Source organism: Calditrichota bacterium, assembly GCA_020637445.1.
Classification (GTDB): Bacteria; Electryoneota; RPQS01; order RPQS01; family RPQS01; genus JABWCQ01.
Map to the genome: position 1 here is coordinate 288,357 of JACJVZ010000002.1, position 230,686 is coordinate 519,042.

The window sequence follows — 230,686 nt, forward strand, 5'->3', positions numbered from 1 at the left end:
CTCTCGGATTTCTCGTCAAAGCCCCTGCCAGAGGCAGGGAAGTAGTAGATTTTTTGGCTTTTCGCCGAGTGGGGATTAAGCGCGTCAGCGCGGTTCCCCGCCGGAATCTGAAAAATTCCCGCCGAGCCGGGTTAAGGCCGCTGCAACCCGGCCGGAATCTGAATCTTTTTAACACTTCTACCGTCGGCCTCCGGCCGTTGCTCTCGGATTTCTCGTCAAGAACCCCTGCCAGTGGCAGGGAAGTAATAGAAGATGTTAAATTCGTACGGCTCGTCTTCAAAAACGTTTTTTCTTTTCACACAATAGAACCCAACCATGCTTAAACACACTTCCATCGGCAACGGCCCGCCCATTGTGCTGCTGCCCTCGATGCTCGGCTCCATTGAGGCCGAATGGGGCCCGTACATGCAGACGATCGCCGACATGGGCTACACGGTCATCGCCGTCGATTGGCCCGGCCATGCGCAATCTGAAATGACCAAATCGTTCACGTTCCGCGTGCTTGTCGAAGAACTCGATGCGCTGTTTAAGCATCTCAAAACCGAGCCTGCCGTAATCTTCGGCTACTCGATGGGCGGCTATGCGGCGCTGCACTACGCGCTGAAAAATCCGTCGCGCGTTTTGGCGATCTGGATGCACGGCACAAAGTTCTATTGGTCGGGTGAAGAAGCCGAGAACATGGCTGCCGAACTCGATATCGAATGGCAGCAAGAAAACAAACCCGAGCGTCTCGAAAAACTCCGCGCGATTCACGGCGAGAATCTCGACTCCTTGATGCCGTGGCTCTCCAAAATGGTCACCAACCTTCCCGACACCGGCCTGACTCCCTTCGAACTCGAAGATTTCAAAATCCCCGTTTTGGTCAGCGTCGGCGACCGCGATGAGCTGGTCCCCGTCACCGAAGCGTACGATCTCTATGACAACCTGCCCAACGCGCAGCTTGCAGTCTTAGCCGACACGAATCACCCGTTGCAATCGGCCCGCGACCATGTCTTCATCCCCGTGCTCAAGGATTTCCTGAATCGCTTAGACTAATTTCGCGATACGCAATTTCTGAAAACGAAACGCCCCGCTCATCGAGCGGGGCGCTTTGTTTGCTTCACTTCGCGTCCGATGCCGGGGGTTCCGCATCCCCACCACAGCGGCTCCGCCAGTGATCGCGTAATTTCTCGCGGTCTTCTGAACTCATGTGGTGCAGCCTCGACGGCCCGCAGCTTCTGCTCGAACAGCCGTGGTATCCCCCGAACAGAATCTTCGATAACGCCAAAATTCCCAGCGCTTGCCAATATCCGATTTCGCCGACATGAAATAGGTTCGGCAAAATCATATTCCACAACAGCATCACGGCCAGCGCGGCCAAAAGTGCGAAGCCAAGCATGCCCAACGGAAAAAGAAATGGTCGTCTCATTTATTTATGCTCCAGATTAGTCTTTTCTATTCGCCCAGAAAATCCCGGCGCACGTGTTCCATCCGCGCTCGAAGTTTCTGCACCGCGTAGCGTTTGCGCGAAATCAGCGTCTTCAAATTCACGCCTGTCTTCTTTGACATTTCGTCAAACGTCAGGCCTTCGATTTCATTCTGGACAAAAGCGCTGCGTTGTTCCGAAGGCAACTCGCTGACCGCGATCTCAAACTCTTCCCACAGCAGCCTGCGCAGAGTTTCATCTTGGGGCGTTTTCGTTTCGACAAACAACAACTCTTCAAGTGTGTATTCGTCTTCATGAATAATATCCAACTCACTCATCGTCAGCGCGCGTTTCTTCCGCGACCGGTCGATAATCTTCGAGCGCGCCACTTGATACAGCCACGCGCCGAGTTCTTCGATCTGATCCAAATCACCCACGCGCGCAAGCTGCAGCCACACGTCCTGCATCAGGTCTTCGGCTTCGTCGCCGCGCACGCGCTGTCGGATAAACCCCATCAAGCGGCGGCCGTACGTTTGAACGGCGGTCACTATGCGGGCTTCGCGCTGGCTGGCCATGGTGTTGGGTAGTGCCTCGGTCATACAATCAGTTAAACGCGCAACCCGCCAAATTACTTCATTCCTTTGGGATTTGCCACTCGCACCTCTCTAACCCTATTAAAAACATAGCGCCCCGCTCGTCTGAGCGGGGTGCTTCATGCTTATGTTTTCCCGAATCTCTTTTTCCATGACCTCGCTTGCAGGTAGAATTTTAGTTCCACCAATACCCATCCCCACGCCTGAAAATGTGCGGCGATTGGGAATCTGTGCGCTTCAAACCACGCATGCTGCCACGGTATCCAGCCCATCGGCATGGCAATGATCGCGGAGAATGCCCACATCGGCAACAAAAATCTTCTTCGTGGATTCACCACAAGATCATTCGGTCGGTGTTTCACCTTCCAGTGATAAAGCGTCTTGACGATGACAAAAGAAATGACCGTGAAGTTGATAACGGCCCACGCCCGCAGAATCTCCGTGGTCAACTCCACCCATCGCGGCCACGTGTCAGCATTCGCAGTCAAACTTGGATACACCCCCACCACCACGGCAATCATCACCAGTGCGGACACCAAGATCGCTTCAACACGGGACCTAAAGATGTTCGCCAGTATCAATATCCAAATTCCGTCCAACCACATAATCGTGGCCCACTTCATGCGCATGTCCCCGTGCGCAAGCCAACCTACGTCAAGCAGAACGTCCGTCAGGATTTGCCACAAGATATATGAATAGAACAGAGGCCCGAGATTCCAGCACAGGTAGAGCGCCGCGATAAGGCCAAAGTAATATGTAATCTGGTAGAGTTCCATCAGATCGGCGGGGCTTGCCTAAAATGCAAACTCCGTTCACTCGAATCACTCGAGTGAACCGCGGTCTCCAAGAAAAATGTTTCCGAGAATATCCTGCGTGCCGTGCCCAACGTCCGATCCAACCGTTCTATCAATGCTCTAAAGCAAGACCTCCGCTTTCAAATCCAGGTTCGCCTTCCCCTTTTCTTGCTCTGAGAAGCCGGTCTCCGAGATCGTTCTCAAGTTGGACGATAATCGGCAGAACTTCCGTTCGCAAAGTGTTTAGCAGAGTTACCAAGTCCCGTTCACTTGAGTGACGTGATTGGTCGCTCAGTTTGCTTGATATTACTCCAATCGCGCCCATCAACCGGACCATCTGATTTTGCAAATCCGCTTTGCTGCTTCCCGGTTTGACGTCTCCGGTCAGCCGCTGCGTGTACTCGCACAAGATCCCGGCCAACTCGTCTCCGTATCCCGCATCGCGAATTGCATTGAATAACGGTATCAAATCGTCCGCGGCAAATTTCGCGGTATGCGTTGAAGGCCGCAATTGTGACAACAATGTGCTTTCGTTCATTCCCATTCGGCGCGCCACCGCCGAGACCAGCCGTTTTCGGCTAAGCCAATCAAACAGGACCTGACTGATTGAATAATCCATTTCCTCTTCCTCACCGACACCTTTCGTGAGTGGGACCCGTCCACCTAACCTAATTTACGCTATTTTCACTTAAGTGCATCTATTTTCCTGCACATTGCAATAATATCCCGCGACCATACCGTCGCATAACTTCCCATTCTTAGGACCTTATGCTTGCTTTCGAATTGCCAGTCGATCAGGAGAGGACACGAAGTCCATTAAACCTCTCGCGGCTTGAGTTTGTCCAAACTACAGAAACCCAATTGAAAGGAAGGGGACCATGAGAACCCAACTACTTATCATTACAGCCCTCAGCGGCCTCCTAATCGCTGGACCGCTCTACGCAGAATCACGGTATGACACAGACGGCTGGAAAACCTCCAAGCGCTGCACTCGCGGAGAATGCGTTCGCCAAGATCGTCAAGAGCTTCGCAAATCCATGAAACACAGAAAAATGGCAAACAAATTCGAACGTCAGGCCATGCGCCATCGTGATATGGCTCGTATGCATCGCCAGAATTTCCGCAATGAGAACTTTGGCCCGCAAATGGGTCCCGGTCCTCAAGGTGGCCCCGGCCCTATGATGGGCCCCGGCCACCCCATGGGACCTAACCCGCAGGGTCCTCGCCATATGCAATTCCGCAATCCCAATAATGGACCGGGTCCAAACCCTGATGGCACCTTCGGCCCAAGACAGGATATGCGTTTTCGTCAGAGACAGTTCGATCCGAACCAAGCCCCTGATCAACAGTTCGGCCCGCGACAGCACAAGCGCTTGCGCGACGGCACTTGCCCTCGCGCGCAATAACACACAGCTCGGAACTTATGTCTGAAGGAGAACAACGATGAAGAAAGCTGTACTACTCACAAGCTTGCTGTGTATGCTCGTGATTGCAACGGCAGCGCAAGCAAGATACCGCGACGATGATCTCGCCCGCATCCGCATCGAAGGCTATGTCGAGTCCATTCGCGGACAAATCGCCTATGTGCGTGATGATTGCGGCACCATGTTCCGCGTACATCTCGGTCCGGCATGGTATTGGGATGACCGCGACTACCGTCTCTATAGCGGCTCGTATGTGAGCATCGTCGCATGGATGGATTACGAAGAAGATTATTGTTATGCCGGTGAAATCCGCGGCCGCGATTTTTGCTACGATCTATGCGACAGCAACGGTTTCCCGCGCTGGTCGGACAGAGACTATTGCGAAACGGCGTGGCGGCCCACACGCTCCCTGTTTAGTATTCACTTTGTTTTCGGTGGAACGTTCTGGCACTGCTACCGTCCGACTTATGTTCACTACCGCCCGTGGTATGTTGGCTGTTACAACGACCACTACACTCACCGGACGTGGCATCCGGACCATGGAAGAGACCGGGACAGGGACCACGGCCGCGACCGTGATCATGATCGCGGCGGAGACTATGACCAACGCGGAGGGCGCCGCGACTCAGGTGGCGGCAATAACTATGGAAGCGACGACTCCCGCAACGATTCACGTGGCGGAATTGTCAAAGGAGATTACGACTCCCGGATTGTCAAGCCTCGGACTGAAGTGACCAAGCCTGAAACTCGCAAGAGCGAAAAAGGCGTGAACAAAGTTCGCGTTGAAAAGACTCGAACCTCCGAGAAAACACGAGTCAGCTCCACGACTCGCAGCAAGTCATCGTCCAAGTCTTCCGCGAAGTCGTCCTCAAAGTCATCGCGCGGAAATTCGAGCAAGGTTGACAAGTCCTTCGCTCGTAAGTAAAACGCGCACTGACCACATGTTCAAAGGCGGCCGAAAGGTCGCCTTTGTTGCTTGTCTGAGTTGCAAGTTAACTTTGGCTCCGTATCTTGAAAAGGTGGGTCCCGGAATTCCCACAACCGAGCAAGGAGCAATTCATGTTTGCCCGAATCGTCTTCACCTTCTTCTTCCTAACAGGCGTGACCCATGCGCTTGTCCGCAATGTTCCTGCAGAATTTGAAACGGTGCAGGAAGCGATTCTCGCGTGCGGCGATGGCGACACCGTGTTGGTTGCGGACGGTCACTATGTCGAGAACATTGACTTCCGCGGCCGCAATATCGTCGTGGCCAGCCACTATTTGCTGGACGAGGACGTCGCTCACATTCACAACACAATTCTCGACGGCTCCGAACCGGAATACCCCGACTCGGGTTCAGTGGTGCGAATTATCAACGGTGAAGACTCGACTACGGCCTTGATTGGTTTTACAATCACCGGCGGCACCGGCACGAAGTTTCGTGATCAAGATGACAACTTGTTCTATGTCGAGGGCGGCGGAATCATCATCGAGAATTCCTATCCGCTGATTGCGTTTAATGTGATCGTGAATAATCAAGCTACGCGCACAACTCCCGGAGCCACAAGCTCCGGCGGCGGCGGTATTCGCTACGGTTATTGCGCTCCGCGCATTCATAACAACATCATCCTGAGCAATTCCGGAAGATACGGCGGAGGAGTCGTCGGATTTTTTGCAGACGGCGACATTCGCAACAACGTCGTCGCTGAAAACAGCGGCGGCAACGCCTACGGCGGCGGCGGATTGTGGTTCGGAGGAGCCGGCCACACCAACACGGTTATCAACAATACTATTGTCGGCAACGAAAGCATTCAGAGCGGCGGCGGTATTCGACTGTATGCAGGCACTCTTAGCGGCCACGGAAACATCCTCTGGGGCAATCATGCCAACAGCGGTTCGCAGCAAGTCGGCGGCAACTCAAGCAACATTCATTTGGACTATTGTTGTGTTGAAGGCGGCTTGAATGGTACGGACAACATCAGCAACTACCCACTTTTCACGGCGCAGAATCTCTACCTTGAATCAATGTCCACATGTATTGATGCGGGTAGTCCCGATCCACAGTGGAATGACTCCGATACCACTCGCAACGACATCGGTTGCTACGGTGGACCTGGTGCGGGTGTGTTTCCTGAATTTGGCGCTCCGCGCATCGCAGTTTCCATGTCTCAAATTGAATTTTCTTTTGAGGATCGTACCCGCTATCGTCCTTTAACGAATCTCGGTACGGTTGTTCTAAACATTGATAGTGTGCTCTTCTTGATGGGAACTTCAATAGAACTGGCAGCTACGCCCGACTTGCTGATGCCTTTCGTGTCAGACACAATCACTTTGATTGGACCTTCAATCGGTTCGCCACACTTGGTTGAATTGGATACTTTGCTGGTGTATCACGATGATGTGAGCCAAAACAGTCCAATCTTGATTCCGCTCTTGATCCCCGCAGACTTGGCTACTGATGAACAAGATGTCCTGCCGCGAGACTTCACTATTTATCCCGCGTACCCAAACCCATTCAACCCAACCTCGACGATCAGCTTCGCGCTGCCTTCTGAGCAATTGGTCTCTCTAAAGATTACAGACATTCAAGGCCGCGAAGTCGTAAACTTACTAAACACCAAACTCTCCGCGGGCGAACATTCCGTAGAATGGAATGCAAGCACCTTCGCCAGCGGAACCTACTTCGCCACTCTACGAGCCGGAAAATGGCAAGCTCAAACCAAACTCACGCTGCTAAAGTAGCACTGATTCTCTTTGCTTTATCGATGACGATTTTCTCGTCTTCGGTATTAGCTCGTGTCGTGAGCGAGCAAGAACCCAACAACAGTTTTGCGGAAGCTAATGAAATTGAGTGCGGCGACACAGTCCTGTGCGCAAGCAGCTTACCCAACCAAGGCGATTTCTTCACTCTCGTTGTTCCCGGCGGCGATTCGACCTACTTTCGAACTTTCGCTTGTGAAAACGACGCGAATACTTTTGTTTTGTTGTACGACTCCACGTACAATCTGCTTGCCCTAAACGACGACGGCGGCCCCGGCACCTATTCCTCGCTTGGGGTTTTCTTTCCGCAAGAACGGCGTTGCTACCTGCAAGTCGTGGACTCTCACAATAATCCACCCGGAGATTACTCGCTCTCCGTCACATGTCAGTTTGTCGGGGCTGGACTGCACGATCTCTGCTCTTCGGCCCGACAAGTGACGTTCTTTCCCTACTACGACGAGTCTTCGACATACGGCTGCGGCAGCGAGGCCGGAACCGCCGCACCCGACGTGTATTATCAACTGACTTTGGCGACACCGGGAGACTTGTTTATTCAAGTCTGTTCGGAGTTTTTCGACGCGCGGGTACAAGTGCTCGAAAGTTGTGTGTCAGGTTTCTTGGACGATTCCCAAACCGGAAGTTGCCTGCAGGGAGCCGATTTGCCCGTATTTGGACTTCAGGCTCAAACGTACTATATTATGGTAGAAGGAACGGCACTGAATCAGTATGGAGACTTCAGTATTGAGATTCTGCCCTTACTTGAACCTTGCCCTGAACCGTCAACTTTAAAAATCTTCGATGTCGGGGGTCTGCCGTTTCTGGATTGGGAAGGAGTCCCCGAGGCCGACTACTACTTGATTGAGCAAGCCACAAATGGTCAAGGCCCGTACGAAGCCGTCGCCACGACCACCGAGACGTTTTGGCAAGATCCTATCGGCTTCTCCCTGTCACGCAGATTCTATCGAATCCGCAGTATTTGCGAATAACAATAGTTATATGTCCCTTCTGTCCGAATTTGAATCCTATCGCGCGCGCATGAACGAACGCATTTTGGCCGAGAACCATCAGCCCATCAAGCGCTTCTACAGCGTCGATACTTTGACGTATCATGACGGCGCGCTCGATCGCAAGACTAAAGAAATGCTCGGACTCACGGCTTCAATGGTTCTGCGTTGCGACGACTGTATCAAGTATCATGTGCTCGAGTGCCACAAACTCGGCGTGACCGTCAAAGAGTTTTTCGACATTTTTTCCGTCAGCCTCGTGGTTGGCGGTTCGATAGTAGTTCCGCATATGCGGCGAGCCGTGGAGTTTCTCGATGAATTGGAGCAAACACGCAAAAATCAAACGGCTTGATTCACTAAATATTTCTGTCCGTTTCTTTCATATTTCATACTTCATATTTCATATTTGCCCTTATGGAAGACTCTAAACTTCGTAACGCCATCGAGGCGTTCTATTTGCGCTACGGTTTCGGTACCCGCTGTCTGCATGCGGGTGAAAAGGTCGGCCAGCCGAAACTCAAAAGTCACACAAATGCGATCTTTGCAACTTCAACATTCACGTTCGACAATGCTGAAGAAGGTGCCGATCTATTTGCCAGACGTTCGTCAGGCTACATCTATACGCGGCTCGGTAATCCCACCGTAGTCGTCGCCGAAGCCAAACTCAATGCGCTCGAAGGCCGCGACGTAAAACTGGCCGATCCCGAGTGCTGTATCGCTTCGCTGCTCTATTCGTCTGGCATGGCGGCGATCGCTTCGCTTTCCTTCGCGCTGTTGCATCCCGGCGACACATTGCTGCGAGGAGAAACGTTGTACGGGTCGACCGACGATTTCTTTGAAACGATGCTGCCCAGATACGGCGTGAAGTCCGTGATTGTCGATACCGGCAAACCCGAAGAAGTTAAACAGGCGATTGCGGACAATCCTAACGCCAAGATGATCTTCTTTGAAACTCCGACCAATCCCTTGTTGGAGATCACGGACATTGCCGAAACGATCAGCATCGTCCGCGCGGTCAATCCGAATATCGTCGTGGCCGTGGACAACACTTTTGCGACACCCTATCTGCAGCAGCCGCTGTCGATGGGCGCTGACGTCGTGATGCACAGCACGACCAAGTATCTCTCAGGACACGGTGCGCTGATCGGAGGTTCACTCACGACCCGCCATGAGTGGATCAAGGAAGAGCTTTATCATACAATGAAAGATACCGGCGCGTGTCCGTCGCCGTTTGACACGTGGCTTCTGAACATGGGTATGAAAACTCTTCCGTTGCGCATGGAAAAACATTGCAGCAACGCGCAAGCCATTGCCGAATGGCTCGTCAAACATCCGCGCATCAAGCATGTCTACTATCCCGGCTTGCCCGGATTTCCGCAGCATCACTTGGCCAACAAGCAAATGCGGTTGCCCGGCGGTATGATTTCGTTTGAGATCGACGGCGACTATGCCGCTTCCACCCGTGTGCTGAACAATGTCCATTTGCACACATTAGCCGTGAGTCTTGGTTGTGTGGATTCGTTGATTCAGCATCCGGCGTCGATGACACACGCGTCCATGACACCAGAAGCCCGCAAACATGCCGGAATCACCGACAATCTGATCAGACTTTCCGTCGGCATCGAAGAAGTCGACGACCTGATCTCCGATCTCGATCACGCACTGTCGAAGATATAGGTTGCCTGCCGGCGTGCCGGCAAGACCAAACAAAAACAAAAAGCGCCGCTTCAACCGAAGCGGCGCTTTCCTTTTACAACAACATCTTATTTCAAGTACATCAATTTCGCCGTGGACTTCGCACCATCCCCACCTGCAAGTCTTGCAAAATAGACACCGCTCGCCTGCGTTTCCGGTTGCCACACTCGAACATGCACCCCCGCATTTATTCTCCCCGAAAAGAGCGTGATTACTTTCTGCCCTGTCAAGTCAAAAATATCCAGCACAATCTCCTGCTGCCTCCGCACCACAAACTCAATCGTCACGTTTCCATTGAACGGATTTGGATAGCTGTTTTCGATGAAACTCTCTGGTACCTCAACGGTAACTCGCGGTTCTGTTGCTGATTCGAAAAAGCTCGTATCTTCTTCCCACGGCTCATACTGAATTCTCCACTCAACAGTATCTCCTTGCCCCCCCGGATTGCCCACGGAATCGTATGGTCCCGTTGCATGATTCCAGTAATTTCGCTGCGCGTAAGACGTTGCGTTGATGGGGCCCTGATAGACCGCGTAGCCAATATTGCCCGCAAAAATGTTCTCTTCAAGCTCCCTGTCGCCGTCGCCAAGAGTCAGCACTTGACCTGAGGGCGGCCACGTAACAGAGTGATTGGAGTTGTCGAGGATGAAGTTTCGTTTTACGGTTCGCTGTCTATGGCTGTTTCCGAAAATGCTGCAAAAAGAAGTGTGACCACCGTGGATGTCTTGCACCAAGTTGAATTCCACGCGCGTTTCATTCTGCGATGCGGTGTCCAAAGCAAAGAGTCCATGCATCTGTGCTCGGGCGTACGGCGCAAATGATTCAAACACATTGCCAATTGCTTGGAATGTCGTTAGCGAGTCGAAACTGCTTTGGTCGTATAAGGCTTGAGTCAAAATGTTGTCGTGGAAGTGACAACTGTCGATTCGCAGGTACCTGATGGGAAGTCCGCCGTCGGACACCATGACTTCAATGTGGTTGTCGTAAGCCTCACATCCGATAAACTCAACGGAGTCGGGCGGTTTTGATCCATAAACAAATGTTCCGCCCCATTCGTATGGGTAGTACCCAATGTTGCGAAAAACTGTGTTGCGGACCGTTAAGTTACTTGCCTGCACCCAAAACAACACTGGAGTTTCGAAAATGTCTTCGAAGGTTGTGTCATTCTCGACCACACAGGTGTCCATTAGCACCCTGCCTTCTCGAACTCGCAATACCGAGGCCAACCGAAGCTGTCCGCAATTTGAAAACGTGCAGTTCGAAATTACCGCACTTCCAAGTCGGACTGCTATTGCGCCGCCATACCCGGCATAACAAGAATCGAAACGGCAATGCTCGATTTCAGCGTCTTGAAGGAAGATTCTTATTGCACCGCCTTCATCGAGAAAATATGTACCCGAGTTCACAAAGCGGATGCCAATAATGTGAAGGGTTGGATCGTTTCCAGATACAGCATCGCTGCTTATGCACCGCAGTGAATCGTCGCCGTTGTTGACCCCTTGCCATACGCAACCCTGAATATCATTGGTGTCGCCTGACAAAATAAACGAGCTGCATAATGTTAGGCCGCGCGATGGTACTTCAACGGATTCAACGTATCTACCCGAGTCGATCATAACCGTATCACGTACCTGCGCGAGATCAATGGCACCCTGAATCGTGGGCGCATCTTGCGGGACACGAATCAGCGCGGCATTGGCTGCTATGCTCGCAAATATCAAGGCAATGGCCACTCTTGACACGCCAGTCACCCTACTGAATCTGGCATTGCGGCGGACAGCTTGCGGCTGTCGCGCTCGTGTAGAAATGAACTTTTGATGTCCCACCGCTGATTGAATACCCCGGACAATTCGTGCGATAGACTCGCAGTCTTATGGTTTGGTTCCCCGATATGGGATGACTGACAATTGTCGAGGAAGACCCGCACCCGCAGAAAGTGTTGTTTACCGTCCAGATCCTCGTTCCTGTACTTCCATCTCCATTGACCTGATAACAGTCCACGCGAACGCCGTCTGTGTCCGGTGACTTGTAGTGAAAGTATGTCTTTGATATCTGCTGCCCGGATGGAATGAAGTGGTCCGTACTGTCCCAGTGGCTTGCGGTGGCGTTTGTCACACTTACACACATACTTTCTTCAGTCTGCGCAAAAACTGACGCATACAACCCTAACATGAGTCCCAACAACAACAGAGTCTTCATGATCGTTCTCCCCTGAACTGGTTACCTCGGGCGGATTTGCGCAGAGGGCACCTATAAGATAATACCGGGGGGGGGAGGTGATTGTCAATAGTGTTGTACAACAAACTATGAATTTCTTTGTGCTCGGCAAGCTCCTACAGTTTCAACAGTTTCAAGAAATATGGATAAGTAACTGTGTTGTGCATTTCTACTTCAAAGAGGCTGTTGCGTTACATCCACCCGATGATCTTGACCGTTTCAAATGTCCATACTCCCATGAACATGCCGATTGCAAGCAATAACAGCAACCGTCTCCACTGTGGCGCGCCGTCCCACGGTTGGTTTTCTACATAAGCCGCCGCTCCAATAATCACGGCGGGCATCAGCGGATAGTGGTAGCGCGGCAAACCATAGGTAACAAAAGCCGCCGCCGCTCCCAGTGCCAACTGCAAAATGAAAAATCCTCTCGCCGGAAATTTTCGAACAAGATAGAATCCGCACAAACCCAAAATCACCAACACCGCAAACGGAATCGCGGTCAACACCAAAGCTCCGAGCGGCTGCATATGCAATGTGGTGGCCAGCGACTCCGAGCCGCGCACGGGTGCGAAGTGTGCCAGCATCGCCATATCCGTCGACCATAAATACGCAAACTTCGTCGGCCACATCGCAAACGTCTTTCGAAGATGACCCTGCGCATATTCTTTCCCAGCCTGAGAGGCGGCAATGTCGCGCGCGGCCTCCGTGTGTGCCTCCGCCGGAATCATTTGCTCCACCCGCTCGTCGAACAGATAGCCTCCATTCGCGTACGGGTTGTTACCGATCAACACGTTGATGCCGCCGTTCGTGTTGAGCCAGAACCTGTCCATCGTCACTTGATTGCGGATCATCCACGGCAGCATGATGACCAGCGCGCCAATCAACACAAACGATACGGCCCGCGCGCGATCTACGAGAGGCGTTTCGTAGCGGATCAAAAATACGTAAATAAAGACCGTCGCGATTAGTATCGTCCCCGTCGCGCGTGTCAAGCATAGTAACCCTAACACGATACCCAGCAATAGTGAATCGCGTATCGTATATCCGTGTTCTTCAAGTCGGTCGTGCAGCCAAATTGCCAACACCCAGAAGAACAAGAACATCGTTTCCGTCAAGAACAACGAACAGAAAATCGCAGCCGCAGGATAGAGCATCCACACAGCCAAAACGCCGTACGCAATTCCTTCGGTAAACCTCTTCGCCGCCACAAAATACAGGAACAGTCCCGTCAGCAAACTAAGAATCAGTTGCAAATAGAACATCGGCTTGAAATCACCGAAGATGTTCATCACTCCCGCTGCCACATAGGGCATGAGCATATCGCGGTAACCGGTTGGTTCTCCGTGAAATGAGAAACCGTTGCCCAACCATATGTTTTGCGCCGTCTCGAGATACTCCGGTTCGTCCGGTGCGAGCAGCATCGCACCCGCCGGTCGCAACTCAATCACAAACAACCGAAAACCCGCGCCGATCACCAACAGTGAAATCAAAATAGAGAGGCGTTTCATCCCACACTCCGGGAAAAACTAAACGAGAAAACGGAGAGGCAACCCTCTCCGTTTTTATGTGCACTTCTTTGCAGCCTACTATGCCGGAATTTGCGGTCTCTCATCCATCGATGCGCGCAAATTCACCAAACAATCAGGACTCGCGTATTCTCCTCCCGGACAGTTCGTGACATGTTTCACGAATGCAGCGAGGCGTTCCAGCGTGTCCTCTTCCAAATGATGTTCCATTACGGAGGCTTCGCGTTCTGCCGCTTCCGCATGAACTCCAAGCACTTCTATCAAAAACTTGCGAGTCAAATCAAAGCGATCGCAGATCTGCCGGCCAATACGCTCCCCATTTGCCGTCAACTGTATCTTGCCGTAGTTCTCTTGATTTGCTAAACCCAAATCACGCAAACAGTTCACCGCATGACGTGCCGTGGGAAGCCTAACCCCTTCCGCACGCGCAAGATCCGTCAAGCGCACTCCATCAGTACCACGCGAGAGTTGATATAGTGTGCGTAAGTAGTTCTCGCGAGTCGGCGTCAATCCCTCTATGCTGTTTTTAGAGAACTTGCCGTTTGTGTGCGCATGACCATTGCCGTTTCCATTTCCATTAAGCAACGATTTTCCGTTCCCGATTCCGTTATGTTGCATATTTTATTATCAAGAGTGTTTGGTTAACGTGTGGGCCAAAGTATAAGCATTTTTTCGCCGCTTGGCAAGTGACGATGTGACCGTGTCGAAATCATTTCAATGTACTATTCTCGACTTACGATTTCGCGGAGGAGCAAATCATGCACGGTGTCTTCACTCGTCTTGTCCTAAGTTGAGAGTTGACAATTCGCTCTGTTGTTGCCTGCGTCGTTCTTTCTCTGGCTACTCAAGCAACCTTTGCAACGTGTCCATACTTATCGTAACATGCCCTGCTATGCCTCGCATTGCAGTTTCCGGACTTCCGTTTCCCTGTTCTGACGATGCCTCCTTGAAAAATGCTGGCTCAGTAATACTAAATACGTATCTCTTTAATATTGTTGATATTGATAAATTATGCTTACAAGTTCCTAATAATTCTCTTTTGCCCACTAACGAACCAATAATGTGAACTCCTTATACTTGCCTGCTTCACCACTTGATATGTAACTAAGGAGAAAGATCTGATGAACCGTTTGATCCGCTTTGCTATGCTTGGCCTCGCTTTGATGGCTACTTTGAACTCCGCACTTGCGGTGGCTCCCAACTTCAGTTTGCTCGGACAGTATCAAACTGGTATTTTTGATGCCAGCGCTTGCGAAATCTCGGCTTACGATGCGGCTTCCCAGCGCTTGTTCGTAATCAGCGCTGCCGCTGGTACCGTTTTAGTGTTGGATCTCAGTAATCCCGCAGCCCCCACTTTGCTGTTTTCGCTGTCCGCCGCGGCTTACGGCGGCGCCGAAATCAACAGCGTGGACGTCCACAATGGCATCGTCGCCGCCTGTGCTCAAGCCGCGCCCAAGACTGACCCCGGAGTGATCGTTTTCTGGGACACGAATGGCAACTATCTTTCGCACTACACGTGCGGTGCCCAACCGGATATGATCACCTTCACGCACGACAATCACTATGTCTTAACGGCCAACGAAGCCGAACCCAATGACGACTATACGGTCGATCCCGAAGGCAGCATCACCGTTGTCGATATTTCGGGCGGCGTAGTTGGCGCTTCCGTTGCCACGGCGAGCTTTGCTGCTTATGTCGGTCAGGAAGCGGCTTTGCGTGCGCAAGGAATCCGTATCTACGGACCCGGCGCGAATGCCGCGATGGACTTTGAGCCCGAGTATATCGCTCTCAATTCTTCTTCGACGACGGCTTATGTCACTCTGCAGGAGAACAACGCAATTGCCGTCGTTGACATCGCTACGGCGACCGTGACCAATCTGCTTCCGCTTGGCTACAAAGATCACAGCTTGCCCGGCAACGCTCTCGATCCCAGTGACCGTGACAACGGCTCGGGCGGACCGGCGATTCACATCAACAACTGGCCGGTCTTCGGTATGTACGAGCCGGACGGCATCGCTTCCTACGCAGTCAACGGTGTGACCTATCTCGTGACCGCCAACGAAGGCGACTCCCGTGACTACTCCGGTTTTTCCGAAGAAGGACGCGTGCGCGGAGATCTGCCGCTTGATCCCACGGCTTTCCCCAATGCCAGCACGCTGCGCGACAACGCGAACATCGGCCGCTTGAAAGTGACCACCTCGATGGGCGACATTGACAATGACGGCGACTACGATGAAATCTATTGCTTCGGCGGCCGCTCGTTTTCCATCTGGGATGAAAACGGCAATCAGGTCTTTGACAGCGGCGATGAGTTTGAAGTTCGTTTGGCTTCCATGCTCCCGAACGATTTCAATTCCACTAACGATGCCAATCAGTCGTTCGATTCTCGCTCTGACGACAAGGGCCCCGAACCCGAAGGTGTAACGGTCGCCAATGTCTGCGGTCGCTGGTTTGCCTTTATCGGTCTCGAGCGCGTCGGCGGCGTCATGGTTTATGACATTACCAGCCCCGCGCATCCCTACTATGTTGACTACTTCACCTCACGCGATTTCAGCGCGGTTGTCGACGGCACGCCTGCTTCTTTGGATGCCGTTGTCGAGTTGGGTCCCGAAGGCGTTACGTTTGTAGATGCGATTGACTCGCCGAACGGCATGCCGCTCCTGATCGTTTCCAACGAAGTCAGCGGCAGCGTGACGATCTACTCTGCTTACTGTGACCAGATTCTCCCCGTCGAGTTCGGCAGCTTTGATGCCTTCGCCGGTGACCGTGTCGTGACCTTGAACTGGAACACCCTGACCGAAACCAACAACGACCACTTCGAAATCTTCCGTAGCGGCACGATGATCGCTTCCGTCGAAAGCCAAGGCAACGGCGCCAACGGATTCAATTATGCTTGGGTTGATCAGAACGTCGAGAACAACACGACGTACAACTACTCGCTGGTTTCTGTGTCGCAAAACGGCGAGCGCAATGAACTCGCCACTGCTTCGGCCACGCCCGGTGCCGCCAGCACGATGCCTGTCGAGTTCGCGCTGAACCCCGCCTATCCGAATCCCTTCAACCCGAACACCAGCCTTAGCTACTCGCTGCCCGAAGCCGCGCACGTCACGTTGACCGTGTTCGACAACACCGGCCGAGAAGTTGCAACATTGGTCAACGGTTTGGTCAATGCCGGTTCACACAATGTTTCGTTCAACGCCAATGGCTTGTCGAGCGGCATTTACTTCGCCCGCATGACCGCAGGTTCGTTCAGCGCGTCGCAAAAACTCGTTCTGATGAAGTAACCCGCGTTCCGCTGGACTGATTGAGCTGACGCGACAGTTTCAGAGATTTGTCATCCTGAATGTAGTGAAGGACCCTCTGAAAAACTTAGAGTGCCGCCGAGACGGGTTTTGCTACAAGCAACCCTCCGCAACGAAAATCAACATCAATACTTGATGCAATAGTCTCGGACACGATGAACAGGAAAGCGGCCCAACCATAAGGTTGGGCCGCTTTGATTTTATTCAATGACCGGCTTGCCTCACCGACACCGCGCTCCCGCACTCTCCACAAATTCTTCAATCGTCCCGAAATGGTCGATCGCATGCGAGAGCGCCTCGTAGCCTTTCAAGCGCCCGACTTTCCATTGCTTCAAACCCTCCATGTCGAGCAGCGGCCTGAGTTCCGGATCTTCGTACTTCATATCCTGCAACAGTTCGCAGAACCTCGCGATGTCCTTGGTCGGCGCGCCGTCCAACACCGTGAAATTGCAGTGATCGAACAGCGGCGTTCTTGCTAATACCTTCGTGCTGTCCGGCTTCAGCGTTCCGTCCTGTTCAAACATCGCGTAGTTCGCTTCGAGCACGCAGGCTGCATCCGCGTCGCCGTTTGCCAAAGCAATCGCCGCGTCACGTTCGCCGCCGACGTGATCGCCGTGCAATCCAACCAACACGTCAAACGGCACGACCTTGAAGTCCTCGTCCGGCTCAAGCCCCGCATTTACGAATTCTTTGAGCGGAATCAGCGTCGCCTGCGGAGAATCTTTGGCCCCTACGGCCACTCGCTTTCCGCGCAGGTCACCGATATTCTTGTAACCTTCGTTGCGGCGCACGATCACCACCGACGTCAAATCGCAATCGGTGTCGCGCATCATCACCGCCACGGCATGGCGGCCCGTCGCTTTCGCGATCTGCTCAGATTGAATCCACGCCAGCGGAGAATTCCAAGCAACGTGAATCAATCCGTCGAAATGCGCCTGCACCTGCCGCTCGTAGTTGGAAAACAACACATAGTCGAAATCCAATCCGTTGCGCAGAAAATATTCCTTAAAGCCGTTCCAAATCGTCACGACCTTCGGATCATAGGCCACTGCGCCCATCAATAATGTGCTCACGAATCCTCCTTAAAACAACGGCAGACCCGTCACGGCCTTGCCGATGAAATCGTACAAAACATCCGTCGTCGGCGCCATGATTCCGGCGGCTCTCGTGTCGCGGAAATAGCGCTCGACGCCGACGTCTTTACGAAACGCCGCGCCGCCGCAGACTCGCATCGCTACGTCGAGCACTTCCGTCGCCGTTTCCGCCGCGGCAGCTTTGCATTCCAGCACACGCAGCATCGTGTCTTCACGGCCCTTTTCCATCGCGTCGATCGTATCGTTTAGCAACGACTTCACCATGTCCGTCTTAATCTGCATTCGCGCGATGTAATTCCGAATCGTCGGCAACTCGTTCAAAGCCGTTCCCGAATAATCGTACTTCGTCCCCGCATGCTTGACGGTTCGCGCGACCGCTCCTTCCATCAAGCCAATCGTGCAGCTTGCATTCAACAAATTGAAGTAAGGCAAAACGACGCCCATCATGACATCGAACCCCTTGCCGTCGTCACCCAGCATGTTCTCAACGGAAACTGTCACTCCGTCCGCCATCGCTGGAGACGAGTCGTTGCCGCGCAGACCCAATCCGTTAAACGGTCCCTGAATCTTTAAGCCCGGTGCATCCGCCGGTACAAGCCAAATTGTGCTGAGCCCTTCAGCAGCAAGAGGCCTCGAAGACCACACGTACGCCGTGGCTTTCGAGGCCGATGTTATCCAGCTCTTCTTGGCATCGAGCTTGATGCCTTCGCCGTTTTGTGTCGCCGTGCTGACCGGAATCCAGAAATGACTGCGCGAACCCGCTTCGCTGAAGGCCAGTGTCGAAAAATGTTCTCCCGTCGCTGCCTTTTTGCGTGTTTCTTTGTCGCCGTGCGCTTCGATCACCGCCGCGCCGCAATAGTGCATGCACGTCACCATTCCGGTTGATCCGCACTCCTGCGACAATCTGCGAATGATCTCGCTGGCGCCGCGCGGTCCCAGCGCAAGCCCGCCAACTTCCTTCGCGCTCACCGCGCCCAATAGCCCCGCTTTGGCCAACGCCGCGATCGATTCGTCAGGAAACTTGCCCTGACTGTCTACTTCCGCTGCATGTTTTGCGACGACTTCCGTGCTCACGCTTTCCAGCGCGTCACGCCAACTTTCTGCGCTCACTCTTGCCTCCTTGTTGCACGCAGCGACGCGACGCGGACAAAGAGGCCCTTGTCCTACACCGGATCGCCGTGCAGTTGTGGTCCGACTCCGTCAGACCGGTTGATTGATCACCGATAGTAGGTCATTTTGTTTACCCTATCTCTTGCGATTTGTTTTCTCGCGCTGTCCTTCATATTACTTCACCAGCAAAAACGCCATGCCGTCGTATTCTTTCACGCCGACGGTTTGCAACGCCGTAACTTCCAACCGTTTCTCTGTTCTTAAATATTCGTTCATCCGCCGGATGCCTTGTGTCATCGGCGACGTGCTGTCGTGATTGATCACGTCGCCTTCCCGGATCACGTTGTCCACGACCATCATTGTTCCGGAATGTGACATTTCAAGCGCATGCTGCACGTAGTAGACGTTATTCTCTTTGTCCGCGTCTATAAACACGAAGTCGAAAACGTGTCCTTCTTCCTTGAGCTTCGGCAGCACCTCGAGCGCCGTTCCTAACCGCAGTTCAATCTTGTCCGCGAGCCGGGCGCGTACGAATGACTTCCGAGCAATCTCGGCGTGAACGGGGTTCATTTCGATTGTGATCAGTTTCCCGCCTTCAGGCAGCGCGCGCGCCAACAGGATCGTGCTGTACCCCCCGAGCGTGCCGATCTCCAAAATCGTCTTCGCTTTTGTCGCTTGTGCGAGCATGTGCAAGAATTTCCCTTCAGTCGGAGAAACCTGTATCTCCGGCATCCCCGCCGCATTTTGCTCGTCGATGGCTGCTTTCAAAACCGGATCCGCTTCGATGAAGTGATCCTGCAAATATTCGTCGACTGCATTCCAAAGATGCTGCATAATTTCTCCTATTTCCGCCCCATTCGAAATTCGCGACGCAGCAATTCGCGGCCCGCTCCGTCAAACAATACCTTCTTCGCAAAAACCAGCGAATCTTCGTTGCCAATGTAAAGTATGTTTGTCACCTGCGCCGGTTTGTCGGTGTTGGTATCCGTATCGCGTCCCTGAAACGTCAGCGTCATCCCGTTGTCCGAAATGTTCTTGCCCGACACGAACCACATTTTCTTGTCGTCAAATTGGATCGTGTGGCCGGAACCGGAAACCAACCACTCTCCCCAATCGACCACACGCTCGCCGTCTCGCGACTCATAAATCCACCGAGAAACCAACACTCCCCCGGCCGTGTCCGCCGAAAACTCTGCGGGCGAGCTCACAAGCACCGTATCTTTGTCAATCGAATAGTGCGTCACCACACCTGACCATTCTCCGATCAAGCCCAAGAGGTCGGATTGATAAGCGGTGGGCTTCTCTGCAACCGGAGGAGATGCAAGTGCCGCACCCGCCGTAAATGCAATTAACAAAATGTAACTAAACTTTCGAAAGTACTCGAAGAAAGCCATCTATTGTAATTCTTGCTTTGTTGGGAATTAAACTCTTCCTGACGTGGCGTGAATAGTTCAGTCAAATTTGACTTAAGTTTGTCCATTGACTCGGCCCGTATGACAGTAGAGTTCACTCATGTCTTCAACTTCTTCTTTCGCGCCGCCGGGAAGAGCACGTTGTTCAATATCAGCCTGTACCCCGGCGAATTCTTGTGCAACGCAAGCTGTGTCGGCGGATCACCCACTTGATGCCGGTAATCCTCCGGATCGTGCCCGCCGTAATACGTCCAGAATCCGTCCCCGAACTTTCCGTGAACGTACTTGATTTCGTCCGTCCCTTCCCGCTGCGCCAAAATTGTCACCGTCGGTTTCAGATATTCCTTGTGAAATGCAGTCGTCTGACCCAAAAAGCCCTTCACGACGTTCGTGTGGCACTGCGTCAGCATCGTTGGCACCGGATCAAACTTCGCAGAAAAATCGAATAGCGTGAAATAGTCGCCTTCTCCTCCTTGCGCGAGCAGTCCCGACGACGGAGCACAGTCGATCGTCGAAAACTCGTACACCATCGGATCTGTAATCACACTGTAGTTCTGAAATGCAAGCCCGTTCCCAAAGTCCATCTTGCTTTGATAGTTCGGATCCACCGGATCGCCGTCGAACACCGGTGCGCAAATGTCCGTCAGCGCCGCCGCCAAAGCGATATCATAGCTGTCCGTCGCCGAACACATCGCAAACAAAAATCCCCCGCGGCCGACATAGTTCTTCAGCGTTCGCGCCACCGCAAGTTTCATCTCCGAGACTTTCGGGTAGCCTAAAGACTTCGCAGAGGCTTCCTCTTGCTGCACCTGCCGAATGTACCAGTCCGCGTTGCGGTACATCGAATAGAATTTTCCGTACTGCCCCGTGAAATCCTCGTGGTGCAAGTGCACCCACTCGTATTTCGAGAGTTTGCCTTCGAGAATTTCCTGATCATAAATCACGTCGAACGGAATCTCAGCATAGGTCAAGGCCAAGTTCACCGCGTCGTCCCACGGACCTTCCCGAACCTGGTCCGGCGCATAAATCGCGACCTTCGTCGGCTTTTCCAACAGCACGACTTCCATATTCGCGTTTTCAATTTCAAGGTAGATATCGCCCGCGCCGCCCGCGTCCTCCGCTTTCACGCCGCGCAGTCGGCATTCGTTCGCGATTTCGTCGCTTTGATCCATCATAAAACTACCGCCGCGGTAATTCAGCAGCCATTCCACTTTGATCCCTTTTTCCAATGCGTCATAGGCGATGCCATATGCCTTCAAGTGGTCCGTCTGAGACAGATCCATTGGAATCAAGAGTTTCTGGGCAAATACGGGAAGTGCGAAAAGGCAGAGTGCGAGAAGAGTTGTGAGTCGTTTCATTCTTTCGGGTCTGAGAGTGGTTGTCGTTCCTGCCGTTTTTCTTTCGCATGAATCAACTCGCGCGGAATAGCCAGAAACAACAAATGGAAAACCAAGCCGGTGACTATTGAAATAAACAGCAGCCGGAATCCGATTTCCCACGTCATAATGTAGTAGTAAAAGGTGTAGAGCGTCAGCGGCAAAATGAGCATGATGCTCGAAAATGTGCCGGGCGAGTAGCGGCTGTGGGTTAGCGAAAGAGCAATATGAAACCACGCGTTGACAAACAAGATGCCCATCGCGGGCATCACGAACCACATTTGCTCCAAATTTACGTATCCTACCGCCGCGTAGAGCGGCCACGCGATCACGACATTCAGAACAAACGCAAAGACCGGTGTGATCGGCGACTTTGGATTGTCACTGCCAAATACATCTTTGTTTATCCACGACAGAAATCCGCCGGGAATAACGTATTCTTCCAACTGGTGCAGCATCAGCGCCGGGAGCGCCGCCCAAAACACCCATTGCGGATGCCAATAGATCCATTCAAATAGTTCAGCCAGTGTAAAATCTCAATAGTTGAAGAAAGGTGCTTAGGAAATCTTGTTCGACAGAATGCGCGCCTTGCGCCGCGCCTGCTCCAAGTACAATGAACGGGGATAGTCCACCAAATATTCCTGCAAGAGTTTCAACGCTTGGTCTTCGTCGTGCAAATCTTCAAGCGTGATCACGGCAATCAAATATTTTGCGCGGGGCAAATCCACGGACTCGGGGAAATTTGTCACGAACGTATCCAATGCGGCGAGAGCTTCGTTCGATTTCCCCGATTGACGGAGTTCTTCGGCTTCCTGCATCCGGCACCACTCGGCCAACCGGCCGTATTTGAGCTGCGTCGCGGCCTCGCCGTATTTGGCTGCGGCCGTGTCGTGCTGTCCGCGAAACTCCGCATAGTCCGCATCCGCAAACGAGCGCAGTGCGCCGTAAAACCCGCCGCCCGACAACAAGGCTTCGTACAAAATTGCGTCATTAAACGTCGTCGAGAGCGAGCTGCCTTTGGTGATCTTTTCGAGCGCCTTCTCGGCCAGCTCCGTGGAATCGCGCCAAATATTCGCCCGAGCAATGCGAAGGAGCGACTCGCCCTCGTCCGGCGATCCGCGCATCTGCTGCGCCGCGACGAACGCCGCTTGCCATGCGTCAATCGCTTGGGCAAATTCACCCATGTAGGCGTGCGCGTCGCCAATGCGCATCCCCGCTTGCTGTTTCAAGGGCATGCGCGCGCGTTGGAATATTCCCTTGTATTCGGTCAACGCTTCGTTCGGCTTGTCTTCGTAGTTTAGCAAAATCTCCGCGATATGAAAACGTGCCTCTTCTACGTCCGCGGATTTGCTGCGGCCCGTAATAAACTTCTCGTATGAGGATTTCGCCTCTGTATATTGGCCTTGCGCTTCCAAACATTGCGCCAGCCCAAGCTCCGCGCGCTCCGCGATTTGATCCGCGGGCTTCCACGACAGTACCTTTTCAAATCCGCGGCGCGAAAGCTCAGTTTCGCCTTCGCCCAACAATTGCTGTGATGTCGCCAATACGCTCACGCCGTTCTCGGAGGACAACGAATCCGCAGCAATCGTCGCGTCAAGCGCCTGTTTCAAGTTGCCGGACTTCATCGCATAGCCCGCCAACAGCCGCCACGCCGTCGGGTCCTTGCGTTCGCGTTTGATGGCCTGTTCGAGTGTGCTCGTCACCGTTTCTTCAACCGTGGAATCGTCGGGAAAACGGCTCAAATAGCTTTGCGCAATTTGCCACGCCGTCGGCGACGTTTTTGAGTACAGCAACAACTCGTCCGTCGCACCTGCAAAGTTCATCTGCGCCTGCAAACTTGACGCGAGTTCCAGCGCCATGTAGCTTGAAACTTTCTCCTCTTTGCGGTATTCGCGAATCAGCTTTTCGCTTTCTTCCCAGCGGCGGTTGCGGTGCAGCACGTTGATCAGCGCGCGCAACGCGTCCGGGTTGTGCGGCTGCGTCGCCATCACTTCATGCCATGTCGCCCACGCGCCCTCTTCGTCTTCCGCCGCAAGTTTCACTTCGCCCAAAGCAAGCTGCAAATTGAATGCGCTGGCCGGATCCTGCCACGGTTTAAGACTTCCGCGAATATCAGCCTTGTTGATCTGTTCCTGCAGAAAACTTTCCGCTTCGTCGAATTTTCTGAGCTGCACCAAGCACTTCGGAATTCCCGTAATCACAGCCGCATCGGTCGGCGACACCTTATAGGCGTCTTGCCACGCGGCCAACGCATTGTCGAAATTTCCGCGCTGCTCTTCCCTGCGTGCCCGGTCGATATACGCTTGCGCGGGATTTCTGGTGACGTTCTTGTTCGGCAAAGGGCCGCTATTGCCCGGTTGAATAATGATCTGCTGCGCAAACAATTCGCCAGCCAGCAAAACACCCAACATTATATATAGAAAAAATTTCATTTCAACAAAATCAAAGGAGTTGTCCGTGATTCGTGCCCGGTGTCCAGTCTGACAAAGTATTTTCCACTTGCAAAGCCGTCCGCCTGCCAGTGCCAAACATATCCGCCTGCACCAAGTGACTCGTCAGCCAGCACGGCGACTTCGCGGCCCAGCACGTCGAACACACTGAGCCTAACTCTTCCGAATTGAGGCAGTGCGAAGCGAATTTCAGAAGTTGAGTTGAACGGATTCGGATAGACTGACAACGAGACTTCAGCCGAAACTTGCGGCGACACGCGGGGCACGTCCAGCAACTCACTGATCGGAAAGGCCGCGATTCTCGCGCCGCCGCCAAACGACCCGTCGGTCGTCACCTCCGTAAAAGCATAGATCAGCGACTGTTCGTGCTCGATCATCGTTAACCCGTTGAGCAAATGGTTCGACTCCACGTCCTGCGTGCGGATGCTCGTCAAAAAGGTTCCGTCTTCTTCGAGTCCTAAGAACCAAAACTGCATCACGTCGTCGCCGCGAATAAATAACGACAATACGAACCGGTGATCCTGAGCGCGAAAGACGCCCCAGCTCGTTATGTAACTGTGCAGCGGCAACGGACCCGGATCCCACGGCGGCGTCGACATAATTGTCGTTCCGTCGTACGTAGTCAGCCACGTGCGAAAATCGTTTATCGTTTGACTTGGCGTGACGGATCCCGCCACGCACGTCAACACGCTGCCGTCATAGTGGAACGCTTGCCCCGACGGATTTTCTCCGTCAAACAGCTCGGCCTCGCGCAACACGACACTGTCCGCGAAAAATCCCTGCGCGTCGAATTCGTAAAGCACCGTGCGCATCTGCCACGCCGATTCTCCGAACATGGTTTGATGAGATACAAGCCGAGGTGCGCCGTTGACTTGGTAAGAATACAAACAGTCCCCAAGCCCCAGCGTGTCCGATCCTTGAATTTCACCTTCCGAGTCAAGACGAAATACAATCTGCCCGTTCGTAAAGTCCCGCACAGCCAAAAAGTAGCCGTCGTCCAGTGTTAAGAATCTGGGAAAGAACGCGGGCCGAAGTTCCAATTCCTCTAAATACTGCCCCTCCGGGGAGTAAAAATAGAGTGCGGTTTCCGACAGTCATTCATGGTAAATCATCTTACACGTCGCGCCGTTCCCGAGACTGCGAAACTCAACCCGCGGCGGGCAGCTTACTTCGCTCGTGCTCTGAATCTCGACGGTATCCAATTCGCTGGCGAGATTGCCATCCAAATCAACTTCCCTTCCATAGGCGCCGATCCAATCGACATTCCCGCTCGCCCAAGTGCAATACAGCGTATTCGCTTCCGTAACCTCGATCGTTGGAAAGAAAAACCGTTCATCCGTCTCTTCGTCCATCCGAACCGGATCAAACTCCGGCTGGGCTTTTGCGGTTGCGACAAGAACGACCAGCCATAGAACAAAGGCGGATGAAGTCTTCATAGACGGTTACTCCAGTTTGAATTGCACGCAATAGCACGCGTCCGCCGCCGCGGCTGTGTCCGATGACGCCGCAGTGTACGCCGCGAAGATTTTATCTCCGAACTTCGTTGCCGAAAACTCCTGTATCGTAGAACTCACGTCCGCGCGCTGAGAAATCCGGCTCCAATAGCCGTCGTCATCGACTCCCAGCACAAGAAGCTGCATATGTTCGCCGTCGTCTGACAGCGCCAGAAGATAAGGAAACTGAGCACCCGAGGCAATCGAGCGAAACGCGATATATTCCCCCAATGACTCGCGTTTGGCTGCCGCCGTGTGCTCCGATTCACGCTTCGTGCCGTTCAATACGTGCGTTTCAATCTCGAGCTCTTTGGACTCCGGCTTACGATAGCCAGCCACGATGAACAAATCTCCGCCGCTGACGAAATAGTCCGTGCCGATTTGCTGCGTCGCCGGGTAAGATCTCGCCACCGTTGTGCTGTCTACGTAACTGCACAAGCGGGCCATCGTGTAAACGTGAAAACTGTCGTCATCCGCTTTGACGAACACCACTCCGGCTCCGCCCGCCGCCGCGAAATCCGGACTTGCTATACTCAGCGTGTCCCGGCTTAGCTCGCGACCCAAGCGGTCCATCCATACGGTGATCAGTCCGTGCTGAAGAGGCGATTCATAAAATATCGCAAACAGTGAATCCACTTCCACCGGATAAGACAGCACAGCCGGAGCAGTCACCCACGCGCCTTCGCGGTCGCCTTCCTCGTCGCGCGAAAGAATGTAGCTTTCCTGAATGCAGCTATGCGCGACAAACGTCGCCGTATGGTGGTTCGCGAAATGAAACCGCCGCAAGTCAGGAATACACTGCACCCAACGGCGGCTGATGAACTCATACAGATCAGGTTTGCCGAAGGTCAGCGAATCCGGAATCCACATAGCTCCCGCGCCGCCGATCGAGTCGTGATGAAACTCTGTCCACTGGCAATACAAGTCACCCGATTCCTGCACGGAGATTACCGGCGTAAAGATCTGCTCCGCCAAGCCGCTGTCCACTCGCACCGATTTCGGAGCCCGCGAACAACCAACGGCGAGCAGCAGCAATATGAAAAGTGGAATGTACTTCATTTTGTCTCCCCCCATTCCTGTCTGAAGGAATGGGGGAACTAAGGGGGGATTCTGGAATCCTACTGGAATTTCGACAGCGCTTCGAAATACTTCCGCACCAACTCTTCGTAGTCCGGCGTGTACTTCGCATCGAGCGCGCGCAAAAGATCTTCGCGCAGCTCGTCCGAACCCGGTTTTTTCGGCAGTTCGCGCGGCGAGGCACGCACCATGTCAATTCCCGTGTTCGATTCTCTTTGCGGCGAAAACTCGCGTTCGCGGTTCGCTCTCTGGAAGTCGAGCAGCTTAGATTCGATTTTGTTTTGACGTTCGATGGTTTCCGGCGTAATTTTCTGCGCGCGCAAATCCTTCGCCACGTCTTCCATGTCTTCTTTCAGACCATCAAGCCGGCCCAACGTCTGCTTCGACGCCGCAGCTTCCTGCTGCAGTTCTTCCATCGACTTTGCCAGCGCTTCCTGCTCGCCCGCAAGTCTTTGCATTGAAGCGGCCTGACTCTGCGAAAGCGAACCCGGATTCTGCATCATCGACATCGTCTGCTGGTTGATTTGGCCTTGCTTCTGGCACATGCCGCCCGCTTTGTTGCACGTTGAGTTGCTGTTCGGCTTGTTGCACTGGCTCTGGCATTGCTTGCAGGCGTTGTTCTGTTGGCGCAAGGCTTCGTTCAACGCGGCCATCGCCTGCTTGCGGTAGTGCGTCGCCGTACGCGCGTCGCGCTCTGCCGTCGCGTTGCACGCTGCCTGCATTTGGTTGATCGTCTCTTCCATCGTCGCCATCATCTTCGGCGTCACCGCCATTGACTTCTTGGCCAGCTCCTGCATATCCTCTTGCACGCGCTTCATCGCCTGCTTCAGATTTTCCTGCTCTTCGACCAGCTCCTGCATCTGCGGACTGTTCTGATCGATTTCCTGCGACTGCTGCCAGAGCTGCTCTTGCCGCATGGAAAGGTCAAGCATCTTGTCGCGCGCCTTCTCCATTTCCATCAGCGTTTCCATGTCCTGGTTCGTCTGCATTTGCTGACGCATGTTCTGCATCATCTGCGAGAATTCGGACATTTTCCGCGACTGCTTCTTGCCTTGCTTCTTCGCGGATTGATTCTGGCACATCTGCATCGGCTGGGAGTTTTGCTCCATCTGCTCGGAAAGCTGCTCCTGCTCCATTTGCTTTTCGAGCTCCTGAGCCTGCTGCTGGCCTTGCAGTTGATCCTTTTTCATCTGCTCGGCCAGTTCTTTCATCTCCTGCTCGATCTTCTTCATCTCGTCGGAGAGTTTCTTCTGCTGCTCGGCATTCTCTTTCGAATTCTGCGGAGTGTTCTGCTCCATCTTTTCGTTGAGCTGGTCCTGCTGCTTGGAAAGTTCGTCCAGCCTCCGAGAGAGTTCGTCGAGCTTCTTTTCGGCCTGCATCTGCTTCAGCATATTCAATGTTTGGTCGAGCGTGAGATTGAACTGCTCCTGCGTCTTCTGAAAGTTTTCGAGAGCTTTCCGCATCTCTTCCGGTGACGGCTGCTGCATCGCTTCCGAGAGCTTGCGCATCGCTTCACGCATTTCCGGCGTGATCACTTCGTCGACCAATTCCTGAATCTGCTGCATTTTCTCCATGACTTCAGGAGAGTACAGCGCACGCATCTGGTTGACCATTTGCTGCTGTTGGATCGCCTGTGACACCTGCTCCAGCACCTGCGTCATCTGCTCTTGCTGTTCCATCAGCTCGTTGATTTCCTGCTTGCGCTCGTAGCTCATCTCGGGGTTCGACTTATACTCCTCGACGGCCTTTTCAACGTCCTCGCGCAAATCCTGCGAGTGTTCGAGCAGTTCTTGTAAAGTGATGGTGCGCTTTTCTTCCATCTGTTCCTGCTGCTCGAATATTTCGGCCATCGACGGGAAGCGCAGCACGCGCATTTCGCTCTTGGCCCGCTTCGGTCCGCTGATGCGGTCGTTGTCCCACACTTCCACGAACATCATCACCTGATCTTCAGGCAGAAGCTGCAACGGTGTCAAGTCGAACTCGGTTTCCACCACGCAGCGGCCCGGTTCGGTCACGCGGTAGTCGAGCGCCATTCTCTCAAAACTGTCGTCCGGCACGTCGCCCGGCTGATCCCACGGCGACGGACGGTAGTAGCGGAGCGTCATCTTGGAAAAACCGTAGTCATCCGCGGCGTCGGCTACGATGGGCACTTTCACGTCCGCCGCGATTTCCAAATCGTGACCGGGTTCGACCAAGGAAATTACCGGGGCTTCATCAGGCCTCGCGTTAATGCGGTAAGTAATTGCATCGCGGCTGTTGCGGCCTTCTTTGTCCGTCAGCTTAATCTGATACGTCCCGCTCTTCGCAACGGTGAACTGCCCTTCGGCCTTGCTGCCGTCAAGTGCCAGCTCAAGCGTTTCTCGCGGCGTCGCCATATGTTCGCCGTCCAAATCGAAAAACTCGACTGTGGCTTTCGCAAGCTGCTTTGTCGAGGAAATGATCAGTTTCGTGGTCGTTCCCACGACAGCCGAAATGTCGCCGACGTTTTCTTCCAATGTCCGCGTTTGCATTCCCGTATAGGCCGGCGGCGTCAAGGTCACCGACAAATATCTGACCGCGGGCAATTCCTGCACTGTCGCCGTAAATTTCTCGGTTGATACATTCTGCGCGTAAGCCCAATAGTCAAACGTCGTCGCGAGTCCGGTCCACGTCACGGTGTATTGTCCGTGCTCGTCGCCCTCCACGGTCAGCGGCGAGTCCGCCGTACGGCCCTTTTCCTTGCGCGTGATCGTCACTTCCTTCGGCAGCGTTCCCGTTGCGGTTACCACTACTTTCAGAGAATCGCCGCGCACAAGTTCCACGTCACCCGGAGCCACGTGCAGCACAAAATCCGGGCATGGCGAAAAATCTTTTCCCGGATTCATCACTCGTTCGGCAGCGGAGATCAATGGACGCCCGAACACCAAGAGTAACGCAACTGCCGCCACCGAAGAAAACATCGCGTATCGCACGCTCTTCTTAACCGGAGTTCTGTCCGGCAGCGATGCAGGCGAAATCGGCACAAGCTCTTCGGCCACACCGCGACCTGCCGCTAAAATCAATTCAGAAGAAACCCCGTCACGTTCGGCGTTCTCAGCTTTGTCCAAAAGCTGCAAAGCATTCAACACACGATCCCGAATCGTCGGCATCCGCTGAGCATAATCTCCCGCGAGCTTCTGGTCGGTTGGTGCGAACATGGTATACTTCAAAATCGGCCACACCACACCAAGCGCCGCCGCCACCACAGCCGTGATCACCCACAGCCCCAACAACACCGCACGCACGTCGCCGCCGAATCGTCCCAAAGATTCCAGCACAAGCACGAGCAGCGTCACGCTCACCAAACCTGCCAAAGCAAACAGCGCGTGACTCTTCAAAGTATTCATCAAAACGGCGCGACGAAGCCCCGCCATCCAGTTGCGTATCGTAGAAAGTACTTCTCGTGCACCCATACTCTTTTCTTCCTTCTATATCTGAAACTGTGTTAAGCAACACAGCTAATCATTCGTCTATGACATCTTTACAAAAATGTAGGGGCGGAAGGCATTCCGCCCGCTCAAGGCCGGAATCAGAACCTCCGCAACCGCATATCGTTCATAATCCGCTCCCGTTCCACCTTCAATTTCGCGACGGCAAGCTTCAATCGCTCGCGAACTACGGACGGCGGCATCTCTCCCGTCTGCAAAAATGTATACCCTTGAATCGCGCGGGTGAAATACCAGCCCGCAAAGTGCTCCACCGCGCGGTGCATGCGGCGGGTGGCGCGAGGTGCGCGTCTCTGAAGTAGTGCCAAGTCCGAGTCTTCCTTACTTACTAAACAATGCTTGAATCAACAACACCACCGCGACTGCTCCTGCCAACGGATGAATCAGCGCGATTCCCGCGGGAATCGGCGCTTTCATTCTTCGCAGTGCGAACAGTGCGATGCCGCCCATGGCCGTCACGATGGTCAACAAAAATGCGAGCCACGGCGTGGGGTCCGGTGACGTCGTCGCGTGAATGATAAAAAACGTCACGCCCAAAATCGCCAACCCGCCGTGAATCCACACGAATTTCATTTTCGCCGGAATCTTCTTGACCAAATGCCACAGCGGATTAAACCCAACCGCAGCAGCCAAAGTCAATAACACCGCCGAAAGATAGAGATACATATCAACGATCTCCCAATTTGCTTTTCTCAGATCTCCCCCAAAAACTCGCGTAGCGATTTTGGTGGGATTAAGGGGGGCTTCTGAAACTCCTAAATTTGCCGTGCTGATCTCAAGTCGGCGTACCGCTACTGATCGATTTTGTATTTCGCTGGCCGAACTCGCTTCCCACGATCGGGCGGGAAACCCAGCGTCTCCAAAACTCCCCGCGCAACATTCTCGCTCGATGCCGGATTCTGCCCTGTGATCAGTTTCCCATCGAACACAACCTGCGGCTGATAATTCTCTGCGGTTTTAACTGTCGCGCCTTGCTCTTCAAGTTTGCTCTGCAGCAAGAACGGCATGTACTTATCCAGCTTTGCAGCTTTCTCTTCGCTGTTTGTGAATGCAGCGACTTTCTTGCCGTCGACAAGATACTTCCCATCTGACAGTTTCACATCCACGAAGGCCGCCGGACCGTGACACACCGCCGATACAACTTTTCCGCTTTCGTACATTTGCGTGATGGCTTTTTGCACCAACTCGTTTCCCGGCAAGTCAAACATCGTTCCATGACCTCCCGGAAAGAAAATTGCATCGTAGCCATTCACGTCAATATCTGCCAAAGATTCCGTATTCTTCAAGAGTTCGATTTCGTCTGCGAACTTTTCCTGTGTCTCATCATTCAAACTCCGCGGATCAATCGGCACCACACCTCCGAGCGGACTGGCCACGGTCACATTCACATGGTGTTCAGTAAATATCTTGTACGGCGTCGCAAACTCTTCCAACCACACCCCCGTAGCATGCGAAGAATCAAACTGTGCCGTATTCGTCAAAACAATCAATATCGCAATCAGTGTATCCATATTTCCTTCTTCTTCCGTCATCCTCTGTAAGGACCTAGTAAAACGAACCACCAACCCCAATCTCCAACCACAAACATCAAGTGCTTGTCATCCTGGAAGGATCTTGTAAAACGAGCCACTCCTTCGCAAGTGTCTACTACACTCCCAAGCCACTGCGCCAGCGCAACGTTGCCCACTTTTCAAGTGGGTTACTCCACCCCTCTCGTCAGCGCATACACCAAAACATTCACCCCCATATCCAGCGCCGCCTTGCGTTTCTCCACCGGATCGTGATGAATCTCTTCGGCTTCCCACCCGTCGCAGATATCCGCTTCGTAGTCGTAGTAGCACACCATCACGCCATTCCAAAACAGCCCGAACCCTTGCGCGGGTTTGTTATCGTGCTCGTGAATCTTCGGCGTCCCGTTTGAAAAACGGGTAACGGAATTGTAAATAGGGTGGCCAAAGGGTAAGTCAAACCACTCCGCGTCCGGCAGCACTTTTTTCATTTCGCGCCGAAAGCTCTGGTCCATCCCATAGTCGTCGTTGGCGAACATAAATCCCCCCGCGTTAAAATACGCGCGCAGGTTATTCACCTCATTTTCCGAAAACGCGATATTCCCATGCCCGTTCACGAAAATGATCGGATAAGAAAACAGTTCGTTGGAGGACGGTTCGACGGCCTTAGGTTCGGGATCAAAATCCACGTTCACCCCGGACTCCGCGTACCGCAAAAGATTGCCCAACGCGCGCCCGCCCGAGTACCAATCCCCGCCCCCGTTGTACTTCAAAATCCCAATCTTAATCGCCCCGGTTTCCGCACACACCACCCCCGGAGAGGTCAAAAAGACCCCCGCAAAAACCAAGCAAATCCCCACCCCAGCAAAAACTCCTCGCAAGGTGCTTGACAAGCACTTATTTATCAGCAACTTAATATACCCACTTAGCATTGACGAATTAACTCTTAAACTCTTGGAAATTAGGAACGGTTGCTTAGTGTGCCAATGACTGAAATCCATCAAACATGTCAATTCGATCCATGTACCATTTTCGACCCTTCTTTGTGAGGCCAATCCTTGAATTAGCCCACAACATCGCTCGTTTTTGCCCTGGATTTCCCGACCCAAGAATTTCCACTTGATGTCGCATTTCAAGATAATACCTATTGGGGTCATCATCAGACAGCCAAAACCTGGTTATCATTTCTAGCTCTGGAATAATATCTTGTTTGGGGGAGCTACTAATCGCACCCTTTTGTAACGCAAACTTCCGTACAGCTCCACCGTCTCCATAGTCCCACCTCAATTCGTCGTACCGATTTGTGTCGAATAACTTCATCGCTACCAGAAGTAAGATCGCCTCTGGCGAATAGTTTCGACGATCTTCGTCCGATAATAAAACAAAGGAAGTGAAATTGAAAAGTTGCTCCAAGTCACGCAAACTAAGTTTGCTGCTTCTTGCTATTGTCTGTGCTAGTGCTCGAAATAGTTCCTTTTCATTAGCATCCTTTCTTAGAAGGCTTGCGCGGGAATCAAAATAATCGTCAAGGCTGAATCTCTGAATCATGAAATCAATGAACGATTCACGGGAAGGCTCTGGCAACTTATATCTAATGTCTAGTATTCTCCTTAAATAGACTTCAGCGTCAAGCGCGGGACCGTAGAGCATTTGGAGAGAATGGTGAATCTGTGTTGTGTGAATCACCAATACGAAAGTGATCCCGGGGATGTCGAAAAGGTGCTTTACTCTCTCGAGTGTTGCGACTGCGTAAGGTGGACGACATCTGTCGAGTTCGTCTATCACGATAGTTAGGGCCGACCCCGATTCATGGCCATCACGTTCTTGAATTTCCTTCACAATAATCGACAAGGACTCTTTGAACTCGTTTATTGCGCTTTTTCGCGCCTCGTGTTCTCGAACTACGTCCATTGAAGTTGCCGCTACATCCGGCAATGTGTCCCTTATGCCTGCCTTAACTTCGTCCGCAATCCCATCAATATTTAGTAATCCCGCCGTTAGTAATCTTGTAAGTGCTGGTATTGACCTAACCGCAACCTTAGTTGCCGCATTTCCAATCACCTTCAAGTTCTTCACTAATTCCGTGCGATTACTAAGACCGTCTTTTTCTTTTTCAATCTCACTCGTGATCTCCGAGACTATCGAAGAAAGCGGATCGTCAGCATAATCATTCTCCCACGCAGAATAGTAGATACACACCTTACCTTGATTTCTCATTTTCTGTAACCACATTCTTACGAATGTGGTTTTTCCATAACCCCAAGCGGCATCTACAGAAATTACCAACGGGGTTTGATGTGTACTTAATATCTGAGTGAGAACGTCCGCGTATTTTTCTCGGTCGAGCTTATCGTTATCAAAAGGTGTCGCTTGTGGAATCTCGATTAGACTCTTCATACACTCCTCTTTTTTGCTGGCTGCAAATCTTCCATCGCCCCCCCCTCTTCACTCCACCGCCAACCGAACCCCAAACCCCACCAACACCGCCCCCGCAATCCCCGACACCCACCGCCGCAAAGACTCCCGCGCAAATAACCTCCGCGCCTTCCCCGCCGACAAAGGCGCAAACTCCCCCAAGATAATCCCATAATATAACTCTCCCCACCCATTTTTGCAATTGGCGAACTCCCGAATTGTCAATTAGTTGAGCAGGTTTTGCCGCGCCTCTTGCTCCCGTCACACGATTTCCCTATCTTGGGAAACTTCAATACTTTCCAAGATTCCAGAGCCAAATGAGCAATTACGACGATAAACACGTCCTCGACAGCCGCATCGGCGCCGACGAAAATCTCTACGACCCCGCCCTCAAGCAGCGCACCCAGCGCCTGCTCAAAATGTTCACGGACTATTGCAAAGACTACCCGCTCCGCGAACGGTGGCTCGACGTCGGCAGCGGCGAAAGCTACATGCGCGACGTGCTCCGCGAAGAAACCAAGATGAACATCGAAGTCAGCGAAGTCGATCTCGACGTCGAACGCTACGAATTCCCCGACAACACGTTCCACACGCTCACGCACTTCGAAGTCCTCGAACATCTCTTCAATCCGCTCTACCATGTGCTCGAAATGAAGCGCATCATGGCCCCCGGCGGAAATCTGTTTTTGGTCACCCCCAACGACTACAGCCTGATCTACAAAGTCGAGCACGTCCTGTCGCGCAAATACCGCCCGCACTTCCACCAATTCTCCGAACGCGACTTGCAAGATCTCTTCCACCGCGCCGGTATGAAAATCGTCCACCTGAGAAAATTCTACAAGTCCCCCTCAGGCACAATTGCAAGAGTAAGCAAAAACGGCTTCTTCATGCACGTCCAAGCGTAGACGCTTGACCCAATGACGCTGGCGCCAGCGTGGACGCTGGACCCGATGACGCTGGCGCGAAATCTAAGAATTCTCGTTCCGGTGTAGGGGCGGATGGCAATCCGCCCGCGTTCCACGACAATTCCGCCGAGCCGGGTTAAGGGCCGCCGCAACCCGGCCGGAACAAAAGACTCCAAAGACACAAGGCCGACTTGACAATCGGCCTTTTCTTTTGTACATTCAAATCAGTTTGAAAAACAAACTGATTTGCCGACAACCTTAACCGGGAGCCGTTTATGAAGTTCAAGAGCGATTTTCCAAGCATGGAAGACAAGATTTATCAGAGGTTTAACATGGATGGAGCGATGCTCACGTCCGTCGGATTTCTGTTTATCTGGGTGGGACTCGTGGCAACTTGGCCCGCATGGCGAAACGCACTTCCGGCATTTCTGGCCGTCCCCGACTACTATGCCACGCTCATTCCGTTGGTCATCGGTTCCGTTGCAAGCATTCTTCTGGTCAGGATTTGGCGAAACCGGATCACCTTCCCACGGCTGGGCTATTCAAAGTTCGTTGCAAGGCGGGAAATTCCGAGGCATTGGGTGCTGCGCTTTGGCTTGCTCTGTTTCGCGCTCGATTTCGCCTTCCTTCAAGCGTTGAAATTTGCACACAAGCACGGAATAGCGGAAACATCATTCACAGGAGTACATTCGGACCCAATTTCTTTTGCGGCCATTGTGTTGGGAACCGGACTGGCGCTGGTCGGTGTCATGCTGGGAATGAAACGGCTGTTGGCTATTGTGCTGCCGCTGATTGCTCTCATCTATTTGGCTCCGTTTATTCACTTCGAAACGAGTTGGATTGTCGTCGTGGCCGGATTGACGCTCGTGCTTTTGGGAATGAATCGATTGAAGAACTTCTTGCGGAACAATCCGATTCAGGAGAATCCTGATGTTCAGTGACGACGCCGCGGCAGGCAAGGGAGGGATTCCCGAAATTGATCTGGTCGTGCACTCGCCCGCGCGACTGGCGATTCTGGGGCTCCTGAGCGTCGCCAAAGTTTCGGACTTTCTCTTTCTGGAAAAGCAAACTGGATTGACGCGCGGGAATCTCTCAACTCATCTCACCAAACTTGAGTCGGCGGGATATGTCCATATCGAAAAAAAGTTTGAAGGCCGGATGCCGCGCACACTGATTCACCTCACGAAGGAAGGGCGAACTGCTCTCAAGACTTACCGCCAACAGATGGAAGAGGCTTTGCGCGATTTGCCTGAATAAATTGACGAGTATGAAGGGCAAGCGGAGAGACCTTCACCTCGATTCCGTATAAACACAGGTGGTATTATTGCGCACCTAAGCTACTCTGTAACCGGGGCAGGTGAAGACACCTGCCGCCGCGCAAACAAGAAAAGCGGGCCGGAGAAAATCTCCGGCCCGCTTTATTTTTCGGATTCCGGCGGGGAACCGCGCTGACGCGCTTAATCCCCGCTCGGCGAGTAACGGGGGAATCAGAATTACTGCATCACCACCGGGCAATTCACATTCACGCCCGGATCAAACGTGACCGTCACCGCCGCAGCCGTAGTCCAGTCGCTGACATTATCAAACTCGGCATTGTCATAAGCTGTCACATCCCACAACGGAGAGTAACCGCCTTGACCGGGAATTGTGGCGACCACGTTGTGAGTTTGGTCGGTACCGGGTTCGGTCTTGAAGCCTGACGGAGGACCGCCGCCATCTTCGTCAGGATTGATGTTGAAGCACACCAAAATCGGCGACGTCGGCACCATATCCGCAGCCGGAGCCAGTGCGGCTTCGTCAAAATTGAAATACGTCACAACTGAATCACGATACCAGCCGCGCGTCAAGCCGTTCGCTCCGCCACCGAGATCAGCAGTCGAACCCTCCGGAACAACCGGACAATTCACAAGCACGTCAAGCTGTTCCATCGGCAAACCCATGTCTATGATCTGCTGAACACTCGTGATCGTGTTCGCAACATAGTCCGCCGGAACGGTGACAACGTTCGGCCGCCAGAAATCGTTATAGTCGGCGTCGCCGGGAATGTCGTCGACGATGTTGAGTTGTCCGGCAACAGGCGAACTCTCTCCGTCGCGTTGCAGTACATAAATCGGCGCCGGAGTTTGCGGCATCACATCGAAGTTGTAGTAGGTGACGTTGCCGCCGTCCGGTCCGAGACCGTGCGTGATGAACGGTTCTACGTCCATATCAATCGCTTCATCGGCTGCGGGCAGTGCGGAATTTCCGCTGCGCTTAAACAGGTGCCCCGCCGCATCGCTGAAGCGGTCAATATGCGCGCGCGGCGCCGTGTCAGGATTGCCGATGTCGATTGAATTCTGCGCAACGATCGGACAATTCACATTCACCATGGGATCAAACGTCGGCGCAACCGCCGCGGCACTGGCCCAATCGTGAACCATATCAAATGCAGCATTGTCGTAGGCCGTCACATCCCACAGCGGAGAATATCCTCCCTGTCCCGGAACGGTTGCAACGACGTTGTGTGTTTGACTCGACGTTCCTTCAGCCTTGAATCCCGAAGCAGGGCCGCCGCCGGTTTGATCAGGATTGATGTTGAAGCACACCAAAATTGGAGAGGTCGGAACCATGTCGGAAACTGCGGTTATTCCGGCTTCATCAAAATTGAAGTAAGTTACTACGGAATCGCGATACCAGCCGCGCGTCAAGCCGTTCGCTCCGCCGCCGAGACTTGCCGATGAGCCTTCGGGAACTATCGGACAATTCACCACCGTGTTCATCTCCTGCACGGCTAATCCCATGTCCACAATTTGCTGGAAGCTATGAATCGTGTTGGCTATGTAGTCGCCCGACACCGACACGATGTTCACGCGCCAGAAATCATTGTAATCCGTGTCGCCGGGAATGTCGTCGACGATGTTGAGCTGTCCCGCTACGGGGTTTGTTTCACCTTCACGCTGCAGCACGTAGATCGGCGCGGGAGTTTGTGACATCACATCGAAGTTGTAATAGGAAACCGCATTTCCGTCGGCGGCAAGTCCGTGTGTGACAAATGGTTCTTGATCCATGTTGATCGGAGCATTTGCCGCCGGCAATCCGTTTGAGCCATCCCTAACAAACAAATGCCCCGCGGTCGCACTGAATCGATCAATGCTCACACGAGGCGCAGTATCGGGATTGAGTCCCTCGGGGGACATGTTATCGTTGTTGTCGTCATCGCTGGAACAGCCCACCATACCCATTCCAAAGGCCACCAGTACCAGCGCAACCAGCCAAAAATGGCGAGTCTTCATTTTCTCTAACCTCCTGAGAATTCTTTATTTGTTCGGCGTCGAGCAACACAAGAAACGTCCGGCGCGAACGGACAAAATCCCCAGACTATAAGAACTCTCCCGTAACGCGGCAGGATGGCGCTGTCCGCATCACGTTTCGTTTACGCTCACCTTTAATGGAATGTTCCTGATTTTTAAATCTATTTTGGTGAAAGTTGCACATAAAGAAAGAGGCCACGATAAACATGGCCTCTTCTCACATCACTAACTCTGTTATTTCATGAAAACGATCTTCTGTGCAAACGAGTTGGTTTCGTTCCAAGCGCGTATGAAATATATCCCGCTGACAAGACTCGCCGGCGCGGAATATCTAAGCACAGAGTTTGAAAGTCTTCCGCGATGCAGCACGTCGACCTCGCGGCCCAAGATGTCGTACAGTGTAACCGTCAGCTCCGTGTTTATACGAACATTTATATTAATCGTAACGGAGCTATTGAAAGGATTGGGAAAAACGGACAGGTCGAAGTTTGATATTATTTGCGGTTCGCGAGGCTCGCTCGCCTCCATGATCTGACCCGAATCATAAAGATTTCGCAAGTAGTCCGCTTTGCGAATCACGTCATTGGGATCGATTCCAAACACAACCGCTGTAACCACCGTGTCGACACTGCCGGGAGAAAGTTGGAAGTTGCCTGTGCCGAGGATGAAGTCACCGTCCGTAGGTTCAGGAGTCGGGGTGTCGAAGTTTCCGGGCGTGAGTCTTGACCAAAGCGCTGCGTCGTCATTCATGCGCACGGCCCCGGGAGGAGAAAAGAGTTCAAATGAAGTCACACCCAAGTCGGCGGGAGTCTTTAGAAACGTCGTTCCAATAGCTCCGACATTGATGCTGTCACTGAGGGGCACCCAACCCGGGCTGCCAATGTCGTCACTGTCAATTGTGATCGCAATCTCATGATCCGCGCTATAATAAAAGAGATCGTCAGCCGAGTCCTGACGACCGCCCACAAGAGTGCCTACAATTACGCCAAAACGCATTGAAAGGAAATTGATTACGCCGTCATTGTGAAAGACGTACATCAGGACTATCATGTCCTCAAGATCGGGTCCGAGGAACTCCAAGTACCTCCCCTCGACTCGCAATCCCAGTCCGCTGCGGGAAGTATCATTCGGAAAGGCAAAAAGAGTATCCGTTCCGCGTACCCGCCACTCCATGTCGGCGTTGTCATCCATCTGAAAATAGGCTTCCTGATCAGCCCATTGTTGCGCGTTCGGAAAATGGCCGAGCCAGTGGTTGCTCCAACTACTTGGCCACGTGTTCGGTTGGTCACTTCTTGCGATATGGGGAGTCTCTCCGGTATTCACGCGGTGGAATCCGGGCAACGGCTCAAAACCCCAGAAGGCTCCGCCACCGGGAGGTCCGTCGGGGTTTCCGCGCGGACCGTAGCTTGTGCAAACAGAGCGAAGCGTGTCGCCTGAGGGATGGACAAATTCTACACCGAGCAAGGGAGAAAAGTCTCCCATGTACTCATCTCCGGTTCCTTGCGGCCATTCAAACGAGATTTCGCCGACGTTTCCCAGCAGGCCGTAATTGTAGAACGTTGTTCTAACGCGATTCTCGTTTAAGAGGTTTATCGCGCGATTTTGAATGGAACCGTACTGTGCGAAGGAAACCGATGCAAACAACAAGGCAGCAAATCCGATACTCCAGATGTGACGTGGCATGACCGGGGCTCCTGATGGTGGGTTCTTTTAAGCAGGAAACAAGAGAGGGCTGAACTCATTAGAATTCAGCCCCCCTTTAATCCCCCTGTTTGGGGGAAATTTGGTTTTAGATTAATTTGCGCTGCTCGGCGGCATACTTCAACTCTTCGCGGAACTTGGGATGCGCGATTCTAATCAACGCATGCGCGCGTTCGCGAATGGTCTTGCCGTGAAGATAGGCGACGCCGTATTCCGTGACCACATAGTGTACGTCGGCACGGCTCGTGACCACACCCGCGCCCGGTGACAAGACCGGAGTGACACGCGAAATCGTGCCGCTCTTGGCTGTGGATTCGAGCGCGATAATCGGCTTGCCCCCGTGACTGCGGGAAGCTCCGCGCACGAAGTCAACCTGTCCGCCAAATCCCGAGAAGATCGAGTGACCGATTGAATCCGAACAAACTTGCCCGGTCAAATCGACTTGCAGAGCGCTGTTGATCGAAATCATGTTGTCGTTGCGCGCAATCACGAACGGATCGTTCGTATGATCCACGGGACGGAACTCGACCAGCGGATTGCTCTTGACAAAGTCGTACAGCAATTTCGATCCGAGCACGAAGCTCGCGATCATTTTGTCTTTATGCAAATTCTTCGCGCGGCAATTGATGACGCCAGCATTTACAAGTTCCACCGCACCGTCGGAGAACATCTCAGTGTGCATTCCGAGATCGCGCTTGTTGGTCAAGCTCGCCAACACCGCGTCGGGAATCGCGCCGATACCCAATTGCAGACATGCGCCGTTGGGAACAAGTTCGGCACAGAACAAACCGATCAGCTTTTCGGCGTCGCTGGGTTTCTTACGCGGCAACTCGGGCAGCGGGTGGTCATACTGAACCATCGACCTGAAAACGGACTTGTGCAAGAAATTCTCGCCGTACACCCGCGGCATCTCTTCGTTGACCAATGCAATCACGTTTTTGGAATGACGGACGGCTTCGAGCGTACACGCGCAGTCGATGCCGAGGCTGCAGAAACCGTGATGGTCGGGCGGCGTCACTTGCACCAAAGTGGTGTCAATCTTTAGCGCGCCGCTTCGGATAAGTTCGGGAATTTCGGACAAAAATATGGGGGTATAGTCCCCGCGGCCTTCGTTGATCGCGGCACGGACATTGGCACCGGTAAAGAGGGCGTTGGTCCGGAAACTCTTTTCCATGCCGGGGTCGGCATAAGGTGCCGGGCCAAAAGTCATCAAATGCGCGACTTCAACGCCTTCCAACTCGGCCCCGCGCGCGGCGAGAGCTTCAACTAATAATTGAGGTACTGCTAAACCCGATCCGACAAAAACGCGATCATTTGATGCTACGCAACGCAACGCATCTATCGCTTTCTCCAGCAGTTCGGGGGGCGCTACTGGAGCTTCTGCAATATGCGAACTCATGTCCTGCTTTTTCCTTATGTTATAACACCGCAGGAAATTGACTAACTACATCAAATTTCCACTGCGGGAACTTATTGTCATAGTTGCGATTGTAATTTATAGGCAATTGCAACTCGCACTCCAAAATACGCAATTGCTCGCAATTTTTCAACGCGAATTTTTCGGAGGTTTGTCATGCTTGACTTCCGCCTTATACTCAGCCCGATTGACTTTTCTGAGTCGTCATACCGTGCACTCCGTACTGCGGATGAACTCGCGCGGCGCTACAATGCCGACTTGCACGTGCTGCACGTGGTTCCGCCCGTACCCTTAGTGGAATTGCCACCCGCGTCGGGAGGCGCGTCGTTTGACGTAAAACAGTATGAAACCGAGCTGATGAAAAGCTATCAGCAATCGCTCGATGAAGCGATCAAGAAGTTTGTGAAACCCGACATCCGGGTTACTAAACATCTCGAAATGGGCGATCCCGCACATGAGATCGTGCTGGTCGCAGAAAAGATCAAACCGGACGTGATCGTGATTGCGACTCACGGACGAACTGGACTCAAGAGGTTCTTGTTCGGCTCCGTTGCGGAAGCTGTAGTAAGGCGCTCGCCCTGCGCGGTGCTGACGATACCTGCGCATTAGCCGGTTGATATTACACGTGACAAATTGCTGACTTCGCTTTCTGCGAGTCAGGATGCATACGGCGTTCTCCGCCCAAGCAATACTTGATCAAACCCGGATTCCTTCAGGGCTCATGTGAAATAGAAAAGCCCCTCTTGTGAGGGGCTTTTTTGTTCCTGTGCGGATACAGTCTTAGCTCTTGCGTTCCACGTAAGTTTCCTGCGCCAGTTTTTCAAGCCACTTTCGGAATTCCTCGTCTTGCTTTTTGGCCAGTGCCATTTGCTCGATGCGGCTGAAGTCTTCCTCCAATGTAATTGCGCGGGAATAAACGCGATCTGTAACCTTGACGATGTGAACACCGAATATCGTACGGAAAGGATCCGTGTACTCGCCTTTCTTTTTGCCCTCAAGCGGAGCTTTGAACTCTTCCGGGAGTTCGGCGGGACTAAACCAACCCAAATCGCCGCCATTGGCTGCGGTTTTTGTGTCGGCCGAGAGATTAAGAGCGAGCTCCACAAAATCATCGCCGTTGCGAAGTCTTACAACTAAGGACTCTGCCTCGGCCATGGTAGCGGCTTCGTCGACGGAATCGGGTTCGACTTTGAAGAGTATGTGGTTGGTGTTGATTTTTTCACCGGTGCGCTCATTCAAGCGAATCAAGTGCACTCCAAAAGGCGAGACAACGGGTTCGCTGATTTCTCCGGGTTCGAGTGCGTAGGCGACTGCTTCATATTCGGGCACAAGATCACCGCGGTTGGTCGTGCCAAGTTTTCCGCCGTTTGCCGCCGAACCCGTATCGTCGGAGTAGCGCGACGCGTATTCTTCGAACGTAATCTCGCCGGAGAGAATTACTTGACGGGCCGAATCGGCGCGGGCAATCGCGGATTGGATTGAAGATTCCGAAACCCTGTCCTGCAAGAGGATATGTGCGAGACGAATCGCGTCACGCAGAGGCGGAACGGAGTCCTTGATTGCATTCCAGAATTCCACCACTTCGCTGCGCGAGACCTTCACATTCGCCATGTGTTGATGGCGCATGCGCTCGATGAGCAGGGTTTCCTCGACTAACGGACGGAATTGCCGTTTGATTTTGCTCAGCGGCATGCCGTAGTATGATTCGAGTTTGTCCTGCCCGCCAACTTGATCCATCAAGTTCTTGATGCGCCCGTCCAACTCGCGGTCCACTTCCTTTTGCGTCACGGTGATCGAATCGGCGCGCGCGCGTGTGAGCAGCAGTTTCTGCGCGATTAGGTCGTCCAACACTTGCGACGAAAGCTGTGTCAATTGTTCCTGCGACAGCGAATCAAGGTTCGCTTCCGTGCCCATCGTGTATTGCATGTACTGCAAAACCTCTGACTCGAGAATGATCTCGTCGTCCACGACGGCGACGACCCGGTCAATTACTTCTTCCGCATTCGCAAACATGACGCAGGCGAGTATCGCCGCGACCAGCAGTCTTATCATTTAGATTCACCCATTATCTTCGGCTGATAGCGGCTGCGCAAATCGTTGTCCAGCCGCTCTTGTCTTCTTTGACTCTGCTCTGTCAAGAGCTGTTCCCGAATTTCACCGCGCACCGCGTCGAGACCGAGCTGTGCTCCTTTCGGATATACTTCATGCAAACGCACGAGTCGATATCCTTCACCAAACGGCAAGACTTGTGTCAGACCACCCGGCTCGGTGTTGCGCACGCCGTAGAGCAGGGGAGGGTCCAGCTCCTCGGCGGAGGCCAACCAGCGGCCTTCCCAGATGACAAAACCTGAACGGAGATTTGCTGTGTCCGCTTGCTGCAGCGCACGACGAAAAACCTTCAGCGAATCTTCAGACTCACACCAGAAGCTCTCTATCAAATAGCTGTCCGTCGGACGCTTGAATTCGTCTTGGTGTCCCGCGTAGTAGGCCGCAATCAGCGAGTCTGAAATTTCCGGCGACGGTTGACGCGAAAGCAGAATCGCACGGTAGTATTGGTTCGCGATCTCACGCTCTTTTAGGACATACTCGGGATTCTCGCGCAGCTTTGCCGACTCAATTTCCTGCTCGAGCATGGCCATGTCCAACCACTTGGACAGCATGAGCTGCCGTTCGTCGGTACCGAGACTGTCGAGATTTTCACCAGACCATTCCTTGAATCCCTCGCGAGTCAACTTGCGGTTTCCCGCCTCGGCGACGACTCCGCTGCTATCTGTCTTTGTGCAGCCGGCGATCAAAAGCAGACCAAACAGCGCAAACCAAAGTTTATTGATCACGTGCGGCGCGTTCCTGCCGCTCGGGAGGCAGCGGCCACATGGTCTTAAGTTTCTCTTCATCAATCTTCAATGGATAGCGAGAAAAGAGCATCTTTTCGAGATCGTCCTGCAACTGCTTCGTGCGAATAGTCCGGTTCTCCCGGCGCGCCTCGTTCTTGGCTTCTTCCCATGTCATCGTGCGGGAAGGTATGATATCCAACAACTGCACGACCGAGAAATTCTTGCCGATCTTCACGACTTCGGAAACGTCGCCGACTTTCTCCAAGCGGAAAGCGGTTTTTCCGATTAGGCCGAACCGTTTTTCTTCGAACGGTCCGATGCGGCCCGAGTCACGCTTGGTTGATTCCTTCTCGTTGAATTGCCATGCGAGCTTTTGGAAATTCTCGCCTTTCATCGCACGGTCGCGCACGCGTTCTGCCTTGCTGCTGTCGTCCTTAATGAAGATTTCGCGAATCGTGCGAGTTTCCGGCTGAATGAAATCCTGCAAGTGTGATTCGTAATAGGCTTTGTCCGAGTTTTCGTCCAACTCGAGCTTGTCGGTGATATCGACCTTTTCGACTAACCGCTCGATTGCGGATTTCTTCTGTTGAACGACCGCGGGGTCATCCATGGCGCGTTTGACGAATCCTTCTTTGGCCGCTTTGTCTTCGAGAAACTGCGGCTCGCAAATCGCGTTCACGAGATCTTTTACTGACTGCGGATTTTTCCAGTCCACGCGATAGGCATTGCCGCCGACCTTTTGAATCATGTCATCAACCGTGACCGTTCCCAGCTTGTGCGTTGCGGCGACTTCCTTTTTCTGTTCGGCTGTGAAGACCGGACCGAGCTCCTGATTGAGCGGCGTTTGCGGATCGTTCAATTTGTCCGTGAACATCTTCAGCACGTTGTCTTCGAGTTTCAGGCCGTATTCGTCGTGCAGAGCATCGACGTATTCGCGGGCCTTTTCCGAGAGTTTTTGTGATTCGACGTCGCGAAGGCGGCCGGCGATTTCTTCTTTGGACTCTTCAAAAGGCTTGCGGCCTTCAACTTGGCGAACCGAATCCACCATGATCAAGTGCCAACCGAACGGAGACTCGACCGGGCCGGCGAGTTTATGCGGCTCGGCTTTCCATGCTGCGCGCTGGAACTCATCGACCATGCGGCCCCACGGAAACCAACCAAGATCCCCGGAGTCTGCTGCGGTCGTCGCGTCTTCGCTCAACTGTTTGGCGGCCGCTTTGAAATCGAGACCCTTTTCAATCGCGGTCTTGATCGAGTCGATGCGGGCCTTCAAACGCGCTTTGTCGGCGTCGGTCGTATCGGCTGCGCTCTTCTTAATCAGAATATGCCGTGCCGAAATTTCCTTAGCGGAGTTGTCGTAAAAATCCTTGACCATGTCGTCTGTGATCACGGCGTCGATGATTTTCTCGGTGTAGAGCAGATCGAGTGCGCGGCGCTTGGCGGCGTTCTCGATTCCCTGTGCAATTTCGACGTTTTCGTCGTAATGGCGCGCGAGACCTTCTTGATACTTGGCCTCTTCGAGTGCCATGTCGGTTAGAATCTTCTTGCGTTCTTCGAGGGTTCGTTGCTGGATGTTCTCGTCCGTACGGAACTGCATGAGCATCGCGTCACGGTATTGCTGTTCCGTGATGATCTCGTTGCCTACTTTGGCGATGTAAGGTTCTTGCTTCTTGCAGCCGGCGACGATTACGATTGCGATCAAGCCGAGCAGCATGAGGTAGCGTTGCATTTTCTTCGATCCGTTTATGTTTGTTTCAGATTCAAGACAAAGTGATAACTCGTGATGTTCATCCCATGTTTCAGGTAGAACCTGTGGGCGTCCCAACGACCAGCATGTGTGCCGCTGTCCAGATGCACCGCATCGAGTCGCTGTTTCCGCGCCTGATTCACGATATAATTGAACAAATGGTCAGCAACCCCCTGTCCACGGTGGGTCTGTGCCGTGACCAAGTCATCAATATACAAAACTTTTCCCCAATGTAACATCTCAACCGGGCGATATCCGGCCACCCCGGCCACATTCCCGCCAGAGACCTCTACATATATAAGGAGGTAATCTTGGCTATCGGCCTGTCTTTGGGCTTGCGCGATGAATTGTTCTTCGGTGAGGTGCGGCCGGAGTTCGTGGACAACAGGATAGATGCGGCGCAGGTCGTTGGGAGTGGAAGCACTGTGAATGGTCAACGAGTGAATATTCTCTTGACTTGAAGGGTGTAGGGGCCGGGGCCGAAAGCTCCGGTGGGAGCGAAAGCAAAGGTTGTATCGGACGTCGTGCCGATCAGAAAATAACCGCCAAAGTCCAGCGGGAATTCCCAAATCTCGTAGTGGTCGTCGTAGTAGTCGCCGCTCCAATAGAGATGAAGCATATCGTCACCCATGATGATAGAAACGTCGTGCAGCAGCGAATCGACAATCCCCCACTCCTGAGAAAGCTGCGAAATGTTTCCCGCCATATCGCGCGCGCGCACAGCGAACCGATAGCGGTCGAGCGGAGCCGTCAGTGTGTAGACTCGCTGGCTTACGATGTTCTGATCACTCATCGGTTCGTAGGGAACTGCCGACGTTCTCGTAACGGACGGCGAAGCCGCGGAAATCGCGACCGTGTCGTAGAATATCTCGTACGTGTCAAAATGCTGATCATAAGCGCGCGGTTCCCAATTCACTCGGACGCTCGTCGGGCCCGTCTCAACGACGCTGCTGATCTCGACGGCCTGCGGAGCGGTCGTATCCGGAGTGTCGTGCCACGTCAACATCGAATCGACGGCGTTTATGAATGTGGAGTAGTATTCCACCACCACTCGAAAATTGGACAGCAGCGCGGGCGGAGAACCGGGCAGCCAGCGCGCGAAATCGTGCGGCACCCAGAGTACGTCCGGATATTCGTCCAACTCAATATGAATGAAGTTTTCCGTGTCAAAGAGATTGTCGTGCGGGTCGTGGCAATAAAGCGCTTGCTGATTTTCGAGCGCGCCGATATAGTCATTGATCGACGCAATCGTCACAGTGTCTTCGCCGAAAAACGAGTATTGCGGAGAACACCACAGTGTGATATACTGGTTTATCGACGTAAGTATGCTTTCGTCTCCGTCCACTCCTTGCACGGGATAGCGGCCCAACGCATGAACAAAATCTCGATGCAAACCAACGTCGCGCAACGGCATATTGGGGGACGCGTCGTAGCGGTATGCGCTGACTTGCATATCGCCGAGCGCCGGATGTTCGTCCAAGTCATACGAATGCAACTGAATGACCAAGAACGGCGACACCGGCGGCGTATCCCAATTGTCTTTGGCGACTTCTGTCAAGACTTGAAACGGGTGGCGGCCGTTGCGTGAGGGATCGGAAAAAGATAAAGAGTTCGTGTACGTTCCCTGCGTCGAATCCCACATCACCTCGCGCCCCGCGCCCGCAATCATCAAGATATTGAATCCGTCGCGCACATAAATTTCCGTCGCGATCGGCGGAGCCATGTAGTCATCCTGCGGATGCGGAATCTGAATGATCGTGTACGGATGGCGCGGCGCGGGATTAAACACAAACACTCCCCACCCCCGGTGAAATCCGCCAATTACGTCGTTCGCGGGGTCCGCGTCCCCGTTAACATCTACGAATACTGAATCGATCCGCTCGCGGATAATAAAGTGTTCGCGCCCAGTTGTGTCGTCCACCAAGTGTGCCAACTCATAATTCCATTGCGCGTCATAAAGTGCAAGCATCGAGTCGACACTTCCCCACTCATTGTCAATCGCAAACTGAAACACCTGTCTCCACCGAGCCAGTGTCGTATCTCCGGCTGTGGTGTTCGGAATGTACGTGAAGCCGCCGAAGTCGTTGGTTTGCGGATCGAGATTGTCGGGACCGTAATCGTTGTAGTCCGGACGAACGACATTCTCTGATACATGCGACAGCCAATTGTCGTAAGCACACGTCGAACAAGTGTCCAACATAAACCCATACAGCGAACCGGTTTCTTCTACCATTGCGCATGCGGCGACAGGCAAGCACAACAGGATGAACACGCGGCGAATCATGGTCTAATTATCCTTTTAATTTCAAGAATACACGGGCCAAGGTAAGAGTATACCGACGGTTCGAATGCAAATGTATTTGTATCAGTAATTCCGATAATATAGTATCCGCCGGTGTCGGGAGGATATTCGCGAACTTCGAAGGCAGAATCAGAAGGGCTCGCATTCCAAAACAGTCGAAGTGAATCTCCGTCCACCGTGACCGCGAGATCGCTCACATAACCTTCGGTGATGCTTAGTGCCGGAGAGAGCGGCGTGACGTTGCCCGCCATGTCTTTCGCGCGAATCGCGAAATGATATCGCCAGACGGGAGCGGGTAAGTCTTCCAGCGTTCGGCTCGACAGAAACATGTTGCCCAAGCCTTGAAACCCATTGGTCGAACGCGACACATGTGGGGAAGAGAGCGAAACGTTGAGCGTATCATAATAGATTTCATAGGTGTTGAAATGCCGGTCGAGCGCGTTCGGCTCCCATTGAACTTCTACCGTTCCATTGCCGAAATCATACACCTTGTTCATCATGCACGTCACCGGCGGCGTCGTGTCAGGAACTTCCCGCCAAGCCAGCATTGAATCGATTGCGCTTATGAAAGGAGCATAGAACTCGAGTGCGTTGATGTACGTGCCCCAATGTGTCGGCGGTGCGTCCGGCAGCCAGCGAACCCAATCGAGCGGACGCCAAAGCTCGTCGGGATATTCGTCCAACTCAATATGAATGAAGTTTTCCGTATCGTAGCTGACGCTCTGGCCGTCATGGCAATAATCGGCCTCTACGTTGCCCGGCGCGCCCGGTAGATCATTGACATTGCGAATGGTGATTGTAGTGTCTTCTCCGTAGTAAGTGTACGGTTGTGCCCCCCACAAACCAATGTAGTTGTCGATGACACTCCATACATTCTGGTCGCTGGCAAGCCCCGTCACTGGATAAACGGGGAACGCGTGAAACAAGTCACGGTGGTAGGCGAGATCGCGCACCGGAGGATTCGGATAGGCATCGTCGGCAAAGCATGAAACCTGAATGTCCGGAAGCTGCAGATGAGATGCATGGTCATAGGAATGGAGCTGAATGATGACAAACGGATTAACCGGCGGGGCATTCCATGCGTCCGTTACGACTTTCGAAAGAACAGCAAACGGATGACGAGCGTTGCGAGACGGATCGGACAATGTCCGGGCATTGTTGTACTCGTGCTGCGTGCTGTCCCACATCACTTCGCGGCCCGCTCCGGCAATCTCCAAGATTTCCATGCCGACTTCTTGAAACATCTGAATTCCGACCGGAATGGACATAAAGTCGTCTTCGGGGTGCGGCAACTGCAGAGCCGTTTTTGAATAACGTGGCTGGTCGCTGAATACAAACACGCCCCAGCCTTTTGTGAATCCGCCGATCACGTCATTTTCCGGAAGCGTGTCGCCATTGACGTCCACGAAACTTGAGTCAAGGCGCTCCCGAATGATATAGTACGTGCGTTGTGTCTCCGGCTCGGAAAACTGCACCAGCTCGTAGTTCCAGCGGTTGTCGTTCGCGGTCAAAACAGAGTCGACAATGTTCCATTGTCCGTTTATGGCCGCGCCAAACACAATCGTCCAGTTTGCGAGCGTCGCGTCGCCTTCTGGATTCTCAGGTATGTATTCGAAACCACCGAACCCGTCCGTCTGCGGGTCAAGCGTTTCGGGACCGTAGTCGTTGTAGCCCGGCCGTACGATTCTTTCCGAGACGTGCGCTTGCCAATTGTCATACGCGCAGTTCGAGCAGGTATCCATCAGGAATCCGGTCAATGATCCGAATTCCTCAACGTAAGCGAAAGCGGATATGGGTATCAATAGCGATAAAATTAACAAACGGCGAAACATTGCGTTCTCCAACTATACGGCTTCAGTAAGTTCTCCGGCGACTGCGGCAAGGTAGTCTTCGGAATAGGACAATTTGTCTTCCCATTTTGTGACATCTTTCAGGCTCAGCCTGACGACGACTCCCTTCGTCGCGTCGAATTCGATCGGATAGCTGCCGCTGCGCGATACGAGCGAAAGCATTTTGTCGCGGCCGATGTGGTCAGCGGCAAATCCGAGTTCGAGTCTGTCATTTAATACGTTTACTTCGTCAGCGCCGAGTTTTTCGGCGAGAATTCTCACACGCACCATATCAAAGAGGTTGCGTGCCGCTTCGGGAAATTTGCCAAAACGATCTTCGACTTCCCGCGAGATTTCTTCAACTTTTGCAAGCTCTTTTGCGCGGGACAGCTCGCGGTATATGTTCAAACGCAATCCGCTTTCGGACAGATATGTCTCGGGCAAAAACGCGTCTGTGTCGATTTTGAGTTTGACTTCGCGCTTTTCTTCCATTTCCTGCGGCGAGTCAATTTGCACTTCGCGTACCGCTTCTTCGATCAGTTGCTGGTACATTTCGAAGCCGATGGAATTGATGTAGCCGGACTGTTCCCGTCCCAGGAGATTTCCTGCGCCACGAATTTCCAAATCGCGCATGGCGACTTGGAAGCCCGCGCCGAGCGAAGAGAAATTCGTCAGAGCGGCGAGACGGCTGCGCGCGATGCGCGACATTTCGAAATGCGGTGGAACAACTAAATACGCGTAAGCCTTGCGCGAGCTTCTGCCGATGCGGCCGCGTAATTGATGCAACTGCGCAACTCCCAAACGATCCGCCCGGTTGATGATCATCGTGTTCACATTCGGCATGTCGAGACCCGATTCAATGATCATCGTCGAAATCAGAACGTCGAGATTCTGCTCCGAAAAATCAAGCATCACCTGTTCGAGTTCGTGCTCGTTCATTTGACCGTGCGCGACGCCGATGCGGATCTTTGGCATCAGACGGTGCAGCATCTCGGAGACTTGCTGAATACTCTGAATGCGGTTGTGCACGAAGAACACTTGGCCGCCGCGCTGCAATTCGTGCTGCACGGCTTCCTTGATGACTTTTTCGGAAAATGGAACGACGTCGGTTTCTATTGGCTGACGTCCCGGCGGCGGAGTCGTGATCTGCGACAGATCGCGTGCACCCATCAACGCCATGTGAAGCGTGCGCGGAATCGGAGTGGCACTCATCGCCAGTACATCAACGTTTGCGCGCAGCGAACGAATCTTTTCCTTTTGCACAACGCCGAAGCGGTGCTCTTCGTCGATTATCAGTAGACCGAGCTCGTCGAACTGCACGTCTTTCGAAAGCAATCTGTGTGTGCCGATGATGACGTCGACTTCGCCTGCGACGAGTTTCTTGATCGTTTCCTTTTGTTCACGCGTGGATTGAAAACGCGAAATGACGCGCACTTCGACGGGCCAGTTCTTGAAGCGCTCGCGAAATGTGCGGTAGTGCTGCTGTGCGAGAATGGTCGTCGGCACTAGCACTGCGACTTGTTTTCCGTCGGTCACCGCTTTGAAGGCCGCGCGCATCGCGACTTCGGTTTTGCCGTAACCGACGTCACCGCAAATCAGGCGGTCCATCGGCACAGCGCTTTCCATGTCTTGCTTGACGGCTTCGCTGGCAGTCAACTGATCGGGCGTGTCCTCATAGGGGAAACTTGCTTCCATTTCGCGCTGCCACGGCGTATCCGGCGAATAGATGACGCCGCGCTCTGCTTTGCGGCGCGCATAAAGTTTAATCAAATCTTCCGCAATCGAAACGAGCGACTCTTTGGTCTTGCGTTTGATTTCGCGCCACTCTTTGCCGCCGATTTTTGAAAGCGGAGGTTGGAACCCGTCTTTGGCGGAATACTTTTGAACTTGTGCGAGGTTTTCGAGCTTGACAAAGAGATTGATGCCGTCGCGGTATTCAATTTTCAAGACTTCGCGCTGCACGCCGCCGACGGTAATTTTGGTCAGGCCGCAATATCTGCCGATGCCATGCTCGACGTGCACAACGAAGTCGCCGACTTTCAGCGCGTCGATGTCGTGCAGCGGCACGGCGTTCTTGAATTTCATGAACGCGCGTTTGCGGCGCTTGCGCCCGAAGATGTCGTGATCGACTAAGACGACAAGCTGCGCTGGTTCCAACATGAAACCGTGGCGCAATCCGCCTTCGCGCGAACTGAACGCGTTTTCTGGCACCCCGCGCTCAGTCAGAACTTGTCCTAATCTATCGGCCGCGAGTTGGTTGTCACAGAGCAGAATTGTTTCGAGATTGCGGCCGTGGTATTCCTTTACTCTATCTGCAAGCAGCGGCAAGTTCGAGGCGAAACGTTCTTGCGGAGCGCCGCCGAAGTCAAGCGTGTGCGAGGTGGGATGCGGCGCACTGTGCAAAAAGAGTTGCGAGCACTTTTGCGCGGCGGTGTAGATGAGTTCGGGCTCCATCCACTTACCGGGATCGCGCAGCACGCGCATCTGCTCGGGAATCGAAACGGGAATATCTTCGTCTTCTTCGTAGACGATGTCGTGCAGCTCTTCGCGCAGATGCTCTTCTTCGTCGGCCTCTTCGGTGTCGTCGCCGTTTTGGGATTTCAGATCGCGCAGGCGCAGCCCCGGTTTCGCTGTGCGTTCTTCGAAACGTTCCTTAACCGCTTGATATGCCGGACGACCTTCCGACCAGATGATGATCGTGTCTTCTGGAAGATATTGCAGCAGATGCGAATTGCCGACGCCGGGAGTTTCGGCAGCCATGATCGTGACTTCGTCGACTTTGCCAGTCGAGCGCTGCGTTTGCGGATCGAAGCTGCGCAAGTCATCAATGTCGTCGCCGAAATATTCGACACGCACGGCGTGCGATCCGCCGTAAGGATAGATATCGAGCACGGCGCCGCGGACGGCGTATTGTCCGACGCCTTCGACAAGCGCTTCGCGCGTGTAACCGGATTCGTGTAAAAACTGAATCAGCGAATCGCGCGGAAGAATTTCACCTTTGGCAAGCGTGTAGGTGTTGCGCGAGACGTCGTTCAAGTCCGGCAGCGGATCGAGCAGAGCGGACGCGGGCGCGACAACCAGCGGCTGCTTCGCACGCGAAAGTGTCATCATCACTTCGGCGCGCTCGGAAAGCTCAATCGGGTTCAGTTCGCGATGATAGTCCGGCAATCCCGGAAACAGACTTGTGACATTTTCGCCGAGCAGAATTGTCAAATCATCGGCGAACTCTTCGGCGTCTTCCAAAGTCTCGGCAACCAGCAACAGCGGCCGCTTCGATTTCTCGAAGACATAACTCGCAATCAAAACCGGCAACGCACCCGGCACATTCTTGACCAACACGCCATGCCGCGCATCGTTCAGCGCGGCGAGTGTATCCGAAAATCCGTTATAGGAATATATGCGTTTCTTAAGGGGGTCCATCTGCAACTACAGTGTAACTATCCGTTCTGGTTCTTCCTTCGAGACAATCGCATCGTATAGATATTCAACTTGCCACATGAGTCATGTTGTAAATGGTGTTCTTGCGCGAGATTGTGCATATGTCGCGTACGTTGTTCTTGCAACTCTTCTTGTTTGTTTCGGGATCAATCGTAACAAGAACAAACGGCATCGGTTGTACTCGAATAGATCCTTACAAAGGATGACGGAAGGCAGATTCCCGCGCGGCGACTTGTTTGCTTAGCACTTTCAATTCTCGGGTTAGCTGCGAGATCCTTCAGCCGCGGCGGCTTCAGGATGACAAAGCTCTTGGAGTCTTGGTGAGCGGAGCAGGTGAAGACGCCTGCCGCCGCGATGCACGTACTGCGGGCGGAACGCCTTCCGCCCCTACAATTCTTCTGCTAACGCCAAAACGACCTCGACCTTGATTCGGTCGGGGTCTTCGAAGAAGACGGCGTAGGTTTCGGGGCCGCCGGCGTGGGGATGGCGGTCCTCATATAATATAGTCACACCACGGGCGCGGAGCTTGGCCGTTAGGTCATCAACGTGTGATTTTGTTCTCGCATGGAAGGCTAAGTGGTTGAGCCCGGTCCGGCAGCGATTATAGCCCGTAGATAGATGTTTTTTCGGCGTTTGTACGAAGACGATGTACGTTCCGCCCTCTCGAAAGCTCACTCCCTCGGGCCAGTCTTGATAGATCTCGTAGCCCAATTCCTCGCAGAGCAGCCATTGCCAGAATCGGCGCGACTTTTCCAAATCGGAGACGTAGATTTCGACGTGGGAGAGCATCAGAAAATATGAAATATGAAGTATGAAATATGAAAGCAGGGGCCCATAGCTCACCCCTTATCCATCATCATTCCATCCTTCATCCCTTTTCCTTTGTCCTTTTCTTCAGTGGGTGCGTCACCCATTTGCCGACATCGCCGATCATTTTTTCTCCCCACACAACACTCGGATCCCGTTGGCGCAAACCCACCTGCTTGACATCTTCTACGGTCAGGAAGGCTTCGTGATCAATCTCGTGAATTTGCCGCAGCAGTTTCGGCACGTTACGCCGCTTCTCGGCAACAAACAAAATGTCCATCTCCCCTGCGACGGTGCGGCCGTCCATTTCCACAACGGCATAGTTCAATTTCCAAAGCTCATCGGCGAGGTTTGCTTCGCGCTTCGAGATCACGCGCACCATTTGATGTCCGATTGCCAACCTCGATTCGATCCACATTCCTACAAAATTCCCCGCCGCGAAGCCCACTGCATATACAACACCCAAATACCAATCGTCCAAATTGCGAATCACCTGTGCAATGACATTGATCCAAATGAACACTTCCATGAATCCAAATAATGCGGCCAGCACTTTGAATCCACGGAAAATGGAGATTGTACGCAGCGTCGCAAAACTCTGGTCGGCGATACGCGCAACGAAAATACCTAACGCGAGCAGCCATACTTGTCCTTGACCGACCCGCGTGATCCAATCAACTAAGTCTGTGACGAAATTCACCGGTTCTTTCCGTTTTGCTGCATTAACCAATCCATACGGGCTTGTCCTTCCTTCATGTAGCGGCCGCGCAAAACTTTCAGTTTGGTTTCGGCTTGTTCATGGCTGCCGCTGGGCTCAAAACGAGTCCACTCGCGCGGCTTTGTCCAGTAATAGAGAGGGTAGTCTGTCCGGATTTTTTCATTGATCAAGATGACCAAGGGTTTTGTATAATCATCAAAAGCAGGTTTGACGGACTTCCACATCGTGCCGCTCCACAGCCAGAAACTGTCCACTTTGTTTAGATCCAAGACAATACCATCGACATTGCGAAGGCTGTCCACGGCATCTTTCAACTCAAGGGGGAAATGGCCCGTGTCGACTTCGGCGACAGAGATTGTTCCAAAGTCTCCCCCCCACTTCTTATATGTAATGGTTTGCGCGGAAGCGAATGCTGTCCACATCCATACACAACTTATGAACAGAAAGAGCTTTATTTTCATCGTCTTGAGACTCCTTTCACAAACTTGGAGCGAGATTTATCGCTCGATACATACTTGCCGAACTCGTTTCAGACCGGATTTGCACGCAGAATTCCGTCTCCGCGCACTTCTTTGACTTTTTTCACAAATCCACACGACTTATTCACCCAATCACATAGAGAGTGGATAACATCGTTGCTTTTCATGTGATTAAAGAAAAATTAAGCAAGCATAACTTTGGTTCCGTCTTGCGGAATTGCTTGTTTTTCTCTTCTTTGTCGAGCCATGAACCTATTTATTCTCGACAAAAACCCTGCGAAGTGTGCGCGCGATCATTGCGACCGCCACATTGTGAAGATGCCGCTTGAAACTGCACAGATGCTCGTCTCGGCTTTCTGGATTTGGAACGGCGTGACTACTCTCGCCGAAAAGCGGGCCGCTTCACAAAACAAAAAGTTCTTGAAACGTGTTTTCAAAGACTTTCCGCGCACCAAGCCCGACGGTACTCCCGATCCGTGGGGGATCGGTTACTATCTTCATCCTTGCACAATTTGGATTCGAACTAACGACCGCAATTTCTTGTGGGCGCTCGAATTGGGCGAGGAACTTTCTAAAGAGTACTCGCGGCGTTACAATAAAGTTCATGCGGTCGAACCAATCCTCGAGTGGATTCGTACGCAGGATATTCCCGCGCCGAAAGCACGGCGCAAGACGCCGTTCGTGCAGGCGATGCCGGATGAATGCAAAGTTCCCGGTGATGCCGTTGCCGCGTACCGGAAGTTTTACCACCTATATAAGGCGAAATTCGCGGTCTGGAAATATTCAGCGACGCCGGAGTGGTTCAAACCTTAGCCCCTTCTTAAAACGTCGTCATCCTGAACGCAGTGAAGAAACCCTCTGGAAATCAGAGAGGTTCTTCAGCCGCAGCGGCTTCAGAATGACGACACGTCAAAACTCCGAATCATATCTCTAACCACGCGTTATCCCACGTTGTAAACAAGTGCGTGGAAATGCTCGCTTTGTTCGCGGCGTCTATATTCTTTTGCAGATCGTCAATGAACAGAATTTGCTCGGCGGGGAGCGCGGACTCTTTTACAATTTCCTCGAAAACACCGGGATCGGATTTCAGTTTGCCGCGGTCGTAGGAGGTCAGGACTTGATCGACATCGAGCGCCCACGAAAAATTCCGCGACACCCACTGAATATGCAGCGGGTCCGTATCGGACAACACCCACACCCTGCCCATCAGTTTCAACTGTTCGAGCGCGTCGCGCACGCCGGGGAATTCGTCGAAGATGTCGCACCAGATGTCGCGCAGCTTCGTCGCGCTGGCTTCGGTTTTGGGCCAATTCAAGAACTCGCGCAGCTCTTCGATGAACTCGTCAGGGGTGCACCGGCCTCTTTCGAAGCTCGATTTGCTCTCGCCGTGTATGTACCGCTCGCGGATTTCGTCGCGCGATCTCGTGCCGCGTTCGGCCGCGCGCGCGATAAAGCGCTCGAAATCCAGTTTCAGCAGGACATTTCCCAAATCTACAAGGTACAGAGTGTCTTCCATCGGGGTATCAAAGGCTCCGTCTTCTTCGAGCGCGGCGAGTGTGGTATAGTCGAGCATTATTTCTATCTCTTCTGTCATCCTTTGTGAGGATCTAATCGAGCGCTTGCTTGAAATCCCAACGAAGTGCCATTCGCAGTGACGGCTCGATCACAGTGCCGCCTTGATTGTACCTGAGGCCGAAATCGCTTCCATTTTCTTGAATGACCGTGTAGTTGACGCCGAGCTGCGCGGATGTCTCGAACGACAGGTTCTTCCAAAGCAATACGCGCCCACCGATTTCCGTTGCGCCGCCGAAGCTGTAGGCTGAGCGTTTCGAGCTTGTCCTGCTGCTTGTAGTGCGATATACGTCAAAGGATTCCGGGTCATACAACTCTGTTGTTTGGAAAGAGCTTTGTTGCCACTTCGTGCGGCCCGTCGCGAGTCCGAGTCCGATGAACCCCACTAATGGTTGGGGCTTACTTTGCATAAGCAGCCAGCGATGTCCAAGCACGAGCCGTTGATCGTGCCAGTGATCAACGGCAGAATAGGTCGTGTACACAGACGCGACGTCTTCAAAGTAGGCGCTCGATCTGGCGTCATGTTTCGCGCCTTCCGAATTGCTCCACGTGAAACGCGCGTACCATTCGTGACGCGCAGCGCGGACTCCGGCACTGAGGGTTCCACCCACAGCCAAGAACGTGTTGTCATATTCCACAGGCTCGTGAGTTGTTATAGGATATTTGAAAACCGATACATTAGGCGCAAGGCCCACGGACACAAACGGCGTTGCGGCTTGAATCCAAGATGGAAGCAACGCGATAAGAATGAAAATGCGATACATGATACGCTCCGTTAATAAGATTGATTCTGGTGGTATCGTTGTATCAAGTGCTGCAGTTTGGCTCCTTTTGGTTTTCTACCTTTTCTTCGTTCGCAAATCTTTCTTGTGGAGCACGTAGGCTTTTAGATTAACCAAGAACTCCGTCCACCCTTCGCAGTTGGCAAAGGCATAGGACAAGCCGCTTTGACTCCAACCGGACTCGGTGATCTCTACGGTCACGAGTCCGTTTTTTTCTGTGAAGTCGAAACGAACCAGCGAGAGTTTGCTCCTTGTGCCGTACATCGGCCAATAAAACTCGAGGAATTTGCCCGGTGCATATCCAACAGGATAGATCGGAAACTCGCCGTGGCCCGCGAAAGTCCAGAACACGGTTTCGAATTTGTCGTTGAAGTCGCCCGAGACTTTGTCCACGAAGAACTTTTGCAAATGAGTCTTCTTTGTGGCAGCTTCCCAGATCTTTTTCATCGGCGCGCGGTAGCTCTGCGACACTGTGAAAGAAATCTTGCCTGTGGCGACGGAATAATTCACGTTCTTGGTTACGGCTTTCTTGGCCACAACTCTTCTCCCTGTATTTGCTCAGTTTGTAAATGCTCAGTCTTCGTCGTCATCGTCTTCGTCGTTGTGCTGAATCGCGGCGGGACTGCTGCCGGGTACCCAGCCGGGACGAATCTCAGGATGGTTGATCTTGCCGCCAAGTTCCGCGACGTTCATCAACAATATGATGATGCCGATCATGATCACGACAGATCCCCACGAGAGCCACGCGGGTAAGATCGTGTGCTTGCGCGTGAACCACCATAGCGCGAGAATCAGAATACCAAACGGGATTATGATATTGCGCGCGGCTTCGGCGAGTTCTTCGTGCGGATGAATGAAGCCTTTAGTGTCGGGCAGCATGCGCACAAGATGTTCGGCCTCTTCACCGAACTTGAACGTAATGGCAGTGATCGCCGCCGTGGCCACGATAAACCACAGTGCGACTCGCTGCCAGCGCACGTCGTTCCAAATGGTCGCGAGACTCATCATCACAACACTGACCATGAAGAAAAGCGCGGGAGCGTGCACTAATATGACGTGCCAATGCGCGGCGTTTTGCGGAATTGGGATCATTGTTCTTTCCTTTTATAGGTTCCGTCGAATGAAACGGTCCACTCTTCTGAAAGAGCGTTTTGCAATTCTATTAGTTGGCGGACGCTGCCGTCCGCGTTGGGCGTGAAGGTCATGCGCATGTGCTCGGGGACTTTGCCGTAGTCGTAGTTCGTGCCGGTGAAGCGCATCGCGCCGCCTTGCCACTCGCCTTCGTAGTAGGTGTAGTTGCCGGACGCGCCGTGCCAGATCTGATTCCACTTGCGCGTTTCGGGATTTACATAGTTGGTGCTCGTTCCCGTATTCCCACTGATCGATGTCCAGTTTTCACGCAGCAGGCAACCGTTTTGTTCTTTGGTGATGATGTTATCGCCGACCTTATTCCCACCGTTGGTCAGAAAGACATCCCACTCTCCAATCCAAAAATCAAATTGGCGGTAGAGCGTGTCGTAGTCGCAGGGTTTGGCGGACTTTTCGAGTTCTGAAAACAGCGCGGGCCAGCTTTCGCTCGCTCGCAGATTTTCGAGATCGGGATCTGCTTCAACCGCCGAGAACGGATATCCCGCATCCAAACTCGCGCGCAGTTTCTCCGTCGCAAGTTCGAGCTTCCCCTGTTGCGACAGCGCGCACGCCAAATTGAAATTCGTGTAGGCGACGTTGAAGCCCAGCTCGTTTGCCCGGCTCAGGGCTTTCTCAGCCTCGGCGTATTCCCCCGATTTCAGTTCGGAAAAGCCCAACCGGTACCAAGTCCGCGCATGATTCGGGTGCTTTTTGACGAATTTCTTAAACTCTTTGACAGCTTCGGTGTAATGTTGTACAAAATACAACGAATCCCCTCGGGCAGGTTCATCCGCCGCAAAGGACGGCAGCGCGGACAGCGCATATATAATAAGGAGAGCAACCCGAAACATAAGCGTCCTTTCTCATATTCCCCCCTGCTCGCGGGGGGGGGGGGGCAAGGGGGGGGGTGAAACAGCCCCGCAACTCAGAATAGGTCAGAGGTATGAGGTAAGAGGTATGAACCCGGAGTAATCCCCGTTTCCTATTTCCTATTTCCTATTTCCTCTTTCCTCTTTCCTCTTTGCTATTTCCTCTTTGCTATTTTTCGCTCCCTCATCACATCCACGTTGAATTTCATGTACGCTTTCAAATACGTATGAAACTCCGTCCACCCTTCGCACATCGTGAACGCGACTTTGAGATCTTTCTGTTTGTAGCCGTAGTCATGCACCCGGAAAATCGTTTCGCCCGGACCCTTCTTGACGAACTCAAACGTCATCGTCGTCATATATTTCGGCCCGTAGGCCGGCCCCACGAACACGATCTTCTCGAATTTCTTGTATTCGATCGGGTACATATCCATCGTCATATCGCCGAACTCTTTCCACCACCACCGCACCGGCGCGAGGTCCGGCCCCCACTCGCCGATCTGCTTGTCGACAAAATATTTCTTGAGGTGCTTTTCTTCAGTCACCGCTTCCCAAACTTTCTTGAGCGGCTGCTTAATAATGTGCGACGTAGTGTAGCCCAACTTAGAAGTGGACACAGGAAGCTTTTGGTTGTGTGGCATGTGTGGTGAAGGTTTGATGTAGGGGTGGATGGCAATCCACCCGCTCCAGGCAATATCGATAATGTTTGACTTCTTACATGGTCGCGCGTCATTCTTCCCAGAAATCGCCGCGATGATCCGAATTGTTACTATCCAATTCCCAATTCATGGGATTATCAACGATGTATTGTCGCGCCAAACCCATTTCGTGTTCGTTGCGAATGATGCGATCAAAAAAGCCTCGCTGCCAGACACTATCACCTCGCGTTCCCCGCTGATCGTTGATGGATTTGGTTGACGCTCGCTTGAAGGCCGCAACGACTGTGCTCACAGGGACGGTTCGCGGATATGTTGACTCTGTTCTCGCGCCTAAGATTCTCGTGTCGCTTGGGGCGGGCGGATTGCCATCCGCCCCTACAACTTTGGTTGCCTCCGGATGACCTTCCGCCCCACCATATTGATCGTTCGATATGTCGTTTAAGATAATAATGCCATGAATATGATTCGGCATAATTACAAATTTATCCAACTCAACCGATGCGCGAATCTCCCCCGACTTCTCCCACTCCCGCTTAACAATCTCGCCCAATTCGTTCAACACAACTTTGCTATCTACAATCGACCCAAACAAATTCTCCCGCCCCTCCGTGCAGATCGTCACAAAATAAGTCCCCGGCCACCGGTAATCATACCCCTCCAGCCGCAAAGAGTTCTTTCGTGTGTATCGCGTATTCGTCATTTCAAATGGACATCAACTTCAAATGTAGGGGCGGATGGCAATCCACCCGCGTCGGACAAAATCAAAAATGCTTTGCGATTCGATTCTATTGCCAATCAAAAGATCACACAACAGATGTCAATCCCAACTGTAGGGATAGATGAAATTCCACCTGCTTATGTTAACCCTAACCATATTGCTCTCCCCTCTGATGTAGGGGCGGATGGCATCCGCCCGCGCAAGAGTCCTACTTAAGGTGAAGGTTTAGGGACAATCAGAAGTTTCTATCACAAATCTCATTGATTGCATCAACAAGCCCATAATGAAGCATTCGGCCATCAACTCGACTTGAAAAATGATAATATGGTATTAACTTGAATTTTTCCCCGCTCATTTGATAGAAAACCCAACCGCGTCTAGTGCGATTTTCTGATGCAGTATCCTTTGAAAAGAGATTTCTTATGATACCGATACCTGTTCCACATGCTACGACAATATCTGGATCATAAAGCCTAATCTGATCTGCAAGATATACCGCTGCTTCACGTGCATGTGTATTCAACTTAGTGTGATAGTCTCCGAGTTGTTCTCTTGGATTGGTTCCTTTGCCGGCTGTCTTCTTTATGTTTACTAGTGCGAAACCCTTAAACTTTTCCAAGCACCAATTAATGTCAGATGAATTTCGCACTAACTCGTCCCAACTTAGCCCTTCTCCATGAATCGCTGATAACCACTTCGCAAGTATGCCGCGTTTCGTCCATTTTGAAAGATCTGCTTCTGCTTCACTTCCTCCTTTGCGAATTCTATCAAACAAGTCTCGAGTTTCACCCTTTGCTATCTCTCCATAGTTAGGGTCTTTAGCGAGAAAAACGACTCTTGGTTTTCGTTTAAAGAATTCTTCCGAGTTCACAACGCCGTCACGAATGAGATGCGGGTAGAGGCCTGGACGCTCTCTCATCATTCGTTCAAACAGCTCTTCTTGTTGTTTCAATAAGTTCGTCTCGTCCAAGAGATTCCTCCGCTGCCTTATGTGGCTACAATCTTTCCACCATTCTCTTCCAAAACTTCCCGCGCGTGATCCGATGTCAAACCACGGAAGTGCATCACCAAAGCAGTTTTGAGTTCCCCCCCGGCCGTGCGCAAAAGTTCGTCAGCCCACTCATACTCACAGCCGGTCAGCTCCATCATAATCCGCCGCGCCCGAGCCTGCAGCTTCTGACTCCCCATCCGCAAATCCACCATCAAATTCCCGTAACACTTCCCCATCCGAACCCACGAAGCAGTCGAGATCATATTCAAAGCAAGCTTAGTCGCCGTCCCCGCCTTCAATCGAGTAGACCCCGTCAAAGCCTCCGGCCCCACCGGCAATTCAATGATCACATCCGCGACCTCGTTGAGTTTCTGCGACAGCGCATTGGGTCCAGCGTCCACGCTGGTGTTGCATATGAGGAGCGCCGTAAAGCATCCATGTGCCTTCGCGTGGCGTAAACCACCCAAAACAAAGGGCGTACGCCGCGAAGCCGTGATCCCCACCACCACGTCCTCCTCATTTATGCAACACATTTCATAGTCGTGCAGCACTCCATCCGGATTGTCCTCGGCTCCCTCCACGGCTCGCACCAGAGCATCATACCCCCCGGCAATAAACCCCTGCACCTGCCACGGATCCGTCCCGAAAGTCGGCGGACATTCGGCAGCATCCAAAACTCCCAACCGACCCGAAGTCCCCGCTCCTATATAAAGGAGCCGACCACCCTTCGAGAGAGCTTCCACCACCCGGTCGACGACTTTCTCGATCTGCGGAATCGCGGCCGCGAGAATTTCCGGGACCTTCCGGTCTTCACGGTTCATGGCTTCCAAAATCTCTCGAGTTGACATCGTGTCGAGATTTTGCGTGTCCGGATTGCGGGCTTCAGTCGTGAGTCCCGCGAGTTCTTGAAAAACGGATTCTTTCACTGTTCAATAATGAGTTTAATCAGCCGACTTCCATCAGCTAAGTTGAGTTCTGTGAGTAACTTGAGGCCCAATTCCTCCGGCCAGGCTTCGTGTCGCCAATTCTGTCCTTTCCAAAACAGAAGACAACCTTCCCGAGCCAAAAGCGGACGGCACCATTTCACCAAAAGCGGAAGCTCCGTCACAGCTCGCGCCATGATGCAATCAAAGCGCTCACCTTGAAGGTCTTCAACTCTTTGATTGAGGATTGTAACTCGCTCAGAAAGCTCTGTTTCACGTGAAACACGTGTCAAAAAGGCTGCTTTTCTTGAGTTTGACTCAACTAAAGTATATGACAAATGAGGAGTTAAGATTGCCAAAGGAATCGCCGGAAACCCTCCGCCCGATCCAATGTCCAAAATTTTCCCGGTTTCCGGGAGCAGTTCAAGCCCCGCTAAGGACGGAGCTAAGTGGCGCTCTGAAAGCCGCGAGCGATCCGCCACAGAGACGAGGAGGATGCCGGCTTCAGCGACGCGCTTCAGATAGTGCTGAAGGTGTTGTTCTTGTGTAGGAGTCAATCGAAACCGCTATTCACAGGTTGTTCACAGTCAGGTCGGAAGCGGCCTCATCCAATCCATACTTCTTGGAGTAGGAATTTACGGAGTTTAGACGGAAATAGCGAGACCTATCCTGAGCAATTACACAAAGTTATCCACCGAGAGATGTGGATGTTTCACGTGAAACACTCAGAAACAAGAGCTTACAAATGACCGATTCTCTTAAGGTGGATCAATAGCGCGGAGGTGTCTGAGGGGCGGACTCCGGAGATCCGTCCAGCCTGACCTAAGGTTTTAGGTTTATAGAAACTTAGCTTCTCTTTGGCTTCGTGGGACATGGAGTGCACCGACCAATGGTCGAGATCGTCGGGAAGACGGACTTCTTCCCAGCGACGGACCTGTTCGGCGCGGAAGCGTTCCCGCTGGATGTAACCCTCATATTTTACATCCATTTCAATGCCTGCCAGCAGCTCTTCATCAGGAGAATCGGAACGAATTTTCTTGAACTGAGGACTTTCCGCGACGAGAGCTTGCAACTCGGCTTCCGGACGCTTCAGAATGGCTGCGAAACGGCTGCCTTTTAATTTCGGGTCTGACAATAGACCAGATTCGGTCAGCTCTTCGAGCCGTGTTTCGTGAAGGAACGCTGTTATGGTGTCAAGTTTATGTTTCTTTTCTAAATAGGAGTCAAATTGCTGATCATCAACCAGGCCCAATTCGCGGCCAATGTCGGTTAAGCGCTGATCGGCGTTGTCCTGACGGAGGATCAGGCGATGTTCGGCGCGGGAGGTGAACATCCGGTAGGGTTCGTCCGGAGTTTTGGTGATCAAATCATCAATTAACACACCGATATAGGCCTGGTCACGGCCCAAAACCAGCGAATCACCGCCGTTCAGTTTCTGAGCAGCGTTTATTCCGGCAATTAACCCTTGGGCGGCAGCTTCCTCGTAGCCCGTGGTGCCATTGATCTGGCCAGCGAAGAACAGACCCTCTATGACCTTAGTTTCTAAGGAGTAATGAAGCTGATGAGCGGGGAAGAAGTCATATTCGACGGCATACCCGGGGCGCATCATCTCGGTATTTTCGAGTCCGGGGACGGTGCGCAGGGCTTCGAACTGGACGTCTTCGGGCAAGCTCGAGCTGAATCCATTCATATAGACTTCGAATGTGTCCCAACCTTCGGGCTCAAGAAAGATCTGGTGCCGGTCTTTGTCGGCGAAGCGGACGATCTTGTCTTCGATGGATGGGCAATAGCGCGGGCCGCGGCCCTGGATGCGCCCGGCGAACAGCGGGGACTTGTGCAGCCCGCCGCGCAGGACATCGCGAGTCTTTGTATTTGTGTAAGTTAGGTGGCAAGCGAGCTGATCGGTGACGGCTTTCCGGGTTTTGACAGAGAAGGGAACGATGCGGCCGTCGCCGGGCTGGTGTTCGCAGCGAGCGTAGTCGATCGTGCGTCCGTCCAGGCGCGGGGGGGTGCCGGTCTTCAGTCTGCCGACCTCAAAGCCGTGTTTCATCAGCATTTCCGAGAGTCCGAGCGAAGGTGCTTCGCCTATCCGACCGCCGGGGAGTTGCCAATCCCCCATGTGCAGCAAACCATTCAGAAACGTCCCGGCGCAAAGTACCGCCGCTCGGCACTCAAAGCGCTGACCGCTGGCCGCGATGCAGGCCGAAAGTCTGCCGCCGGAGGTTTCGAAGTCTATGATTGTATTTTGTTTGAGGTCTAAATTTCGTTGCGATTCGAGGGTTTTGCGAACTTCGCGGGCGTAGAGAACGCGATCGCACTGCGCGCGAGGGGACCAAACGGCAGGACCCTTGGAGCGATTCAGCATGCGAAACTGGACGGTGGCAAGGTCGGCCAACCGGCCCATTTCGCCGCCGAGCGCATCTATCTCCTTGACTAATTGACCTTTAGCAAGCCCGCCGATAGCCGGGTTGCAAGACATTTGGCCGATAGTTTGGAGATTTTGGGTGACCAAACAGGTGCGAAAGCCCATGCGAGACGTGGCCAGTGCGGCTTCGACGCCCGCGTGTCCGCCGCCGATCACGACGACATCATAAGTAGTGTGTATTGCCATCCGAATCCTTGCCATTGCGGGTCTGGAGAGTGCTTGTGAAGCACGAACCCACAACGGCGAATTTTGCTAAGTTGAGTACAATGAGTTGTTTGAGAAGAGTTTGGCTGCTTGGTAGCAGCGAAATGCGTGCTGGCGCAGGTGATTTTTGCTATTTTGAGTACAAACAGTTGTTTGAGTTCTGTTTGTGAACTTATGAGCAATTTTTGGGCGAGCCGAATCGATTTGTTAAATTGAGTGCAGAGAGTTAGTTAACAGTTGTTTGGCTAGCCACAAGACGAAACCAATGCGCCACTTTGGGCAGCTCGCACTATTTCGTTTGCAAAGGTCATTGAATATCGTCGAGCAGCTGAGGTATATCTGCTGAACTGATCCATGCTTGGCCAGACTTCAGGCCACATACCGTGAGACGGATTCGGTGACATTTCTTTTAGGCGATCGTTTGCCCATCTTCCCCGATGAAGCAGGGTGTGGCGCATCTGCTCAAGTTCACAAAGCCATCGATGTGTAACTGCTGTGAAGCCCACGTCTATGCCAGTGACACCAATTATTTGAGAAAGTCGCTTCGCACCGTTTTCCTTTTGATAGCCGTGGAAACCGGCAACCAAATGAGCGATGTCATAATATTGGAGATCATCGGCAATTGTTGCGAATTTCACTAAAGGGACTCGTTTGTTGCCTGATGCAATATGTAGCCGACGGTAAGCGGGGGTCTCCAAGAGATGACGATTCCTTTGTAGCCAGTCTCCGAGAAAGCGGATTGCCATATACTCAAGACTGGACCAAAGCCTAATTGCAACAGTAGAAGATGAGAACTTAGCTGTTGTCGCTTCCTGAGCAAGAAGACGAAGACTACCTGAACTCAACTTGAGTTTTCGATACTCCTGTTTTGCTCGCCACCCTTTGCCACTTTTCACTGCATGTTCGTAGGCAACTACTTGTGTACAAGAAACCATGATGCCATAGAAGGCAATTAGGTCCTGGTATTCATTCACAAACTCGCTGTGAGCAAGAAATGCCCAATCGGTTGATTCGCTTTCTATAAATTCTTCTTGATTCAAAGCATCCCAATCAGTGTGTATAAACTCAAATTCTGACTTGCCAATAATGACTCTTGACCGTCGAAGTTAGTCAAAGGCCATAGACGATAATACGTAATTACTCTCAATGCACTTGAAGCGAGTGGATTGCCATCCGCATCAGCGTGTTATTGAAGCCCGCTCTTTGTGTTCGGTTTGTTTTACGAGATCCTTCCAGGATGACAAAGCGACTGACGTTGTCGCTCTTGACTGGGGGATTTTGCCCAGCAAGCTGGGCGCTACAATAGGAACGCTCAGTTTTTTGTTTTTGCTCTCTTTGTGGAGGGCTTTTTCTTCTTTGTAGCGGCGCGCGCCGACGCTTCTGCTGCTAACTTGCCTAACTCTCTTATGGCGTCGTCGTCTTCCAAATCCTCTGAAGACAAGGAGTAATAGTGCATGCGCATCTCGGGTTTGTCTTCGAACGGCGCGAACTGCTGCATTTTTCTTGCTGTGAAGCGCGCGCGGTTTTCTTCGTCGGCCTTCAGATAAATCATGTCGCCGTCAGTTAGCGCGAACATGCGGCCGTTCAAGTAGAAGCCTGCGCCGCCGAACATTCTCTTAATACTCACTTTGCCGAGGAGACTTAGGCGCTCTTGGTAGTAGTCTAGGATGTCTTGGCTTAGGGGCATGTCAGAATAGGTATGAGGTTAGAGGTAAGAGGTATGAACCTGGAGCGTGTGCGCCTTGAATTCACGAATGTACGACGAGATCCTTCGCTGCGCTTTGTTCAGGATGACAAGACAGGTTGCTCCACGTGGAACATTATGCAACAGCGGGCGGAACGCCTTCCGCCCCTACATCTGAGCTATCACTCTTTGAGAAAACTTTGATCGCTTCCCACAACAACATCAGCGCCAGAACGATCAAGATCAGCGCGACCCACGGAACGGGAGATGTGGGCATTGTAAGCGCACCGTCTTTTACAAATCCTCCAGTTACATATTGTAACAGCGCCCAACCGCTCATGATGTACATGATGACCGTGGGAATTCCGGCGACAGGCCAAACCCAATTGGCTTTGTAGGTGCGATAGAGCCAAACCGTGATGCCGAGCAGGCCGATCGCCGCGAGCAATTGATTGCTTGCTCCGAAAACGGGCCAAAAGATTTGCCAACTTGGAATCACTTTGCCGCTCGCATCGGTGACCGTGCGCATGACGAAGAACAACGGCACGAACGCCGTCAATCCCGTTGAAACATAACGCCCGAGCGCGCCTTGCCAGCCGGTGAGTTCTTGCAAAATGTAGCGTCCTAATCTCGTGCAGACGTCGAGTGTGTCATAGACGAAAGTCGTGAACGCCATCAAGCCGAACAATACACCGAAGCTCGCGGGAATTCCGAAAACTTCCATAAAGCGGCCGAGACCCAACGCGTAAATGAAATTCGGTTTGCCGCCGATTTGCGCGATGGCTTCTTTCGACAGAATCATCACGCACGCGAGTGACACGACCGCGACCATTGCCTCGAGGAGCATTGCGCCGTAGCCGACTTTCTTCGCGTCGGGCTCCGTGCGCAACTGTTTTGAGCTTGTGCCGCTGGCGATAATCGAATGAAATCCGCTGCACGCTCCGCAAGCAACTGTGATAAACAAAATCGGAAAGAGCGTCGCCGTGCCCGCGCCGGAGGGGACGTTCCAACTGATGAACGCGGGATATTCGATCTTGCTTCCGCTAAAGAGCACACCGACCGCGCCGGCGATCAGGGCCGCGAACAAGAAGAATCCGCCCAAGTGTCCGCGCGGCTGCAGCAGGAGCCACATCGGGACGACCGCGGCGAGGAAACAATATATGAGGAGAAGGACGACCCAGATTTTTTGCGCCGCGAGGTCGCTGATGCCGAACCAGCTCGCAAAATCAATGGGGATGTACTGGCCGAACCAGATGGCCGCGCCGACCAAGGGCAAGAAGATCAGCGTCGTCGTGAGCAGCGAGAGCTTAGTCCACCGAAGGACGAAGGCCATGACGATGGGCAGCGCGAGGTAGAGCAGGCTGGAGGTGGCAATGCCTGCGCCGCTGACGGTCTGGCCGTTTTCCAAGGTGATTTGGCCGACGAAGCTGCCTGCGACAATATCTGTAAACGCAACAATAATATATATTAACGCAATCCAGACAAAAGTCAGGAAGAGAAAATAGCTGCGGCGCGTCATATGTTCGCGGACGACTTCGGCAATCGAGCGGGCCTTGTGGCGAATCGAGGCCACGAGCGAGCCGAAGTCGTGGATGCCGCCGATGAAGATCGCGCCCAGCAAAATCCATATTAATGTGGGCAGCCAGCCGAACATCATGCCTGCGACAATCGGCCCGACGATGGGGCCCGCCGCGGCGATGGCCGAGAAGTGTTGGCTCAGCAGAAATCTCCAATCAATCGGATCGTAATCCACGCCGTCGGCCAGCTCCACCGCCGGTGTTTTCTTGTCCGGATCCAGCCAAAGCAGCCGCGCGAGCAGGCTGCCGTAGGTTTTGTAGGCTACGATCAGGATCAGGGCGCTGGTTAGGATGATGGTTAGGAGCATGGCTTTGAAAAGAGGAAACTGGAAAAAGGAAATAGGAAACAGCGCCGAGCCGGGTTAAGGCTGCCGCAACCCGGCCGGAATTCTTCTTCTGTCATACTTTGTTAGGATCTATTTGAGCCTACCACCTTCGTCAAGCAGTGGTAAGCCGACGAGAGCGCGGAAGTCGGGGTCGGAGCGCTGGTTACTTGAAAAGATCCTTATCCTTACAGGACAGGCGCCGGATGACGGAACTATTTGCTTGGCGATTGTGGTTTGCGTTTTTCGTAAACGTGGTGCTCAGAGAGATCCTTCACTATGTTTCCCTACGGGGACAGGCAGGATGACAAAGTGCTTGACGATCTTGAACTTGTCTCGCAGCGGGCGAATTGCCAACCGCCCAACAGCTTACTCTGCGCTGGACCGTTTGTCAAACGATGTTGATCACAACTTTTCCCGGAGAGTGGCCAGTGTATACTTGGCGGACGGCTTCGGGGATTTGATCGAACTTGAATTTGTGCGAGATGACAGGTTTTAGTTTGTTTTGCTCCGCGAGGTCTTTCAGGAAAAGCAAATCAGCCCGCGTGGGTTTGGCGACGAAGACTCTGAATTTCTTGCTGCCGAATAGAGAATAGTACCAACCGAAGAACATCGCGCCGAACATTTGTTTGTATTGTCCGCCGACCACAACGTAGCGGCCATTTTCCGCGAGCGCGCGTTTGTAGTGTGACAGCGGATGGTAGCCGTTTGCGCCGACTATCAAATCATAGTGTTGGCCGTTTTGGGTGAAATCTTCTTTGGTGTAGTCGATGACGTGGTCGGCTCCAAGTCCGCGCGATTGCTCCACGTTGCGCGAACTGCAAACGGCGGTGACCTCTGTTTCATATGCCTTTGCAATCTGAACCGCAAAAGAGCCTACACCGCCGGACGCGCCATTGATCAAAACTTTCTTGCCCGCTTTGATCTCGGCAATACGCAGAGCTTGCAATGCCGTGATGGCTGCCAACGGAATTGCGGCCGCTTCTTCGTAAGACAGATTCGCGGGTTTGTGCGCAAGTGCTCTCTCGATTGCGCACGCGTACTCCGCAAATCCTCCAAAACCATTGCCTGAGAGATCGCCGTAGACTTCGTCGCCGGGTTTGAAGCTCGTGACATTCTTGCCGACGGTTTCGACTTTACCCGCGACGTCCGCGCCGAGTATGTAAGTCTTAGGTTTGGAGAAACCTTCCATGAAACGCATAATAAACGGCTCGGCGCGCAGCAAATGCCAGTCGGCTGCGTTCACGGACGTCGCATGCACTCTAATCAAGACTTCATTGTCGTTAGGCTCGGGAATTGGGAGTTCTTCGAGTTTGAGAACATCTTCCGAGCCGTATCTTCTGTTTGTAAATGCGTTCACAATTACTCCATTCCTACGAGCCTACGAAAAATTGGATCTTTGCGGCATCCATCGAAGTCGGGGTCGGCTTTGGCGTAGGTTGCGAAATTTGAGTCTTCGCTGATTGACTTTTCGAGGTACTCTGACGCTTGTGACGTGTTGTTCATGATGCAGCTCAGCGCGGCCATGTTGTAGAGCACGCCCGCGTCGCGCGGCCTTAGCTTTAAGGCTTCATCCAAACAGGTTTGCGCTTCGTCGTATTGTTTCAGATACATCATGCATGATGCTTTGGACGAGACAATTTCGAAGGCGCCGGGTTTGATCTTCTCGGCTTCAGCAAATACCGCGCGGCACTCTTCCACGCGATTCATCTTGGCGAGAATTTCGCCTTTGGTTACAACCGCCCAAAGCATTTTCGGATCACGCGCAAACGCGGAGTCTTCACATGCGAGCGCTTCGTCGAATTTGCCCTGCGCCTGCAGCCACCAACCTTTTTGCTGCCACAAATACGCATCACTTGGATCGATAGCGAGGCCCGCTTCGGCAACAGCAACCGCGTCGCCCGCCCGGCCGAGCTGTCCAAGGCAGGTTGCTTTGTTGCCGATGGTCTTAATGTGTTCAGGATCTTGTGCCAAGACCGAATCAAAAACGGCCAAGGCTTCTTCGCGACGGTCGAGATTCATCAAGCAGACGCCCTTAAACATTCTGGCGTAGATATGATGCGGGTCGATTTTCAGCGCGTTGTCCGCGCTAGCCAAGGCGGTTTCGTAGTTTCCTTTTTGCCAATGCGCGCGACTGTCCGTTAGTTCGTAGAGCAGAGCGAGGCTATCGGACATGCTCTCTGTATTAACATGCGAGAGCGCAAACAAACTGCTGTCCGGTTCATTGGCCAAAAAGTAAAAGATTGCGCTGTCTAGCGGCGACTTCTGTTCAGGCAAAAGGTTGGGCAGCTCGCGCTTGAACTCGTCTTTGCGCGCGAGCACTTCGCTATCCGACGCGGTCCCAATCAACAGAGCACCGACTCTTATGTTGATTGAGACTCCTTTTAATCCCGATTTCTCGCGCGAATCCTTTTGCGAATCACGAGATGTGCATCCGATCATGGTTACAACGACAACCGCTGTCAGCACGACCGATGCAATCGCTTGCTTGGTCATTTTAGCTCCTTTCGGTATGTGATGTTGCGATCTACTTCTTTGAAGCCGAAGGACAGATGGGCGGCGTGCGACGGGTCATTGTCAAGCCACGTGTCGCTTGCGAGCTCTTGACAGCCGTTCGTTTTGGCCCATTCCTCGGCGGCACGCATGAGAGCGTGGCCGACGCCTTGTCGGCGGTATTTTTGGTCGACCCACCAGCCTTCAATGAAGAAGATTCTGTCACTCAAGCACCCATCCGCACGGTTGCAGGTCTGGCCCTCAAGGAATGCGACAACTTGACCATCGAGCGCTTCCGCTATCCAGACTTTGTAGCTGTCGCGATTGCCAAAGATTTGTATTTCATGTCTTTGTTCGTTCTTGTTAGCATTCGGCCAAAGCTCGCAACGCATGCGCAGCCAATCGAGATGATCGGTTTTGGTTAGGAGACGGATGTTCAAAGAACGGGTCTGAGCTTTGAATTCAGAGGTCTGCATGAAGGCTTTGAGGTTATTAGGTATGTGCCGGGCTAGGCGGAGCTTCGCCGAGCCCGGTGAATGAGCTTACGGTTGCCATGTTTGTCCCCACGAAAAACCGGGCAATATCAGAACTCAAATCTGTTTTGTTCTTATGGCTTCGATGTAGTCGACGTACGGCGGAACGTGTCCTTCGGCGCGCAGCTCTGCATTGATTTGTCCGCGGTGATGCGGCGCGTGGAGAACAATGTGCGTGAGAATCTCGCGCACCGTGTTGGTGTAGTTTGATCCGCCGGTATTGATGTACTCGACTTTTCGACTCAGTCCTTCTTCGGACAAATTCTCAAGAAACAAGTTCCAACGTTTCTCGAGATCTTTCATTTGCTCGTCGCACTCGTAAATTTTCCAGTCGGGCCAGACGACATGATTGCGTGGATCATCCGTCATGCGGTCGAGCCACAAATGCTCGGCCGCTAAGATGTGCGCAAACCACGCAACGGCACGGCGCGGCGGTTGTTGATGTTCGAGCAAAGCCTCGAGGATCATCGAGTTGGCCCAACGAGTGTAGCGAAGCAGGTGTTTTAGATCAGACAGAGTCATGGAAGGAAATTATTTTGAAAGAACGGTTGGCCAGTCAGAGCTGGCGTCAGGTTTTTCAGGAAGTTTGCTCAGATAAGTCCACAGCGCGGCGACTTCGACTGAATCGGCATTTCCAAACAGCGCAGGCTCCATGGCGGTTGTGTCAACCATGGTTCCATCGGGGCGCAAACCCGTCTTGAACAACGCTTGAAACGAATCGTGCGTGTAGGACTTAGAAATCTTCGTCAAGTTGAAAGCATGCGGCCAATCGGGATCGCCTTCGAAGACTGGGCCGCCGGTAAGGTTTGGTCCGTGGCAGCCGATGCAGGTAATTTCGGTGAGGTATTTGCCGTATTCCGCTGTCGGAGCAATTTCGGGACGCGACGGATTCTTTGCATTGTGGTCAATGACTGCGGCTTGATTGACAATGCCGCCTTTGACCATGACCATTTTTCCGATGGGGCCAAATTCAAATTTCCCGTTTTCGCGATTTACCTTCGGCGCGACTTTCAAGTAGGCGTAAATTGCAGCGAGGTCTTCGTCAGCCATGTAGCGGAAATGATAACTCGGCATGACCACAGAGCCGGTCTTATCACGTTTGATGCCGTGACGAACGATCAAATCCAAGTCCTGAATCGAATAGCTCGCAGGCAGGCCGCCGACTCCTTGTGTGATGTTGGGGACGTTCCAGTTTGCGAAAGGTCCCATGTCGATTGATTCGCCGCCAAGATCCATCTTGTGGCAGGCGGCGCACCCGCCGAACGAATGAACCAAATGTTTGCCGCGTGCGACAGTCGTGCTGTCACTTTGAACATAGATGTTTTTGCCTTTGACGTCGGGAAACGTCTGACTCATGATCTTCCCCGCTTGCCAGTAGATGTATCCCCCGTACGACACGGCAATCAAGATCAGCGCGCCAAACAAGACGGCAATCCATTTCAAGACATTCTTCATTGATTTCTCCCCAGTTCCTTTCCTTGATTATTCTAAATAGTCCGGAGCTTGTTCGGACAGCAGTTCTTCCAATTGAAACGCGTGTCGGAGCGGATGCATAACGGCGTGTTCGAGCATGGATTCGACGGCCATGTCTGTTCCCCAGCGCGCTTTGTGTACAGCATTGAAGGCTTCCTCGGCGACTCCCGAAAGAGGCTCGCGCCATTTCTCCAAAAGATGATCGAGATATTCGTCGCACACTTCTTCGACTTCTTCGACCATGGGCGGCATATTGATCTGCGGATCGGGCAAGCCGAGCTTTTCGCACATCCACGTCATGTATCCGCGCGCCGCACGCAAAACGTGGATGAGCAAATGATCGAGACTTTGATAATCTTCATCCGAAGTTTTTGGCAATGTAATCTCGGCGGACTTGGCTGCCCACCAAAGGTCGAGAAAGTCTTGCATGAACTGCTCATGCATGATGACGCAGGCGCGCGCACCGCGAAACTTATAATGATCCAGCTCTGCCATGGTCTTGGCTCCGTTAGGGTCAGATTTCTCCAATATAGCTAAGCCTAAAATATACGAATCTTGTGAATGTAAGTTGAGTGCCAATTAGAATTTTTTCGTTCTCGAGAGGCCCGTTGTGCGGGGGCTGGGATACTTGGAGCTTTGCGGAAACGAGAAGCGGACAACCCACTCTGAACGAAGTTATTCTTGTTTTGTTTGTTTCTATACAATTATAGTATTTATAATTATTTAGTGTAACAATTATAAAAATGCATATGTTATTCGATTTCTTTGGATCGGTTTAATCACGGTGACAGACATGCTTGACTGTTGGACAAAGTGGAGCTAAGTTGAAATGATGCAAAGTGTCGTGGTCTACTTTTTCTTTTTGAGGTCGCAAGATGAAAATTTATAATGCCTTGCTAATACTGGCCTTGATCTGTTTGCCACATTTTTCACATGCCGATACCACGTGGGTAGCCTCTGGTAATGTTAGCGGTGTGTGGGGAAGCGCCGGCTCTCCATATATGGTCCATACTGGGGACATTACCGTAGCGACAAATGATACGCTGTTGGTTCAGCCGGGGGTGAAGGTCTATTTTGCGGGTGGTTTCAAGTTCGTCGTAAATGGACTTCTGCAAGCCATCGGGACAGAGACAGATTCGGTTTGGTTTACGGGAGATCCGGCAAGCTTTCCTCAAGATACGCCGACTCGCTGGAGAGGATTGCGGTTCGTTAATGCACATGAAGATTGTCAGCTTTCCTATTGCAGTATTTCGTACAGCGGAGCGACGGGCGCGGGTGAATCCAGCTATGGCGGCGGATTGTATTGCGTCAACACGGACCTTAGTCTCTTCCATTCAAAGATTGATCACTGCCATTGTGGGAGTGAAACTCACTATGGCGTTGCCTGCGGTGCGTATTTTGACAGCAGCAACGTGACCATTGAATTCACCGACATCACAAACAACCATGCCACTATCGGCTTCGACGGTCCGGTATCTGGGCAAGTCGGCGGAGTGCGGATCGACCATGGAGATTATCTGCTGCGCCACAGCAAGATTCAAGGCAATATTTCCGGCTTAAGTATTGGCGGAATGCGCATCGGAGGCGGAGCGGTTGTGACGATGGATACATGCCTAATTGACGGCAATCAAACGCCTGATGGCGGATATGGGGGCATTGTTGTGGATTCGCTCGCCGTTGTTTCCATGACCGGCACAACTGTCTCAAATCACAATCCGTTTTATGGTTTTGACGGCGGAATGTCGTGTACGGGTGTTCGTCTGATTATGGAAGCGTGCACGGTTCGCACAAATTCCGCAAGTTGGATTGCGCCAAGTCCGCTTTTTGGCGGTAGCGCAGGCGTGCGCGTGAGCAATCCGATCACAGCACGTATTTCTAATTCTATTTTTGAAAACAACCTCGGACAATTCGGCGCGGCGATTCTCTGCAACAACACGCTGATCGAGAATTGTACCTTTAGAAACAACAATGCCACAGACGGTGCAATCTGGTCAAACGGAGGAAATCGAATTTCCGATTGCCTGTTTGAAGACAATGTTGCGAGTTCTTGGGGACCGCACTTGGGAAGTTACGGCAATGGGCTGGGCGGTGCGATTGTATTCTATTCTGGAATCGATACTCTCAAGAATTGTCTGTTCGATGGGAACACAAGCTATCTCGTTTGGGAAGAAGATGGCGGCGTGGATACACTCGGTACGCGCGGCGGTGCGCTCTATTGCTACCAAGAGGCTTCGCCGTATATCGTCAACTGCGTTTTCGAAAACAATAGCATGGACCTTTTCGGCGGATCCGGAACGGGAAGCGTCCTATATAATGAGGGCGGAAGTCCAGCTTTTGAGTTCTGCACATTGAACAACAATGATGCAAGTGCTCATCCGGGAGGTGTGATTTTCTCGGACGGCGGTTCGTTGGCAATGAAAAGCTGTCTGGTGTCAAATTCAACGGCAAGTTGCGCAATCTATTTTGATCAAGGCGCAGTCGGGAATATCGAGTACTGCGACTTCTTCGGAATGACCGGCAGTAATTTCTTGGGCACAGCACCTGCCGGATTGGGAACTATCTCGACGACAAATGCGAATGGCGACGCGTGCGATGCGTTTTACAACATCTACCTTGATCCGGAGTACGTTGACGCAGTAAACGGGGATTTGCATCTTGCGGACACGAGTCCGTGTATCGGCGCGGCGGATCCCGTGTCGATGGTTGATGAAGACTTCGAACACAACGCGCGCCCGCAAGCAACGGGGAGTATCGCGGACATCGGCGCGTTTGAAAGCGCGATCAGTGGTGTGCTTGCGCCCGTGCTTGATCTTGTCATTTATCCGGACGTGGACAATGGAGACGTGATTCTTATGTGGACCGCCAATCCCGGCGCCGCAAGTTATGACATCTATGCGGGCGACGCGCCGGAATATGATCCCGAGAATTTTGTTTTGATTGGATCGACTGCGGCAACGAGTTATGTTGACGAAGAGGTTCTGCTCGCAAGTGAACAGAGAACATATGTCGTTGTGGCCGTGCCGTAACATTCACCTTTGTTTCAAAGAGAAAGCCCCGATCTGTCGGGGCTTTTTCATTGCGATCAGAGCGGGTGGATTGCCATCCACCCCTAAAACATTTGTGGAAGTGCGCGCATATCTGAGAATACTTCGTCTACGCCGACCTCTTTTAGTCTTTGTTTTGATGCTTCAGTTTGATGGCGGGCGCCAGTGAAACCCCAGACTGTCATGCCTGCGGTTAGTGCTGCTGTCGCGCCGACCACGCTGTCTTCGATGACGATGCAGCGCGAGGGCAGGACGTTGTTTTGTTCCGCGGCGAAAAGATAGACGTCGGGCGCGGGCTTCGGGCGCGAGACCATGGAGACGGAGAAGACATTTCCTTTGAAATGGTGCCACACGGCGACGTGCTCGAGCATCATTTCGATTTCGTGCGGGCTGCTGCTCGAAGCGATGGCTTTGGGGACGTGTTTCAAAGCATCCAAAGTTTCAGGAACTCCGGGAATTGCTTCAAGCTCTTCGTGGAAGGCGCGCTCGACGCGAACGCGCATGATGTCGCGGAAGTCGGGCGGCAGTCCTTCGAGGCTTGCGAGATACTCAGGTGAACGAGTCGACAGACCGACGTAGCGGTGAATGTACTCTTCGATCGAAATGTGCTGGCCGAACTCGGCGCGGGTTTCCGTTTCGATGCGAGCGACGAGCCATTCGCTGTCTACCAGTACGCCGTCGCAATCGAAGATCAGTAAGTCAAAGGGCAAAGTATGAAATCGGAAATATGAAATATGAAAACGGAGACGTTAACGCTGATCGCTGTAGGTTGCTGAAATGGAAATGCCGCCGCGGGTGTTGAAGTGCGCGGTGACGGTGACGTCGTGCGGCTTGACGAACTTCATGAAGTCTTTGCCGATGTCGACGGCTAAGTGTTCGTGAAAAACGCCAACGCTGCGAAACGTCTCGAGATAGAGTTTCAGCGATTTCGATTCGACGACGTATTGATCGGGCGTGTAGACAATTTCGATTTGCGCAAAGTCGGGTTGGCCAGTGACGGGACACAAGCACGTGAACTCGGTGCAATTCAGGGTGACAACTAATCCGCCGGGTGCATGATTGGGAAAGACCTCAAGTTTGCGCGACGCTTTGGATTTTTTGCCGAGCGACTTCAGCGTTTTGGTGTCGGATTTTGTTGTGGGCATGGGCTATTTCAAGAGAATGAGTTTTTGGGTTTGCTCGTGACCGCCGGAATTTAGTTTGGCGAAATAGGTGCCGCTTGAAACGCTTGACGCATTCCGCAGGGTTGTGTGCGTGCCTGCGGTCAGTTGTTCGTCGAAGAGTTTGGCGACTTCGCGGCCCAACACGTCGTATAGTGTCAATGTCGTTTGGGCGGAGCTTGGCAAACTGAATTGGAAGCGCGTAGTTTCGTTGAAGGGGTTGGGGAAAATGGTTAGGGAGAACTCGGTTGGGAGCGGTTTTAGAGTTGCTGCGGGCAATGCGAGTTCGTCGATGCCGATATAACATGGGCCAATCTCGGTGTTCAGCCAGATGCGGCCGTCCAAAGCGATCAATGTTTCGTTCCACACTTGAAAGAAACGATCGTAGTTTTCGGGGTAAGTTAGGAATACATCGCGCCAGGTTTCGCCGTTGTCTTGCGAGACCACGAGTTTGTATGTGCCGACTTGTGCGACGAGTGTGGGAACGGGTTCGTCGAGGAATAGCAGCGGGTACGCACCTAGTGTAAAGCGAAACGGGCTGTATAGATCGGGACCCGCTGAATCGGCATACAGTTGTTGCCAGCCCTCGCCGCCCTGTTTGTAGATGTAGAGCGAGTCGGCGAAGGATGTCGGCCTTCCAACGCTAAGGTACAGATCGTTTCCATTGGGGACGATCACATGAACATCGTTGCTGCCCGTCGGAGCTTGAATGGGTATCCACGTTTCGGCGCCGTTGAAAGAATACCAAAGGACCTGGGACGAAAAGAAAAGTACATCATTGCGCACTCTTAGGTCGCTCCCGTCGGCTCGATCCGGAAGCGCGCGGCTGATCCATGTTTGACCTGTGTCAGAGGATATGAATATTGAGTCTCGATACGAACCCAGCGCATACACGGTCAGCGCTTCGTTGGATTCGTCCCAAAGCACATTTGAAATGTAATCTGCAGCAACCGGTGGATTATAGTGCCAAGTATTTCCCAAATCTTGGGTGAACGCGATGCCGAATTCCCATACCGAACCGTTGTTTGGATACTGAACATAGAGCGCGGCGATTGTGTTGTCGCCAAGATAGAACGGCTTGCTTGCTGTGATCGTCGTGTCTTGTTTGACGGGTTGTGCGATCTCTTGCCATTGGCTGTTTGGACCTGACAGCGTGAACAAGCGGCCATCCTGATTCGAAAACAGAGTGCCGTGTGACGATGTTAGCTCGCCTTTTTGTCCGATGCGCGGGGTGGGGCGCGGCGACCAGTTTAGGCCGAAGTCATTAGAGAGATAGAAGCCGTAGCCCTCAACGCTGGCAACGAGCTGTCCGGTACCTGCAAGCTGGACGATCACGATGGCACTATTGCCGGGCAGGCCGGTGCCAGCGGGTACCCATGTTTCCCCGTAGTCTACTGAGCGATACATTGGCTGTGCATACGGTGCCAGCAGAATGACGCCGGGATTGACGATGCTCTCGAGTATGTTTAACGAGTAGAAATGCGCTGTCGATTGTCCGGCTACTTCAGTAATGCGAGTCCACGTGTCGCCCTCATCGTCGGAAACCAAGAACCATGTTTCATAATCTTGACTATCCATCAATTCAGCGAAGAGACTGCCGTTTGTTGCGCGAAAGATGCCGTTGCAATCGAGATTGGTGGCACCCGTGAAGCTAAGCAAATCCGCAACGGGTTGCCACGTGTCTCCGCCATCGCTGCTCTTAAGCAATCCCTGCGATTCCGTTCCACCGTAATTTGAATACGTCGAGGTTATCCAAAGCTTGGAAACGTCTGTCGGATCGCGATAAACGTCATGAAAATCCTCGCTTTGGACAATTCCAACGGATGTCCATGTGTCGCCACCGTCAACGGAGCGCATAAATGCCGAGCCGTTTACCGCATAGAGGCGACTGTGATCATCGGGATCCACGAGCAAGCTGTAGGGGTAATAGCCGTCGCCAAAATCTTTGATTTGGAATGTTGCGCCTCCGTCCGTTGTCACGAAGAAGCGATGTAGCCATGTGGTGCTCTCGAAAGTGTTGACAAAGAACGTGTCGGCTTCGGCATCAACGCGCACGAGAAAGAGCGGACGCTCTGTGGGATTGAGCGGAAGGCGGGTGTCGATCGGGAGCCATTGGCCGTTTGCTTCTTGAGTGAAGAAGTGGCCGGAATTTGAAATGCAAAACGCTCGCTGGCCGTTGTCTGCGATTAGGACATCGCGCAAATCGGGAGCGAGCGGGGTGTTTAGTTCGAGCTGTGCTGTGGCGCGGCCCGTGAAACATAAAATGATTAGTACGAGGCATTCCAGCGAGCGTTTCATAGTCCCTCCAAGGATATGGTTTGCTCTGAAGCTTATTAAGTTCTTCCTATCTGATCCGGCGTACTTTCGAGGCGTGCTCCTGTTGGTTGGGGGTAGCGTATGTTCTAATTTAAGGACTTTACTCGAATTGCGCTACTTTCCGATGCAGAATTTTGAGAAGATGCGGTCTAAGACTTCTTCGCCGATGGTTTGGCCGGTGATTTCGCCTAAGGCGTTGGCGGCGTCGCGGAGGTCGCTGGCCATCAGGGTGGGTTCTTTGAATAGATTTCCTGCGCGGGTGACGGCTTCGTGCGCGCGGCGGAGGGCGTCGTGGTGGCGCTGTTCGGTGATGATCAACTCGCCTGCGGACTCCGACTCGTTCGAGAATTTTTGGGTCAGGGCCGCGAGTAGGCCTTCGACGCCGTGGCCGGTAAGGGCGGAGATGTGAAACGCGCCGCTGTGCGATGCGACCGGGACCGAATACTCGGTGCGACTGACGTCGCTCTTGTTAAAGACAATCATCGGCTTCTTGTTTTCAATCTCGGCGAGCATCGTGCCGCCGGGAAGATCGCCGCTCTGGCTGTCGATCAACAAGAGAATCATATCGGCTCGATTTAGAACCGTTCTTGTTCGTGCAATGCCAATATTTTCAATCTCATGGTCTGTGTCACGCAGACCTGCGGTGTCTTGAAAAATGACTTCGTGGCCGGATAATTCAAGGTGCGCTTCGACGACATCGCGGGTGGTGCCGGGGTGGGGGGAGACGATTGCGCGCTCATCGCCGACGATGCGATTCAGAAGCGTGGATTTGCCGGCATTGGGAGCACCGACGATGGCGACGCGCAGTCCTTCGCGCTCGATGCGGCCCCGTGCGAAAGATGCCAACAAGTGTTCGATTTTTGTCTGAAGGTCTAACAAATCGACCTTGCGGGACTCAAGCGACTGAAAGTTCACGTCCTCTTCGGAGAAATCCAGCTCCAGCTCCAACAATGCCAATAAATCCAATATCTTTGACCGCATCTCTTGGATGTGTTCGGAGAGTTTTCCGGCCAATTGGGAGAGCGCGGCGCGAGCTGCGGCCTCGGATCGGGCATGAATCAGGCCTACGACGGCCTCGGCCTGTGCTAAATCGAGCTTGTTGTTCAAGAATGCGCGCTCGGTGAACTCGCCGGGACGAGCTATGCGCACATCCTTTGACAATATCAATTTTAATATGCGCTTAGATGATATGTTTCCACCGTGACAGGAGATCTCAACGACGTCTTCTCCCGTGTAGGAGTGGGGGGACATGAAGAAGCAGATCAACGCTTCGTCAACCAGCTCGTTGTTATTATTGTATATGTATGCGTGACGAACGGTCCATGGGGATGGGGGATGGGGGATGGGGGATGGAAGCAGAGAAAGGGCGACTTCCCACGACTTGGGGCCGGAAATGCGGATGACGGCGATGCCGCCGATGCCGGGCGGAGTGGCGATGGCGGCGATGGTGTCGGTGGTTGGGGTCACGGAGTGGGGAAGATGGGCTCGGTTAGTTTGGCTAATTTTGATCTATAATACTGCCCGTCGCCGTAAACATTAACATAGTAACCGCCGTATTGTCCGGCGACAATCCTTGATGAAAACGGAGCGTGCGCATATTTCCGCACGACGATCTGATTGCCGTTTTCATTAAACAGGGCCAGCCAGCCGTAGTCGTCCGGATGGGGTTGGGTGAAGACATCGAGATTATCTTGTGCGCGTCCTGACACCACGATACCCTGCTCGGTTAATGTTATTCCGCTGACGTCGCTTCTGTGCGCGCCAATTTGAAACTCATGAGACCAGACTTCATCGCCGTTTGAAGTGATGCGCATGATCCACGGAACGGTGTCGCTGCCGCCTGATCTGTCCAAATCTCCAGCAAGCACCAAATCGCCGTTCTCGAGTTCGACGGCTCCGTATACATGGCTGTAGTTTGCGGTGACAAGAACTCTGTTCCAAATTTCTTCGCCTTGTGCATTCAACTTTGCGACGTAGGTGTATAGATCCACTTCGTTGTCGGGATCGGGAATGCGATGACCGAAAATGATGCAGCCGTTGTCCGACGTGGCGAAGATGCAATCGGGCCAATCGCTGTAGTCAGCGGGAATCGACAGAAGGTGGTACGACTGCATATTGAGATCGGCATCGAATGAGGCGGTGGCGGTGCGGCGATGGCCGCCCAGCAAGATGGTGCCTGCGACAAATACGGTGCGGTTTGGCGCGCGTGTAATTTGCCGTGTGGAAATTACCGAATCGATTTCGACTCTCGTGTGAAGATTTCCGAGATCGGAAACTTTGCGAATGAACGAATTTGTTTCGCCGCCGGCCGTGGCCAGAAAAACGTTGCCGGACATTCCGGTGGTTGCGTTATAGCCTTCTTCGTCGAAGGATTTTCGCCAGAGTTCGGCGCCGCTTGTATCGACTTTGATTAGATCGAACGCGCCGGTGACCGGAATCAAGATCGCGGAGGAATTGGGAATCGGCGCGGAGATCGGGGCAGCTTCTTCGTAGGTGAATAGCCAGTCGAAATCCTGCGGTGCTGCGGGTTCGGACGTGATGATCTTTTCATCGTCGCAGCTTGCAAACAAGAGAAACGCAACGATGGCCAATGCGATTGCCGTGAAATGTGAGCGGTTCATGGCGTGCTCCCTGTGACGATTGGAAAAGAGGTTTGTAGACTCTTTGCAACAGCAACTCTTGTGCCCTTCAAATTTCGCGCTGGCGATTGTGCGCTATTGCCCCGGAACAAACCGTTGAGGCTTTGCATCGCCTCGAACATAGAGCGGATGTTTCGGAGAACCGTTCTTGTTCTGGCCGAGACAAACCACTTCGCGCGGGAGCAGACTCATGACTTCTTTTGCGCGCGAAGCTGCGAAACTGTGCGCGCCCCATGCGGCTACTACCGGGGTTTGCAATGCTGCGAGATGTTTGTTGTTGCGCGGGCCTACCGGATCGTCCGCATCTTGGAGTATTTTCGGATGCGGCGTGCGAAAGGCATATAGATTAAGCACAACGGCGGAACCGTAGCCCCACCGTTGTGAAAAATGAATTACTCTTCTGATTGTGTTGTCGTCTTGTGCCGCGTCGGCGGTCGACGGATTCAGCATGATCCAATGAATAGGCGGCAATGCGTCATTCCAAATGCGCTCGAGACGGTAGCGGTATTTTCCGCAGCGGGAGATGGTGGCAGTACGTTTCATGCGGAAGCCCCCCTTAGTCCCCCCATTTCCGCAGACGCAAATGGGGGGAGACCAGAACGGGCGGAACGCCTTCCGCCCCTACGACATTACTTTAGTCTCTTTTTCACTGATTCGATGCGCTCGGCGAGGCTGGCGATGTTTTTATCGACGTCTTCGAGCTTGGCTTCTTTTTCTTCGCGCCAGCCGGCGACTTGATCGGCGAACTCGTCGGTGCGCGCGTTGGTTTCCATGTCATTCAAGCGCGTGATTTGCTCTTCGAGTTTGACGCGGAAATCGCGCATCTTGGCGAGTTTGTCTTCCCAATCGGAGAGACGTTCGCTGGAGCGCTCTTTCCAATCTTCGAATTGCTGTTTGCGCTCGGCGCGTTCGCCTTCGATGCGCTGCGCGGCGGCATCCCACGCTTCGTCGAGTGACTTGCGAATTTCGTTGCGCTGCTCACGCGAGAGTTCAGCTGCGCGCTGCCACGGGCGAAGCTCTTTGATTTTCTTGTGGCAATCGAATGGGTCACCACTCGCTGCAAGCTCCGCGCACTCGGTCATGTGTTCTTTGCCGGTCGCGTAGTTCTCTTCGCGAATCGCTTTGCGATGCTGCCAGATGGAATCGTCGGTGGATTTCCAAAGTTTCCACAGCGCTTCGCGGTCCTTGGGGATCAACGCGCCGGGTTTTTCTTTGGTGCCGGTGAACTCTTCGCGAATCGCCTTCATCGAATCGGCAAGTTTGTTGAAATCGTCGGCGTATTTCGCGTTCGGTCCCGCTTGCTGCAACTCGATCAACTTGGCTTCGAGACGGCCGCGCACTTCCATCGACGCGAGTTTTTGTTCTTCGCGCTCGATGTTTTGCTGCGCGCGCGCGTCGTCGCACAGCGCGCTAAACTCTTGCCAGAGTTTTTCGCGCTCCTCGTGCGGCAGCGGCTTCAACGATTTGAAGAGTTGGCCGATCTCCTTGGCGTGCTCGAAAAATTCTTTGTACATGCGCTTGCCGTCGTGCAAGTGGCCGCTGTCGAGCGCCTTGATGGCGGCGGCGATCTTCGCGAGGTTTTCCGCTCCGTCCGCGCTGTCCTCTTCCGTGGGATTTTCGGTTTCGGGTGCGGGGGATGGAGCCTCGCTTGATTCTAGGGACTCGGTGGAGAAGGATTCGGTTGGGGACTCTTCCGATACTTCTTCAGACTCGGGGGAAGCGGGTTCCGTTGCTTCGGGTTCGGTCGCCGGTTCTTGATTTTGTTCCGGCTCTTGTTCCGGGGTTTCGTTTTTGATCTCGTCGTTCATGGTGGGTGTGTCGTTGCTATTCTTCGAAATAGTCTGAGTCAAGTCGTTTTATGGTGTATGTCGTAACGGTGCTAACACCGATGTCATGGTCGATCATTAGTTGGGCGAGGGTTGAGCCGTTGACAAGAACTATCCTCTTCTCAATTCTCGTAACATATTCCTCGGCTTCTGCAGTAAAAGAAGAGGTTGTAATCAAAACACCTTTTCTGGCGCGTACGCCCTCAAGACTTCCGGCAAAGGCTTGCACTACTGGTCGTCCGACGGCTCCTTCCCAGCGCTTCGCTTGAATGTAAACTACATCAAGCCCGAGCTTGTCTTCTTTGATAAATCCGTCTATTCCTCCATCTCCAGATTTGCCAACAACTTCCCCCGGTCGTGTCAACGAGCCGCCATAACCCATTCTTACAAGTAGTTCAACAACAAGTTTCTCGAAAAATCGAGGCGAGCCTGATTTGACTTTTTCGAGCAGCTCTTCAGCAAGGGAATCGCGGATTTCTGTGTAACCTCGCTCGATCTGCTCGTCTGGCGTTAGTTGTGTGTCGCTTGTATGATCGCTTGCATCGGAAGTTTCGGTTTTTGTGCGCTCTCTTGCTTTTCCTTGCCACGCAACGAACTCTGGGTACTTACGAAGAATCTTGGTATTTAGCTCTTCTGGATTATCCTTAACAAGCTCGAGCCCGCGAGGTGTTATGCGAACTTGCGCTCTGGCGGGACGCTCAACAAGCTTCGCGTTCAACATGTATTGAATTGCCCAGTGCACACGCCCGCCGAAGAGCGGCGTACCGCTTTTGACGAGCTCTGAAAGCTCGTCGTCGGTGAGCTTGTAGTGTCTTGCCATAGCCGCAACCACGTCTTGTTTGCCGTACGTCTTTCCATCGCTGATAAACTGAAGCAGCGGAAGCATTATGGATTCGTAGTCTGGTATTGGCATGTTCGTTGCGCTCTTAATAGGTCCTTACAGAGGATGACGGAAGGGGAGCGTGCTGCGCTTTGGTGTTTTCAGGGGGGTCCTTCACTGCGCTGCGCTTCGTTCAGGATGACGACCGTCTCTCGTGCGTTGGTGGCGGTGATTCTCGGATTCCGGCGGGGAACCGCTGCGCTTAATCCCCGCTCGGCGAGCACGGAGCGTGTTGCGTCTTGGGGTTGTGCTGTTTGCTGCTAGGTCCCTACGGGATGACAAGTGGTTTTACTTTTTCCGGTTTCCTGTGAGTGTTTTCGGAGAGGTCCTTCACTACGTTCAGGATGACAATGCGTCTTGGGTTCTCGGTAGCGGGGCGGGTAAAGTCACCCGCCGCCGCGTCCTAAATTGTATTGCGGGAACTCTTCTAACATTCCTCGCGTGTAATACTTGAAACGCCAGGCACACAGGCCGCTTCGCTTTTGCGGACATGGCCGAGCCGATGGGCACACCAAATGTCTGGCGAATTCTTTTGCGGCGCTTCCGGCGGGGAGCGCCGTTTTTTTGTTTGCCGTTGCGGGTCTCGAGACCCACAACGGCGACGTAGGATGACGACCGTCTTACGTTCTCGGTGGCGGGGCAGGTGAAGACACCTGCCGCCGCGACAACATTGGTTTTATTTCTTGCCTTTTTTCTTCGGCTTGTCTTCTACTACTACCGCTTCGGGAACGGGGACGGGGAGCTTGATTAGTCTTTGCTCGACTATTGCCCAGAGGTTGAAGAGGGTGTAGTATAATGTTAAGCCGCTGGGGAAGTTGTTGAAGAGTAATACCATCATCACGGGCATGATGTAGATCATCGCCTTTTGATTCGGGTCGGTCATCGTGGCCTTCGACATGAAGAACTGCGAGACGCCCATGACGATCGGCAGCAAGCCCAAGCTCGAGCCATAGAGCGGAATCGAAAACGGCAAATGCATAATCGCGTCCGGTTGGCTCAGGTCGGAGATCCACCCAAAGAACGGAGCTTGGCGGAATTCTATCGTGCTGCGGAAGACGATGAAGAGTCCGTAGAGAATCGGCATCTGAAACAACATCGGAATGCAGCCCGCCGCTGGATTGACGCCGCGCTCTTTGTAGAGCGCCATCATCGCACCGTTTAGCGCCTGCGGATTCTTCGCGTGTTTTTCTTTCAGCGCCTCAAGCTCGGGTTTCAGCGCGGCCATCTTCTTCATCGCAATCTGCGATTTTCTCGTCAACGGCCAAAGCACGACCTTGACAATCAGCGAGAAGAGAATGATGACGAAGCCGTAGTTGTGGATGAACTTCCCGAAAAACTTCAGGAGCCACAACACCGTCAACGAGAACGGCTTGACAATCGCCCAACCCCAGTTCATCGTATTTTCCAAGCCAACGCCGAAGACTTCAAGATTCTCTTTCTTGATCGGTCCCCAATAGACATGCACGCGGCTGTCGACGCGCGAACCTTCCCACGGCATGCGCAGCGTCGTGTAGTAGTGCTGCGGTATGCTCGTGTCTTTGGGATTGCGCGTGTAACCGTGCATGTCGGCTCCCGCGGCAGGACTTTGCGGAATCATCGCGGCGATGAAATATTTTGAGCGCGTCGCAACGAATTCCGTGCGGCCCGTGGCCGAAAATTCGACCTTTTCGTCACTTCCGAGTTTTTCATCCTCGAGCTCTTCGCCAACCTGCGCGTAGGCTCCGCCGAAATCATGATCGGAGCGCGGATCCGGTTCCGTGCTGGGAACGCCGCCTTGCCACGTCAACTTATACTCGCGCGTATCGGGTGTCTCGAATCCTGAGCACGCGAAGCTCAAATCAAAGCCATATTTCTCTGCGTCTACGACATAATAGATGGTTATGCGTTGGCCGGAAGGCGACGTGTAGTTCAGCTCGAGACTGTCGCGGCCGCTGGGAACAAACAGGCGCGGTGTGCTCGGATTGAAGTGCAGATTGCGCAAGCTCGACACGTTGCGCGGGCCGAGATCGACATCCCAAGAACCGATAGCAGAATCTTTGGGGGTCGCCATCGCATGCAGATTGACCGGCGGACCGCTCTTCAGTTTGTAGTCTTCGAGCACATAACTCGTCGGGCGGCCGTCGCTGCCGATCGACATTTTGTAGAGCGGCGTCTCGATTTCTACGAGTTCGGGAGTGTAGGGCTCGGCGGGAAGGGAGTCGATGGACGGGGCATCCGCAGCGGATGCCGCCGCGAGTGACGTGTCGGCGGGAAACTCTTTTTGCGCCGTTTGCGTCGAGATCATCTCTTCGTCACCGATATCTTCCGATGGTCTCGGCTTGGTGACTTGTTCAACGACGGTTTCTTCCGGCGGGGCGGGCGGGGAAATCAGCTTATAATAGTAGGGTAGGCCGAGTAGAATCAGGCCAACCAGAACCAAGGCGATGAGGGTATTGCGATCGAACACGTGTACGGTGTCTCCGGTGACTTTGGGATATTGCGGATTGGGTAGGGCTACTGCGCGCGCGCGCCGGGCTTGCCTTCGCCGCGGTTATCGTAGTAGCGAGTGGTGGGGTAGGCGAAATCTATGTTGTCGTGTTTGGCGAATTCGATGAGTACGTCTTCCCAGATGGCTTCTTCGGACATGCGCCGCTCGTGGGGTGTGCAAAGATAGCGAATGGTCAAGAGGACGCCGCTGTCTTCGACTTTGGTGTAAACGCGCGGTTGAGCGTCCGCGACACTGATAAGGTATTTATCGGCGGCATCGCGAAAGGCTTGACGCGCGCTTTCCGCTTTGTCGGCTCCGTGCTTGCGGCAGAGCAGCTCGAGAATCTCTTTGGCCTTGCGCCAATCACTTTCAAAGGTAACGAGAATTGCGATTTCGTTCCAGATGTAATTAAACGCGCCGGTGTAGATGCTTTGCGCATCGGTAAAGATTTTGCCGTTGGGAATGTGCACGACTCGGCCCGTGTGTTGGTCGGCGGCGACCCAGTTGCCGATCTCCAGAAGCGAAAACTGAAACAGCCGCATATCGATCACGTCCCCCGACACTTCGCCGATTTGCATGCGATCACCAATCGTGAACGGTTTGCGCCAAATGATGAACATCCAACCCACGAAATTCACCAGCAGATCTTTCAGTGCGATGGCGAGGCCCGCGGTCAGAAGTCCCGCGAAGGTTGCCAGCGACTGGAATCCTTCGAACCAGATGCGACCGATTACCAGCACACCCAGCACAACCGCGCTATTTGTTACGATCTTCCGGCCTACATATATGTTGCGGGCGTCGCTCGACTGCCTGTGCAGAACCCGGACAATCAGCCAGCGCAGCACGATCAACCCGAGCAGGACGATGAGGGTCAAGATGATCTTGCTTTGCTCTTCCGGGGTGAGTCCGGTCAGGGTTGCTATGTGCTTTTCAGTGTTCACTTAGTAGCTGATATTGCTTCGTTTGTTTCTTTGTCTACCGGGTCGTAGCCGCCGGGATGCCACGGGCCGCATTTTACAACCCTTTTTAAAGAAAGCGCAAGTCCTTTTACAAATCCTTTTTTATTAAATGCTTCTATCGCATACTCCGAACAACTCGGAGTAAACCGGCAGCGGCCGCCCAAATGGGGGCCAAGCACGGCTTGGTAAGCACGAATAAATTGGATCAAAAGCCAGGACATCCGAAGGATGAAGGATAAAGGATGAAGGATGAACCAGAGTCGAGCAAGATCAGGGAAGCGAGTTAAGAAGAGCGGACAGTCTCTTTTCAAAGGACGGCCAGTCTTCCACTTTGGATCTGAACAGGCAGAAAATGTGGCCGTCTTGGGGCCAGAGCGACTTGTTTAAGCGATAGAATTCTTTGAGTTTGCGGCGGTGGTAGTTGCGAACTACGGCAGATCCGACTTTTCTGGTGGCAGCACAGGCGAACTTCCGCCCGGGCTGCCCGGGCAAAAAAAAAGAACCAGCTCCGGAAGCGTCCGTCGCTGGCCCAATTTACGTACCCGTTCCAGCTCCGAACGGCCCGACAGGCGCTCGGATGGTCGGAACTTAGTGTCGCTCATCCGAGACCGTCAAGCGCTTGCGGCCTTTGGCGCGGCGACGCGCCAAAACTGCGCGCCCATTCTTGGTCGACATCCGTTCGCGAAACCCATGACGGTTGCGACGACGACGGCGAGAAGGTTGGTAAGTTCTTTTCATTGCTCAATCTATGGTGATGTTTGTTCAATTTTTTTCGATTGCAGGCGAACCTGAAAAATACTCAAATCACCCGACTTAGGCAACTGCTTGTTGCGCAGTCTTTGTTTTTTGTTGATTGTTAAGTGATAATATTTACAAGCTCTTATTTATTTTCTGGAGATAGGCTGTTCCTTGTTAAGAGGCGAGAACGAGGGGCTTGCGTGATTTGCCCTTTGGGACAGTGTTGAGTTCATTGAGTTTCTACCAAGGCCTGCATGCAGGCGGGTCGGCAGATGTTTCCTGAATTTTTTGACCATACTTTTAGGGGAAAGAATGACCCTATTGGCGAGTTGAAGATGATATAACCTCGTTGCGAACAGGTGCCTCTCTGGAATGTGGATGGTGTTCCACATCAGAGCACGAATTAACAACTCTCTAACGAATGTAAGTGCGAGTAAAAAGAGGAGTTATTCTCGTTGACAATCCCTGTGGATGTGTTATATTATGAGCCCGCGCGTTGATATGCTCGCTCTAAGGGCTCTCATTACGCGGAGTTACCCTCCTGCCTCTCACTCAATTTATCATATCAATTTTCTCACGCCTATGGCTTCTGTTGCAACGCCGCCAGCCCTCGAATTATGGACTTCGATCATGTCGGCAGTGGCACCCTCGGTCTCCGAGACTACATTTAGCTCATGGATTGAGACCCTAAAGCCAGAAAAACTCGAAGATCGAGTGCTCACTCTTCTGGCTCCCTCTAAGTTCCATCGTGAATTCGTAGAAGAACATTTCGTTCCCGGACTTGAAGCCGTGGCACGCGAGAACACGGGTGAATCCGTGCGCGTCCGCATTCGAGTACAAGGAAACGGGGAAATTCCGCGACAACGTAATTTACCGTTTGCTCCTTCCGCGCAAATTCGGCCGGAAGTCTCGAATGGAACAGGGGATCTTGCTCCAAGTGTTTCAGATGCGGCGGCTGAATCTAACTTAAGCCCGCGGTATCGCTTTGAGAATTTCGTCGAAGGTGATTGCAATAGCTTTGCACGTGCCGCTTGCTTAGCAATTTCCGACTTGTCGCGTCCTACTCTATGGAATCCGCTTTTGATTTATGGCGGTACTGGTCTCGGCAAAACACATCTTCTGCAAGCGATTGGCAACCGCGTGTTGTCCGTGCGCCGCAACGACGGCATTCGAGTTAGATACGTCTCATCCGAGCGCTTCACGCAGGATTTTATTCAATCTGTGAGGTCACAGCAAGGCTCCGATTTTTCGGAGAAGTACAGGAATGTCGATCTGCTCTTGGTGGATGATATTCAGTTCTTCGCCACGAAGGAACGGACGCAGACGGAATTTTTCCATGCCTTTAATGCGCTGCACCAAAGTGGACGCCGAATCGTAATGACGTCGGACCGCCCGGTGCATGAATTGGCTGGATTTGACGAACGCTTGATTTCGCGGTTTGATTCGGGACTCGTCACGAACGTAAATCCGCCGACTTACGAGACGCGCTTGGCAATCTTACAAGATCGCGCAAAGTTCGAACATTTCCCACTGCCGTTTGACGTCGCGGACTTGCTTTCTACACATATTACCAGTAACGTTAGGGAGCTTGAAGGAGCTTTTGCGGCGCTCGTCGCACACTGCCAATTTGGCCGGGTGCCGGCCACGCTTGAACTTGCGCAACGGGTGATCCAGGAGAAGACCGGCAAGCGGACGGGACGGCCTCCCGTAGAGTTGATTCAGCAGACTGTCGCGGATTATTTCCGAATCAGTCAGGATGCTCTGCGGGGAAAAACGCGCAAAAAGGAAATTGCTTACGCGCGAATGATTGCAATGTATTTAATGACGGAATTGACGGAGCATTCTCTGAAAACAATCGGCGGATTTTTCGGAGGACGCGATCATTCTACCGTTATTCATGCGCGCGATACGATTGCTGAGCTGCGCAAGACGGATGAAGTACAAACTGTCTGTGCATTAGGTGACTTGGAGCGGCGGTTGTCGCTTGGAGCGCCCGTGCGGACAAGTATGTGAATTGATGTTGGCAACCGCGAGAATTATGAACTCGCGGAGTGAATGAACGGGGATAGTTTGCGGTGCGCGGGGAAATACGTCGGGCGAGGGGACAAGTAACACGAGCCATGAACTCGGTTATGCAGGAGACAGAGTTTCTAATTACCAAGGAATAAGATCATCTGTCCACGAATCCACAGGCTCTGTTACGACAACTGTCTTTTTTATTCTCTCTTCTCTCTTTAAGACTCAGAAACCTTACATGAAATTTTCCGCACCACAAAGCAGTTTGGCTGCAGCGCTTGCTCCGCTGTCCACGGTTGTCCCGCAAAAGAGTCCAATGCCGGTTTTGTCGCATTTTTTGGCAGAGCTTAGCGGCAACAAGTTAGTCTTGACCGGATCCGACATCGAAGTGACGATGCAGACGGTTCTCGAAGTTCAGGGACAAAAAGATGGACGAACTCTTCTGCCGTCGCGGAAATTTTTGGAACTGATGCGTGGACTGCCTGACGTAAACGTGTCGATCGAAGCGAGCAAAGAGCACCGCATCACGATTACGGATACCGAAGGCAAGAAATATCAATGTTCGGCGGAATCGGTGGACGTATATCCGCAGGTGCCGCAGCTTTCGGAAACGTCGACTTTCAAACTGCCGAGACAAAAACTGCGTCGCATGATCTCGAAAGTTTTGTTTGCTGTGTCGCGCGATGAATTGCGTCCGCAGTTGACAGGTGTGTTTTTGGAACTCTCGAAGGAGCATTTTCGTTTGGTGTCGACGGACGGACACCGTTTGGTGCGTATCGGTGCGCCGTCGGACGGCTACAAGGGCGAGACTCAGACCGCGATCGTGCCGTCAAAAGCGATGGCCGCGGTGCAAAGAATCGCTGAAGGCGACGGGGAAATTGAGATCGGATTTGCAGGTTCGCAGCTTGGATTTCGCGCGGGCAACACGACGCTGATTACGCGCTTGATCGAAGGCCGCTATCCGAACTACGACGCCGTGATTCCGTCTGAGAACAAGCAAGTTTTGACGGTCGGACTTGACGCGCTGTTTTCCGCGGTGCGACGCGCAAATATTTTCTCGAATGAAATTTCGCGGCAGATTCGCGTGCATTTGGACAAACAACAACTGCAAATCCGCGTGGAAGACATCGAACAAGGCAACGAAGGTTCGGAGAGTGTGCCGTGCGAGTTCACGGGCGAGCCGATGGACATCGGCTACAACGCGACGTACGTGCAGGATATGCTGCGGCAGATCGACACGCCGGACGTGCGCTTTGAATTGGGATCATCCACTTCGGCAGGTATTGTAAAGCCAACCGAGCAAGAGGAACATGAAGACCTGCTGATGCTGATCATGCCGGTCCGGCTGAACTGAGCCGCGGCAGAGACTCGTTCGAGAACATTAGTGGGCTAATAGCAACCCCCGGCGTGCGGCGCCGGGGGTTGTGTTTTGTTAGAATTCGAACTCTGCGCCTATGATCGGCAGCGTGCCCCATTGTTTGTAGGTGTCGGGTTTGTTCTGGACTTGATTCCAGTAGTAGCTGGCGATGTTGTCGCGGCCGTAGAGGTTTTGGATGCTCAGGTAGATGATCCAGTTTGAGTTTGCGAGATTGAAACGGCGGTCGACGCGGACGTCCAGCGTGTGATAGTCGGGCAGACGTTCCTCGTTGATGCGTGAGTTGTCGAAGATGCCGCGATTCTCTGCTGTGGATTGCGCAAGATCAAACTGTGTGTAAGGTGCGCCGCCGGCGAAAACCCAACGCATGGACAGTTCCCATTTGGGCGAGGGTTTGTAGCCGCCGGTGACGGTGAAGAGATATCGATTGTCGTAGATGCGGTCGCGCCAAATGCCGGTGTAGTCGCGGTAGCGTGAACGGAAATACGACCCGCTGATTGAGCCGTAGAGATTTTCCACGAGCTTCTTTTGCAGCATGACTTCGACGCCGGAGGAGCGCGCTTTACCGACGTCGCGCAAAGATTCATGCGCGGTGTAACCATCTTGATCGTTGGTTTGATCGATGACTGAGAGTTCGGGCTGCGCGGGATCGAGCGGAAGATACTCGTATTCTTTAACGTAGCCTTCGACCGTTAGACGCGTGTCTTCCGACAGCAATTGACTTAAACCCACGACGTAGTGAACGGCTTGCGGATCCGCGAGATTCTTGAAGGCGGAGTTTTGCGACAACAAAACAAGCGGCAGGGTCTGCGAGTACAGGCCGGTTGATGCCGTGAACGATGTTGCTCGCGAGGCTTGGTAGTTCAGTTGCAAACGCGGAGAGAGCGTTGAATTCGAGGTGTAGTCTGAATAGTCGGCCCGGAGTCCGGGGGATGCGATGAACTTGTCCGTGACGTTCAGATGAATTGTCGCAAAGGCTCCGGCTTTAGCCGCCGTGTTGTTATCGTCTATATTCAGCTCGGGAGTCGTGTTGCCGTATGAGTCCGTGGTTTCGAAGAAAGTGCGATCGTACGCATAAGGAAGAGCTTCCGCGTCGGCGCCGAACGACAGGTTGTGTCGACCCAGTCTTAGAAAGTTTTCGTTATGGACGCGGAAGGTGTTTTCATCGGACTCGTTGCGCGACAGTCTGTTTTCCGTGACGGCTTCGCTCCAGTCGCTGGTCCAACTCGAATAGGTGTGCGCAAGACTCGTAACGGAATAGCCGCGATTGTTCCATAGATAGCGCCAGCTTGCGCCGAACGTGTTGACACGCCAGTCGGCGGTGCCGAAGACATTCTCTTCGTTGTCGAGAGCGGATTTGCGCGCGATGTGGCTGTGATCGACGCCGAGCAAGTCGATAAAGGTGAGTTTGCTTTTGGAGGATGCATCAAGCGAGACCTTGGCCAAGACATCTGAGTACCACGGTATCGCACTTGCTTCGACGTCGAACGCATCAATGATGAAATCGAAGTAGCTGCGATTGGCAGAGACGAGCCACGAGCCGTTGTGGTTAGCGAGCGGACCTTCGAGCACACCGCCCGCGCTTAAGAAACTTGCGTTGGCTTGTACTTGGAATCTTTCGCGGTTGCCGTCGCGCAAACTCAGGTCCATATAAGAGGAGAGTTTGTCGCCATAGCGCGCGCCGAAGCCGCCCGCTTGAAACGTGACGTCTTCGATTAGATTCACGTTGACCATGCCGAGTGCGCCGCTGGCCGCGCCTTGCAAAGGAAAGTGGTTGATGTTGGGGACTTCGACGCCGTCGATGACGTAACCGTTTTCGGCGGGACTGCCGCCGCGCACGACTAAGCTGTTGCGCGTATCGTTGACTTTGGCGACACTGGGAAGCTGCATGATGATGCGGCTGACGTCACCTACCGCTCCGGGTGCGCGGCGTATTTCTTCGTATGAGAGTTCGACCGTGCCGACGGGTTCGTCGGTGGTCTGTTTGAAGAAGGTCGGGCGAATCGTGACTTCATCGGTGTTGACGGCGAGGACGTTCAGCTCAATCGTTACGGTCGTGGCGCGGCCGGAGCGAATGACGACGTCGGTTTGCGCGAAGGGTTCGTAGCCGATAGCCGAAACTTGGACAACATAGGCACCAACGGGGATGTTCTGGATTTCGAAACGACCCTCCAAGTCTGCTGCCGCCCCAAGCGTGGTATTGCGGAGCATGACGGCTGCGCCGATGACAGGGTCCAAAGTTTCAGCATCACGAACTTGCCCGGAAAGTGACCCAACGGGTATTTCTGCGCGGGCAGCGAGGGTGCAGAGCAGGGCAATTAATGTGATTAACACGCAGGGTTTGAAACTCATAAATGTGAGCAATTAAAAAGAGTTGACTGCGGTAAGTGGAAAGCGTATTATGAATGTTGGCGAGGATCGCGCATTTCGATTCCGAGGACTTTGGCCGCATCGAAACAGAATCTCCGCAGGGTGATGATTGCGCCGCGGAGTTCCTCGTCCGGGTAGTCGCGGCAGATCTCCTGCATAGTTCTGACATACAGTTCGTCGACCTTTGCCACGGTTTGCCGGCCCTCTTCCGTGATCTCTAAGAGAGTTGCACGGCGGTCACTGGGGGACGGAATCCGCCGTAGCAGGCTGCGGGACTCGAGCTGGTCGACCAATTGAGTCATGTTGGCGGCGCTGCGGACCATGAAAAGCGAGGATTTGACCTCGGAAATCGATGGCGGAACCGGGTAGAGACCGACTGTGGCCAGAACGACATACTGTGGATGTGTCAGGCCATGTTGATTAAAAATCAAGACTTCGCCTGCGCGAACGGTCAGCTCGCCGACTGCAATCAGCAGGGACGGAAGTGCGACTGCCAATGCAGTGTGGTCGTACAGATCAGATTCAAAAGGGTTCATGGGGCCTCAGAATTATTTTACAAGAATATATTACACTTGTGAAATAAAAACAACTCAACACCAGAATCATCAAGCAACTGATATTTTTCTATTTGTCAGATGAAAAACACTCCAATAAACAAAGTTCTCGAGGCTTTACTGCGCGACAAGAAGTACCAAAAGGGGTTACGGTTGGCGCGGATTGAGGAGAGCTGGGTGGAAATTGTGGGGGAGCAGATTTCCAAGTACGCGCATGTGACCGGCTTGGAACGCGGGCGGCTCTTGATTCAGTGTGACCACGATGTGTGGCGGGCGACGCTGCACCACACGAAACCGGAGTTGTTGGGACGGATCGAGGAGGTGGTGGGCAAGGGGGTTGTGAAGGAGATATTTCTGAGTTAAGTCTGAAGCATGAAGTCGGAATAGGTTAGAGGTATGAGGTAAGAGGTGTGAACTCAGACGGGTTACCTCTTTACAAGATCATTCCAGAATGAAAAGTGGTTTGGGCTTGGCAGGAAATGCTGTAAAGACAACAAAACTGCAAACTGGAGACGGAACTATGAAGCTGGTTACTTTGCTTGGTTGTTTGGTTCTGCTGCTGGGAAATTGGGCGAAAGCAGACTCCACTTTTGTGTCGGGAGCGGTGTCGGGACTGTGGACCGCTGACGGGAGTCCTTACATCGTGCAAGGAGATTTGACTGTTCAGGAAAATGATACTTTGCAAATTAGCCCGGGCGTGCGGGTGTATTTTACAGGACCGTTTGTTTTGGACGTGGATTCATCGGCGGTGCTTTGGGCTCTTGGAGCGGAGGAGGACTCAATCGTCTTTACGGGTCCGACGGATTCCGATTCAACCCGCTGGGCCGGACTCTATGCGCGCTACACTTCCGACACACTCCGGTTCAGGTATTGTGTTTTCGAAAATGCCACGGGCAGAGTACAGCCCACTTCGTACTACTACGGCGCCGTCACGTCGGTTCACAATCAACTATTGATGGAACACTGCGCGATTCGAGGAAACTCGTCCGCCGGATCGTACGACGTACATGGCGCGGGGCTGCGCATCAACGATAGAGGTTCCGGTGACGGCAGCTACACGATCAACGATTGCATCTTCGAAAACAATTCCGGATTCCACGGCGGCGCGTTGGGTATCGAAGACGGCGAGGGCACCATCAGCCGCTGCATCTTTCGGAACAACTTTGCGCAATCGGGTGCGGCCGTCTATTCATTCATCTCCGCGTCGCACTATCGGGACTGTTCGTTCACCGGAAACGCCGCCCTCGCGCGGGGCGGAGCAATCTGGATCGAAGGAAACCATGGAGACATGGTCGATTGCGAGTTCACAGGCAACCACAGTGACGGAATCGGCGGAGCAGTTTGCGATACGTGGGGCGGCGGGACGACCGACCAACCCAAGTATGAAGGGTGCGAGTTCAGAAACAACAGCGCAGACTCGATTGGCGGCGCAGTGATCGTCGGCGGAAACTCAACGGTCAAGAAGTGCTTGTTCTTGGAGAACGATGCGCAAGACGGCGGCGGACTCTATTATGCGATCTATTCGCAGCCGCTAACCGTGACACAGTGCACATTCGCCGAAAACAGCGCAAGCGACGGATCAGCGGCGGTCTCCATGTCGAGCCAGCCCTACGGCAGCTTCTACATCGTGAATTCGGCTTTTGCAGATAACGAAGGCAACACCGTGATTCGCTATCCGGATTGCGCGGTGTCGCACTTTCGGAACAATTTGATTTGGGAAAATCAAACGGCCGCAATTTTTGAAGGGGATGCCTGTGCGGCAAAACACGTCGTTGACCAAGTCAACGCAAACGGCGATTCATGCGATCAGGATTTCAATCTGTATCTTGATCCGGTGTTCGTCGACGCGGAAAACGGAGACTTTCATTTGCTGCAAGGCTCACCGATGATTGACGCGGGGGTCACGGGCGACAACTTCGCGACGACAAACGATCCGGATTCTACGCTACCCGACATCGGCGTGTTCTATTTCAACCAGACGCCGAGCGCAAGCGACAAGCCCGCGGCGGCTCCCGGCGAACTTGCGCTTTTGCAAAACTATCCGAATCCTTTCAACGGCGAGACGACCATTGAGTTTGAGTTGCAAACGCCGGCGCACGCAACGCTCGAACTGTTCGATATCACCGGAAGGTGGGTGCGGACACTGTTTGACGGGAATACGCGGGGACGTCAATTCGTGCGCGTCGAAATGAACGACTTGGCGAGCGGGATATATATTTACAGACTGCGGACTCCGCGGCAACAACTTAGCAGCAAAATGCTTTTGATCAGATAACGAGGTTGGAAATGAAGAAGTTTGTCATGTTGGCGCTCGTGACTATGGCGCTGATGGTTTCGTGTTACACAAATCCGGAAACGGGTCGCCGCGGATTGATGTTGATTCCGTCGTCGCAAGAGGCGGAATTGGGATTCTCGGCGTTCCAAGAAATTAAATCATCCACGCCGCGCACAACGGATCAGGCTCAGCAGGATCTGGTCGAGAAGGTCGGCCGGAGAATTTCGTCGGTAGTCAGCCTGCCGAATGCGCAGTGGGAATATGTTTGTTTCAAATCGGACGAGCCGAATGCGTTTTGCTTGCCGGGCGGAAAGATCGGCGTGTATAGTGCTATTTTGCCGATTACAAAGAATGAAGCGGGACTGGCGGCGGTGATGGGACATGAAGTCGCGCACGCGACGGCGCGGCACGGCGGCGAGCGCATGAGTGAACAACTCGTGACGAGTTTGGGCGGCATGGCGCTCGACATTGCACTCGCAAATAAACCCGAACAGACGCGCGCGTTGGCGATGACCGCCTACGGAGTGGGCACGACTTTGGGAAGAACATTGCCGCACTCACGCACGCAAGAACTTGAAGCGGACCGCATGGGCTTGACGTACATGGCCCGCGCGGGCTACGATCCGCGTGAAGCGGTCGCGTTCTGGCAGCGGTTCAAAGCCTATAAAGGCAGCGGCGGAAGCGTGCCCGCGTTTTTGTCGACACACCCGACGGATGACCGCCGCATCGCGCAGCTTGAAAGATTGCTGCCCGACGCCATCAAAGAATATGAAAAAAGCGGCGGCCAAAGCAGCAGCACCAGCAGCAGCACCGGCACACCGAGGAGAAGCGGAAAAGTCAGAGAGAGATAGGATAGAATAAGTTCGGGAGCACATATCAGCACATAGGAGTATGATCATGAGTCGGATGCTATGGGTTGGAATTTTTTTGGTAGGGATGGTGGGGATGGCGAGGGGGCAGGTAAATGCATTTCTAATTTATGACTCTTCAGTGGAGCCGCCGCTTACGGATCAATGCGTGGGCGGCAACCCGATCCCTGACGGTTACCTTGTGGAGATTTATTGGGATGCGGACAATGACGGCCCGGATGCCGATGATACGCCTCCGGTCGTTGGTTCGGGACCAGGGGAGTGCAATTTTAACTCCTTCCTTACGAGGGGGGAGGAGTTTTTTGGTCAAGCCGGCGGGTTCGCAACCGACCCTGCGTTTTCTATGAACACGGTGCTGGAGCCTGCGCGATTTTGGCTGCGGGTTTGGACTGGTGATGAAGGAGTGTGTTTGCGATCAAATTCCTTCACTATCTCTGGCGGCATTCATGATTACTTCTTCACGCACGATGACTTCACATGTTTGGAACTGCCATGCGACGATTGCGGACCGTTGACGGCGCCGCAAGTCGTGATTCTTCCGCAAGGAGACGACATCGTGTTGACTTGGAACCCAGTAGACACGACGACTGCGGGGTGCACCGTTGATGGCAAAGACTATCTCGTTTATGTTTCAGAATCTCCTGACGGTCCGTACGACTATCTTGCCTGGACTTCGGATACGACATTCACCGACGCAGGAGCTGTCGCCCAGCTTGCGCAGAGATACTATCAAGTAACTGCGGACAAAGGCGTGCAATTCGCCGATCCAAATCTTGAACAGGCAGTGCGGGAGCAGTTGGGGAATTTTGACGAGCCATTGTTGAGGGAGGACCTTGAAAGCGTGACCGACCTAGATGCGGGAAATCGAGGGATACAAAATCTTTCCGGCATTCAATGGTTGAAAAACCTTGAAGAACTCTATTTGCTTGACAACCCAATTGGAGACATTGCTCCGCTTTCTGAGCTGTCACGGCTGCAACTTCTCTTCTTGCGAAGCAGCCAACCGCTAGATCTTACACCCCTTTCAACATTGTACGAACTTACCCATCTATTGATAAGTGTCGTCAGCTTCGATCAAGCCATTAACATTGCACCCCTTGCGCCCCTTATACAACTTGAATGGCTATATGTTGTTGGCGGCCAACTGACAGATCTAACACCAATCTCTGGCCTTACGAATTTGTCTTATCTTTCGTTGCTTAACGAGCCCCAGATTTCGGATATTGGGCCACTAGCAAACCTTATACAACTTCAGCATTTACTCATTGTAAACAGCCAAATTTCGAGTGTCAGCCCGTTGGCGAATCTCGGACAATTGACAAACCTAGACCTGCAGGGAAACCAACTCTCGGATATCTGCCCGTTAGGGGGGCTGACACAAATGCAACAGCTAAATCTAGGCAACGGCGAAATATCAAACATAAGCGCACTATCAAGCCTGAGTCAACTGACTTACTTGTACCTTGGTCGGAATCAGATTGCAGATACTGGACCACTGTCAGCGCTAACAGATCTCACATTTTTAGACCTTTCTTTCGCACAAATAACAGAAATCGATCAACTTGCCAATCTAACTCAATTGCAGACATTGGGACTCGCTGGAAACCAAATCTCAGACATCTCGCCGTTAGCAAGTCTTGCACAACTGCGAAGTTTGGCTCTTGCCTCTAACCAAGTTTCCGAAATATCTTCTTTATCGAATTTGTTGCAGCTTGAATCGTTGATTCTCAATGGTAACCAAATTTCGGACGTAAGCTCAATTACGGGTTTATCGCAAGTTCAGTACATAGATATCGGATCGAATCAGATCAACGATCTTCAGGCCCTAGTAGACAATCAGGGTCTAAATAGCGGGGACATTTTGATCGCAGACAATAATCCCCTAAGCGAAACGGCCCTGACCGTCCAGATACCCGAGCTTATCAGTCGCGGTGTCAATGTATATTACGACGGCGCTGCGCGGGAAAGCGATGGCCAAGGCGATATGTATGAAGCTGGCACACCGGAAAGCAACCCGCTTTGGCGACTTCTTGATGATGCAAGCACTCCGGAAGGCAAAAGAGAGATGCTTCGAAAAGAGATAGAACTTAGAGTTTCCAAGCACATTGAAGAAGCAAAGGAACAGAGTACCAACCATCACCCCAAGCGATGAAGTTTGCTGACTTTATCAAGCGCGGAGAGATCATTGTCGCATTTGTTGTGGGAGTGTGTTTGATCTTGAAGGTGTGGGCGATCCGGAGGTGGTTTAATCTGGAAGTGAATGTGCTCGACTTGTACATTCCGCCGATATTGCTTGCCGTGTACGGTCCGGTTCGCGCAATCATGGCGAAAAAGAAAACTCCGAACGGTTTTCGCTGGGACAGCCCGCTGTTGTGGAGCGTTTTGATAGTCTTGGCAACGGTTCTTTCAACGTACATGTATGTGATCAGGATTAGAATGGTCTGGAACACATAGTTCTATACGCGGCGCGAAGGCAGAGTCGCGAACAGCAACAATCCAAAGCAAAAATGATTCGAAAACGAGACGCAAGGAGATGATAGTGCCCAGATTTGCACCGATTAGCATTGTACTTTCAATAATTTTAGTCGCCGCGCTATGGCCGCGTGATGAAGTCGTGCGGTACGACGCGCCGGTAATCTTAAGCGGGGCATCCGCAGCGGATGCTTCCGCGAGTGAAGAAGAAACGCATTCGACCTCCGCTGTGTCAGGCGGCACGGCGGAAGACGTGCCGTGGCTGCACGTCGAAGTCGAAACCAAGTACGCGTGGATCTATCAGAAATCCGTCGGTCGCGCGTGGACAACCGTGTCGCGCGAAGATACGACGCGGGTTAACGTCGGTGAATTGTGCATCGAGCTTGAAGCTCACGGCAAGCATACGCTGTGCGAAAGCGACACAAGCTACCTTGAGATCACGGATCTAAAACGCCGTTTGGCCTGCAAGAAAAAAACCGCCGTGGTTTCCGCATGGACGCAAGCGCCGAACATCAAGAAAACCACAGTGAAGATGGAACCGTAGCCAGCGCAGGCGCCGGACTCAATGTGCCGGTGCGATGGCTTAATGTTGGAAGATTATCTTAGGAAATTCGGGTCCCGGGTGATTGTTTGGACTTGAAAGGAGTCTGACATGATGCCTCGAATTATATTGTTGCTGGTTTGTCTCGCGGCGAGCAACGCGCACGCGCAGTGGAGTTTTGACAACGCGGTCCCGCTTGGTTTTGCGCAGGGTCCCGTTTCGAAGAACCTTGCCGTCGATCAAGATTTCAACGTGCATACGGCATTTCGAAGCGGTTCGAATGTGCTTTATCACTACAAACAAAGTTCGAACGGCGAGTGGTTGATGGCAGAGAGTGTCACCGATTCGGCCTCAATGGGAACACTCGGCGATATTGCGATCGCGCTGAACCCTCTGACGATGCTGCCGGTCGTGGTGTTTCAGTCGAACGAAAGAATATGGTTTGCGGAGCGGCAGAACGGCGGCGTGTGGACGAGGACGCTGCTGGGTGATTCGACCGAAGCAGCCTACTCGCCGGATGTGGCGGTGAATTTGGACGGCCATATTTACGTGGTGTACATCGTCGACCGCACGAACGGTTATCAATTGGGATGCGCATATTTTGACGGGTTCGTGTGGCAATTTGACTATATCGACACGGACATCGGTGATTTTGGTTTAGGCGCGGCGCCGCGCGTTGCGATGGACGGGAATAGCGCGGCGCACATCGTGTTTCGCGGAGGAAATTTCGGAAGCTACGCTGCGCGGCATGCCACGAACGAGTTCGGCGGCGGCACAGAGTGGGTTGTATCTACGCTCGCCGTGCCGCACGCGGAGAGCTATCCGGGTGATATCGCGGTCGACGAATTTGACGGAGTGCATTGTGTTTCCAGTGGCAGCGACGGTTTTGGAATTCCGGGTCCCGTCTACTACCACCATCAATCACCCGGAGGGACCTGGTCATTCGGCGTTCCGGTGACCGGAGGCGAGAGCGCGGGCAATCCCGTAATTGCTCTCGATTCGCACGGCGATCCCCACGTGTTTGCCTTGGGCATAAACGGAAATATCTACACCGAAATGTTGATTTATTCAAGTTCGGTTACGGGCTGGTTTCCGGAAACTATCTACGGCCATTCGTCGGGAACACCGGCACTTGTGATCGATCCTCTGGACTACGGGATCGCACTTGTTCCGTCGACAGAATGGGGCGGATCAATTTTCTACCTCAAAAGCACAGAGTCGCTTGTCCCTCAAACGTGGGTACCGGAAATCAGTATTGAACCCGGAACGCTGGTGTTTGATACGGTGTTTGTCGGAAGAGACTCCACGCTTGAGATTCGCCTGACAAACCCGAGCGAAGTCGTACTTAACATATCCGGCTTTGATCTCAATTCTCCGGTTTTTCACGGACCAGACGAATGGCACCCCGTGCCACTGATGTGGGGATGGTCGACCGGGCTGGTCATTCGCTTTGAGCCGACGGCAAATCAACTCTATTCGGGCTTTGTGGTTATCACAAGTAATGCCATTTCCAGTCCCGACACCGTTTTTCTGACGGGTCGGGGGGTGATATTAGACGACGCGGCAGTCGCGCCGCTGTCTAACGAGTTCGCGCTGCATCCGCTCTATCCCAATCCGTTCAACGGGGGAGTGAATGTGGAGTTTGAATTGGCTCGCGACGCAGATGTTTCGCTTGACGTGTTCGATGTTTTGGGGCGACGGGTGGAAACACTCGTATCGGGCAGAATGGATGCCGGCTCGCACGTGCTGCAATGGCAAGGAGGCGAGCGCGCCGCGGGAGTGTATTTGTTCCGTCTCAATACGGGAAGCGGGACGTTCGTACAAAAGGCCGCATACTTGAAATAGGACCAGAGCTTCACACAAGAACAGAGGAGACGAACATGCGTGGACTGCACACGTTCTTGATGGGATTGATTGTTCTGATTGGAACAACGGCAAATGCACAGTGGGATTTTTCACAGCTTGACTCGAGCGGATATGGAAATCCCTACAATGGAAAAGGGTTGGCCGTCGATCACGACGGAAATGCCTATGTGATTTCCGGCTACGAGCAGCTTACGATGCATGTTCGATCCGTGGACACAGGACAATGGTCCAACGGCGGTTTCATCAGCGACAGCACAATCAACTCGCAAGTCGGCGACGCCGCAATCTATTGGAATTCGGACACAGAAAAGCCCATTGTGGTGTTCGAGTCGTTCGGACGAATCTGGTTTGCGACGCGCGACCAGGACGGAGCATGGCACCGCACAGCCCTCAACGGCAACACTGAAACCGGAGCTTCTCCGGACATTTCCGCGAATGCGAACGGACAGATATACGCCGCATGGATAGACGAAGACGGCGGGGTGTATCAACTCAACTACAGCTATTTTGACGGTTCCGCATGGGAAACGGATGATATTCAAGCTGAGTTGGGAGAATTCGGGCTGGGAGCCGCGCCGCACGTCGCGGTTGATCCGGCGGGTGCGGGAAATGTCCTCTTTCGCGGAGTTGTCGATGGGTTCTATCAAGCACAGATTGCGACAAACACAACTCCCGGCGGAACTGACTGGAGTGTTTTGACACTCAATGTGCCGACCATGGAAAGTTATCCGGGAGACGCCGTGTGCGGGATTGACGGAACCCTCTACTGTCTGTCATCCGGCAGCGAAGGATTTGGTATTCCCGGACCGGTATATTTTCACCGCCGCTTCGGCGGGCAATGGGAGACGGGTATTGGAGCTTCGGGCGGCACTAACGCCGCCGCGCCGCTGATTGCCCTGAGCGAAATCTTCACGCCGCATACGATCTGGATGGAAGTTGTGGGCAACATTTATACGGGCGCGCTGGGTTATTCAACCGAATCCACGGATTGGACGCCAGTCACGCTTTACAGTCACGCGGGCGGAAACGCGGCCTTCGCGATTGACGGAGACGACTACGGCCACATTTTGCTGAATACGGAATCCGGCCAAACGATCTATGTGCGCTCGATGAGGCCGCTCACCTACGAGCCGGGATCTCCGGCAGTGACGTTAATTCCGGACACCCTCGCCTTTGATTCAACGGAAGTGAACGCAATTCGGTCGAGCATGCTGACGGTGTTAAACAGCGGAGACGGCCAGCTGATCTTGAATGAAATCACCTCCGACGACCCGGCATTCATCGCGCCGCAGATCTTCACGATATCCATTTCGCCCGGAGGGTCGGTGGGGGCAGAGATCAGCTTTGCGCCTACGGAATCCGGAGAGTTTGACGGACACATTTTGGTTTGGAGTTCGGCAAACACAAGCCCGGATACATTATATGTATCGGGAACCGGTTACATTTTGTCGACGGCTGACGACTCTTCACTGCCGGAAAACTTCGCGCTGCATCCGCTCTATCCCAATCCGTTTAACGGCGGAGTGAATGTAGAGTTTGAATTGGCTCGCGACGCAGATGTTTCGCTTGGCGTGTTCGATGTTTTGGGGCGACGGGTGGAAACACTTGTGACGGGCAGAATGAACGCGGGTTCGCATGTCGTGCAATGGGATGGCGGCGCACGCGCGGCGGGGATCTATCTGTTCAGGCTTGATGCTGGCGGGCAGACGTTTGTGCGGAAAGCGTTGTATCTGAAATAGCAAATGGAAAAGAAACTCACTATCGGAATCGTCATTGGCGGAATCATTGTCGTTTGGACATTGATTGAGATGTGGTGGTATTGGTATCGTCCGTGGTCACGGGGAGAAAGGGCGAAGGACGAAATGCAGCGGCAATACGGGGGAAGCCGGACGTGGGTTTATCTGTTTATCGTGACGATTGTGCTGTTGACGATTTGGTTCTTGATGACCAGCGGGTGGTCGCCGGGGTGATGCACTTCGCCGCGCTCGGGGACTGATGCGCCGTACATGAATTGACAATAGAGGCGGGACATCCGCAGCGGATGTTGCCGCGAATTCACTCTAATATCGGAAATCGGAAAGCTCTCGAAATGGAAGCTGTTGCCGTTCTGCTGATACTCTTTTTGCTCGGGCTGTTCGCGGCATTCATTCATGCAGGACGGAACAGCAGAGGTGGACTCGGGTATGTACTTGGACGGCAAGATGGTCGCGGGAAGGTGGTCTTTGCCACAGTACTCCTGATTGTGTTGTTTGCCGTGGCACAGTACTTAATGTGGAAATCGGTGAGCCACCCGTGACAAAAGGGGCCATGATGGGTGATGTTTCTTTTGCAGCAGTGCTCGCCGTTGCCGATGCTTTGCCGCGAAATCTTGTCGTATTCTATGTAATTCTCGCGGTTGTGGTTCTCGCTTTGATGATTTGGGGGCTGCCGCGCGGGAGAAGCAGCGAGTTATTTTCCTATATTGAAAGACGGCACGGCGCGTTTAAGGCGTGGATGTTTTTTGTCGTGGTAGCGGCGGTGCTGCTCTGGTTGAGGTTGTTTGGCGGTTGGTATTCTTTGCGGTAAAACAGAACCCCCTTTTGTCCCCCCTGAGGACCGGGGGGAAAGCAGAAAAAAGCGACTCGGTGGAGTCGCTTTTTCAATTTGTGCGTTGCCGCGATTTATTGCACTGCGGTTCCCAGCGGATCCGCCGATACCCCCGTACTACTATGATCCGTGGCAACGACTTGAATCTCGTAGCTCTCGCCGTTGTTGATCGGAGTGTAGGAAAAAGAAGAGAAATTCTGACCGTCAGGCAAAATCATATAGTCATTTCCCGAAGGATCAATCAACGCCGCCGTAATGGACGACACGTTGCCGAAGTTCTGGTCCGGGAATGCTCCGTAGTCTATTTCGTAAACCGCGAGAGCTTTACGGAAGTGATCCACGTCGGCCACGGCTGCCGTAACATAGGCGCGATCTTGGGATGCTAAGAATCTGGGTACAGCAATGGCCGCGATGATGCCGATGATGACAATCACGACCAAGAGCTCAATTAGGGTGAATCCACGCTGCTTTTTCATGGCGAACGCTCCTGCTAAGGTTCTGCTCATACTTTAGCAAGCGGAGTGCCACGGCAAGCATGCTGTTTTTATTGAAGTGCCGACAAATAAAAGACCCTCGTAATCAGAGGGTCTTTTGATAATTGCAACAGCGTGTTGCGTTTTTCATCGTTTAACCTTCGGAACGCGCGCTCGCGCTGGCCGGATTGGCCACGACCGGAGTATTTTTGCGGTCGCGGGCGCGGATCACTATCGTATAGCCGTCGCCGTCTTCATCCGGGACATAGCTAAAACCGGTTAATTCCTTATCACTGGGAATATGGATATAGGGACGACCCTGAGGGTCGCGCAATTCGCGGGCGAACTCGAGCGGGTTGGAGATTGAATCGTCCGGGAAACTGCCGTAGTCGACTTCGTAGGCAGCCAACGCGGCGCGGAAGTTGTTCGCGTCCGAGATGGCATTGGCCACTAAGCTGCGGTCACGCAAGGTGAGTAAGTGTCCAGAAATCAATCCTATAAACACAACCATGCAGACCAGGCCGAGCCAGATCTGCGCGGAGCGGGTTCCATTTAGTTGTCCATTATTCTGTTCCATTGGGTAGCTCCTTCTCCGTGTGTACCCCCTAAGCCTACTAAGTATAGTAGCAATATCGATTCCTTTCTGTTTGAGTTGCACTAAAAGATTGAAAATTCGTATATTTATCAGCTATGGGTGAACCGGACGCTGGGGAATTTGAACCTGCTGAACTTGGGTGAATGAACCGGAGGTGGGTGAGATGGCGAACTTGAAGTTTTTGCTGGTTTATTTCGCGCTCCTTGTTCCAATTGCGCCGTTTGCACAACTGCAGGTGGAGTGGGTTTGGGAGCGAGCTGAGCCGATGAATATTACGTGAACATATCGGGCAAAGTGAACAGAAAAGCGCTGATTGATCTGATGTTTCACGTGTCGAGCAAAGACAATGCGTTCGACATTCTTGAACAGACGCTCCAGACCCTTGACCGCAATGCCATTGAAACAACGCTGATTGAATGCGGGGTTCTGCCCGAAGTGTTCGAGCATGATTCTTCGGAAGAGAAGCTCTGGGCAAAATACACGGACATCTTGCTTGCTCGCGCCCTCGGATTCATTGGTATGGACTCGCAGGTCATGCGCACTCGAGGCGATTCAGCGGACGTTTTTGCCAAGACGAAGAACTACTCGCTGGTAGCCGATGCCAAGACGTTTCGGCTCAGCAGGACTGCAAAAAACCAGAAGGACTTTAAGGTCAATGCGCTGAATGATTGGCGCAGAAAAGATACCTACGCGTTGCTTGTCGGTCCACTCAGCCAATACCCAACGAACAGCAGCCAAATCTATGCTCAGGCAATCGCCCTGAATGTAACACTTTTCTCGTATGTCCACTTGAATCTAATCATGGAATCGGGAATAGACGCGCGCAATCTGACGCCGATTTGGGAGATTGGCAAAGCGTTGTCGAAGGCACTCCCCACGGGCGAAAAGAAGAGCGCTGAACGATATTGGGCGAAAGTTGACTCGACTGTTTGCGAAGTGCTTGGCAAAAGCGAAGCGGAACTTAGTGCAGTAAAAGCCGTTGAACGCAAAACAACTCAACGGCTGGGTAATGAAGGCATCAACTTTTGGAAAGCAGAAATCGAGAAGATACGTACTCTGTCCAAGAACGAAGCCATTGAACGGCTGATTGCTGCACAAAAGATACCACAAAAAATTACGCAGATTGAAAAGGCCGTAACAAGAGCACTGGAACTGTGAACGACCCATATTTGAACAACTTGGTTTGTGGAGATTGTCGTGTCGAAATTCCTAAGCTGGAAGACCACTCCATAGACCTCTTTCTGTCAGATATTCCATATGGTATCAGCTTGGATGACTGGGATGTGCTTCACAATAATACGAACTCCGCTCTTCTCGGCCAGTCTCCGGCACAAATCGGCAAATCAGGTTTCAAGCGCAGAGGGAAACCGATTAACGGGTGGTCGCAGGCCGATCGCAATATGGGACAGGAATACGAGGCGTGGTGCAAGGAGTGGAGTCAATCGCTCTTTCCCAAGATGAAGAAGGGCGCGTCGCTATTCGTGTTTGGCGCAAGGCGCACGATTCATCGCGTCATTAATGCGTTTGAGGACACCGGTTTTCTGCTAAAGGACATGCTTGCTTGGCGCAAGCCCGGAGCGCACCACAGAGCTCAGAGAATTAGTATCGTATTCGAAAGGCGCGGGCTCCACGAGGAGGCGAAACGCTGGGAAGGGTGGCGCCTCGGGAATCTCGCGCCGGAATTCGAACCGATAGTATGGTTCACGACTCCGTATCGAATTGGCGGAACTATCGCGGACAACGTGCTGGAGAACTCCGTTGGCGCATTGAATGCCGACAACTGTTTTATCAATGGCGGACGTCCGACCAATTTACTTGAGTTCGACTTTGGCAAGGACGAAACGAGAATTCACGAAGCGCAAAAACCCATCAAACTAATCGAGTTCCTGATTAGCTTGACAACGATTGAGGGACAGGTTGTGCTCGATCCCTTCATGGGCAGCGGCACAACGGCCGCCGCCGCATTAAGTTTGGGACGCAAGTATATCGGGTTTGAGCTCAACGCAGAATTTCATGCGGACGCGTCAAAGCGGCTGCAAGCGCTTGCCGAGCGTGGCCACAATCCAAACGGCCACAGGCAGAATTCGAACTTGAACCTTTTCTCGTCATAAGAATAAAACGAAAGGACGCCCACAAAACAAATTTACGCAGGCAGGGCCTGCTCCGGTTTTGCCGGTAAGTAATGGCGGACTGAGAGCCGTCACTTAGTATTCGGAATGGCGCGGACAGAGAGCCGCACCGAAAATTTTCACGGTTTCTAAAACAAGGAGTACGATCATGACCCTCGAACAGCAAATCAAGCTGTGGCACCTCTCCACGCAAACCAGTTTTTGTCATTGGTGGGCGCGTGGCTATCACTATGTTGAAGTTCCTTCCATGGTGCGCGCGTCGGGAGCCTGCGAATTTGTGGATTCTCTGATGGAAGCGTCGCTCGATTCGAGTTTGAATTGGGCCGCGCAGCCGGTCTTTCTCAAGCAAACGGGACAGCTTCATCTCGAAGGCGCGCTGGGACTTTTCCCGAAGACCTTCACTGTGGGACGCAGCTTCCGCGGCGAGCGCCACAATCCGTCCGACGGCCGTCACTGCATGGAGTTTTCGCTGCATGAAATCGAATTCACCGGCGAACAAAGCGAGCTTTACGGCGCGCTGCTGAACGAAATTCAGGGATTCGTGCAAGCGCTGGCTTCAAACGTAAGCGCGCACGCGGATGAACTCGGAATTTCGAAAGCACACGCGAAGAAGCTGCACAAGTGGGCGACCACGCCGTTCGCAAAGTTGACTTACGACGAAGCAATCGCGACGCTGCAAAAAGATGGCGAGTCCATTCAGTGGGGAATGGATTTCACGCACTGGCAGGAACTCAAGCTGGCTGAAATGTTCGGGCCGATCTTCCTGACGAAGTTCCCCGATCCGATGTGGGAGCATCCCGAGCTTGAGGGCCGCGAACTGCGTGTGATCAAGTTCTTTAACATGTATCCCGACGGCAAGGGCCGTATCGACAGCGCGGATTTAATTCTACCCGGCAGCGGCGAATCGGTCGGCGCGGCGGTGCGCTTGCACTTGCTTGACCTTTTGAAAGAACGGCTGACGAATTCGATCATGTTCGAGCATCTCGTGTCGCGCCGCTTCGAGTGGTTTGCGCGCGCGGGGAAGAACGTGAGTGAGGGCGAAGTGGAAGCGTCGGTGCTGTCGGATTTCGCGCCGTATATCGAGCAGGTTTCGACACATGCGTTGCCGCACGCGGGCTGCGGATTCGGCATGAACCGCATTCTGCAATGTCTTGCGGGCAAGGCCACGATCGAAGAGATCGACGCTTTCCCGGTGACGTTCGCGAACTTCCAACATGCGAACACGGTCGCGGAAATGGAAGCCGCACGTGAAGGGCATCTCGTCGAAGCGTAGCCGTTTGCCATTGCGGGTCTTGAGACCCACAACGGCGATTCTTGATTGAAATTGCTGCGCGGGTGCCACGGATTGTGGGCGCCCGCGCGGCGAGTGTTTTTAATAGGACAGGGGAGTCACAGTGTTTATCGGGCATTATGGCGTTGCGTTGGCGGCTAAAAAGGTTGAGCCTCGGCTCTCGCTTTGGTGGCTGTTTTTGGCGACGCAGTTTGTCGATATTTTGTGGACGAGTTTTGTGTTGACGGGTGTCGAAAGAGTTTTGATCGAGCCCGGGCATACGGCCGCGAGTCCGCTTAATTTTATTTCGTATCCGTATTCGCACAGTTTGTTGATGGCCGTGGTGTGGGGTGCGGTGGTGTACGGGCTTGCACGCGTGCTGCCGAATTTCAAATCGCTCGGTTCTAAAGCGGCGCTGGTGTTGGGGGCCGTAACTGTATCGCATTGGTTTGCCGATGTGCCGGTGCATATCGCGGACTTGCCGCTCGCGTTTGGCGCATCGCCGATGGTGGGATTGGGACTTTGGAACAGCAAAATTGCAACCGTCGCTGCCGAAGGAATTTTGTTTCTGGGGGGATTGTGGATTTATTTGCGAGCGACGAAACCCGACGGCAAGCGCGGGAAATTCGGAATGACCGTCTTTTGTTTGTTGTTGTTGGGCGTATTTACAATGACTACGTTTTCGGGCGATGCGCCGCCGAGTACAACGGTACTCGCGGTGTCGGGGTTGGTGATGTATTTTGTGTTTGCGGGGATTGCAGGGTGGCTGGATAAGAGACGGGTTGCGGCGTGATGACGACTGCGAAACTGAAAAAAATATTAGATGAATTACGCGGGGCGCTTTCTGAGCATTATGGAGAGCGGCTGTCTAAGCTCGTGCTGTTCGGGTCGCAGGCGCGGGGGGATGCCGAAGAAGACTCGGATATTGATGTGCTGGTGGTGCTGAATAGTCCCGTTCGACCACTGAAGGAAATTGCGGAGACGGGAGACTTTGTGGCGCGGATTTCGGCGGAGAACGGAGTGGTGATCAACACGCTGTTTGTTTCGCAGAAGGAATATGATGCGCGGCAGGAGCCTGTGATTATCAACGCGGCGCGGGAAGGGCGGGCGTTGTGAACGCGAAGCAGGAAGCGCTGCTGAGAAAAGCTGCGCGGAGTATTGTCAGCGCGGAAAAGCAGCTTGCTGACGGTGATGCGGATTTTGCGGCATCGCGGGCTTATTACGCAATGTTCTATGCCGCCGAAGCTTTGCTGCTTGCGCACGACCTTGTCTACAAAAAGCACTCTGCGGTAATTGCGGCGTTTGCGGAGCATTTCACACGCAAAGGAATTTTGCCGGAAGAGCTTCATCGGTTCTTTATTGACGCGCAGAACGCGCGATTGTCGGGCGACTACATGTCGGAAATGGATGTGTCGATAAAAGAAGTGCAAGTACACATTGATCATGCGCGGGAGTTTGTTACTACGATAACAAAGCACCTGCATGTGTAACGAAAAATAGAACTTTGGTTCATTGAGATAAACTCAAATCAATATGTCTGAAACAACAGTTGACGGAAAAGTGAGTAAAGATTACGGCGCATCGTCTATTACGGTGCTTAAGGGGCTTGAGGCTGTTCGTAAACGGCCGGCAATGTATATCGGCGATATTGGAGTGCGCGGGTTGCACCACCTTGTTTATGAAGTGGTGGACAATTCCGTGGACGAAGCGATGGCCGGACATTGCACCGAAATCGAGATGACCGTCAACACCGACGGCTCTGTGACCGTGAAAGACAATGGACGCGGCATTCCCGTCGAAATGCATCCCGTCGAAAAGAAATCGTCGCTCGAAGTTGTGATGACGATTCTGCACGCGGGCGGCAAATTCGACAAGGATTCGTACAAAGTCTCCGGCGGTCTGCACGGCGTAGGCGTTTCAGTCGTGAACGCGCTCTCCGAATGGCTGAAAGTCGAAGTAGTGCGCGACGGCATCCGATATCAGCAGACTTACAAACGCGGAATCCCCGACGGTCCTGTGCAGGAAGTCGGCAAAGCGCGCGGACGCGGTACGACCACGACATTCTTGCCCGACGCGCAAATCTTCAAGCACACCGAATTCAATTTCGACACATTGATTGACCGCGTGCGCGAATTGGCCTACTTGAACCGCGGGTTGATCATCGTCGCCGAAGACAAACGCACCGGCGCGAAGGAAACATTCGAGTTCAAAGGCGGCATCGCGGAGTTCGTGAAATATCTCGACGAGAACCGCACACCGCTGCAATCGAAGCCGATCTATTTTTCCGCCGACCGCGAAGGTGTGCCGGTGGAAATCGCCCTGCAATACAACGACGGGTACACGGACAACATCGTCACGTACGTCAACAACATTCACACGATCGAAGGCGGCACGCACCTCGTCGGTTTCAAAACGGCGTTGACGCGCACGCTGAATAATTACGCGACGAAGAGCAAGCTCTTCAAGAACGACAAGATGTCGCTTTCCGGCGACGACGTGCGCGAAGGATTGACGGCGGTGATTTCGGTGCGTGTGCAAGAGCCGCAGTTTGAAGGTCAAACGAAAACCAAACTCGGCAACGGCGAAGTGAAGGGCATCGTCGAGCAAATCGTGGGTGAAAAGCTCGGCGAATATTTCGAAGAGCATCCGCACGACGCGAAGAAGATTGTCGAGAAATCCGTGCTCGCTGCTCGTGCGCGCGACGCCGCGAGAAAAGCGCGCGACTTGACGCGCAGAAAGAGCGCGCTCGAGTCGGGAAGTCTGCCCGGCAAACTCGCGGACTGCACGACGAAAAACGTAGATATTTCTGAGCTGTTTATTGTCGAGGGCGACTCGGCGGGCGGATCGGCGAAGCAGGGACGCAACCGCGAGTTTCAGGCGATTTTGCCGCTGCGCGGAAAGGTCATCAACGTCGAAAAGGCACGACTCGACAAAATCTTGGGCAACGAAGAACTGCGCACGCTGATCACCGCTATCGGTGCGGGCATCGCGACGGAAGAAGATTTTGAAGTGACGAAATGCCGCTACGGAAAAATTATCATCATGACCGACGCGGACGTGGACGGACAGCACATTCGCACGCTGCTCTTGACATTCTTCTTCCGCTATCAACGTCCGTTGATCGAGCAGGGTAAGATGTTTATCGCGCAGCCGCCGCTCTACGGTGTGTCGAAGGGCAAGAAGAAACGCTACGCGATGGATGAAGTCGAGCGCGACAAAGTTATCCGCGAAGATTTCAACGGACCGCAAGGCGTGAGTGTGCAACGCTATAAGGGTCTCGGCGAAATGAATCCCGATCAATTGTGGGAAACCACGATGGATCCGGAAAACCGTACGCTTTTGAATGTCACCTTGGAAGACGCCGCCGCTGCCGACCACGTGTTTTCAATGCTCATGGGCGACGCCGTCGAACCGCGCCGCGAATTTATTGAGAAGAACGCGAAGTATGCCACTGAGATTGATGTGTAGGTATGGACTTAGCGCGCATAGCCACGATTTTTGATCAGCTTCAAAGCGAAGGGATCATTGGTAACTGGGCGATTGCGGGAGGATCGGCCGCGCTTTTCTATGTGGAACCATTTGTCACTTTTGATGTCGACCTCTTTGTCGCTATCGAACAACGTGGACCGCTGGTCAACCTTGACCTTTTTCACAAGCGTCTGCGAGAGCTTGGACACGATGTGAAAGGAGAACATGTTGACATTGATGGCATAGCAGTGCAAGTCATTGTGCCGCCGCCGGGAGTTGAAGCGGATGCGCTGTCACACGCCGTCAACAAGCAAAGCGCAGGCAAGGAAGTAAGAGTAGTTTCGGCTGAATATCTGATGGCGATATGTTTGAAGGTTGGCCGCGCAAAAGACAAATTGCGACTTGAGATGTTTCTGGAAGAAGAGTCCTATGACCGCGAGGTCTTCGAAAAGATTCTTGCTGAACAAGGCTTAATGGACAAATGGCGGACTTATCTTACCAACAGAGGTTAGAGCAAACGCTTGAACAAAAGCGTCGGCGTCGCCACGAGCTGGCCGCGCTTCCGATAGACCGCAAACTTGAAATCGTGCGCGAGCTTCAACTGCTTGTCTTGTCTGCTGGCCGCGCGCCAGTTTGGTGGGTTAGAGATTTTGCGCCAAAGCAATGAGCAATCGCGACGATAAGAAGTGGTTGTGGCTCTTTTTCAAAATTGGCGGAGCTGTTGTCGCCGCGTTGGTTTTGTCGTGGATTGCTCTTGTTCTTTGGAATCCGACAGAGACGTGGCAAACGCGCGGACAGTTTGGAGATATGTTTGGAGTAGTGAATGCGCTCTTTTCGGGGTTGGCGTTTGCAGCTTTTCTTGTTGCCTTAAGACAACAACAGCAGGAGCTTAAAGATTCCAGAGATGTGCTAAGTGCCCAACTCGAAGAACTCAAGGTATCAAATAGAACGAACGAGCTTCAAGCAGAGCAACTAGAACTCCAAAAAATAGAACTTGAGGCCACCCGAAAGGTCTTTGAAGATCAAAGCAGAACGCTTTCGAAGCAACAGTTTGAGGCAACGTTTTTTCAGATGTTGCAGCTTTTCTTTGATTACATAGATGAGATTGGTCCTGACGAAGACGTTCGTTCGACAGTTTTTAGGAAGTATAAAGAGCTGGTATATGCACGTCTGTTTGGCGTTTTTTTAGAAACAAAGAACGTTGATAGAAGCACCGTTCTTTCTGCGTATTCCGAACATCTAGGAGATGAAGAAAGTATACTTGGGCCGTATTTCCGCTTACTATACAACATCATGAAGTTTGTTGATAACTCTGATGTTGACAATAAGCGCTTCTATACAAACATTTTGCGTGCTTCTCTTAGTATGGATGAACTAGTGCTTATTTTTCTCAATGGAGCCGAAAGAGGAGAAGCGAAGTTCAAGCCTCTTATCGAGAAATACACTCTATTGAAACACCTAGATAAAGACATGCAGTTTGAAGAACTATTTGGAACGCATGTAGACATATTTGCCAAGACAGCATTTGTTAAACCTCGCACTTAACTTGTTCTCTGACTCCATCCATGCATTCCATTGAACTGAAACACACAACTACTGCGTCGCCGGAAAAACTTTGGCTGGCGCTTACTGATCCTAAGTATAGCCGGCAGTGGGATGGAAACCGCTGGGGGCAGAATGACGCTTGCGTGGGGGGGCAGTTGCGCGCGCGGACGGAAGAGGGGACTTTGTTCACCGCTGAGATCCTTATCTATGACGTGTGCGAACGGCTGGCCGTGCTCGCGCAGGTGCCGGTGAATCCGGAAGAGCCCGAAGAAGGGACTTACACCATTCGACAGGAATTCACGCTCGAACCGCAGCAAGGGAAAACGACATTGCATGTGAAGTTCACGGGATTTCCGGACGAATCTTCGGCGACGATGATGCGTAATACTTGGGGCGGATTTTATCTCGAAAAGATCGGCAAAGTCGCCGAATCCGTCAGCGAAAAAGACGTCGCGCAGTTCTCGCGGCCTATCGCACTCGGAAATGACTTTCCGGGCGACGTGCGGCACACGGAATTGGCGACGATCCTGCGCTGAGTCCTTCAACCGGAAGTAAGCCGATGGCAGTTTTGCCGACGCCGGAACGTCTTGGGTGGGCGTACGCGCGCAACATTCTGGATGACGCGCGGCGCTTTCCGCGACAGGCGGCGACTGATTTTGTGCTGCTGGCATTTGTCGGGTTAATGCTGCTGGGGTTGTTGTCGCAGATTGTCGCGGAGACGATTATCGCACTGGGAGAATTTGCGCAGATCTTTGTAAACTGGCTGCCGATCGTTGCGGGGATGATCGCGCTGAATGCAGCGCCCGCGAATGCCGCGAATGTTCGGCGAGCAGCAAAAGGTAATTGGCTCGAGACTCTACCGCTTGATGCGGCAACGCACGCGCAATGGGCCGTACGACGCGCGGGATATTTTGCGCTTTTTATATCGACATTGGGCGCGTTGGTGCTCTTTGACGTAACGCGCATCGAGCAGAACGCTGCCAAAGTGTCGGCCGCGAACGTGGTCCTGATGATCTGCGTTCCGGTCGCGGCGGTGCTCGTGCGAGCGGCGTTTCAACGGACGGAACTGCTTCATCCTCGGGAAACGATGGAGTGTGACATGACGCGACATCGTACGACGGTGAAAAGACGCGCTGTGCTGCTGAACTTTGAAAAGCCGCTGTTGCGCGGATTGGCAGGTTTTGTGTCGGCGCATACAAGTTCCGCGCTGATGAAGACGAAACTTGTTTTGACGCTGACCGCATCGGTGATGCTGATGGTGTTAGCAATGACCGAAGCGCAACCGCAGCTTTTGGTGTTAGGAGCGGTGCTTGCGCCGTTGATGATCAACTCAAGTTTGGAGTTGCCGATCGGGCAGGTGTACACGCTGGGCAGATCCTTGCCGCTGAGTTTTCGCAAGCTGACGTTGGCAAACGTGAGGATCACGCTGCTTCCGGCACTGCTGTTTGAAATTCCGTTTTTGATTTGCGCGCCGTTTGTTCCCGAGGGCATGCGTTGGTCTTTGATACTGCTGATATCCATACCGGGAGTCGCCGTATTTCTGTTCTTGAGGATCGCGATTGAGCAGGCGTATCCGCAATCGAAAGTTTCACGTGTGCTGTTTTCGTTTGCAGCGGCGGTGGCGATCGGTGTATTTTCTACGCAGGCGCCGCTGATTGCGCCGTTCATCGGGTTGTTGTTGGGCATTGCGTGGCTGCTCGAGCGCGGTTGGGGTATTTGGGAATTTGGATATGGTGAGCGCGCGCGATGAGCGAGACCGTTTTTGCCGCACACGATCTTTGCAAGAATTACGGCACGCGCGAAGCCGTTCGCAATTTCACGGTGAGCGCGACGGTCGGAGAATTCATCGGCCTTGTGGGGGCGAACGGTTCGGGAAAGACGACGTTTCTGAAGTGTTTGAGCGGACAGTTGCGGCCCACGTCAGGCTCTGTTGAAATCAACGGAGTGGATATGCTGCGCGATCCGGTCGAGGCGAAAGCGCGGATTGGATATGCGATTGACGCGGAAGTTTTGCCGCGAAGATTGACCGGAAACCAAATACTCGAGTTTGTCGCGGGGACAAAAGAGAGATCGAGCTGGAGCGAAGAAATTGCGCCGCTTGCGGAGATGCTCGAAATGGAGCGGCGGCTTGATGATCCCGTCGAGTCCTATTCGCAAGGCATGCGCGCAAAGACAGGCGCGCTGGCGGCGTTGATCGGAAAACCAAAGCTCTTGATTTTTGACGAAGCGTTGGCGACTTTTGATCCTGTGGCAGCGTTTCGCTTGAAGCAGTGTCTGCTCGAAGGAGTGTCTGACGGGCGATGGAGCGTTTTGCTTTCGACGCACGCCATCGAGTCCGTAGAATACACCGCCACGCGAGTGCTGATGATGCAGGATGGACAGCTTGAGGCGGACTGGTCGCGCGAGAAACTGACCGAGATGAAGAACGAGACCGGGAAGACTTTGGAACAGATTGTCGTCGAACGAATACTTCGACGAAATTCGTGAAGATAGTAGTCGCGGGACGGCTGCTAAGAAAATAGCCGGCGAGGAGACCGGTACGTCAGCGAGATTCGTTTGAAACGATCTGCTGACTCAGAAAACGTGAAACCGGGAATTTCACGTGTTTAGTAGACGGCGTGTGCCTGCGCTGAGAAGTAAGTCTGAGGGAAGCTGAAGAGAAAAGTCTTAAGGGGAGAGGATCATGATGTCGATTACCTAAGAATACGAAACCCGCAGATCGAGAATTGCTATGAGCTTTGTTAGACACGGTAGGAATTCCCGTGGACGAAAGAATTCCCGCGGCACAATTCCTGAATCCAAAGATGGCTATGTCGTGCAAGTGCACTTTGCAGGACGGCCCGCAACAACGAAACGATTGATGAACACGCTGCGGCGTGACATACAAGCCTACCTCGACGCGCTGCGAAGCAGCGGACAGCTACTGATCGCCGGACGGTATCTCTCGTCCGTGGGCGGCATGTGGCTCTTGAAAGTTCGAACCATGGGAGACGCGGAGCGGATTGCCCGCGACTATCCCCCGATCAAAAAAGACTATCTCACCTTCAGAATAAATGTGCTGGTTGACACTGACAACGTGCTGATGACTTCCATTAGTCACGAGCGCGATAGTTCTTTGCAGCCAGCTTAATATCCCGCTCGTCGCGGGAGAATATTTCCATGCACCCTGAAATTTTGATTTTGGGCGCGGGCCTGATGGGCCGTGTTGCCGCGCACTTTTTTGTCCATCATCCAGACGGACCTTACAAAATCCGGCTCGCCGACCTTTCGCGAGGCGCAGTGGACGAAGCCGTGGAATGGCTGAACTCCGATTTGGTGGAATCGACGACCGTAGACGTGCGACGCGACGACTCGCTTGAAAAAGTGCTGACGGGTATCAAAGTTTGCCAGTCGTGCGTTCCGTATTTTCTGAATCCGATGATTGCGCGCGCGTGTTTGGCAAACGGTGTTTCGTTCGTGGACTTGGGCGGCAATCCGGAAGTGACGGACAAAATTCTGTCGCAGGACGCTGAGGCGAAAGCCAAAGGTGTCAGTTTGATTCCCGATACGGGGCTTGCGCCGGGCTTGACAAATATTTTGGCGATGGAACTCGTGCGGCGATTCGAAAAATGTGACGACGTGCACGTGCGCGTGGGCGGGTTGCCGCTGGAACCAATTGGCCGTCTGAAGTATGCGCAGTTCTTTTCGATCCATGGACTGCTGAACGAATATTTGGAAGACGCCCGCGAAATTCGCGACGGCAAAGAAGTCTTGGTGAAGTCGCTGGATGAAGTCGAGCGGCTGGATTTCGAAGGCGTCGGTGAACTTGAAGCATTCATTACGTCGGGCGGCACGTCGACTTTGACGCGCACGCTGCTGGGAAAAGTGCAGCGGCTCGACTATAAGACTATTCGCTATCCCGGACACGCTAATTACTTACAGTTTCTGCGCGAGATCGGCTTGACGTCAAAGCGAGAATTCTTGTTCGGCGGCAATACTGTTTCGCCGCGCGAAGTGCTGACTCACGCGCTGGACGAATCGCTGCAAAAGAACGTGCCGGACCGGGTGCTGGTACGCGTATGGGCAACAGGCGACGGCGGTCGCGAAGAATCGCTGGAGCTGAACGTGCTGCGCGACGACGTAAACGGCATTTCCGCGATGGGGCAGATGACGTCGTTCCCGTCGGCTGCGATAACCAGAGCGATTTACATGGGGCAAATACCTGCCGGCGCTCATCCACAAGAAACAGTAATGAGTTTCGAGACTATGAAAAGCGAATTGGAATTGAGGTGGATCGGATTTAGAAAGTAGTTCAAAATCAGCCGGTACCACCGGCTGATTTGCGCTCGTTACATTATATATGCGCAGCAGCGTTTTGGTCGGAAGATTCATTCGAAGGGAGAATGATATGAAGGCGACGGCTGTTGGATTTTTGAGTTTAGTTTTGATCTTTGGAATAGGTGTGGCGCATGCACAATTCAGTGTGATTCTCATTGGCTTGGATTCAGTCCTCACCGATTCATGCGGAGGAGGAAATCCGCTGCCGGACGGACCGCCGGTTTATATTCTTTGGGATCAGGATGGCGACGGTCCGGATTGTTGCGATCCTCAACCGCCGGTAGGAGATTGTTTTGCTTGCTGCAATTTCAACACGTTCTTGATGAACGGTGAAGAATTGCTTGGTGAGCCGGGCACATTTGGAACAGATCTTCCGTTCTCGATCGCGGCCAGCACGCCGCAGCCCAGCCGCTATTACTTACGTGTTTGCGCGCAGACTCAAAACGTCATGTGGACGTCCGCGGTTTTCATAGTTGAAGACGGATTTCAAGAAATTCATATCAGCGACTGGACGTGCGGGCCGTGCGAAATTTTCAACCGCCCCGGGAACATTACGGGCTTGACCGCATCACAAGGCCGGTGTCGGCAAGTTGAATTGGTGTGGGACGCCGACCCTGACGCCGACGGTTACTACATTTACGAAAACGGAGATTCAATCGGTCAAGCCGTGGGCAACTTCCATGAGTACTGGACAGAACCGACTGCGGGACCATGCAACAACTACTCTGTGCGAGGTTACAATGATTTCGGGTTAGGGCCGATGAGCGCGGAAGTAGAGGGATGTTATCTTGAAGAACTTCCGGACGTAAGCGGCGTGACCGGAACGAGGGATCTGTGCGGCATCGTGCGGTTGACATGGGATCCGGTGTCGAATGCGGATTCTATTCTCGTGTATTGGGAAGAACTGCTTGTGGGTACGTTGAGCGGCAATGCGATTTCTTATGACCATGTGGTTGGACCAAGTTGGTACAATCAGACGCACTACTACTATGTTGCGTCATTCAATGTGTGCGGCACAAGCGGTTGGATGGAAACGGAGGGGCGCGCGCTTCCGCCGATTCCCGCGGTCAACCTGACGTCGGCAAGCAGCGAATTCACGAGCCACGTTCACCTCGAATGGCACGAAGTAGCCAACATTCACGGATACGAAATCTGGCGAAATCCGGAAAATGCTGTGCGGCAATATGAGTTGCTGACGACCGTTGCTCCGGATTTTGCCAGCTACGACGACTATTCAACGGAGCCGGGACAGGGGTACTATTACAAAGTGCGCGGATTTTCGCAAGGGTGCCAAGGCGGATTCAGTCTCGAACAGCGCGGCGAAAGAATTGCCGTGGAACCAATTCGATTCGGAGAAATTCTCGTCACGGACAATCTCAGCGGAGTGATGTCGGCAGTGAGTGGGGATTTCGACAACGACGGAGACGTGGACGTTGCCGCAGCGGGGATGTTTGCAAACAGGGTCTGCTGGTACGAGAACAACGGCGACTGGGGATTCACCGAGCACGTGTTGATTTCCGGTTGGCACGGTGCGCGCGCTGTAGCTGCGGGCGATTTCGACGGCGACGGGGATTTGGATATCGCGGCGGTGGCGAGGTTTGAAAATGCGCTGGTGTGGTTTGAACAGGAACCGTTCGGTCACTTTGCTCTTCACGCCATTTCGGGAGAGGTGATGGGCGCGAGTGACGTGATTGCAGTGAACACAAATCACAATGACACGCTGGAGATTATGACGGCGGCGGCTGACGGCGGAGAAATATCGCTGTGGCACTATCAGGGCGGTTCAAGTTTTGAACGCGAGTCATTTGCGACGAATATGCCGGGGATTCGCTCGTTGTCAAGTCTGTGGATTACGGTTCCGAACAACTTGTGGTTCTTTGGAGCCGCGCGGGAAACCGGCGAATTGGCGCAGTGGACTCCGGGCTCGCATACCAAGCAAACACTGGGCTTTTTCCCCGGAATCAGCTCATGCGGATCGGCACAGATGAATGTTGAGGTCGACAGCCTGCACGACGTGTTCCTTTGTGCTGCGGATATTCACTACTTGGGCTGGGTTGATTGGACGACCGGCGAACAACATGACGTATCCCATCTGATCGAATCTCCGCGCGGTGTTTCAGCGGCGGATATGGACGGTGACAGGCGAGATGACTTACTGCTTGCCGCGAATTCGGAAATCTCTTGGTGGCGGAATACTCCGAATAGATTCTACCGGAATGTGATTGCGGACGATCTGCCGCAGGCGAGGGTTGTGCGCGGATTTGACGCGGACGATGACGGCGACGTGGATATTCTCGCCGCGGGCGGCAACGAAATCCGGTTGTATCTATCTGCGCTGACGGACGGCCAGTTTAACAGTGCGGTTGCGAAGCCTGTGGGTGATACGCCGCAGGAAACGTTTGGAATTGCGACCGGGTTCGCGCTTCATGAAAACTATCCAAACCCGTTTAATCCAAGCACGACGATTGCATTCAATTTACCGGAAGCGGTGCGCGTGAAACTTGTCGTGTATGACGTCATTGGAAAGGAAGTTGCGCGGCTGTTGGATGGAGAAAGCGGAGCGGGATTGCACACGGTTGTGTTTGACGGCAGAGCCCTGCCGAGCGGAGTTTATTTCTACAGGCTCGAAGCGGGCGCGCTGGTTGATACCCGCAAAATGGTATTGATGAAGTGATGAAACAGATATTGACGATTCTTGCCGTGGACGATTTTCAGAGATCGCTTGAGTTTTACCGTGCGGCATTCGGATTCAAGCAAACGGTGGACGTGCCGGTTTATGCCGAATTCGAAATGGAAGACGGGCGCAAGATCGGAATCTACGACCGCAAGAGTTTTGGCGCGAACACCGGTGTTGTGCCGCTGAAGATCGAAGCGGGCCAACTTTCCGGCGCGGAGTTGTATTTTCATTGTGAGGATCCCGAAGAACAGTGCGCGAAACTAATTCAGGCGGGCGCAGTCGAGCTTTCTCCATGGCAGGCGCGCGCGTGGGGAGATGACGCAGCCTATTTTCGGGACTTTGACGGACATGTAATTGTGATTGCGAAGGAGAAGGAGTCGTGAGGCAATGGACATTGTTGGCGGTGCTTATTTTGTTTTTGTGCAAGATAACAAGTGCACAGCCCTATACAATTGTTGTCTGCAACACTCCTTCCCCCTTGCCGGATTCTTGCGGTGGAAATGGTTGGATTCCGAATGGATCAGTTGTTTCGCTGTGGCACGATCTTGGTCCGCGGGGTGTTGATCCGACGGACACTCTTTTGCAGACGGCAATTGTCAATCACCATGAGATAAACGGTCTTGAAGGTCTGTTCTGTTTCGAGCTTGTACATTCGTTTCCGAGTGGGTTCTGGACCTACATCTTTGCGGACAACTGCGACGCGGATACTCGGTTTAGAGCGGATTCTCTGTACTTGCCGGGCGGGGCTAATTTCAACATTGATCTCCTTCAAGAAGCTTGGGACTGTGTATCGTGTCAGGTGACCGGTATCGGTGAAACGCCTGTCACCGAGTTGCCGTCCTCTATCACCCTTCATCCCAACTACCCCAACCCCTTCAACCCGACAACAGAGATTTCGTTCGAGTTGCCGCGCGCGACTAACGTATCATTGCGCGTATTCGATCTGTTGGGCCGCGAAGTTGCGGTGTTGGTGAATGGAGACATGAGCGCCGGCGCGCACCGAGTCGAGTTCAATGGCAAAGAGCTTGCATCGGGAGTCTATTTCTATCGGTTGGATGCGGGAGAGTTTTCGCGGACGCGGAAGATGGTGCTTCTGAAGTAGGAGAAAAGTGACAGAGAATCAGCGGAATGAAATTATGGCGCCATCAGGTCAAGTGCTGATCTATCAAGACGGCTCGCTGGAGTTGCAAGTGCGGCTCGACGGAGAGACAGTTTGGTTGCCACAGCGCCAGATCGCAGAGCTGTATCAAGTTTCGGTTAAGACCGTAAGCGAGCATCTTACAAACATTTACGCCGAGAACGAGGTCAACGCTGCGGCAACTATCCGGAATTTCCAGATAGTTCAAATTGAAGGTGACCGCGAGGTTTCGCGGAAGGTTGACCACTACAATTTGGACGCGATTCTCGCCGTGGGGTATCGTGTGCGGTCCCAACGCGGAACACAATTCCGCCAATGGGCCACGACGCGATTGTCAGAGCTGCTCATCAAAGGCTTCACGATGGACGATGAGCGGATCAAAGCTGGACAGACGCTCGGTCACGACTACTTTAATGAGCTGCTCGAACGGATTCGCGAGATTCGAGCGTCCGAGCGGCTCTTTTATCAGAAGATCACAGATATTTACGCGACGAGTGTTGACTATGATTCCAGGGCGGAAGTGACGCAGTCGTTTTTCGCCACGGTGCAGAACAAATTGCACTGGGCGATACACGGACACACTGCTCCCGAAATCGTTCAGAAGCGAGCCAACGCGGAGCTTCCGAACATGGGTTTGACGACGTGGAAGAACGCACCGCACGGCGCGATTCGCAAAACCGACGTCGGCGTTGCCAAGAACTACTTAACTCACGAAGAGATCGACGCGCTCAACCGAATTGTCACGATGTACCTGGACTATGCCGAAGATCAGGCCAAACGCCACAAGACGATGCACATGGCAGAGTGGATTGAGAAACTGGACGCCTTTTTGAAATTCAACGAGCGCGAGATACTGCTAAACCCCGGGACGATTTCCCACGAGCTCGCCCTTGATCATGCCAACGCGCAGTTCAAGCTGTACAAAGAGAAGGTGAAGACAATCTCAGATTTTGATAAATTCATCGAAGAATCCAAGAAACTGGCAAAGAGTTTGCCCAAAAAAGAATCCACCACAAAGCGCAAACCCAGTTAGGAAGTAGGCTGCCGCACCTCCCAATTTTCGCTTGATTGCTTGATGGTTTAATAAAAACAAAAACTTCCGACGGGGAGTTGCCGGAAGAATGGGGAACCTCCCTGTATTTTCAGGGGTTTATGAAATATCCGCCTTTTGAGCGCGGATGAGAAAGGATTTCGATTTTTGATTGAAAGCGATAAGGACTTTTATCCCAAGGCCTACGAGAACCTGAGGTTTCTCCATAGCGCGCACGCGCGCTCCTTGCGGATATTGGCCGAGTACCTCGAGCCGCAATCGCGGCTTCGTCTGCAAAAGATTCGCAGCACGATTGTATTCTTCGGCTCCGCGCGTTCGGTGCCGGAAGAAGAACTCGAAGATCAGCTTACCAAACTCCGCGAGCAGTGGAACAATGAAGACGGCATGACTCCGGCGATTGTGCAAAAGCGCACGGAATCGTTTCACCGTCTGACACACTACTACCACGAAGCGGAAAGACTCGCGGCAAAACTCGCGGCGCACTATCAGCAGATGCCCGATCCGCGCGACCGCCACGTGATTTGTTCCGGCGCCGGACCGGGAATGATGGAAGCGGCCAACCGCGGCGCGCAAAAGATCGGCGCGAAGACGGTCGGCTTGTCTATCAGCCTACCGCACGAACAGGGAGTGAACCGTTATCTCGAACCGCCGTACACGTTCGAGTTTCACTACTTCTTCATGCGGAAATACTGGTTCGTATATTTGTCGCGCGCACTCGTCGCGTTTCCGGGAGGATTCGGAACACTCGACGAACTTTTCGAGTCGCTGACGCTCGTGCAGACGCAGAAGATTCGCCGCAATTTGCCGATCGTGTTGTTCGGCACCGAGTTTTGGCTGAAGGTCATCAACTTCGACATGCTGATCGAATGGGGTGTGATCTCGGCTGACGATATGGACCTGATCAAGATTACCGACGACGTGGATGAAGCCTACGAATATTTGGTTGACCGCATCGACGTCTCGCGCGCATTAGAAACCACCGAGGAACCATGAGTTTAGGTAAACAAATTTCGACTCTCTTTGTCGCCGCGCTTCTGTTGGGGTTGGGAACACGCGTGGCCACACACAATGAGATGCCGTTTTGGGGTCATTGGGAACCGTTGAAGTTGATTCAACCGCCGACGAGCATTGCTGATGACGCCGCTGCGAAGCCGGACAGCACATTTGCCAAAGCCGAGAGCGCGTATGAAATCGATCTCGCCACGGCGATGGTTCTCTATATGAAGCGCTCGAAGAACAGCATTCACTTTATCGACGCGCGCGAGCCGGAAGTTTTTGCCGAAGGGCACATTCCCGGTGCGATCAACGTGTCGTTCGATCATCTTGACAAAGAGGCCGACAAGTTTCTTGCATTACCTAAAGAAGATCTGATGGTGCTCTATTGCGACGGCGGAGATTGCCATTTGTCGCATGATTTGGCCGAGTGGGCGTTGCAGATGGGTTACGGCAGGCTGGCAGTTTTCACCGGCGGCTGGGCAGACTGGAGTGCGGAGTCGGATATGGTGGAGACGGGTGCGGGCGGAAAATAGCAAATAGAAAATAGCAAATAGAAAAGAAGAAGGCTCCTTGCGGAGCCTTTATTTGTTTTAGGAGTAGAAAAGCCTTCAGATTCGAAATGTTCTTGAAACTGAACGCTCACCTTTGCACGACAGATTTGCGAGTTTCTTGCAATGACTTTCTGTTGCCTTTCATAGAGTTGTGCTTTGCGCAAAGCAATACGGCGTTGGCAAGCGATGTTCGACCACCCTTGCTATGAGGAACAACATGGTCGATTGTGAAGGTGTCCCAGTCGAGCCGCTCTCCGCAAACCGCGCACTGCTTCTTCTTTGTCTTATTCCAAATACGCCGACGTTGTTCTGCCGTGAATCCGCGCCGCGGATCCTTTGCATCGAAGATTGGCCGAATCAGGGCGTCGAGAATGCTTTGGCGAAGCTCTCGCTGCTCTTTCTTATCCGTGCTGCGTGTGACCGTTGCGTGGTAGTTGCGGAACTGCTCCATTGTGGCGGACACTCGCTTTCCTTTCTTGATGTTTAGGGCTACAGCGTCAACGCTGTCCGCAAAATGTCGCATTGCGTTCCATGCGTTTTGATTCCGCGCACTATTCGTCAAGATCAATCCCTCGCGTTCATACTGTTCTATCAAAACCGCCAGTGAATAAAAGTCTGAGGCCTGCCGCAGCCGCGTCTCCCGAAGTTTAGGAAACATCCTTTTGATCCTGTTTAGTGCTCGCGTTACGGACTGTTCCGCCCTTTTCAAAACAGTGCCGCGAATTATGTCCGCGCTCATCACTTTGTCCAAAGCGGCCTTCCGATCTGTCACTTCTCCTTGTACTGAGGCTAAGAGCAATTCGCACATCAGTTCGACGTGCTTCATTCTGCTTGCTTGGTTTTCGTTTACAATGCGTTGTGACCTAAAATACGGTTCGAACTTGCGCGCCATTCGGCTCGCTGTTTTGAGAAAAATGCTAGTGCTGTACCGTGCGTTGCGCTTTTCTGCTCCTGTCAGTGCTTTTCCTGTAGAATTGATACGCACGAACAGAGAGATTATTTCGTGAATATCTCCTTCGACTTCTATTGTGTTAACCTTGTAGTATTCAAGTTTTGATTGTTGACGGGACTTTTGCAATTCTCGCCAGCTGAGCCTCATTCGTTTGCCGTCGTCGGTATCGAAGGGAGTGTCAAACAAGTAGCGTTTTCCCATTTTCCCCATATACATGAGCACGGTTTCGATACGTTGTTTTCCGTCGACGACGTCAAAAATCATGTCGCCGGTCCGCTCATCAATTCGTTTGTAGAGAAAAATGCTGGGAAGGGGGTAGTTGCGAAGGATTGAGTCAATCAAGTTTTCCCTGTCTTTCTTGCTCCAAACGGATTTGCGCTGAAACCCGGGCGAGAGATTGAGCCTCTTGCGCTCATAGAGAGACACGAGGTTGTCAATGGCTCTTGTTTCCGGCCGAAAAGTAAGGTTTTCGTCAAGCTCATGCAATGCGGGTTTCTGTTTTCTTGCCATTCTCTGTTCCTTTTACAAGAAATGTGTTTGAGGGCTAAATGTATCGGTAATCGCGGTTGTCGCGTTCGAAAAGATCAAATGCCGCGAGCATTTGACACCCGCTCCGGAGGACCGGGAAATACAGTCTGCCCTGCAGCGACAGCGAGGGGCGCAAAAAGCAGGAACAATATGGCCAAGAAGCGCATGTGAATAAGGTAACTTGGGGGGGCTGGGAAGTCAAGGGGCGAGGCAGAAATAACGAATTGATGGGGGATGGGGGATGGGGGATGGAAGGAAGAGGAAAAGTAACTTAGAACGGCGCAATTTCGCCTCGTAAGTTCTTGAAAATATCGGAGGTTTGGCTTGACTTTGTGAAAAAAGCTCCATATACTGAAAGGTTATGAATAAAAGTCTTCGCGAACAGGTTTTTACCGGACTGGATTGGACGTTTCGCCTGCTTTTGGCGGGGCTTTTCTTGTATGCCGCGTGGCCCAAAATGTTGGACCCCGAGGGCTTCGCGCGATCTATCACAAACTACAAAGTCACACTCCCTGTCGTGGGGCAAAACTACGTATACTTGTCCGCGATGTTCCTGCCCGCACTCGAAGCCGTGGCCGCTGTATGCTTGTTTTGGCCGAAACTCCGGCGCGGCGCAGCGCTCACGCTTGTGGTCTTGTTGTCCGTCTTCACCGTCTTGATCTTGCAAGCGGTCTTGCGCGGTCTCAATATTGACTGCGGATGTTTTGGAAGCTCCGCCATCTCCGCCGCCCTCGCTACAAAAGTCGGCTGGACCAAAATTCTCGAGAACCTCGGCTATCTCGCCGCCGCAATTTTTGTCTATCTGCGGGCCTGTCCCCCCAAACCGAAGTACAGACTTTAGGAGTTCGCGAATGCGATCCTTCGTTTGCGCCCTGATTGTTCTGCTGTTTGGACTTCAAAGCGCGTTCGCTGGTTTGACACAGATTCCCAGGAAACCCGACGTCATGCCGGAGTTCCGCGTGCCGCGCGACGGCTCGCGCGCACTCGACGAATCGTGGGTGTATGTGCAAACTCTCTACGACGGCGCAACCTCATCCCCCGCTTACTGGAACGCTGTGCCCGTCGGGTTTGCGAAAGCGAACCAAGGACGAGCTTTCATTGCATCGCTGCACACCGTCTTCCGTACTTTGGACGGCGGCCGCACATGGAGCAACTTGGATCCATCACCCGCGCCGTCAAACTCGCCTTCCTTTAATTCTCTCCGCGACCCCATCTACATCACCGATATCGCGTGGCGGCCCGTCCAACGACAAGAGGTGAGCTCCGACAGTCTGTACCTTTCGGCTTTCAACGCGCAGCAAGACACGGGAATCGTTCGTCTGCTTCGCGGCGCGGGGAATTCATATGTCGTTTGGGCGGAAACGCTGCTGCTTGCTCAGCGCTGGCTGACGACCATTGCGGCTCCGGATTCAAATACCGGCGTGGCGATTGCCGGGTTGGATGCAAGAATTTTTCGCAATGATTCCATGCAAACGTCGCGTACGTGGGATGCTCTGCCAGAACATTTCAACGGGACGTGGGTGAAAGAGATCACCGTCTCCGGAAACTTCGTTTATGCGGTTGGTTCGACGCAATGGCTGTCGCTTGATCGCGGCTATTCGTGGCAAACGCTGCCGCCCGCAGATCCGTTAGGCGATTCCGACATTGATTTCGGACCCGGCGGCGCGCGCGGAATTGTCGGCGGCGGACAAGATAATCCGGCTTCAGGTTGGGTTCGCTACACGACGGACTTCGGACAAACGTGGTCGGCGCGCACGCTGCAAACGGACATTCCCATTCGCACGGTGCTTATGATCTCGGATTCCCTGGGATATGCCGCCGGTGGTTTGGCAAACGACGCAATTGGGCGCGTTTGGCGCACGACGGACGGAGGAGAAACGTGGCAGCTTCAGCTCGAAGCTGACGCGGAGATCACAGAACTTGGTTATGCGCGCGAAAGCGGCGGCTACATCAACGTGATTGCGGCGGGATATTACGCGGATTTCCGGTGCGGCGTGTGGAGGTCGCACGTGCCCTATCCCGACACCATCGGCGCGGCGATGCTGCTTTCGCAAGACACTTTGCGTTTCTACGCTGCGGTCGGACACTCGGAGCCGCAGCAAGTCTCGCTGAAGAACGTCGGAAGTGTTGATATCACGGTAACGGATTGGCTCGACGCCGGACCGTTTGTCATCGATTGCTGTTCGCAAGACGTGCTATTGCAGCCGGGCGATTCGATGATTGTGTCGGTGACGTTTGCTCCGGGAATAGACGGCGAGTACCAAAATTCGATTAGAGTACTGAATGACCGCAACGAATTTCTCGAGCTTAATGTGCTCGGCAGTACGCTGACGGATGCTTCTCCGCGCACGACTTTGCCGTCAGAGCTGTCGCTGAAAGTATCTCCCAATCCGGGGAATGCGGAGTTCCGGCTGAGCTATACACTCTCAAAGAGCAGCGACGTTGCGCTGAGAATTTTTGACACAACGGGCCGCGAAGTCACAACGCTCGTGGACGCGGACCGCGCAGGGGGCGAACATGTTTTGCAATGGAACGCGTCCGCGCTGCCAAGTGGAGTTTACTTCGCGGCGCTGCGAGCCGACGGAGCGAATGCTGTCGCGAAACTCGTGCTCATGAAGTAACCAGCGTGCCGCTGGACCCGCTTGTTAAGCGGGCGGATTGCCATCCGCCCCTACATAATTTTTGAATTGCGCTTGAAAGACTCCCCCTTATTCCCCCCGCGCAGCGCGGGGGAGACCTGAAATGAGACTTCGTGGTAGATTAGTTATTGAAGAATTTCGTTCGCGGTGCTTGGTTGGAAATCCACTGCGGGATGATGCCGTGCGTGAAACTCCCGTGTATCTGCCCGAAGGATTTACGACGGCCAATGAGTATCCGTTGATTATCGTTTTGTCGGGATTCACGGGCGGCGCGCTGACGCATTTGAATTGGAGTGCGTGGGGCGAAACGCTTCCCGAGAGAATCGAGCGGCTCATCATCGAGAAAGTGATTCCGCCGAGCGTCGTGATGATGCCGGATTGTTTCACGCGATTGGGCGGATCGCAATATATCAATTCTTCGGCGACGGGGGATTACGAAGATTACGTTTGCGGCGATTTATTGCCGTGGGCGCAGAAAGAGTTTCGCGCAGGGTTGACTCCTGACCAAACTGTAATCGTCGGGAAATCGTCGGGCGGCTATGGTGCGTTTGTGCTCGCGGCGCGGCATCCCGATTTGTTCGGTTGGTCTTTGGTGCATTCGGCGGACAGCTATTTTGAATACGGCTACTTGCCGGGATTTCCACAGACGTTGAAGGAGCTGCGGAAACACGCTTCGCCGCTCGACATGATCGCGCTTTATGGCAATCCGCAGAAACATGTTTCGCATGACGCGATCAATACGACGGGAATGTCGGCATGTTATTCGCCGAATCCAGAATCGCCGTACGGGTTTGACTATCCCTTTGATTTGGAAACGGGCGAGCTGCGTGATGACGTGTGGTCGCGGTGGCTGTCGCATGACCCTGTGCGGATGGCGACGGATGAACGGATCATCGAGAACTTGAAGAAGCTCTCGGGCCTATACATCGAATGCGGACTCTCCGACGAATTTCATTTGCAGTGGGGTGCGCGCATTTTGTCGACAAGACTTACGGACGCTGAAGTTCCGCACACGCACATCGAGTTTGAAGGCGGGCATTTTGGGTTGCAGTGGCGGTACGACGAAAGTCTCGGCTGGTGGGGGCGGCATTTGAAGGATGAACAGTAGAGTTTGTTGTTTATTGGATATCAAAACTCTTTAGTTTAATGGATAGGATTGCACAGGAGTGGCATCTGGCGCATAAGATGCCGAAGAACCCGACGCTTGAACAACGGATCGAGTGGCATATCGAGCATGCGAGACACTGCTCGTGCCGGAAAATGCCGGAGTCTATTGCCAAGGCAATCGCAGAACGAAAGAAAACGAAAAAAAAGAGCGCGTAACGTGGATTTTGATCATCAAAAATACCCGATTGGAAAATTCGACGGCAAGCGGCCCGACACGGCCGAAGAACGCGCGGAGATGATCGCTGTTTTGCGCGGACATCCGAAGAGGTTGCGCGACGCGGTGGCGGGACTTTCTGACGAGCAGCTCGACACGCCGTACCGCGAGGGTGCGTGGACAGTCAGACAGCTCGTGCACCACATCTGCGACTCGCACATGTACGCGTACATTCGCTTAAAACATGCGCTGACGGAAGATGACTATATGATCAAAGCATACAATCAGACGAATTGGGTGAACGCGCCGGACGGATCGCTGCCGGTCGAGTTTTCGCTGAATGTGCTGGACGCGCTGCACGAAAAATGGGCGCGGTTGTTTGAAGGAATTTTGCCGGAACAATATCACCGCGGGTTTGCACATCCGGATCGACCGAATGCGGATTTGGATATTCGCTGGCTGTTGGGACTTTATTCGTGGCACGGCACGCATCACATCGCGCACATCACGAAATTGCGCGAACGGATGGGCTGGTGATGGACGAAGCGCTGCGCTATCCGATTGGCAAGTTTGTTTACGCCGGTTTGGCGAGCGCGGCGGAATGTGCAGAGCGGGCGCGAGCGTTGCGCGATTTCCCGTGGGAATTGCGGGAAGCGGTTGCGGGTTTGAGTGACGCGCAGCTTGATACGCCCTACCGCGAGGGTGGGTGGACGGCGCGGCAAGTCGTGCATCATCTTGGTGACGGAAGCCTGCATTTCTTTTGCCGCACGATGACGACGATGACCGAAGCTGATCCGCACGTTATCGGATTCGAAGAAAACGATTGGATCAAGATGCCGGATCACGCGATTTCAGTCGAAGCGACACTGGCGATGCTCGACGGCATTCACGCGCGGTGGGATGCATTACTGACTTCGATGAAGCACGAAGATTACGCGCGGACGTTCATGCATTCGGACAACGGCGAAACGGTGCTGGATCAGCAGATCGTATATGCCGCGTGGCACTGCAAGCATCATACGGCACACATCACGTCACTGCGCAAGCGGATGGGTTGGTAGTTGAACTTCCCAACAAGGAGGACGACATGAGCGCGCGATTTATTTTGGCTGGAGTTTTTGGTGGACTCGCGATGTTTATGTGGGGTGCGATTTCGCACATGTTCTTGCCGTGGCACGACGCGACCTACAACACGTTCCGCGATGAAGACCTCGTGACCGAAGTGATGATGAAAGAAGCCGGCGAGTCGGGCATCTACATCGCGCCGATGGGCGACGTGTTGAATCCGAACCTTACGGGCGAGGCCAAGCACACGGCGCGGGACGAGATGTGGCAGAAATCTCTGCGCGGCCCGAACGTGTTCGTCTCTTTCCGCCGCGAAGGCATGAGCGGCATGGCGACGCCCATGATTTTGGATCTCTTGACGCTGATCGTAATGGCGTTTGTCATGCTGTTTCTGCTTCAGGCCGTACCGCAACTGACGTGGATGGGTAAGGTGTTGTTCGTTGTGATTGTGGGCACACTAGGCATGGCGCTCGTGCAAATGGAGCAATGGATCTGGTGGAGTTTTTCAAGTGGTTATGTGCTCGTGAATATTGTTGATGGTGCGGTGCGGTGGGCTGTGGGCGGGATGGTGCTCGCGAAGGTGGGGAAGTGATGAAAGACATTGTACTCTCGGAATTGGTTAATCCTGCGAAGCTCGCGGAGTTTTGCGCGAAATGGAAGATCGTCGAGTTCGCGCTCTTCGGTTCGGTGCTGCGCGATGACTTCGGGCCGGACAGCGACATTGACGTGCTGGTGGATTTTGCGCCGGATTCAGAGTGGGGATTGTACGAGCTTGTGGATATGGAAGACGAACTCAAGGTGCTTTTCGACCGCGATGTTGATTTAGTGTTGCGGCGCTCAATTCAGCGAAGCAAAAATCGATACAGCAGAGAACATATTTTAGGCACGGCGCGCACTGTTTATGTGGCGGGATAGAGCGCATTTGGAAAGCATCGCGCAATCTTGCGAGCGAATAGTTGGAAAGACCCTTGGAAGGACCTTTGAGGATTTCGCAAACTCGGAAGATCTTCACGACATTGTCGCGCTGCACATTGCCATAATCGGCGAATCGGCGCGTAAACTTAGTGACGAAACTAAGGAAAAGCTATCAGAAATCCCGTGGCATAAAGTCATTGGAATGCGAAATCGCATCGCACATGACTACAAAGCGACGGACAGCAGAGAGATTTGGATTGCGGCGACGAGAGATATTCCCGAGTTGCTTGTCGTTGTCAGCCGCGAATTGGACCGCCCATGAACATCTACCACGTCTGGTGCAACCTGAAAGAAACGCGGCGGGATCTTGAGTTTGTCGAGAACCTGCGCGCGTACATGGAGTACCTGATGAAGTCGGGGGAGATGGCGGCTTGGCGAGTGACGCGGAGGAAGTTGGGGTTTGGGCCTGCTGAACTGGGGGAGTTTCATATTACGATGGAGTTCAAAACGCTTGCGGAGCTTGAGCGCGCGTTCGGGGACGTGGCGACGCGCGTGGGCGAAGTCGAAGAGCTGCACCGCAAGGTGTTTGCGATGACCACGGATTTCAAATCAGGTTTGACGCGAGACTTTCCGGACCCCGAGCGGGTCTTGAAATAAACTATGGAGCAAAGGATGAAAAAACTACTTGTCTTAGCGTTCGCCGCGATGTTGGTCGTGGGTGTGACGCAAAATTATGCGCAGGACACCGGCGCAATCGAAGCGAAAAAAGAAATGCTCGCCAATGAAGCGGATTCGCTCGAAGCCCGCCGCCGCGCGATGCGAGAAGAGCAGACCGCGCTGGATACCAAGAGCATCGAACTCAAGCAAGAAATCACGCAGCTTGAAGCGCGACTGAAGGCCGCGAAACTTGAACTCAAGCGCAATGCGGTCGAGCAGAAGGACCTTGCAAAGCGCATGAAGGAGTTTAAGATCGACAAGAAACAACACAACATGGAAAAGAAGCAAACCAAGCGCGCTGAAAAAGAAGCGAAGAAGAACAAGTAAGCAGCGGGATTGATTGACTATGTCCGATATCAAAGTGAAAAAAGGCTGGCAGCCGGTCGAAGACGTGAACTGGGAAGGTTTCGAACGCGCCATTGCCGAATCGAAAAACAAACAGCAAATTCTCGCGCATCTGCGGAATCTTTTTGAACAAAAGGGTTACGCGAATATGATTCGCGCGGCGGAAGTCGCTTACAACAAACTCGTTGAAGTACTGCCGGGCAACAAGTCGTCCATCGGCGTACACACGTACGTGGATGGTAAGGAAATCTACTGCAACTTCCGCTTCGAGCCTGCCGGAGGAAAACAGGAGAAGGACGCGTTCGACTATTAAGGGTGGGGCACCCGCAGCGGGTGCCGCCGCGAGGGAAGGATAAGGGATGAAAGAAAATCCTTTAGAGCTGTTTTTGAGCGACAGCCAATTCTTGCTCAAAGAATATTTCCGACAAATTGAAGAGGCGGTGAATCGATTGGATGAAAAGCAGGTTTGGGCGCGGCCCAATCCAGCTTCGAATTCGATCGGGAATTTGCTCTTGCATTTGGCGGGGAATATCCGGCAGCACATCATTTCCGGCTGCGGCGGTGTGCCGGACGTGCGGAAACGGTCGCAAGAGTTTCATGTGAATTTTGATGAAATGCTCACGCCCACGAAGGGTGTGCTGCTGGCCGATCTTGAGCAGACGGTGAAGGAAGCGTGCGGCGTTTTGGCGACGCTTAATCCGTCCGAGCTGCTGGAGACGCGCGTGATTCAAAATAAGGAAGTAGTGGTCTTTCTGAATACGCACCATTCTATCGCGCACTTCGCATACCACACGGGACAGATTGTGATGCGTGTGAAGGACGTGACCGCGAAGGGTTTCTCGTGGTATGACTATCTGGAAGGGACGTAGAAGTTGCGCGAGTATCTTTTGAGACTCTTGGCACATGAAGCGTGGGCGAATCACACGCTTCTGAAGGCTCTCGAAAAAGAAACCAGTGTCGCACAAAGGGCACGCAACGCATTTGCGCATATCTGCGCCGCGCCGGAACTTTGGATGCGGCGGATCAACGGCGAAACGATTCCCCTCGAAGCGTGGTGGCCGATTTATGACGCGGAAAAACTGCCTGAAATAATCGAGAAGGGTGCGCGCGAATGGAGCAAATATCTGAACGCGCTGCCAGACCCGGTCACGGAGCACATGGTTGAAGTGATTTCCATTAAGGGTGAACCGATTACTTTCCGCGCGACGGATATTCTCACGCAGTTTCATAACCACTCGTGTCACCATCGCGGACAGATTGCCGTAATGTTCCGCTCTGCAGGGCTTGAACCGATCGTCACGGACTTTATTGTTTGGGCGAGAACGGTAGAGAATGGCTAAGACGTTGTCCAGCGTTTCTCAGATGATTGTAAATCCTTTGAAGAGAGTAATTGAGTTACAATAGAGCAGCACATGTCCGACAAAGATAATCTTGAATTGCAATTGGCCGGTAACGGGAACGGCGACTCGCGAATCATCCCGGTGAATGTCGAAGACGAAATGAAGTCTTCGTACATCAACTACTCCATGTCCGTGATCGTGTCGCGTGCCTTGCCGGACGTGCGCGACGGCTTGAAGCCCGTGCACCGCCGGATTCTTTACGGTATGCTCGAACTCGGACTCGGCGCGGGACGGTCGTATAAGAAATGCGCGCGTATTGTCGGTGATGTGATGGGTAAATACCATCCGCACGGCGATCAAGCGATCTACGATACGCTGGTGCGCATGGTGCAGGATTTCAGCTTGCGCTATCCGCTGGTCGACGGACAAGGCAACTTCGGTTCAGTCGACGGGGATGGCGCCGCGGCCATGCGTTACACCGAAGCGCGCATGAACCGCATCGCCGAAGAGATGCTCGCCGAAATCGACAAGAACACCGTGGATTTCGTACCGAACTACGACGAGTCGATTCAGATTCCGTCGGTGATGCCCGCGAAATTTCCGAATCTTCTCGTCAACGGATCGGATGGCATCGCGGTCGGTATGGCGACGCGCATTCCGCCGCACAATCTGACGGAAGTGTGCGACGCTGCGATTGCGATGATCGGAAACGAATCATTGACCGCGGCGGACTTGATGCAATACGTGACCGCGCCGGATTTTCCGACAGGCGGAATCATTTTTGGCAAGCAGGGAATTCGCGACGCGTATTTGACGGGCCGCGGAAAAATCGTGGTGCGCGCAAAGGCTAGTATTGAGCAGCCGGAAAAGGCGAATCAACGCACGCGCATTGTCGTCAATGAAATTCCGTACCAAGTCAACAAGACGCGCTTGATCGAGCGCATTGTGGATTTGGTGAACGACAAGAAAATCGAAGGTATTGCGGATATTCGCGACGAATCGGACCGCGACGGAATGCGGCTGGTGATTGAACTCAAGCGCGAAGCCGTGCCGGAAGTGGTGATGGCGTCGCTGTTCAAACACACGCCGATGCAGGAGTCCTTCGGCGTCATCATGCTTGCGCTGGTGCATGGTGTGCCGCGCGTGCTGACACTGCGCGATATGATCTCGGAGTTTCTCGAACACCGCAATGAAGTGACGTTGCGCCGCGTTCGCTTTGAGCTGCAGCAAGCGCTGGACAGACTGCACATCCTTGAAGGTTTGCAGATCGCCGTCGATCATATCGACGAAGTCATCAGTATCATTCGTGGGTCGTCGTCGCCGGAAGTTGCGGCGATGGAATTGCGCGACCGCTTTGGGTTGTCAGAGAAACAGTCCAAAGCGATTCTCGATATGCGTTTGGCGCGTTTGACGGGACTTGAACGCCAGAAATTGGCCGACGAGATCCGTGAAGTCAAGGCAAAGATCGCCGAACTGGAACCGCTGGCGAAAGACGAGAACCGCGCGCTGCGTTTGGCCGTCGTACAAAAGGAACTCGAAGAGATCAAAGAGAAATACGGCGACAAGCGACGCACGGAAGTCGTGGAAGACGAAGCCGAGGTGACGATTGAAGACTTGATTGCTCCGGAAGAGATGGTTGTCACGATTTCGCACTCGGGTTATGTTAAGCGTTTCCCGGTTTCGGGTTTCCGCAAACAGGGCCGCGGCGGACGCGGATCGCAGGGTGCGACCACGAAGGAAGAAGATTTCGTCGAAACGTTGTTTATTGCGTCGACGCACGACTATATTCTGTTCTTCACGGACCGCGGCAAATGCTATTGGCTGAAAGTTTACCAGATTCCGCAGATGGGACGCGGCACACGCGGCAAAGCGCTCGTGAACTTGATTGAACGCAGTGCCGAAGAAAAGGTACGCGCCTACGTCACCGTGAAGGAATTTGCGGAAGACAAGTACGTGCTAATGTGCACGAAGCGCGGAACCGTGAAAAAGACGGCATTGTCCGACTTCTCGAATCCGCGTTCGACTGGAATTATCGCCATTAACATCGCCGACGGAGACGAGCTGCTCGACGCCGCCTTGACCGACGGCAACAACGAAGTGATTATCGGTACGTCGGAAGGAAAGGCTGTGCGCTTTAATGAGAGCGATGTGCGCGCGATGGGCCGTACGGCGACGGGTGTGCGCGGGGTTTTGCTGAAGCCCAACGCTGAAGCCGTCGGCATGATTGTGGTACGCGGCGACTCGACGATTCTTACGGTTACGGAAAAAGGTTACGGCAAACGCGGCGACGTGTCGGGATATCGTTTGACAAAACGCGGCGCGGGTGGCGTGCTCGCTTTGAAGACGACGGATAAGACGGGTCCGTTGGTGGCCATGAAGGAAGTCGGCGACAGCGACGACTTGATTATCATCACCGAACAGGGTGTGGCGATTCGTCAGAGTGTCAAAGATATTCGCACGATGGGCCGCGCGACGCAGGGCGTGCGGTTGATTCGTTTGGATGACGGAGACAAAGTCGGCGATGTCGCAAAGATCGTGAATGAAGACGACGACAGTGAGATTGAGCTCGACACGTCGGCATAAAGTTTGACTTTCACCGAAATGAACAGTATGAACGCGGTGCAGCAAGATAAAAAGGGACACGGCGCAGCAAGCTCGACGCGGAAGCGCTCGCTTCTGACGAGTTTCTGGCTTCCGATGGCCGGCAGTGCGATGGATTTCTTCGCCGTGTTGGTCGCGTCCATACTCGCGTTCTACATTCGATTCTTCGGACCCGTTTACGAAGTCTTTCATTCGTACTGGGTCCCAAGCGCGTTCGAGTACTTGTCGTTCGGCGGACTGCTTGGTCTGACCTATGTGGTGGTCGGATGGTCCTCGCGGCACTACGTCACCGAATCGGCAGTGCCGCTTGACCGCGAAATTGCCCGCATTATTCGCGGTTCTATTTTGAGCATGGGACTCGTGATGGCGGGAATTTTCTTTTACCGCGAGTTCAGCTACTCCAGATTGGTCTTTCTCTTAACCGTTGCCTTGATGGTGCCGCTGCTGATTTTTGCGCGGGCGATCTATCAGCGGATGAGGAGATCGTTGTTTAAACGCGGAGTCGGTGTGCAGCGCATCGCCGTGTGGGGAACAGGAACGGAAGCGGCGAGGCTGTGGGAAAACTTGCAGCATCAACAAAGCCGCGGGTTTGAACTTGTCGGAGCGTTGGGACCGTCACCCGTTGCGGCGGGGCCGAGTTTGGGTGACGTGCATATGCTCAGAAATCTGTGGCAAGAACATGAATTGGACGCCGTAATGCTGGCCCCGTCACCTGATGAAGAATCACTCATCAGTGATGTTGCGCGTGCGGCGGAAGGCACACCGGTCGAATTGTTGTTCGTGCCGCTGGGTGCCGAAATGATGCAATCGCGGGTGATGGTGACGGAAATCGGCGGGCGTCCGGTCTTGAAACTGCGCGCGCTGACCATGGCCGGTCCGGGCTACGTCGTGAAACGGCTTATGGATTTCGTTTTCTCCGCGCTATTTCTCATTGCTTTCTCATGGCTGTATGGCATTATTGCCGTGGCAGTGCTGCTTGACAGCGGAAAACCGTTGTTTTACAAGCAGCGCCGCGTGGGAATGGACGGAAACGAATTCGATATGATAAAGTTCCGTTCGATGCGGACGGATGCCGAAGCCAAAACCGGTGCGGTGTGGGCTGTGCGCGGCGATACGCGCGTTACGAGAGTCGGCCGGTTTCTCCGCCGCTGGTCGCTCGACGAAATTCCGCAGTTTTGGAGTGTGCTGAGAGGAGATATGTCGCTGGTCGGACCGAGACCGGAACGACCGGAGTTTGTATATAAGTTCGCGGAAAATATTCCGAACTATTTGGATCGTCACCGTGTGAAATCTGGATTGACGGGCTGGGCGGTCGTCAACGGTTTTCGCGGAAGTGACACGACTATTGAAGAACGCACCGCATATGACCTCTACTATGTAGAGAACTGGAGTCTGTGGCTGGATATTCGTATTCTGCTGCGGACGCTCGCCGCGGTGATTTCCGGTAAGGGAGCAATGTAAGGAACGAACATGGCTGTCGTAAAGGCCGTTAAGCAAGAGATCAAAAAGAGCAAAGCGAACCGCAAAAAGAAGGCGAAAACCGGTAAGCCTAAACCGTCGAACCGCGTGTCTGACGCGACGGTCAAACGGCTTTCGAAATATTACCGTACGCTCCAGAATGCGCTGAGCGCCGAGAAGACGACGATTTCTTCCGACGAAATCGGAAAATACAACGGACTAACGGCAGCGCAGGTGCGAAAAGATCTTTCGTTTTTCGGTGCGTTTGGCCGTCGTGGACTCGGTTACAACGTCGTGGATTTGCACCGCGCCATCAGCAAAATCTTAGGATTGCACCGGACGTGGAACGTCTGCTTGGTCGGCGTCGGAAACATCGGAACCGCGCTCGTGCACTTCAAACAATTCGCCGAGCAAGGGTTCATCATCCGCGTCGTATTCGACAGCGATTCGCAAAAGATCGGACAGACGGTCGGTGACATGGAAGTGCAGGACTTCGCAAAGGCCAAGGAAGTGATTGAAGCCGAGAGCATCAAGATTGCCGTGGTCGCCGTGCCCGCTCATGCCGCGCAAAAAGTCGTCGACCAGCTTGTGGAGGCCGGCATTCGCGCAATTCTAAACTTTGCTCCCGTGTCGATTTTCGTGCCGAAAGGAGTGGCCGTGCGCAACGAGAACATGGCGATTGAAATCGAAGCATTGTCGTACGCGCTCTCAAGCAAAGGGCAAAAACCGAAGCAGATTTTGGAACAATAAGAAGCCTCGCCGAGCAGGGAGTAAGCGCGTCAGCGCGGTTCCCTGCAGGAATCGGAAAAGAAAAAACCCCGGTGATGAGCCGGGGTTTTCCTTTTGTCGAAGGCGAGAAATCTATTCCACGCCGATCTTGGGGCACAACTTGGCCAGCGTGCAGTCGGCGCAGTTAGGTTTGCGGGCATTGCAAATTCTTCTGCCGTGCCAGATGACAGCGTGGGAGAAGTTGATCCAATCTGCTTGCGGCAGAAGGCTCATCAGATCGCGCTCGATCTTTACGGCATCCTGACTTTCGGTTAGTCCTAAGCGGTTTGAAAGTCTGGTAACGTGTGTGTCAACTACAACTCCTGATGCGATGCCGAAGGCCGTGCCCAAAACCACATTTGCGGTTTTTCGGCCAATGCCGGGCAGCTTGACAAGTAGATCAAGTTCTTGCGGAACTTCACCGCCGAAATCCTTCACGATGGCGTTCGCGAATCCCAAAATGTTCTTGGCCTTATTGCGAAAGAAACCCGTGCTGCGAATAATTTCTTCGACGTCTTCCTGCGCGGCGGCGGCGAGTTTTTTCGGCGTTGGATATTGCTTGAACAACACCGGGGTGACCATGTTCACGCGCTCGTCGGTGCACTGCGCCGAGAGAATCGTGGCCACGGCCAATTGAAACGCATTGCGGTGCGTCAGCGCGCACTCGGGCTGCGGATAGAGCTTGAACAGTTCGGCGGTGATCTTCTTCGCGCGTGTGGAGAGTGGCATCATCACTTCAACAATGTCAGCTTGCGGGTGATGACGACGTTGTCCGCTTCAACACGCAGAAAATACAGACCGGATGCGAGTGCGCCGCCGTCGAACGTCAGCGTGTGCCGTCCGGCGTCTCGGGGACCGTCCACAAGCGTGCTCACCGTTTGACCGAGTTGATTCATAACCCGCGCAAGAACGTAAGTGCGTGCCGGAACTTCCATCGTGAATCGTGTGGTCGGATTAAACGGATTTGGATAGGCGTCGCTGACGTAGAATACCGTCGGTAAGAAATCTTCACCGGCAGCGGTGTTCGCGTCGATCGTAAAGTCGGCAGAGCTTTCCATGTATGTGCCAACCGGATCGAGTGTCGTGGCGAGTCGAAGACGGGCGTTCATCGTCGACTGTCCGTTTGGCGTCCACTCAAAGCTGCCGTCGTTCTCCGTTCCCGGTGACACGAGTTCCCAACTGCCGTCAGGATAGCTGCGATTTAGCAGCACGCGAAATCCTCCGGGATATTCGGCCGCGCTCCACGTGACCTCATACGGTTCGCCGACGCGCAGAACTTCGCCGCCGTCAGGAGTCAGTAAAGTCATCACCGGCGCGCGCACGACGAAGTCCGTTTCCGACATATCGGTCAACGACGGATCGTCATTGCTTGTGATGCGTAAGCGGCAACGATCTCCGCCGGGCTGCCGGACTCGCCAAACGTAAATTTCCTGCGTCGAAAGGTTGTTTGTAAGCACTTCCCACGGGCCGCTTGGATAATCGAGATTCAGTTCGATGGTTAACAAGCCCTCGGCGAGCACTCGCTCGAATCGAATCGTGTCATTCGTTCCCGTTAAGACCGTGCTGCCGTCTTGGTGCGACAATAGATTCAAAGCGGGATTGACGATACGCGTGTCGGCATTCGAGGTGTCGGAAAGCTCCGGCTGCGTCATGTGCGTCACTCTAAAGCGCGCGTGATCTGTGGCAGGTCCCGTAACAGTCCACGAGTGCGTGCCGCTATTGGGAATATCGGAGGCGATCGTTTCCCATGTTCCGTCCGGATACTCGCGACTCAATTCGAGCCGGACGTTTCCGCCGACGCTGACGCCTGACCAGCGAATCGTAATCGTCGAGCCGACTCCCAAAACTTCCGTACCGTTCGGAAAGAGCTGCGTAAATCCCGGTGTTCCCGTCGGGACTTCCCACATGCCGCGGCCATGAGTGGCGATGCGCAACATGCCGGTTTGCGCTTGCAATTCCATATCGTCCACGCGCACGACAGGCAGACCTTCGCCGAAAATTTCCCAGGTCGCTCCGCCGTTGACGGTGCGGTAGACTCCCAAATCTCCGCCGGCGTACAAGATCAATGGATCGCTTTGATCGACGACAACGTCTTGGAAAGGCACATTCGGCAAATTGCCCGTAATGTCCGTCCACACTGTGCCGCCTTGCACTGATTTCCAAACGTGACCGTTCGAGTAGCCGGACTTCGCGACGTAGACGGTGTTCGGATCGAAGGGATCCGGAGTCACGCGAGTCGTATATGATCCCGAAAGATTTCCGGTTACGTTTACCCATTGTTGATCGGCGACGTCAAAGCGCATCACGTTACTGTTTGTGCCGAGGTACAGTCGTCCCGGCATCGCAGGCGACGCGGAAAGCGCTTGATTGGCGCTGCCGACCGAACCGAGGTTCAACCAACTGCTGTTGCGTCCTTGATTAGGCGACATCCAAACGCCCGATCCTCCGCTGCTGGTGGTCGTGTAAATGGTATTTGGCTCAAACGGGTCTTGCACGATCGGCGTAACCCACGGGCCACTGCCGGTAATTCCCGGATTGATTTCATGAAAACTCCCGCCGTGATTGTCTGTGCGGTAGCGGTTGCCGTTTTGATATTCGACGTAGTAAGTGTCGTCATCCGAATAATCAATCACGCAAAATCCGCCGTCGCCGCCGAAGACCATGTCGAACTCGCCGTCACCGTCAAATTCGCTGGTGCCGTTGTCTTGCGAACCGCCGAGCGCGAAGGCCGTGTCAAGCGTGGCGTTGCCCATCGCATAATATTGATAGGTACAGTAGCCGGTGTTCTTTTCGTTCCACGTGTTGCCATTGTCGTAGGAAACAAAAATACCGCCGTCGTTGACGTCCCAAAGTTCGTTGGTGTGAGTCGGATGAAAAACAAGCTCGTGGTGGTCCGCATGCGAAAAATCGCTGTCTCCGAATCCATGGTACCACCATGTTTTCTGCGACCATGTTTCGCCGTTGTTTACCGAGCGGTAGACGTCCAAGCCCGCGTTAAAAACTACGGACGGATCGTCGGGATCGACGGCGATGGCCATGTCGTACCAACCCTGACTTGCATAGTGGCTATCCTCGCCGTCTTGCGACATGCGGGTCCACGTCACGCCGTTGTCAATCGACTGATAGACGCCGATCATCTGCGAACCGTTGAAATCGAAATCGCCGCTGACTCCCGCATAAACAATCAGTGAGTTGTTGGGATAGTAGCTAAGCACAATACGACCGATCACCGTGGGATTGGGCAATCCCGTGCTGGAGCTGAACCACGTTGCGCCGTTGTCCGTCGAACGATAAACTCCGTTCAATGCCGAGCCATAAGGATAACCCGCGGCACAGAGCAATGTGTCGGGATGCTGCGGGTCGCGTTTCAGTTCGTTGATGTTTCCCGTGCGCACGCGGGTGAAATTCGCTCCGCCGTCCGTCGAGCGGTACAGTCCGTCGTTCGTGCTGGCGAGCACGATGTCGGCATTGCGCGGGTCGACGCTGATGCGCAGAATCGCTGTGCCGCTCGAGTACTCATAGCTCAGTCCCGTCGTTTGCCACGTTTGTCCGCCGTCGATGGATTTCAGAAGACCGACGCCGGAGATTCCGTCGCCGTTGAAATAACCTTCGCCCGTGCCGAGATACATGATATTCGGATTGGAGGGAGAGATTTCAAAACTGCCAATGGCGAGATTAGGCAGCGCGTCTGTGAACGGATACCAGTTGCTTCCCGCGTCGTCGCTGCGAAAGAGTCCGCCGCCCACCGAACCTGCGAACATCGTGTCGGGCGCATTTGGATAAAATCTCAACACGCGTGTGCGTCCGCCGTGGTTGAAGGGGCCGAGGTTCACCCAATTTTCGTCGAGAGACGCGCGCGGCATACGCTGCATCTGGAGCCAGCCTTCCCAGCGCGCGCCCGCCGGAATCGTATTGCCCGGAAACGCGCGCTGAATCACGTCGTATTCGTAGCGCTTGAAGGGTTTCCAACCGTGCGAACGCGGCCAGTCTTCGCGAGTTTCGTAGTATTGTCTGAACGGCGCGAGCTGCTCGTCGACGTTGATGGTCGGCTGCTGCGCGAACAGAGATGTTGCTAAGAAGAGTAGTAGTGCGGGAATCAGGTACATGAGAGATATATGCGGTGTGACTATTTCAAAAGCAAGAGTTTTCCCGAATGAGAAAACTGCCAAGCGTCAAAACGGTAAAAATAGACTCCGCTCGCGAGAGCGGACGCGTCGAACGAAGTCGTATAAGACCCGGCATCACGAAACTCATCGATGACTGTGGCCACTTGACGGCCCGTTGTGTCGTAGATGCGGAGGGAGACGGGCGTTCCGCCGGGTAAGTCGAAGCTGAATGTTGTCGTTGCGTTGAAGGGGTTGGGGTAGACGGAGACAGCGATGTTGTTGGGGAGGGCGGGGGTGGAGTTTGTAGGTGTAGGAGTTGTGCCAAATTTTGTAACAAAGAAATGTGTTCCAACCCATGACGACACCAACATGCCCCCATCATCATCGGCTATTGAGCTATGGCCATCATCATGCAAGGTTAATGTCCCAAGACTCTCCAAATCCTCACTATAGAACTGGTAGTGCTTGAGCCCGTTGGTTCGATTCACTTGCACGCACAGTACACCAGCCGTAGTTGAAAAGAAGTCTGAACCGATGTACAAAAGTTGGTTGTCATAGAACATTCGTAGATACTCAAACTCACCAGATTCAGAGAATCTAAGAAGAACGAGTGAATCGTTCAGCATGTTTCTCGCAGTCACAAACAAAGCACCCGACGAGCCATTGCAGACCGCTACAGGGAAAAGACCAGTGGCCACGGTATCCGTTTGAGTCACCGTGAGATTGATATCAACAACATATGTTACCGTGTAGCTATCAGGGGTACAAAGTACAAAGAACAAGTTATCACTGATTTTTTCAATATCTTTGAACGAAGAATATAGATCGGGAACCACGAGAGAATCCAATAATACTCCGCTATCTGTGTATGAATATACCCCTAGAACGGAGGCAGTTATAAACCCCCGCGAAGTGGAAAGCAGTATTCCACGACTTAGGTGGTCCCATGGGTCGGGCAGGATTTCAAAAGATCCGATTGAATCACCCTCGAGCGTATAGTGCATCACTTCTGATTGTGCGTTGCGTACAACAATAGTTTCGTCAGAAAGTAGCAGTGGATTGGAGGGCATCCCCGGAATGCCGCCGTCCCGTGGGTAGTTCTCGATTTGTCGTAGCCACACAATTCCAGATGAATCCAGATGGCATATGTACTCGCGGACATTATAGGAGTAGTAGCCATGCCCCATGTACCATCTGTCGTAGTATTGAACTGAAGCAAAGAAACCTTCCATGTTTATCGGTGTCCTCGCAGGAATCACAACAGAGATGGAGTTGGCTTCAATATGATACTCTTGTCTCCACTGCTCATAAATAGGCAACTGCCCCCACGCACCCACAGAGAGCACCAACACCAACCCAACAATAATCCCAAGAATATTCCGTCGCATGCCCCACCTTGCCTTTCTGAGTTGTTTTCGGCAAATTCGAGCAGGATAAGTACTTAAAGATACGGATTTCACCTGCGGGGAGCAATGTGCCACTTTTTGTTATGTGCGTAACTCACAGGCCACATTTCCCCGAAAAACCGGCCTGCAAACCCTATTCCTGTCAATAAAAACAACACCTTAAGCAGCTTTGAAACGCGCAATCCCTGCGGCCACTCCGCAAGCCGTGCAGAGTCTTACGATGCGACCGATTTTGCTCGACGGTGCCTTAGGGACAGAGCTTGAGCGCCGCGGGGCTGCCTGTTCGTTGCCGCTTTGGACGGCTGAAACGATTTTGGAGTCGCCCGAGCTCGTCCGCGCGGTGCATCGAGAATATATAGATGCAGGTGCGCATGTCCTGACCGCCGGCACGTTTCGCACGACCAGATGGGCGCTGTCGAAAAAAGGCATGGCGGATCGCGCCGAGGAGCTAACTCGAAAAGCCGTTGAGTTGGCGCGGGATGCAACTACCTCCCCTAACCCCCCCGCTAAAGCGAGGGGGAAAGTTGAAGCACACGCGCCAGCGTCACTGGGTCCAGCGTCCACGCTGGCGCTGGTCGCGGGATCCATTGCGCCTTTGGTAGATTGCTATCACCCGGAACTTGCGCCGGGAGATCTGGTGCTGAACGCCGAGCATCGCCACAACGCGCAGTCACTCGCCGATGCCGGAGTCGACATCATTCTCGTCGAGACGCAGAACTCTTTGCGTGAAGCGAAAATCGCGACGCACTTCGCTCGGCAAACGCGCATTCCCGTATGGACGTCGTTCATCGTGAAATCTCCTACGGAACTTCTGAACGGTGATTCATTACGCGATGCCGCGCGCGACGTCGTCAAGCACGGCGCCGCTGCGGTGTTGATCAATTGCACCTCGCCGCAAATCGCCGCAAAAGCCGTCATGAATCTGTCGATGCACGTGCACGGTGAAATCAAGATAGGCGTCTATCCCAACGCGCTCGACGAACAAATGACACCCGAAGAATTCGCCGAATGGGGGACGAACATTCAAGCCATCGCCGACATCATCGGCGGCTGCTGCGGAATCGGGCCGGAACACATCAGAGCGCTGGCTGAAAGGATACGATCATGAAAGCGGATCGGACATCTCATTTCGTTCTCATTCTGATTGTCACAGCAATAATCGGCGGGACAGCAAAGGCACAACCGCTGGACGGGAAAATCTCGATTGTAAAACCCTCGGAATCGGATACGTTGGTTGCGGGGTCATTTGTCACAATTGAAATCCTCTGGACATTGCATGACACGCCGGAAAACAAAAGCCGCGAGACTGTGGAGCGCTATTGCGAGGCCGCTAACAATGTTGATTCCACCGATCTCGAAATTGTGAGCATCGGGCTGTCAAATCGAAATGAATCTCAGGAAGTTCTCGGAAGTTCGTGGACTGAAGTTTCTAAGAACAAGAATGGGTACTTGAACTGCCTGTGCGAAAGTTTCAAGGAGACGCACGACAGCAGCCGACCGCTTTCACAGTCCGGAATCGCTTACAACGTTCATTTCCAACTGCCGGAAGAGTGCGATGAAGACAAGTTGGTACTGAAGATCGAACATTCCGCCGATTGGACGACCTCATCTGCTGCGGAGCAAGCATATTGGATTCGCAATCCGCGCACTCGAGAAGATTCTACTTCGGTATTGGTTTCGCAAATCAGCGCCGCAAAGCTCAATAGCGACAAAAAGAGAATTGTTACCTTGGGCTGGGAAGCCGAAAACCGAGGATGGCTCATTGATAAATCACTGATTTCTTATTCGCCGGGTGAATCTGCCGAGATCGCCGAGCTTGGACTGCTTCAATTTGATCGAAGATGGCGTCAAGCAGGGTTTATTCGCGAACAGATTGAGAGATGTGGTTTTCCGGGTATAGGGAACTCCAATCCTTATCCAGAGGACCCGGCCGAACAGCGAGGATACTACTTAATAGAAAGAGCGAAACTGCTGCACCATGCTCTGCTGCCGCAAGAACTGCCGTGCATGAGACTGGTTCTGGACGACAATTTTGAGATGGTCGAAGACCGCGCCGTCTATCGAACCTATCCGGGGTTTGTGCATCAGGCCGAACTCTGGTGGCAATTTCGCCCGATGGCCTACGTGTACGAATTCGCTACCGGCTTTGAGGCTTACAGCCCCAAGGGAAATCTCTCTGTCACTGCAGCGACATCCTTTGATCTGAATGGAACATATGAAAACTTTGAGGCCACGGATTCAATCTTGCAAGCTGTAGAGTTGCAAGGGTGGCAAAAGAGGGGCATGGAGGACAGCAACCGCTCATGTTTGATCCGACCCTATGCGTATGTTAGAAATCGGACGTTTTCCGCAGTCGAGGATATGGTTGACCGGTATGTGAGACTTGTTGCCTCATACACTGACCCAGACGGATGGTCGGTCAGCGACAGTCTGTTTATTCAGGTTGTTCATCCCGAAACACGAGACGACTATGAGAAGTGGTTCTCGCATGAATTGCATGACCTGCGAAATAAAGGAGAGTTTGAGCGCGCAGTTGCGCTTGTAGATTCGCTCGCGAATCAAGATTACTATTTTCCCGACGCAATGGTCTACGGCTGGATGTCGGCGGAGGCAATCAAGGACCACAAGTCCGCACTGAGATTTATTGATTGTGCGTGGGAGTACAATGGCTATTTTGAAGGCAATGGGTATGTTCCGGTTCCGTTTTCTTTTCAAGCACACGCAAACTACGAGCTGTATCGCAAGCAAACGGAAAACCTCCTAAACGGAAAGGCGCCAGATCGAAGCACTCGTGACATTCTGGGGCCCCAATAGGAACACAATCTAATACAGAAATCTAACGCATCACATAAAAAGAGCACATCATCATGAAAACTATCGCGCTATTTTTGTTGGCGGTGTCCGTGTTATCTCGGGCATGCCAAGGACCGGAAAGCACGGGACCCAAGAACGCACCCGAAGGTTTCGGAACCGCGCAAAAGAGTGACTTGATCGTCGAACCGCAACTTTCCGAGATGCAAGTCGAGTGGGGAACCTCAGAGGAATTTCAGGTCAACGTGTCGTGGAAGAGCGGACAGAACTATGCCATTCAGCTTACTCCCGCGAAAGACACTCCCGAGTGGCTGAACGTCTCCGTCAGCCCCGCGATTCTGAACCCGCCCGGAGTCGCAACCGTGTATGTCGAACCCGAATTAGGTTGGGCCAAGCGCGGCAAACACAAAATCAAACTGCAAGCCACGGCCTACAACATCAAAGATCCCGTAGAAGTCGAATTGGAAATCGAAGTCGTGCGGCAATCGGGACAGTTTGAAGTTTTGCAAACTCTCGAATCATCCATCGAGTGCCGGAATATTTGCGGCAAAGTCACAAACGGCCGCATCGCATTTTATGATCTCTTGAAGGAAAAAGGTCAGAAATGCGACGAGAAATCGAAACTCCCCGAAGACCAGCGGATCGGCTTGAAGCAATATGCCGTGTCGTCAAAGGGCTACGGATTCGGCAGAACCTGCGCGATTGCCGGAGTTTGGGAAAACACGGGCACATTGACCTTCGTGAACGTCGGATTCTTCGAGCGCACGATTCCGCGCGGCGATTCGTTTATGCAAATTCGCTCGGCGGAACGCGTGTGGCTTTCGCCCGACAATACCCTCGCGATTGCGCAGAGCGGATCGGCCTTCACGCCGTACGACATCATCAGCGGACAACAAATCGGTGAAACGTGCCGTTCAACGGGAGATGTGACGGGGATACGTTATGATGCGAATAAGCTCACGGTGTTCTCGGCGAGAGATTGTGAGTGGGACGTGAAATAACCAGCGTGCCGCCGGACAGATTGTCGCTGGCGCGGTGCGCTTAGGAAATCAAGTTGAACAAAGAGCGGGGCGACCATCTGGCCGCCCCGTTTTCTTAATACATTCTCGAATGCATCCCCAGCCGGAGGCTGGAAAGTAGTAGATTGAACTTATTTCAGCAGGGTTAGTTTGGTGACCGTCGAAAGCCCCGTGGAAGTTTCGAGTTTCGCAAAGTAAATTCCGCTGGGAAGATGTCCTGCGTTCCAGTCGAAGGCATAGTCGCCGGCCAGCAGCGGCGCGTCAAGGATTGACTCCGTGGCCTGACCGAGAACGTTGTAGATCGTGAGCTTCACGTTCGCATTCTGCGACAAAGTGAAATTCAGCGTCGTGTTCGGATTGAACGGATTGGGGTATGCAGAAAGGATGAAAGATGAAGGATGAAGGATGTCGGCAACGTTTTCATCCGCAGCCAACGTGACTTCAGTCAAAATCTGCGCATAGATGTTGTTGAAAATATCGCCGACCGCACCCGCGCCGCAGCAGCGGCCGGGATTGCTCGAACGCAAATCCTTCCAAACCGCCAATGCACTGCCTTCGTTCCACGGAATCAAAACCGGCGCTTGCTGATACGTCGGCACGTCGCAAATCGGATAGCCTTCCGAAGGCCACTCGAAGCCGCCGATGCTCGCAAAATTTCCGTCGCCGTCAATGTGCGTGCCGTAAAGATCAATCTCTGAGTAAATGTCCGTGTTGCGATAGTCTTCCCACATAACCCACGCACCGCCGTTGCCGTCGTGAGTCACCGTCATGAAACTCTGATCTCCTTCGTGAGTGCAAACCCGGCGGTCAACACCGCTCCACTCCGCGATGCCGTCGGCGTCATAGCGCGCGACGTAACCGTAGGAGTGAACGCCGTCCCGGAAATCTTCATACGAGACCAAAAATCCACCCTGACCGTCGGGCGAAATATCGTGGCGAACGGCGGCGGCCTCAGGACCCGAAATTCTGTGACCTTGAGTGCCCCACAAATCCTGACCGCTCAGAGTAACTAAAACACCGCGCACGTCGTAGGTCGCAGCGTCGTCGCTTTGCGGCTGTTCGTATGTCAGCAAAATATTTTCGCCCAAGCGCATGAGCTTCGAATTGCGGTCGCGTCGTCCAACGGCGCCATACTCGCGTCCCGCATCCGACCACCCATCACCAAAAGAACCGTCGGCATTGATGTGATAGACAATCGCCTGCGTGTCCTGCCACTGGCCGGTGACTCCCGACAAATAGCAGCCGCCGTGACCGTCGCTTTCGGCATCCGTCAAAATCAAATCCGCGCCCGGCAGTCCGGGAAATTCGTGGTAGACTTCCGGCCAACTGAGATTGCCTGCGGCATCGATGTGAGCGATGCTGATGCGTGCCACGAAACTGTCGTTGAAACGCGAAAAGGCCACGAACGCGCCTCCGCTGCCGTCGGCCACGACGTGCGGTTGACCGAGAAAACCGAGGACGGATCGAATGCGAACGGGATTTGCCCAAACTTCCGCGCCGCTGTTGTCGATCCGGTGAATGTGCATCACACTATTAAATCCAATCGAATCACCCGCCCAAACGAGAAACGCTCCGCCGTTTCCGTCGGCCGCAATTTCAGGCGGAAGATGAATCAAGAAACTGTGATCGCTATTTAGCTTTCGGCCGTTCGGTTCCAAATACGTTTCACCGTTGCCGTCGACGATCTGAAAGTACACATCACGGTTCAGCGACGCGCGGTTGTCCGTCCAAATTACGCCGAATTTCCAGTTGTCAAGTTTAGCTGTTTCCTGATCGTAGCTGTCGTAGGTCCATCCACCGCTGACAAATTCGGCGGCGCCAGCGAGCTGTCCGCTGTCGTTTAGTTCCGCGACAAACAGACTTTCCGGCTGGGCAATGGCGCGTCCCGACACAACCACGAGTCGCGCGGCACCCGTGGGAGGCTGTTCGATTTCAGCGCGCAGCTTCTTGTCCAAACGAGTCCAGACGAGGTTGCCGTCGTTGCCCCACAGTTTCGTTCCTGTGCTGGAAATTTTCTGCGTGCGAAGGTTGTTGTTGTAGGATTCGTCAAACTCGGCCCACGTGACGATCAAATCGGTACCGTCCCAAGCCCAATCCAGGGGCGACGTGCGCAATGCGGCGATCCCGAGATCTACGGGACCCCACGTGAGTTCACCGGTACGGCTATAGTGATAGAGCAGCACGGAGGATTCTTCAGGATCAAATTCAAAATCGGCGACCGCTACGATCACTCCGCCGTCCGGAGCCGCGGTTAGATTGGCGATTGTTTGTGCGTCCGGACCGGAAGCGATCAGTATGCCGTCCGCTGTCCAGCCGGAAAGCGGCGCGCGCGTCGTGTCGAGCAAAACAACTCTCGCGTCGCCGTATTGCTGGCCTGCGCCGCGGGCGGTCCACGCCACCGCGAGGCCGTTTTCAATGGCGACCATCTTGTGCGTGCCGAAATCGGAATATTCCGCAACCGAATTTTCGTCGGCGAAGCCCAGTTGTCCGCTCTCAGAAATTTTCTGGATAACCAAATCACTCTCGGCGCTGGGTTCGGTGCAAAGCGCGTAGGCGCTGTTGCCGACACAGACGATATCCACGGGCTGGTTGTTGTAATCCGCGCTGAACAGAAGCTGAATTCCGTCGATGGGACCGATGCGCTCGCCTGAGGGTGAGAGGACTTGTCCGTAGACGTTCAGCCGTGTGTCCGCACCTTCGGTCAAGCGGTCGTCGTTAAAGATGACGTAGGCATAGCCGCTCTCGTCGATGGCGAGCTTGGCGTCGAATTGATCGCGGAAGGTCTGCACAACCGAAACGCCTTCCGACGGGGACCACATGGCATTGCCGTTGTGATCGTAGCGCTGCGCTTTCAGATCGCGAAATCGTCCGACCGAATAATCTTCCCACACCGCGAGAATGCTGCCGTCCGCATAGGCTGCAACGATTGGCGCGCGCTGTTCGCTGATATCGCCCGCGACCAGCCTGCCGTTTTGTCCCCAGATGTGTTCGCCGTCGGGAGCGATGCGTGTGCCCCAGACATCGCGTGTGCCGTCGCGGAGGCAATCGTAGTAAAACAACGCCACGTCGTTTCCGGCACAAACAGCCGCACCGTTCCAGCCGAGGTGAGCACCTTGGCGAATCGGCAGGCCGTCATCCTGCCACTGGAACTGCGCAAGTGCCAGCACGGGGATGAGCGCGAGGAGATAAACTAAGCGAGTGCGATGGTGCATGATCTTTCCTTATTCGTCACAATTGCGGCGCGAACCGATAGCTTACAATTTAACGAATATTTTGGAACTACCGTTCCGGGAAAGCACGAAAAATGAAGTATGAAATATGAAGAAGAACTTACAAATGTAAAAGGAATAGCAATTTGAATTGACTGTCCCTTTTGTGGTACGGTTGGGGGCCTCTTTTGACATTCTCCCTACTTCAGCCATCCCGAAAGTACCTACTTATAGCTGGCAACGGTTCAAAGCGCATCCCGGCGCTGGTCTACTCCCCACTCATGGTGCCTTCTTGACCGTATTTAGGAAATGACCTTTGCGTTCGACCTTGCACCACTACCGATACCGTTTCAGAATTAAGGCTTTTGCCGATTCAACTCTACGAGCGTTGATCAACCTAAGTTTCAGTCGACCCTCGTGATCAGATTCGGACTCGGCTAAGAGATGGTGTGCTGTGGTGTAATGAAGATCCGTAAAAACGATTGTGGAGTTTGATGCCTTTCCCTCCAGTTTGCAGAATCTGGTTCCATTGGCTCGCCAATAGCTGATTCTACTCTTCAACTCTTTTGCATTGATACCCGGCAATGCACGTAGGAACGAGTCAAGCTCTTCGCGATACATTTTACTACTCCGTCAATTGAGATGTCTGGTGGAATGGTCCGACAGTTCAAGACAAAGGTAACACCTACGCTTCGCAAAAGTCAAGAAATGCGCAACACGTTGGTGCGACCAAACAGGGAGGTTGTCCGTTCGTACCAAACGCAAAAAGCCCCCGCATTCCTGCGGGGGCTTTCTTTATCTGTACTTCTCCTGTTCCGGCCGGGTTGCGCGTCGCCCTTCACTTCGTTCAAGGGCAGGCTTAACCCGGCTCGGCGAGTGTTTCTCGGATTCCGGCGGGGAACCGCGCTGACGCGCTTAATCGCTTCACTACGTTCGAGCGCAGGCCCCGCTCGGCGAGAACGCCAACCACCCAATTGCCGGCTTTCGCGCCAGCACACTGGGTCCAGCGCCGGCGCTGGTTACTTGGCGGCGGAGAGGTGCTTGCTGACGAGCTTGGTCATTTCGAACATGGAGACCTGCTTCTTGCCGAACAGCTTCATCAGCTTGTCGTCGGCATTGATCATGCGGCGGTTCGCCTTGTCCTGCAGACCGTTCTTCTTGATGTAGTCCCAAATCTTCTTGGTGACGTCCGTGCGCGGCATCGGCTTGTTGCCAATGACATCGCCCAAGGTCGCCGACGGCATCATGGGAGCCATGAAAGCGGCATTCGGTTTACGCTTGGCGGCCTTCTTCTTGGTCGCCTTCTTGGCCGTGGCTTTCTTCTTGGTCGCCTTCTTGGCCGTAGCTTTCTTCTTGGTGGCTTTCTTCTTGGTCGCCTTCTTCGGCGCGGCCTTCTTGGCTACTTTCTTCTTGGTCGCCTTCTTAGCCGTAGCTTTCTTCTTGGTGGCTTTCTTCTTGGTCGCCTTCTTAGCCGTGGCTTTCTTCTTGGTGGCTTTCTTCTTGGTTGCCTTCTTGGTCGCCATGTGGAGCTCCTTTGCTCGATGGTTATTAGTTCTGAGGGAGTATCTTGCAGTCAGTTGTTACCCAAAAACGGGGGCGGGGACTGCGGCGTCCCTACGCGATGATCGGGCTGTGCGGCAGCCCGTACCGTCTATCTATAAGCCCGAAGACAACGTTTTCGAGCATGCAATCAAAGGAGTAGCAGCGCACACACACAGCGCTAATCGCAAATATACTCACAAAAAGAATTTTGTCAAGAGGGTATGCCCTGCTACAGTCATAAGAACGCAGGACAGTCCACAAGAGTTGCAACGCGCGTCCGTGTCAGTCACGGATGGCTTCGAAAGTTCTCCGCGAAAGCCTTGCTGCCAGTCGCGAACAAGACCGAACGGCGCCTTGCGACAGGCTTCTGTCATAGGGGAAGGGGGAGTTTTCAGTCTGAGAAGTATTTGAAAGTGAGTAAGTTGCGAAGTTCGGCGAAGCAGGAGTTATCAGTCGGGGAAGCAGCTTCTATCGTGCTCGCTCGCTGGTGCATATCGTCCATGCGAGTAGACACAAAGGAATGCCGCTCCCGTCTTGCACGGGCGCTTTTCCCCTATGAAAACAGCTTTCTCCGTCTGTGACGGAACGACCTTGAATGAAAAAAATTTGCGGAGAACGCCTCCGTTTTGGATTGAAATATGAAATATGAAGTATGAATTATGAAGGCGGAAACAGACATCGGAGAAGGTATGAGGTCAGAGGTGGGAGGTATGAACCGGGAAGGGGCGAGAGCTTGAAGTCAGAAGTCCGAAGTCAAAACAGGGCATCCGCAGCAGATGCCGCCGCGAGAAAATTCTTGAGTGCGCAGAGTGTGATTTTTGGAGCGTGTCGTCCGGTATTAGGGGGAGTGATGAGAATTTAGGTGAATTGAGTTTCGAAGGGGAAATGGGTATATTAAAGGTTGCATTCAAGAGAGACAGGCGCTCCCGGCCAGGACCGGTGCGGCGCCGGATAGCCATAGGAAAGGACCTCTAAATGAGTAATTCTACACAGGCTGACGACAAGCTGACACTGGAGAATATCCACGAAAGCTCGGCCTTTAACCCATATCGCGGCCAATCACTTCCTGAAGATATCGAGATTCAGGAGTGGACAGAGTCGCTGGACTACGAGTTTGAACAAGGCGGACCGGAACGTGTGCAAGCCCTATTGCACTGGTTGCAGATTCACGCCCAGAAGCAGGGCGTGTCGGTGCCGTTTCCGCTAACCACTCCGTATGTGAACACGATTCCCGCCGACAAGCAGCCCGCATTTCCGGGCAGTCGTGAAATCGAGCGCCGCATCAAGAGCATCATCCGCTGGAATGCGATGGCGATGGTCGTGCGTGCGAACCGTGCCGAAGACGGCATCGGTGGACATATCTCCACCTACGCGTCCGTCGCGACGCTGTTCGAAATCGGCTTCAACCATTTCTTTAAAGGCCCCCAGCACGCCGACGGCGCCGATCAAATCTACTTCCAAGGTCATGCGTCGCCGGGAATCTACGCGCGCGCATTCTTGGAAGGACGGATCTCCATCGAGCAGTTGCGTAACTTCCGTCACGAACTGCGGCCCGAAGGCGGACTCTCGTCCTACCCGCACCCGTGGTTGATGCCGAATTTCTGGCAATTCCCGACGGTGTCGATGGGACTCGGGCCGATCACAGCCATTTATCAGGCACGGTTCAACCGCTATCTGGAAAACCGCAGCCTGAAGCCAAGTACCGATTCGCACGTATGGGCGTTTTTGGGTGACGGTGAAACGGACGAGCCGGAAGCGCTCGGCGCCATCGGACTCGCCGGACGCGAAAAGCTCGACAATCTGATCTTCGTTGTCAACTGTAACCTGCAAAGACTCGACGGGCCGGTGCGCGGCAATGGGAAGATCATTCAGGAACTTGAGACGATTTTCCGGGGCGCGGGTTGGAATGTCGTCAAGCTCATCTGGGGCAATGACTGGGATTATCTGCTCGCCGAAGACAAAAGCGGCAAGCTGGTCAAGCGGATGGGTGAAGCGCTCGACGGAGATTACCAAAAGTATTCGGTGGAATCGGGCGCGTACATTCGCCAGCACTTCTTTGGGATCGATCCCGATCTGCTGGCAATGGTGGATCATCTTTCCGATGAGCAATTGCTTAAGATGCGCCGCGGCGGACACGATCCGGAAAAAGTTTACGCCGCTTACAAGGCCGCAGTCGAGCACAAAGGTCAACCGACCGTCGTTTTGGCGCAGACCATCAAAGGTTACGGCCTGGGCGAAGCAGGCGAAGGCCGCAACATCACGCACCAGCAGAAGAAGCTCAACGACGAAGAGCTGCGGCACTTCCGCACGCGCTTCGGGATTCCCATTTCGGATGAAGCCATCGCCGCCACGCCGCTCTACAAGCCGCCGCACGACAGCCCCGAGATGAAATACATTAGGGAGCGCCGCGAAGCGCTGGGCGGCTCGATGCCGCAGCGCAATGTCACGGTGGAGCCGATCGCACCTCCCGCGAAAGATTTCTGGAAAGAGTTCTTCGAGAGCAGCGGCGAGCGCGAAGTTTCGACGACGATGGTGTTCGTCAGAATTCTGGCCAAACTTCTGAAAGACGAAGCGTGGGGCAAGTTTGTCGTGCCGATCGTGCCGGATGAAGCGCGCACGTTTGGTATGGAAGCGCTGTTCCGCCAAGTCGGAATCTATTCGAGCATCGGCCAGAACTATGAGCCGGTCGACCGCGCGTCTCTTCTATATTATAAAGAGGCGACGGACGGGCAGATTTTGGAAGAGGGAATCACCGAAGCGGGTTCGATGTCGAGCTTCATCGCGGCGGGGACGGCCTATGCCAATCACGGGCTGAACATGATTCCGTTTTTCACGTTCTATTCGATGTTCGGGCCGCAACGCATCGGCGATTTGATTTGGGCCGCGGGTGACGCGCGCTGCAAGGGTTTTATGATGGGCGCGACGGCCGGACGCACGACATTGAACGGCGAAGGACTTCAGCACGAAGACGGACACAGTCCGATTTTGACTCTGCCGACGCCGAACCTGATGGTGTATGATATCGCGTTCGGCTACGAACTCGCGCTGATTATCCGCGACGGTATGAAGCGGATGTATCAGGATCAGGAAGATATTTTCTACTATCTGACGATTCAGAACGAAAATTATTCGCATCCGGAGATGCCGAAGGGTGTTGAAGAGGGCGTATTGAAGGGACTTTATCTCTACAAGAAATCCGACGACAAAAAGGCGAAGCTGCGGGTGAATTTGTTCGGATCGGGTTCGATTATGCTCGGTGTGTTGGAAGCGCAGAAGATGCTCTCGGAAAAATACGGCATCGCGGCGGATGTGTATAGTGTGACGAGCTATAAGACTCTTTACACGGAAGCGCTGGCGTGCGAACGCTGGAATATGCTCAATCCGACTGAGACTGCGAAGGTTCCGTATGTGACGCAGGCGATGAAGGGCGCGGCCGAGATTACGATTGCTGCTTCGGATTATATGAAGGCGCAGAGTGATTTGATTCGCAGCTACGTACCGGGCGATTTTCACTCTTTGGGAACGGACGGATTTGGACGCAGCGAAAGCCGTGAAGCGCTCAGAGATTTCTTTGAAGTGAGCGCGCCGTATATCGTGCAGGCCGCGCTGACGAAGCTCACGCAGCAGGGGAAGATCAAGCCCGATGTTGTGGCGGGGCATATGAAGGAGTTTGGGATTTTGGCGGGGAAATTGGATCCTTGGGTGGCGTAACGCGGAGGGGAAATTGTCGTACTTGCTAGAACAGCACTAGGAGAAGACCATGAAAGACGACGTTATAGGCGATTGGTCAGAAAACAAGCTAGAAATTATCGAGAAGTACGCCAGGCCTTACTCGCAAATCATGACGAGCAAGGGTTTCTATCACATTTACATTGACGCATTTGCAGGATCTGGTCGGCACATATCGCGACGATCAGAAAAGGAAGTGCTCGGTTCTCCGCGGATTGCGCTTGCAACTTCGCCGCCTTTCAGAGAGTACCATTTTGTGGAGTGGAACGAGAAAAGAGCAGAAGGACTCCGAGTTCTTGAACAAGAACACAGCAATCTCAAAGTATATTTCGGCGATTGCAACAACGTCTTGCCTCGCGAAATATTCCCCCTTCTCGCAAGATCTGGAAAACAGAGAGCATTGTGTATCCTCGATCCATATGCCCTCAATTATGATTGGAACCTGATATGCGCGGCTGCACAAACGAAAAAGGTCGATTTGATCTTGACGTTTATGATGATGGATGTACAAATGAATGTTTTGTTGAAAGACCCCAATACAATAAAGGAAACTCAGGCAAAAAGGCTCACACGTTCTTGGGGAGATGAAACATGGCGAAAAGCGGCCTATGAGGTTCACGACGAACAACTTAACATGTTTGGTGGGAGCGATCGAGTAAAGACGGGCAGTCTGCACTTTGCGAAAGAGTATGGACGTAGGCTGAAAGAGGTTGCGGGGTTTGAATATGTTTCTGATCCAGTTGAAATGTTGAACTCTCGTAAAGGGACAGTCTACTATCTCTATTTCATGAGCCATGCCTCTGTCGCGTTAAAGATAATGAAAGACATTGTTACAAGACTTCGAAAGAGACAGGTTGGGCATGCCTAAATCCTCAATCGAGTGGACGCACTCCACATGGAACCCTGTTACTGGTTGTAACAAGATTAGTCAGGGATGCAAATTCTGTTACGCCGAGCGGATGGCGAAGCGACTTCACGGAATGGGGCTTGAGAAGTATCGTAATGGATTTGAGGTAACGCTTCATCCCGAAGTGGTTGAGTTGCCAATCTACTGGCCGGAGCCTCAGACCATATTCGTGAACTCGATGAGCGATTTGTTTCACGAGAAAGTACCGCGAGACTACATTCTTGACATATTCATTACGATGGCTGTAGCTGATTGGCATACATACCAAGTATTGACTAAGCGTTCAGCGCGTCTTGCAGGATTGAGTAAGTTCCTGGAATGGCCGGAAAATGTTTGGATGGGTGTTAGTGTCGAGAATGAGGATGTGCTATTCCGAATTGATGATCTGCGAGCAAGTGATGCGAAGGTGAAATTCCTGTCATGTGAGCCGCTTATTGGCCCACTGCGAAACATGAACCTTGAAGGAATAGACTGGGTGATTGTCGGAGGTGAGTCTGGTCCTGGCGCTCGTTACATTTCACCTGACTGGGTACGCGACATTCGTGATCAATGCCAAAGAGCTGGCGTCGCGTTCTTTTTCAAGCAGTGGGGCGGTGTGGTGAAGAGCCGTACGGGCCGCACATTGGACAATCGGACGTGGGATGATATGCCCACACAATTAAACGTACTGCAGGAAGCATAGCGAATGCCTGATTTCAAAATACCATTTCTTGGAGACGGCATCACTAAGGGTGATGTTGTTAAATTGCTGGTCAAAGTTGGCGATACGGTCAAGGTTGATCAAGCGCTGTTTGAACTCGAAACCGACAAGGCCGTGATGGAAGTGCCGTCGGATGTCGAGGGAAAAATTACGAACATCCTGATTAAGCCGGGCGATAAAGTTGTGCCGGAACAGGTCGTGATGCAGATGGAAGGTGGGGCGGTGGCTGTCGCTGAAAAACCCGCAGCTCCCAAAGCCGAAGCGCCGAAACCTGCACCAAAGCCCGAACCAGTTGCGGCAAAAGTCGAAACCGTTCCTGCGCCAAAACCTGTTGCACCTGCGACCAACGGTCACATCAAAGACGACCGCATGCTTCCTGCCGGTCCTGCGGTGCGTCGCTTCGCTCGCGAACTGGGAGTTGATCTTTCGCAAGTCGCGGGCAGCGGCCCGCGCGGTCGGATTCTGATTGAGGACGTAAAGCTGTTCGTGCGCACGTCCGCGAAAGTTCCGAGCGCGGGCGGAGCAACCGTCAGCGCGATTGGTCCGCAACCCCTGCCGGATTTTGGCAAGTGGGGCGCAACGCATCGTGAACCGATGTCGAATGTCCGCCGTGCAACGGCGCAAAAACTCTCGCGCGATTGGAGCACCGGCCCGCAAGTCACGCAGTTCGACGAAGCCGACGTAACCAACATCGAAAAACTCCGCAAGCAGTTTTCTCCCTTGGCCGAAAAAGCCGGCGGCGCGCTGACGATGACCGCGATTCTTCTGAAAATCTCCGCAGCGGCGTTGAAAGTTTTCCCGCAGTTTCGCGGCAGTCTCGATTTTCAATCCGAGGAAGTCGTGTTCAAGGATTACTACCACGTCGGCGTCGCGGTGGATACCGAGCGCGGCTTGTTGGTGCCCGTGATTCGTGACGTGGATTCAAAAAACCTGATTCAACTTTCCGTCGAACTCACCGAAGCTGCCGGACGCGCGCGCGACCGCAAACTCGCGCTCGAAGAAATGCAGGGCAGCGTGTTCACGATTTCAAATTTGGGCGGCATCGGCGGTACGAACTTCACACCGATCGTCAATCAACCCGACGCCGCGATCCTCGGCGTCTCGCGCGCACAAACAAAACCCGTTTGGAACGGCAAAGAATTCGAGCCGCGCAGAATTATGCCGCTTTCGTTGTCCTATGATCACCGTCTGATCGACGGCGCCGACGCCGCAAGATTCCTAAGATGGATCTGCCAAGCCGTCGAAGAACCGTTTGTGCTGAGCGTGGAAGGTTAGGCACTTGAAAAGTGCCCAACGTGGCGCTGGCGCAAGTGAACTTCGATTTCGATTTGCGTTTGGCCTGTTCGGTTCTCTTAAGTAGGTCCTTACAGAGGATGACGGAAATTCAGAACAGCGCTCGGCAAGTTTTTCAGAGGGGTTTTTCGCTACGCCGAGCCTTTGTTCAGGATGACAATGCGTTTTACATTCTCGACTTGTCTGAATAACCCCCCTTAATCCCCCCGCGCGGCGCGGAGGGAGATCAGAAATCGACGCCGCATTTGTTTTCCTCTTTCTTCTTTTCCTCTTTCCTCTTTTTCTGAATCATGTCCGATAAATTCAAAGTCACAGTTTTGGGCGGTGGGCCGGGAGGTTACGCCGCTGCTTTTCATGCGGCGGATCACGGTCACGACGTCACGCTGATCGATCTCGAGAAAAATCCCGGCGGCGTCTGTCTTTACCGCGGGTGTATTCCGTCCAAGGCACTCTTGCATACGGGGAAATTGATCACGGATGCGCGCGACGCCGAAGCGCATGGTGTGAAGTTTGATCCGCCGAAAATAGACCTTGACAAATTGCGCGAATTCAAATCGTCGGTTGTGACTAAGCTCACCGGTGGACTTGGGCTTCTGACCAAGCAGCGCAAGATCAAATACGTGCAAGGTCGCGGCAAGTTTGTTTCGTCGAATGCGATTGAGGTTGAACTTGTTGCTGGCGGCACGGAGCGCGTTGAATTTCAAAAGTGCATCCTTGCCAGCGGATCACGCGCCGCGCAGATTCCGAGTTTTCCAAATGACTCTCCGCACGTGTGGAATTCGCGCACGGCGCTCGACCTGCCGGAAATTCCCAAACGGCTCTTAGTCGTAGGCGGCGGCTACATCGGGCTCGAACTGGGGTCGGTCTATAGCGCGCTCGGATCGAAAGTGGTTGTGGTGGAAATGCTCGACAGTTTGCTTGCCGGAGCGGACGCCGACTTGGCGCGCTACCTTGTGCAAAAACTTTCGAAAGAATTCGAAGCGATTCACACGGGGACGCGAGTTGTTGATGTGCAAGCGAATAAGAGCGGCGTGACCGTAAAGTTTGACGGCAAGCACACGGGCGAAGAGAAGTTCGATAAGGTTCTTGTGTCGATTGGACGCCGACCGAACGTCGAGAATCTTGGTCTGGAAAACACTAAGGTCAAAGTCGGTCAAGATGGTTTCATTATAATAGATGCGTCGCGCCGAACTCATGATGCGAATATCTGGGCGATTGGCGATTGCGCAGGGCAGCCGATGCTTGCGCACAAAGCCAGCGCGGAAGGACGCGTCGCGGTCGAATCGATTTCAGGAAAGAAGAGTGTGTTTGCGCCCAGAGCAATTCCTGCGGTCGTCTTCACCGACCCGGAAATCGCGTGGGCAGGGTTGACTGAGAATGATGCGAAGGCTGCAAACCGCGACGTGAAGATTTTGAAATTCCCGTGGCCCGCATCAGGCCGCGCGTTGGCGATGGGTCGCACAGACGGCGTCACAAAACTCATTTGCGATCCCGCGACGGGGCAGGTGCTCGGAACAGGCATCGCGGGCGTGCATGCCGGAGACTTGATCGGCGAAGCCGTGCTCGCAATAGAAATGGGCGCCACAGCCGAAGACGTCGCGCTTTCGATTCATGCGCATCCGACGCTCTCCGAAACTATCATGGAAGCCGCGGAAATGATTTACGGAAGCAGTGTGCATTTCGTAGGACGAAAATAGTGCAACCGCCGCGTGACACGACCAGAGACGTTTGGTCGATCACTTTTTCTTGGATTGAAGGTCTCCTCGAACGGCCGTGGATTATGTGGCTGTTCGTGTTTCTTGTTGCGGTTGTTTACATCGTGTCCTTTCCGTGGGCCGGAGACGACACGTTTGAAATGATTGCCACGGTGCGCGCGGCGTCCGAAAACCTCGTGCATCCGCAAAATCCGATGCTGGATCTTCCGGGCGATACGTCGCCGCGGTTCACGCCGTATGCAATGACGTGGGCGGTTATCGTACGGCTGCTCGGCGTAAGTGCCGTTTCGACAATCCAGTTTTCCGCGATCATAAATCTGATTCTGTTCGCGACCGGATTATCCAGACTTCTGCGCGTGGAATACCGGGACAAACGACTGGTCACCATGCTTGTGCCGATCATGTTGGTGTGCTGGGGAAGCGGCTTCGCGATGGCGAACGGCTATTATTGGCTGCTCTTTTTCATGAGTCTGACCTACGTTGCGGTTTTCGCTTACGGTGTGGGATTTCACGCGCTGGCTGAACTTGCACACTTTCTTAAGAGCAAACGAAGCCGCCACCTTTGGAGCTACGCGATCTTGAGTCTGGTCGTGTTTCTCAGCCATCCCATAACGGGAGTTTTCGTTTTCATGGTTGCCGCCGTCATGGCGTTTTTTGAATCATCAGCGAAACGAACGCTCCTGCTTCAAGCTGTCCCGTTTGCCGCTGTCGCGGCAATCATTTTTTGGCCGTACTTTGACTACTTGAAGACTCTGACGTCCGGCGCGGCGGGACATTGGTACAAAGAGATCATGTTCGCAAACCAAATCAGCGCTATTGGAGTTGCGCTGGTCGGGGTTCCGCTGGCTGTTTGGTACGGAATACGCCGCCAGCATTTGCCGGTGGTCTTGCTGCTTGGGTTGTTCTCGTGCGGCTACTTTTTGTCGTGGGCTTTGGACATTTCCATCGGGGCGAGATTTCTGTTCTTTGCGATGTTAACCATGCATTTGCTGCTTGCGCTGTATGCACTCGAGACTTTTGACAAACTAAGGCAGTCGCCGCGCCCGATCCCAGTTCGGCTTGTTTCACGCGTCGTGCTGATTCTCGCCGTCGTGCTCGTCGGCGTCAAAATGCGGGGATGGGAGATTAAGCACTCGGGCGAGATAGCTCTTCGTTTGATTGGCGCGCTGCCTGAAGAAGTTTCTGTGAAAGACAGATACGCGTTTCTCGAAAATGATCTGGGAGCGGGGGATATTGTGTTGGCCGAGGGAGAAACCGGTTGGCCGGTTCCCGGTATGACCGGTGCGCGGCTGGTTTATCATCAGCATGGAAACCCGCTGTTGGCCGACGAACTCGAAACTCGTTTGAACGCGACGACGCGGTTTCTTTCTAACGTCGACAGCGAAGATGAAATGCTCGAGGCTGCACGCAAATACCACGTGAGCCACGTACTCGTGGACCTCAAACGAGTGGATTCATATGCACCCGGTCTGTTCAACAAACTTGACGACATCGGAACTCGAGTTGAAGATCGGGACTCTCTTCTATTGTACCGGATCAATACAACTAAATAAGCGGAACGGTAAGAAGTAACCGCGCAAAAATAAAAGGTTATAGTATGAAAAGACTATTCATGATCCTATGCTTGTTGTTCATTTCTGTGACGACGCTCTACGCCGCCGCGCCGAGATTGGGAGTCAAAGGCGGTTTGATGTTCGGGAATGTCGATGAAGAAATTCCCGATCAGGTGATTCACTTCACGACGAAAAACCGGACGGGACTCGTGTTGGGAGCATGGGGAGAAATTCCGCTGGTTGTGCAGGAGAATTTTGCGGTGCGCGGGGATTTGCTCTACACTCAGAAAGGCGCGACATACGAAATTTTTGGCGGTGACATAACCGTGATCGCCGATGAGATGACGATTGCGCCGTTCTTAGTGTACTATCTTCCGGTCAAAGTCGTACGACCGTTTCTGGAGATCGGGCCGGAGCTTGGGTTGACTGTGAGTGACGGAACCAAAGTAGACGGCGATTCATTCAATTCAAATGGGAATTGGAAGGATGCGAATTTTTCGCTGAATGTCGGGGGTGGTGTGGAGTTTGGGCTCGGTGGAAAGGCTATCGCGCTGGAATTGAAATACAATCTTGGGTTGACGGATATGGGAGGATGGGGGGAAGATGCGCCGGGCGCAGGGAAAACGACTGCGAAGACGTATGGCGTGCAGGTGCTGGCGAGTGTGGCGTTGTTTTAAGGGGGGCTTGGGTAGATCCTTCACTTCGCCAAGCCTTCGTTCAGGATGACAATGTACTTTTGTTTTGTCATCCTGAAGCCGCCGCGGCTGAAGGATCTTGTTGCGAAACCGACCGATGTCCAAGCGCGCGCCACAAACGATGTAGGGGCGGATGGCAATCCGCCCGCTTTGATTAAAGTAGCATCAGACGTGCGGGGCACCCGCAACGGGTGCCGCCGCGATGGAACACCCCAGAACCCCCTTGACTTCTTGTACAAATGTTCATATGTTTGTGGACCGGGATTGATGGGATTATTGGTTTCGGGATGTTGTTGCAAAATATTGTTTAACCAGATTTTAGAAGGACCCACCCATGCAGATGATGAAGATGATGATTCAGCCGAGGATTGACTATTTCAAGATGATCCACGGTGTGACGAAACGAATTTTGGACCAGATGCCGGCAGACAAAATGGACTTCAAGCCGACGCCCGAGGTGCGCTCGTGGTCGGAAACTGTTCAGCACATGTATGGTTCGCACGAAGCTCTGATGAAGATGACGCGCGACGGGAAGTTCGTCGAAGAAGCCAGCGCGAAAAATCTGTCGAAGGCGGAACTCGCGGCGTTCGTCGATGAGAAATTTGCTGCAGCGATGAAGGTGTGGGACGAAATCAAGGACGAAGACTTGAACAAGAAGGTCGAAGCGTGGGGCGAGACGATGGATTCGTACCTCTTCCCGTTTTTCGCAGTCGATGAACACTGGCACCACCGCGGTGCGCTGACGATTTACCTGCGCATGAACGGAATTACGCCGGTGATGATCTACGACTACCAGCATTGATTACTCGTTCGCCCGAAGAAACTCTCGCTTGGGCGGAGTCGTTTGCGCAACGGCTCCGTCCGGGCGACGTAGTCTGTCTGTCCGGTGAACTCGGTGCGGGAAAATCCGTGGTCGCGCGCGGCATCGGCAAAGGTCTCGGAGTTCAAGAAGACATCCTCTCGCCGACGTTCAATTACGTGCTCGAATACGAAGGCCGTGTGCCGCTCTTCCACGCGGACCTGTACAGACTTCAAGATGCGAATGACTTTGTTGCGTTAGGACTTGAAGAATACTTCGAGCGCGACGGCATCTTCCTGATCGAATGGCCCGAACGTATTTCTGATCTTCTGCCTGCAAACTGCTACCACGTCCATCTGGACATTCTTCCCTCCATGACTGAACGTTCCCTCCTCATCTCCGAACCCAAAGCATGATCTTCTGCCTCGATTCATCCGGCCGCGAAACTCTTTTGGGACTTGCGAAAGACCAACAGGTTCGTGAAATCATGTTGAAAGACCGCGACAGCCTGAAAAGCTCGTTCCTTGAATTGCTGGACAGCATGGGAGCTGCTCCGGCAGAGATTGCCGCAATTGCTATAGGGCAAGGCCCCGGCTCGTTTACGGGATTACGTGTCGGATTTGCTTTCGCGCACGGCTTGGCACGAGGTTTGGATGTGCCGTTATGGCCTGTGCCCTCTTTCGACGTTTTGGCGCACAAAGTGTTGCCAATTTCCGACACGGTGACCGTGCTTGTGCAGGCGCGCAAGGAAAGATGGTTCGCGCAGAGCTATGGCGAGGACGCGAAGGCGCGTGTCGTGCTCGATGCGTCAGAATTGGCGCAATGGTTGCCCTTAGGTGGGGTACTCTGTGGTCCCGGATGCAAGAGCCTGCCGGAAGAACTTCAAGCCAAACTTGAAGACCGCATTCCGGCGGACGAACGATTACATAGACCACAGGCGGACACGTTGATAGAACTTGCCCAGACGACATGGACAAACCGGGAGCGGCTTGCGATTAGCGACGTGCTGCCGGACTACGGATTGGAATTTGGAGCGGCATAAATCCCTTAATGAAGAGCTTACTAATTCGGTTAATTGCGTTCACGGCCATCATGTGGCTCGCGGCATCCAGTGCATTCGCACAGGCGCCGGCGTCGTCCATGTACGGCTTTGACCGTGCGCCGACTCCCGTTTGGGCGCGCCATTTCGGCGGCTCCGAAGACGACGGAGCATACGCCGTGCTCTCGCTTGATGACGGCGGATACGTTCTGGCGGGAGATATTTTCGCGGACAACGGCAATCGTCAAATGTGCTTGATGAAATTGGGACGATATGGCGACCTGATCTTCAAGAAAATTTACACAGGGTCCGGCGTTTCTTCGGCGCGCGCGGTACGTACAACCAACGACGGCGGATTCATCTTGGCCGGATCGACACGCGGTCCCGGCGGTTATGGAACCGACTTATACGTCGTGAAGACTGACTACGACGGTGACGTCGAATGGTCGCGGATTTCGCAAGACCGCGGCGGCGATTTCTCAGAAGATATTCTGCACGCGCGCGGCGGCGGATTTGTCAGCGCGGGCAAAAATGCGCTCGACCTAAAAGGCGCGTACAACATCGTCAAGCTGAACAAACCGGGGACCGTTGTGTGGACTCGCAACTTCTCGGGCGAGCAAGCGAACGCAATTGTTGAAATCAGCAATGGCCGCGTGGCTGCCGTAGGCTATACGAAAGACATACCGGAAGGAACGATTCCGGTGATTGCCGAAGAGAATCCGCAATTTCCGTGGGTTGAGTCAAAGAAGAAAAACACTGGCCCGTGCGGAGACGCATCGGCTTTTCTGTTTACCGAGATCGATTGGAAAGGCGTCGTCCTAAAAGAGCATGTGTATTGGTACGGCAAGTACGACGTCGGCAACTCGCTTGTGGCAACTCCAGAAGGTGGGTTTGTACTGGCAGGATCCGTCGGCGGATGTCCTGACGCTCCGTCTGGATACGATTGCTGGATTGTGCAGACGGATAGCTTGGGCGACACGTTGTGGGCGAAAACTTTCGGCGGCGTGCAGGAAGATCAGGCCTACTCGATACTCGCCGAAGACGACGGCGGGTTTGTGATCGCAGGCAGCACGCGCTCGTGGGGACAAGGCGGCGCGGACATGCTGCTGTTCAAAGTCGACGGCCGCGGCAGCGTGTTGTGGAGCACCGCGATTGGCGGACCGGGTGACGACATTTGCTACGAAGTCCAACACACGGATGGCGGATACATACTCTCAGGAACAACGACTTCGTACGGTGACGGCGACACGGATATGTATCTTGTGAAAGTGGAGCGGTAGACCCGCTCATTCTGAATTTGACTAATAAAAGCGGGCAGCCTAAGGCTGCCCGCTTTTTTCTTTGTTGAGACGAAAGCATCAATCCTGCTTCCGGAAATCGAAGTCGTAGAGGAGCTCTACACGGTAGGTGCGGGGGGGCATTCTGTAACGCTCCATCTCTTCGTATTGCACATTGGTTAAGTTTTCGACGTGCAGACTCAAACGTGTGCTTTGGCGGAATTGAAATGCGATACGCGCATTCATAACGGTAAAAGCATCCGGTGCGTCGTTTTGATAGAAAACAACCGTGTCTGTTTTGGCGACGTGCCGCATTTCGAAGCCATAAGTTGTGCGGCGGTACGTGTATTCCGCGCCGACGAAGAAGCGCCACTCGGGGACATAGGTCAGCGGTCCTTCGTTGTTGATGTCGGTGTGCAGATAAGTCGCGGCGAAAACCGTGTTGACGTTGCGCGGCCAAGCTGAGCGAATACTGAACTCACCGCCGTCGATTTGCGCTTCGGCGAGGTTTTCCGTCTTGAACCTTCCGCCCGCGAGAACCTGCCACCGAATAATATCGTTGTAGTCGTAGTGAAAACCCGCGGCGTCCATGACTACGTGATCGTTGATGCGGCAATTCACGCCGACTTCGCCGAAATCCACAGTTTCCGGATCAAGATCGGGATTGGGAACGAATTCGTAATCCTGCGTGCCGACTTTCTTCAAGAACATCTCGGCGATGGACGGATTGCGAAACGCGTGACCGACCGAGCCGCGCAGGACGACGTTCTTCCGGGCTTCGTAGGAAATTCCGGCTTTCGGCGAAACTTGCTGCGTCGATTTTCCGCTGACAAGATGACGATAGTCGTAGCGCGCGCCCGCGGTCAGGTGAACACTTTTGTGAACGGTCCAATCGTCTTGACCAAATCCTGCAAGCGAGACGGCCTGTTGCCGACCGTAGAGATAATCTTCGGGAACTCCTTTGACGAAATCCCACGTCGCATCGAAACCGAACACCAGCGTATGCCCGCCGGGAGCGATCTTCGTGGATTTTTCGAGGATGCCGAGTTTTTGCGAGAGCGAACGAGTCTGAAAATCAATCGGCGTGTCACCTTCTCGCGGTTCGCTCGACGGATTAAACAGCGAACGCGTGAGATCACGGTTGTAGAAGAAACGCAGGGTGTAGTTCGAGCGCGGCGACTCGATGCGGCGATAGACCAAATCGGACGAGAAAGTTTGCTTGCGCTGCAGGTCATTGGTGTAGATGTCGCGCACGCGCAGAGGTTCAGCGACGCTTTCCCACGGATGCGGATATTCGTTTTCACCGTCCAAAAAGATGTTGGACAGAGTCAAGCTGCGTTCGGGAGTGTAATCATACACGAGCTTGGTGAACGCCGTGAGATTTTCTGATGCCGAAGATTGTCTCCAGCCTTCGGAATTGCGGCGAGTGAAGTTCGTGAAGTAGCCAAGCCGACCGACGGAATTGGAGTGACTGAAAGAGAGATCGCTGCGCGTAGTCATGCGTTCCGTGTAGCGAGCCCATGCCGGAGGTTTCTGATATATTCCGTAACCCGCACGAATGCGCGTATACTCTCTGTGCGTCGGTGAATGCGTAATCATGTTCACGACGCCGCCCATCGCATTGGAGCCATAGAGCGCGCTGTAGGCTCCTTTGACGACTTCCACACGTTCAATCACGTCTTCTGGATAGAGCTGCCAGCTTGCTCCGTCGGTGTCGGAAATGACTGCGGGCCGGCCATCGACTAAGAGCAGTGTTCGGTTGCCGACGCCGCCGCCGAGTTTATCTGACGATCCGCGAATCGAGACATTCGAGACAATCGCTCCGCCAGTGCGGTGCACGTCTACGCCGGGAACGGCATCGAGCACGCGGTCTAAGGAACTTGGCGCACGGTTTTGCACTTCCGTGGAGCGCACGACTTCTACTTTGGTGGTTGATAGCCGCGCCGTTGTTTCACGAGCTTGTGCGGTGATAACCACTTCATCTGCTTGCAGCAAATCGGGATCGAGCTGAATGTTCTGCGTGAGAGTGTCGTTTTCGCCGATGGTGAACTTGTGTTCCGTCGTGCGATAGCCGATGCTGGAAACACGCAGCGTCCACTCGCCGCCGTTCGGTAAATGAAGCGTGAACTTGCCATCTTCGCTTGTGGACGTGCCGCGCAGTGTGCCGACCAACTGAATATTCACACCAAGCAAGCCTTCACCGGTCTGCAAGTCCGAAATCGTTCCGCGCAGCAATGTGGCACCCGCAGCGGGTACCGCCGCGATCATTGCGAGAACAAGATATGTTAGGTAGCGGATCATAGTGTTGTCATTATTGCAAGTATAGACAGACCCCCCTCAGAACCAAAGAACCAATCTTAAATTAGGAAAAGTGTTCGCCGAGCGGGGATTTAGCGTAGCGGTTCCCCGCCGGAATCTGGAAATTTTCAGCGTTCGGGGCACCCGCAGCGGGTGCCGCCGCGAATTATTGCATCTGAAAAATTTCGGTCTGCGGGGCAGGTGAAGACACCTGCCGCCGCGAGTAATCAGTCCCCCGCGCAGAGCGGAGCGTTGCCTGAAATACAGAGGCCGTCTTGCGACGGCCCCGTGAAGATACAAAATTCAGGTGAAAGCCGAAACTTAGTTGGACACGTTTATGTTGATTTGTCCAAAGTTCGCGTCACCGTCGATCGTGATTGGCGTTGGTGACCCTCCGGTCGTCCAGCCGTGGGCACCGTAGCAGGTTGCGCCGGGACCCTGCACGTTGTTCCAAAGCGAAATATAGTATGTGCCTTCGGGCATGCCGGTAAAGGCATAGAGGGTTTCGGCGTCGTCGGTGATTGCGAAATAGCCCGTCGGAGCACCCATCGGCGGCTGCTCAGGTGAAACGGGGAACGTCGAAAGCATCACAAGCAAGCCTTCGGCAGGACGGGTGCCGGTGTAGGTCACGTTGCCGCTAAGCCAATGCGGACGCGGAGCGAAGGCGTTGACTGTGAAGTCGCGCACGAGCGGAGTAGTCTCATCAATCGTGACGGCATCGGGGCGAGCGTCGCCGACCAACGGAGATCCACCAAGCTGAGTGTTGATGCCGTAGCAGCCGTACCAGAACGTCGGCGCGGGCGGCGGAGCAGCGCTCCAAACGGAAAGATAGTAGTTGCCGTAGGGCGGAGTGAAGCGGAAATTCGTATCCGAGGCAGATGACATCACGTAGTACGCACTCGGTGCGCCCATCGCCGGCTGCCACGGATTGAAGGGGAACGTCGAAATCATCACCAGCATTCCGCCGTCGGGGTAGTCGCCGTTCAGGTGCATTGAACCTTCGATACGTCCGCGATCGCCGCAGCCGGGGACCGGCAGGAAGTAGTCAAAATAGGTGTGAATCGTAATACTCTGATTCGGCGCGTCCTCGGAAAAGGTCACGGGTTCGGGAAGCGAGTCGTCAGTCATCGGGTTGCCGCCGTACATGCCGACAACAGGTTCGTCGCAGGCGATATCGTTGACTTCGGGTGCGCGCCAACCCGTGACGATGGAATTGTACGTGCCGAGAGAGATTCCTGTGATTTCGAAAGTAAGCGTGTCGGCGTCGTTGTCATTGGCCGGATCGGGATCGGTGAAATAGCCCTGCGCCGTGTAGTAAGCGGGAGGACCACCAGCGGCATTTACACACCACGAGCAGTTGCCTGCGGAGATATTCCAGTTTTCAAAAACGGAGAGCTGGACGGCGCCGGAATCTGGCCAATCGCCGTGGAAAATCGCGATGCCAGTCAAGGTGCCGGTGACGGGAGGATTGTTGTTGTCGTTATTGTTGTCGCAGCTTACGAATATGACCGCCGCAATCAGAATTGAAAGTGCAATCGCGAAGAATCGAAACTTTTTAGAGGTGAACATCAGTCGTTGGGGATGGTTTGTGAGAAAAGAGACTATGAGGTGTAATATAGGAGATGAACCCTATTTGTTCAATAGGCATTCAAGCCGAGTTGCCTGTCTGAGAGGAATTCACTAAACTCGGATTCGCCTCGGGAACCTTTCCTTGACAGGGAGCGTTCTTTGAGTAATAGGTTAATGTACCCTCGCAGGTCCAACTACCCCCCTAAACCACTCCCCCAAAAAGACTTACATGAATATTCGTGCCAATCAAAGCCTTGAACGATACCTCCAAGAAATCGGTGAAGTCGCACTTTTGACTCCCGATGAGGAGATAAAGCTTGCCAAGCGAATTCGGAAAGGCGATCAGATTGCGCTGGAAAAACTGACCAAGGCGAACCTCAGATTTGTCGTCTCAGTCGCTAAACAGTATCAAAATCAAGGACTTTCGCTCGGTGATTTGATCAACGAGGGCAACCTTGGTTTGATCAAGGCTGCCAAGCGTTTTGATGAGACGAGAGGCTATAAGTTCATCTCGTACGCGGTGTGGTGGATTCGCCAGAGTATTTTGCAGGCGCTGGCCGAGCAATCGCGCGTCGTGCGTCTGCCCTTGAACCGCGTCGGTGCGCTGAATAAGATTGGCAAGACGTTTTCGTCCTTGGAGCAGGAATATGAGCGCGAGCCGACAGCGAATGAAATCGCGGAAGCGCTGGATATATCGGCTTACGAAGTGACGGATACGCTGCGCATGTCGGGTCGGCATCTGTCAATTGACGCGCCGTTCGCGCAGGGCGAAGATAACCGCCTTTTGGATATCGTTCACAACGATACGCAGCCGCCGCCCGATTCGAGTTTGATGAAAGAGTCTCTGCGGCAGGATATCGAGCGCTCGCTGTCGTCGCTGACGCCGCGCGAAGCCGAAGTGATCAGACTTTATTTTGGCTTGGACCGCGAGCACCCGCTGACCCTCGAAGAAATCGGCGAGCTGTTCAAACTGACGCGCGAACGTGTGCGCCAAATTAAGGAAAAAGCTCTGCGCAGGCTGCGGCATGCGTCGCGGAGCAATTCACTGAGAAGCTATCTGGGATAATCCGCGATAGCCGAGCTATTCGTTTTTCAAAGTGGGCAAGCGTATCTTGCCCCTTTCTCTTTCCGTCCGAAAGTATTTCCCGCCTGACGATCTTCATTGCTGTTTAACTCGCTTCAATTCCTGATCTTCCTGCCGATGGTCGTCGGGGCGTACTTTGCGCTGCCGTACCGTTGGCGTTGGGTTTTGTTGCTGGGTGCCTCGTACTACTTCTACATGTGCTGGAAGGTTCAGTATGCGGTGCTGATGCTGTTTTCGACCGCGATCGACTATGCGGCGGGATTGGCAATTGCGAAGTCGCAGCGGAAGGCCACTCGCGTCGCGTGGCTGGTTGCGAGTTTGACGACAAACCTCGGGCTGCTGTTTACATTCAAGTATCTCGATTTCTTTATGTCGGCACTCGGTGACGTGCTCGTTCCGCTGAACTTGATGAGCAACGTTCCGTTGTTTCATCTGCTGCTGCCGGTGGGAATTTCGTTTTACACGTTTCAGTCCATGAGCTACACGATAGACGTATACAAAGGTGTCACGCCGCCCGAAAGGAATTTCGGGCGGTTTGCGCTTTACGTGTCGTTCTTTCCGCAGCTCGTGGCCGGACCCATCGAAAGATCGTCGCATTTACTCCCGCAGTTTCGCGAACGGCACGAGATCGATTACCGAAGAATGGCTGACGGAGTCAAGCTGATGACGTGGGGGTTCTTCAAAAAACTCGTGATCGCCGACCGCGTCGCCCCGTTCGTAAATTCCGTGTATGCTCATCCGGGCGACGCGAGCGGATGGCAGTTGCTTTGGGCGACCTATTGTTTCGCATTTCAAATCTACTGCGACTTCTCCGCGTACTCGGATATTGCCATCGGTTCGGCCCGGATCATGGGTTACGACATCATGACCAACTTCAAACGCCCGTATTTCTCGAGATCCATCGGAGAATTTTGGCGGCGTTGGCATATTTCACTCTCGACGTGGTTCAGAGACTATTTGTACATTCCGCTCGGAGGAAACCGCAAGAGCGAAGGGCGGACCGTTTTCAACACAATGACCGTGTTTGTGCTGAGCGGATTCTGGCACGGTGCAAACTGGACCTTTATGGTGTGGGGAGCGCTGCACGGACTATTGTTGGTGCTTTCGCGCGCGACGCACGACTTGCGGACGAATGTCTCATATAAAGTTTGGGGTAACGGGCACAACACCGCGCGCACGTTGTTTCAGGTCTTTGTTGTTTTTCATCTGGCGATTCTGACGTGGGTATTCTTCCGGGCAGCAAATCTCGCAGACGCGATGACGGTTCTCGGACGAATTTTCACGGGAGCGTCGGCAACCGCGGCGATGGCGGCCGTCGACCCGTCCTATCTCATCGCATTCCCGGCCGTGCTGGTCTTGTTGATTGCGGACTACTATCAGGAACGGCAGTCCTTTAAGGTTCGACTTTTGAATTGGCATCCGGCGATTCGCTGGGCGGCCTATGCTTCGCTGGTTTTTTCAATCGTCGTGTTCGGCGCGTACTCCGGTCAAGATTTTATTTACTTCCAATTTTAATCATACTCCATGACTGCTTCGCGCAAAGATACCAACTTCAAAACCGGCCTGTATATGCTGGCTGTTTTGTGCGCGTTGATATTTGTGGGTTCAAAGATCGATTGGATCAGCTCGTTGTTTGTGTCGGATGTGGTAAACTACGGCGACCTCTATCCTGAATTGACGGTGCGGTACTTCAAGGTCGAACGCGTCCACAATGTGCACAGAAGATTTCCGGCAAATGAGGATACACGGGCTGCCGATGCAGACATTCTGTTGATTGGAGACAGCTTCTTAGACTATGACGGAGAGACGTACACTTGTGCGGACGAGTTCTCCAAAGCTCTCGGTCAGTCCATTTATGTCATTCACGGCGGCGACCCGCAGCGATACGTCGCGGCGGCACTCGAGCGGGAGAAGATACCGCGCGATTCGAAGCGGCGCAAACTAATATTGGAATGTGTCGAGCGAAATTTCATGTATCTGTACCGGCACGGCGCGCCCAGCCCCTCGACGGGAGGCTCGAGCGCGTCCACCGCATCGAGCGTCGTGAATCTCGCGCGCGAGATCAGTCATACGTGGTTTACGGATTCCGAGCGCCGGTACCAGTACTTGCTGAATACGTCGGTGTTAACTTCCGGATTCATCGAAGCGGTCAGCACGATGAAGTTTCGCGAGTTTGGGATGATGCCGAAGCGTTTTCCGGTTTACTCGCTGCATCCGCCGATGGTGTTTTCGTATTTTGAAACGAATCCGAACTCTCCGACGAGTTACTTCTATCCGCACACGCAAGAGGATATTGAAGCGATTGCCGTGCATTTGAAAGAACTGTCCGAGTGGCTGAGCCTCGACTGGAATCTTGATTTGGTGGTACTTCCTATTCCTAACAAGATTACGATTTACCATAAACTGGCCACGGACGTTTCCTATGACGATTATTTGCCCCGGCTGATTGCGGAATTGCGCAGGCAAGGGGTTCCGACTGTCGATTTGTATACGCCGTTCCGTCAAGCCGAAGGGCGGATCTACTACTCGACGGACACTCATTGGAATCCCCGCGGAGTGGATCTGGCTACGCAGGTTGTCGCCGGTCAGCTCGGAGATGCGGGAACTTCTGACCATTAGATACGTTAGTTTGATGTGAAACGATTTTATATCGAACTAATGGCGAAAGCCGGGGAGAAATCATGATCAAAACCAGAAAAGCTGCCGACCGGGGATATGCAAATCACGGCTGGCTTGAGACTTACCATACATTCAGCTTTGCGGACTACCGGGATGCGGCGCATGTACATTTTCGGAATTTGCGGGTCATCAACGATGACAAGGTGGCTGCCAAGCGGGGATTCGGGATGCATCCGCATGACAATATGGAGATTATCACCTATGTCATGGAGGGGGAGCTGACGCATCAGGACAGCATGGGCAACCACGGAGCGATCCGGGCTGGGGAGTTCCAGATGATGCATGCGGGAACGGGGATTATGCACTCGGAGAAGAATGACTCCGACCAGACGACGCACCTATATCAGATTTGGATTTTTCCGGATCAGAAGGGGCGCACTCCAGGGTATGACCAGCGGCCCGCGTTGAACGGCGACTCAGCGAACAAACTCAATCTGATTGTGTCGCCGGACGGCCGCGAGGGGACGATGCAGATTTATCAGGATGCGAGTTTGTATTTGGGCAAACTTGATGCGGGGAAAGCGCTTGAGTTTCCTATTCAATCCGGACGGCATGTTTGGGTGCAGGTGACTAAGGGGACGCTTGCGCTCAATGGACATGACCTTGCGGCGGGAGATGGGGTGGCGGTGTCGGAAGAAAGTGTGATACAGTTTGTTGGTGGAAACGGGGGAGGGGAGTGGCTGTTGTTTGACCTCGCTTAGGCCTTTTGTGTTTTGATTAAGTCAGAATAGGCATGAGGTAAGAGGTAAGAGGTAGGCGCCCGGAGGCTCCAGCCCTCATCCCCTCGAAAAAGTCTGACCAAGTTGACTCTTTGACCTCGCGAGTGTAGATTGCAGGTAACAGTCAATCACGCACTCGAGGCCGTTATGAAACCGCGAATTTTATCTGCATTCAATCTTTTGAAGCGGGTGGGGTTCGCGGTTTTGTTGTTGGGAGTTGCTCATGCCCAGCCGTACGAACCGACGTATTTGTTGGATGTGACGGGGGATATCGGCGATGCGCTGGGGAGCGGGAATTTGCAAGGTGTAGGCGATCAGAACGGCGATGGGTTTGACGACTTCGTGACGTCAGCAAGAAGCACGGATATTTCGCGTGAACTCAGACTGTACTATGGAAATAATCTTGGCGAATCCAACTATACAGCGTTCGGTAGGTTTGATTCTACGGATCGTGTTTTCTATTGGGTTGATGCAGCATTTGATGCGGGATTTACAGTCCCTGCCGGAGACATGAACGGCGACGGATATGCCGATATCATGCGCGACCTTCTGGTACAGAATGGTCATGATGTTTACTATTTTCCTTTTTTGTATCTGGGTGGCCCGGGGGTCTTTGATACGATTCCGGACTGGATTGGCGCCTTATCGGATCTTCGCTATCTTACTAACGTAGGGGATTACAATGGGGATGGTCGGGATGATTTCACGAAACGACCGTTGAACGAAGGAATGTTCAACTTTTACTTGGGTGAAATTCCGGGATCTGATGATGCGCTGTGGTCACACTTTGATTTCAATTCCAGTCACATGGGATTTGGCGACGTGAATGGCGACGGTTACTCGGACTTTGGACGAGTCATCCTGCTCGGAGATAGTGGATACGTTCGCGCGGAACTCTATTTGGGCTCTCCGTTGGCAGATTCGCTGCCGGCATTGATCCGTGTTCGCCCATCGGCAGCAGGGAATACGTTTGAATATTACCACCGGATAGTGGGCGACATAAACGGGGACGGATACGATGACATCATATCTCGTGCGACCTCATTTGCCGAGGGCGCACGGAAATACATCTACTGGGGTGGACCGGACATGGATCTTGTTGATGACGTCGAGTTACATTGGCCGAACAATAATGTGCCCAAGTACGTGACGCCGTTAGGGGATATCAATGGGGATGGGTATGACGATGTCGCGCATTACGAACACTACTTAACTCCCCCCAACGACCACATCGAGGTTTGGTTAGGTGGTGATCCGTTGCCGGAGTCGCCGGCGTGGGTGTTGGATGGCCCGTTGGACGGGATGAACTATCCGTATCGGATCGGTGAAGCGGGAGATTTTAACGGCGACGGGATCGACGACTGGTTTTTCTCGGCGTATCATGGTCTCGAAGAGCGCGGCAGAATCATCGTCGTTGCGGGCGACCGGAACTTTGGGTTGGTTGCTCGAGAGCGAACTCCCTTGCCGCGTGATTTATCTCTTTCCGTTTTCCCCAATCCCTTCAACTCAACACTTCGTATTTCCCTCGACGCGCCGCTGCATTCGGATGTTTCGGTGACGTTGTATGATTTGTTGGGCCGAGAGGTGGATGTGATTTATCGGGGGAGGCTCTCGTCAAATACGATTTCTTATGCTGCGCCTGCGGAGCTTGCCAGTGGGGTTTACTTTGTGCGGGCTTCGGCGGGAAAGATTGGAACTACTCAGAAAGTTGTGTTACTCAAATAAACACTCTGTAATTTACTCATATCATCACTCCAGCACTATGTTGTCAAAATTGAAGAACGAAGGGTGTGAAACACCTACACAGGCGAAACAGCAGGGACTGATTCTCGCGGTGCTTTTTATTTGCAGCGGGCTTTTCCTCTTTGGATGCGACAAGACTTGTGAATGCAATTACACGCCGACGGAACCAACCAACGAAGCCGTTATCGAAGTGACCAGTCCCGATTCCACAGTGGTCGCGTGGCTCGGGCATCCGCTGCGGTTTGCTTGGACTTCGGAAAATGTTTTGGGCAGCGTCAAGATTTATTACAGCCGGAACGACGGCGACACGTGGCCGTTTACGATTACGGAAAATGCCTACAACGAAGGTGAATATTTCTGGACCGTCGACGCACCCTTGACCCGCAGCGGCCGCATTCGCGTGCAAAGCGCGGGCGAGCCTCCGGCTGTCGGCGAGAGTCCGTCATCGTTCGTGATACAGACGTACGTGTGGGCGCCTGAAGTACCGTCCCGGGATTTTACGGTGAACGTGCTTGCTTCAAACGGCGTGGATCTGTTCGCGGTCGGCTCGGGTGGAACCATTAATCAAAGAAGCTCGCAGACCGGCGAGTGGGTGATTCAAAACTGCGCCACGACCCGCCCGCTCAATGACATTCATTTTGCCGACAGTCTGGTGGGATGGGTGTGCGGCGGCAGCGGAGTACTGCGCCGAACGGTCGATGGAGGACAAACGTGGCTGACGACGTCGAGTCAAATCAGTTTTGAAATTCGCGCGATTCATTGTTACGACAGCCTCACCGCAATCGCCGCCGTGGCAGGATTGCGCCGCACGTCGGACGCGGGAGAATCGTGGGATCAAGTTGTAGAGTTTGTCGGAGAAACGATAAACCGGCTGTACTTCTATGACAGCATGCACGCGTTTGCGGTCGGAGAAGACGGTTTGATCGCGAAGTCTGTCGACGGAGGGTTGACGTGGGAAATAAAAACGTCTCCGTTTGAAGCTGCGACCTATAAAGATATCCATTCGCCGGATGGTCTGACATATTATGCGGTTGCGTCCGAAGGTCAAATTGCAAAGTCAGACGACGGCGGCGAAACGTGGCATCCCTTGAACCTCCTGCACGCGCCGGTGCTCAGCAGTATTCGTTCGATGGCACCTTTGGAAATACTTGTCACGACGGCAGATTCGAGATTGCTGCACAGCGTCGACGGCGGAGATACGTGGGTTTATTATTCAGTCGATGAAGGACATTACTTCAACACGCTGCTGATGGAGACTGACGGCAGCGGTTGGTTTGCAGGAACTGGCAACGCGGTTTTTCATCTCGATATCGAGGATTCTGAATAAGTACTCTCTTGCAACAAACAGAAAAAGCCGAGGCGAGCGCCTCGGCTTTTTTGTCGAGCCGGGAGGCTCGACCTAGTGTGTGGCCATTGCGGGTTCCTTGCAAGGACAGGCTGGAGGCCCACAACGGCGATGAAAATTGGAGCGGGCGGAACGCCTTCCGCCCCTACTTCATCAAGATCATCGTGCGGCTGAGTTGTGCGCCGTCGGCGTCGAGTTTGTAGAGATAGGTGCCGCTGGCCAAACCGCTTCCGTCAAACTGAACGGTGTGCGAACCTGCGGATTGCGGACCGTTCACGAGTGTCGCAACTTCGCGGCCTGTCAGGTCGTAGACTTTCAATGTGACGTTCGCGGCTTCTTTCAGCTCGAAGGGAATCTGCGTCGTCGGGTTGAAAGGATTCGGATAGTTCTGCTTGAGTTCGAAGTTTGAGGCAACCAACGGCTGTGACTCTTCCGAGCTCATCGTCTCAATCGTCGGGTCATCCGTGGGTTCGCCTTCCAGACTCTTGAACGTCTTTTGCACAACGCCGTGCTGTTTCATGACGGCGTCGACTGCTTCTTGTGATCTGAGGGTGTCGCCGTTCAGAATGTAGAACTCTCCGTCGCCGGTGTCTTCGATTCTGAGTTCCATGCGCTGCTCGCCTTCCAGCGGTTCGCCAGTCACTTCGCCTTCGACAAACATCATTCTCTGCAAGCCTTCGCCGGACCTCATGATTTCCTGTGCACGCGGATCGTTCGGATCAAGCGTCCACGTCATATCGGCGGGAATGTCTCCCTTGAGCACATCTTCCGGCACCGCACCTTCAGGAGCATCGACTTGCACGGTTTTGATATGAACCTCACGGCCAGCTTCGTCGGTGAAGCGAATCTCCTTGGACGTGATTTTCATGTACACGTCCCGGACCCAGTTGGGATTCGCGACTGTAAGTCCGGACAGGCCAAGCACCAGCACAAGTGTCGCAATCATTGCGGACGACCGCATGTTGGAGCGAGGCTTGACGTTTTTCAGATTGTCGCGCAGGGCTTGACGATGCGAATTCACCGAACCGTCGGGAGTTTGCACGTGGTTGAATTTCTGTTCCCAGTTTTCCATGATTAGTTCTCCACTGATTATCGAGTTGCCTCGAGGACGAATTCGCTCTGGACTTCGCGCAGGCCCTGATCTTCACGAAGTTTTGCGATGCCACGGTGAACCAGGGATTTCACCGTGCCGACCGGCCGCCCGAGGATGGCGGCGATCTCATCTAACGAAAGATATTCAAAATACTTTAGGACAATTGGCGTGCGGTATTTCTCGGGAAGCCGCATCAGCGCGCGCTGCAACGCAAGAAAGTTTTCGTTGCGTTCAATTTCGGCATTGATGGTTTCCACTTCGCCGTGATCACACTCGATTTCGCCGCCCTCCCGCCACCATGTTTTCGGAAAAGGGACGACTCTTTGAATTTGCCGTCTGCGGAGTTCGCGCCGCCATTCATTGACCGCGATTCGCAAGAGCCAGACTTTGGCCGGAGCCTGATGATTGAACTTGGGCCAAGCCCGGTAGGCACGGTAGAAGGTCTGTGAGGTTAGCTCCAGTGCAACTTCTGCATCTCCCGAAATATGAAGGAGATAACGCCAAATGTCATCATAGTGGCTGTCGTAAACTTGTTCGAACGGGACAGGGTTCATGGATTCTCCAATGTCAGGCTTCATTCTAAAGAACCTGCATCAGCGGGAATAGTTGCAGACCGGATGCAGGCACCCGCACCCTTATAAAAGATGTGGCGGGTGCTACCGCGAGGAAAGAAGTCTATTTGACTGTGGGTCAGAAATGTATAGAATAATGTGCAGTTTTCACACAAACTGAGAATTGCCAAGACACACTGTTGTTTCTCGTTTGCGGAGAGCCTATCTTCAAACCACAGTATTATCAAAGGTTTGGAGACGAATAATGATGCGTTTTATGCTTGTTTTATTATTGTTGTTCATGTCTGGACAAGTATGGGCAACTCACCCGCAGGACAACTGTAGTGGTGCGCTAATGTTGACGATTCCGGCGTCTGGTGTAGTTACTTCGACGGATGCGACCACCGATGCAGTTCCGGTGTGTAGCCCTGCCGTGCCTCAAAACGGAATTTGGTTCTCGGTCGTCGGAAACGGGCACCTGCTGCGATTCTCGGATTGCAATTTCTCCAGCTCAGGCGACCAATCCGTGCAGATCTTCACGGGCGATTGCGCGAACTTGGTGTGTGTCGGTGGAAACAACGAGACATTTTGTATCATCGATACTTACACTGCGATGGCGACATGGTGCTCGGAGAATGGAGTCATGTACTACATTCATCTCGGAAGCGAAGACGGAGGGGTGATTACCGCGGACTACAATTTGACGGATCGCGGAGTCTGCAACTATGTCGGCGGAAATTGCGTATCCCAAACGGTGTTTGCGCCGCACACTTTTTCGGCAAGCACACTCAATCGTGACGACTGCTGTGAAAATGACGCGGCAGACGAACACTTCGTCGTGCATGTACCGTGGACGGGGTCGTGGCACTTTCTGGCGTGCGGAAATCCGACGCACATTTCCGTGGGCACGAGCTTTTGTGCGCACGACATATGTTCTGCTATGGATAACCTGATTGATCCGCTGCCGGGATGTTATCCAGCCGGTACATGCGGATGCCTCGCGATGGCCGAGGGAACTTATTTTGTGACGATACAGAAAGGATACGACGACGGGGATGGCGGAGACTATGAACTTCGAATCACGGATTGCGACGAGTTAAATGATGTTCCGCCTATCGGGCTTGATCCTACCGATCTCACGAGTGTTTGTGAAACACTTGAAGCGAACCAATACAGACAGATCGTGGTGCACGGAGCGACATTGATTCCGGGCCGCCCGCCACTATTAACGATCGTGGGAGGATGCGACGATTGCGGTCAATCCGGATTAACTCCTGCGGGCTGGGAATTCGATGCGGAAGGTTGGGAGCTTCATCCGGGAAGTCCGAATGTGCAGGGCCAGGAGACGCCGTATTGGAGAAATTCAATTCGCGGCACAAGCACGGGCTATGTTTGTGTAACTCTGGATGGCTTCTTGCCGGTTGAGTTGCTGTCGTTCACAACAATTGCCGGCGACCAAGAAGTGGCCGTTCGCTGGAACACGGCCTCCGAAACAAATCTCGATGAATTCAGATTGCTGCGCGGCGAAACATTAATCGCGTCGTTCGATGCGACAAACAGTTCGCAAGGCAACATGTATTCATTCACGGACGAGGGGCTGGACAACGGCGTTTCCTATACCTACTCTTTGTATTCGGTAGAACTCACAGGAGAGCAAAATCTGCTGGCCGTTTCCTCCGCCGTACCAAGCAGCACGCCGGGTGTCGTCAGTGGTTTTTCGCTTGGCCAAAACTACCCCAATCCATTTAATCCCGAAACAAGAATAGAGTTTTCGATTGTCCAGTCAGGTGTCGCTTCGCTTAAGGTTTTTGACTTGACAGGAAGGGAAGTCGCCGTGCTCGTGGACGGAGTCGTCGAAGCCGGTTTCCACACCGCCGCATTTGATGCGCGCGGACTTTCAAGCGGAATCTATTTCTACTCACTCGAACAAAATGGTGTATCACTCACCAGAAAAATGATGTTGATGAAGTAAGGGGCCTTCTGCCATTGCGGGTTTGGAAACCCACAACGGCGAAATCAGATGCACCCACAACAGTGATAACAGAAAAGCCGAGGTGACGAGCCTCGGCTTTTTGTTGGTCTACGGCGTTTTCTACAACGGCGGTATGCTTTTTCTCTATGTGTCATAAGTTAGAGGCATTTGACATCATTATGCATCATTGTGCCCCATATCACCAAAGAATTAATTGTGGATAATTGAGAAGTATTGCGAATTACAGAATCATATGGTAAATATTGGATAGACGACAAGCCCCTCAAAGGAGATTCTATGTACTATGCTTTGATTTTGACGGTCATGATTGGCGCCGGACAGCTCTTCGCATTTCATCCGAACGATGACTGCAGCTCCGCGCTTCCCCTTTCGATTCCCAGTTCCGGCGTGTTCAACGGCAGCGGTGCTTCACCGGACGCGCTGATTCCGTGCGGTCAGGCAACTCCGTTTAACGGAATTTGGTTTAGCGTCGTGGGTGACGGAACGACGCTCTAGTTTAACACGTGTAACGCAGCTACGGTCGGCGCACAATCCGTGCAAGTGTTTAGAGGCGGTTGCGGTGCGTTGGAATGCGTGGGTGGAAACAATGAAACCTATTGCTTTTCCGCTTTCGCGAGTGCTGAAGCAAGATGGTGCTCTGAGCCGGGCGTTCAATACTATATCTTGTTGGGAGGAAGAACCGCGGCGGACATTGGCTACTCTGGCACGTATCACATGAGTTCGTTGGGCGCTTGCGAGTACGTTGGAGGCAATTGCGTTCCCGAAGTGGTATTCGCTCCTGCGCACATCTTCGGCACTACGCATTTTCGTGACGACTGCTGCTGGTATGATGCCGCCGACGTGCATTACCTTGTCTACTTGCCGTATCCGAGTACGTGGAGATTCTTTGTCTGCTCGGCAAATCAACCCGCGCAGCGGATCGGCTCGGAGTATTGCGGCAACGACATCTGTGAAGAGACTGCGAACAACTTGGACCCGCCGTGCGTCGGTGGATCGGTGTGCGACTGTATGCCTTTGGATGCGGGCTACTATCACGTCACGATTCAAACAAACTACGACGACGGTCTCGGCGATCCGTTTGAATTTATGATTAATGATTGCGGCGGCAACAACATTCCCAATCCCATCGATCTCGATCCGGTTGATATTACATATGTATGTGAACTGGTGGTCGGCGGCGGGTATCGAGTCATTCGCGTCTTTGACCCAAGTCCGGATCCCAACCGTCCGCCGATTCTGACTCTCTCGCCCGGCTGCGAAGACTGCGACGGCGAACCCTATTCTCCGGCAAATGCGATCTACGATCCGAACGGTTGGGTGCTGCATCCGGGAAGCCCGAATGTCACGGGACAAGAGAATCCCTATTGGGAAAATGTCATTATAGGAGAAGGACAAGGATACGTTTGTATCCACTTAGAAGGTTTCCTGCCTGTCAATTTGCTGGACTTTTCAGCAATTGCGAATGAGCAAGAAGTGCGTTTGCGTTGGACGACGGCTTCGGAAGACGGCCTCGACAGATTTGTATTGAAGCGCGATGGAATCGAAGTTGCCTCAGTGCATGCAATGAACTCGGCATCCGGCAGCGCTTACACGTTTGTTGATCAGGATTTGGAAAACGGCACGACGTACCACTATTCGCTGTATGCAGTGAGTCTGAACGGCGAGTGGGAACACCTTGCGGACGCGGAAGCGACGCCCGGTTCAAATGCAGGAGTTATCGGAGGCTTTGCGCTGGCGCAAAACTATCCGAATCCGTTTAATCCCGAGACGACGATTGAGTACTCTATTCAGGAAGCGGGACAGGTGAACCTGTCGGTATTCGACTTGACCGGACGCGAAGTGATGACTCTCGTAAACGAAATCCAGAATGACGGCGTGTATTCCGTGAAATTGAATGCGGCGTCGCTGGCGAGTGGTATCTACTTCTATCAGCTTGAGCACAACGGGTTGAAGCTCGCGAAGAAGATGGTTCTGATGAAATAGACAGACTTATTGCCATTGCGGGTTTGGAAACCCACAACGGCGGGAACTTAAAAAGCCGAGGTGATGAGCCTCGGCTTTTCTCTTGAGTTTCTGATGCGGCGCGACTCAGCGTGCGTCTGTCTTGAAAAGGGACAAGGCTTGCCGCATGGTCAGGCTGCCCGGATGCGTGTCCCGCAGTGCTGTCGGAATTGGATCGGCGCTCGCGATGACTTGATAGAACATCGACGGGGCGTAGGCAACTGCTCCGACGTGCGTGTAGCTGGTTGCGGACGTGTATCCGTGATAAAGATAGGGGCCCTCGGAGTTCTCGGCGTAGAAAACAAGATAGTGCGTGACATCAATGATACAACCGTTCTCGGCATAGTCGACCGGCGACCACGACACGACCGCGTTGCCACCTTGCGGAGTGATGTTGACATTTTGCGGCGGCAGCGGACTGTCGGGTACACATTCGGCGGCGCGGATTTTGGCAAGGTAGGCGTTGTTGTTCGATAATCCTGCCAGCAGGTAGTCACCGGCGGAAATTGTCGCGGCCGCAATGAACGAGTAGGTAAGCGATGAATAGTCCTTGCTCCAAAGGGTATCGGCACCAGCATCGAGCCGTGCAACTCGTCCCGCGCTGGTGTAGAAGAAGGTGCTGTCCGGCGCGTTGATCAAGACTTGAATGTCAAAGTCGGGCCACCCGGACGGCAAACTGTGTTCACTAACATAATTGCCGAGAGAGTCCGCTTCCATGATTACGGGCACCGCGCTAAATTCCGACAAATATTCCGTGACCGCAACATAGAACCCTCCGTCCGGTTTGAAAGCCAGGTCCCAAGGAGTGAAAGTATACGAATTCCAATAGGCCTGTTGCCACAGCGAGTCGCCGTTTTCCGAAATCTTTTGCACTGCGGTATAGCCGACAGGTTCACCGCCGTTCCCGGCTTGACCAAGCAGCACAAAACCTCCGCTGGGAACGGGAATCATTTTGTGAACCAGGAAATCCGGGTTGTATATGTCGGACCACAGAACATAGTACGTCTGCGTCCAAAGAACCTGACCCACGGAATCCATTCTCATGGCAAAGAAGCGGTTATAGGGATACCATATGAATCCGCCTAACAGAAGGTCACCGTTGCTCAATTCATAAACGGAGGATCCGTATGAGTTATCTATGGAATCGAGATAGGTTCTCGTCCACAGGGAATCTCCGAGACTGCTGAATTTCGTGACAAAAGGCAGCGATGAATACGTCGGTGAATCCGTTCTCGCGTTTCCCGTGACAAGAATCGAGCCGTCCGCCGTCTGCGAGAAGCCCCTAATTATGGTTTCGCTAGTACCAATCGTAAGAGTTCGTGTCCAAAGCGTGTCACCCAAGCTGTCAAACCGCATGACCAGTCCTTGCAACGCGAAAGAGCCCGCGCCGACAAAACCGCCATCAGAAGTAATGGCGATATCCGTCAGGGCGGAGTTACCACCAAGCGAGTAACTCTTTGTCCAAACCGTATCCACTTGAATCGCGTGCGCGTTTGCAAACAAAAGGCAACTCGTAACAAGTAGCCCGTAAAACAATTTCATCAGTTAGCTCCTTCCGGATTCGCTAAGTTTCTGCATTGTCTACCAAAAAGATAGCGAATACGACACGCGTTGTCAACATATGAACAATGTTCATTGTACGTAAATTTGTGCAATAGGCCACAATGCGAAGCAACCTTCAGGCCACAACAAGAAAAGCCGAGACAAATCGTCTCGGCTTTTCAATTTGCAATGCGGACCTGTCGTTATTCGTACCGCCCCAGCCACCAGGCTTGCTTGGCGTCGTTGGCGATGACATTGTTCATTTCATTCATCGAAAGTTTGCGCAAACTGGGATTGGGGGATTGACGCTTGGCCGTTTCGAAATTGCGGCCGTTGATGAAATTCTCGATGGGCGTGACACCGTGGTATTGTGAGATCGGACATTGAAAGATCCAGCCGTCGGCGAATTGTGAAATTGTGAAGCTATCGTAGCCTTGACTGTAAACGGAGTTCTTTCCGCCGAGCTTTCCGAACGGCGTGCCGTGCAGATCGAAACCAACCGGATAGAAATTCGGGCCGAGTTCTTTGAAGAGCGCGTCGATCTGTCCTTCGGCGGCATAGACATAGATTCCGCCGTAGCCGTCGCGCGGCGGCCAGATCGCGTGCAGGTACACAGTCATCACACGGTCGCCGAGCGCATCTTTAACGTAGTTGCCCATACGCTCGGTTTCAAAACGAACAAATTTTCCGTTGTTGACAATGGGTTGTTCGTAACTTGTAAAGCCGTGATGAATACCGCAATAGACCAAAACTTTTTGACTGTCCGCAACGGCGTCGGTGACGACCTTGGCCCATTTGTCTTCGCCGCCGCCTTGCCAGACTTTTTTCATGACGTCGGGATTGTTGCGGTCGTCAGACGATTCCAAATAGCTCCAATCGGGTGAATCGTTCATGCCAAGAATTCTGAAGCGGGGCATGGTGTCGGGCAATTGCTGATTAAATTGCCACGCGGCTTTGAAGATGTCAACGTACTCTTGAAAGCCCCAGTAGGCGAATTGGTTGAAAGTGATTTCGCGGGCTAATGACTCATTGTAAGAGGCGCCGTTTAACAAGCTGTCAATTAACGGTTGATCTTCACGGCGGGCAAACTCGGTGGCGAGCACGCGCACACCTCTGCCATAAACGCGCGGGATCAGTTCTTGGATCAGTTCGACATTCTCTTTGACACGGTGGTATTCGCCCATGATGACGACGTCGTGGTCTGCGAATTTACTGACGACGTAATCTGCGGGAGTCTGCTTGTGAGTTTCAATATAGCTCTTCAGTTCGGGGCCGAGTGCAGGGTCGAGCGGGGGCGGAGTGTGGAACTGCTCGGCGCAGGAGAGGAAGAGGAATAGGGGGAGGAGAAAGAGAATGTATTTATACATATGTAGATTGGGGCACCCGCGGCGGGTGCCGCCGCGTGGAGGTCAATTACTTGTTACTCCAGTCGGCGTTTTTGATTAGTGCTTCGACGGATTCGCGCAACCGCATTGCGCTTGGAATTGGTTCGTCAAGTGGCCGATCATATTTGATGTTTGCGAGTTTTGGGAAGGTCAGAATAACCCAGTGGGGCACGATTGGCACCATCGATCCAGATGTCCAGCTTTGAGAATGGAATCTAATATCTTTTGCGCGCGCTATTAGATCTTCCACGAAAGCAGGTGCCGTCCAACCTTCTCGTACTTTTTTCGGTTCGTTTCCCAGTGTATACGACAACGTAACAATATGACCGTTTGCATAGATGAACGTGTGAAAGATATGGGGTGGTGGTTTTGCAACATACAAAATAATATCCGCATTCTCGCTGTATTCTGAAAGATCGGGCAGAGGAGATGCTTGCGACACAGCACAGAGTAGAAGGAGACAAACCAGTGTTTTCATTCTGACCTCGGGAGTTGTTTGCAAGTCTGTGCCTGCTTGAATAGGTCCCTACGGGATGACAGGCGGTTTGGGTGTGTTGATTTGCGCTTGGGGTTGTTGGGTCGTTGGAACAGGTCCTTACATAGGATGACAGAAAATTAGAAGCCCCCCTTAATCCCCCCATTTCTCCGAGCAGAAATGGGGGGAGACCGGAACTTAGCGCATCAACAATAATTTTGCTATGGCGGATTGATCTCGTGAACTTAGTTTTGCGAAATAGACTCCGCTGGGCTGCGTGAGTTCAATTGATTGCGTATGCGCTCCGGTAGATTGTTGGCCAAGAGATTCTGTGAAGACTTCTTGACCGAGCGTGTTGAATACAGTTAGCTCAACCGGCGATGATTTTGTCAGCGTGTATGAAAGTGTCGTCGTCCCATTAAAGGGGTTGGGGAACGCTTCAAGGATGAAGGATGAAGGATGAAGGATGTTTGGATTCTCGACTGCGTCTTCGATGAATAGGGAGTCTATGACGGAAGCGAAGGCGTCTTGATCGCCTTGTCTTGTGTCGGTCCAGACGCAGATGGCTTTGTCATTGGAGGCGTGCCAACCGATGTATTCGCCGATTAGGCCTGCGTCGAGCGAACCTGCGCCGGGATTGCACGAGACCGTGGTGATGCGCTCGTTGGGGCGCCACGTGATGCCGCCGAGTTCCGAAACCGTGAAATAAACATCCATTAACAAACCATTTGGATCATTGCGACGGTCGTACCACGCGCACCATACGCGGCCCTGTTCGTCCACGGTTATCCACGGATGAAACTGATCGACGTCAAAGGACTCGTTCTCGTCATCAATCACAACGGGAGTCGACCAGTTGTCACCTTGATCGTCGCTGTATGTGTAAAACACGTCCGTATTCGAAAGACTATTGTCCGCGTCGGTGAAGAGTGCGTGGATGCGGCCGCGAAACGGTCCGTTGGAATTGTCGACGGCCATCACCATGTACGAAAACACGAGCAAGTTGGGTTCAATTTCCGCACTTGCGAACTCTGTTTGGAAGACCCGTTCTTCTTCCGTCCAAGTTTGGCCGCCGTCGAGCGAACGCGAGAACATGATGCCGTCGCGCGAATAGCTGATCCACGTCACATAGACCTCGCCGTTTGGTCCTGTTGCCACATTGGCCCACTGCACGGTGCGGCGCGACGAGATTTGAATCGGCGCAGTATAAGCGGAATCGGGACGTTTGTACACGAGTTCGATATGAGTTGAATCGTAGTTGCCGTCAGAATCGAGGAAGAAGCGCGCCCACGGAATGTAGAACGTGCCTTGATACGGCGAGTCGGGCGAATTGTCGATGGCCATCATTTGTTTGTCTTCGAAGGCCGTCAAGTCCGTAGTCTCGACGGCGATCACGGAATCCTGCCACGTTACGCCGCCGTCATACGAAGACACGGAGAGCAGCGCAACCTCTTCATCGCCATCCGGATTGAAGGTGATCATGTTGGCGGTGAAGATGCCATCGTTGTCTACAACCAACACGGGATCGCTTTGCCACTCATAATACATTTGCGGAAAAAGCGTATCGTGCCACGTTGCGCCGCCGTCCAACGTATAGCCGACACCGATTCTGCGATAGCCTTCGCGGAAATCGCGCCAGACCGCGACCATGTTGTCGGGATCGAGCGGATTGATGCAGGCTTGTTCTTCATTTTGAATTTCGCCGGAGTGGTCGCTGTTGACGCGCGTATTCAGATGTTCGTCGAGCGACGAGACAAAGCCGCGTGACTGAGCCGGCTGAAATTGCATCGTCGCGAGTGGTCCCGTGAACGGGTCGAGCGGCGTGACGCGGGCGAAGGAGGCCGTGGCGAGAATTAGGATAAGGAGGATGGTGCGCATGGTGCGGGGCCTATTTTTTCAGACATAAGTAAGGACTACCTTTCAATATAGGTTTCCGTTTTCCAAGAGGCAATGGTACTTTTGTTGCACAAGAAGTATGGTCTATTATCTTTGACAGGTGTGGCTGTTGCGGGTCTGGCTAATAATTGTTATTATTGCGCTTGACCGTGTGGCTGCGAAAATCGTTGACTAACTCTTCATTGATGACAACTCAACCCCCCCCTACCCCCCCCGCTCGCGGAGGGGAAATTCTCGAGAATCCGCTGCCTAAGGGCGCGTTTCGGATGAAGTACGAGGAGCAGTTGCGCCTTGTGCCGTGGCCGTTTAAGGGCTATTGGAAAAAACTGGCCGCGAAGAACGGCTATTTTAACCACACGTTTATGCAGGCTTGGGCCGATGGTTTGGAAAATGAGCCTGTGCTGGAAGCGGGTTGCGGCGAAAGCAGCGATCTGACCAAGCGCGAGAAGAAGATGCACCACTTGGTCGGCATTGATCCGCTGCCGGACGATATTTTGAAGAATCAAGGACTGAAATTCAAAACCATCGGTGTGTTGGAAGATCTGCCGTTTCGGGACCAGTATTTCGCGGGCTATTACAGCGACTCGGTGTATGAACACATCGACGATCCGGCGAAATGCGCGGGTGAAGCGTTTCGTGTGCTGAAACCGGGCGGACGAATTATCATCAACACGAACTCCGTGTTCAATCCGTTCATGTTTCCGAATAAGTTTTTGTCCATCAAGTGGCGCGAACGATTGAAACGTTCGGCGAAGATTCAGAGCGAAGGGACGTTTCGAGCGCCGTACAAGATCAATACCGCGCGACGGCTAAAAAAATACCTGCGCGAGGCAGGTTTTGTGGATATTCAAATTTATCGCTGGGGTGTGCCCGCGATGTATAAGCCGAAGTGGGTTTTGTTTTTGTTGTTGTGTATGGAACTTCTTGGGGAGACGCCGCTCTTTTGCGGGTTGAAGCACCGGTTGATGGCGACGGCGGTGCGGCCCAAGGATGAAGGATGAAGGATGAAGGATGGGGGATGGGGGATGGGGGATGGAGGAAAGAGGAAAGAGGAAAGAGGAAACCTGAGCTGCGCGGGGTTTTGAATTGTTGTTGAGATTTGGGGTGGTAACCTCTTTTTGCAAGATCCCTACGGGATGACAGGTGGTTTGGGAGTGTTGGTTGCGCTTTCAATTCTCACGGCGCTTCGGTAGGTCCTTATCCTGCAAGGACAGGCGCCGGATGACGGAAATTCAGAAGCCCCCCTTAATCCCCCCATTTCCGCAGACGGATTTGGAGGGAGACCAGAGGCGGATTCCGGCGGCGCGGGGACGCACCGCTCGGCGAACAAAATTTGGGGGGTATCGCTCGGTGGAAATTTTGTTTAGAATTTCCAGAGGGGTTTGGGGAGTTTGCTGTTGATGAAGTCGCGTTCTTCCTTTGAGAAGCCGCGATTGATCATTGAGAAGATCAGGAACAGGACGCTGTAAATCGCAATGCTGGCAATGACGCCGAGCAGGCTGTTCAGATAGGGTCTCAGGAAATAGATCACGACGCCCGCCGCCGCGCCGTTCAACCAGATGCGCACGTTGCCCCAGAAATCCGCGCGTGCATTGGCGACTTTCTTGACGAAGAAATAGACGAAATTGTTTTGCGCGAGCACGGCAAAGCCTGTGATCCACGGCATGACGACATAGCCGTATCTGGGAAGCAGCAGCACGCCGGCGACGATCTTAAGCAGGCCCGTGGCCTTCGCCCAGATTAGGATGTCGATCCGTTCGTGATTTTGCAGCATCAATCCCAACGGCATGCGCAGCGAAGCGGACGGAAGAAAGAGAGCCATCGTCGCGACCAGCGGCCAGGCTTCGGCGTAGCGCGGATCGAAAAGATAGACAATCACTTCTTTCGACATTACGACCATCCATATGGCGACGGCCACCGTCGGGAAAAGCGTAGCTTTCATAAGTAAGCGAAATCCGAACTCCGCTTTTTCTTTGCTGGCACCGTACTCGCTGAAGAACAAGGGCTGAATCACCGGACCCAGCATCTTCATCGGCAAGGCCTTTTGCGCAAGATCATTGATGCGGTTGGCCAAGCCGTAAAATCCCGTCGCGACGCCTCCAAGGATACTCGACACGAGAAAGAAATCGGTGGCGACAGACAGCAGCGCGACGCCGATTTCATTGGCATAGGCCAGCGACGCATACTTCTTCATGCGCGGCCAGGAAACAGGTTCGTCCGACGTCGCGGCTTGTTCGTGAACTTTGTCTTTCGCTCGAGCAACGGCATACAGTGTCACGCAGATCGCGAGGCTGGCGCTCTCTGCGACCACTACGGCGACAAAACTGCGATAGGCCAAGTAGACTCCGCCGAGCAGCAACAGCCTGACCGTGTTGTAAACGATCGTGACCGTGAAGATCGTGGACTGGCGGAACGTCGCGCTGAAGAGAAAATGGTACACTTCCGACAGCAAATAGAGCAGAGCGGCGACGCTGAATATCCTGAGCACTTCGGCTTCACCGGGGAAGTTGATCCACTCGCAGATTTTGGGAGCGAGAAAATAGACAATCACCAGCAGCACGATTCCGACCGCAACCTGCGTGCGGAAGACCTTGCCGAAGATTTCCCGAATTCCCCGCCAGTTATTTGACGAAAAAAGTTCGGGAACGAACCTCGTAATCAAGTGAGGGATCCCGAACTGCGAAATCATCGAGAAGTTTATCATAACGCCGATGAAAAGTAAGGAATACAGTCCGTACTCTTCGACGGTCAGCACATCCAACAAAAGCCGAATGACAATGTACGAAAACACCGCGGCTTGGAATTTTCCCAATAGCGAAAACACCGTATTGCGCAACGTGCGGCGACGCGGTGGCTTTGCCTTGCGTTGGTCGTTCGTTACACCAGCCTGATCATTCAAGGTAGTAATTGAATATCCTTTTCATATTGGATCGAAATGAGTCGCCGCTGTTTGAAGGGGCGACACGGCTGCTCCGCGGACACGCGCTGACGCTTGCGGAGTTCAGGAATGACACGGACGGCGCATGGTTTCCGCAGAATGAAACCAGCGAGTCACCGGAAAATTTCGCATTTGCAGCAGGCCGGTGGAGCGAACAGCCGAATGCCGCGAAGCCCGGACACTTTCCGGACGGCTGCTGGCTCGCGCTGACTTTCGACCGACGCTCGGACGAGCTTTCTGTTCGCAGTGATCCGTTTCTCCAATCCCGCTGGTATTGGAGCATGATTGGCCCGGCACTGGTGATCTCAAACTCCTTACAGAGTATTTGGAAGAAGTTTGGAAAATCGCTAAGACTTGACCGTGAGCTTGCACCAAAACTGCTTCGATACGGATACTTGCCGAATACTCTGACGCCCCTTGAGAATGTTGTCAGTTTGCGGAGCGGCCAAACACTGCATTTTCGGAACGCGCAAATTGAAATTGCGCAAACGGATGTTGTGCCCCCGGTCAGAACGGCACGGCATGTATCTACTGAAGAGCTCCGCGACGTATTGTTTGAAGCAGTACGCCGCGAAATCGGAGCGGCGCAGCGCGTCATTGTGCCGATATCGGGTGGCATGGACTCGCGGGTTCTCTTACGCATGGCGCTCGACATTCTGCCGCGTGAAGCTATTCACACGATTACGTTCGGGCATCCCGGTTCGCTTGATTTTCGCATCGGACAACACGTCGCGCAAGCGCTGGGAGTCACAAATAGCGCGCTCCCGATGGATTCACGGCCCCTGCCTGCGCTCGCCGGAGAGAATTTCAAAGTCGGCGAAGGGATGTTCTGGGGCGTACCCGAGTATCCAGTGCAGCCGCTGCGTGACGCTTTGCCGCAAGATTCCGTCGTGCTAAGCGGCTATATCGGCGACGTCGTATTTGGATCATTTGAACCCGATGAAGAGTTCGCGGATAGCGGTGCCGCCCGCCGCTATTTGGAGGAAACAGTTGTCTCCGTTTCGGACAAAACCATGCGCCAGCTATTGGCCGACTCGACTCCCATGAATTTTGATGAAACGTCGATCGGCGAAGATAGTTCCCCGCTGCGGCACTATGAAGCCTTCATCTATGGGTCACACCAGATGAACCGTACGAATTTCGGGCTGTTCGTACACCGCGACAAAGCTGTTTTTTGTGCTCCCTACGTACATGCAGACGTGCTTAGAGTTGCGTATTCGCTTTTTCCCGAAGAGCGTCGCGGTGAGCGGGCATTCTTTAGAATGATCCGCGAACACTATCCCGAGCTTTGGAAACTTCCGCTAAAATCCAGCTTCGGTTATCCTGCCGAGCTTCGCTATGCGCGGCGAACCGTCTTGGTGCGCACGTGGCGTAAGATGCTCGCGGATATTGATCAAACGGTGGGGGCGAGTTTGGGCACTATCCTGTACCGCCATCCGCGTCTGAACTATTCGCACCCACGTGAATGGTTGGCGAAACCGCACCGCAAGTTCGTGCTGGAGTGCTTTGACCGCTTGACCCGGTTTGCAACTTTGAATGCTTCGGCAATTGAAAAGCTGCGCACCAGAATTGCCGCCGGAAAAGCTGTCGACCCGAGTTTGCTGAAAGGTTTGATTACCTTGGCACAGTGGGACGAATATTACGGATCAGAAGCATGAAACGGATCGTATTCGTAACACGCTATCAACTTTTGCGCTACACGGGCGGCGCGGAAATGCAATGCTGGATGCTGGCCAAAGAGTTTAAGCGGCGCGGTTGGGATGTCCACTACATCAGCGAGAACAGCAAACCGAATGCCGCCCAAGAACTGGACGGGATCACATTGCACAATCTCCCGGAAGGGACGCCGTGGTACGACATTAACCGCAAGGCCGTCGGGGAGCTACTGCAGAAATTGAACCCTGATGTTGTCTACACCAGAGTGTTCAGCCTTTATGTGTCACACGCCATGACGCTCGCTCCTAAAAACGCCGTCACGATTTGGGCGTCCGCGGCCGCGCATGACGGACAGGTCACGACGACGCTGCCCGAAATTTGGCAAACAAAAACGCTGCCGCAACGTCTTGCCTTGATTCCGCGCGTGATCTACGCCCGAAGCAAGGCCAGAAGGGGAGCGCTGAAAGCAAAAATTCAACTGGCGCAGTCCAACGAACAGCTAATTAATCTGAAATCATGGGGCTTTTCGCCGGTATTGCTTCGGAACAGTCTTGAAGACACGTTTGCTAAGCTGCACGATCACGACGGACCATGCTCTGTGTTATGGGTCGGATCCATCAAGAAATGGAAAAGACCGGAACTCCTGTGGGAACTGGCGCGCCGATGCCAAGACTTGGAATGTCAATTTGTCATGGCCGGCGAGCTTCAGGATGAACTCAGCAAAGAGCCTCTGGCACAAGCGGAGCGAGAGCTAAGCAACTTTCACTACGCAGGGTTTGTGTCCCCTGACCAAATTTGCAAACTGTATGACAAGGCGCATGTGCTGGTCTCAACCAGCCGCGCGGAGGGATTTCCAAACACGTTCACGCAAGCGTGGCTGCGCGGAATTCCCGTGTTGTCACTGGACGTCAATCCGGACGGGCTCTTAACCAATGGCGGTTTGGGTGCACACGCGACGGATATGGATGGACTTGAACAAAAGCTCAGAAACTTGCTCGCCAACCCCGAACTGCGAAAGCAGATAGGCCAACGAGCACAAGAATTTGCCAAGAAAGAGTTTGACTTGCAAGCGAATGTCGATAAATTGGAAGAATTGATTCGCGCAAAGAACCCGAAACTCCCCGGATAATACACACTGATAGCAAACGAAACGGGCGCCTTCGTCGGGCGCCCGTTTGTGTTACTTGGAAAGCTGAAGTCGCTGGCGAGCCTTTTGGATTTCGACAATTGGACAGCTATCGCAAGCCTCCGCATGTCCGCTGGTCCAATCACGGGGAGCACGGCGAGCGAGGCGGAGCTTGCGCCATGCCAGATAAGCCACCGATGCCGCAACGGCGAGAATGACGAGAACTAAATCCAGAGTTTCGGACATACGTGCGAGCTCCGAGTTTCTTAGCTTAGTCCGAGCAATTTGCCACCTTGATAGATGGCGAAGGCCCCGACCCACGCGAGCACAGTCATATAGCTGACCATGAAAATTGGCCACTTCCACGAATTCGTTTCGCGGCGGACGATGGCGACGGTCGACATGCATTGACATGCCAACACGAAAAACACCATCAGAGCGAATCCGACCAACGGTGTGTAAATAGGACGTCCGTCTTCGTTTTGCGCCCGTTGCAGCGTCTCGCGCAAGGTTATGGAGTCGTCATCTCCAATAGAGACTCCGTGAACGACGGCCAGCGAACTGACGAAAACTTCGCGCGCGGCAAAACTGGCGATGATGCCGATTCCCATGTGCCAATCGAAGCCCAACGGCTTAATGACGGGTTCGATGAATTTACCCATTTGCCCGCCGATGGAATGTTCGGTGCGCAATGCCGCTTCTTGCGTGGCAATGTGCTGAAGCGCCAAACTCTGCGCATCGTGGTCCATCGCCGGATTACTGAGCACGGTTTGGCGGGCTTGCTCGAAAGGAGCGGTGTCCGTCTTGACCCACTCGATGTTCATCAAGGCCCACAAGATCACCGTTGCCGCGAGAATCACGGTGCCGACGCGCGCGATAAAGAGTTTGGCGCGGTCGTAAAGATTCATCACGATCGAGCGTGCAGAGGGCAGCTTGTAGGTCGGAAGCTCGAGATAGAGCGGCGGCGGCGGACTTTTGAGAATCGTTTTTTTGAACAGTGCGGCAACGCTGATTCCGGCGAATACTGAAATCAAATACATGCTCATTAACACGAGTCCGCCGACGGTGAAAACGCCCAGCACGCGTTGATTGGCGACAAAAACGGTGCCGATTACCAGTGTATACACGGGCAAGCGAGCGCTGCATGACATCAACGGTGCAACCAATATCGTAACCAGTCGGTCCTTCTTTCCGGCAATTGTGCGCGTGGCCATAATTCCGGGAACGGCACAGGCGAAACTCGAGAGCAGCGGCACAAAGGCGCGACCGTCAAGTCCGACTTTGGCCATCACGCGATCCATCAGAAATGCCGCGCGGGCCATGTAACCCGTGTCTTCCAGGATTCCGATAAAGAAAAACAAAAGCAAAATCTGCGGAAGGAAAATAAGAACATTTCCCATGCCCGCGATCGCGCCTTCGACGACGAGATTGCGAAAGAGTCCGTCCGGCATGACCGCGCCGACGCTGCCGGCAATCCAATCGATCAAACTCTCGGATGCGGCCATTGCCGGCTCCGCCCACGAGAAAATAGATTGGAAAACAAAGGCCATCACAGACAAAAAAATGACCGGACCGAGCAGACGATGCAAGAGAACGCGGTCGAGAGCTTCGGTAACGCGGTGGGGTAGGTCCTGCTCAACAGCAGAGGAGAGTACCATCAAGTTACGCAAGTACTGATAGCGTGCGCTAGTCTCGATGGCGCGAACTTGGTTGGTCGTCAGCTTGCGCTTATTTAGTACACGTTTGGCCATCGCAGTCTGCGTCGGGGAGACTTTGATGGCTTCGTCGCCGTCCAAAGTCGAGACCAAGAGCCATAAGGCTTCACCGCGAGCATTTTCTTTCGACGAAAGTCCGCTTTGCTCGAGACCTTCGGCGAGTTCTTTGACCGTGCTTTCAAGCGGCTCGGGAAGCGCGTCGATGAATCGCGGAACCTGTGCTGCCGGGCCATCCGTGCGAACACCCTGTTCAACCTGAGCAAGCAGCTCGGAGATGCCTTCACCCGTGCGGGCGACTACCGGAATCACGGGACAACCAATCGCTGCCGAGAGTTTATCAGGATCGATATGAAAACCACGCTCGCGCGCAATATCCATCATGTTGAGCGCGACGATCAGCTTGACGCCCATGTCGCGCAACTGGGTCGCGAAATATAAATTCCGCCGCACATTCGACGCGTCGAGTACGACGATCACGGAATCGGGACGCTTTAGGCCAACGCTGTCGCCGACCAAGACGTCATGTGAAATTTGCTCTTCCGGTGAGCGCGCGGCAAAGCTGTACGTGCCGGGAAGATCGACCAAATCGACGACTTCGCCGGACGGCAGAGCGAACTGCCCGATCTTTCTTTCGACCGTTACACCCGGGTAGTTGCCGACTTTATGGCGCGCACCGGTCAGGCGATTAAATAGCGTCGTCTTGCCCGAATTGGGATTCCCCGCAATAGCAATAAGCCGACGTGTTTGCGTCGGCGTATTAGTAATTGGACGAGGAAATATGGACATTACTCGATTTCGGTCAAGGGCGCAACCAACAGGTGACGGGCGTCCTCGCGGCGGACGGCCAAGGTGCAGCCCGGCAAGCGAACGCTGAACGGGCTATTTAGTGGTGCGGTGCGCTCGATAACGACATTTGTACCGGGGATCAGACCCATTTCCATGAGTCTGAGAATGTTCTCGGAGGGCTCCTCTATCTCAACCAGCTTGCAGCGGCTGCCGACGGGGAGACAGTCCAGCGGGCACAGAACACTTTTGTCTCCTGTATGTCCGCAACTAAGACATTGTAAGCACTTATCTTGCATTCAATAAGTTAGAACTATCTAACAAAAAATTGTACTTTACTATCCGATTCGAGCTTTGAGCTATAAATATGCATAATTTGAACCAACGAGTCAAGAATTCTCTTCGTCGACTCGTCACTCATCTTTGCTTATCCCCGTAATTTTGGCGATATTCCGTGATTACCAATGACCCGTTAAGCCTCATCTCGTGCGCATACTTTTTAGCAACGCCTCTCTGATGTGGGGCGGCAATGAAAAATGGACTCTCAATGCCGCTGAAACATTAGCAAAACGGGGGCATGATGTCTGGGTTGCCGTGCGCGAAAAAGAGCTGTGGCTGACCCGCCAGAAAACCGGTTTGGTGAAGTGGCTCGAGTTGCCGTTTCTGAATGACGCAGATGTCAAGACTGTTTGGAAGCTGCGAAAGCTCATTCAGAAAGAGCGGATAGAGATCTTCTTGCCGACCCGCAGCCGCGACTATTGGCTGGGGGGATGGGCGGCGATGAAGACGGACGCGAAATACGTGATGCGTATGGGTATCACGCGCACATTGCCGAATACGCTCAAGGAACGACTTCGTTACAGCGTCTGGCCGGATGGAATCATCGTGAATGCCGAGGCAGTCAAGCAATCTCTCGTCGCACATCCGTGGATCAAGGGCGAGGGAATCCGCGTCATCTACAACGGCGTCGACCAGCGTGGACGCTGGACCCAGAGCGCTGCGCATGAATCCAACGTAATCTTAGTGGTTGCAGCAGGTCGAGTGGAGAGCGAAAAAGGCTTTGACGTCTTGATTGATGCCATGGCCATCGCAGTCAAAGCAGAGCCGCGATTGATTTGCGAAATCTGGGGCAACGGAGACCAAGTGGATAACCTGAATGCGCAGATTGAACGCTTGGACTTGGACGAACACGTGAGGCTGCGCGGATTCACGCAGGATATTACTCAAGAACTCGCCAAAGCAAACATAGCCGTGTCTTCGTCTTACCGGGAAGGGATTTCGAATTTCATTTTGGAATCTTGGTCGGTCGGAGTGCCACTGGTCGCAACGGCAATAGAAGGATCGGCGGAAATTGTGCACGACCGCAAACGCGGGGTGCTGGTTCCGCCTGGTGACGCGCAGGCGATGAGTGCCGCGATTTTAGAAATCGCGCGAGATGATAATTTACGCGATACTTGTATTTCCGGCGGCAAAGACGCGATAGAAAACATTCACAATTGGGAAAAAATGGCAGAGAACATGGAGATCTTCTTCAAAGAAATTGGAAAGAGGAAATAGGAAAGAGGAAATCCAATCCCAGCCCTTATGATTGATGATCTAAAGAATCGAACCAAAGCATTCGCGGTGCGCATCATAGGTTTGCACAACAGCCTGCGCGAGAAGAATTCCGCGAATGTCATCGCACACCAAGTTCTTAAGTCAGGAACATCTGTTGGAGCTCACTGCGCGGAAGCTTCACGCGCAAAATCAAGAGCCGACTTCTTGAACAAAATAGTCGGAGCAACTCAAGAGCTTGAAGAAACTCTGTACTGGCTCGACCTAATGGTTGAAGCAAGGCTGGTTAAAGCAACACGGCCGGAATTGCTTCGGAAGGAAGCCGACGAGCTGATGGCGATTCTAACAACGATAGCCAAGAAAACCAAAACGGGCAAGAGAGTCTGATTTTCCTCTTTCCTCTTTCCACTTTCCCCTTTTCACTTGATTACTTACCTTAGCTTCATAAACCCGTTCAAGCGCTATCCGCGCCATCTGATCATGACGGCCGTGTCTACACTCTTCTATGTAGTGTTTAACACGCTGTCAATTTGGCTGGTCGCGCCGGTGCTGAATATTATCTTTTTGCCGAACAAGGCGACCGAACCACAAACGGAAGTTCTTACGGGCGGCTTGCGCGGCGTCTATGACGGACTGAAGCAATGGTCGTGGGAAATGCTCGGCGGCGGCGATCCGCTGGACGTGCTGCCGCGACTGTGCATCGCGCTCGTGATCGTGTTTATGCTTAAAAATTTGTTCGCATACTTACAGCTGCATTTCGTGTCGTATGTCGAACAGAGAATGATCAAAGACTTGCGTGATCGAGTGTACGCACATGTAATTCGACAACCGTATAAGTTCTTCGACCGCAGTTCAACGGGCGAACTGATGAGCGCCGTGATGAACGACGTGAACACGTTGTCCGTGACCTTTCAGAGAGTCTTCACTCAAGCCGTGCGCGACCCGATCACGGTAGTCACATTCTTGGTCATTCTTTTCGGTATTTCGTGGCAGCTTACCCTTGCGGCACTCGTGATCGTTCCGGCATTCGGACTGCTGTTTAAGAAAACCGGCGGCAGCCTCAAGCGAAAATCCGGCCGAATTCAAGAAGGTCTCGCGGAAATCACCGGCGCGCTGCAAGAAACGATCAGCGGTGCGAGGCTGATCAAATCTTCGGCATCGGAAGAAAAGGAATCTGAGCGGTTCGAAAACCGTTCGTTCAGGCTGTTTAGGCACTCGCTTAGGCTCGCAAGACTTGAACGGCTTGCCTCGCCCCTCTCCGAAACTATCGGCGTGGTCATTATCGCGTCCGTCCTCCTGCTCGGCGGTCAACAAGTCCTGTCGGGGTCAATGCTCGACGCGGAAGACTTTATTCGCTTCATCGTCGTGCTCTTTTCGATGCTGGCTCCGGCCCGCGCGGTGGGCGGCTTGCACAACTATTTGCAGATTGGCGCCGCCGCCGGTGCGCGAATCAACACGCTGCTTGAAGAGCCTGTCGAGACGGCGGAAACGGAACAACCTGAGAAAGACGTCACAGCGCTGCATGACGGTATTCAATTTGATCACGTCTGGTTTCGCTATCCGACTTCCGAGCAATGGGTTTTGCGAGACGTGAACCTGACGGTGAAACGCGGAGAAAAAGTCGCGCTCGTCGGCAGGTCGGGAAGCGGGAAAACAACCACGGCGAACCTCTTGCCGCGTTTCTATTCACCGGAGCGCGGCCGCGTGCTGTGGGACGGAGAAAACGTTGACACCCTGTCCCGTGCGTCTTTGCGCAGACATATCAGCTTGGTCAGTCAAGACGTGTTTTTGTTCAACGAGAGCGTGCGCTACAATTTGACGTACGGTCTGAACGACGTGCCCGAAGAAAAGCTGCAAGCGGTGATGGACCGCGCGCAGTGCACGGATTTCGTGAAGAGGCTGCCGAACGGACTTGAAACGTTCGTGGGTGAGCGTGGCGCGCAGCTCTCCGGCGGACAAAAACAACGCATCGCCATTGCAAGGGCGCTTCTCAAAGACGCACCGCTGCTTGTGTTTGACGAAGCAACGTCCGCGCTCGACAATGAATCGGAACGGTTGATTCAACGTGCGCTGGAAGAACTCTTCCGCGAACGAACGGTCATAATCATTGCCCACAGACTCAGTTCAATTCGCTTCGCCGACCGCGTCGTCGTGCTCGACGAAGGCGAAGTCGCCGCGCAAGGCTCGCACGACTCCCTGATGACAGACAGCGATCTCTACCGCACGTTAACACAGCTTTACGAACGTGAGAGTCAAGCTGAGTGAGGCTCTTACTGGTCAATTCTGCGGCACCCGAGCTTTGGGGCGGCGGCGAAAAGTGGTTTGTTGAAGCGGCGAAGTGGTTTGACGCTAACGGACACGATGCCGCAATTGTTTCCCGTCCGGGATCGCACTTGATGACTCGGGCGATACAAGAAGATATCGAATGTATCGCGAGCAAATTTGGAGGCGACTTCGATCCGCTGGCGATGCTGCGGGCGCGGGAAGTTATTCGAACGAGCCGCTCAGACGTGGTGCTGACGAATTTCAACAAAGAGAGCTGGCAGTTCGGAGTCGCGGCCAAGACGCTTAAGATACCCGCCGTCGCACGGCACGGATTTACTTTGTGGTCAAAGAAAGTCCATCACCGGCTCCTTGCACACAACATTTTAAGCAAGCTCGTCGTGAACGCGGAGAGTATTCGCGCACACTATGAATCGCTGGGAATTAAGCACCAAGACATCACCGTAATCACAAACGGAGTGAGTCCCGTTCAACAAAAGCCGGGCGACCTTCGGAAACGATTGCAAATTTCCGACGATACTCTGCTCTTGGCGGCGGGTGGACGTTTGGAAAGTCAAAAACGATTTGACCGTTTGCTGCGAATCGCTTCGGAACTTGGGAAACACGTCTCATTCAAGCTGGCGATTTTCGGAACGGGTCCGCACGAGAACGACTTGCGCGTCAAGGCTTCGCAACTGGGTCTTGACGACACTGCGACGTTTCTGGGTTTCGTGCCGGACTTCGCAAGCATTGTCGGCGACGCGGATTTGTTTCTTTTGACGTCTGAAGACGAAGGCACGCCAAACGTCGTGCTGGAAGCAATGTCAAGTGGAGTTCCGGTGCTGGGATTCAAGGTCGGTGCGATGGAAAGTATCTTGGAAGGTGAATTGTCCGAATTCATAGTCGCTCCGGACGACGAGTCGCAGTTTATGCGGAAGTTGAGTGAGTTTGCAACAACTCGAGAGAAGTTGGACAAATGGCGCAGTCGCTTTCGGCAACGAGTTCAGGAAAAGTTTAGTTTCGATCGTTCCATGAGGCAATATCTCGACGTGCTGCAAGCGGCTATAGTAAAATGAGCGACCGTCGCGGACAGGCGATTGGCGCCGCGCTCTTCATGTTGTTCGCACTCGCGGGATGGGGGCCGTACTTCGTCGCGACCGCAACTTCGGGAGTGTATTTGTCGACTGCCGTGTTGTTGGGTGGATTCTTTGCAATCCTTGCGGCGGGTTTTACCTACGATGCTGCGGAACGACTGTTCGGAGAAGGAAAAGGAATCTACGCGGCAGCAGTGCTCTTGACTTTTCCTCCGGCGGGAATTGTGTTCAGCGAACCGCCGATGTTGTCGTATACGTCGATGATGTTTGTCGTGTCCGCATCGATGTGGTTTGCGGCACGGGCGACCAAGGCGTCACTGCGGGAATCTCTGTTCTTTATTGTACTCTTGAGCGGCGTCGCGTTTGCATCCTTCGGGCCGTGGCCCCCCGCGATTCTTTCGTTGGCGACACTTTTCGTATTGCGAGAACGCACCGGCACCGCACCACGGACGTTGCTGCTGGCTGCTGGAATTTCGTTATTGGGATTGGTCGCAAAACAGACGTTTCGTTTCGAGCTTCCAAGCGTCGCGGAGCGGGAGCCGGACATTGCATTGAGCGTCGTCGAATCAATCTTGCTGATCGCGCCGTGGTTTGCATTTGGTGTTCTTTCTATCTTCCGCGCAAAAACATGGACACGCAACGTCGTTGTGGGAGTCATTGTTCTAACGGCTCTGCACGTCTATGTCGGTGGTGAGTGGATCGGTTTGGTCGGTGCCGGCGCGCCTTTGCTTGCGTTAGCGGTGACCTCCGCGCTGCTTGGTTGGTTTGAAGCGGAAACAGAAGGACGGGAGCGTGGAACAAGATGGACGGCGCTTCCGCTGATAGTTGTGTTGGTTGCATTTGTGATTGCGCGAATTGCAAATGCTGAAGGCATTGTGCTCAGCCGCAACTACGCGACAGTAGGACTGCTTATCGCCGCGCTGTTGACAGTTTCGATGATTCGTGACGCGCGGCGCTGGGTGTTTGCGCTGCACGCGGCCGCTGGACTTTATGCTGGCGGGTTATGGTGGTACTACTGGCAAGAAAATGCGGCCGAGACCTCGGAGATTTCAATTGATCTTGCTCCGTGGCTGCTCGTGATCGCGCTTCTTGCGCGAGCAGGAAGCACGTTTATTTATGGAAGGCGGATGCCGAGGCGTTTGCGTGCGCCGGGGCCTCCGCATCGATTCGATCCCGTTGTCTTTCGCGTATTCTCCGATGTGCGCCGCAAAACATGGGAGGGCACGCCGGTTGAAGTTTCGCCAAAGAGCCCTGAATGCGTGAAGTTTGCGATATTCGGGGACGTCGCTGGTGCCGAATCACCTTTCGCCGGCCGCAATTCCGGCTACTTTGCGTTTCAAAAACTCGCAAAAGATATCGAAGCGAACGGCGCTGAGTTCGCTGTCTCGACCGGAGATCTTGCTCCCAGGGCAACGCACTTCGCATATCGACGATTGCGAAAGTTACTGAAGCGGATAACTGTGCCGCTGATTGCGACGCCGGGAAACCACGATATCGTTTTTCAGAGGAAAGTTCACGCGCAGTTTTTTCACGCGCTCTTCGGCAGCGACCACGGCGACGTGACGGTCGGGCCGGTCAGAATGATCTTGATCAACAACGCGTGGGGAAGTTTGTCCGACGAACAACTTACGTGGGTCGAAGAAACGCTCGCCAAAGAGTCGTCTGGTGTCGTGACGATAGTGTTTTGCCACAAACCGGTTTTCGATCCCCGCGAAGACACTTATTACGGCATGGAGCACCGTCCGCATGCCGAGCGGCTGCACGAACTTTTTGTTCAGCATCATGTCTCAGCCGTTTTTTCCGGCCACATTCACAGCTTGCTTAACACGGAGAAAGACGGAGTCAACTATATCATTTCCGGCGGCGGCGGATCGAAATTGAAAACCGCGAACGACGCTCACCACTACTTGCAGTGTGAAGGAACGTCCGCAGGTTTGCTCGTGAATGCCGTTGCGATTGACACAGGTGAGACTCTACTTGAATTGAAGATTCCGGCACGCGCATGAAACTTTCTAAACCCGCGCAGAAACTCAATCCGAAAAAAGTATTGCTTGTGCAATTGCGCCGCATCGGAGATTGCGTACTTTGCACTCCAGCAATTCGCGCGGTAAAAGAGCAATTTCCTGACGCGAAGGTTGATTTCTTGGCGGAATATCCCGCCGAAGAAACTCTGAGAAACCATCCGGTAATCCGCAAACTTTGGGTCGCACCGGTTGGAGGGATTGCTGGATTTGTAGAACTTGTTCGCGGGCTAAGGCGCGAGCGCTACGATCTCGTCATTGATTTTTACTCTAATCCACGCAGCGCTCAGGCCGTGTTTCTCACGGGTGCGAAAGTGCGCGCGGGGCTCAAACGTCGTGGCAGAAGTTGGGCATACACGCATCACTTCATTGAAGAAGAGCCTGACCACAACTCGTATGCCGTAGACCTTAGGCTGGATATGCTGAAGCTGTTGGGAATCCAACCGGGATCGCGGCGGCTTGATATTTACAGCGACGAGAATGACCGCGAAGCGAAAGCGAAAGCAAATCATCTACTCGATAGTTTGACGGGAATCGTGGTTGCGGTGGCGACGGGAAGCGCGAACGCGGCCAAGCGCTATCCGGCGGATTTGACGGCGCAAACGATTGAGCTTTTGCGAGCGTCGCACATGGAAGTGATCTTGACGAGCGGTCCGGGAGAAGAGGAGTTTGCTAAGAGAATTCTCACCAAACTGTCAAAGCCTGTGCCGCATCTTTCTGACGCGCGCGTGCCTGAACTTGCGGCGCTATATCGACATTGCTCGTTGTATATCGGGCCGGACTCGGGACCGAAGCACGTTGCCGTTGCGTGCGGCATTCCCACTGTGACGATTTTCGGCCCGGGAAATCCCGACAACTGGAATGACAAAGAGAATTCAAGAAACCTCGTGATTGCCGCTCCTTGCAGCTTCCGTCCGAAATGCGACGAACTTGAATGCGCGCGGCTCGGACATATCGCAACAATAACGCCGCGCGAAGTTCTCGGCGCGGCGTTGAAATTGCTGCTGGAATAGGATAAGCTGTCAGTGTCCGCGCATCTTTTCGATGTCGCGGCGGTCTTTCTTGGTCGGACGACCTTTTTCTTTCTTGCCGGACTCGCGCCAGAGTTTGTTAGACTCTTCGATCTGACGAAACTTCTCGATCGTCGCATCGTCTGTGATTTCTTCGTACATGCGCGGGGCGTCTTTCTTGGAGAGATTGATGTCCGCCGCTTCGAGAATTCTGAACGTGCGGTAAAGTCCCTTCATGCGAATCTTGATCGTGACGCCTTCGTCCACGGTGTCGTGCGGATCGGCAAACTTGTCGCCGACCATGATTTTGCCGTCTTTACAGGCGCTCGTCGCTTGCGTGCGGGACTTGAAAATGCGCGCGCGATGCAGCCAAATATCGATACGAAGTTTCATTTCTTGGTGAGCCAGCGGTCGGCTGCCTGAATTGCGGCGGCAGTTTGTTCATCGGTGAAGCGCTCGTCGGCAAACATCGTGGCCAGCACAGATACAAGCGTGGCGGGCAATACTTTGAAGGATTTTTCTTCGCCTTTAGCCAGCGCGGTGAGCACGAGCGGGAATTCCGTTAGGATTGCCACGACGCGCTCGACTTCGCCGTCCGTCGCCTCGAGCGCGGAGAAATCCATGCGCAGCGACGACAAATAGCCCGCAATGTTTTCCGCTTCGTGAACAAGCAGCGTCGCAAGCGACGTCAGCGCCCAGCCGTTCAAGCGGTTATCCACCGCGGCATCGTGAAACGAACAGATCTTGCTAAAGGCGGTTTCGCTCAGACCGTCGGCCCACCGTTCCTTATGAATCTCTTCGACGGCGGCCAAGCGAAATTCTTGTACGGCCATGTATGTAGACCACGAGGGAATAATCTCGAGGATCAAGTCAACCGCGTTTAGGACCGCCAGCGCGCGACCGCGCTCAGGAAATGAAAGAATCCGCCACAGCGCGTCTCGTGCGTCAGAAGGCCTGATGATTCGCGGCAATGAAAGTTCAGAAACCTCGGCGATAAGTTCGCGCGAGGGAGCTGCTTCGCCCGCGGCGTACGCCACGGCGCTTTCCAAAAATTGTTTGACCACTTTGTCCATGCCTGAAGATACGACTTCTTACAACCATTTTCCACTACACATAGACTGAAACATGAAACGCTTGTCTTTTCTTTGCTTGCTATTCGCGTGGTCGGTTATTGCCGCCGCACAACCGATGATTGACCATATTCGCGCGGACATCGAGTATCTTGCGGACGACGCCCGCGAAGGCCGGGGTATCGGCACCAAGGGTCTCGACGACGCGGCAAACTACATCGAAAACCAAATGAAAGATGCCGGACTTCAGCCAGCTTTTGACGGCTCCTATTTTCAAGAGTTCGAAATGGGCTGGGGCTTCACACTCGGTGAAAACAACTTCATCGTCTATAAGGGCGACACAATCGACACGGAGCACGGCGTGATGCCGACCGGATTTTCGGCTCCGGGCGAGGTGACGGGTCCCGTGATCTTTGCGGGGTACGGAATCATCGCGCCGGAATTCGAGTACGATGATTTCGCGGACGTCGACGTAAAAGACGCGATCGTATTGTGCATGCGAAAGGAGCCGGGAGAATTTGACTCCACGTCAAAATTTGATGGACTGAATGTTACCGCGCATTCGGCGCTGCGCGCAAAAGCCGGCAACGCGAAACTCAAGGGCGCGAAGGCTATGATTCTTGTGGACGGTCCGATCTATGCCGATACGTCGCAAACTGAAGAGTTGGTTGTGCCGTCCGCGAATGAAGCCTATATTGACTGCGGAATTCCGGTCTTGCGCATGACGCGCAAAGCCGTCAAGAAGATGTTCCCGGAGTTCGAGTTGGACAAACTTCAGCGTTCCATCGATTCCAACACTCAGCCGCGCAGCCTGAATGTCACCGAAGACGACGTCACAATGTCGACAGACTTGTCCCGCGAAACGGTAACAGTTAAAAACGTCGCGGGAATCATTCCCGGTGGCGAAAATATTCTCGTCGTCGGCGCGCACTATGACCATCTCGGTTACGGACAGAGCGGCAGTTTGGATGAACAGGCTCATGTCATTCACAACGGCGCGGACGACAATGCGAGTGGCGTCGCTGGAATGTTGGAAACCGCGCGCGTCTTGAAACAATCTCCGGTCGCGTCGACGGTGCTCGCCGTGGCGTTCACCGCGGAAGAAACAGGTCTGGGAGGATCGAGTTTCTTAGTCAAGAACTTTCCGCTTGATTTAGATAAAGTGCGCATGATGCTGAATCTGGACATGGTCGGCAGACTTCCTGCGAATGATGAATTCACTGTGCTGGGATGCAAATCCGCCGAAGAATTCAAAGATATCGTCGATCGCGCGGCGCAAGGAACCGGGCTCACGATTACGTGCAAAGGTGACGGCTATGGTCCCTCCGATCACATGAACTTCTATCTGGCGGACAAACCGGTGTTGTTCTTTTTCACGGGAGCCCACGAAGATTATCACAAGTCGACGGACGACGCGGATAAGATCAACTATGAAGGCGAAGTTAAAGTGACAAACCTTGCCATCAACACACTGCGCGAAATCGACGCGTTCGACCATCCGTTAACTTTTGTCAAATCCGCTGAACCGCCGGAACAGGGCGGAGGAGCCTTCCGGGTTTACTTCGGATCGATTCCGGATTATTCGCAGCCGGATACACTGCTTGGAGTCCTGCTTTCCGGCGCTCGCGAAGGCGGACCCGCAGCGACGGCAGGCATCCAAGGCGGCGACTTGCTCGTCCGCATGGGCAAGGTAACACTCAACAATATTTACGACTTCGTGTTCGCGCTCAGGACGTACGCTCCGGGAGATACCGTTGAAGTGGAGTATATCCGCGAAGACAAACATGAAGTCACGCACGCGGTGCTGCAGGCTCCGGCGCAGAAACACTGAGAGAAAATTGCAAATTGAAAATGGAAAATAGAAAAATGAAGAAGTTTTTATTTATCACGGCGATTTTGGCGGCCGCAAGTTTGTTTGCTTCGGAGCCTACCTGGTTTGAAGGCGAAACGCATTTGAACAACATCAAACAACTTTCGTTCGGTGGCGAGAACGCGGAAGCGTACTTCTCTCCCGACGGAAAATGGTTGGTGTTTCAATCGACGCGCGACAGCTTTCAGTGCGATCAAATCTTCACAATGAATCTGGAGACGGGCGAAACGAAACTCGTCAGCACGGGACTCGGCGCGACGACGTGCTCGTTCTTCGTGCCGGGCACCGACGAACTCGTATACTGTTCGACTCACGAGAATGCGCCGGAATGTCCGACGAAGCCGGATCGCAGCTTGGGTTATGTTTGGGGACTGTTTGAGTTCGACGTTTACAAATGCAAGCGCGACGGCAGCGATCTTGTGCGACTGACGGACGCCAAAGGATATGATGCGGAAGCCGCGGTGTCGCCGGACGGCAAAGAAGTCGTGTTCACGTCGGGTCGCGACGGCGATCTCGAACTTTATAAAATGAACATCGACGGTTCGAAGCAGACCCGCTTGACGCACACGATCGGTTACGACGGCGGACCGTTCTTCTCGCCGGACGGCAAGCATATTATTTACCGCGCGTTTCATCCGAAGACTCCCGACGAATTAAGCAAGTGGAATCACTTGTGGGAAAACCAAGCTGTGTCTCCGGTGACGCTTGATTTGTGGATCATGGACACCGACGGCAACAACCAGCGGCAAATCACGAATCTGAACGCGGCGAGTTTTTGTCCGTACGTTTCTCCGTCGGGCGAATGGGTGATCTTCACGACTAATTGGGCTGACAGCTTGGGCAATCACCGGATGCCGAACTTCGATTTGTTCCGCGTGCGCGCAGACGGTTCCGATCTTGAACGGCTGACCTACGGGCCGAGCTTCGACGGATTTCCGATGTGGTCCTACGACGGCAAAAAATTGGTTTGGGCAAGCAACCGCGGCGAAAGCAAAGAACGCGGCGAAACGAACATCTTCATCGCGGACTGGGTGGAGTGACTTGAAAAGTCACCAACGAGGCTCTGACGCGAGTGCTTTGAAGTTTGGCTCCGTTTGACAGGTTAGTTCGGGTGTGCAATTGCGGAGCAAAAGCCAAGTGACGTGTTAGTACAACTTGCCACGAGTTTGGCGAGATGGCGGCATGACCTTGCTTGTCTGATTTGGCTTGATTACATTTGGAAAGTTGGAAGATACCCAAAATACTCCTTTTGAAGGCAGGACAACCATGAAGGCTCGTAAATCGATTTGGTTTGCAACCGCGGGACTAATCGTTCTGATGGCCGTTGCGCTGGTCGTCGGTTGTAAGAGCGACAGCGGCGGCGACAACAATAACAGCGGCGCAAAATGGACCATTATGCTCTATGGCGCGGGCAACAATGATCTTGATATGGCCAACAACGGTACGTCATATATCGTTCAGGACGTACAGGACATGGAAAAAGTTGAGAGCGACGGCAATGTGAATATCATTGCGATGGTGTCGCGCTATGGCGGCGGAGGCAATGCGCGATACTACAAGGTGGAATACCACCCGAGCGAGAATCCGAACCAGATTAGCTCGCCGGAAATCGAGAACCTCGGTACGCGCGACATGTCGGACCCACAGACGCTCCGAAACTTTATTAACTATTGCAAAGAACATTACCCTGCCGACCGCTACCAACTTATTATCGATGACCACGGAGCAGGCTGGCCGGGAAGCTGTTCTGACGATCTCGCCGGTGCGGGCGGACTTTTGACTCTGCCGGAAACGCGCGAAGCAATCACATCTTCAAATCTCGGGCACGTGGATATTTTGACGTGGCACGCGTGCCTGATGGGTATGGCGGAAGTTGCTTATGAACTGCGTGACGTTTGCGAGTACATGACTTGCTGTCAATTTGTGATGCCGATGGAAAATATCCTCGGATCCGATTTGTGGCTGGGTTGGCTGCGCAACAACCAGGATGCTTCGAACGAAAACTACGCCCGTCAGATTGTGCAGTCGGTCGTGGCGCGCGCGCAGTTCAAACAGAAGACGACGCACTATGCCATGATCAAGATGTCGGAGATGCAGGCGTTGGGTGCGGCACTCGGAAACTTCGGCAACATTTTGGTGCAGGAAGGCGGACAATACTGGGGCGAAGTGCTTAATGCGTGGAACAGTACACACGCGACGAATCTCGATGATCCGCGCTATGTGGATATTCGAGAATTTACGAATCAGGTTCAGGCCCAACCGACACTCTCGACGATCAATTTGATCAATCAAAACGCCGTCAACGTGCGCAACGCCATCAACGCCGCGGTGCCGTTTACGGATACGTATTTTCAATCGCCGACGACGCCTGTTCCGCGCGGTGGATTGAATGTTTACATTCCGTGGCAACTCGCGCAGTTTGCTCCGGACTCCGTGAGCTACTCATCTTTGCAATGGAGACAGACAAATTGGCACGCGTTTGTTTCCACGTTTGTCCGCAGTTTGGGCGGCGGCGATCCGGTAGGACGATGCTGCTACAACAACAACAACGATTGCGCGGACGTAACACAGGCGCAATGCGCTACGGTATCCGGCGTGTGGACACAGGGCGCAACGTGCAACGACGGTTGCGGCGGCGGAGGACAGTGTGCCACGACGTGCGCCACTGCGATGGCCTACACTCCGGGGAATGTCGTAAGCTCTTGTTCGATTGCCGCTCAAGGCGGAGAAAACTGGTTCAGCACGACGCTCGGAGTTGGTAGTTGGCGATTCCAACTTGCCGCGGGAGGTAATGACTTCGACCTTTATACATTTGCCGATGATTGCGCGACGCAGTACACCGAGTGTCAGGGAGAAGAGGTTGGTGACGAGGACTTCACTTGCACGGTTACCGGAGGTTCCTTGCCGATTCGTGTTGTGGTCTATGCCTACAGCGGCTCGGGCAGTTATCAGTTTATGATATCGCAAGTCGGTGCCACTGGAGGCCCGGCGGACAAAGTGCTGCAATAAATTACTTCTCGCCGAGCACGGATTAAGCGCATCAGCGCGATTCCTGCCGGAACCTGATTAAGGCGAAAGGCCGTCCATGTGGACGGCCTTTCTTTATTTCTCGTTGCGGCACCCATTTCGCCGTTGTGGGTGTCCACACTCGCAATGGCGCCTTTCCCCTCGCGGCGGCACCTGTTGCAGGCACCTCGCTCCCACCTAATCAAAACAAGAGTTTACCCCATGACCAATCTCCATATCATCGAAAATCCGGCCTTCCGGCAAGAAAAACCACCCCATCGAGTTGATCATATGATCAAATTTTGCTACGATCAAGTTGATCAGAATCAATTAGTTGGAATCTCGTGGCGAAGGCAAGTCCATGGGCGAAACCAATATCTTTATTGCGGACTGGGTTGAGTAGAGACTAATAATTCAAGCTCAAACAGGAAGCAATTGTTATTATGAGAGGCGGCTCCGGAGGGCCGCCTCTTTTATGTGACGAATATGCTTGATTCGTTCCAATTTCTGCACTAAAATGAAGACATGCGAAATTTTCAACAATTCCTTGTCGGCCTATGGGCCGTTGCAGGACTGATTTGGCTAGCATCCTCTGCCAACGCTCAGCTTCCCGTCATGCTGGATGCCGAAGTAGAAATCCCTACGGCTGCTTCCTGCTGGGACATGCGGCACTGGGTGGATGACTCAACTTATGGATTGGCGTATTGTATCGGCGATACGCTTTTCTACAAGGAGACGCTCGACTCGGATTTGCAGTATGTTGTGACGGATGACGAGTGGTTTATTCCGCCGGGTTGGGTGACCCCGGTTGGGGAAAGAACTCATGTGTTCTTTTTCAAGCCACAGAATCAGAATCGTTTTGGATTCCTTCTAACCGGAGAAGTTTACTTTTTGTCATGTGACATTGGAGACAACACTTCTGATGCTTACGTGCTAGTTGAGATTGATGCCTTATCAAACTCAATCGAGCGTGCTGACTATGTCACCAGATTTATGACAGATGGACTGTTCTGTAGTTGCTCGAACGGCAACACTTATGGCGCTACATTGGGGGAATATCGACCGTGGCCAGAACCTCCTGCCAGCGCGCAGTACCTAAGCACTATTTATAACACAACAGTGTTTTGTGACCCCGCAGGAGATAACTCTTTGACTTATTCGTCTCAAGCGCTTGTGTTTCGCACTAACGACACTCTTCCGCAATTCACATCACCAGCGTATACTTCGAGCCTTGCAGTTTTATTAGATTCGGAGTCTCCCTGCTTTGCAGGAGGAACATATTCACTCGAGGAATATGGCTACCACTGGGACGAAGAGTATTTCTATATTAAAAACACCAGGTTTTGGAAATCAGAATGTGGAACGAATTGTCCTGTAGTTTTGTCAACTCCCTGTTCAGAGTCAACGACTTATCCTCCGGGACACCCCAATTATGTTTTCTGTCCACCGATCTACGTGGGATTTGGAAGTTTGGAGAATGGAGATATTGTTCTCGCGCGCACTGGCTTCGGCTTGGATTTCGCGACGCTCGACACATTGTGGGAAAACCCGGATGCCGTGCCGCATTATATGGCACGGATTCCTCTCGATCCTAACTTGGCGATTGCCAAGCAAGTAAGTAACACTCGGTTTGAGTTTTTCAGACTAATAGACGGCGGTTACTTGGATGAACTAACTCTTCCCGCCGGGTTCATTCACGATGTGATCACCACGGAATCCGGGCTTTGCAGTTTCATTTCGTTTACATATTCGCCGACGATTGTTCGAGCCTATGTCCCGATTCCAAACGAACAATACGTGACAATATGCTGTATGCCGTTTGACGGAAACCTCGTCGAGTTGCGATGGTACAATGATATCGGCGCCACGTCATACCGGATTGTATTTTCTGAACAATGCAATGAGAATTCAGTTGAACTTACGGAGTACACAGCGGTTAATGATACGACCGTTCAAATTGATGTAGGAGCACTCGGCGATGCCGGATGTTTCCGCATCGTGCCTGTGTACGACTAGCTCAGGGCCGCGCAACGGCCGTATCGATTAGGCTCACTACTACCCCCCCCCGAGGGGGTTTTTCGTTTCGTAACCCTACTACCTCCCTGCCTCCGGCAGGGGTTCATTACGAAACCCTCAAGAAGGGACGGCCAGAGGCCGACGGTAGTAGGATTGCTCGCTGACCCCCCCTAACCCCCCCGCTAAAGCGAGGGGGGAGACCGAAGGCACCCCCCTAAGCCCCCCGCTTGCGGAGGGCGACCGGAGGGATCCTTCACTGTGTTCAGGATGACGACATACGAGGATGTCGAGCCAGAGGCTCGACCTAATGGGGCGTGACTTTCAAGCGCGAGCGCCAGCGCATTGGGTCCAGCGGCACGCTGGCTGGCACATCGGTTGCTTAGTTGAAGTGTGACAACAAGGTGCTTGGGCATCTGTTATATAGAGTCATATGAAAGCTAAAACTTTAATTATCCTTGTCTTGGCCGGGCTGGCGCAGGCGCAAACCTGGCCGTCTGGAGCCATTTCAGACCCCTCCTTGGGGGCAAAACCTGTCCCCGCCGGACACTTCCGACTGGCAGGATTTGGCTCACAATTGGCCAACGACACCTGGGAAGACAACCGCGCCGGCGGCTCATTTGAGATCGGCGTCGCGAAGGGATTGGCCCTCTCCGCAAGCACCTCCAACCGCGATTTGGCCGGACACGGAGCCTTCCAAAACGGAGCCGAAGATGCCAAACTCGGACTCGCGGTCTGGCCGCTCTCTTATAAGGATAGACTCGCCTTCGGAGTCAACGGCAACCTGATTTTGCCGACCGGTTTCCGCGAAAACGAGAGCTACTACGACTCCACCACAAATTCTGTCATCGAATTGCCTGCTTACTCGCTCAAGCAAACCGGCGGACAACTGTCCCTCGGCGGAGCATGGGCGCCGGGCAAAGCCGCCGAGCTCTCCGCGTTCTTTGGTTACTTCGGAACTTCCGACAACACCGAACAAGCACTGCGCTGGGGTATGGGTTTGTCATTGACTCCGTTCGGAGAACGTATCGGAGCAAGTGTCGCGTACGGTCAATCGATCACTCGCGTCGGCAATCTTCCCGATACTGAAGTGCTGCACGGCGGACTCGATCTGAAATTGCCGTGGGGATTTGGTTTGCATCCGGGAGTCTATGCTGAACTGGAAGATGATCCGCTGATCGGCGGTTCAATCGGATTGAGTTTTGAAGGACGTTTGCCGCGCTCGGTCTTCCCTCCAAAGGCACAGCCGGCTGCCGCTCCTTACCGTACAGGTTCACTGCTCGTCGCGCCGCCGATTACTTCGATGCCGATGGCCGACAACGATGAACTTTGGTACCAACTGCGCGAGTCGATGAAGCAGTCTTTTGACTTAGTCATGCCGCTCCCGTCGCTGGATAGACCGGGGCTTCCGTTCGACGCTATGAACCGCGAAGCATTTTGGAACAGCATGTCGGCGATTCATGCGGCTTATCCGACGATGCGCTGGATGTTGGTCACCTACGTAGATGACGAAACGGTCGTGCGCGGAACAAGTTTGTCGATTCCGCTGATCGTATCGAAACCGAAAATCGAAGCAGCCTGCAAACTGCGCGTGCAACTCGTCGATTTGGTCGAACAAAAAGCCTACGTCGAGCGCACCGTGATGGCCACGGCAATTCTGAACGACGGCCTGCGCAGCCCGTTTCTTTCCACGATTGAAAGTGAAAAAGTAACCGTGACTCAGGCGCGCGAAGTGACGAAAAAAGTCTATCGCAACGCGGGCCGCGAAGTTGCTCTGACACTGCCTCCGCGCGGAGCCGATGAATGAAATATTTCTTTATGCTGATACCTCTGCTCTGGATCGTGTCCTGCACGAATCCCGCGAGCACCGAGCCGGAAACGACCAATTCGGAAACGACGCGTGTGTTGACGGTCGAAGCTCGGCCCAGCGCAATTCCGGCGGACGGGATCTCGCATATGACCATCTTCGTCGAATACCGGATTGACGGATTGCCCGTCGAGGACTCCACGCGCGTGATTTTGCTCAATCCCATGGGCGTGCTGGCGGCAGGAACAGTGTTTACGACCAACGGCGTCGCATTGGATACGCTCACGGCGGATTCAGCGGCGGGACTTGGATGGTTGATTGTCTATGCGGACGGTTTGCGCGATTCAACTGAAATCATGTTTACGGAAAATACACCTTAATGAACATCAAGCTACTTACGATTCTCGCGTTTGCGATGCTGCTTTCAGCATGCGGCAGCGGTGGATCTTCAGGTCCGACGACTCCCGTCGGTCCGGAAGAATTCTCGATCGACTATTGCCGCGTCGTGGAAGTGGACGGAAGGATGCGCCTCGAATGGGCCGCGAACCGGCCGACCACCGGCGAATTTCGCTACGGCCAATCGGTTTACACGCAGCTTTTGAATGTCAACACGCTCGCCGATTCGCACAGCGTCGGACTGTCCGGCTATTCGTTTGCAACAACCTACATTTATAGGTTGACGGCGGTGGATGCCGAAGGCAACAGACTGGATTGCACTGGAGAGTTCCTGACTCCGGAAAAGGCCACGCCTGAACCGATTATTACACAACTCAGATTTCAAGAGATCACGGAATCGTCCGCGCGCGTGACGTGGCAAACGGACGAACCCGCTTCGACGGTTTTGCACTACGGTATAGGCGTCGCGGAAGATTCGATCACGATGGCCTCGCAGGTGATGGACCATGAAGTCGTGCTGACCGATCTCGAACCTTCGACTATTTATGCGGTTCGCCCTGAAGCCGTCGACGCCGACGGATTGCGCGGCATCGGACCGGACAGCATGTTCGCGACGGCCGCATTGCTCACACTGTGGCTGCCGTCCACGCAAATAAACATCGGCGACACCGTGCTGGTGCCGGTAAATATCGAAGCGGCAAATGATCTTGCGGCTTTGCAATATTCGATCACGTTCGCGGAAGGCAACGTCGAGATCATCGGAATCACCGAAGGCCCGTTCTTCGACGACAACGACGGTTTCAATTTCTTCCGTGGAATTCAAAATGGAGATTTTCGCGTCACGAACACTTTGACGTGGATTATCGAATACAGCGGCGACACTCGCGTTGGGACGAACGCGGACGGTGACGGCGTCGTCGCATACTTAGAACTCAGAGGTCTTGCACCGGGCTCGGCGGGGGCCGCGTTTGATGCGGATTCGACTTTTGGATTGGACATGTTTGCGCAAGCGCGCAGCTGTTCCTTGCGCACCGGAAACATCACGGTGCTGCCATGACAAACTTGAAGAACCTTTACACTTCAACATATCCGGTAAATAAAACCCGGAAAATCGGGAGTATGACCATGCGAAATTGGCACATCCTGTTGCTAACTCTGCTCATCAGCTTGATGAGCATTCCGGCGGCCTTCGGCGCGGCTTCTTATCGCTCGTTCATCGAGTGGAACGGACCGTACTATCACGTTCGACACGGCCTGACCGCGGACTCGAGCAGTTATTTGGACTATCAAGTAAATAGTCCGCTGCCGCTTTTCTCCACGCCGTTTTCTTCACCGACCGCAGTCGAACTGTTCGGTACGGTGTCGGCGATGCGCACTTTTGTCGTGGATCACGACCATCGCCGCGTGCAAGTTTTCGCCACGCCCGCGAACTGGAACGTCGAAGCGCTGTTCTTCAGTTCGACTCCGGTGCAAGGCAACTACGGCGGACGTTCGATCAAGTTCTCGTACGGTGAAACCGTGCAAGGCAGCGAACGTATTTGGGTCAACGGAAAATTCTTCACGCGCGTGAATTCGCTTACGGGTTACGGCGCGGCGGACTCGGTGTACACCATCGTGTACTCAGGCGTGCCGAACACCGGCGGCGTGGCGACACTTCCGCTCGGTTGGGAATTGCAATCCGACGACAGCGTGCGCGTCGAGTATGCGTATGCCACTCCTCCGGGAACCGCCGGATTGGGTGACATCGATTACGTTCTCTATCAGTCAACTCCGACCGACGTGCCGCTGCAATTGAATGAAGCGACCTCTACGACCGATCCCGCGATGACGGATCTTTCGTCGTTGGCTATCAACGCGTCCGTTCGCGCGGGTGCGGTGGTTGACCTCTATTTGGTGAATGCGCTAACCGGAGGAAACGGCACTCTTACCAGCTATGACCTCACAAACATCGGCGCGGGCGGAGTATTCTCGCATGTGGATACGTATCCCGGTATGCTGGGTCGTCCCTACGACGTTGAAATCGTCGACCGCGACGTGAATGTGGACGGCGCCGTCGCGGAAGGCACGCCATCTGGCGCCGCCAACTCGACGCTCGCGGAAAGCATTACAAACCAAAATACGTATCTCGGTCACGACTATCGCATCACGTTCGCGTTTGACACCACGACGTCCATGAACAGCATCGCCGCTCCGAACGTCCAAGAAACCGATTTGATGTGGGATGTGGAACGTGGCCGTTTGCACATGGTGATGACATCCGACAATGCTTCGCCGGGTACCGCATACTCTTACAGCGACGACTACGGTCAAACGTGGTCGACTCCCGTGACGATTTCTCCCGCGACCTTGACGGGCGTGCACGACCGTCCGCGCATCGCGATGGAAAGCGGCGGGAATCTTCACGTGGTTTATGAAGCTGTCGACGGCGGCGGCGACCGTCATATCTATTACACGGTTTCGTCCGACGGTATCACGTGGTCGACGAGCGTTTCGCTGACGTCCGCGATTACTCCGGGAACCGTCACCGAAAACCGCTATTGCAATTTGTTAGTCGACCCGTCGGACAATCTGCACCTTATTTGGTCAGGTGATGACGACGTCTATTACAAGGTCTACAACGGTTCGTGGGGAGCAGCAACGTTGATCGCCTCCGGCGGCGGCGCAGGGTTTTCCGCACCGAATGCAGTGATCGACAACATCGGCCGTATCTACATGGCCTACGTCAGTGACGTTACTCCGCCTGCGGACATCAGCTATCTGGTTTTCAACGGTGCAATCTGGGGAAGCTATGAAACGGGTGGTTTCACGGCCTCGACTCCTGATCCCGTGACGACTGCGGCGGGATTTGCCGCGGACGGCGGCGGTCGCGGTGAAGCCTTCCCGTTCCCGCAAGTCGCACTCGTTGATGAAAGCGTATGGGTTTTCTGGGCTGGAACAGGTACAGAAACATACGGCGTCGATCAGGCTCAGCTCCGTTACAACATGATCTCGTCACTCGACGGCAACTTTACCGCAGGCGCAGGTACGGCAATCACTACGGGTGATGACGTTGCGCCGCTCGCATTTAGCGTGGCTGTCGACGCCAACGACGATTTGCATGTATTGTATCCTTACGGAACAAACGTGGACCAAGAAGGTCTGCGCTACAAGAAATACACGACGGCCACGACGACGTGGTCTCCGGCTACGGCAAGCACGGGCCGCGAGATTCTCGAAGAAGGTGCAGCCGCTACTGTTTATGCGCTTGAACCGCATCTCGTGTGTCCGGAAATCGCCGGGCAGATCGCTCCTTTCATGGCCTGCGCAAAAGCCTATACGTCTCTCGGTGCCGGCTCGCCGCGCGGTTTGTTCAAAGTGATCGACGGTATCGTCTCCATCACCGACCAAACGACGCTCTCGGAAATTCAGGCATGGCGCGTGTGGACTCACGGCGTGGCGGATGCTTCCGGTATTCCCGGCCTGTCATTCACCATCTCGAACACGGCGGCGTTCGTGTCTTCGACTGATAACGTTGACGCTACGAACTTTAACCTCGGTGACTACTACGAACTCGACGGGACGCCTGCCGAAAAGAACGATATTCTGTTTGTTTCGGACACGGACAATCATCGTATCAAGGTGATTCGTGCCTACGAAAATATCGACAACTGCTTTGGCGGTGACGTGCGTTGGGACGTACCGGGTCAATCCGACGGCACGCCGGGTCAGACCTTCAAACTTGCCACGATCGGCGGCGAAGACACGTACACCGTGTGGGCGAGCACGGACAACACTCCGTGGACGATTGTGGACAACCTGCTGATTGCAGGTCCGTCGGATCGATATTGCGAAGTGGACCGTTACACTCGCGAGCTGCGCTTCGGCGACGGCGCGCACGGTGCAATTCCCGAAAGCGGCGTGTTCATTCGCGTGATGTACGAAGAATCCGTCGACGAAGCCGAGTTCGGTACCTTAGGAAGCGCGAGCGGTCAGCTCTCGTATCCTCGCGGTATCGCGGCGACGTACAACGAGAATCTTGGTGTCTACGACGTCTACGTTTGCGACACGGGCAACGACCGTTTGCAGAAGTTCTCGTACAATCCGAATTCGAGTGTGAATCCGGATTCTTGGACGAGCCCGATGGTATCGTGGATGGAAGTCAGCGGTGCTACGGACATGCTCAGTGCGCCTCAAGACATTGAAGTCGTGATGCTGAATAGCGAAACTTATCTCGTGGTCAGCGACAACGGTAACGACCGTGTCGTGATCTATAAGGACACTGAAGCCAACGGCGCAGGCGGCAACGCGGCTCCGTCGTTTGTCGCACAAGCCGGAACGATGTCAAACATGCTGAACGGTTTCGTCAATCCGATGGGACTTGGCGTCATGGCTGAAGACAGCGGCTTGGTGATCATGACCGCCGACGCGGACCGTGATCAAGTAATCAAAACCGTGCGCCGCGATTGGCTTACGGAAATCGGCAGCGACAGCACCGACGGCTCCGACAGCACGAACGTGACTCCGGAGCTTGCCATTCTCGACGGTCTCGACAATGACAGTTACCTGCTCTTGCAGCCGGGCGCGATTCGTACGCTGCGTATCGTGATGAACAATCCCGATTCGTTGATGTCGGTGCGCGCGTCCTGCACGTTCCCGGCGAACATGATTCAGGTATTGAATATCAGTGAAGGTAATTTGTGGAGCGGCGAACGTTTCACGAACACCGTGTTCCTGACGGACGTCGACAACTCCGCCGGAACGATAGACATTAACGCCGCGATGGTTGGCGACGACGACGGTCTTTCACTCAACGGAGAACGCGTCGTGGCGACGATCACGGTGCAGGCTTTGGCGGCGATGGCCGTTCCGGGTTCGGGAGCGATCAGCTTTGCGAACGACACGGATTTGCGCAGCGTCGGCAATGTGCCGGTGACCAACGGCGTGCGTTCGGGTATTACCCTGCGTGCAGGCTATCTTGCGGATATCGCGACGACGAGCGGCTCGCCGGGCAGTGCACCGAACATGATTCCGGAGCCTGACGGCCAGATCAACTTCGCCGACGTGAATGTGTTTACGCAGGGTTGGAACGGCGACGGCATCGATTTTGATCCGATTTCGGATATTGGACCGTACTTGGGTTCGACTGTGCCGGATTTGATTGCCAATCCCGACGGTGGTTTGGACGCCTACGACTTGCTTTCGCTGTCGACGATGTACGCTTGGTACAACAGTCAAGGTGCTGCGTCGGCTTCGCGTGAAAGCGGTGACAATGCGTTGGACGACACGGGTGCGCTTGACGTGACCTACGTTTCGACTGAGAATTCGACGGTTGTTGCCATCAACGTCAACAACGCCGAGCAACTGACGACCGCGCATCTTGTGGTGGACGTGCTCAATCCGAACGCGGTGATTACGAATATCGAAGAAGGCGATCTGCTGCGCCGTGGTGCACAGACGATTTTCCTGTCGCATCGTGACGGTGCGAATGCCGATATCAATATCGGCCGCTTGAGCCGTACGCAGCCGGGAGTTTCCGGTCGCGGAACTTTGGCCATCGTCGAATTGAATCTGGCGAACGGTGAACAGCCCGTCGTACGCGTGCGCTACGAATTGCGCGACAGCGAAAACAACCTCGCCGGATTGGGCCAGACCAGTGAAGTCAACTCGGCGGTGCCGATGGAATTCGGTTTGCGTCCGGCGTATCCGAATCCGTTTAATCCGAGCACGACGCTCTCGTTCGTGCTGCCGGAAGCCGCGGATGTTTCGCTGCGTGTGTTCAACGTGATCGGTCAAGAAGTGGCCACGATTGTCAACGGCCATCTGAATGCAGGTGAACATACGATGATCTGGAACGCGGAATCGTCCAAGTCTGCGTTGACGACGGGCGTGTATTTCCTCCGTCTCGAAGCGTTGGGCCGCACGAGCCTGCAGAAGGTCATTCTCTTGAAGTAAGTACATTGTTTCGCCGAGCGGGGATTAAGCGCGTCAGCGCGGTTCCCCGCCGGAATCAGATTTCGTCATCTGCCTTGAAAAAAGAAACGGGGCGGCTCCTGAGAGGGCCGCCCCGTTTTCTTGTTGAGAGAAAAGTATTTGCGAGCTACACGTCCGCCAAATACCGCGAGTCTTTGTCCATGTAGTCGCGCACGTAGCTTTGTACAAACTCACCGAATCTATCCGTGAACTTGGGCAGACCCGCTGCGTAGAATTTGCTCATGTCCGCGCAGGTTTCATACTGATAGCGGTTGCGTAAGTCTTCGGGCATCGGGAAGTACTCGATGTTCGCGGGTTTGTTCAATGCTTTGAAGACGTTTTCCGCGAGCTGATTGTACGTGTGCGGAGTACCCGTGCCTAAATTGAAAATACCGTTGACTTGGGGTTTGTCCAACAGGAATTTGATGCCCGCTAAGACTTCGGCGACGTGAATGAAATCGCGGCGCTGCTCGCCGTGTTTGAAATCGGAGCGGTGCGACTCGAACAGTCTGACTTTGCCGGTGTCGCGTACTTGCGGGTAGGCATGCAGGATGACGCTGGCCATGCGCGCTTTGTGGTATTCGTTGGGACCGAACACATTGAAGAAGCGCAAGCCTGCGACTTGATCCTGTAATTTGTGCTCGAGCACCCACATGTCGAACATCCACTTGGAAAATCCGTATGCATTCAACGGACGAAGTTTGGGAGTCAGATCGTCGCTGTCGGAAAAGCCTAACGAGCCGTCACCATAGACTGCGGCGGAAGATGCGTAGATGAAGCGTGCGTTATTGGCGAGCGACCATTGACAGAGAATCCGCGAGTATTCGTAATTCCACGTGGCCAGAAAATCGACGTCCGTTTGAGTGGTGTCCGCGCATGCGCCCATGTGGACGACGGCGGTGATCTCTTTGGCCCAATCGGCGACGTCCAACGCATCAAACAAATCTCCGCGATCGACAAACTCTTTGAATTTGAGACCGCGGAGATTCTTCCATTTATCGGTTTTGCCGAAGCTGTCGGCGAGAATCAAATCCGTCAAGCCGCGCTGGTTCAATGACCAGACGACCGCGCTGCCGATGAATCCCGCTGCTCCTGTGATCAGAATCATCGGACGTGTTCTTCTCCCGGCTTGCGTTCGGCAACCATCCGCGCATCGCGAAGCATCGCCGACTCATGTTCATGTTCACTTTCGTCAGTCACCGCAGCGGCGTCGCGCACTTCGCAATCGAAGGCGTGCGCTTCCCACGGTTCCAAATCCAAATATATTCCCCGCATCATCAATTCCACGCCGTCGCGAATATAGACTTTGTCCGACAGCATATCGCGCAGGATGACCTCTTTGCCTTGAAGATTTCCGAACGACAAATCCACCCAACACTGGCTGCGGTAATCGGCCCAATTGACAAAGACACGCAAGTGGCGGTCGTCGTGGTCCCACGCGTGCGACAAAATTTGCCAATGCGATTCGTTGCCTTGCCATGCTTGACGCGGATGCAAAAATTTCCATGAGCCGTTCTTTCTTGCTTCATGAGCAACAATCGGCATCAGCACATCGTAGAATTCCGCAATCTGCGGGTCGTGCTTTTCGTGCGGCATGCGATTGAGCTGCACCGGAGCTTTTAACTTCGCTCCCGAAAACTGCCCTTGATAGAACAAATTCGCGGACGGCAACGTGAAAACCCACGTCGCCGCGGCACGGTGCGGCAGAAACGACAGTCGCGAGGCGATGCGTTCTTCATCGTGATTCTCAAGGAATCTCACACGACGGCGGTGCTTGGCTTCGTCGTAATCGAACTGCACGCGCGAAAATCCGGTCGGGCCGGTCGCCCAGTCCACCGGGTCTTTGTCGTACGTGTAATCAAATCCCATCTCGTTGAGTTCGAGATCGAGTCCCCAATACACTTCGGCGATCAGGATGAACTCGGGATATTTCTCACGGACTTGGCGAATCGCGTTGGGCCAAAACTCGCGCATGTCACCGCCCCACGTCTTCGTGAAGATGTGCGACAAGACCAGCATCGCCATGTCACAGCGAACTCCGTCGCAACGCGACGCCACCGACAGCAATTCATTGGCGACGGCAAGCTGCGTGTCGAGTTTGCGCATGTCGGGCTGTGCCGTATCCGACCACGCGGGGAAATAGGGATCGCGGCCGTGCGCGATCACTTTGGGACCTTGCTCTGTTTCGACTCCAAACCACGTCACCGGATCGCGACGCAAGTCTTCTTCCGTTCCTTGCACGTAGTACTCAGGATGTGACTTAATCCATGGATGGTCACAAGCGGTGTGGCTGGGAACGAAATCCAAGATGAGTTTGATGCCGCGCGCATGCAAATTCTCTCGGAATTTTTTCAGGCCCTCTTCGCCGCCGAGCTCCGGATTGACTTCGTATCCAATCAAGGCATAGGGTGAGGCCACGACGTCATCCGGCGTCCAATCCGGCAAAACCGCGGAATAGTCACCTTTTAGACCTTCGTGAGTCCGGGCAATTTCGCGAGATGCCGGGCTGGGTTTCCAGATACCCATGAGCCAAATTGCTTCAACGCAGCGCGACTGCCAGCGGTCAAAGTGCTCGGCACCAACGTCTCCAAGAGAGACGGTTTTGCCTTTCCCCAACCGTTGCAGCCAGAGCCGGGTATTTATTTCAAGTATCGTCCGGCACGATTTCATCTCCCGCGCGCCTTTCACAAATAATAGTAACAATGAGTTGCACCCGCTTGGTGCATTTCTTATATTACGGCATTAGAGGCTGAAAAACAAGGCCATGTTTTGTTCACAATTTCACGAAAGTTGTTTTGAATGTTGATCTTACGTGCTTGCACCATTTTGGCTCTGGCTATTGTCCTCGGATGTGGAGGCAACAAACCCGCCGATGCCGCGAAATCCACTGAAACCGAGAAGAAGACCGAAACCGTGAAGAAAGAAGCTCCCCCCGCTCAAGAAAACCCTGCCGGACCGGCTATGTGGAAGGTCTCCGGTGATACCGTTACTACCGCTTCAGGCCTCCAGTATCTTGTGATGCAGGAAGGTTCCGGCGATGCGCCCAAGACCGGCGACCTTGTGAAGGTTCATTATTCCGGCTGGTTTACCGACGGCAAGAAGTTTGACAGCTCCGTTGACCGTGGAACGCCGTTTGAGTTCCCGCTGGGACAGCGCAAGGTCATCGCGGGTTGGGATGAAGGTGTGGCTCTGATGAAAAAGGGCGGAAAGACGCAGTTCATTATTCCCGGCAAGCTGGCCTATGGCGAGCGCGGATATCCCGGTGTGATCCCGCCGAATGCGACGTTGATTTTCGACGTCGAACTCATTGATTTCGGCCCGATGCAGAAGTAATTGTAATCTTCGCCGTTGTGGGTTTCCAAACCCGCAGTGGCAAAATGGTCATAAAGAGGCGAGCCTTGCGGCTCGCCTCTTTTGTAAGTTATCCAAACTTAACCAGACTTTTGCGCGGCGAAATGGAGGCCTGTTATCATAAGACTTAGCGGGTCTGGAAAACTTTGTGATCTTGTGACAGAAGACTTGACAATATACGGGGGGGGGGTAGTATATTGAAGGTGCCCTCGGTGCACTTCGCCCGAGGTAACCAGATTAGGGAGTGGAATCATGAAGCGGACAATCGGAATCATTGTGACGGTTGCTCTGATCGTTGTTTTGTTGCCTAAGTTGAATGCTTGGGACCAAAAGGACTATTATTCGGAAGACGGGGGCAACGTCGTGTACTTCACGCCTGCGTACAGTGGCAATCACTATGTTTACGCATACGCGACTCTAGGAACACAAGCTACGTCTCAAATAGTACAAAATGGACAACTGAGGGCTCAGGCACATATCTATACAAGCACTGGCGAAAGGGCAAAGTGCGATTCGAACTCTGTTCAAATTGGCGGTGGTGCAACAAAATATGAGTCGAGCGCGGTCGTTGCAGCAGGAGGCGAAGCTACATGCATCGGCTACGATCACAATAGTACGTACTACACATATCGGGCCCTTTGCCCGCAAAATCCCGCACAGTAGGCAGAGTGCCAATACGAACCTGCAAAGCCATTTTTTGTTGCTTGATTCTGCTATTGGGTGTCTTCGGAAAGGGATTTTGCACAGTCATCGAGGTTGACACAAATCACTCGTTATCAAGTGCGATCAGGACGACAAATCCAGGCGATACGCTTTGGCTGCGTGATGGAGTCTACCGAGAGAATGTTAGAGTGCTAAACCACTCAGTTGTGCTCGCAAGCGGGTATTTGTTCGACGGAGACACAAGCCATATCACGAGCACAATCATCGAGGCAGAAACCACTGACCTTGACAGCTCAAGCTGTATAATTGTTTCGTTGCCCACGACCGACAGTCTGACAGTAATCGGGCTCGTGATTAGGGGTGGGCGGGGAACGACTTGGCATGGTCCTTCGGATGATTGGGTCGCGGGCGGAGGGATCTTCGCCGATGCCAGTCGCGTGTGCATTGAGTATTCACGAGTAGTGGATTGCCGCGCGCAACGCGGCGGCGGGATCGCCAATCTGTCGCTTGATCCCGATTCTGCAGAAGGTTCGTTGCGTCTGCAAAGTTGCAAAGTGCAGAATTGTTATGCGGAACTCTATGGTGGGGGAGTTTTCACATTTCAGTCTTCTGCTGACTTGCAGTTTTGCACAATGGCGGCATGTACTTCTCAACAGTCCGCAGGTGGAGTTCACACGGGTGGATTTGCCACAATGAACTCCTGCACTCTGAGGCAGTGCGGAGGTATTTGGGGAGGAGCAATGCTGGAAAGCCACAACTCTATTGTCGAGAATTGCCTGTTCGAAGAAAACGGCAACCCGCAGTCATCTCAGTTTTTTGGATCGTGCAACCTTCTTGTCGCAGGGAATGTCATCACTCGACATTGTATTTTTCGCAACAACACTACAAATGACGCTGCCGTGGTAATTCACGATTTTCCCCGTTTTGGAATACCATTCTTCTTCGGAAATGTTATCGAATTTCACACTATGACAGACCGAATTGGTGCGGTATACTTGTGGAATTGTCAAGGTGAGTTTTCATATAATGTCATGAATGGTTGTTATGCGCAGAGGGGAGCCAGTATTGTTCCATCCGGATCTGTGTTTTTCCATCACAACGCATTTTGGGGAAATGGGCAGGATGGGAACGATGGGGGTTCCGTATTCTGTTTCAACAATCAAGGCTTGACACCGGGGAGAATCGATTCAAACATGTTTGAGGGAAACATCGGTACAGTCTTCTACCGGGACAACTCGATTCCCAATCCCCCGACTCTCAATGCTCGCAACAATTGGTGGGGAGACGCAAGCGGCCCGTACCATCCGGTTTTGAATCCTGACGGGCAAGGCGACACAATCCTGATTACCGGAGTGGAGATTGAGCCTTGGTTGACGGAACCGCCCGATACAACGTTGTCCGGTGTTGATCCTCGTTCACTTCCGCAATTGGGTTCAACGTGGAAACTGCTTTCCGTTTATCCGAATCCATTTAATTCAACTTTGCGGATCGAATTGGCTGGTTTCACTGGCATGGATTTCAACCTTTCGTTGTATGATATTTTGGGACGAAAACAAACTGAGTTACACTCAGGCCGGCTGTTCGGCGGCACGTTGACTTTTGAAGCTCCCGTTGCGCTGGCCAGCGGTATCTACTTTTTGCGTGCTTCGGACGCGACTACTGCAGAAACTCGCAAAGTAGTTTTCATGAAATAGCATTGGGTCCGACCCCCGCCAGTAGAGGAAAATCAAAAGAGGCGAGCCAAACGGCTCGCCTCTTGTTTACGGGCAAACTTAAAATCAATTATGATGTGGCGTGCGGCGCGCGCTCATTTTGGAGGCGGGCCATTTCATCTTGATAGTAGCGGACGCGCTGAGTTAACTGGTTGACGACCGGATGGTCAGGCTGGACTGTTTCGCCGTGCGCAAGCATCTCGAAGCACTTCTCGCCCAGAGCTTCCTGCGCCGACCTCAAGCGACGTTCGGTCTGGAATTCGTCCATACGAATCCTGCCGTGGCGGGCCAGCTCGTCGCCTTTGTCTTTCCAGTCCTTCAGTCCCCCAATCACCGTTTCGCGCACGTCCTCCCACAAGTTCTTCCCTTGCGGATTTGTGACAGTCGGTGGCATTTCATTCACCTTCTTTCAGGTTTGTCCTTGTTCCTCTATTACACGAGTCAAATACCGAGAGCGTTCCGCCAGTGTGAACGCTGGACTGGCGCGAAGGCTTCACGGTTCTCGTGGGCAACCCCTGCCGGAGGCAGGGAGGTAGTAAGCACAGAGAGCAGGATTCGGCTTGAAATCAGAGCCCGACTTCTTTCATCAGCCAAGCTCTATAGGCTTCGCCGATTTCATTCACTTGAAATACAAGCAATTCCGGGACCGAATAGGGATGCTCGTCCTCGAAATATCGTTCAATGTCATTCAATCGCGAGTGATGGGTCTTAATCAATAGCACGATTTCAGGATTGTCCGTGACTTCTGTGGACTCCCAACGATACATCGCGTGCCCACCCGGCAAT

At 53.4% G+C, this 230,686-nt stretch carries 205 protein-coding genes (1 of these 205 running past the window's edge); 106 read left to right on the forward strand and 99 right to left on the reverse strand.

Annotation, left to right across the window (positions count from 1 at the left end; genetic code table 11):
• The first annotated feature begins 315 nt into the window (after positions 1-315).
• A complete protein-coding gene (locus tag H6507_09005) occupies positions 316-1,035 on the forward strand; it encodes an alpha/beta fold hydrolase (protein ID MCB9369229.1) in 720 nt (239 codons plus the stop codon).
• Positions 1,036-1,099: 64 nt separating this feature from the next.
• On the opposite strand, the gene H6507_09010 is transcribed toward H6507_09005, so the two are convergent.
• The 4 genes from H6507_09010 to H6507_09025 form a co-directional block, all read right to left on the reverse strand.
• Positions 1,100-1,408: a hypothetical protein gene (locus H6507_09010; protein MCB9369230.1), complete on the reverse strand. Its 309-nt coding sequence runs from the start codon at positions 1,406-1,408 to the stop codon at positions 1,100-1,102.
• Positions 1,409-1,434: 26 nt separating this feature from the next.
• Positions 1,435-1,980, reverse strand: coding sequence for an RNA polymerase sigma factor (locus H6507_09015; GenBank protein MCB9369231.1), 546 nt, complete (start codon positions 1,978-1,980; stop codon positions 1,435-1,437).
• 143 nt (positions 1,981-2,123) lie between these two features.
• Positions 2,124-2,774 carry a hypothetical protein gene (locus H6507_09020; GenBank protein ID MCB9369232.1) on the reverse strand — a complete coding sequence of 217 codons (651 nt, stop codon included), beginning with the start codon at positions 2,772-2,774 and terminating at the stop codon, positions 2,124-2,126.
• A 130-nt stretch (positions 2,775-2,904) separates the two neighbouring features.
• Complete coding sequence (locus tag H6507_09025) at positions 2,905-3,411, reverse strand: hypothetical protein (GenBank protein ID MCB9369233.1); 507 nt, start codon at positions 3,409-3,411, stop codon at positions 2,905-2,907.
• Positions 3,412-3,670: 259 nt separating this feature from the next.
• On the opposite strand from H6507_09025, the gene H6507_09030 reads away from it, so the two are divergent.
• The 6 genes from H6507_09030 (at position 3,671) to H6507_09055 (ending at position 9,636) form a co-directional block, all read left to right on the forward strand.
• Positions 3,671-4,198 (forward strand): hypothetical protein, encoded by a 528-nt coding sequence (locus H6507_09030; protein MCB9369234.1) that lies wholly within the window; start codon positions 3,671-3,673, stop codon positions 4,196-4,198.
• A gap of 37 nt (positions 4,199-4,235) precedes the next feature.
• A complete protein-coding gene (locus tag H6507_09035) occupies positions 4,236-5,141 on the forward strand; it encodes a hypothetical protein (protein MCB9369235.1) in 906 nt (301 codons plus the stop codon).
• A 134-nt stretch (positions 5,142-5,275) separates the two neighbouring features.
• A complete protein-coding gene (locus H6507_09040) occupies positions 5,276-6,937 on the forward strand; it encodes a T9SS type A sorting domain-containing protein (GenBank protein MCB9369236.1) in 1,662 nt (553 codons plus the stop codon).
• Positions 6,901-7,941, forward strand: coding sequence for a hypothetical protein (locus H6507_09045; GenBank protein MCB9369237.1), 1,041 nt, complete (start codon positions 6,901-6,903; stop codon positions 7,939-7,941). Before H6507_09040 ends, H6507_09045 begins: the two co-directional genes overlap by 37 nt.
• A 10-nt stretch (positions 7,942-7,951) precedes the next feature.
• Positions 7,952-8,311, forward strand: coding sequence for a carboxymuconolactone decarboxylase family protein (locus H6507_09050; protein MCB9369238.1), 360 nt, complete (start codon positions 7,952-7,954; stop codon positions 8,309-8,311).
• A 62-nt stretch (positions 8,312-8,373) separates the two neighbouring features.
• On the forward strand, positions 8,374-9,636 hold the full coding sequence (locus H6507_09055; GenBank protein ID MCB9369239.1) for a PLP-dependent transferase: 1,263 nt from the start codon (positions 8,374-8,376) through the stop codon (positions 9,634-9,636).
• Between the two features lie 86 nt (positions 9,637-9,722).
• Here the strand turns inward: H6507_09055 and H6507_09060 are convergent, their stop codons facing one another.
• From H6507_09060 to H6507_09075, 4 genes are all read right to left on the reverse strand, one after another.
• The gene (locus H6507_09060) at positions 9,723-11,405 is read right to left on the reverse strand and encodes a T9SS type A sorting domain-containing protein (GenBank protein ID MCB9369240.1); all 1,683 of its coding nucleotides are present in this window, start codon (positions 11,403-11,405) and stop codon (positions 9,723-9,725) included.
• A gap of 1 nt (position 11,406) precedes the next feature.
• Positions 11,407-11,853 (reverse strand): hypothetical protein, encoded by a 447-nt coding sequence (locus H6507_09065; protein MCB9369241.1) that lies wholly within the window; start codon positions 11,851-11,853, stop codon positions 11,407-11,409.
• Positions 11,854-12,062: 209 nt separating this feature from the next.
• Positions 12,063-13,379, reverse strand: coding sequence for a glycosyltransferase family 39 protein (locus H6507_09070; protein MCB9369242.1), 1,317 nt, complete (start codon positions 13,377-13,379; stop codon positions 12,063-12,065).
• Between the two features lie 78 nt (positions 13,380-13,457).
• Positions 13,458-14,015: a metal-dependent transcriptional regulator gene (locus H6507_09075; protein MCB9369243.1), complete on the reverse strand. Its 558-nt coding sequence runs from the start codon at positions 14,013-14,015 to the stop codon at positions 13,458-13,460.
• A 503-nt stretch (positions 14,016-14,518) separates the two neighbouring features.
• Here H6507_09075 and H6507_09080 point away from each other — a divergent pair.
• Positions 14,519-16,681, forward strand: a complete 2,163-nt coding sequence (locus H6507_09080) for a T9SS type A sorting domain-containing protein (GenBank protein MCB9369244.1) — start codon at positions 14,519-14,521, stop codon at positions 16,679-16,681.
• Between the two features lie 239 nt (positions 16,682-16,920).
• On the opposite strand, the gene H6507_09085 is transcribed toward H6507_09080, so the two are convergent.
• From H6507_09085 to H6507_09160, 16 genes are all read right to left on the reverse strand, one after another.
• Positions 16,921-17,757, reverse strand: a complete 837-nt coding sequence (locus tag H6507_09085; protein MCB9369245.1) for a PhnD/SsuA/transferrin family substrate-binding protein — start codon at positions 17,755-17,757, stop codon at positions 16,921-16,923.
• Between the two features lie 24 nt (positions 17,758-17,781).
• On the reverse strand, positions 17,782-18,903 hold the full coding sequence (locus H6507_09090) for an acyl-CoA/acyl-ACP dehydrogenase (GenBank protein ID MCB9369246.1): 1,122 nt from the start codon (positions 18,901-18,903) through the stop codon (positions 17,782-17,784).
• 174 nt (positions 18,904-19,077) lie between these two features.
• Positions 19,078-19,737, reverse strand: a complete 660-nt coding sequence (locus tag H6507_09095; GenBank protein MCB9369247.1) for an O-methyltransferase — start codon at positions 19,735-19,737, stop codon at positions 19,078-19,080.
• 8 nt (positions 19,738-19,745) lie between these two features.
• Positions 19,746-20,297: a hypothetical protein gene (locus H6507_09100; GenBank protein MCB9369248.1), complete on the reverse strand. Its 552-nt coding sequence runs from the start codon at positions 20,295-20,297 to the stop codon at positions 19,746-19,748.
• 116 nt (positions 20,298-20,413) lie between these two features.
• Positions 20,414-21,673 carry an asparagine synthetase B gene (locus H6507_09105; protein ID MCB9369249.1) on the reverse strand — a complete coding sequence of 420 codons (1,260 nt, stop codon included), beginning with the start codon at positions 21,671-21,673 and terminating at the stop codon, positions 20,414-20,416.
• Positions 21,670-22,149, reverse strand: coding sequence for an HXXEE domain-containing protein (locus H6507_09110; GenBank protein ID MCB9369250.1), 480 nt, complete (start codon positions 22,147-22,149; stop codon positions 21,670-21,672). Before H6507_09110 ends, H6507_09105 begins: the two co-directional genes overlap by 4 nt.
• 99 nt (positions 22,150-22,248) lie before the next feature.
• Complete coding sequence (locus tag H6507_09115) at positions 22,249-24,123, reverse strand: tetratricopeptide repeat protein (protein ID MCB9369251.1); 1,875 nt, start codon at positions 24,121-24,123, stop codon at positions 22,249-22,251.
• Positions 24,120-25,181 (reverse strand): T9SS type A sorting domain-containing protein, encoded by a 1,062-nt coding sequence (locus tag H6507_09120; protein MCB9369252.1) that lies wholly within the window; start codon positions 25,179-25,181, stop codon positions 24,120-24,122. The genes H6507_09115 and H6507_09120 overlap by 4 nt, the downstream gene beginning before the upstream one ends.
• Positions 25,182-25,235: 54 nt before the next feature.
• On the reverse strand, positions 25,236-25,577 hold the full coding sequence (locus H6507_09125; protein ID MCB9369253.1) for a hypothetical protein: 342 nt from the start codon (positions 25,575-25,577) through the stop codon (positions 25,236-25,238).
• Between the two features lie 6 nt (positions 25,578-25,583).
• Positions 25,584-26,693, reverse strand: a complete 1,110-nt coding sequence (locus H6507_09130; protein MCB9369254.1) for a hypothetical protein — start codon at positions 26,691-26,693, stop codon at positions 25,584-25,586.
• Positions 26,694-26,752: 59 nt separating this feature from the next.
• On the reverse strand, positions 26,753-30,142 hold the full coding sequence (locus tag H6507_09135; GenBank protein ID MCB9369255.1) for a hypothetical protein: 3,390 nt from the start codon (positions 30,140-30,142) through the stop codon (positions 26,753-26,755).
• A gap of 116 nt (positions 30,143-30,258) precedes the next feature.
• Positions 30,259-30,483: a hypothetical protein gene (locus H6507_09140; protein MCB9369256.1), complete on the reverse strand. Its 225-nt coding sequence runs from the start codon at positions 30,481-30,483 to the stop codon at positions 30,259-30,261.
• 13 nt (positions 30,484-30,496) lie between these two features.
• Positions 30,497-30,841: a hypothetical protein gene (locus tag H6507_09145; GenBank protein MCB9369257.1), complete on the reverse strand. Its 345-nt coding sequence runs from the start codon at positions 30,839-30,841 to the stop codon at positions 30,497-30,499.
• Between the two features lie 125 nt (positions 30,842-30,966).
• A complete protein-coding gene (locus H6507_09150) occupies positions 30,967-31,686 on the reverse strand; it encodes a type 1 glutamine amidotransferase domain-containing protein (GenBank protein MCB9369258.1) in 720 nt (239 codons plus the stop codon).
• Between the two features lie 188 nt (positions 31,687-31,874).
• The gene (locus H6507_09155; GenBank protein ID MCB9369259.1) at positions 31,875-32,615 is read right to left on the reverse strand and encodes a DUF4159 domain-containing protein; all 741 of its coding nucleotides are present in this window, start codon (positions 32,613-32,615) and stop codon (positions 31,875-31,877) included.
• A gap of 43 nt (positions 32,616-32,658) precedes the next feature.
• Positions 32,659-34,080: a hypothetical protein gene (locus H6507_09160; GenBank protein MCB9369260.1), complete on the reverse strand. Its 1,422-nt coding sequence runs from the start codon at positions 34,078-34,080 to the stop codon at positions 32,659-32,661.
• A 335-nt stretch (positions 34,081-34,415) separates the two neighbouring features.
• Here H6507_09160 and H6507_09165 point away from each other — a divergent pair, with 335 nt between their 5' ends.
• From H6507_09165 to H6507_09175, 3 genes are all read left to right on the forward strand, one after another.
• The gene (locus H6507_09165) at positions 34,416-35,003 is read left to right on the forward strand and encodes a methyltransferase domain-containing protein (protein ID MCB9369261.1); all 588 of its coding nucleotides are present in this window, start codon (positions 34,416-34,418) and stop codon (positions 35,001-35,003) included.
• A gap of 275 nt (positions 35,004-35,278) precedes the next feature.
• A complete protein-coding gene (locus H6507_09170; protein MCB9369262.1) occupies positions 35,279-35,944 on the forward strand; it encodes a hypothetical protein in 666 nt (221 codons plus the stop codon).
• The gene (locus H6507_09175; GenBank protein MCB9369263.1) at positions 35,934-36,260 is read left to right on the forward strand and encodes a transcriptional regulator; all 327 of its coding nucleotides are present in this window, start codon (positions 35,934-35,936) and stop codon (positions 36,258-36,260) included. The genes H6507_09170 and H6507_09175 overlap by 11 nt, the downstream gene beginning before the upstream one ends.
• Before the next feature lie 236 nt (positions 36,261-36,496).
• Here H6507_09175 and H6507_09180 read toward each other — a convergent pair whose 3' ends face one another.
• The 3 genes from H6507_09180 to H6507_09190 form a co-directional block, all read right to left on the reverse strand.
• Positions 36,497-38,275: a hypothetical protein gene (locus H6507_09180; GenBank protein MCB9369264.1), complete on the reverse strand. Its 1,779-nt coding sequence runs from the start codon at positions 38,273-38,275 to the stop codon at positions 36,497-36,499.
• A gap of 252 nt (positions 38,276-38,527) precedes the next feature.
• Entirely contained in the window at positions 38,528-39,976 is a 1,449-nt protein-coding gene (locus H6507_09185; GenBank protein ID MCB9369265.1) for a T9SS type A sorting domain-containing protein, read from the reverse strand.
• A gap of 106 nt (positions 39,977-40,082) precedes the next feature.
• On the reverse strand, positions 40,083-41,393 hold the full coding sequence (locus H6507_09190) for an acetyl-CoA hydrolase/transferase family protein (GenBank protein ID MCB9369266.1): 1,311 nt from the start codon (positions 41,391-41,393) through the stop codon (positions 40,083-40,085).
• Positions 41,394-41,567: 174 nt separating this feature from the next.
• Here H6507_09190 and H6507_09195 point away from each other — a divergent pair, with 174 nt between their 5' ends.
• Positions 41,568-42,020 (forward strand): universal stress protein, encoded by a 453-nt coding sequence (locus tag H6507_09195; GenBank protein MCB9369267.1) that lies wholly within the window; start codon positions 41,568-41,570, stop codon positions 42,018-42,020.
• A 171-nt stretch (positions 42,021-42,191) separates the two neighbouring features.
• Here H6507_09195 and H6507_09200 read toward each other — a convergent pair whose 3' ends face one another.
• The 10 genes from H6507_09200 to H6507_09245 form a co-directional block, all read right to left on the reverse strand.
• On the reverse strand, positions 42,192-43,463 hold the full coding sequence (locus tag H6507_09200) for a peptidylprolyl isomerase (GenBank protein MCB9369268.1): 1,272 nt from the start codon (positions 43,461-43,463) through the stop codon (positions 42,192-42,194).
• Positions 43,460-44,245: a peptidyl-prolyl cis-trans isomerase gene (locus H6507_09205; protein MCB9369269.1), complete on the reverse strand. Its 786-nt coding sequence runs from the start codon at positions 44,243-44,245 to the stop codon at positions 43,460-43,462. The genes H6507_09200 and H6507_09205 overlap by 4 nt, the downstream gene beginning before the upstream one ends.
• Positions 44,235-45,974 (reverse strand): peptidylprolyl isomerase, encoded by a 1,740-nt coding sequence (locus tag H6507_09210; GenBank protein MCB9369270.1) that lies wholly within the window; start codon positions 45,972-45,974, stop codon positions 44,235-44,237. The genes H6507_09205 and H6507_09210 overlap by 11 nt, the downstream gene beginning before the upstream one ends.
• 14 nt (positions 45,975-45,988) lie before the next feature.
• On the reverse strand, positions 45,989-46,429 hold the full coding sequence (locus tag H6507_09215) for a GNAT family N-acetyltransferase (protein ID MCB9369271.1): 441 nt from the start codon (positions 46,427-46,429) through the stop codon (positions 45,989-45,991).
• On the reverse strand, positions 46,426-48,276 hold the full coding sequence (locus tag H6507_09220; protein ID MCB9369272.1) for a fibronectin type III domain-containing protein: 1,851 nt from the start codon (positions 48,274-48,276) through the stop codon (positions 46,426-46,428). Before H6507_09220 ends, H6507_09215 begins: the two co-directional genes overlap by 4 nt.
• A complete protein-coding gene (locus tag H6507_09225) occupies positions 48,273-50,126 on the reverse strand; it encodes a hypothetical protein (GenBank protein ID MCB9369273.1) in 1,854 nt (617 codons plus the stop codon). The genes H6507_09220 and H6507_09225 overlap by 4 nt, the downstream gene beginning before the upstream one ends.
• Before the next feature lie 12 nt (positions 50,127-50,138).
• Positions 50,139-53,543 (reverse strand): transcription-repair coupling factor, encoded by a 3,405-nt coding sequence (gene mfd, locus H6507_09230; protein ID MCB9369274.1) that lies wholly within the window; start codon positions 53,541-53,543, stop codon positions 50,139-50,141.
• A gap of 405 nt (positions 53,544-53,948) precedes the next feature.
• Positions 53,949-54,350, reverse strand: a complete 402-nt coding sequence (locus H6507_09235) for a VOC family protein (protein ID MCB9369275.1) — start codon at positions 54,348-54,350, stop codon at positions 53,949-53,951.
• A gap of 79 nt (positions 54,351-54,429) precedes the next feature.
• Positions 54,430-55,068, reverse strand: a complete 639-nt coding sequence (locus H6507_09240; protein ID MCB9369276.1) for a DUF2179 domain-containing protein — start codon at positions 55,066-55,068, stop codon at positions 54,430-54,432.
• On the reverse strand, positions 55,065-55,547 hold the full coding sequence (locus H6507_09245; GenBank protein ID MCB9369277.1) for a hypothetical protein: 483 nt from the start codon (positions 55,545-55,547) through the stop codon (positions 55,065-55,067). The genes H6507_09240 and H6507_09245 overlap by 4 nt, the downstream gene beginning before the upstream one ends.
• A gap of 264 nt (positions 55,548-55,811) precedes the next feature.
• On the opposite strand from H6507_09245, the gene H6507_09250 reads away from it, so the two are divergent.
• Positions 55,812-56,378, forward strand: a complete 567-nt coding sequence (locus H6507_09250; protein ID MCB9369278.1) for a hypothetical protein — start codon at positions 55,812-55,814, stop codon at positions 56,376-56,378.
• A 109-nt stretch (positions 56,379-56,487) separates the two neighbouring features.
• Here the strand turns inward: H6507_09250 and H6507_09255 are convergent, their stop codons facing one another.
• The 20 genes from H6507_09255 to H6507_09350 form a co-directional block, all read right to left on the reverse strand.
• Positions 56,488-57,159 (reverse strand): HAD-IA family hydrolase, encoded by a 672-nt coding sequence (locus H6507_09255; GenBank protein MCB9369279.1) that lies wholly within the window; start codon positions 57,157-57,159, stop codon positions 56,488-56,490.
• A gap of 13 nt (positions 57,160-57,172) precedes the next feature.
• Positions 57,173-57,901 (reverse strand): hypothetical protein, encoded by a 729-nt coding sequence (locus H6507_09260; GenBank protein ID MCB9369280.1) that lies wholly within the window; start codon positions 57,899-57,901, stop codon positions 57,173-57,175.
• A 75-nt stretch (positions 57,902-57,976) separates the two neighbouring features.
• On the reverse strand, positions 57,977-58,456 hold the full coding sequence (locus tag H6507_09265; protein ID MCB9369281.1) for an SRPBCC domain-containing protein: 480 nt from the start codon (positions 58,454-58,456) through the stop codon (positions 57,977-57,979).
• Positions 58,457-58,492: 36 nt separating this feature from the next.
• Positions 58,493-59,011, reverse strand: a complete 519-nt coding sequence (locus H6507_09270; protein MCB9369282.1) for a hypothetical protein — start codon at positions 59,009-59,011, stop codon at positions 58,493-58,495.
• Positions 59,008-59,898 carry a tetratricopeptide repeat protein gene (locus H6507_09275; protein MCB9369283.1) on the reverse strand — a complete coding sequence of 297 codons (891 nt, stop codon included), beginning with the start codon at positions 59,896-59,898 and terminating at the stop codon, positions 59,008-59,010. The genes H6507_09270 and H6507_09275 overlap by 4 nt, the downstream gene beginning before the upstream one ends.
• 173 nt (positions 59,899-60,071) lie before the next feature.
• Positions 60,072-60,533: an SRPBCC domain-containing protein gene (locus tag H6507_09280; GenBank protein ID MCB9369284.1), complete on the reverse strand. Its 462-nt coding sequence runs from the start codon at positions 60,531-60,533 to the stop codon at positions 60,072-60,074.
• Between the two features lie 112 nt (positions 60,534-60,645).
• On the reverse strand, positions 60,646-61,275 hold the full coding sequence (locus H6507_09285; GenBank protein ID MCB9369285.1) for a transposase: 630 nt from the start codon (positions 61,273-61,275) through the stop codon (positions 60,646-60,648).
• Between the two features lie 253 nt (positions 61,276-61,528).
• Positions 61,529-62,263, reverse strand: a complete 735-nt coding sequence (locus tag H6507_09290; GenBank protein MCB9369286.1) for a hypothetical protein — start codon at positions 62,261-62,263, stop codon at positions 61,529-61,531.
• Positions 62,264-62,280: 17 nt separating this feature from the next.
• Complete coding sequence (gene murQ, locus H6507_09295; protein MCB9369287.1) at positions 62,281-63,210, reverse strand: N-acetylmuramic acid 6-phosphate etherase; 930 nt, start codon at positions 63,208-63,210, stop codon at positions 62,281-62,283.
• Positions 63,207-63,764 carry a 16S rRNA (guanine(527)-N(7))-methyltransferase RsmG gene (rsmG, locus tag H6507_09300; protein MCB9369288.1) on the reverse strand — a complete coding sequence of 186 codons (558 nt, stop codon included), beginning with the start codon at positions 63,762-63,764 and terminating at the stop codon, positions 63,207-63,209. The genes murQ and rsmG overlap by 4 nt, the downstream gene beginning before the upstream one ends.
• A 182-nt stretch (positions 63,765-63,946) precedes the next feature.
• A complete protein-coding gene (gene mnmG / locus H6507_09305; GenBank protein MCB9369289.1) occupies positions 63,947-65,818 on the reverse strand; it encodes a tRNA uridine-5-carboxymethylaminomethyl(34) synthesis enzyme MnmG in 1,872 nt (623 codons plus the stop codon).
• Between the two features lie 263 nt (positions 65,819-66,081).
• On the reverse strand, positions 66,082-66,876 hold the full coding sequence (locus H6507_09310; protein ID MCB9369290.1) for a hypothetical protein: 795 nt from the start codon (positions 66,874-66,876) through the stop codon (positions 66,082-66,084).
• A gap of 272 nt (positions 66,877-67,148) precedes the next feature.
• Complete coding sequence (locus H6507_09315) at positions 67,149-67,463, reverse strand: TfoX/Sxy family protein (protein ID MCB9369291.1); 315 nt, start codon at positions 67,461-67,463, stop codon at positions 67,149-67,151.
• A gap of 193 nt (positions 67,464-67,656) precedes the next feature.
• Positions 67,657-69,405 (reverse strand): carbon starvation protein A, encoded by a 1,749-nt coding sequence (locus H6507_09320; protein ID MCB9369292.1) that lies wholly within the window; start codon positions 69,403-69,405, stop codon positions 67,657-67,659.
• 406 nt (positions 69,406-69,811) lie between these two features.
• Positions 69,812-70,780, reverse strand: a complete 969-nt coding sequence (locus tag H6507_09325) for an NAD(P)-dependent alcohol dehydrogenase (protein ID MCB9369293.1) — start codon at positions 70,778-70,780, stop codon at positions 69,812-69,814.
• Between the two features lie 2 nt (positions 70,781-70,782).
• Positions 70,783-71,916, reverse strand: coding sequence for a tetratricopeptide repeat protein (locus H6507_09330; protein ID MCB9369294.1), 1,134 nt, complete (start codon positions 71,914-71,916; stop codon positions 70,783-70,785).
• Positions 71,913-72,353 (reverse strand): GNAT family N-acetyltransferase, encoded by a 441-nt coding sequence (locus H6507_09335; GenBank protein MCB9369295.1) that lies wholly within the window; start codon positions 72,351-72,353, stop codon positions 71,913-71,915. The genes H6507_09330 and H6507_09335 overlap by 4 nt, the downstream gene beginning before the upstream one ends.
• 150 nt (positions 72,354-72,503) lie before the next feature.
• A complete protein-coding gene (locus tag H6507_09340; GenBank protein MCB9369296.1) occupies positions 72,504-72,968 on the reverse strand; it encodes a DinB family protein in 465 nt (154 codons plus the stop codon).
• Positions 72,969-72,977: 9 nt separating this feature from the next.
• Positions 72,978-73,901 (reverse strand): c-type cytochrome, encoded by a 924-nt coding sequence (locus tag H6507_09345; GenBank protein ID MCB9369297.1) that lies wholly within the window; start codon positions 73,899-73,901, stop codon positions 72,978-72,980.
• Between the two features lie 27 nt (positions 73,902-73,928).
• Positions 73,929-74,414, reverse strand: coding sequence for a hypothetical protein (locus H6507_09350; GenBank protein ID MCB9369298.1), 486 nt, complete (start codon positions 74,412-74,414; stop codon positions 73,929-73,931).
• Positions 74,415-74,920: 506 nt separating this feature from the next.
• Between H6507_09350 and H6507_09355 the strand changes: the two genes are divergently transcribed.
• Positions 74,921-76,945 carry a right-handed parallel beta-helix repeat-containing protein gene (locus H6507_09355; GenBank protein MCB9369299.1) on the forward strand — a complete coding sequence of 675 codons (2,025 nt, stop codon included), beginning with the start codon at positions 74,921-74,923 and terminating at the stop codon, positions 76,943-76,945.
• An 83-nt stretch (positions 76,946-77,028) separates the two neighbouring features.
• On the opposite strand, the gene H6507_09360 is transcribed toward H6507_09355, so the two are convergent.
• From H6507_09360 to rpmH, 13 genes are all read right to left on the reverse strand, one after another.
• Positions 77,029-77,673 (reverse strand): HAD family hydrolase, encoded by a 645-nt coding sequence (locus H6507_09360; GenBank protein ID MCB9369300.1) that lies wholly within the window; start codon positions 77,671-77,673, stop codon positions 77,029-77,031.
• Positions 77,674-77,712: 39 nt separating this feature from the next.
• A complete protein-coding gene (gene queF, locus H6507_09365) occupies positions 77,713-78,108 on the reverse strand; it encodes an NADPH-dependent 7-cyano-7-deazaguanine reductase QueF (protein MCB9369301.1) in 396 nt (131 codons plus the stop codon).
• 3 nt (positions 78,109-78,111) lie between these two features.
• Positions 78,112-80,421: a T9SS type A sorting domain-containing protein gene (locus H6507_09370; protein MCB9369302.1), complete on the reverse strand. Its 2,310-nt coding sequence runs from the start codon at positions 80,419-80,421 to the stop codon at positions 78,112-78,114.
• A 132-nt stretch (positions 80,422-80,553) separates the two neighbouring features.
• Positions 80,554-81,906: a tRNA uridine-5-carboxymethylaminomethyl(34) synthesis GTPase MnmE gene (gene mnmE, locus H6507_09375; protein MCB9369303.1), complete on the reverse strand. Its 1,353-nt coding sequence runs from the start codon at positions 81,904-81,906 to the stop codon at positions 80,554-80,556.
• Positions 81,903-83,060, reverse strand: coding sequence for a hypothetical protein (locus tag H6507_09380; protein MCB9369304.1), 1,158 nt, complete (start codon positions 83,058-83,060; stop codon positions 81,903-81,905). Before H6507_09380 ends, mnmE begins: the two co-directional genes overlap by 4 nt.
• Before the next feature lie 93 nt (positions 83,061-83,153).
• Positions 83,154-83,621: a DUF1643 domain-containing protein gene (locus H6507_09385; protein ID MCB9369305.1), complete on the reverse strand. Its 468-nt coding sequence runs from the start codon at positions 83,619-83,621 to the stop codon at positions 83,154-83,156.
• An 86-nt stretch (positions 83,622-83,707) separates the two neighbouring features.
• Positions 83,708-84,886: a hypothetical protein gene (locus tag H6507_09390; GenBank protein ID MCB9369306.1), complete on the reverse strand. Its 1,179-nt coding sequence runs from the start codon at positions 84,884-84,886 to the stop codon at positions 83,708-83,710.
• A gap of 16 nt (positions 84,887-84,902) precedes the next feature.
• Positions 84,903-85,817 (reverse strand): restriction endonuclease, encoded by a 915-nt coding sequence (locus H6507_09395; protein MCB9369307.1) that lies wholly within the window; start codon positions 85,815-85,817, stop codon positions 84,903-84,905.
• Positions 85,818-86,460: 643 nt separating this feature from the next.
• Positions 86,461-88,230, reverse strand: coding sequence for a membrane protein insertase YidC (yidC, locus tag H6507_09400; GenBank protein MCB9369308.1), 1,770 nt, complete (start codon positions 88,228-88,230; stop codon positions 86,461-86,463).
• Between the two features lie 47 nt (positions 88,231-88,277).
• A complete protein-coding gene (locus tag H6507_09405) occupies positions 88,278-89,192 on the reverse strand; it encodes a mechanosensitive ion channel (GenBank protein ID MCB9369309.1) in 915 nt (304 codons plus the stop codon).
• Positions 89,189-89,431 carry a membrane protein insertion efficiency factor YidD gene (yidD, locus tag H6507_09410; protein MCB9369310.1) on the reverse strand — a complete coding sequence of 81 codons (243 nt, stop codon included), beginning with the start codon at positions 89,429-89,431 and terminating at the stop codon, positions 89,189-89,191. The genes H6507_09405 and yidD overlap by 4 nt, the downstream gene beginning before the upstream one ends.
• Positions 89,432-89,480: 49 nt before the next feature.
• Complete coding sequence (locus H6507_09415; GenBank protein ID MCB9369311.1) at positions 89,481-89,702, reverse strand: ribonuclease P protein component; 222 nt, start codon at positions 89,700-89,702, stop codon at positions 89,481-89,483.
• Positions 89,703-89,798: 96 nt separating this feature from the next.
• The gene (gene rpmH, locus H6507_09420; protein MCB9369312.1) at positions 89,799-89,948 is read right to left on the reverse strand and encodes a 50S ribosomal protein L34; all 150 of its coding nucleotides are present in this window, start codon (positions 89,946-89,948) and stop codon (positions 89,799-89,801) included.
• 630 nt (positions 89,949-90,578) lie between these two features.
• Here rpmH and dnaA point away from each other — a divergent pair.
• Positions 90,579-91,961 (forward strand): chromosomal replication initiator protein DnaA, encoded by a 1,383-nt coding sequence (gene dnaA / locus H6507_09425; protein ID MCB9369313.1) that lies wholly within the window; start codon positions 90,579-90,581, stop codon positions 91,959-91,961.
• Between the two features lie 241 nt (positions 91,962-92,202).
• Positions 92,203-93,318, forward strand: coding sequence for a DNA polymerase III subunit beta (dnaN, locus tag H6507_09430; protein MCB9369314.1), 1,116 nt, complete (start codon positions 92,203-92,205; stop codon positions 93,316-93,318).
• A 78-nt stretch (positions 93,319-93,396) separates the two neighbouring features.
• Here dnaN and H6507_09435 read toward each other — a convergent pair whose 3' ends face one another.
• Both H6507_09435 and H6507_09440 read right to left on the reverse strand, forming a co-directional pair.
• A complete protein-coding gene (locus tag H6507_09435; protein MCB9369315.1) occupies positions 93,397-95,673 on the reverse strand; it encodes a TonB-dependent receptor in 2,277 nt (758 codons plus the stop codon).
• 65 nt (positions 95,674-95,738) lie between these two features.
• Positions 95,739-96,245 (reverse strand): MarR family transcriptional regulator, encoded by a 507-nt coding sequence (locus H6507_09440; GenBank protein MCB9369316.1) that lies wholly within the window; start codon positions 96,243-96,245, stop codon positions 95,739-95,741.
• A gap of 99 nt (positions 96,246-96,344) precedes the next feature.
• On the opposite strand from H6507_09440, the gene H6507_09445 reads away from it, so the two are divergent.
• The 11 genes from H6507_09445 to H6507_09495 all read left to right on the forward strand — a co-directional run bounded on the left by H6507_09445 (position 96,345) and on the right by H6507_09495 (position 106,851).
• The gene (locus H6507_09445) at positions 96,345-96,626 is read left to right on the forward strand and encodes a DUF721 domain-containing protein (GenBank protein MCB9369317.1); all 282 of its coding nucleotides are present in this window, start codon (positions 96,345-96,347) and stop codon (positions 96,624-96,626) included.
• Positions 96,627-96,783: 157 nt separating this feature from the next.
• Positions 96,784-98,538, forward strand: coding sequence for a T9SS type A sorting domain-containing protein (locus tag H6507_09450; protein MCB9369318.1), 1,755 nt, complete (start codon positions 96,784-96,786; stop codon positions 98,536-98,538).
• 11 nt (positions 98,539-98,549) lie between these two features.
• Positions 98,550-99,389 carry a M48 family metallopeptidase gene (locus tag H6507_09455; protein ID MCB9369319.1) on the forward strand — a complete coding sequence of 280 codons (840 nt, stop codon included), beginning with the start codon at positions 98,550-98,552 and terminating at the stop codon, positions 99,387-99,389.
• Positions 99,390-99,936: 547 nt separating this feature from the next.
• Positions 99,937-101,559, forward strand: coding sequence for a leucine-rich repeat domain-containing protein (locus H6507_09460; protein MCB9369320.1), 1,623 nt, complete (start codon positions 99,937-99,939; stop codon positions 101,557-101,559).
• Entirely contained in the window at positions 101,556-101,861 is a 306-nt protein-coding gene (locus tag H6507_09465; protein MCB9369321.1) for a hypothetical protein, read from the forward strand. The genes H6507_09460 and H6507_09465 overlap by 4 nt, the downstream gene beginning before the upstream one ends.
• Before the next feature lie 85 nt (positions 101,862-101,946).
• Positions 101,947-102,423, forward strand: a complete 477-nt coding sequence (locus H6507_09470) for a hypothetical protein (protein ID MCB9369322.1) — start codon at positions 101,947-101,949, stop codon at positions 102,421-102,423.
• A 108-nt stretch (positions 102,424-102,531) separates the two neighbouring features.
• Entirely contained in the window at positions 102,532-104,265 is a 1,734-nt protein-coding gene (locus H6507_09475; GenBank protein MCB9369323.1) for a T9SS type A sorting domain-containing protein, read from the forward strand.
• Positions 104,266-104,300: 35 nt separating this feature from the next.
• On the forward strand, positions 104,301-106,025 hold the full coding sequence (locus H6507_09480) for a T9SS type A sorting domain-containing protein (protein MCB9369324.1): 1,725 nt from the start codon (positions 104,301-104,303) through the stop codon (positions 106,023-106,025).
• 3 nt (positions 106,026-106,028) lie between these two features.
• Positions 106,029-106,256: a hypothetical protein gene (locus H6507_09485; protein MCB9369325.1), complete on the forward strand. Its 228-nt coding sequence runs from the start codon at positions 106,029-106,031 to the stop codon at positions 106,254-106,256.
• 71 nt (positions 106,257-106,327) lie between these two features.
• Positions 106,328-106,582: a hypothetical protein gene (locus H6507_09490; protein MCB9369326.1), complete on the forward strand. Its 255-nt coding sequence runs from the start codon at positions 106,328-106,330 to the stop codon at positions 106,580-106,582.
• Entirely contained in the window at positions 106,579-106,851 is a 273-nt protein-coding gene (locus tag H6507_09495; protein ID MCB9369327.1) for a hypothetical protein, read from the forward strand. The genes H6507_09490 and H6507_09495 overlap by 4 nt, the downstream gene beginning before the upstream one ends.
• Positions 106,852-106,946: 95 nt before the next feature.
• On the opposite strand, the gene H6507_09500 is transcribed toward H6507_09495, so the two are convergent.
• A complete protein-coding gene (locus H6507_09500) occupies positions 106,947-107,348 on the reverse strand; it encodes a prepilin-type N-terminal cleavage/methylation domain-containing protein (GenBank protein MCB9369328.1) in 402 nt (133 codons plus the stop codon).
• A 151-nt stretch (positions 107,349-107,499) separates the two neighbouring features.
• Positions 107,500-107,922 carry a hypothetical protein gene (locus H6507_09505; protein ID MCB9369329.1) on the reverse strand — a complete coding sequence of 141 codons (423 nt, stop codon included), beginning with the start codon at positions 107,920-107,922 and terminating at the stop codon, positions 107,500-107,502.
• A gap of 294 nt (positions 107,923-108,216) precedes the next feature.
• Between H6507_09505 and H6507_09510 the strand changes: the two genes are divergently transcribed.
• The 8 genes from H6507_09510 (at position 108,217) to H6507_09545 (ending at position 115,319) form a co-directional block, all read left to right on the forward strand.
• On the forward strand, positions 108,217-109,098 hold the full coding sequence (locus H6507_09510) for a HindIII family type II restriction endonuclease (GenBank protein MCB9369330.1): 882 nt from the start codon (positions 108,217-108,219) through the stop codon (positions 109,096-109,098).
• Positions 109,095-110,051: a site-specific DNA-methyltransferase gene (locus H6507_09515; GenBank protein ID MCB9369331.1), complete on the forward strand. Its 957-nt coding sequence runs from the start codon at positions 109,095-109,097 to the stop codon at positions 110,049-110,051. Before H6507_09510 ends, H6507_09515 begins: the two co-directional genes overlap by 4 nt.
• Before the next feature lie 166 nt (positions 110,052-110,217).
• Complete coding sequence (locus H6507_09520) at positions 110,218-111,342, forward strand: hypothetical protein (protein MCB9369332.1); 1,125 nt, start codon at positions 110,218-110,220, stop codon at positions 111,340-111,342.
• Between the two features lie 121 nt (positions 111,343-111,463).
• The gene (locus H6507_09525; protein ID MCB9369333.1) at positions 111,464-112,132 is read left to right on the forward strand and encodes a hypothetical protein; all 669 of its coding nucleotides are present in this window, start codon (positions 111,464-111,466) and stop codon (positions 112,130-112,132) included.
• Positions 112,132-112,455, forward strand: coding sequence for a nucleotidyltransferase domain-containing protein (locus H6507_09530; GenBank protein MCB9369334.1), 324 nt, complete (start codon positions 112,132-112,134; stop codon positions 112,453-112,455). The genes H6507_09525 and H6507_09530 overlap by 1 nt, the downstream gene beginning before the upstream one ends.
• On the forward strand, positions 112,452-112,829 hold the full coding sequence (locus H6507_09535) for a HEPN domain-containing protein (GenBank protein ID MCB9369335.1): 378 nt from the start codon (positions 112,452-112,454) through the stop codon (positions 112,827-112,829). The genes H6507_09530 and H6507_09535 overlap by 4 nt, the downstream gene beginning before the upstream one ends.
• A gap of 43 nt (positions 112,830-112,872) precedes the next feature.
• Positions 112,873-114,807 carry a DNA topoisomerase (ATP-hydrolyzing) subunit B gene (gyrB, locus tag H6507_09540; protein ID MCB9369336.1) on the forward strand — a complete coding sequence of 645 codons (1,935 nt, stop codon included), beginning with the start codon at positions 112,873-112,875 and terminating at the stop codon, positions 114,805-114,807.
• Between the two features lie 2 nt (positions 114,808-114,809).
• Positions 114,810-115,319, forward strand: a complete 510-nt coding sequence (locus H6507_09545; GenBank protein MCB9369337.1) for a hypothetical protein — start codon at positions 114,810-114,812, stop codon at positions 115,317-115,319.
• Here the strand turns inward: H6507_09545 and H6507_09550 are convergent.
• Positions 115,316-115,471, reverse strand: a complete 156-nt coding sequence (locus H6507_09550) for a hypothetical protein (GenBank protein MCB9369338.1) — start codon at positions 115,469-115,471, stop codon at positions 115,316-115,318. The two genes, H6507_09545 and H6507_09550, sit on opposite strands and share 4 nt — an antisense overlap.
• Between H6507_09550 and H6507_09555 the strand changes: the two genes are divergently transcribed.
• The 12 genes from H6507_09555 to H6507_09610 all read left to right on the forward strand — a co-directional run bounded on the left by H6507_09555 (position 115,471) and on the right by H6507_09610 (position 127,064).
• Positions 115,471-116,352 carry a hypothetical protein gene (locus H6507_09555; GenBank protein MCB9369339.1) on the forward strand — a complete coding sequence of 294 codons (882 nt, stop codon included), beginning with the start codon at positions 115,471-115,473 and terminating at the stop codon, positions 116,350-116,352. The two genes, H6507_09550 and H6507_09555, sit on opposite strands and share 1 nt — an antisense overlap.
• Before the next feature lie 20 nt (positions 116,353-116,372).
• The gene (locus H6507_09560) at positions 116,373-116,888 is read left to right on the forward strand and encodes an SRPBCC domain-containing protein (GenBank protein MCB9369340.1); all 516 of its coding nucleotides are present in this window, start codon (positions 116,373-116,375) and stop codon (positions 116,886-116,888) included.
• 23 nt (positions 116,889-116,911) lie between these two features.
• Positions 116,912-118,102, forward strand: a complete 1,191-nt coding sequence (locus H6507_09565; protein ID MCB9369341.1) for a hypothetical protein — start codon at positions 116,912-116,914, stop codon at positions 118,100-118,102.
• The gene (locus tag H6507_09570; GenBank protein MCB9369342.1) at positions 118,099-118,839 is read left to right on the forward strand and encodes an ABC transporter ATP-binding protein; all 741 of its coding nucleotides are present in this window, start codon (positions 118,099-118,101) and stop codon (positions 118,837-118,839) included. The genes H6507_09565 and H6507_09570 overlap by 4 nt, the downstream gene beginning before the upstream one ends.
• A gap of 244 nt (positions 118,840-119,083) precedes the next feature.
• Complete coding sequence (locus H6507_09575; GenBank protein ID MCB9369343.1) at positions 119,084-119,482, forward strand: hypothetical protein; 399 nt, start codon at positions 119,084-119,086, stop codon at positions 119,480-119,482.
• Positions 119,483-119,511: 29 nt separating this feature from the next.
• Positions 119,512-120,642, forward strand: a complete 1,131-nt coding sequence (locus tag H6507_09580; protein ID MCB9369344.1) for a saccharopine dehydrogenase NADP-binding domain-containing protein — start codon at positions 119,512-119,514, stop codon at positions 120,640-120,642.
• A 97-nt stretch (positions 120,643-120,739) separates the two neighbouring features.
• A complete protein-coding gene (locus tag H6507_09585) occupies positions 120,740-123,343 on the forward strand; it encodes a T9SS type A sorting domain-containing protein (protein MCB9369345.1) in 2,604 nt (867 codons plus the stop codon).
• Positions 123,343-123,729, forward strand: a complete 387-nt coding sequence (locus tag H6507_09590) for a VOC family protein (GenBank protein MCB9369346.1) — start codon at positions 123,343-123,345, stop codon at positions 123,727-123,729. Before H6507_09585 ends, H6507_09590 begins: the two co-directional genes overlap by 1 nt.
• A 95-nt stretch (positions 123,730-123,824) precedes the next feature.
• A complete protein-coding gene (locus tag H6507_09595) occupies positions 123,825-124,448 on the forward strand; it encodes a T9SS type A sorting domain-containing protein (GenBank protein ID MCB9369347.1) in 624 nt (207 codons plus the stop codon).
• A gap of 34 nt (positions 124,449-124,482) precedes the next feature.
• Positions 124,483-125,517 (forward strand): virulence RhuM family protein, encoded by a 1,035-nt coding sequence (locus H6507_09600; protein MCB9369348.1) that lies wholly within the window; start codon positions 124,483-124,485, stop codon positions 125,515-125,517.
• A 168-nt stretch (positions 125,518-125,685) separates the two neighbouring features.
• The gene (locus H6507_09605) at positions 125,686-126,528 is read left to right on the forward strand and encodes an LOG family protein (GenBank protein MCB9369349.1); all 843 of its coding nucleotides are present in this window, start codon (positions 125,686-125,688) and stop codon (positions 126,526-126,528) included.
• A complete protein-coding gene (locus tag H6507_09610; GenBank protein MCB9369350.1) occupies positions 126,525-127,064 on the forward strand; it encodes a rhodanese-like domain-containing protein in 540 nt (179 codons plus the stop codon). Before H6507_09605 ends, H6507_09610 begins: the two co-directional genes overlap by 4 nt.
• 106 nt (positions 127,065-127,170) lie before the next feature.
• Here the strand turns inward: H6507_09610 and H6507_09615 are convergent, their stop codons facing one another.
• The gene (locus tag H6507_09615; protein MCB9369351.1) at positions 127,171-128,544 is read right to left on the reverse strand and encodes a DUF262 domain-containing protein; all 1,374 of its coding nucleotides are present in this window, start codon (positions 128,542-128,544) and stop codon (positions 127,171-127,173) included.
• Positions 128,545-128,923: 379 nt separating this feature from the next.
• Here H6507_09615 and H6507_09620 point away from each other — a divergent pair, with 379 nt between their 5' ends.
• The 16 genes from H6507_09620 (at position 128,924) to H6507_09695 (ending at position 141,713) form a co-directional block, all read left to right on the forward strand.
• Positions 128,924-129,403, forward strand: a complete 480-nt coding sequence (locus H6507_09620) for a DoxX family membrane protein (GenBank protein ID MCB9369352.1) — start codon at positions 128,924-128,926, stop codon at positions 129,401-129,403.
• 10 nt (positions 129,404-129,413) lie between these two features.
• Complete coding sequence (locus H6507_09625; GenBank protein ID MCB9369353.1) at positions 129,414-131,183, forward strand: T9SS type A sorting domain-containing protein; 1,770 nt, start codon at positions 129,414-129,416, stop codon at positions 131,181-131,183.
• Positions 131,184-131,304: 121 nt separating this feature from the next.
• Entirely contained in the window at positions 131,305-132,309 is a 1,005-nt protein-coding gene (locus tag H6507_09630; GenBank protein ID MCB9369354.1) for an esterase, read from the forward strand.
• Between the two features lie 126 nt (positions 132,310-132,435).
• Positions 132,436-133,059: a putative metal-dependent hydrolase gene (locus tag H6507_09635; GenBank protein ID MCB9369355.1), complete on the forward strand. Its 624-nt coding sequence runs from the start codon at positions 132,436-132,438 to the stop codon at positions 133,057-133,059.
• Entirely contained in the window at positions 133,059-133,583 is a 525-nt protein-coding gene (locus tag H6507_09640; GenBank protein MCB9369356.1) for a putative metal-dependent hydrolase, read from the forward strand. Before H6507_09635 ends, H6507_09640 begins: the two co-directional genes overlap by 1 nt.
• A gap of 26 nt (positions 133,584-133,609) precedes the next feature.
• Positions 133,610-134,179 (forward strand): hypothetical protein, encoded by a 570-nt coding sequence (locus tag H6507_09645; GenBank protein ID MCB9369357.1) that lies wholly within the window; start codon positions 133,610-133,612, stop codon positions 134,177-134,179.
• Positions 134,179-134,502 (forward strand): nucleotidyltransferase domain-containing protein, encoded by a 324-nt coding sequence (locus H6507_09650; protein ID MCB9369358.1) that lies wholly within the window; start codon positions 134,179-134,181, stop codon positions 134,500-134,502. The genes H6507_09645 and H6507_09650 overlap by 1 nt, the downstream gene beginning before the upstream one ends.
• The gene (locus tag H6507_09655; GenBank protein ID MCB9369359.1) at positions 134,489-134,824 is read left to right on the forward strand and encodes a DUF86 domain-containing protein; all 336 of its coding nucleotides are present in this window, start codon (positions 134,489-134,491) and stop codon (positions 134,822-134,824) included. The genes H6507_09650 and H6507_09655 overlap by 14 nt, the downstream gene beginning before the upstream one ends.
• Positions 134,821-135,159 carry a hypothetical protein gene (locus tag H6507_09660; GenBank protein ID MCB9369360.1) on the forward strand — a complete coding sequence of 113 codons (339 nt, stop codon included), beginning with the start codon at positions 134,821-134,823 and terminating at the stop codon, positions 135,157-135,159. Before H6507_09655 ends, H6507_09660 begins: the two co-directional genes overlap by 4 nt.
• 15 nt (positions 135,160-135,174) lie before the next feature.
• Positions 135,175-135,546 (forward strand): hypothetical protein, encoded by a 372-nt coding sequence (locus H6507_09665; GenBank protein MCB9369361.1) that lies wholly within the window; start codon positions 135,175-135,177, stop codon positions 135,544-135,546.
• 19 nt (positions 135,547-135,565) lie between these two features.
• Positions 135,566-135,877, forward strand: a complete 312-nt coding sequence (locus H6507_09670) for a hypothetical protein (GenBank protein MCB9369362.1) — start codon at positions 135,566-135,568, stop codon at positions 135,875-135,877.
• Between the two features lie 46 nt (positions 135,878-135,923).
• The gene (locus H6507_09675) at positions 135,924-136,433 is read left to right on the forward strand and encodes a DUF1572 family protein (protein MCB9369363.1); all 510 of its coding nucleotides are present in this window, start codon (positions 135,924-135,926) and stop codon (positions 136,431-136,433) included.
• Between the two features lie 18 nt (positions 136,434-136,451).
• The gene (locus H6507_09680; GenBank protein ID MCB9369364.1) at positions 136,452-136,904 is read left to right on the forward strand and encodes a hypothetical protein; all 453 of its coding nucleotides are present in this window, start codon (positions 136,452-136,454) and stop codon (positions 136,902-136,904) included.
• Between the two features lie 72 nt (positions 136,905-136,976).
• Positions 136,977-139,487 carry a DNA gyrase subunit A gene (gene gyrA / locus H6507_09685; GenBank protein MCB9369365.1) on the forward strand — a complete coding sequence of 837 codons (2,511 nt, stop codon included), beginning with the start codon at positions 136,977-136,979 and terminating at the stop codon, positions 139,485-139,487.
• A 3-nt stretch (positions 139,488-139,490) separates the two neighbouring features.
• Positions 139,491-140,966 carry a sugar transferase gene (locus tag H6507_09690; protein MCB9369366.1) on the forward strand — a complete coding sequence of 492 codons (1,476 nt, stop codon included), beginning with the start codon at positions 139,491-139,493 and terminating at the stop codon, positions 140,964-140,966.
• Positions 140,967-140,975: 9 nt separating this feature from the next.
• Positions 140,976-141,713 carry a redox-sensing transcriptional repressor Rex gene (locus H6507_09695; protein MCB9369367.1) on the forward strand — a complete coding sequence of 246 codons (738 nt, stop codon included), beginning with the start codon at positions 140,976-140,978 and terminating at the stop codon, positions 141,711-141,713.
• A gap of 111 nt (positions 141,714-141,824) precedes the next feature.
• Here H6507_09695 and nth read toward each other — a convergent pair whose 3' ends face one another.
• The 3 genes from nth to H6507_09710 are packed head-to-tail and all read right to left on the reverse strand — an operon-like array spanning position 141,825 to position 147,225.
• A complete protein-coding gene (gene nth, locus H6507_09700; GenBank protein MCB9369368.1) occupies positions 141,825-142,463 on the reverse strand; it encodes an endonuclease III in 639 nt (212 codons plus the stop codon).
• Positions 142,463-145,837, reverse strand: coding sequence for a T9SS type A sorting domain-containing protein (locus tag H6507_09705; GenBank protein ID MCB9369369.1), 3,375 nt, complete (start codon positions 145,835-145,837; stop codon positions 142,463-142,465). Before H6507_09705 ends, nth begins: the two co-directional genes overlap by 1 nt.
• A 20-nt stretch (positions 145,838-145,857) precedes the next feature.
• Entirely contained in the window at positions 145,858-147,225 is a 1,368-nt protein-coding gene (locus H6507_09710; protein MCB9369370.1) for a T9SS type A sorting domain-containing protein, read from the reverse strand.
• 187 nt (positions 147,226-147,412) lie between these two features.
• On the opposite strand from H6507_09710, the gene H6507_09715 reads away from it, so the two are divergent.
• Genes H6507_09715 through H6507_09725 form a run of 3 tightly spaced genes read left to right on the forward strand, consistent with a single transcriptional unit; the run spans position 147,413 to position 151,055 of the window.
• Entirely contained in the window at positions 147,413-148,351 is a 939-nt protein-coding gene (locus H6507_09715) for a homocysteine S-methyltransferase family protein (GenBank protein ID MCB9369371.1), read from the forward strand.
• Positions 148,348-150,057 (forward strand): hypothetical protein, encoded by a 1,710-nt coding sequence (locus H6507_09720; GenBank protein MCB9369372.1) that lies wholly within the window; start codon positions 148,348-148,350, stop codon positions 150,055-150,057. The genes H6507_09715 and H6507_09720 overlap by 4 nt, the downstream gene beginning before the upstream one ends.
• Positions 150,058-150,110: 53 nt before the next feature.
• Positions 150,111-151,055, forward strand: a complete 945-nt coding sequence (locus H6507_09725) for a hypothetical protein (GenBank protein ID MCB9369373.1) — start codon at positions 150,111-150,113, stop codon at positions 151,053-151,055.
• A 149-nt stretch (positions 151,056-151,204) separates the two neighbouring features.
• Here H6507_09725 and H6507_09730 read toward each other — a convergent pair whose 3' ends face one another.
• Entirely contained in the window at positions 151,205-154,285 is a 3,081-nt protein-coding gene (locus H6507_09730) for a T9SS type A sorting domain-containing protein (protein ID MCB9369374.1), read from the reverse strand.
• Positions 154,286-155,301: 1,016 nt separating this feature from the next.
• Positions 155,302-155,805, reverse strand: coding sequence for a hypothetical protein (locus H6507_09735; GenBank protein ID MCB9369375.1), 504 nt, complete (start codon positions 155,803-155,805; stop codon positions 155,302-155,304).
• Between the two features lie 994 nt (positions 155,806-156,799).
• Here H6507_09735 and aceE point away from each other — a divergent pair.
• The 11 genes from aceE (at position 156,800) to H6507_09790 (ending at position 169,534) form a co-directional block, all read left to right on the forward strand.
• Entirely contained in the window at positions 156,800-159,535 is a 2,736-nt protein-coding gene (gene aceE / locus H6507_09740) for a pyruvate dehydrogenase (acetyl-transferring), homodimeric type (GenBank protein ID MCB9369376.1), read from the forward strand.
• A 49-nt stretch (positions 159,536-159,584) separates the two neighbouring features.
• On the forward strand, positions 159,585-160,421 hold the full coding sequence (gene tcmP, locus H6507_09745) for a three-Cys-motif partner protein TcmP (protein ID MCB9369377.1): 837 nt from the start codon (positions 159,585-159,587) through the stop codon (positions 160,419-160,421).
• On the forward strand, positions 160,414-161,142 hold the full coding sequence (locus H6507_09750) for a phage Gp37/Gp68 family protein (GenBank protein MCB9369378.1): 729 nt from the start codon (positions 160,414-160,416) through the stop codon (positions 161,140-161,142). Before tcmP ends, H6507_09750 begins: the two co-directional genes overlap by 8 nt.
• 3 nt (positions 161,143-161,145) lie before the next feature.
• Entirely contained in the window at positions 161,146-162,435 is a 1,290-nt protein-coding gene (locus H6507_09755; GenBank protein ID MCB9369379.1) for a 2-oxo acid dehydrogenase subunit E2, read from the forward strand.
• 308 nt (positions 162,436-162,743) lie between these two features.
• Positions 162,744-164,150: a dihydrolipoyl dehydrogenase gene (gene lpdA / locus H6507_09760; protein ID MCB9369380.1), complete on the forward strand. Its 1,407-nt coding sequence runs from the start codon at positions 162,744-162,746 to the stop codon at positions 164,148-164,150.
• Entirely contained in the window at positions 164,150-165,721 is a 1,572-nt protein-coding gene (locus H6507_09765) for a hypothetical protein (protein MCB9369381.1), read from the forward strand. Before lpdA ends, H6507_09765 begins: the two co-directional genes overlap by 1 nt.
• Positions 165,722-165,765: 44 nt before the next feature.
• Positions 165,766-166,398, forward strand: coding sequence for an outer membrane beta-barrel protein (locus tag H6507_09770; GenBank protein MCB9369382.1), 633 nt, complete (start codon positions 165,766-165,768; stop codon positions 166,396-166,398).
• A 352-nt stretch (positions 166,399-166,750) separates the two neighbouring features.
• Positions 166,751-167,218, forward strand: a complete 468-nt coding sequence (locus H6507_09775) for a DinB family protein (GenBank protein MCB9369383.1) — start codon at positions 166,751-166,753, stop codon at positions 167,216-167,218.
• Positions 167,215-167,631, forward strand: a complete 417-nt coding sequence (gene tsaE, locus H6507_09780) for a tRNA (adenosine(37)-N6)-threonylcarbamoyltransferase complex ATPase subunit type 1 TsaE (GenBank protein MCB9369384.1) — start codon at positions 167,215-167,217, stop codon at positions 167,629-167,631. The genes H6507_09775 and tsaE overlap by 4 nt, the downstream gene beginning before the upstream one ends.
• A complete protein-coding gene (gene tsaB / locus H6507_09785) occupies positions 167,628-168,257 on the forward strand; it encodes a tRNA (adenosine(37)-N6)-threonylcarbamoyltransferase complex dimerization subunit type 1 TsaB (GenBank protein MCB9369385.1) in 630 nt (209 codons plus the stop codon). Before tsaE ends, tsaB begins: the two co-directional genes overlap by 4 nt.
• Positions 168,258-168,265: 8 nt before the next feature.
• Complete coding sequence (locus H6507_09790) at positions 168,266-169,534, forward strand: hypothetical protein (GenBank protein ID MCB9369386.1); 1,269 nt, start codon at positions 168,266-168,268, stop codon at positions 169,532-169,534.
• 78 nt (positions 169,535-169,612) lie between these two features.
• On the opposite strand, the gene H6507_09795 is transcribed toward H6507_09790, so the two are convergent.
• Positions 169,613-171,832, reverse strand: coding sequence for a TonB-dependent receptor (locus tag H6507_09795; GenBank protein MCB9369387.1), 2,220 nt, complete (start codon positions 171,830-171,832; stop codon positions 169,613-169,615).
• Between the two features lie 318 nt (positions 171,833-172,150).
• Positions 172,151-173,398 carry a hypothetical protein gene (locus H6507_09800; GenBank protein MCB9369388.1) on the reverse strand — a complete coding sequence of 416 codons (1,248 nt, stop codon included), beginning with the start codon at positions 173,396-173,398 and terminating at the stop codon, positions 172,151-172,153.
• Positions 173,399-173,627: 229 nt separating this feature from the next.
• Here H6507_09800 and H6507_09805 point away from each other — a divergent pair, with 229 nt between their 5' ends.
• The 6 genes from H6507_09805 to H6507_09830 all read left to right on the forward strand — a co-directional run bounded on the left by H6507_09805 (position 173,628) and on the right by H6507_09830 (position 180,950).
• Positions 173,628-174,464: an RNA polymerase sigma factor RpoD/SigA gene (locus tag H6507_09805; protein MCB9369389.1), complete on the forward strand. Its 837-nt coding sequence runs from the start codon at positions 173,628-173,630 to the stop codon at positions 174,462-174,464.
• Positions 174,465-174,560: 96 nt separating this feature from the next.
• Complete coding sequence (locus H6507_09810; GenBank protein MCB9369390.1) at positions 174,561-175,997, forward strand: MBOAT family protein; 1,437 nt, start codon at positions 174,561-174,563, stop codon at positions 175,995-175,997.
• A gap of 9 nt (positions 175,998-176,006) precedes the next feature.
• The gene (locus tag H6507_09815) at positions 176,007-177,101 is read left to right on the forward strand and encodes a hypothetical protein (GenBank protein MCB9369391.1); all 1,095 of its coding nucleotides are present in this window, start codon (positions 176,007-176,009) and stop codon (positions 177,099-177,101) included.
• A 62-nt stretch (positions 177,102-177,163) separates the two neighbouring features.
• On the forward strand, positions 177,164-177,862 hold the full coding sequence (locus H6507_09820) for a pirin family protein (protein MCB9369392.1): 699 nt from the start codon (positions 177,164-177,166) through the stop codon (positions 177,860-177,862).
• A gap of 165 nt (positions 177,863-178,027) precedes the next feature.
• The gene (locus tag H6507_09825) at positions 178,028-179,605 is read left to right on the forward strand and encodes a T9SS type A sorting domain-containing protein (protein MCB9369393.1); all 1,578 of its coding nucleotides are present in this window, start codon (positions 178,028-178,030) and stop codon (positions 179,603-179,605) included.
• A 37-nt stretch (positions 179,606-179,642) separates the two neighbouring features.
• Positions 179,643-180,950, forward strand: a complete 1,308-nt coding sequence (locus H6507_09830; protein MCB9369394.1) for a hypothetical protein — start codon at positions 179,643-179,645, stop codon at positions 180,948-180,950.
• 163 nt (positions 180,951-181,113) lie between these two features.
• On the opposite strand, the gene H6507_09835 is transcribed toward H6507_09830, so the two are convergent.
• A complete protein-coding gene (locus H6507_09835) occupies positions 181,114-182,040 on the reverse strand; it encodes a T9SS type A sorting domain-containing protein (GenBank protein ID MCB9369395.1) in 927 nt (308 codons plus the stop codon).
• Between the two features lie 17 nt (positions 182,041-182,057).
• Positions 182,058-182,639 carry a sigma-70 family RNA polymerase sigma factor gene (locus H6507_09840; protein MCB9369396.1) on the reverse strand — a complete coding sequence of 194 codons (582 nt, stop codon included), beginning with the start codon at positions 182,637-182,639 and terminating at the stop codon, positions 182,058-182,060.
• A gap of 238 nt (positions 182,640-182,877) precedes the next feature.
• On the opposite strand from H6507_09840, the gene H6507_09845 reads away from it, so the two are divergent.
• The 3 genes from H6507_09845 (at position 182,878) to H6507_09855 (ending at position 186,588) form a co-directional block, all read left to right on the forward strand.
• The gene (locus tag H6507_09845; GenBank protein ID MCB9369397.1) at positions 182,878-184,584 is read left to right on the forward strand and encodes a T9SS type A sorting domain-containing protein; all 1,707 of its coding nucleotides are present in this window, start codon (positions 182,878-182,880) and stop codon (positions 184,582-184,584) included.
• Between the two features lie 297 nt (positions 184,585-184,881).
• The gene (locus tag H6507_09850; GenBank protein MCB9369398.1) at positions 184,882-185,100 is read left to right on the forward strand and encodes a hypothetical protein; all 219 of its coding nucleotides are present in this window, start codon (positions 184,882-184,884) and stop codon (positions 185,098-185,100) included.
• 39 nt (positions 185,101-185,139) lie between these two features.
• A complete protein-coding gene (locus H6507_09855; GenBank protein MCB9369399.1) occupies positions 185,140-186,588 on the forward strand; it encodes a T9SS type A sorting domain-containing protein in 1,449 nt (482 codons plus the stop codon).
• Between the two features lie 105 nt (positions 186,589-186,693).
• Here H6507_09855 and H6507_09860 read toward each other — a convergent pair whose 3' ends face one another.
• The 4 genes from H6507_09860 to H6507_09875 all read right to left on the reverse strand — a co-directional run bounded on the left by H6507_09860 (position 186,694) and on the right by H6507_09875 (position 191,886).
• Positions 186,694-188,148 (reverse strand): hypothetical protein, encoded by a 1,455-nt coding sequence (locus tag H6507_09860; protein MCB9369400.1) that lies wholly within the window; start codon positions 188,146-188,148, stop codon positions 186,694-186,696.
• A gap of 203 nt (positions 188,149-188,351) precedes the next feature.
• A complete protein-coding gene (locus H6507_09865) occupies positions 188,352-189,515 on the reverse strand; it encodes a ChaN family lipoprotein (GenBank protein ID MCB9369401.1) in 1,164 nt (387 codons plus the stop codon).
• A 46-nt stretch (positions 189,516-189,561) separates the two neighbouring features.
• Complete coding sequence (locus H6507_09870; protein ID MCB9369402.1) at positions 189,562-190,011, reverse strand: hypothetical protein; 450 nt, start codon at positions 190,009-190,011, stop codon at positions 189,562-189,564.
• A 195-nt stretch (positions 190,012-190,206) separates the two neighbouring features.
• Positions 190,207-191,886 (reverse strand): T9SS type A sorting domain-containing protein, encoded by a 1,680-nt coding sequence (locus tag H6507_09875; protein ID MCB9369403.1) that lies wholly within the window; start codon positions 191,884-191,886, stop codon positions 190,207-190,209.
• Positions 191,887-192,089: 203 nt separating this feature from the next.
• Between H6507_09875 and H6507_09880 the strand changes: the two genes are divergently transcribed.
• Positions 192,090-192,905 (forward strand): methyltransferase domain-containing protein, encoded by an 816-nt coding sequence (locus tag H6507_09880; GenBank protein MCB9369404.1) that lies wholly within the window; start codon positions 192,090-192,092, stop codon positions 192,903-192,905.
• Positions 192,906-193,267: 362 nt separating this feature from the next.
• Here the strand turns inward: H6507_09880 and H6507_09885 are convergent, their stop codons facing one another.
• Positions 193,268-194,803 carry an oligosaccharide flippase family protein gene (locus tag H6507_09885; protein ID MCB9369405.1) on the reverse strand — a complete coding sequence of 512 codons (1,536 nt, stop codon included), beginning with the start codon at positions 194,801-194,803 and terminating at the stop codon, positions 193,268-193,270.
• A gap of 8 nt (positions 194,804-194,811) precedes the next feature.
• Between H6507_09885 and H6507_09890 the strand changes: the two genes are divergently transcribed.
• Positions 194,812-196,500, forward strand: coding sequence for a hypothetical protein (locus H6507_09890; GenBank protein ID MCB9369406.1), 1,689 nt, complete (start codon positions 194,812-194,814; stop codon positions 196,498-196,500).
• Positions 196,497-197,627, forward strand: coding sequence for a glycosyltransferase family 4 protein (locus H6507_09895; protein MCB9369407.1), 1,131 nt, complete (start codon positions 196,497-196,499; stop codon positions 197,625-197,627). Before H6507_09890 ends, H6507_09895 begins: the two co-directional genes overlap by 4 nt.
• A gap of 51 nt (positions 197,628-197,678) precedes the next feature.
• On the opposite strand, the gene H6507_09900 is transcribed toward H6507_09895, so the two are convergent.
• Genes H6507_09900 through H6507_09910 form a run of 3 tightly spaced genes read right to left on the reverse strand, consistent with a single transcriptional unit; the run spans position 197,679 to position 200,421 of the window.
• On the reverse strand, positions 197,679-197,870 hold the full coding sequence (locus H6507_09900; GenBank protein MCB9369408.1) for a hypothetical protein: 192 nt from the start codon (positions 197,868-197,870) through the stop codon (positions 197,679-197,681).
• 20 nt (positions 197,871-197,890) lie between these two features.
• Positions 197,891-200,125: a ferrous iron transport protein B gene (gene feoB / locus H6507_09905; protein MCB9369409.1), complete on the reverse strand. Its 2,235-nt coding sequence runs from the start codon at positions 200,123-200,125 to the stop codon at positions 197,891-197,893.
• Complete coding sequence (locus H6507_09910; GenBank protein ID MCB9369410.1) at positions 200,125-200,421, reverse strand: ferrous iron transport protein A; 297 nt, start codon at positions 200,419-200,421, stop codon at positions 200,125-200,127. Before H6507_09910 ends, feoB begins: the two co-directional genes overlap by 1 nt.
• A 187-nt stretch (positions 200,422-200,608) precedes the next feature.
• Here H6507_09910 and H6507_09915 point away from each other — a divergent pair, with 187 nt between their 5' ends.
• The 6 genes from H6507_09915 to H6507_09940 are packed head-to-tail and all read left to right on the forward strand — an operon-like array spanning position 200,609 to position 208,066.
• Positions 200,609-201,679, forward strand: a complete 1,071-nt coding sequence (locus tag H6507_09915; GenBank protein ID MCB9369411.1) for a glycosyltransferase — start codon at positions 200,609-200,611, stop codon at positions 201,677-201,679.
• 27 nt (positions 201,680-201,706) lie between these two features.
• Positions 201,707-202,063, forward strand: a complete 357-nt coding sequence (locus tag H6507_09920; protein MCB9369412.1) for a four helix bundle protein — start codon at positions 201,707-201,709, stop codon at positions 202,061-202,063.
• Between the two features lie 36 nt (positions 202,064-202,099).
• The gene (locus tag H6507_09925) at positions 202,100-203,941 is read left to right on the forward strand and encodes an ABC transporter ATP-binding protein (GenBank protein ID MCB9369413.1); all 1,842 of its coding nucleotides are present in this window, start codon (positions 202,100-202,102) and stop codon (positions 203,939-203,941) included.
• Positions 203,938-205,014: a glycosyltransferase family 4 protein gene (locus H6507_09930; protein MCB9369414.1), complete on the forward strand. Its 1,077-nt coding sequence runs from the start codon at positions 203,938-203,940 to the stop codon at positions 205,012-205,014. Before H6507_09925 ends, H6507_09930 begins: the two co-directional genes overlap by 4 nt.
• A complete protein-coding gene (locus H6507_09935; GenBank protein MCB9369415.1) occupies positions 205,011-207,038 on the forward strand; it encodes a metallophosphoesterase in 2,028 nt (675 codons plus the stop codon). The genes H6507_09930 and H6507_09935 overlap by 4 nt, the downstream gene beginning before the upstream one ends.
• A complete protein-coding gene (locus tag H6507_09940; GenBank protein MCB9369416.1) occupies positions 207,035-208,066 on the forward strand; it encodes a glycosyltransferase family 9 protein in 1,032 nt (343 codons plus the stop codon). The genes H6507_09935 and H6507_09940 overlap by 4 nt, the downstream gene beginning before the upstream one ends.
• A 9-nt stretch (positions 208,067-208,075) precedes the next feature.
• On the opposite strand, the gene H6507_09945 is transcribed toward H6507_09940, so the two are convergent.
• Positions 208,076-208,456: a hypothetical protein gene (locus tag H6507_09945; protein ID MCB9369417.1), complete on the reverse strand. Its 381-nt coding sequence runs from the start codon at positions 208,454-208,456 to the stop codon at positions 208,076-208,078.
• Positions 208,453-209,136: a hypothetical protein gene (locus tag H6507_09950; protein ID MCB9369418.1), complete on the reverse strand. Its 684-nt coding sequence runs from the start codon at positions 209,134-209,136 to the stop codon at positions 208,453-208,455. The genes H6507_09945 and H6507_09950 overlap by 4 nt, the downstream gene beginning before the upstream one ends.
• Before the next feature lie 52 nt (positions 209,137-209,188).
• Here H6507_09950 and H6507_09955 point away from each other — a divergent pair, with 52 nt between their 5' ends.
• The 8 genes from H6507_09955 to H6507_09990 all read left to right on the forward strand — a co-directional run bounded on the left by H6507_09955 (position 209,189) and on the right by H6507_09990 (position 224,156).
• Positions 209,189-210,964, forward strand: a complete 1,776-nt coding sequence (locus H6507_09955; protein MCB9369419.1) for a M20/M25/M40 family metallo-hydrolase — start codon at positions 209,189-209,191, stop codon at positions 210,962-210,964.
• Between the two features lie 35 nt (positions 210,965-210,999).
• Complete coding sequence (locus tag H6507_09960) at positions 211,000-212,043, forward strand: PD40 domain-containing protein (protein MCB9369420.1); 1,044 nt, start codon at positions 211,000-211,002, stop codon at positions 212,041-212,043.
• A gap of 226 nt (positions 212,044-212,269) precedes the next feature.
• Positions 212,270-214,012, forward strand: a complete 1,743-nt coding sequence (locus H6507_09965; GenBank protein MCB9369421.1) for a hypothetical protein — start codon at positions 212,270-212,272, stop codon at positions 214,010-214,012.
• A gap of 522 nt (positions 214,013-214,534) precedes the next feature.
• The gene (locus H6507_09970; protein MCB9369422.1) at positions 214,535-216,025 is read left to right on the forward strand and encodes a hypothetical protein; all 1,491 of its coding nucleotides are present in this window, start codon (positions 214,535-214,537) and stop codon (positions 216,023-216,025) included.
• Between the two features lie 430 nt (positions 216,026-216,455).
• Positions 216,456-217,829 carry a hypothetical protein gene (locus H6507_09975; GenBank protein ID MCB9369423.1) on the forward strand — a complete coding sequence of 458 codons (1,374 nt, stop codon included), beginning with the start codon at positions 216,456-216,458 and terminating at the stop codon, positions 217,827-217,829.
• Complete coding sequence (locus H6507_09980; GenBank protein MCB9369424.1) at positions 217,826-218,209, forward strand: hypothetical protein; 384 nt, start codon at positions 217,826-217,828, stop codon at positions 218,207-218,209. The genes H6507_09975 and H6507_09980 overlap by 4 nt, the downstream gene beginning before the upstream one ends.
• Positions 218,209-219,282, forward strand: coding sequence for a hypothetical protein (locus H6507_09985; GenBank protein ID MCB9369425.1), 1,074 nt, complete (start codon positions 218,209-218,211; stop codon positions 219,280-219,282). Before H6507_09980 ends, H6507_09985 begins: the two co-directional genes overlap by 1 nt.
• Before the next feature lie 62 nt (positions 219,283-219,344).
• Positions 219,345-224,156, forward strand: coding sequence for a T9SS type A sorting domain-containing protein (locus tag H6507_09990; protein MCB9369426.1), 4,812 nt, complete (start codon positions 219,345-219,347; stop codon positions 224,154-224,156).
• A 145-nt stretch (positions 224,157-224,301) separates the two neighbouring features.
• Here the strand turns inward: H6507_09990 and rfaD are convergent, their stop codons facing one another.
• Together rfaD and H6507_10000 are read right to left on the reverse strand one after the other, a co-directional pair.
• Positions 224,302-225,282 carry an ADP-glyceromanno-heptose 6-epimerase gene (gene rfaD, locus H6507_09995; GenBank protein ID MCB9369427.1) on the reverse strand — a complete coding sequence of 327 codons (981 nt, stop codon included), beginning with the start codon at positions 225,280-225,282 and terminating at the stop codon, positions 224,302-224,304.
• Positions 225,279-226,844 (reverse strand): alpha-amylase, encoded by a 1,566-nt coding sequence (locus H6507_10000; GenBank protein ID MCB9369428.1) that lies wholly within the window; start codon positions 226,842-226,844, stop codon positions 225,279-225,281. The genes rfaD and H6507_10000 overlap by 4 nt, the downstream gene beginning before the upstream one ends.
• 129 nt (positions 226,845-226,973) lie before the next feature.
• Here H6507_10000 and H6507_10005 point away from each other — a divergent pair, with 129 nt between their 5' ends.
• The 3 genes from H6507_10005 (at position 226,974) to H6507_10015 (ending at position 229,882) form a co-directional block, all read left to right on the forward strand.
• A complete protein-coding gene (locus H6507_10005) occupies positions 226,974-227,507 on the forward strand; it encodes an FKBP-type peptidyl-prolyl cis-trans isomerase (GenBank protein MCB9369429.1) in 534 nt (177 codons plus the stop codon).
• A gap of 270 nt (positions 227,508-227,777) precedes the next feature.
• The gene (locus tag H6507_10010; GenBank protein ID MCB9369430.1) at positions 227,778-228,188 is read left to right on the forward strand and encodes a hypothetical protein; all 411 of its coding nucleotides are present in this window, start codon (positions 227,778-227,780) and stop codon (positions 228,186-228,188) included.
• 188 nt (positions 228,189-228,376) lie between these two features.
• Entirely contained in the window at positions 228,377-229,882 is a 1,506-nt protein-coding gene (locus H6507_10015) for a T9SS type A sorting domain-containing protein (protein MCB9369431.1), read from the forward strand.
• 88 nt (positions 229,883-229,970) lie between these two features.
• Here H6507_10015 and H6507_10020 read toward each other — a convergent pair whose 3' ends face one another.
• On the reverse strand, positions 229,971-230,294 hold the full coding sequence (locus tag H6507_10020; GenBank protein ID MCB9369432.1) for a hypothetical protein: 324 nt from the start codon (positions 230,292-230,294) through the stop codon (positions 229,971-229,973).
• 172 nt (positions 230,295-230,466) lie between these two features.
• Positions 230,467-230,686, reverse strand: partial view of a divalent-cation tolerance protein CutA gene (locus H6507_10025; protein MCB9369433.1) — the 3' portion only. The gene runs 113 nt beyond the window's last position; the window shows 220 of its 333 coding nt (coding positions 114-333); its start codon lies off the right edge, out of view — the gene reads right to left on this strand; the stop codon is at positions 230,467-230,469.

Coding starts and splice junctions, on each gene's coding strand:
- H6507_09005 (MCB9369229.1), top strand. CDS start 316: ATGCTTAAACACACTTCCATCGGCAACGGCCCGCCCATTGTGCTGCTG.
- H6507_09010 (MCB9369230.1), bottom strand. CDS start 1,408: ATGAGACGACCATTTCTTTTTCCGTTGGGCATGCTTGGCTTCGCACTT.
- H6507_09015 (MCB9369231.1), bottom strand. CDS start 1,980: ATGGCCAGCCAGCGCGAAGCCCGCATAGTGACCGCCGTTCAAACGTAC.
- H6507_09020 (MCB9369232.1), bottom strand. CDS start 2,774: ATGGAACTCTACCAGATTACATATTACTTTGGCCTTATCGCGGCGCTC.
- H6507_09025 (MCB9369233.1), bottom strand. CDS start 3,411: ATGGATTATTCAATCAGTCAGGTCCTGTTTGATTGGCTTAGCCGAAAA.
- H6507_09030 (MCB9369234.1), top strand. CDS start 3,671: ATGAGAACCCAACTACTTATCATTACAGCCCTCAGCGGCCTCCTAATC.
- H6507_09035 (MCB9369235.1), top strand. CDS start 4,236: ATGAAGAAAGCTGTACTACTCACAAGCTTGCTGTGTATGCTCGTGATT.
- H6507_09040 (MCB9369236.1), top strand. CDS start 5,276: ATGTTTGCCCGAATCGTCTTCACCTTCTTCTTCCTAACAGGCGTGACC.
- H6507_09045 (MCB9369237.1), top strand. CDS start 6,901: ATGGCAAGCTCAAACCAAACTCACGCTGCTAAAGTAGCACTGATTCTC.
- H6507_09050 (MCB9369238.1), top strand. CDS start 7,952: ATGTCCCTTCTGTCCGAATTTGAATCCTATCGCGCGCGCATGAACGAA.
- H6507_09055 (MCB9369239.1), top strand. CDS start 8,374: ATGGAAGACTCTAAACTTCGTAACGCCATCGAGGCGTTCTATTTGCGC.
- H6507_09065 (MCB9369241.1), bottom strand. CDS start 11,853: ATGAAGACTCTGTTGTTGTTGGGACTCATGTTAGGGTTGTATGCGTCA.
- H6507_09070 (MCB9369242.1), bottom strand. CDS start 13,379: ATGAAACGCCTCTCTATTTTGATTTCACTGTTGGTGATCGGCGCGGGT.
- H6507_09075 (MCB9369243.1), bottom strand. CDS start 14,015: ATGCAACATAACGGAATCGGGAACGGAAAATCGTTGCTTAATGGAAAT.
- H6507_09080 (MCB9369244.1), top strand. CDS start 14,519: ATGAACCGTTTGATCCGCTTTGCTATGCTTGGCCTCGCTTTGATGGCT.
- H6507_09085 (MCB9369245.1), bottom strand. CDS start 17,757: ATGGGCGCAGTGGCCTATGATCCGAAGGTCGTGACGATTTGGAACGGC.
- H6507_09095 (MCB9369247.1), bottom strand. CDS start 19,737: ATGCAGCATCTTTGGAATGCAGTCGACGAATATTTGCAGGATCACTTC.
- H6507_09100 (MCB9369248.1), bottom strand. CDS start 20,297: ATGGCTTTCTTCGAGTACTTTCGAAAGTTTAGTTACATTTTGTTAATT.
- H6507_09105 (MCB9369249.1), bottom strand. CDS start 21,673: ATGAAACGACTCACAACTCTTCTCGCACTCTGCCTTTTCGCACTTCCC.
- H6507_09110 (MCB9369250.1), bottom strand. CDS start 22,149: ATGCTGCACCAGTTGGAAGAATACGTTATTCCCGGCGGATTTCTGTCG.
- H6507_09115 (MCB9369251.1), bottom strand. CDS start 24,123: ATGAAATTTTTTCTATATATAATGTTGGGTGTTTTGCTGGCTGGCGAA.
- H6507_09125 (MCB9369253.1), bottom strand. CDS start 25,577: ATGAAGACTTCATCCGCCTTTGTTCTATGGCTGGTCGTTCTTGTCGCA.
- H6507_09130 (MCB9369254.1), bottom strand. CDS start 26,693: ATGAAGTACATTCCACTTTTCATATTGCTGCTGCTCGCCGTTGGTTGT.
- H6507_09135 (MCB9369255.1), bottom strand. CDS start 30,142: ATGGGTGCACGAGAAGTACTTTCTACGATACGCAACTGGATGGCGGGG.
- H6507_09145 (MCB9369257.1), bottom strand. CDS start 30,841: ATGTATCTCTATCTTTCGGCGGTGTTATTGACTTTGGCTGCTGCGGTT.
- H6507_09150 (MCB9369258.1), bottom strand. CDS start 31,686: ATGGATACACTGATTGCGATATTGATTGTTTTGACGAATACGGCACAG.
- H6507_09155 (MCB9369259.1), bottom strand. CDS start 32,615: ATGCTAAGTGGGTATATTAAGTTGCTGATAAATAAGTGCTTGTCAAGC.
- H6507_09160 (MCB9369260.1), bottom strand. CDS start 34,080: ATGAAGAGTCTAATCGAGATTCCACAAGCGACACCTTTTGATAACGAT.
- H6507_09165 (MCB9369261.1), top strand. CDS start 34,416: ATGAGCAATTACGACGATAAACACGTCCTCGACAGCCGCATCGGCGCC.
- H6507_09170 (MCB9369262.1), top strand. CDS start 35,279: ATGAAGTTCAAGAGCGATTTTCCAAGCATGGAAGACAAGATTTATCAG.
- H6507_09175 (MCB9369263.1), top strand. CDS start 35,934: ATGTTCAGTGACGACGCCGCGGCAGGCAAGGGAGGGATTCCCGAAATT.
- H6507_09180 (MCB9369264.1), bottom strand. CDS start 38,275: ATGAAGACTCGCCATTTTTGGCTGGTTGCGCTGGTACTGGTGGCCTTT.
- H6507_09185 (MCB9369265.1), bottom strand. CDS start 39,976: ATGCCACGTCACATCTGGAGTATCGGATTTGCTGCCTTGTTGTTTGCA.
- H6507_09190 (MCB9369266.1), bottom strand. CDS start 41,393: ATGAGTTCGCATATTGCAGAAGCTCCAGTAGCGCCCCCCGAACTGCTG.
- H6507_09195 (MCB9369267.1), top strand. CDS start 41,568: ATGCTTGACTTCCGCCTTATACTCAGCCCGATTGACTTTTCTGAGTCG.
- H6507_09200 (MCB9369268.1), bottom strand. CDS start 43,463: ATGATAAGACTGCTGGTCGCGGCGATACTCGCCTGCGTCATGTTTGCG.
- H6507_09210 (MCB9369270.1), bottom strand. CDS start 45,974: ATGCAACGCTACCTCATGCTGCTCGGCTTGATCGCAATCGTAATCGTC.
- H6507_09220 (MCB9369272.1), bottom strand. CDS start 48,276: ATGATTCGCCGCGTGTTCATCCTGTTGTGCTTGCCTGTCGCCGCATGC.
- H6507_09225 (MCB9369273.1), bottom strand. CDS start 50,126: ATGTTTCGCCGTTTGTTAATTTTATCGCTATTGATACCCATATCCGCT.
- mfd (MCB9369274.1), bottom strand. CDS start 53,543: ATGGACCCCCTTAAGAAACGCATATATTCCTATAACGGATTTTCGGAT.
- H6507_09235 (MCB9369275.1), bottom strand. CDS start 54,350: ATGCTCTCCCACGTCGAAATCTACGTCTCCGATTTGGAAAAGTCGCGC.
- H6507_09245 (MCB9369277.1), bottom strand. CDS start 55,547: ATGAAAATAAAGCTCTTTCTGTTCATAAGTTGTGTATGGATGTGGACA.
- H6507_09250 (MCB9369278.1), top strand. CDS start 55,812: ATGAACCTATTTATTCTCGACAAAAACCCTGCGAAGTGTGCGCGCGAT.
- H6507_09255 (MCB9369279.1), bottom strand. CDS start 57,159: ATGACAGAAGAGATAGAAATAATGCTCGACTATACCACACTCGCCGCG.
- H6507_09260 (MCB9369280.1), bottom strand. CDS start 57,901: ATGTATCGCATTTTCATTCTTATCGCGTTGCTTCCATCTTGGATTCAA.
- H6507_09270 (MCB9369282.1), bottom strand. CDS start 59,011: ATGATCCCAATTCCGCAAAACGCCGCGCATTGGCACGTCATATTAGTG.
- H6507_09275 (MCB9369283.1), bottom strand. CDS start 59,898: ATGTTTCGGGTTGCTCTCCTTATTATATATGCGCTGTCCGCGCTGCCG.
- H6507_09285 (MCB9369285.1), bottom strand. CDS start 61,275: ATGACGAATACGCGATACACACGAAAGAACTCTTTGCGGCTGGAGGGG.
- mnmG (MCB9369289.1), bottom strand. CDS start 65,818: ATGGCAATACACACTACTTATGATGTCGTCGTGATCGGCGGCGGACAC.
- H6507_09320 (MCB9369292.1), bottom strand. CDS start 69,405: ATGCTCCTAACCATCATCCTAACCAGCGCCCTGATCCTGATCGTAGCC.
- H6507_09330 (MCB9369294.1), bottom strand. CDS start 71,916: ATGACCAAGCAAGCGATTGCATCGGTCGTGCTGACAGCGGTTGTCGTT.
- H6507_09340 (MCB9369296.1), bottom strand. CDS start 72,968: ATGACTCTGTCTGATCTAAAACACCTGCTTCGCTACACTCGTTGGGCC.
- H6507_09345 (MCB9369297.1), bottom strand. CDS start 73,901: ATGAAGAATGTCTTGAAATGGATTGCCGTCTTGTTTGGCGCGCTGATC.
- H6507_09350 (MCB9369298.1), bottom strand. CDS start 74,414: ATGGCAGAGCTGGATCATTATAAGTTTCGCGGTGCGCGCGCCTGCGTC.
- H6507_09355 (MCB9369299.1), top strand. CDS start 74,921: ATGGTCCATACTGGGGACATTACCGTAGCGACAAATGATACGCTGTTG.
- queF (MCB9369301.1), bottom strand. CDS start 78,108: ATGCCCACAACAAAATCCGACACCAAAACGCTGAAGTCGCTCGGCAAA.
- H6507_09370 (MCB9369302.1), bottom strand. CDS start 80,421: ATGAAACGCTCGCTGGAATGCCTCGTACTAATCATTTTATGTTTCACG.
- H6507_09380 (MCB9369304.1), bottom strand. CDS start 83,060: ATGAACCGCTCACATTTCACGGCAATCGCATTGGCCATCGTTGCGTTT.
- H6507_09385 (MCB9369305.1), bottom strand. CDS start 83,621: ATGAAACGTACTGCCACCATCTCCCGCTGCGGAAAATACCGCTACCGT.
- H6507_09390 (MCB9369306.1), bottom strand. CDS start 84,886: ATGAACGACGAGATCAAAAACGAAACCCCGGAACAAGAGCCGGAACAA.
- H6507_09395 (MCB9369307.1), bottom strand. CDS start 85,817: ATGCCAATACCAGACTACGAATCCATAATGCTTCCGCTGCTTCAGTTT.
- yidD (MCB9369310.1), bottom strand. CDS start 89,431: ATGTCCTGGCTTTTGATCCAATTTATTCGTGCTTACCAAGCCGTGCTT.
- rpmH (MCB9369312.1), bottom strand. CDS start 89,948: ATGAAAAGAACTTACCAACCTTCTCGCCGTCGTCGTCGCAACCGTCAT.
- dnaA (MCB9369313.1), top strand. CDS start 90,579: ATGTCGGCAGTGGCACCCTCGGTCTCCGAGACTACATTTAGCTCATGG.
- dnaN (MCB9369314.1), top strand. CDS start 92,203: ATGAAATTTTCCGCACCACAAAGCAGTTTGGCTGCAGCGCTTGCTCCG.
- H6507_09440 (MCB9369316.1), bottom strand. CDS start 96,245: ATGAACCCTTTTGAATCTGATCTGTACGACCACACTGCATTGGCAGTC.
- H6507_09445 (MCB9369317.1), top strand. CDS start 96,345: ATGAAAAACACTCCAATAAACAAAGTTCTCGAGGCTTTACTGCGCGAC.
- H6507_09450 (MCB9369318.1), top strand. CDS start 96,784: ATGAAGCTGGTTACTTTGCTTGGTTGTTTGGTTCTGCTGCTGGGAAAT.
- H6507_09455 (MCB9369319.1), top strand. CDS start 98,550: ATGAAGAAGTTTGTCATGTTGGCGCTCGTGACTATGGCGCTGATGGTT.
- H6507_09465 (MCB9369321.1), top strand. CDS start 101,556: ATGAAGTTTGCTGACTTTATCAAGCGCGGAGAGATCATTGTCGCATTT.
- H6507_09475 (MCB9369323.1), top strand. CDS start 102,532: ATGATGCCTCGAATTATATTGTTGCTGGTTTGTCTCGCGGCGAGCAAC.
- H6507_09480 (MCB9369324.1), top strand. CDS start 104,301: ATGCGTGGACTGCACACGTTCTTGATGGGATTGATTGTTCTGATTGGA.
- H6507_09485 (MCB9369325.1), top strand. CDS start 106,029: ATGGAAAAGAAACTCACTATCGGAATCGTCATTGGCGGAATCATTGTC.
- H6507_09490 (MCB9369326.1), top strand. CDS start 106,328: ATGTTGCCGCGAATTCACTCTAATATCGGAAATCGGAAAGCTCTCGAA.
- H6507_09500 (MCB9369328.1), bottom strand. CDS start 107,348: ATGAAAAAGCAGCGTGGATTCACCCTAATTGAGCTCTTGGTCGTGATT.
- H6507_09505 (MCB9369329.1), bottom strand. CDS start 107,922: ATGGAACAGAATAATGGACAACTAAATGGAACCCGCTCCGCGCAGATC.
- H6507_09520 (MCB9369332.1), top strand. CDS start 110,218: ATGACCCTCGAACAGCAAATCAAGCTGTGGCACCTCTCCACGCAAACC.
- H6507_09530 (MCB9369334.1), top strand. CDS start 112,132: ATGACGACTGCGAAACTGAAAAAAATATTAGATGAATTACGCGGGGCG.
- gyrB (MCB9369336.1), top strand. CDS start 112,873: ATGTCTGAAACAACAGTTGACGGAAAAGTGAGTAAAGATTACGGCGCA.
- H6507_09545 (MCB9369337.1), top strand. CDS start 114,810: ATGGACTTAGCGCGCATAGCCACGATTTTTGATCAGCTTCAAAGCGAA.
- H6507_09555 (MCB9369339.1), top strand. CDS start 115,471: ATGAGCAATCGCGACGATAAGAAGTGGTTGTGGCTCTTTTTCAAAATT.
- H6507_09560 (MCB9369340.1), top strand. CDS start 116,373: ATGCATTCCATTGAACTGAAACACACAACTACTGCGTCGCCGGAAAAA.
- H6507_09565 (MCB9369341.1), top strand. CDS start 116,912: ATGGCAGTTTTGCCGACGCCGGAACGTCTTGGGTGGGCGTACGCGCGC.
- H6507_09570 (MCB9369342.1), top strand. CDS start 118,099: ATGAGCGAGACCGTTTTTGCCGCACACGATCTTTGCAAGAATTACGGC.
- H6507_09575 (MCB9369343.1), top strand. CDS start 119,084: ATGAGCTTTGTTAGACACGGTAGGAATTCCCGTGGACGAAAGAATTCC.
- H6507_09580 (MCB9369344.1), top strand. CDS start 119,512: ATGCACCCTGAAATTTTGATTTTGGGCGCGGGCCTGATGGGCCGTGTT.
- H6507_09585 (MCB9369345.1), top strand. CDS start 120,740: ATGAAGGCGACGGCTGTTGGATTTTTGAGTTTAGTTTTGATCTTTGGA.
- H6507_09590 (MCB9369346.1), top strand. CDS start 123,343: ATGAAACAGATATTGACGATTCTTGCCGTGGACGATTTTCAGAGATCG.
- H6507_09600 (MCB9369348.1), top strand. CDS start 124,483: ATGGCGCCATCAGGTCAAGTGCTGATCTATCAAGACGGCTCGCTGGAG.
- H6507_09610 (MCB9369350.1), top strand. CDS start 126,525: ATGAGTTTAGGTAAACAAATTTCGACTCTCTTTGTCGCCGCGCTTCTG.
- H6507_09615 (MCB9369351.1), bottom strand. CDS start 128,544: ATGGCAAGAAAACAGAAACCCGCATTGCATGAGCTTGACGAAAACCTT.
- H6507_09620 (MCB9369352.1), top strand. CDS start 128,924: ATGAATAAAAGTCTTCGCGAACAGGTTTTTACCGGACTGGATTGGACG.
- H6507_09625 (MCB9369353.1), top strand. CDS start 129,414: ATGCGATCCTTCGTTTGCGCCCTGATTGTTCTGCTGTTTGGACTTCAA.
- H6507_09630 (MCB9369354.1), top strand. CDS start 131,305: ATGAGACTTCGTGGTAGATTAGTTATTGAAGAATTTCGTTCGCGGTGC.
- H6507_09635 (MCB9369355.1), top strand. CDS start 132,436: ATGCGAGACACTGCTCGTGCCGGAAAATGCCGGAGTCTATTGCCAAGG.
- H6507_09640 (MCB9369356.1), top strand. CDS start 133,059: ATGGACGAAGCGCTGCGCTATCCGATTGGCAAGTTTGTTTACGCCGGT.
- H6507_09645 (MCB9369357.1), top strand. CDS start 133,610: ATGAGCGCGCGATTTATTTTGGCTGGAGTTTTTGGTGGACTCGCGATG.
- H6507_09650 (MCB9369358.1), top strand. CDS start 134,179: ATGAAAGACATTGTACTCTCGGAATTGGTTAATCCTGCGAAGCTCGCG.
- H6507_09655 (MCB9369359.1), top strand. CDS start 134,489: ATGTGGCGGGATAGAGCGCATTTGGAAAGCATCGCGCAATCTTGCGAG.
- H6507_09660 (MCB9369360.1), top strand. CDS start 134,821: ATGAACATCTACCACGTCTGGTGCAACCTGAAAGAAACGCGGCGGGAT.
- H6507_09665 (MCB9369361.1), top strand. CDS start 135,175: ATGAAAAAACTACTTGTCTTAGCGTTCGCCGCGATGTTGGTCGTGGGT.
- H6507_09670 (MCB9369362.1), top strand. CDS start 135,566: ATGTCCGATATCAAAGTGAAAAAAGGCTGGCAGCCGGTCGAAGACGTG.
- H6507_09675 (MCB9369363.1), top strand. CDS start 135,924: ATGAAAGAAAATCCTTTAGAGCTGTTTTTGAGCGACAGCCAATTCTTG.
- gyrA (MCB9369365.1), top strand. CDS start 136,977: ATGTCCGACAAAGATAATCTTGAATTGCAATTGGCCGGTAACGGGAAC.
- H6507_09695 (MCB9369367.1), top strand. CDS start 140,976: ATGGCTGTCGTAAAGGCCGTTAAGCAAGAGATCAAAAAGAGCAAAGCG.
- nth (MCB9369368.1), bottom strand. CDS start 142,463: ATGATGCCACTCTCCACACGCGCGAAGAAGATCACCGCCGAACTGTTC.
- H6507_09705 (MCB9369369.1), bottom strand. CDS start 145,837: ATGTACCTGATTCCCGCACTACTACTCTTCTTAGCAACATCTCTGTTC.
- H6507_09710 (MCB9369370.1), bottom strand. CDS start 147,225: ATGCGACGGAATATTCTTGGGATTATTGTTGGGTTGGTGTTGGTGCTC.
- H6507_09720 (MCB9369372.1), top strand. CDS start 148,348: ATGAAAGCGGATCGGACATCTCATTTCGTTCTCATTCTGATTGTCACA.
- H6507_09725 (MCB9369373.1), top strand. CDS start 150,111: ATGAAAACTATCGCGCTATTTTTGTTGGCGGTGTCCGTGTTATCTCGG.
- H6507_09730 (MCB9369374.1), bottom strand. CDS start 154,285: ATGCACCATCGCACTCGCTTAGTTTATCTCCTCGCGCTCATCCCCGTG.
- H6507_09735 (MCB9369375.1), bottom strand. CDS start 155,805: ATGGCGACCAAGAAGGCAACCAAGAAGAAAGCCACCAAGAAGAAAGCC.
- aceE (MCB9369376.1), top strand. CDS start 156,800: ATGAGTAATTCTACACAGGCTGACGACAAGCTGACACTGGAGAATATC.
- tcmP (MCB9369377.1), top strand. CDS start 159,585: ATGAAAGACGACGTTATAGGCGATTGGTCAGAAAACAAGCTAGAAATT.
- H6507_09750 (MCB9369378.1), top strand. CDS start 160,414: ATGCCTAAATCCTCAATCGAGTGGACGCACTCCACATGGAACCCTGTT.
- H6507_09755 (MCB9369379.1), top strand. CDS start 161,146: ATGCCTGATTTCAAAATACCATTTCTTGGAGACGGCATCACTAAGGGT.
- lpdA (MCB9369380.1), top strand. CDS start 162,744: ATGTCCGATAAATTCAAAGTCACAGTTTTGGGCGGTGGGCCGGGAGGT.
- H6507_09770 (MCB9369382.1), top strand. CDS start 165,766: ATGAAAAGACTATTCATGATCCTATGCTTGTTGTTCATTTCTGTGACG.
- H6507_09775 (MCB9369383.1), top strand. CDS start 166,751: ATGCAGATGATGAAGATGATGATTCAGCCGAGGATTGACTATTTCAAG.
- tsaB (MCB9369385.1), top strand. CDS start 167,628: ATGATCTTCTGCCTCGATTCATCCGGCCGCGAAACTCTTTTGGGACTT.
- H6507_09790 (MCB9369386.1), top strand. CDS start 168,266: ATGAAGAGCTTACTAATTCGGTTAATTGCGTTCACGGCCATCATGTGG.
- H6507_09795 (MCB9369387.1), bottom strand. CDS start 171,832: ATGATCCGCTACCTAACATATCTTGTTCTCGCAATGATCGCGGCGGTA.
- H6507_09800 (MCB9369388.1), bottom strand. CDS start 173,398: ATGTTCACCTCTAAAAAGTTTCGATTCTTCGCGATTGCACTTTCAATT.
- H6507_09805 (MCB9369389.1), top strand. CDS start 173,628: ATGAATATTCGTGCCAATCAAAGCCTTGAACGATACCTCCAAGAAATC.
- H6507_09815 (MCB9369391.1), top strand. CDS start 176,007: ATGACTGCTTCGCGCAAAGATACCAACTTCAAAACCGGCCTGTATATG.
- H6507_09820 (MCB9369392.1), top strand. CDS start 177,164: ATGATCAAAACCAGAAAAGCTGCCGACCGGGGATATGCAAATCACGGC.
- H6507_09825 (MCB9369393.1), top strand. CDS start 178,028: ATGAAACCGCGAATTTTATCTGCATTCAATCTTTTGAAGCGGGTGGGG.
- H6507_09830 (MCB9369394.1), top strand. CDS start 179,643: ATGTTGTCAAAATTGAAGAACGAAGGGTGTGAAACACCTACACAGGCG.
- H6507_09835 (MCB9369395.1), bottom strand. CDS start 182,040: ATGGAAAACTGGGAACAGAAATTCAACCACGTGCAAACTCCCGACGGT.
- H6507_09840 (MCB9369396.1), bottom strand. CDS start 182,639: ATGAAGCCTGACATTGGAGAATCCATGAACCCTGTCCCGTTCGAACAA.
- H6507_09845 (MCB9369397.1), top strand. CDS start 182,878: ATGATGCGTTTTATGCTTGTTTTATTATTGTTGTTCATGTCTGGACAA.
- H6507_09850 (MCB9369398.1), top strand. CDS start 184,882: ATGTACTATGCTTTGATTTTGACGGTCATGATTGGCGCCGGACAGCTC.
- H6507_09860 (MCB9369400.1), bottom strand. CDS start 188,148: ATGAAATTGTTTTACGGGCTACTTGTTACGAGTTGCCTTTTGTTTGCA.
- H6507_09865 (MCB9369401.1), bottom strand. CDS start 189,515: ATGTATAAATACATTCTCTTTCTCCTCCCCCTATTCCTCTTCCTCTCC.
- H6507_09870 (MCB9369402.1), bottom strand. CDS start 190,011: ATGAAAACACTGGTTTGTCTCCTTCTACTCTGTGCTGTGTCGCAAGCA.
- H6507_09875 (MCB9369403.1), bottom strand. CDS start 191,886: ATGCGCACCATCCTCCTTATCCTAATTCTCGCCACGGCCTCCTTCGCC.
- H6507_09880 (MCB9369404.1), top strand. CDS start 192,090: ATGACAACTCAACCCCCCCCTACCCCCCCCGCTCGCGGAGGGGAAATT.
- H6507_09895 (MCB9369407.1), top strand. CDS start 196,497: ATGAAACGGATCGTATTCGTAACACGCTATCAACTTTTGCGCTACACG.
- H6507_09900 (MCB9369408.1), bottom strand. CDS start 197,870: ATGTCCGAAACTCTGGATTTAGTTCTCGTCATTCTCGCCGTTGCGGCA.
- feoB (MCB9369409.1), bottom strand. CDS start 200,125: ATGTCCATATTTCCTCGTCCAATTACTAATACGCCGACGCAAACACGT.
- H6507_09910 (MCB9369410.1), bottom strand. CDS start 200,421: ATGCAAGATAAGTGCTTACAATGTCTTAGTTGCGGACATACAGGAGAC.
- H6507_09920 (MCB9369412.1), top strand. CDS start 201,707: ATGATTGATGATCTAAAGAATCGAACCAAAGCATTCGCGGTGCGCATC.
- H6507_09935 (MCB9369415.1), top strand. CDS start 205,011: ATGAGCGACCGTCGCGGACAGGCGATTGGCGCCGCGCTCTTCATGTTG.
- H6507_09940 (MCB9369416.1), top strand. CDS start 207,035: ATGAAACTTTCTAAACCCGCGCAGAAACTCAATCCGAAAAAAGTATTG.
- H6507_09945 (MCB9369417.1), bottom strand. CDS start 208,456: ATGAAACTTCGTATCGATATTTGGCTGCATCGCGCGCGCATTTTCAAG.
- H6507_09950 (MCB9369418.1), bottom strand. CDS start 209,136: ATGGACAAAGTGGTCAAACAATTTTTGGAAAGCGCCGTGGCGTACGCC.
- H6507_09955 (MCB9369419.1), top strand. CDS start 209,189: ATGAAACGCTTGTCTTTTCTTTGCTTGCTATTCGCGTGGTCGGTTATT.
- H6507_09960 (MCB9369420.1), top strand. CDS start 211,000: ATGAAGAAGTTTTTATTTATCACGGCGATTTTGGCGGCCGCAAGTTTG.
- H6507_09965 (MCB9369421.1), top strand. CDS start 212,270: ATGAAGGCTCGTAAATCGATTTGGTTTGCAACCGCGGGACTAATCGTT.
- H6507_09970 (MCB9369422.1), top strand. CDS start 214,535: ATGCGAAATTTTCAACAATTCCTTGTCGGCCTATGGGCCGTTGCAGGA.
- H6507_09975 (MCB9369423.1), top strand. CDS start 216,456: ATGAAAGCTAAAACTTTAATTATCCTTGTCTTGGCCGGGCTGGCGCAG.
- H6507_09980 (MCB9369424.1), top strand. CDS start 217,826: ATGAAATATTTCTTTATGCTGATACCTCTGCTCTGGATCGTGTCCTGC.
- H6507_09985 (MCB9369425.1), top strand. CDS start 218,209: ATGAACATCAAGCTACTTACGATTCTCGCGTTTGCGATGCTGCTTTCA.
- H6507_09990 (MCB9369426.1), top strand. CDS start 219,345: ATGACCATGCGAAATTGGCACATCCTGTTGCTAACTCTGCTCATCAGC.
- rfaD (MCB9369427.1), bottom strand. CDS start 225,282: ATGATTCTGATCACAGGAGCAGCGGGATTCATCGGCAGCGCGGTCGTC.
- H6507_10000 (MCB9369428.1), bottom strand. CDS start 226,844: ATGAAATCGTGCCGGACGATACTTGAAATAAATACCCGGCTCTGGCTG.
- H6507_10005 (MCB9369429.1), top strand. CDS start 226,974: ATGTTGATCTTACGTGCTTGCACCATTTTGGCTCTGGCTATTGTCCTC.
- H6507_10010 (MCB9369430.1), top strand. CDS start 227,778: ATGAAGCGGACAATCGGAATCATTGTGACGGTTGCTCTGATCGTTGTT.
- H6507_10020 (MCB9369432.1), bottom strand. CDS start 230,294: ATGCCACCGACTGTCACAAATCCGCAAGGGAAGAACTTGTGGGAGGAC.